We start from the raw sequence: 230686 nt of genomic DNA on the forward strand, positions 1-230686 counted from the left end.
GGAATTCAAGCTGGTCGACGCGACCGCCACGCCGGATCAGCTTCGCAACAAGCAGGCGCCGATCGGCAGCCAGATCCTGCCCTATCCGAACAATCCGGCCGGCATCCCGTTCATCGCGGTGAAGCGCTCGGCGATCATCACCGGCGACATGCTGACCGACGCGCGGCAGGAATTCTCGCAGCAGACCAACGAGCCGCAGGTCGCGATCACCTTCGACAGCCAGGGCGGCCGCCGCTTCGCCAAGGTGACGCAGGAGAACGTCAACAAGCCGTTCGCGATCATCCTCGACAATTCGGTGATCTCCGCGCCCAACATCAACGAGCCGATCATGGGCGGCCGGGCCTCGATCTCCGGCAGCTTCACGGTGGACAGCGCCAACCAGCTCGCCATCGCGCTGCGCTCGGGCAAGCTGCCGGTGGCGCTGAAGGTGGTGGAGGAATCGACCGTCGGCCCCGATCTCGGCGCGGATTCGATCCGGGCCGGCATCCTCGCCTCCGCCGTCGCGGTGGCGCTGGTCGTGGCCTTCATGTTCGTCACCTATGGCCGGTTCGGCGTCTATGCGAACCTCGCGGTCATCATCAACGTGTTCGTGATCGTCGGCGTGCTCGCGCTCATCAACGGCACGCTGACGCTGCCGGGCATCGCGGGCTTCGTGCTGACGATCGGCACGGCGGTGGACGCCAACGTGCTCATCAACGAGCGCATCCGCGAGGAGCGGCATCGCGGGCGGTCGATCGTCCAGTCCGTCGAGCTGGGCTACAAGGAGGCGAGCCGCACGATCTTCGAGGCGAACATGACCCACGCCATTTCCGGCGTTATCATGTTCGTGCTGGGTTCGGGGCCGGTGAAGGGCTTTGCGGTGGTGTTGCTGATCGGCATCGTCACCTCGGTGTTCACCGCCGTCACCTTCACCCGGATGCTGGTGGCTGGCTGGCTGCGCCGCGCCAAGCCCAAGACGATCAATATCTGAAGGCGAGCGCTAGACCATGAAACTCCTGAAGCTCGTTCCCGACGATACGAACATCGATTTCGTCCGGCTGCGCAAGATGGCCTTCGCGCTGACGCTGCTGCTGAGCCTGCTCTGCGTGGGGCTGACCTTCGCGCGCGGCCTCAACTTCGGCGTCGATTTCGAAGGCGGACTGATGATCGAGGAGAAATTCGCGGCCGCGCCCGATCTCGATCACGTTCGCAAGGTGGTCGATTCGCTCGGCGTCGGCGACGCCTCGCTCCAGCAGTTCGGCGATCCCAGGACGATCACCGTCCGCCTGCCGGTGCAGCAGGGCGCCGACGAGGGCGCCACCAACGCCGTCGTCAAGAAGGTGGAGGCCGCGCTCGCGCAGAACTTCCCCGGCGCGACGTTCAGCCGCTATTCCACCGTCTCCGGCAAGGTTTCGGGCGAGCTGATCCGCAACGGCGTGCTGGCGGTGGTGCTGGCGATCCTCGGCATCGGCCTGTTCGCGATCTTCCGCTTCGAATGGCAGTTCGGCGTGTCGACGGTGGTGGCGATCGTCCACGACCTGCTGATGACGCTCGGCTTCTTCGCGCTGACTCAGTTCGAGTTCGATCTCAACATCGTCGCGGCGGTGCTGACGATTATCGGCTATTCCATCAACGACAAGATCGTCATCGACGACCGTATCCGTGAGAACATGCGCCGTTATCGCAAGATGGACATGCGCGAGATCATCAACCTGTCCGTCAACGAGACGCTGCCACGAACGGTGATGACCTCGGTGACGATCCTGCTCGCGCTGTTCGCCTTGCTGTTCCTGGGAGGCCACGTCCTTCGCGGCTTCACGGCGGCGATGATCCTAGGCATCGTGGTCGGCACCTATTCGTCGATCTACGTGTCGTCTTCGCTGCTCATCACGCTCGGTCTGCGCGCCGAGCCGCCTGCCCCCGCCGCCAACGCCGATCGGGCCGAGCGCATCGGCCCACGCGAAGGGTAAGGCCGGGGGTGAGGCTGGAGCGGACTCGCGATCCCGCCGGGCCGATCGTCAAGGGGATCGGCCCGGCTGGGTTCCGTACCGATGACGGCACCTTCCCCGCGCTGCTGATGACGGTGGATTCGGTCGCGACCTGGTCCCCGCCGCTACTCGCCGATCTGGTGCCCGACGACCTCGCGCCGCTGGTCGCCGCCGCGCCGGAATTCATCCTGCTCGGCACCGGCAACGACCTCTCTCGCCCGCCGCGCGCGCTGGTCGCATGGCTGGAGGAACGCGGCATCGGCATCGAGCCGATGGACAGCCGCGCCGCTGCTCGTGCCTGGGGCGTATTGCGCAACGAGGGGCGGCAGATCGCCGCCGCGCTCTACCCCCTCGCCTGACGCGCCGTGACCAGCCCGGCGAGGTGCTCATGCAATGCTGCCGTATTCGCTTCCCATGTGAAGCCCAGCGCGTGTGCCCGCACCGCCTCCACCGAGGGCGGCGCCGCGAGCAATTCCCCAATCGCCGCCGCAAATGCGCCGGCCTCGCGCGGCACCACGCGTCCAGCTTCCGGCGCGGTAACCACCTCCTCCGCCCCGCCCGCTGGCGTGATGACGATCGGCGTCCCGCAGGCAAGTGCTTCGACCCAGGCATTCGCCAAGCCCTCGGAGGATGACGCGAGTGCCATCACATCCGCCGCCGCGATCAGCGCGGGCAGCGCGTCATGCGGCACCGATCCGAGCAAGCGCACCCGTTCGCCCAACCCCAGGCGCGCGATTCGCGCCTCCAGTGCCTGTCGCGCTTCTCCCTCGCCCGCGATCAGCAATGTCACGCCGTCGAGCCGCGCCACAGCGTCGATCACAACGTCATGCCCCTTACGCGCGATCAGCGCCCCGACCGATACGACCAGCGGCCCGCTCACCCCAAGCGCGGTCTTCGCCGCCGTTCGATCGAGCGGCACGAAACGGGCAAGATCGACCCCCGTATGATGCACCCGTATCTTCTCCGACGGGATGCCGATCGCCTTCATGTCCTCCCGCATTGCGCGGGAAACCGCGAGGAGACCGTCGGCGGCTTTCCCCGCCTCGACCACCTGCGCGGCGGTGGCGCGGGCGCGGCCCCAGTGATGGATGTCCGCCCCTCGCGCCTTGATCGACACGGGCAGATCGAGTTTCAACCCAAGCCCCACGGCTACCGGCCCGTCCGGGAAGAAGAATGACGCATCGATCACATCGAACGTCCGCCCCGCGATCGCGCGCCAGACGGCACGCCGCATCGCCGCGACATGATATCGCCCCCCGGTGCCCGGCAATACGGCGAAGCGCGGACGCAGCACCTCCACGCCTTTCCACACCTCCTGTTCTGGCAGGTCGGTGAAGGCGCGGTAATGTCTGTGCCGCGACAGCGGCCAAGGTGGCACGCCCAGCGGCGCGACAACCGTCAGTGCCACGTCGGGATGCGCCGCGAGGCCCAGCGTCTGCCGCTCCACGAACACTCCGAAATTGGGACGCGAGGCATCGGGGAACAGCGAGGAAAGGGTCAGCACGCGCAGCATCGCGCCGGATTTAGCATGAGCCGCGTTAAGATGCCCTAAGCCGGGAGCAATTCCCCGACGATGCGAGAGCGGCCGTCCTCCAGCGCACCGATCGCCGCCGTGCATATCTCCCCATGCGCGAGCCAACGGCGCCCATTCGCACTCGCCTTGCTGCCAAGCCTGACGAAGGAAGCGTTTCCGACGCCACGCGGCAGGATCGGGCGGTTGTCCATGCCGCCAAGCACGATCACCGACCGCGCGCCCGGAACAAGCGGCAGCAGCCAGTCGAGAATGGGTTGCGGCCGATGGAGCCACAACAGGCATACGTCGATCGCCTCGACCTGGGCGATCGCATCCGTGATGCGACCGCGAAAAGCCGGATCGGACCAGTCGGCATCCAGAGAAGTGATCGTGCCATTGGCTTCAAAGCGCGAGGCATTCCGCGCTACCAGCATCATATGGCCCGACCGATCGGCCAACCATCGCGTCGCGGCCGCCAACATGCCCGTGCCGCCGATCACCAGAGCAGCACCAAACGGAGCGGGCATGCGCTCAATAAGCCCGCGCCACCGCGAACTCGACCGCCTCGACCATCGCCTCCTTGGCCTTGCTCGCAGCGAACGGGCCGAGCGCGTCGATCGCGCGCTGGCCGTAGTGGCGCGCGCGCGCCAGCGTATCGTCCACCGCCCGCGTGGCGCGAACCAGTTCGACCGCGTGGGAAAAGTCCGCGTCGCTGTCGCGGCGCCCTTCCACCGCGTCCTTCCAGAATTTCCGGTCCGCCTCATCGCCGCGCGCATAGGCGAGGATCACCGGCAGCGTCATCTTGCCCTCGCGGAAATCGTCGCCCGCGTCCTTCCCCATGATTCCCGCGTCCGACACATAATCAATCGCGTCGTCGACAAGCTGAAAGGCGATACCGAGATTGCGACCGTAAGCGTCGAGCGCGGCTTCCTCCGCCTCCGGACGCTCCGCCACCACGGCGGCGATGCGGCAGGCGGCGGCGAACAGCGCCGCCGTCTTGGCGTTGATGATCTCCAGATAGCGATCCTCGCCCAGGTCAATCCGCCGCGCGGCGGTGAGCTGGTTGACCTCGCCCTCCGCGATCACCGCGCTGGCATTGGAGAGGATCTTCAGCACCTTGAGGCTGCCGTCCTCGACCATCAGTTCGAAGCTGCGGCTGAACAGGAAATCGCCGACCAGCACGCTCGCCGGATTACCCCAGATCAGGTTGGCGGTGCGCTTGCCGCGCCGCAGGTCCGATCCGTCGACCACGTCGTCGTGCAGCAGCGTCGCGGTGTGGATGAACTCCACCGCCGCCGCAAGCCGGTGATGCCGCGCGCCCATATAGCCGAGCAGCCGCGCGCTCGCGAGCGTCAGCATCGGCCGCATCCGCTTGCCGCCGCCGGCGATAAGATGACCGGCAAGCTCCGGGATCAGCGGAATCTGCGACTGCATCCGGTCGAGGATCGCCGCGTTGACAAGGTTCATGTCCCCCGCGACCAGCTCGATCATCGGTTCGAGGGAGGGGGCCCGATCGGCCAGACGGTGGATGGTGGCGCTCATCTGAAGTGCGGCTCTAGGCGAAGGCGACGAAAACGCAATAAGCCTGATCTTGCGCATGGGCCGGCCGACCCGCAAAAGGCTCTCGACTGAAGGATTCGGGAGGCGAGATGCCGGACGACGTGCTGAAAGGTTACCGCAAGAGCATCGACAATATCGATGCGGCGCTTGTCTGCCTGCTCGCCGAACGCTTCAAGATCACGCAGGCGGTCGGGCGGCACAAGGCCACCGCCGGTCTGCCCCCCGCCGATCCCGGCCGGGAGGAAGCGCAGATCGCCCGGCTCCGCAGCCTCGCCGAAGAGGCGGAGCTGGACCCGGAATTCAGCGAGAAGTTCCTGCGCTTCATCATCGACGAAGTGATCCGCCACCACGAGCGGCTGCGGGGATAGCTCCCGTCCGTCACCCCACCGCGCGATCGCGGCCGGCCCAATATTGGGCGCGCAATTCGCGCCGCAGCACTTTGCCCGAGGGGTTGCGCGGCAGCGCATCGACGAAATCGACGGACTTGGGCGCCTTGTACGCCGCGATCCGCGATCTCGCCCACGCGATCACCGCCTCCACAGTCGTGCCCTCGCCATCCGGCACGATGAGCGCCTTCACCGCCTCGCCCCATTTGTCGTCGGGCACGCCGAACACTGCGACGTCCGCCACGCCGGGGCAGCCGGCGATCGCATTCTCCACCTCGGCCGGATAGACATTCTCCCCACCGGAGACGATCATGTCCTTGATGCGGTCGTGGACGAAGAAATAGCCGTTCTCGTCCATATAGCCCGCGTCGCCGGTGTGCAGCCAGCCGCCGGCCAGCGCCTCGGCGGTCGCCTCGTCGCGGTTCCAATAGCCTTTCATCACGATGTCGCCGCGGATCACGATCTCGCCGATCCCGCCCGACGGCAGCGGCTCGCCGTCCGCGCCGATGATCGCCATCTCCACCCCCGGCCACGGCTTGCCGCACGACTTGAGCAGCCCGCCCGCGCGATGCGCCTCGGGCGAGAGATAGGAGCCGGAGCCTGCGGATTCGGTCATGCCGTAGAACTGGATGAAATCGCACCCGAACACCGCCTGCGCCTTCGCCAGCGTGTCTTCCGAGATCGGCGACGCGCCATAGGAGATGTTGCGCAATTCCGGGAAGCTCACCCCCGCGATCCGTGGCGACTGGAGCAGCATCTGGATGATCGCGGGCGCGAGGAAGGCATAGCTCACCTTCTCCTCGACCATCGTCGCGATCGCATCCGCCGGCACGAAATCCTTGACCAGCACGGTGCGGCAGCCCTGCGCCAGCCCGGAGAAGCCCAGGTTCGTGCCCGCGACATGGAACAGCGGCATGACGATCATCATCGTCCGCCCCGCCTCATAGGCGAAGCCATGGACCTGCTCGGCCATCTCCATGAAGCGGCGATAATTGCAGTTGGTGAGCACTACGCCCTTCGGCCGCCCGGTGGTGCCGCTGGTGTAGAGCTGGAGCACATCGTCGTCGAGCTCGGGACGCCCGGCCGGCTCATGCCCCTCGCCGCGCGCCAGCCACGTCCCGAACGGCACGAAACCGGGATGCTCGCCATAGAGCGCGACAAGGTGCGGGCGGCGTTCCATGCCCGCCACCGCTTCCAGCGCGGCGTCGAAGAAATCCTCGCCGACGAACAGATGCGTGGGCGCGCCGTCGGAGAGGATGAAGGCGATCTCCGGCACGGAGAGCCGCCAGTTGACCGGCATCGGGCAGGCGCGCGCGCGGCCCGCCCCGAAGAACAGCGGGAACCAGCGCGAGTGGTTCTTGGTCAGCACCGCGATTCGCTGCCCCGGCTTCGCGCCGTCGGCGGTCAGCGCACGGGCCACCGCCGCCGTCTGCGCTTCAAGTTCCGCGAAGGTGATCGCCTGCCCCTCGAAAAGCAACGCCGTCTCATCGCCGCGTACCTTCGCCTGCGCCGCCGGAATGTCCGACAGGCACTGAATGGCTTCGAGATCGATCATCCTGTTCCTCTCCCAACGATCGCCGCATTCCTTAGCATACGAACGATTTTTCTCAACCCGTGCTTTCGCGCCTCCACGCGCCGGTGATCGCGGGGCGGATCACCAGGCTGTTCAGGTCCACCACGATGTGCGCCGCGACCGCCAGCCACAAGGCCCCGCTCGCCAGATAGAGCGCGGCGAACACCACGCCCATCGCGCCGGTCGCGATCACCCCGGCGATGCCTTGATAGCGGTGCGCGGCGGCGAACAGCAGCGCGGACAGGATGAAGCCAGCCAGGGCGCTCCCCGTGGCAAGCGCGGCGAGCAGCGGCAGCGCGAGCCGGAAGAACAGCTCCTCCGCCACGCCAGCGACCAGCGACAGCACCACGCCCCAGCCGAGATCGCCGCGACCCTGCGGCAGGATCCAGCCAAGCTCGCCGAACATCGGCCCGCGCCTGCCCCGCCAGCGCCAGTGGATGAAGGCGAAGCCCGCGCCGAGCGCGCTGCCGCCCGCCGCGCCGAGCAGCAAGGTCCAGCCGTCACCGGGCGCGACCCAGCCGGCGATGCCGAGCATCTCGGCCAGCCGCGCGAAGCTCTCCGGCATCCGCCACAAGGCGCGCCACTCGCCCGCCAGCGCCAGCGCGAGCAGCGCCGGCGCGGCGAAGCCGCCGAGCTGCCGCACGGTCACCGCGCGATAGGCGCCCGCGCGGCCATGTCCGAAATCGAGCGCCAGCCTGCGCCGCACATACCAGCTCGCGGCCAGCAGCGCGGCGAGCAGCAGCGCCGCCGTCATCTCACCGCTCGATGCGATGCTCGCCCTTCACCCAGCGCACCGTGCCGGACGAGGCGCGCATCACCACGCTCTCGGTCGTCATCTTGTCGCCCCGGCGCTTCACGCCTTCGAGCAGCGAGCCGTCGGTCACGCCGGTCGCCGCGAAGATGCAGTCGCCCTTGGCGAGATCCTTGAGGTCATATTGGCGGTCGAGGTCGGTGATGCCCCATTTGCGAGCGCGCGCGCGCTCGTCCTCGTTGCGGAACAGCAGGCGGCCCTTGAACTGGCCCCCGACGCAGCGCAGCGCGGCACAGGCCAGCACACCCTCCGGCGCGCCGCCCGAGCCCATATAGACGTCGATCGTCGTGTCGGGATCGGTGGTCGCGATCACGCCGGCGACGTCGCCGTCGCCGATCAGCACGATGCCGCAGCCGATCTGGCGCAGCTCGGCGATCAGCTTCTCATGACGCGGGCGATCGAGCACGCAGGCCATGATCTCGTTGGGCGACACGCCCTTGGCCGCCGCGATCGCCTGGATATTCTCGGTCGGCGTCTTGTCGAGGTCTAGGATGCCGGCGGGATAGCCAGGCCCGATCGCCAGCTTGTCCATATAGACGTCCGGCGCGTTGAGCAGCCCGCCCGCCTCCGCGATCGCCAGCACGGCAAGGCTGTTGGGGCCGGATTTGGCGCAGATCGTGGTGCCCTCCAGCGGATCGAGCGCGATGTCGATCTTCGGGCCGTTGCCGGTGCCGACCTTCTCGCCGATGAACAGCATCGGCGCCTCGTCGCGCTCGCCCTCGCCGATCACGACGGTGCCGTCCATGTCGAGGCTGTTGAGCGCCTCGCGCATCGCCTCGACGGCGGCGGCGTCGGCGGCTTTCTCGTCGCCGCGCCCGACGAGCGTGGACGCGCCGATCGCGGCAGCTTCGGTGACGCGCACCATCTCGAGCACGAGGACGCGATCGAGGATATGGCTGGCTGTGGGCATTGAACTCCCCTTGCGGATTTTATCGCGCCGATAAGGGCGCGGCATGTCATTGTCGAGACAGTGAATGGTCGAGCCGCATCTGTCGTGCGATGCCGATCGCGTCGAGAAACGCCGGATCGTGGCTGACCACCAGCAGCGCGCCTTCGAACTCCGCCAGTGCGCGCTCCAGCACCTCGATCGAATCGAGATCGAGGTGATTGGTCGGCTCGTCGAGCAGCAGCAGCCACGGCGGCCTCTCCCCCGCCAGCACGCAGGCCAGCCCGGCGCGCAGCCGCTCGCCGCCCGAAAGCACCCCCGCCGGCTTCAGCGCGTCGCGGTTGCGGAAGGCGAAGCGGGCGCAGGCGGCATGGGCCGCTTGCTCGTCCAGCGCGGGATTGAGCCGGCGGAAATTGGCGAGGATGCTCTCGCCGGGATCCAGCAGCGAGACATGCTGGTCGAGCAACGCCAGCCGCTCCGCGCGCCGCACCGTACCGCCATCGGGCCTGACCCGACCCGCCGCGACATTGAGCAGCGTGGTCTTGCCCGCGCCGTTCGGTCCGGCGATCGCCACCCGCTCGGGGCCGCGCATCGCCAGCGACCACGGGCCGAACCGCCGTCCGTCGCGCTCCACCGTCACCGCGTCGAGCGCCAGCACATCGGCATTGGCGGGAAGTCCGGTGGGCGGCAGCGCGATGGTCAGCGGCGTCAGCACCTCCACCTGCGCGCGCGCCGACTCGGCTTCGGCCGCGGCATCGGCAAGCAGGCGCTCGTTCAGCCGCTGTCCGCGTCCGGCGCTGTTCTCCGCCCGCTGCGCCATCCCGCCGAGCAGGATGCGCGGCGCGGAGCCACTGGCGGCGAAGGCGCGTCCCACCCTGTCGCGCCGGTCCTGCGTTTCGCGTCGCGCCTGCGCCTCGCGCCTGGCCGCGCGCAACCGCGCCTCGCCGCGTTCGAGGTCGGCTGCCGCCCTGCCGCGTTCGGCATCGCGCATCGCGACGAAATCGCTCCAGCCGCCGCTAACAGTGCGGATGCCGATCGACGTCAGCTCGACGATCCGGTCCATGCCTTCCAGCACTTCCCGGTCATGGCTCGCGACGATCAGCCCGCCGCGCCAGCCGGCGACCAGCGCCTTCACCGCCGCGCGCCCTTGCGCATCCATATTGTTGGTCGGCTCGTCCAGCAACAGCACGTCCGGCGCCTCGATCGCCAGCCGCGCTAGGCCGATGCGGGTGCGCTCCCCGCCGCTCAGCGAGCCGATCGCGCGATCGAGCGGCAGGTCCGCCAACCCGACCTGCGCCAGCACGGCCGCGACGCGTGCCTCAAGGTCCCAGTCGGCGGCCTCGAAATCGGCCGCTTCCCCCCGGCCCGCCAGGACGCGCGCGAGCACCGCCAATCCTTCGGCGGCACCCAGCGCCTCGGCCACCGTCTCGCCGCATTCCCAATGCTGAGCCAGCGTGCCGATCGTGCCGGAGCGCGTGACCTTGCCGGCGGCGGGTTCGATCGCCCCGGCGATGATCGCGAGCAGCGTCGATTTGCCGGCCCCGTTCCGACCGACCAATCCGACGCGTTCCGCGCCCAGTGATAATGTCAAATCGTCGAAGAGCCGCTGGCGGTCAGGCGTGGCGGCGGAGACGGAATCGAGCGTAAGGAACGAAGGCATAAGGCACCGTGCGGGCGGGTGAGACAAAGCGGGCTGCGTTGTTCATCCTGTCGTTCACGGTGCCGATTCCCTTGTCTGGAGAACGGATTATGGCGACAGCGGCGCGCCGGTTCAACCGCGCGCCGCCGATGCCACGCTCAATCGCGCAGCAGCTCGTTGATGCTGGTCTTGGAGCGCGTCTGCGCGTCCACCCGCTTGACGATCACCGCGCAGTAAAGCCCGAGGTTGCCGCCGGTCGATCCGGGCACCACCACCGAATAAGGCGGCACCTCGCCACGGAACACCTCGCCGGTCGCGCGGTCGATGATCTTGGTGGAGGCGCCGAGATAGACGCCCATCGACAGCACCGCGCCCTCACCGACGCGCACGCCCTCCGCCACCTCGGCGCGCGCGCCGATGAACGCGCCGTCACCGATGATGACCGGATCGGCCTGCAACGGCTCCAGCACGCCGCCGATGCCCGCGCCGCCGGAAAGGTGGACGTTCTTCCCGATCTGCGCGCAGCTCCCCACGGTCGCCCAGGTATCGACCATCGTGCCCTCGCCGACATAGGCGCCGATGTTGATGAAGCTCGGCATCAGCACCGCGCCCTTGCCCACGAACGCGCCGCGCCGCGCCACGCTGCCCGGCACCGCGCGGAAGCCGGCGTCGCGGAACTCGCCCTCGGTCCAGCCGGAGAATTTCGACGACACCTTGTCGAACCAGTGGCCCGCGCCCGGCCCGTTGTCGATCAGCGCATTGTCGTTGAGGCGGAACGAGAGCAGCACCGCCTTCTTGAGCCACTGGTTGACGCGCCAGCCGCCGTTGCCGTCCGGCTCCGCCACGCGCGCCGCGCCGGAATCGAGCAGGGCCAGCGCGCGATCCACCGCGATCCGCACCGCGCCACCGGTGGAAAGGCCGATCTCCGCACGGTTTTCCCATGCGGTGTCGATCGTCTGTTCAAGCTCGGTGTTGCTCATAATATCCCTTCAAGCCAGTGCGTCAGGTCATGGGTGGTGTGATCGATGAAGCTGCGATCGGCGTCCGCCCCCTGCTCCGATCCATTGTCCACCCATACGGTCGTCATGCCGATCGCCTTGGCGGGCGCGAGGTTGCGCGCCATGTCGTCGGCGAACAGCGATTGCGCCGGGTCGATCCCGAACGCCGCGCACAGCCCGGCATAGGCCGAGGGCGCCGGCTTCGGCATCAGTTCCATCGCATGGATATCGTGGATCGCCTCGAAGCTCGCGCCCAACCCGAGCCGGTCGAGCACGCGGCGGGCATAAGGCGCATCGCCGTTGGTGAAGACGATCTTGCGCCCCGGCAGCTTCGCGATCGCGGCGGCGAGCGGCACGTTCTCCTCCAGCACGTCCATCTCGATATCGTGGACGAAATCGAGATAATGGTGCGGATCGACCTCATGTTCCACCATCAGCCCGGCGAGCGTGGTGCCGTGGCCGAGGAAATAGGCCTTCTGGATGCGTCGCGCCTCGCCGAGATCGATGCCGAGCAGATCGGCGATATAGGCCGCCATCTTCACGTCGATCCGGGCGAACAGGTCCGCGCTCGCCGGATAGAGCGTATTGTCCAGATCGAAGATCCAGTTGCGGATCGGGGCGAGCATCGGCGGCATCGCGGCGGGCTTTAGGGGCGCGGCACAGGGGCGGCAAGCCGAACCTTGCCCGAAGCGAAGGGAGGTTGCGGATCGCAACCCGTCACGCCACATCCCGGCGCATGACCGCTTATTCCCTGCTCGATCTCGTCCCCGTGGTGGAAGGGGGGACCGTCGCGCGGTCGCTCGCCAACGCCGCCGATCTCGCGCGCCACGCCGAGCTTCATGGCTACCGCCGCTATTGGGTGGCGGAGCATCACGGCATGCCCGGCATCGCCTCCGCCGCGACCGCGGTGGTGATCGCGCATGTCGGGCAGGCGACCTCGACGATCCGCATCGGCGCGGGCGGGATCATGCTGCCGAACCACGCGCCGCTCCAGATCGCGGAGCAGTTCGGCACGCTCGACGCGTTGTTTCCCGGCCGCATCGACCTCGGCCTCGGGCGCGCGCCCGGTTCGGACCAGCGCGTCGCCCGCGCGCTGCGGAGGACGCTGGACACCGATCCCAACGCCTTCCCCAACGATGTCGTCGAGTTGCAGAGCTATTTCGCCGACGACGGCCGCACCGGCATCAGCGCCACGCCCGGCGCGGGGGCGAGGCCGGAATTGTGGATCCTCGGCTCCAGCCTGTTCGGCGCGCAGCTCGCCGCGATCCTCGGCCTGCCCTATGCCTTCGCCTCGCATTTCGCGCCGGACGCGCTCGATCAGGCGCTGGAAACCTACCGCAGCCAGTTCCGCCCGTCGGCGCAGCTCGAAAAGCCCCATGCGATGGCCGGCTTCAACGTCTTCGCCGCCGAGACGCACGAGGAGGCGGAATATATCGCCAGCTCGCAGCAGCAGGCTTTCGTCGCGCTGCGCACCGGTCATCCGCGCCAGCTCCCGCCGCCGGTAGAGGGTTACCGCGCCAGCCTACCCCCGCAGCACGCGGCGATCCTCGACCATGTGCTGCAATGCACCGCGATCGGCACGCGCGACGAAGTGGCGAGCGGACTCGCCGCCTTCGTCAAGCGGACCGGCGTGGACGAGGTGATGCTGACGAGCATGATCCACGACCATGACGCACGCAAACGCTCGCTGGCGATCGCGGCGGAGGCGATGCGGACGCTGGCGCCGGCCTAGGCCGCCGCGCGCAGCACGCGGGATCGGCCCGCCGCCTTCGCCGCGTAGAGCGCCTGATCGGCCCGCTTTATCACCGTCTCCAGCGTCTCGCCGCGACGCTGCTCGGCCACGCCGCAGCTCATCCGCAGATCGAGCACCTGATCGCCGTCGAGCAGCACCGGCTGGTTCGACAGCGTGTCCGCCAGCCGCTTGCACACCGTCCAGGCGTCGGTTTCGCTGGTCGCGGGGAAATAGATCATGAATTCGTCGCCGCCGGAACGCGCCGCCACGTCGCCCTGACGTATCCCGGTGGCCATCAGCCGGGCGAAATGCATCAGCGCGCGATCACCCGCATCATGACCGTAACGGTCGTTGACCTGCTTGAAACGATCCAGATCCAGCACCGCGATGGCCATCCCCACCTCGTCATCGATGGCCGCAAGCCGTTCATTGAGCGCCGCGCGATTGAGCAGGCCGGTCATCGGATCGGTCGCGGCGAGGCGGATCAGGTCCGCTTCCCGCGCGCGCAGGCGTCGCTCGCTCTCGGCAAGCTGCTCGATCAGCCGCGCGCGCGCCGACAGGCTCGCCGCCACGGGCAGCGTGGTCAGCAGCATCAAGGCAAGGAAGAGCTGCATCACATGCAGCCGCCCCTCCAACGTATGCCCGTAGATATCGAAGCTGGAAGCGGCGGACATCGCGCCGATCATCCCCGTGACCGCGACGATCATCACCGCCACCTGCGTTCCCAGCCGGCCCTGCTTGAAGGTGATGAGCATCAGCGGCGCGAACAGCAGGCCCGGCACCGGCCGCGGCGCGTAGAAGAACACCGTCACCGCCGCCACCGTCATTATCGCCATCGCGGCGGCGGCATTCATCCGCTCGGAGACGGACATCTCGCGGATCAGCCGGTTATATTCGCCCGCCAGCAGCGAGGAGAAGAACGGCGTGAACACCAGCAGCCCCAGCGCGTTGCTGAAGAACCAGGTGCGCGCCGAAATCCACAGGTCCTGCCCGATGAACCAGTGCGCCACCGCCGCGCCCACGCCCATGCTGGACAACGGCGCGACCAGCCCGGCCCAGATGATGAAGCGCCCGACGTTGCCCGGACCGCCCAGCACCTCGCCTTCGCTCAGCACGCGGCGCAGCGCGATCGCGGCGATCGCCGCTTCGAACAGGTTGGCCACGCTGAACAGCATCGGCGTGAGGATCGCCCCCCGCATCAGCAGCGACGCGACCAGATTGCCGAAAACCTCGACGAGGATCGCCTCCCGCCAGAGCGGTCTCGGACCTTGCAGCAATATCGCGAGCAGCACCGCATTCGCCGGCCAGAGCGGCGCGACCCCACGGCCGTCGGAAAGCAGCCACATCGTCCCCGCCGCCAGCATGACATAAAGGAGGCTGCTGCCGACCAATAAGGGTAAACGGATACGTCCCATTGCCGCCTTTGGTAAGCGCCGTTGGCTACTGAAAGTTTAACGCGTCCTCGCGTTTAGCCGCGTTTTCCGGGGGCGCGGCCTCCCATGCGCCACGCAGTCAATAGTTAAGGCACTGGAATATTGGTTTACCCGGCCATCGGCAGCCGCAGCCGGACGAGCAGGCCGCCGAGGTCCTCGCTCTCCTCCAGCGTCACCGTGCCTTCATAGATTTCCGCCACGTCGCGCACGATCGCGAGGCCGAGGCCGGTGCCCGGCTTGCCCGTGTCGAGCCGCGCGCCGCGATCGAAGATGCGGGTGCGCTCCTCCTCCGGGATGCCCGCGCCGTCGTCCTCAACCAGTATCTCGACGAACCCGGAATGCGCGGAAACGGTGACGAACACGCTGCCGCCGCCATATTTCGCGGCGTTCTCCACGAGGTTGCCGATGATCTCGTCCAGATCCTGCCGCTCGATATGCGCGACGAGGTCCTTCGCGCCGTCCATGTCGATGCGGACGTGTGGGTAGAGCCGCTGCACCGCACGCTCGACCGATTCGATCGACGGCCATACCGCCGCGCGGCTGTGCGCCGATCCGCGCCGGCCGACGGCGCGCGCGCGGGCGAGATGGTGATCCACCTGACGCCGCATCGTCCGAGCCTCGCGCACGACGGTTTCGGCGAGGTCGTCCGAATTGGCGGTCGCCGCGTTCATGATGACCGTCAGCGGCGTCTTGAGCGCATGGGCGAGGTTGCCGGCATGGCGCCGCGCTTCCTCCGCCTGCACCTCGTTGTGGGCGACCAGCGCGTTCAGCTCATGGACCAGCGGCGCCACCTCGACAGGCATGTCGCCGGAGATGCGGTTGATCTTGCCGCCGCGCATCCTGGCGATCTCGAGCCGAAGCTTGCGCAGCGGGAGCAGGCCGTAAAAAGTCTGGAGCGCGGCGAGCACGATCAGCCCCAGCCCGAGCAGCAGGAAGCTGCGCACCAGGGTCCGCCGCAATATGTCGATCTGCGCGTCCAGCCCGGCGCGGCTCTGCGCCACCTGGAAGCGCCAGCGCACCTGCGAGCGCGGCAGCGTCACGTCGCGCTCCACCACGCGCAGCTTCTCGTCGCGGAACTGGCTGCTGTCGTAGATATGGACGCTGCGATCGTTGTGGTTCGCGCCATAGGCGAGCTGTCGGTCCCACAGCGAGCGCGACGGGAACGGCTCGCGCCCGCGCGCCGACACCTGCCAGTAAAGGCCGGAATAAGGCTCCAGGAAACGCTGGTCGGCCGGCTCGCGGTTGAAGATCACCTCTCCGTCCGGCCCGATCTCGGCCGAGACGAGCAGCGATTGCAGGACATATTCGAGCTGGTCGTCGAAATTGCGCGTGACGGCGCTCGCCAGCACGCGATCGAGCGCCAGCCCGCCGCCGGCGAGCAGCAGCAATATCCACGCCGCCGCGATCAGGATCATGCGCCGGGTGAGCGATCCTGTGCGGCGGATCGGGCGTATCTTGTCCGGCGCTTCCTCGGTCATCGGCGAGGGTCGGGCTTCAGCCCGCGGGGTCTTCCAGACTATAGCCCAGCCCGCGGATGGTGGTGATCACGTCCTGCCCCAGCTTCTTGCGGATGCGCGTGACGAACACCTCGATCGTGTTCGAATCGCGATCGAAATCCTGATCGTAGATATGCTCGATCAGCTCGGTGCGGCTCACCACCTTGCCCTTGTGGTGGAGCAGGTAGCTCAGCAGCTTATATTCCTGCGCGGTCAGCTTCACCGGCTCGCCCGCGCGCGTCACCTTGCCGGAGCGGGTGTCGAGCCGCACGTCGCCGGCCGTCAGCTCCGACGAGGCGTTGCCGGAAGCGCGGCGGATCAGCGCGCGCAGGCGGGCTATCAGCTCCTCGGTCTGGAACGGCTTGGCGACATAATCGTCCGCGCCCGCGTCCAGCCCGGCCACCTTGTCGGACCAGCTATCGCGCGCGGTGAGCACGAGGACAGGCATGGTCTTGCCCTCCTTGCGCCAGCGATCGAGCACGGTCAGCCCGTCGATCTCCGGCAGGCCGAGATCGAGCACCACCGCGTCATAGCTTTCGGTCGAGCCGAGGAAATGCCCTTCCTCGCCATCGGTGGCGAGGTCGATCGCATAGCCGGCGCCTTCCAGCGTGCTCTTGAGCTGCTGGCCGAGGTTCGGCTCGTCTTCGACGATCAGGACGCGCATGTTGTCTCCCTTTGGGTTACGCCTGTGGCGTTAACACCGAACCCCGCCTGAGGGAATTGACCTGTCGGTTTGCTGAATCACCGCCCGGTGCGCCCGATCACCTGGCCGGTGCGCCCGTCCACGTCGACCCAGATCACCGTGCCGTCACGCAGGAACTTCAGCGTATAGACGCCGCTCGGCAATTCGAGGTCGAAGCCGATATACTGCGCGCCCTTCATCGTCGGCACCACGCGCCGCTCGATCTCCTTGAGCGGCAGGATGCGTCCGGCGCGCGTTGCCTCCCAGGCGGCGCTCGCCTCCCGCCCCTGATCCGCCGACGCGGCGGCGGCCGGCGCGGCTGTGAGCAGCAACAGCAGCAGACTGGTCCCGATCCTCATTTCGCGGCGAGGCATAGCCGCCGAGGATTGAACAGCCTGTGAACATGCGCCGCGTCCGTGCGCGCCGGCGCCCTCACCCCTTCATCGCTTCCAGCAGCTTCTTCACGTCCTGCCCGCGCCCGCGCGGCAGGATCAGGATGTCGTCGCCGCTCGCCACGACGATCAGGTCGCGCACCCCGACCATCGCGACGCGCGCGCGGTCGCTGCGAACGAGGCAATCGGTGGTGTCGAGCGCGATCACCTCGCCGTGGATCACGTTGCCCGCCTCGTCGCGCGCGCTGATCGCATGGAGCGCGTCCCAGCTTCCCACGTCGTTCCAGCCCATCGCCACCGGCACCACCGCGACGCGCGACGCGCGCTCCATCACCGCATAGTCGATCGATTCGGCCTTGGCGCTCGCGAACGCTTCCGCGTCCGGCGTCACCCGCGCGCCATCGCGCCGCGCGCCGACCATCGCGCGGGTCACCGCCCCGGTCATCTCCGGCTCGAACGCGGCGAGCGCGTCGAGAAAAGTGTCGGCGCGGAACAGGAAGATGCCGCCGTTCCATACATGGTCGCCCGATTCCAGCATCGCCCGCGCGCTTTCCAGCGGCGGCTTCTCGACGAAACGGTCGACGCGGTGGACGCCCGGCGCGATCTCCTCGCCGGTGCGGATATAGCCGTATCCCGTTTCCGGCGCGTCGGGCGCGATGCCGAAGGTGACGAGCCACCCCTGCTCCACCAGCGGCATCGCGACGGCGATCGCGGCGTGGAAAGCCGCGACATCGGCGATGACATGATCGGACGGCATGACGAGCAGCGCGGATGCCTTGTCCTCCACCGCCAGCGCGGCGAGCGCGATGGCCGGCGCGGTGTTGCGTCCCGCCGGCTCGAGGATCAGCAGCTGCGCGGGCTGCTCGATCGCCTCCAGTTGCTGCTCGACCAGATCGGCATGCGCGGCGCTCGCCACCACCACCGGCGCGGCGAAACGATCGTCATGCGCGCGCGACGCGGTGAGCTGGAGCATCGTCAGCTCGGCGGTGAGCGCCAGCATCTGCTTGGGCATTTCCGGCCGCGACATCGGCCACAGCCGCGTCCCAGCGCCGCCTGACAGGATCACTGGTACGATCGGCGAAGCAAAGGTCATCCGGTTCTCCAAAATTACAGGGTTACTCATCGCAAGCAAAACCGCCGATCGCAACGGTTCGATCCGCTTCCCGTCGCCTTCAGCCTTTATTTGCCATTTTCTGCGATCACCTGTCGGAGAAACTTACACGCACGATCGGACAGCGCGGGAATGATAAGGGTTTTCAAGCACTACGTGCCCAATGCGGTGCTGCTGCTTGGCTTGCTCGACGCACTGCTGCTGCTCGCCGCCGCCGAAGCGGGGTGGGAAGTGCGTGCGTGGCAGATCGGGATCGCGGTGGGATCGGTGTGGACCCGCCTGCCGCAGCTCGTCAGCTTCGCCGGCCCGCTGATGATCGCGATGGTGGCGGTCGGCGCCTATCAGGCCGACGTGCTCGTCTCGATCCGGCAAGCGGCGATGCGGCTGATGGTGGCGGTGTCGCTCGGCGTCCTGTTCCTCGCGCTGCTGTTCTTCCTCATGCCGTCGCTGACCTTCTGGCGATCGAACCTGTTCTACGCGATGCTGTTCGCGGTCGCCGGCCTGGTGCTGGTGCGCGTGCTGTTCGGCGGCCTGCTCGGCAGCGAGCGGTTCAAGCGCCGCATCGTCGTGCTCGGCGCGGGCGGGCGGGCCGCGCGGCTGGAGCTGCTGGAGCGGACGCCGGGATCGACCTTCGTCATCGTCGGCTATGTCGCGATGGGCGAACCGGAGCCGCTGGTGCCGCAGGCGATCGCGCGCGACGCGATCCACAACCTCGCCGAACACGTCGTCCACCTGAGGGCATCGGAAGTCGTGCTGGCGATCGAGGAGCGGCGCAACGCGCTGCCGCTCAAGGATCTGCTGCGCGTCCGCACGACGGGGGTGCAGGTCAACGAATTTTCCGCCTTCCTGGAGCGCGAGACGGGCCGCATCGACCTTCAGACGGTCAATCCCTCCTCGCTGATCTTCACCGAGGGATTTTCCTCCGGCCGGATGCTCACCGCGATCGTCAAGCGCGCCTTCGACGTGATCGTCAGCCTGCTGCTGCTGGCCGTCGTGCTGCCGGTGATCCTGCTCACCGCGCTGCTGATCCGGCTGGAGAGCAAGGGCCCGGCCTTCTATCGCCAGCGCCGGGTGGGACTGTTCAACCAGACGTTCGAGATTCCCAAGCTGCGCTCGATGCGGCAGGACGCCGAGGTCGGCGGCAATGCGATATGGGCGGCGGAGCGCGATCCGCGCGTCACCCGCGTCGGGCGCGTCATCCGCAAGGTGCGGATCGACGAACTGCCGCAATGCTGGAGCGTGCTGAAGGGAGAGATGAGCTTCGTCGGCCCCCGCCCGGAACGCCCGCAATTCGTCGCCGATCTGGAGCGCGAGCTGCCCTATTATGCCGAACGCCACATGGTGAAGCCCGGCATCACCGGCTGGGCACAGATCAACTATCCTTACGGCGCATCAATTGAGGACGCCCGCAACAAGCTGGAATACGACCTTTATTACGCGAAGAACTATTCGCCGTTCCTCGATCTGCTGATCCTGCTCCAGACCTTGCGGGTGGTGCTCTGGCCCGCCGGCGCGCGGTGACATGCCGCCGTCGATGATCCTGTGGAGCCATGCGCTCGCCGCGTTGCTGTTCTTCGCGCTCGCGCTCGGCCAGATGCGGCGGCGGCGCGGCGGCCTGCCCGCCGTACCGCTGGTGGCATCGCTCGGCGCGACCGCCTTGTGGGCGCTCGCCGTGGCGGGGATCGGATCGGGCGACGTCGCGACGCGGCTGGCGGAGGGCCTGCGCAATCTCGCGTGGCTCGGTTTCATCTATGCGCTCGCTCGCCACGACGCGCGCGGCGGCACGCGCTGGCTGGCCACGCTCTGCGTCACATGCGCGCTCATCATGGCGCTGGCCATGGTGCTCGCGGTGGCGGAAGCGGCGACGGGGCAGGATTCGACAGCGGCGCTGATCGATCCGGCGCGGCTGACGCTGCGGATGCTGGCGACGCTCGCGGCGCTTTTGCTGCTCTACCGGATACAGGCGTCGACCGCGCGTGGCGGCGTGCGCATTGTGGCGCTGGCGCTGTCGTTGCTGTTCGCGCTCGACTTGCCGCTTCAGGTCGACGGCTGGCTGGGCGGCGAGCGCGGCGCGATCCTCTTCGCCGCGCGCGGGCTGGGGACGGTTGCGGTCGCGCTGCTGTTCGGCGCGGTGCTGCATCGCGACGGCGACGGGCGGTTGCAGCTTTCGCGCCGTCTCGCCTTCGCACTGCTCTCCATCGTGCTGATCGGCGCCTATGTCGTGATCGTCGGGCTGGCTGCCGGCTTCGTCGCGGAGCTGGGTGGCGACCGCGCGCGGATGGTGCAGACGGCGTTCGTCTTCGGCACCGCCGCCGCGCTGCTCACCATCGTCTCGACCCCGTGGCTGCGCGCATCGACCAAGGTCCTGATCGCCAAGCATCTCTTCGCGCACCGCTACGATTATCGCGCCGAATGGCTGCGCTTCAACGAGACGCTCGGCTCGCCGGGCGACGGCGCCGCGCCGCTCGCGGTGCGCGTGGTGAAGGCGGTGGCGGACGTGACCGATTCGCCCGCCGGCCTGCTGCTCATCGCACGCGAGGGGGCGCTCGAACGCGGCGCGGGGTGGAACTGGCCCGGCGACGCGGACGGCGCGGAGCCGCCCGATGCCAATGCCGCGCTCCACGCCCATCTCGCCAGCACGCGGCGCATCATCGAGCTCGACGCGGTGCGCGCCGGCTCGGCCCCGGCGGCCGACATAGGCGCAACGCCGGCATGGCTTGTCGAGCGCGCCGACGCCTGGGCGATCGTGCCGCTGGTCCATTTCGACCTGCTGACCGGCGCACTGGTGCTCAGCCGCCCGCCGCTCGACCGCGCGCTGGACTGGGAGGATTTCGATCTGCTCGGCGTCGCCGGGCAGCAGGTGGCGAGCTATCTAGCCGAGGACCGCGCGCATGACGCGCTCGCCGACGCGCAGCGCTTCGACGAGTTCAACCGCCGTTTCGCCTTCATCATGCACGATCTCAAGAATCTGGTGAGCCAACTCACCCTGCTCGCCCGCAATGCCGAGCGCCACGCCGACAATCCCGCCTTCCGCGCCGACATGGTGGAGACGCTGCGCGATTCATCGCAGCGCATGAACACCCTGCTGGCGCGGCTGTCGCAGCATCACGGCGGGCGCGGCGAGGCGCTGCGCGCGGTGCCGCTGCATCCGCTGGCGAAGCGGATCGCCGCGGCTAGGCGGGCGCAGCATCCGATAGCGGTGAGCGGCGCGGTGGATGCCGTGGCGGTGGCCGATCCTGCCGGGCTGGAGACGTTGCTCGGCCATCTTGTCCAGAACGCGATCGAGGCGAGCGCCGCGAACGACCCCGTGGCGCTGAACATCGTCACCTTGCCCGAATCGCGGCAAGTGGCGGTGGAAGTGATCGACCGGGGCTGCGGCATGTCCCCCGCCTTCGTGCGGGACCGGCTGTTCAAGCCGTTCGTCTCGGGCAAGGAAGGCGGCTTCGGGCTGGGTGCGTTCGAGGCGCGGCAGCTGGCCGAGGCGATGGGCGGCGCGGTGTCGGTGGAGAGCCGGGCGGGCGAAGGCACGCGCTTCCGCGTGACGCTGCGCGCCGCCGGGGAATTGGAGCAGGCGGCATGAGCGATCGTCCCAAGCTGTTGATCGTAGAGGACGATATCGGCCTCCAGCGCCAGTTGCGCTGGGCTTATGACGGCTATGAGGTAATCGTCGCGGGCGATCGCGCGGCTGCGATCGACGCGCTCCGGCTGCACGAACCGGCGGTCGTCACGCTCGATCTCGGCCTGCCGCCGGACCCGGATGGCACCGCCGAGGGCTTCGCGACGCTGATGGAGATCCTCGCGCTCAAGCCGGATACCAAGGTGATCGTCGCCTCCGGCCACGGCGCCCGCGAAAGCGCCCTCCGCGCGATCGCCGACGGCGCATGGGATTTCTACCGGAAGCCGATCGACATCGACGCGCTCGGCCTGATCGTCGCCCGCGCCTTCCATGTGCATGAGCTGGAGGCGGAAAACCGCCGGCTGGCGGCCAACGCAAGGGGTGCGACAATGGCCGGGCTGATCACCGCCGCGCCGGAAATGCTCAAGGTCATCAGCACGATCGAGCGCGTCGCGCCGGCCGACGTCTCGGTCATGCTGCTCGGCGCCAGCGGCACCGGCAAGGAATTGCTCGCGCGCGGTCTCCACGACGCCTCGCCCCGCCGCGACGGCGCGTTCGTCGCGATCAATTGCTCCGCGATTCCCGAAACCCTGCTCGAAAGCGAGCTGTTCGGGCATGAGAAAGGCGCGTTCACCGGCGCGGTCAAGACGACCCCCGGCAAGATCGAGCAGGCGCAGGGCGGCACCCTGTTCCTCGACGAGATCGGCGACGTGCCCCTGCCCCTTCAGGTCAAGCTGCTGCGCTTCCTTCAGGAGCGCACGATCGAGCGGATCGGCGGCCGCCGCCCGATCGCGGTCGATACGCGCATCGTCTGCGCCACCCACCGCGACATCGACGCGATGGTCGCGGACGGCAGCTTCCGCGACGACCTCTATTACCGGCTGGCTGAAATCGTCGTCCGCATCCCGTCGCTTGCCGAGCGCCCCGGCGATGCCGCGCTGCTCGCGCGGCATTTCGTGACCAAATACGCCAAGACGATGAACCCGGCCGTCACCGGCCTCGCCCCCGATGCGCGCACCGCGATCGACGGCTGGAGCTGGCCCGGCAACGTCCGCGAGCTGGAGAACCGCGTGAAGCGCGCCGTCATCATGGCGGACGGCAAGCTCGTTTCCGCCGCCGACCTCGACCTCGCCGAGCCGGACGACACGCCGATCAACCTGCGCACCGTGCGCGAGGCGGCGGACCGCACCGCCATCCGCCGCGCGCTGGCGCGGGCGGACGGCAACATCTCGAACACCGCCCGCCTGCTCGGGATCAGCCGGCCGACGCTCTACGATCTGCTCAAGAGCTACGACCTGCATGATTGAAGGGCCGGCGACCTACCCGTTGCTGCGCAAGAAACGGCGCCGGAACCGGCGCGTGCGATTGTCGGCATGGGCACGCCTGCTGCGGCTGGCCGCCGCCGCGATCGGCAGCCTCGCGGTGGTGTTCGGCATCATCGCCATCGCCCGCCACGCCGCCGCGCCCGATCCGCAAGTCGAGGCCAAAGCCGCCGCCACCGCTTTCGCCAGCGGCAATTACAGCGCGGCCCGCCGCCATGCCGAAACGGCGCTTGCCGTCGCGCCGGAGCATCGCGACACGCTGCTGTTGCTCGCGCGCGCCGATCTGGCGCTTGGCGAGGGTGAAGCGGCGGAAGGCGCACTCAACCGGGCGCTGCGTACCGGCGCCGATCGCGCGACGGTCCGTCCGCTGCTCGCCGATGCCTGGCTCAGGCAGGGAGGCACCGCCCGCGCCCTGCGAGCGACCACCGGCGCCGATACGCCCGCGCTGCAATATGTCCGCGCGCGGGCGCTCGCGGCGAACGGCGACGTGGTGGCGGCGACCGATATGCTGCGCGACCTGCTCGCCGCGCATCCCGACGATGCCGTCGCATGGACCGCGCTCGGGCGCATCCGGCTCGATGCGGGCGATGTCGGCGGCGCGGATGCCGCCGCCCAGCATGCGCTGGCGTTGACCCGCGCCGATCCCGTCGCGCTGACGCTGCGCGGCGAGATCGTCCGCAGCCGCTACGGTCTCGCCGCCGCGCTGCCGTGGTTCGAGGCGGCGCTGGCGCGCGACGCTTATTACCATCCCGCGCTGATCGAATATGCCGCGACGCTGGGCGATCTCGGGCGCTACGGCGAGATGCTGGCCGCGACCCGCAAGGCGCTCGCCGCGCGCCCCGGCAGCCCGCAGGCGCTCTATCTCCAGGCGGTGCTCGCGATGCGCGCAGGACGGATCGAACTCGCCCGCGGGATGCTCGCCAAGACCGATGGCGCGATCGACGGCGTTCCCGGCGTCGTGCTGCTGAGCGGCGCGATCGCTTATGCCTCCGGCGATTATGAGCAGGCGGTGGCGCGATGGCGCGAGCTGGTCGGGCGGCAGCCGATGAACCTCGCCGCGCGCCGCCTGCTCGGCGCGGCGCTGGTGCGCTCGGGCGACCTGCGCGGCGGGCTGGACGTGCTGCGCCCGGTGGCGCTGCGCGACGATGCGGACAGCTATACGCTAGCGCTGGTCGGCCGCGCCTTCGAGGCGACCGGCGAGCGAGACTGGGCGGCGCGCTTCCTCGATCGCGCCGCCAGCCCCACGCTCGGCCGCCCCGCGCCCTTCGCCAGCGATGCCGGCGTCCCGGTGCTCGCCGGCCAGGCCAGCGATGCCCCCGGCGACCCGACCGCGATCGTGCCGCTGGTGCGGGCGATGCTGGAGGACGGTGACCGGGTCGGCGCGCTGGCGCGTGCGCAGTCGCTCGCCGCCGCCTCTCCCGGCGCGCCGGCGGCACAGGTGCTGCTCGGCGACACGCTGGCGATCTCCGGCCGTTTCGCGCCGGCCTATACCGCTTACACCCGCGCCGCCAACCTGCGCTTCGACACGCCGACTTTCCTGCGCCTGACCGAAGCGGCCGCGCAATCGGGCGACGCCGCCGACGGCGCGCACGCGGTCGCCCTGTTCCGCGCGCAGAACCCGGAGGATATCGCCGCGCGGCGCATCCTCGCCAACCTCCAGCTCACCGCGCACCAGTGGGACGCCGCGATCGACACGCTGGAGGGACTGGTGCGGTCGATCGGCCCACGCGATGCCTTGCTGCTCGCCCAGCTCGCTTACGCCCATACCGGCGCCGGTGATCCGGCAGCGGCGCGCCGTTACGCGCGCCGCGCCTATATGCTCGCGCCGATGAACCCGACCGCCACCGATGCCTATGGCTGGGCGATGTTCAACGATGGCGACGCGGCGTCCGCGCTGCCACTGCTGAGAAAGGCCGCCGCGTTGGCCCCTTCCCGGCCGGATATTCGCGGGCATCTGGCGCAGGCGCTCGCCCATTGAGGCTTTGCGCCCGCTGCGTGGCTAGGCTAGCCGCGCCTCATGGATGACACGCTCGCCCGCATCGCCGCCGCGCTGGAACGGCTCGCCCCTCCCCCGCCCGTGTCGGCCGATCCGCTGGCGCATCCCGCCTATGTCTGGCGCGACCGCACGCTCGTCGCGACGCGCGCCTTCGCGCCGGTCCCGATCGAGCTGTTGCAGGGCGTGGACGCGCAAAAGGCGCTGCTGCACGACAATCTCGCGCGGCTGGCGGCGGGCCATGCGGCGCAGGACGTGCTGATGTGGGGCGCGCGCGGCACCGGCAAGTCGGCGCTGGTGAAGGCGAGCGTCGCGGCGATCCAGGCGGAGGGCGGCGCGATCGCGCTGGTCGAGGTCGCGGCGGACCGGCTCGACACCCTGCCCGAGCTGTTCGCGCTGATCGCCGGCCTGCCGCGCGCCTTCGTGCTGTTCCTCGACGATCTCGGCATCGACGCGGCCGCCGATTCCCGCGCGCTCCGCTCGCTGCTGGAAGGTGGCGCGGAAGCGCGGCCGGCCAATGCGCGGCTGGTCGTCACCTCGAACCGCCGCCACCTGATCCCGCGCGATATCCATGAGCAGGAAAACGCCATCAACCCGCGCGATTCGATCGACGACCATCTCGCGCTCGCCGATCGCTTCGGCCTGAGCATCGGCTTCCACGTCGTCGATCAGGATCATTATCTCGCGATCGTGCGCGGCTATGCCGAGCGTTACGGCCTCCCCTTCGATCCGGCGGAGGCGGTGCAATGGGCGACCCGGCGCGGCAGCCGCTCGGGCCGCGTGGCGTGGCAATATGTGACGGACCTCGCGGGGCGCGCGGGAAAGGCGCTGGGCTAGGACGGATCGACATTCAGTCCATGCGGGGCTGCAAATGGCAGTTCTCCGCGCTTCCGGTGCTCACGGACCTGTAGTCCGCTGCGCTCCGGGTCACGGAAAGCCACCATTTTCGCCGACGCCTGACCTGAATGTCGATCCGTCCTAGCCCAGCGCCTCGATCTGCTCGGCCAGTTCGAGCCAGCGCAGTTCAGCCGCCTCCTTCTCCTCGCGCGCCGCGCCGATCGCCTTGCTCAGCCGATCGAACGCGGCCGCGTCGCGGGCGTACAGGCCCGGATCGGCCAGCGCCGCCTCATCCCGCGCGATCTGCGCATCCAGCGCCTCGATCCGCGCCGGTAGCTGGTCGTAGTCGCGCTGGTCCTTGTAGCTGAGCTTGGCCCGCGCCGGCTTCGGCGGCGGAGGCGACGCGGCTTCCGCCTTGGGCGCGGCCTTCCTCGGTTCCGCCCGGCGCCGCCGCTTGCGCTCCCAATCCTCATAGCCGCCGACCACCGCATCGACCTGGCCGGAGCCGTCCAGCCCCAGCGTCACCGTCACCGTGCGATCGAGGAAGTCGCGGTCGTGGCTGACGATCAGCACGGTGCCGTCATAATCCGCGATCACTTCCTGGAGCAGATCGAGCGTCTCCAGATCGAGATCGTTGGTCGGCTCGTCCAGCACCAGCAGGTTCGACGGCCGCGCGAACTCCCGTGCCAGCAGCACGCGCGATCGCTCGCCACCGGAAAGCGATCCCACCTTCGCGTCGGCGATCGACGGATCGAACAGGAATTCCTTGAGATAGCCGTGGACGTGCTTCTTCACGCCCAGAACCTCGATCCAGTCTCCGCCGTCGGCCAGCACGTCGCGAACGCTCTTGTCGGGGGTCATCAGGCTGCGCTGCTGGTCGATCACGATGGCGTCGAGCGTCTTGGCCAGCTTCACGCTGCCATTGTCCGGCGCGAGCTCGCCGGTGAGCAGCCTGAGCAAGGTCGACTTGCCCGCGCCGTTGCGCCCGACCAGCCCGATCCGATCGCCGCGCGTCACGCGGAAGGTGAAGTCGCGGATGATCGGCCGCTCGCCGAATGATTTAGAGACGTGCTCGGCATCGATCACCACCTTCGATCGCGCATCGTCGTTCGCCATCGCCAGCGCGGCGGTGCCCTGCTGGCCGATCATCGCGGCGCGCTCGGCGCGCATCTCCTTGAGCTTGGCGAGCCGCCCCTGATTGCGCCGCCGCCGCCCGGTGACGCCGCGCTGGAGCCAATGCTCCTCGATCTTGAGCTTGGCGTCGAGCTTCTCGGCGGCGCGCTGTTCCTCGGCGGCGACCTGATCGGTCCATGCCTCGAACCCGCCGAAGCCGATCTCCGCGCGGCGCAGGCTGCCGCGATCAAGCCACAGGGTCTGCTTCGTCAGTCGCGTCAGGAAGGTGCGGTCATGGCTGATGACCACGAACGCGCCGTTGAAACGCTGGAGCCAATCCTCCAGCCATTCGATCGCGGCGATATCGAGGTGGTTGGTCGGCTCGTCGAGCAGCAGCACGTCCGGGTCCTGCGCCAGCGCGCGGACGATCGCGGCGCGGCGGCGCTCGCCTCCGCTGGCGGTGGCGGATTCGCGGGTGAGATCGATGCCTAATTGCCCCGCGATCGCTTCCGCTTCGAAATGCTGCGGCGCGTCCGGCGCGGAAAGGACATAATCCTCCAGGGTCGCAAAGCCGGCAAGATCCGGCTCCTGCTCCAGCAGGATCACCTTCGTGCCGGGAACGATCGTGCGGCGGCCCTCGTCGGCGTCGATCTTGCCGGCGATCAGCTTGAGGAGCGTCGTCTTGCCCGCGCCGTTCCGGCCGATCAGCGCAAGGCGGTCGCGCGGCTGGATGTAAAGGTCCAGGTGACGGAACAGCCAGCCTGCGCCCTGAACGAGGCCGAGGTCTTCATATGCGAGGATTGGGGCAGCCATGCGGGCGGCAGATAGGGGGACGCCCGGACAAAGAAAAGGCCGGAGGCGTGCTGCCCCCGGCCTGATCTTTTCGGCTGGGACCGGGCGACGGCAAAGCCGCCGCCCTGACGTCGGACCGGATCGGCTTTGCCGACCGGCCGGCCGATCCGATACGAGTCCCCGGCCGGCATGGCCGGGCGGGCCGCATTCGGATCAGAAGTCCATGCCGCCCATGCCGCCGCCGGGCATCGCCGGCATTGCCGGCTTGTCTTCCGGCATCTCGGCGATGGTCGCCTCGGTGGTGATGAGAAGACCCGCCACCGACGCCGCGTTCTGGAGCGCGGTGCGGACGACCTTGGTCGGGTCGATCACGCCGGCCTGCACCAGGTTCTCATAGGTGTCGGTCGCCGCGTTGAAGCCGAACGACGTGTCCGACTGATCGAGCAGCTTGCCCGAGACCACGGCGCCGTCTTCACCGGCATTGGCCGCGATCTGGCGAACCAGCGAGGTCAGCGCCTTGCGGACGATGTCGATGCCACGGGTCTGGTCGTCGTTCTCGCCCTTCACGCCGTCAAGCGCCTTGGTGGCATAGAGCAGCGCCGTGCCGCCGCCGGGGACGATGCCTTCCTCGACCGCTGCGCGGGTCGCGTGCAGCGCGTCATCGACGCGATCCTTGCGCTCCTTCACCTCGATCTCGGTCGCGCCGCCGACCTTGATGACGGCCACGCCGCCGGCCAGTTTCGCCAGACGCTCCTGAAGCTTCTCGCGGTCGTAATCGCTGGTGGTCACCTCGATCTGCTGGCGGATCGCCTCGACGCGGCCCTTGATCGCGGACTCCTCACCGGCGCCGTCGACGATGGTGGTGTTGTCCTTGTCGATGGTGACGCGCTTGGCGGTGCCGAGCATGCCGACCGTCACGTTCTCCAGCTTGATGCCGAGATCCTCGCTGATGACCTCGCCCTTGGTGAGGATCGCGATATCCTCCAGCATCGCCTTGCGGCGATCGCCGAAGCCCGGCGCCTTGACGGCCGCGACCTTCAGGCCGCCGCGCAGCTTGTTCACGACGAGCGTGGCCAGCGCCTCGCCCTCGATATCTTCCGCGATGATGAGCAGCGGACGCCCGGTCTGCACCACCGCCTCAAGGACGGGGAGCATCGACTGGAGGTTCGACAGCTTCTTCTCGTGGATCAGGATATACGGGTCGGCAAGCTCGACCTGCATCTTCTCCGGGTTGGTGATGAAATAGGGCGAGAGATAGCCGCGGTCGAACTGCATGCCCTCGACGACATCCAGCTCGAATTCGAGGCCCTTGGCCTCCTCGACGGTGATGACGCCTTCCTTGCCGACCTTCTCCATCGCTTCCGCGATCTTCTCGCCGACCTCACGATCGCCGTTGGCGGAGATGATGCCGACCTGCGCGATCTCGTTCGAGCCGGCGACGGCCTTGGAGCGCGCCTTGATATCGTCCACGACCTTATGGACGGCGATGTCGATGCCGCGCTTCAGGTCCATCGGGTTCATGCCGGCCGCGACCGACTTCATGCCCTCGCGCACGATCGCCTGGGCCAGCACGGTGGCGGTGGTGGTGCCGTCGCCGGCGACGTCGTTGGTCTTCGAGGCGACCTCGCGGACCATCTGCGCGCCCATGTTCTCGAACTTGTCCTTGAGTTCGATCTCCTTGGCGACGGAGACGCCGTCCTTGGTGATGCGCGGCGCGCCGAACGACTTGTCGATCACGACATTGCGGCCCTTCGGCCCCAGCGTGACCTTCACCGCGTCGGCGAGGATGTCCACGCCCTTCATAATCCGCTCGCGCGCGTCGCGCGAGAATTTCACGTCCTTGGCTGCCATGTGGCTACCTTTCGATTTTGAGGAACTTCGAAACTAGGGAAGAAGGCTCAGCCCTCGATCACGCCGAGGATGTCGCTTTCCTTCATGATCAGCAGGTCTTCGCCGTTCACCTTCACCTCGGTGCCGGACCATTTGCCGAACAGGATGCGATCGCCGGCCTTCACGTCGAGCGGCGTGAGCTTGCCGTCCTCGGCCTTGACACCGGCACCGGCGGCGACGACCTCGCCTTCCTGCGGCTTTTCCTTGGCGGTGTCGGGGATGATGATCCCGCCGGCCGTCTTCTCCTCCGCCTCGACGCGGCGAACGAGAACGCGGTCGTGCAACGGACGAAAGTTCATTGCTGTACCCTCTCTAAAGGCAATGTGACAATTCGTTGGCACTCACGGAAGGCGAGTGCCAGCGCGGCGCATATGCGTGTCGCCGCGCGCGCATTCAATGGCTGCGCTACAAAAAATTTGTGACGGTTCAGCGCGCGCGCGCCAGCCCGATCCGCTCGCGCGCGCTCCAGCGCCATGTCAACAGGATCGAAACCACCAGCAACCCGGCCGCCAGCCCCATCCAGATGCCGACCCCCGCCAGCGCCGTGCGGAAGCCGAGCGCGACCGCGGTGCCGAAGCCGACCACCCAATAGCCGAACAGCGCCACCAGCATCGGCACGCGCGTATCCTGCAACCCACGCAGATTCGCCGCCGCCACCACCTGCACGCCGTCGACGAGCTGGAACACCGCCGCCACGGCGAGATAGCTGACCGCGAGCCGCACGACCGTCGCATTCGCCGGATCGCCCACGTCGAGATAGGCGCTGACGAACAGCCGGGGCGCGATCCACATCGCGATCGCGCTGACCGCCATGCTGCCCGCGCCGACCGCCAGCGCCATCCTGCCCGCGCGCGTGATCCAGTGGCTGTCGCGCGCGCCATAGGCCATGCCGACGCGGATCGTCGCGGCCTGCGCCACGCCGAGCGGGACCTGGAAGGTGAGCGAGGCGATGTTGAGCGCGACGGCATGCGCCGCCACCTCCTTCACGCCGAGAATCCCCATCAGCAGCGAGGCGCCGCCGAACAGCGCGCCCTCCGCCATCCAGGTCAGCGCGATCGGCAGGCCGAGCCGGACGATCTCGCGGAAGCGCGACCATTCGCTGCGCCACCAGCGCCCGAACAGGCGATAGCGCCGCAGCCGGGAATCGAAATGCAGGATCAGCCAGTAAGCGATCGCCATCGCCGACAAGCTGAGAACGCTTGCCAGCGCCGATCCCTCCAGCCCCAGCCGGGGGAAACCCGCGTTGCCGAACACCAGGCACCAGTTGGCGAGGATGCTGAACGCCAGCGCCATCCCGGTCACGCCGAAGGCCCAGCCCGGACGCCCGAGCGCCGCCGCCGCCGTCCGCATCACCCCGGCGGCGATGGCGGGAACGATCCCGATCAGCAGGATGCGCAGGAAATGGCCGGAGCGCCGCGCCACGTCCGGGTCCTGGTCGGCGAGCCGCAGCAGCGCCTCGCCGTTCCACAGGATCGCCATCACGACGACGGCGGCGGCGGCGCCTACCCACAGCGCCATGCGGAAGCTGCGCCGCACCTCGCGCACCGCATGTTTGCGCCGGCCGAGTTCGGCCGCGATCAGCGGCGCGGCCGCCGTCGTCAGGCCGATCGTCGCATACATCAGCACGTTGAACAGAAAGACGCCGAGCGTCGCCGCCGCCAGCTCGACCGTGCCCAGCCGCGCGACGAAGATCACGTCGACCGCCGCGACGGCCATCTGCAACAGGTTGGCGCCGACCAGCGGGCCGGCGAGCTTCACCAGCGCGCGAAGCTCCTCACCCGCCGTAGCGGGAGCGGAGCCGGTGAGCGGCGCAAGGGTATCGGGCGCGGTCATGGTCGTGCGAGTGCCGGTCGTTCAATCGATGCAGGTGCCGGGTCGCACGCCAGCATTTCCGCCCGGATCGGGCGGATCGCGGCGATCTATCCGTTGCGGGCGGAACTGGCAAGAAGGGCTTAGCGGCCCGCGCGACTGACCACGGTCGCGGTGCCGTCCTTGCGGATCTCGATCAATTGCTGGCTGCCGTCGTCGCACTCCGCACGCCAGCTGCTCACGCCATGCTCGTCGGGAAAGCGCGTGGAATCCACCACGTCCTGACACGGCAGCCCCGCGTCGCGGATCGCGCGGAGGAACACGCCGCGCTGCTGGCCGACCGGTAGCGCGGCGACGGCCTTAGCGTAATCCTGCACGTTGCCGGGGGCGGCGGCCTGCGTATTGTTCGCGGCCGGCGTGGCGGGGTTGCCGGAACAGGCGGCGAGAAGGATCAGTGAAAGGATCGGGACGGCGGCTCTCATCGGCGGTCTCCTGCGCAAATCCGCCGCATCAATGTAAGAATCGGCAGGGGCGAGCGCAATGAAGCGGGCGGCCTCGCCGTACGATTCCCGGATGCTCCGACGTCCGGCGGTCAGCCGATCATCCCGTCGTCGCCTGAAGCCAGCACGCGGCCCATCGCCTCGAACAATATGTCCATCGCGACGGGCTTGAAGATCACATCGTCCGCCCCGGCGGCGAGGCAGCGTTCGCGCAGGTCCGGCGCGGTATCGGCGGTGACGACGATCACCGGCACATTGGCCTTGGCGTCGTCTCGCGCGCGGATCGCGCGGATCGCGGAGATACCGTCCATCCCCGGCATCCGCAGATCGACCAGCAGGATATCGAAGTCTTCGCGATCGAGGATGGCAAGGCCTTCCTCCGCGTTTTCCGCGCCCGTCATGGAGGCGCCGGCGACCTCAAGCATGTCGCCGACCACCCGCCGGTTCATCCGGTCGTCTTCAATGAACAATACGTTCATGGCCGTGAGCCCGGATCGCGCGACGGTCGTTTCATCTCCGTACCTTTATCGCGTCATGCCGCCGCAGACACAAGCAACCTCGCGCTCGGTTCATCGAATAGTTCGGTTAACAAAGCATCTTTGGCAATCGGCTTTATGATAACGCGGTTGATACCCGCCTGTTCCAGCATGGCACGCTCCTCCCCGAGCGCGGCGGGACCGAGGACCGCCAGCCTCGCATCCGGCGCGGCCACGCGCAGCTTCGCGATCGCCTCATGCCGGTCGGGCGCGGTTTGCAATGTCGCATCGTCGATCAGCACGGTGCGTGGGGCGCCGTCGGCGAGAAGCGCCAGCGCCTCGTCCACCGATCCGGCGAAGGTGACGGTGCCCGCGCGCGGCTCGAACAAGGTCTTGAACATCGCGCGCGTGATCGGGCTGCGATCGACGACCAATATGCCTTGCCCGTCCGAAACGGCGGCGACGACGGGCGCTTCCGCCGGCTGAAACGGCAATTCGAGCATGAAGCGCGCGCCGCTGTCGATCTCGCTCTCGACCGATACGTCGCCGCCCATCGCGCGCGACAGGTTGCGGCAGATCGCCAGCCCCAGCCCCGTGCCGCCATATTGCCGCGTCGTGCCGGCATCGGCTTGGCGGAACGCTTCGAATATTTCCTCATGCTTGGCCGGGGCGATCCCGATCCCGCTATCCTCTACCGACAGCACCCAGCGATCGCCGGCCACATGCGTCGTCAGCCTGATCCCGCCCGCCTGGGTGAACTTCACCGCGTTCGACAGCAGATTGAAGACGATCTGGCGCAGCCGCGTGCTGTCGCCGACGATCCAGTCCGGCCCGTCATCAAGCGACAGATCGAAGGTCAGGCCCTTGTCGCGCGCCTGCTCGGCCCACATGCCCGCGGCATCGCGAATCACGCCGCGCAGGTCGAACGGCGCCTCCTCGATCGTCATGCGGCCGGTTTCCATCTTCGCGACGTCGAGGATGTCGTCGACCAGCGCGCGCATGTTCACGCCGGCACCGTGGACCACCGAGAGGCGCCCGCGTGTCGCCGCGTCGAGCCGGTTGTCGGCGAGCATCACCTGCGTCATGCCGAGAATGCCGTTCAGCGGCGTGCGGATCTCGTGGCTGGTGGTGGCGAGGAACTCGGTCTTCGCCGCCAGCGCCTTGTTCAGCGCCGTGTTGGTGACGGCCAATCGGTTGCGGCTGCGCCGCAACGTGACGATGCCGAACGCCAGCAGCGAGATGATGAGCGCGGTCGCCAGCGCCGCGCCGATGAACACGAAGCGCTGCGTGCGCGCCTTGTCGCGCTCGAACGCCACCGTCTTTTGCAGGTCGTTCGCCTTCAGCGTGGCGATCCGCAATTCCTGATTGGCGAAATCGAACCGCGCCGCCGCCAGCGCCGCGCTGTTCGACCGCGCGAGCTCGGTCGCCTTGTCGTCGAGCCGCTTCAGCGCGGCGAGATGCTGGAGCGCCAGCTGGTCGTCGCCCAGCGCGCTATAGACGCGATAGGCGATCTCATGCCCGTCGCGGTCGCTCAATTCGGTCTGCTCCAGATCGACCCCGCGGAAACGCGCGTCGATCAGCACCCGCGCGTCGGCCAGCCGGTGATGATTAAAGTCCGATTGCGCCGCGAGCACCTGAAACAGCGGGCGATATGGCGCCGCGCTCTCGCGCCGGGTCAGTTCGCGACCCTCGGCGATCGCCTGGTCGGCCCGCGCCAGATCGCCCTGCATCAACCGGACGCGCGCGATATTGCTGAGCACCTGCGCCTCCAGCATGTCGCTGGACATGCTACGCGCGAGTTGCAGCGCCTGCGCATATTGCTGCTCGGCGGCGGCGAAGCGCCCCTGCTCCTTCAGCGCATTGCCCTTGCCGTTGTGGATCGCCAGCGTCAGGCCGGGGTCTTTGGAATAGATGTCCTGAGCCTGCGCGAAATAACGTAGCGCTGAATCGTTATCGTTCCCGCCATAATAGAGCAGCGCGATGGAGATAAGCGCTTTTGCCTCGCTCCGTTCGTCGTGCAACGAATGAAACAGGACATAGGCGCGGTGCAAGTTGACCAGCGCCAGGGCCACTTCCCCCGTCGCCGTGCGCGCGCCCCCCTGGGACAGCAGAATGTCCGCTTGAAGATGACTTCCTTTTCCATCTGCGCCCAATGCATGCTGCGCATCGTTCAGCAATCTCAGCGCCTGCTGAGGATCGTTCATGCGAAGATAAGCTTCACCAAGCAGCCATTGCGCGGTCGCTATCATGGACGGCGAACGCTTTTCCCGCGCCAACCGCAATGTCGCTTCCCCGCGTCGGATTGCTTCGCGCGGGTCCGCCAACATGGTTGCCTTCACATCGGCGACCATGGCGTCGAACCGGCCGTTTTGATCCTGCGCCGCCCGCGACGGTACAGCCAGCGCAAGGCTGCACCCAAGAAGTGCAACGAAGACGCCCGCGCGTCCGATCAGCCGCGCTTCCATGCCGCAGCCAGACGGTTGAACGATCCCCGGCTTTCCTGCCCCGCCGTCGGTTGCCACGATTCGTCGGCCAGGAAAGCGATGAGCGCTTCCGTCGAGACCGGACGGCTGATCAGAAAGCCCTGCACTATGTCGCACCCCATGACGGTGAGCAGCGCCAGGGCGGCATGGCTTTCCACGCCCTCCGCGACGACCTCCATCTCCAGCGCGTGCGCCAGGTCGATCGTCGAACGCACGATCAGTGGATCGCGGTTCGAACTGGTCAGCTGGGTGACGAACAGCTTGTCGATCTTCAACTCGCTGGCCGGCAATTGCTTCAGATAGGCGAGGCTCGACAGGCCGGCGCCATAATCGTCGATCGCGATCCTGATACCGATGTCGGCGAACACCTGGAGGTTGGCGATCGCGCTGACCGGATCGCGGATCACCGATGTCTCGGTGATCTCGAAGCCCAGCGTCGCCCCGCTCGACGCGACGAGCGCGCACGCCTCGCTGACGAAGGTCGGATCGGACAGCAATTGGCCGGAGATATTGACGAACAGGCGAAGGTCGTGACCGGCGGCGCGCATCAGGCGCTGGTCCTCGATCACACGCCGGATCGACCATAGGGTCACCCGATCGATCATGTGCGCCTCTTCGGCGACCGGAATGAACTCCATCGGCGGGATCATCCCGCGCGTCGGATGCCGCCACCGGATCAGCGCTTCCGCGCAGGTGACCTTTTGCCGCCGCACATGGAATTTCGGCTGATAAAGCATCAGCAGTTCGTCGCACGCGATCGCGCGTTCCAGTTCGCTCGCAAGCCGCATGTCGACCGGGCCGCGCTCCAGCACCGGACCGTCATATCCGCTGCCCCGCGCGCGTTCGAGCGCCGCTTCCGCCCGCTCGATCAGCGTCACCGCATCATATTCCGCCTCACGGACGATCGCGCCACCGAGCAGCAGCGATACGGTGCAGAAGCCGTCGCCGGTTTCGATCCCGACCGCGCTGGCCGCGCGAAGGCGCGACAGCAGGGCTTCATATTCCGCGTGCGCGCCCACGGCCGCCTCGATCTCGATCAGGTCGCGCCCGATCACGGCGACCGTGCCGCCGGGCACCACGGCCGCGAGCCGCCGCGCCGTCTTCCGGACGATGCCCGCCACTCCCTCACTGCCGAGCAGTCGCCGGAGCGGTACGAAATTGGTCACTTCGGCAAGGATCGCCAGACGCCAGCTATTCGCCACGGGCGGAGCCGTCCGGGCCTGCTCGATCTGGGTCGACGGAGCCTCCTCGCGGAGCATGTCTGAACGGCGCTGTACCATCAGCCTCTGCGGTATCGGGAATGGCTGAAGATATTATTAATCAATGAAGCGCGCGGCAGGCGCGGCTTTAACCCCATTGTCGGATGGTTGACGATCCATTAAGTATCTATGGCAACCCTTTGTGGTTGCTCATAAGGGAGAAAGCCATGCTCGCGTTCATTCTTTCGTTGATCTACGGAACCGACATCCGTCCCTGGTAAGGGGCAACTTCGGCTCGAACCTCTTGAGATAGCTTGGCTTTTGCCCGGCGACGGCGGAGGTTCGGGCCGAAGACACGGTTATAACGACAGCCAGGCGCGGCGGCGCGAAACGCATCTGAAGCGCCGGATTTCGTTCGGGGAAACAGCCGCTGCGGTGATTCGCCGAGTCCGAGCGTTAACTGTAACAGCAGCTCGCTGATCCAATCATGGCGATCACTCGTTAAGTTATCGGACAGTCAGCCCCTACGCAGCGTCGCCAGCATGGTCACGGCTTCGCGCCGGATGATCCTCAATCACCGACGGAACTTCCGGGCCTGATGCGCGCCGCTGTTCCGGGCGATCCACTATGCCGGTCGAGGCGCCTGTTTCAGGCGGCGACCTTCGCGCGCGCGTCAATCGGATTCGAGAATTCCATGCTGTCGTCCACTGAACCGAAACGTAGCGCCATCAAATCCAGCGCGTAATTCTGGTTGAGCTTCCAAGGCTTGCGGTTCCCCTGCTTGGGCATATGCGCCAGCGCGCGCTGCACATATCCCGAGCTAAAGGTGAGGAACGGCTCCTCGGCGATCGGCTCGCTTCCGATCCGTGGCGTGCACTGTCGCATCCCGCGCTTGCGCATCGTCTCGAGCAGGCGGCAGACGTACATTGACGTCAGGTCGGCCTTCAGGGTCCAGGAGGCGTTGGTGTAGCCGAAACAGGAAGCCAGGTTCGGCACGTCGGAGAACATCATCCCCTTGTAATTCAGCGTCTTCGGCAGGTCGATCGTCTTGCCGTCGAGGGTGAAGGGAACGCCGCTCAGCAACTGAAGCTCCAGGCCCGTCGCGGTGACGATGATATCCGCGTCGAGCGTCTTGCCGGAAGCCAGGCGGATGCCGTTATCGGTGAAGGTATCGATCGTGCCGGTTTCCACCGAAGCGCTGCCGGCCTTGATCGCGTCGAACAGGTCGGCATCGGGAACCAGACAGAGCCGCTGGTCCCACGGATTGTAGCGCGGGGTGAAATGCGTCGTAACGTCGTAATCTTCACCGAGCCGCTCGCGCACCATCGCGACCAGCCGCTCCTTCGCCTGCGCCGGATGCTTGCGCGCCGCGCGATAGAAATACATCTGGAGCAGCACGTTCTTCCAGCGCGTGAAGCCATAGGCGGCCTTTGCCGGCAACACGCGACGCAACGTGTTGGCGAAACGATCCTCCGCCGGGCGCGAGACGACGTAAGTGGGGGAGCGCTGGAGCATAGTGACATGCGCCGCCGCTTTCGCCAGCTCGGGCACCAGCGTCACGGCGGTCGCGCCGCTGCCGATCACGACGACCTTCTTGCCGGCATAGTCGAGGTCTTCCGGCCAGAATTGCGGATGCACGATCCGCCCCCGGAAGTCGCCCGCGCCAGGGAACTCAGGCGCATGGCCGGTGGCGTAATTGTAATAGCCCGAGCACATATAGAGGAAGTTGCAGGTGAAACGCCGCGTCGAGCCGTCACCCAGTCGGCATTCCACCGTCCAGCACGCATCCGGCGTCGACCAGCCCGCCGCGACGACACGGTGGCCGAAGTGGATATGTCGGTCGATGCCATAGGTCCGCGCGGTGTCCGTAACATACTCGCGGATCGAAGGGCCGTCGGCGATGGCCTTCTCCCGCGTCCACGGCCGGAAGTTGTAGCCGAGCGTGTGCATGTCCGAATCCGAGCGGATGCCCGGATAGCGGAACAGGTCCCACGTCCCGCCGATCGCATCGCGCCCTTCGAGGATGGCGTAGCTGCGATCCGGGCAGCGCGTCTGAAGATGATAGCCCGCGCCGATGCCGGACAGGCCGGCACCCACCACGATCACGTCGAAATGCTCGGTCATGCGCTTCCTCTCTCGCGATACCCGATATTCGATTCCGCGTGATTGGGAAAGCCCTGTTGACAGTCTTGTCAGTAATCCTTCGAATAACGCAGCGTCGCGTTCGAGCCGCCGAACGAACCGGCCTGCGTCAGGATGCTCAGCGACTTGGTGAGCGCGATCGTGAGCTGGGTGGCGGTGAAGCCCCGCGCGTCGGTGACGATCTCGATATAGATATTATTGGTGAGATACTTACCGGCCGCCAGCGCGGTGCCGCGCCCGGTCGCCTGATCGGCGCCGAGCACGCGCAACCGATCGAACCCGGTGGCCGAGCGCAGCTTGCCCAGCGGGTTCAGCCCGCCGCCGGAACCGCGCAGCGAATTGAGCGCGGCGGCAAGCTGGATCGCCTCCGTCGCCGACAGATTCTCCGGGTTGGTGCCGAACAGCAGCCGGCTCAGTACCTCGTCCTGCGGCAGCGGCGGCGAGGAGGTGAAGGTGATCTGCGGCTTCTGCCCGGTGCCGGCGATCGCGATGTTGAAGGTCGTGTTGTTCTTGGTGGTCGTCGCCTGGATATCGAGGTCCGGATCGGTCAGCGCCCCGCCCTGGAAGCGGATGCGCCCGCGCGTCACGTCGAACCGGGTGCCCGCGAAGGAATAGGTGCCGCGCACAAGGTCGAGCCCGCCGCTCAGCACCGGCGCGGCGGAGGTGCCGCCGACGCGCATGTCCATCTGCCATTCGCTCTCCAGCCCCATGCCGGAGACGTACAATTGATTGTCCGCGCGGATGCGCATGTCGAGCTTGAACAGGCCCGCCGGCGCGGCCGCCGGGCGATCGGTCGGTCTGGCGACGCGGATGTCGCGCTTGCGCCGCACGCCGGTCAGTTCCGGCACTTCCGCGGCGCCTTCGCGGACCACCTCGTAGCGTGCGTTGGGGATGACGAGATCGGCCTTGATAAGTCCCCCGCCCGGTCCGTTGGTGACGTTGACGGTGCCGCTCGCGGTGGCCGCGAGCGTATCGGATTTGGCGAGATTGGCGTTGCTGAGCGTCGCCGTCAGGTTCATCGGATAGTTCTGCTCGGCGGAGAGGCTGACGAAGCCCTTGGCCTGCACCGTCCCGTCGCCCGCCCTGGCCTGAAGCGAATCGAGCTGGAGGCGGTCGGCGGTGAAATGCGCGCGAAGCTGCATCTGCGTCAGCCGCGTGCCATAGGTCTCGTTGTCGTAGGTCAGATTGTCGGCGCGGGCGAGGCCGTTGAGCTGCGGCGCGGCGAGCCGCCCGCCGAAATCGGCCGCGACCGCGATCGGGCCGGAAAGCTGTTGATTGGCCTGCCCGGCGAAGCTGAACAACACCCCCGCCGGCCCATTGTAGCGGATGCCACCACCGAGCGGGGCTTGCATCAGCCGCGTCATCCACGATCCATCGCCGCCCCGCACCGGGCGCAACGTGGCGACCATCCGCCCTACCGTCATCGTCCCGCGCTTCACCAGCGCGCGCGCCTCGCCGCCGTCACCGGCCAGCCGGCCGGCGAACTCCACATCGACCGGCTCGGACACGGCGGCAAGGCTGGAGCGGGTGAAGCCCTTGATCGTCAATCGCGCATCAGCCTCGGGGAAATGCGCGCCAGCCTGACTGAATTCCAGGCTGCCGGTCGCCTGCCCGCCCAGTCCGACGTCGGGGACGAAGGCGTTGATGATCGACAGGTCGAGGCTGTCCAGCCGCGCTTGCGCGACGAGCTTGTCGCCATAGCTGCCGGCGATGCGCGCGCGGCCCTTGTCGAACACGATCAGGGTCGGATCGAGCCGATAGCCGCCGTTCGCGACCGCGATATGCGCCGGATTGCCGGTCTTGAAGCCGATGCCGTTGGCCTGCCCCGTCAGCGCGACGAGCCAGTCGCCGGGCGCGAGCCGCGCGTTGGCGGCGACGCGGAACGGCACGCCGTTCGATCCGGCCAGCACCGCCTGCGCCGTACCATGGCCGCCGGCATAATTCACCTTCGCCCGCGCGCTGTCGATGACGGTGGGGCCGTAGCGCATATCCGCCACCTGCGCGTCGGCCACCACCTGCGGCTGGTCGCGCAGCACGATGCTGGCGGTGACGAGCGCGCGGCCGATCGTGAAATCGACCGAGCCGGGGATTTTGGCGGCGTCGGCGCGGGCGTTGACGTCGGCGCGCTGATAGCGTCCCTCCGCCCCCAGCCGCGCATTGCCCGAAAGGCCGGAGCCGGCGAACTGGAGCTGCCCCGCGAACGGCCCGGCGGCGGTCTGCACCAGCCGCCCGCCGAAATTGACGCCGGCGAAGATCACCTTGCGCAAGTCGATCGCGAGCTGCTTGCCGACATGCACCAGCACGTCGGCGTTGAACGGCCCGTAGGTGGTGCCGCCGGTCGCGGTGACGGCATAGGCGCCGCCCCGCCCGACGATCCGCGCGTTGAGATCGGCCAGCCCGACCCCCACGCCCGGTCGCGGCGCGCGCAGCAGCACCACCGGATCGGTCGCGCTGCCGCTCACCCGCGCGAATAGCGGACCATATTGCGTCGACCAGGCATCGGCCGACACCGCCAGCCTGCCGCTGGCAAGCTCGTACCGCCCCTCCCCGCGCGTCACGCGGAATTGCGGCGCGTTGAGGCGGAGATTGCCGAAGGTGACGACGCCGTCCGGCGCATAGCCGACGTCCGCGCGCATCACTGCATTGCCGCCGAGGAAACCGCGCGCGCCCGAGTTGAAGATCTCGCGCGTCTGGGCGACCACCTTGCCGGTGATGCCGAACCCGCCGCGCGCCGCCGGCACGAGCTTCGCGTCGGTCGTCAGGTTGACGATGCCGATGCTCTCGATGCGGTAATTGTTGATCCGCCCTTTCAGCGCGCCGGTGTAGCGGCCGGTTTTTACGTTCGCGGCGATGATCGCGGTGGCGTCGATGCTGTCGGAGCGGATGCGCAGGTTGTCCGACATCACCGAGGGCATGGTGATGGCGAAATCGCCGTCGATCCGGACATTGCTGGTGAGGCCGCCGATCGCCGGATTGAGGCCGCTCACGCGCCGCGCGCGGGCGTGGACCGGCACGAGGATGCGATTGGCATCCACCCGCGCGCGGCCCTCGGCATAGAGGTTTTCGACCGTCGTGCCGGCGAAGCCGAGCGCGGTGGCGCGGACCTTGTAATCCACCTCCGGCCGGGCGAACGCGCCGTTGAGCACCATCCGCGCGAGCACGTCGCGGCCGCGCACATTGGGGGCGATCGCGCCGGGGGTAAGCAATTGCGCATCGACCGCGAAATTGCCGAATGTGTTGTTGGCGAAATCGACGATTCCGCCCGCATCCACCGCGAGCGCGTCGGACTTGAGCTTGATCCGCGTATCGGCCTTGCGCTGCGCCAGCGTGGTGTCGATCGCCACGTCGAGCTGCGGCGCCGTCAGCCGCTCCACCGGGCCTTCGAGATAGAGGCCGGGCTTCGTATAGCCGCGCACCTCGATATGCCCGTCGCGCGCGGTGACGGCGAGATCGGCGAGCTGCCCGCCGCCGAGCGTCGCGAGCGCCTTGCCGCTCCACGACTTCCAGCTTCCCTTGCCGCCGACCGTCGCGGTGAGCGGCGCCTTCGTGCCCGCGAGCGAGGAGACGACGCCGCCAGCCGGCGCGAACAGCTTCGCGTCCAGATCGAGCTTGTCGTCGTCCGGCACCGCGTCGAGCCGCAGCCGCAGCGTGTCGCCGCCGCTGATTCCCGGCCCGCGCAGCGCGACCGCATCCACGCTCAATTGCGCGCGCCGGTCGGCGATATGCGCCGCACCCGCGATCCGCCCGATATGCCGCGCGCCGGCGACTGGCGGCTCCATCACGAAGCGATCGACGCGCAGCCGCCCGATATCGATGTCGATATCGGGCAGGAAGGGCGCGTTCGGCTCGCTCGGCTGCGGGATGAACTCTGGGTTGCGACGGAGCGTTACCAGCGCGCTCTCCAGGCTGCGCACGTCGACATGGTTGTTGATGAAGGCGAACGGGCGCCAGTCCACCTCTAGGCGCGGCGAGGTGAGGAACACGCCCTTGGGATCGCTCACCCGCACGTCGGAGAGCGTCATCCGGCCATAGAGCGAGCCGTCGATCCGCCCGACGCGGATGTTGAGGCCGGCCGCCGTCTTGTATCCGCCGATCTGGTCCGCGACGAAGCGACGGCCGGGATCGGTGTCGATGCCCAGCACGATCACCAGCACCAGCACCAGCAGCGCGACGATCGTTCCGCCGATCCATTTCACCACGCGCTGCCACATGGGGCGCGATGCGGACGGGGCCACCCTCTCCTCCTCCGCCATCAGAACGCCTGCCCGATCGAGATGTATAGCGCGATCCTGCCATCTCCCTTGCGCGGATTGAGCGGGGTCGCGACGTCGACGCGCATCGGCCCGAAATTGGTGTAGAAGCGCCCGCCGATGCCGGCGCCGAAGCGCAGGTCGTTGCCCTTGGGCAGCACGCTTTCATAGGCGTTGCCGGCATCGACGAACGGCACGATCCCGAAATTGCCGAAGCGGTAGCGCGCCTCCAGCGCGAACTCGTTGAGGCTGCGCCCGCCGACCGGATTGCCCTGCGGATCGAGCGGCCCGAGCCGCTGGTAGCCGAAGCCGCGCACCGATCCGCCGCCGCCGCCATAATAACGCCGCGACGGCGCGAGATCGTCGCGCGCGATGCCCAGGATCGATCCGGCCCGCGCCCGGCCCGCGACCACCAGGCTGTCGGACACCGGATAATAGAAAGTGCCCTCGATCATCGTGCGGGCATAAGGGGCGACCGATCCCTGCACCGACGTCTCCGGGCTGAGATTCAGCTTCACGCGATAGCCGCGCGTCGGGTTGAGCAGATCGTCCGACGTGTCCCACAGCACCTGCACCGGCAGCGCCGCGATGCCATATGTGCGCCGGACGCGATCGCCGCGCGCAAAATCATAGACGCTCTCATTGGTGCCGGTCAGCTCCGCGCCATAGGCATAGGTCAGCTTCTTCTGCCACAGCGGCGTGGAATCATAGCTCCACCGCACCGCCAGCGTGCCGGTATAGGCGTCGAACGCGTCGTAATTCTGGTGGTTGAGGCCGGCGATGAGCGAGAAGGTGCGGTCGCGCCTGCCGGCATTGGCGCGGCGGAAGGTGGCGGAGGCGCCCTGCTGCTGCGTCCCGGCGGTGGCGGCGAGGATCAGCGCGCCTTCCGGCGGGAACATGTTGCGGCTGGTCCAGGTGCCTTCGAGCTTGATGCCCTCCCCGGTGCCATAGCCGGCGGTGGCGGCGATGCTGCGCGTCTTGCCCTTCGTCTGGTTGACGAGGAGGTCGACCAGTTCGGTGCCGTCCGGCCCCGCCTCCCCGGTCGCGACCGGCTCGACCGAGATCGAGTTGAACATCCCCGTCGCCGCCAGCGCCTTGCGCAGATCGTCGGTCAGCCGCGAATCGTAGAGGTCGCCCGGCTTGAAACGCGGGAAGACGTTGAGGTGCTTCAGCCCGAACACCGGATCGCCGGTGGTGCGCAGCTTGCCGAACGAGCCGCGCGGCCCGGTCTCGACCGGCAGGGTATAGTCGCCGGTCAGCGTCTGGTCGTCGAGCAGGATATCGCGATCGCCGACCTTGGCGAAGGGATAGCCGCGCTGCGGCAGGACGAGGCTGACATTGGCCTCCGCGCCCTCGATCCGCGCCGCGTCGATCGGATCGCCGGTCTTGAGCGGCAATTGCGCGCGGATCAGCCCCGGCGGCACGGTCGGCGGCGCGACGACGTTGATCGCGCCGAGGCGATAGAGCTTGCCCGGCGAGGCGCTGACGATCGCACGGACCTTGCCGGTCTCGCCGGGGATCGGCTCGATCACCGAATGGGCGACGCCGTCATAATAGCCGAGCGACTTCATCAGCCGCACCGCCAGCGCCTCGTCCTCATGCGCGCGGGCGGAAATCTGCGTCGCGTTCGCCGCCTTGCCGCCACCCTTCCTCAACGCGGAGAGCGAGCGGAACTGGTCGTCAAGATCGATCGCGTCCAGCCCGCGCACGACCGTCTCGTACCGGATTTCCGTCGCCGCCTTGTCCTTCACGTCGGCGGCGGTCTCGAGCGGCGTCGTCTCGAAGGATGAGATCGGCGGCAGCGGCTGCTCGATCTGCGTATCCTCCGGCTCGGGCGCCGGCATCGGCTCCAGCGGCGCGTTGAGATCGCCCGAGAGCGGGGGCAGCGCCTTGTCGAACTCCGCGTCGGGGACGATCGGCGCATTGGCCTGCGGATCGGCGGGAGGTTGCCGGGTGGACTGCGCATGGGCCAGCGATGATGTCGCAACGAGCAAGGCGGTCGCCACCCGGCAGAGACGAACAACCGCAAATCCCACGCACGATCCCCTTATCGATTCCGGGCGCACGATAGAATTCGATCTTTTCCCCGGACAAGGGCAACGTGTGATTTTCCAATCGGTTTCATGCCGGTCGTGCATTCCGCGCGGCGGGGGCTTGCCAATCGCCCCTCAAGACGGCGATGAAGCGCGCTCTCCCGGCGAGGCGGAAGGATCGCATGAAGGAACATATCGAGGTCTCGCTCACCGGCCATGTCGCGACGGTGACGATCGACCGGCCGCCGCACAATCACGTCAACGCCGCGCTGATCGGCGCGCTGGCCGATACGCTGGAGGAGCTGGATCGCGACGATCGCTGCCGCGCGATCGTGCTGGCGACCGCCGGGCGCGTCTTCTGCGGCGGCGCGGACCTGTCGGGCGACAAGCCGCTGGTGACCGACAGCGGCGAGGCGGAGACCCCGATCCTCTATCGCAACGCGGTGCGGCTGTTCGCCACGCGCAAGCCGATCGTCGCGGCGGTGCAGGGCGCGGCGGTCGGCGCGGGGCTGGGCCTCGCGCTGGTGGCGGATTTCCGCGTCGCCGTGCCGGAAGCGCGATTCTCCGCCAACTTCGTCAGCCTCGGTTTCCACGCGGGCTTCGGCATCTCGCACACCCTGCCGCGCGTGATCGGCGGGCAGAAGGCGTCGCTGATGCTGCTCACCGGCCGGCGCGTGAAGGCGGAGGATGCGCTCGCTTGGGGCCTCGTCGACGAACTGGTGCCGGCCGGACGCTTGCGCGAGGCGGCGGGCGCCCTCGCCGGCGAGATCGCGGCCGCCGCCCCGCTTGGGGTGGAGGAAACGCGCGCCACGCTGCGCGGCGATCTCGCGGCGGCGGTCGAGCAGCAGACGCGGCACGAGCGGATCGTGCAGGACCGATTGATGGCGACGGCGGATTTCCGCGAGGGAATCCGCGCGGTGGCGGAGCGGCGGCCGGGCAATTTCGTCCGGGGCTAGTTCGCTTGCTACCAAATGTTTTTTAATTTCACGGTGACTTCAAGTTTATATCCGATGCCGCTATCGATCGGATCGGAACGCGGCCGGGGATTCCCCGGCCGGGGCTGACCTCAAACTTCGGCAGGATCAAGGTTTTGCGCACGAGGACGATCGGCGGAACGGCGGGCATTATTTCGATCGCGCTGCTGCTGGCGGGGTGCGGCAGCGCCGGGCAGCACGGGTCCGGCGGCAGGGATCGCGGCAACGGCGGGCCGGTGCGCGTCGGCTATGTCGTCGCCCGCGCGACCAGCGTGCCGATTTCGGTCGAGCTTCCGGGCCGCACGGTCGCGTTCCAGAGTTCGGAGGTGCGCCCGCAGGTCAGCGGCGTGATCCAGAAGCGATTCTTCACCGAAGGCTCGATCGTGAAGCAGGGCCAGCCGCTCTACCAGATCGATCCCAGCCTCTATCGCGCGGCGGCCAATCAGGCATCGGCCAACCTCGCCAGCGCGGAAGCGAGCGCCGCCGCCGCCAAGACCAAGTCCGATCGCTATCGCCCGCTCGCCCAGATCGAGGCGGTGAGCAAGCAGGACTATACCGACGCGCTCGCCGCCGAGCGGCAGGCGCAGGCGTCGGTGCTCCAGAACAAGGCGCAGCTCGATACGGCGCGGATCAACCTGCGCTTCACCACCGTTCCCGCGCCGATCACCGGGCGGATCGGGCGGTCGCTGTTCACCGTCGGCGCGCTCGTCACCACCAGCCAGGCCGATCCGCTCGCGACGATCCAGCAGCTCGATCCGATCTATGTCGACATCCAGCAATCGGCGGCGGCGCTGCTGGCGCTGCGGCGTGGCCTGGCGACCGGCGGGGCGGTGCCAACGCGGGCCGAGGTACGGCTGAAGCTGGAGGACGGCGAGGAATACGGCCTCACCGGCAGCGTCGAGTTCGCCGAGGCTGTCGTCGATCCGGGCACCGGCACGATCACGCTGCGCGCGCGCTTCGCCAATCCCAACGGGCTGCTGCTGCCGGGCATGTTCGTCCGCGCGGTGTTCAACCAGGCGATCGACCCGCGCGCGATCCTCGTGCCGCAGGCGGCGGTGGCGCGCGATCCGAAGGGCAACGCCACCGTCTGGGTCGTCGGGCCGGGCAACAAGGCGGTGCAGAAGACGGTCACGACCGCGCGGGTGGAGGGCGCGAACTGGGTGGTTACCGGCGGGCTTTCGGTCGGCGATCGCGTCATCACGCAGGGCACCGCGAAGTTGCAGGCCAATGCCGCGATCGACCCGGTACCAGCCGATGCGCCGCAGCGCATCGTCCCGCCCGCGGATCAGGGCAAGAAGGCCGGCTGATCGATGTCGCGCATCTTCATCGACCGGCCGATCTTCGCCTGGGTGCTCGCCATCATCGTCATGATGGCCGGCACCGGCGCGATCTTCGGCCTGCCCATCGCGCAATATCCCGACGTGGCGCCGCCGCAGGTCTATGTCCGCGCCAGCTATCCCGGCGCCAACGCGCAGACGATCCAGAATTCCATCACCCAGGTGATCGAGCAGCAGCTCACCGGGATCGACGGGCTGCTCTATTTCAGCTCGTCCTCCTCGTCGCGCGGCTCCGTCTCCATCACCGCCACCTTCGCCAAGGGCACCAACCCCGATATCGCGCAGGTGCAGGTGCAGAATCAGGTGCAGCAGGCGGTCAGCCGCCTGCCGCAGCAGGTGCAGCAACAGGGCATCACCGTCCGCAAGTCGAACCCGGACAACCTGCTGCTCGCCGGCGTCTATGACATCACCGACACGATGACCAATCAGGACGTGTCGGACTATCTCGTCTCTAATCTGCAGGAGCCGCTGGGGCGCGTGCCCGGCGTGGGCGACACCAACGTGTACGGCTCGCAATATGCGATGCGGATCTGGCTCGATCCGGGCAAGCTCAACAGCTATTCGCTGATGCCGGGCGACGTCATCACCGCGATCCAGAGCCAGAATGCCGAGGTCGCGGCCGGCGAGATCGGCGCGCAACCGATGCCCGGCACGCAGATGCTCAACGCCACCGTCACCGCGCAGTCGCGCCTCCAGACGCCCGAGCAGTTCCGCGAGATCATCCTCAAGACGCTGCCGTCGGGCGCGACGGTGCGGCTGTCCGACGTGGCGCGGATCGAGCTGGGCGCGGAGAATTATGCGTCGCGCAGCCGCGTCAACGGCCATCCCGGCGCCGGCATCGCGGTGCTGCTCGCCCCCGGCGCCGACGCGCTCAAGACGGCGGAGCTGGTGAAGGCGGAGATCGCGCGTGTCGCCAAGACCTTCCCCCCCAACCTGCGCGTCGCCTATGCGAACGATTCCACCGATTTCATCAAGCTGTCGATCAGGGAGGTCACCAAGACGCTGATCGAGGCGATCATCCTGGTGGTGATCGTGATGTTCGTGTTCCTGCAAAGCTGGCGCGCGACGCTCGTCCCCGCCATCGCGGTGCCGGTGGTGCTGCTGGGGACGTTCGCGATCTTCTACCTCGTCGGGTTCAGCATCAACACGCTCACGCTGTTCGGGCTGGTGCTGGCGATCGGCCTGCTCGTCGACGACGCGATCGTCGTGGTAGAGAATGTCGAACGGCTGATGGACGAGAATCCCGGCATGACGCCCCGGGAAGCGACGATCGAATCGATGAACGAGATCACCGTCGCGCTCGTGGCGATCGCGCTGGTGCTCTCCGCCGTGTTCCTGCCGATGGCCTTCTTCGGCGGGTCGACCGGCGTGATCTACCGCCAGTTCTCGCTCACCATCATCTCCGCGATGATCCTGTCGGTCGCCGTGGCGATCATCCTGTCGCCGGCCATCACCTCCAACCTGCTCAAGCAAAAGAGCATGGAACGCGACCCGCGCGAGACCTGGCTCGGGCGCAGCGCGCCGTGGCTGATCGACGGCGCGGACCGCGCGAAGCATTGGTTCAACCATAATTTCGAGCGCGGCGTGAAAAGCTACACCGGCGCGGTGGCGCGGGTGGTGGAGCGCAAGTGGCTGTTCCTCGCGATCTACGCCGTCGTCGTCGCATTGCTCGCGGTGCTGTTCCTGCGGATGCCCACCGGCTTCCTGCCGACCGAGGACCAGGGCGGCGCGTCCGTCCAGTTCCGCCTGCCGGCCGGCGCGACGATGGCGCGCACCAGCGAGGTGCAGCACGCGGTGGAACGCTATTTCTTCGAGCATGAGCGCGCCAACATGAAGACGCTGTTCACCGTCTCGGGCGGCGGCGGTGGAGGCATCAGCGGGCAGAACACCGGCCAGGGCTTCATGACCTTCACCGACTGGGACAGCCGGCCGGGCAAGGAGAACAGCGCGGACGCGATCATCGCGCGCGCCGCCGCCGCGTTCCGGGGATTCCGCGACGCGCAGGTGTATGCGCTCGTCCCGCCGGCGATCCGCGGGCTCGGCCAGGCGGACGGCTTCACGATGGAGCTGCAGAACACCGGCGGCCTTTCGCTCCAGCAATTCGAGGCGGCGCGCGATAAATTGTTCGCGATGGCGAGCGCCGACCCGAGGCTGTCGGGCGTGCGCCTGACCGAATTGCCCGATATCGGCACGTTGCAGGTCAACGCCGATCCGCAGAAGATCGCCGCGCTCGGCCTAAAGCAGAGCGACGTCAATACCACGCTCTCCGCCGCGTGGGGCGGCCAATATGTCAACGATTTCGTCGATCGCGGCCGCGTCAAGCGCGTCTATGTGCAGGGCGATGCGCCGTTCCGCTCCAAGCCGGACGACATCGCCCAATGGTTCGTGCGCGGGTCGAACGGGCAGATGGCGCCCTTCACCGCCTTCGCGACGACCGGCTGGTCGCAGGCGCCGACCACGCTTTCGCGCTTCAACGGCGTGTCGTCGTTCGAATTCCAGGGCTCGGGCGCGGCGGGCGTCAGCTCCGGCGACGCGATGAACCGCATCGCGGCGCTCGCCGCCGAGATACCGGGCACCAGCATCGCCTGGGCCGGCATCTCCTATCAGGAGCGGCTTTCCTCCGGTCAGGCCCCGATCCTCTACGGCCTGTCGCTGGTCGTCGTGTTCCTGTGTCTTGCCGCGCTGTACGAAAGCTGGTCGATCCCGCTCGCCGTGCTGCTGGTAATCCCGCTGGGGCTGGTCGGCGCGGTGCTGTTCGTCACGCTGCGCGGGCTGACCAACGACGTCTATCTCCAGATCGGGCTGCTGACGACGATGGGCCTCGCCGCGAAGAACGCGATCCTGATGATCGAGTTCGCCGAGCAGGAGGAGCGCAAGGGCAAGCGCGTGATCGAGGCGGCGCTGGCCGCCGCGCGCATCCGCCTGCGCCCGATCCTGATGACCAGTTTCGCCTTCATCTTCGGCGTGCTGCCGCTCGCCATCTCCACCGGCGCGGGCGCGAACAGCCGCATCGCGATCGGCACGGCGGTGATCGGCGGGATGCTGACCGCGACGATCCTCGCGATCTTCTACATCCCGATGTTCTTCGTGCTGGTCCGGCGCGGCTTCCGCGACACGCTGGCGCGCATCCGCGGCGAGGAGCCGGGCTTCCACCCGCATGGCGCCGAGCCGCCGCAGGGCACGCCACATCTGGAGGAATCATGATGCGCCGCGCCCTCCTGCTGGCCGCCGGCGCCTCGCTCACCGCATGCAGCATGGCGCCGAAATACGTGCGCCCGGAAATACCGGTGCCGGCGTCATGGCCGGTCGGCGACGCCTATCTCCGGCAGAGCGAGGCGACGCTGCCCAGCGTCACCTATCGCGACATCTTCCGCGACGCGCGGTTGCAGCGGATCATCGATCAGGCGCTGGCCAACAACCGCGACCTGCGCATCGCCACCGCCAATATCGCGGCGGCGCGCGCGCAATATCGCATCCAGCGCGGCGAATTGTTCCCCGCGATCGGCGCCAGCGGCTCCTATGGCTACAACCACACCAACAGCCCCGCGCCGGGCAACCCCGCCACGACCGATTCGCTCTCCGCCGGCATCGGCGTCACCGGATTCGAGATCGACCTGTTCGGCCGGGTGCGATCGCTGACCAGCGCCGCGCTCGATCGCTATTTCGCGCAGGAAGCGACCGCCCGCGCCGCGCGGCTGACGCTGGTCGGCGACGTGGCGGGCGCGTGGCTGAGCTACGGCGCGGACCGCAGCCTGCTCGCCATAGCCGAGGAAACCGCCGCCAACGCACGCCGCAGCGTCTCGTTGACCGACGCGCGGCTGAAGGGCGGGGTCGCGCCGCGCACCGATCTGCGCCAGGCCGAGCAGGTGCTGGCCGGCGCGGAGGCCGATCTCGCCGCGCAGAAGACCGCGCTGGCGCAGGACATCAACGCGCTTCAGTTGCTGGTCGGCGCGCCGATCGACCCCGCCCTGCTCCCCGTCTCGATCGACGAGGCGGCGGCGCATATCGCGGACCTGCCGGCGGGGCTGGATTCCGCCGTGCTGCTGCGCCGCCCCGACGTGGTGAGCGCGGAATACGGCCTGCGCGCCGCCAATGCGCAGATCGGCGCGGCGCGCGCGGCGCTTTTCCCGAAGATCACGCTCACCGGGCTGCTCGGCTTCGCCAGCGGCGCGCTCTCCTCGCTGTTCGAGGGCGGGTCGTTCAACTATTCGGGCAGTGCCGGCGCGGCCTATTCGATCTTCAACGGCGGCGCGGCGCGAGCGGGCGTCGAACAGTCCGAGGCGCAGCGCGACGCAGCGCTCGCCGGCTATGAGAAGGCGATCCAGACCGCGTTCCGCGAGGTCGCCGACGCGCTCGCGCGGCGCGGCACGATCGCCGACGAGCTGGCCGCGAACCAGCGCAACACCGATGCCGCGCTCGACAATTACCAGCTGGCCGACGCGCGCTATCGCGGGGAGATCGACACTTTCCTCGCGACGCTCGTCGCGCAGCGCTCGCTCTATGCCGCGCAACGCGGGCTGGTGCAGATCAAGCTGACCCGCGCCACCAACCTCGTCACGCTCTATCGCACGCTGGGCGGCGATTCGCTGATCGAGGCACGGGCGGACGGGCCGCGGCTCCCCGCGCAGCAAATCCCGCAGCAATGACTTGACCAATATTGCCGGGCGTGGAAGTCTCGCGCCTGCAATGTCGATGAACCCGCAAGATCCCGCAGCATTCTTTCGCGAGATGCTTGGGCATTGGGAAAAAGCGGCGAACAATTTCGGCGCCGATACGATGAAGAGCGAGGAGTTCGTGCGCGGCATGAACGCCCTCAGCGCCGCCACCGCGAACATGCAGGCGAACACGCATCAGGTGATGGAGCGCGTGCTCGCGGCCGCCAACCTGCCGAGCCGCAACGACATCGACGATCTCGCCCGCCGCATCGCCGGGATCGAGACCGCGCTCGCGCGGATCGAGGCGAAGCTGGGCAGCACCGGGCCGGACCCCGCCAAACCGCGCCCCCGGCGCAGCCGGAAACCGCCAGCCAGGGAAAGCTGATGCAAGCCACCGCGCCATCCGATCCGATCAGTGCCGCCCGCGCGGAGTTCGAACGGATGATGGCGCGGAACATATCCGGGCTGAGCTATTTCACCTCCCCCGCCCCGGTCGTCGGCGCGACGCCCAAGGACGTGCTGATCGCGCGCGGGCCGATGCGGCTCAACCATTATCGCGCGATGACGGACGAGGTCTATCGCATCCCGATCCTGCTGGTGATGGCCACCACCAATCGCGGCTTCATCTTCGATCTGGTGCCGGGGCAGAGCCTGGTCGAATTCCTGCTGAAGGCCGGGTTCGACGTGTTCATGCTGGAGTGGGAAGCGCCGCGCGGCCACGAGCGCACGCTGACGCTCGAGGATTATGCCGTGACCTTCATCGCCGCGGCGGTGGAGCGCATCAAGGAGGAAACCGGCGAGCCGGACGTCAGCATGATCGGCTATTGCTTCGGCGGCGTCCTCTCCCTCCTCCACACCGCGCTGCATCGCGATACCGGCATCGCCAATCTGGTGACTTTCACCACGCCAGTCGATTTCTCGCAGATGGGCATGTTCGCGGCATGGTCCGACCAGCGCTATTTCGACGTGGACCGGCTGGTCGAGACATTCGGCAACGTGCCCGGCGACATGCTCTATTCCTCGTTCGACATGCTGCGCCCGGCGGCGCGTGCGGCGGGGAACATCCGGCTTTACGATAATTTGTGGGACGAGGAATATGTGAAGTCGTTTCGCATGTTCGAGCGTTGGAACACCGACACTCTGCCGTTGGCCGGCGAATATTTCCGGCAGACGACCAAGATGCTCATGTGGGAGAATCGCTTGCTGAACGGCACGATGGAAGTGGGAGGACGCAAGGTCGATCCGGGCAGCATCACGATCCCGTTCCTGCATCTCGCGGCGGAGCATGACCATATCGTCCCGCGTGCGGCGTCCGCGCCGCTGATCGACCTGATCGGATCGGACGACAAGCAGGAGATCATGCTGAAAGGCGGCCACGTCAGCCTCGTCGCCGGCGGCAACGCGATCAAGCGCATGTGGCCGACGCTGGCCGGGTGGCTGGCGGAGCGCTCGCTATGAGCCATCGCATCCGCCGCTTCCGCCCCGCCGACCGCGAGGCGATGCTGGCCTTCGCGCAGGAACTGCCGGAGCATGACCTTTTGTTCCTCGGCCGCGACCTGAAGCATCCGCGCGTCGTTGAGGCGTGGCTGACGGCGATCGATGACGGCTGGATCGACAGCCTGCTGGCGATGGACGGGGAAACGGTGCTCGGTTCGGTCGCGCTGGTCCGCGATCCGCTCGGCTGGTCGTCGCATGTCGGCGAGGTACGGCTGCTCGTTTCGGCCGAGCGGCGCGGCGCTGGTCTGGGGCGCGACATGTTGCAGGCGATCCTCGCCATCGCGGTCGATCGCGGGCTGGAGAAACTGACGGCGGCGATGACGCCGGACCAGCGCAATTCGGTCATCCTGTTCGAGAGCCTCGGCTTTCGCGGCGAGGCGTTGCTCAAGGACCAGGTGCGCGATCGCGCCGGCCAGCCGCACGACCTCGCCATCCTCAGCCTTGATCTGGGCCGGCATGAGGCAACGCAGCGCGCTTACGGCTTCGATGCCGCATAATTTTCAGGAGAATCGTTGATGGTAACCGCCCTTTCGGCAGAGATCGAACGCCCGCCCTCGGCATTGCTGGCGCTGACCGAATTGCCGCGCGCGCTGGCGGAGCTTGGCTCGCTGCCGGCCGCCGCGCCGCTGCTCGCGACCGCGCCGCGCGGGGACGGGCATCCGGTGATGGTGCTGCCCGGCTTCGTCACCTCCGACATCTCCACGACGATCCTGCGGCGCTATCTGAAGCGACTCGGCTATGATGCGCACCGCTGGGAACTGGGGCGCAACCTTGGCCCCAAGGCGATCGGCCTGGAGGGCGAGCGGCTCGCGGCGCGGATCGAGGCGATCCATGCGGCAACCGGGCGCACGGTGAGCCTCGTCGGCTGGAGCCTCGGCGGGGTGATGGCGCGCATCATGGCGCGGCGGATGCCGGAGGCGGTGCGGCAGGTGATCTCGCTCGGCTCGCCCTTCGCCGGATCGCCGCGTGCGACGAACGTGTGGCGGCTCTACGAACTGCTGACCGGGCAGTTGATCGATGACGATCATACCAGCGGGCAACTCGCCGAGGGGACCACGCCGCCGCCGGTGCCCTCCACCGCGATCTGGAGCCGCGAGGACGGCATCGTCGCGTGGCAGAGCTGCGTCGAGCCGGAGGCCGCGATCAGCGACAATATCCAGGTGCACGGCAGCCACTGCGGGCTGGGCGTCAATCCGGCGGTGCTCTACGCAATCGCCGACCGGCTGGCCCTGCCCGAAGGGAAATGGCGACCGTTCCGGCGCAATGGCTTGCGCGCGCTGATCTATCCGCGCGCTGGCCATGCCTGAACGGCCGCCGCGTTACTTCTTGCTCGCGCCGCCCTTAAGGGGGCCGACCGCGTCGCGGCCAAACTGCATAATCAGCTCGCCGATCTCGCGCGCCTGCGTCATCGAGCGATTGCCCTGTTCACGCAGGAACTCGCCCTGGATCTTCATCACTTCGGAAAGATCCTTGGCCCCGGCGGCGGCGCGCATCGCGGCGAATGCCTCGCGCGCGTTGGTTTCGGCCTGATCGATCATCTTCAAGCCGATCGTCTTGTTGCCCTCGGCTACTTTCTCACCGGACGCCTTCATCGCCTCACCGGCGCGCTTGGCGGGATCGACGACACGTTCCTTGAACGATTCGCGCGCCTTTTCCGCGCCTTCGCGCACCTTGTCGGCCGCCGACTTGGCCCGATCCCCGGCGGTCGTCTTGCGTGATGCAGCCATCATTTCTCTCCCTTGTTGAGACGCAACCGATCAGCTTGCCGCGACATGCTGGACCTGTCGCGTGCCGGCGACAAGAGGCCAATACGGCTGACAAGCCCGCGCGGGAAGTGATAGAAGCGCGACATGCGCCTCCTCCTGCCCCTCGCCGCGCTGCTCGCGCTCCCCTCACTCGCCGCACTGGCGCAGTCCGCGCCCGTGCCGCCGGTGGCCGCGTCCAATCCCGCGGGCATCGTGAACGTGACCGTCACGACGAGTTGGGGGCCGATCGTGATCGCGGTCGACAAGGAACATGCGCCGATCACCGCCGCCAATTTCCTGAAATATGTCGATCAGAAGCGGCTCGACGGGGTGAATTTCTATCGCGCGGTTAAGATCCAGCCCGGCTACGGCTTCATCCAGTTCGGCACTGGCAACGATCCCAAGCGCACCCTGCCGCCGATCCCGCACGAGCCGACGAGCAAGACCGGGCTGAGCCACAAGGACGGCGCGATCTCCATGGCGATGGGCAAGCCGGGCACCGCCTCGGGCGATTTCTTCATCATCGTCGGCGACCTTTCCACGATGGACGCGACTGCCACCGATCCGGGCTATGCCGTGTTCGGCCAGGTGGTGACCGGGATGGATATCGTGCATCGCATCATGGACGCACCAACCTCCCCGACGCGCGGCGAAGGGCTGATGAAGGGGCAAATGCTGGAGCCGGCGATCAAGGTGCAGACCGTGCGCCGCTCTCCCGCGTTGCCGGCGGCGCAGGTTCCGACTCCGACGCCCTCCGTGGGTTAGCCAGGATCAGCTCGCCGCCGCGAGATGGGTTTCCGCGCGGCCGAGCGTCGCGCCGATCACCCCGGGCAACAGACCCGCGCGCTCGATCAACTCCGCGTCAAGCAGGAAGTCACGGCCAAGCAGCAAGGTCGCCTCGCCGCCCTTCGGGAGCCGTACCTTCAGCCGCACCTCGCCGCGCGCGCCGCGCTGCCCCTCAAGCAGCGCCGCCAGCGGCGTGATCGCCTCGATAATACCGACCGTGATCTCAGCGACGAAACGCGCGGTGGAAGCCAAAGAATCGAATTGCTGGAAACGCTTGATCGTGACGCGTGGCTGATCCTCGCCGGGGCGCCGGTCCAGTTCCACCGTCGCAAGGCCGCACACGCCGGCCTTGGCGGCTTCCTCCAGATCATTCGAAACCTGATCGTCGAAGCAAGTCGAGAAGAATTGCCCGCTCGGGTCCGACAGTGTAGCCATCAGATAGCGGCGGCCCCGCGCCGATGTGCGCCAGCGCGCTTCCTCGACCAGCACCGCCATCGTCGCCCCCGCGCGGGTGCCGTCGTCGGGAATGGAAAGCTCCACCAGCGCGGCGAACTGCCGCGCGCCGTGCATCTTCGCAAGATGGGTGTGGCGGTCGACTGGGTGGGCGGAGAAGTAATAGCCGAAAGCTTCCTTCTCCTGCTCCATCTTCTGCGCCATGCTCCAGTGGACCGAGCGGGGCAGCTTGATCGTGTCGCCGGCGTGGCTGGCGTCGCCGAACAGCCCGCCCTGCCCGCTGGCGCGCTGCTCATGGGTGCGCGCGGCGACGGCGAGGATCGTCTCGGCCATCGCGAACACGCCCGCGCGGTTCGGCTCCATCGCATCGAACGCGCCCCCCGCCGCCAGCGTCTCGAGCTGGCGCTTGTTGAGCAGGCGCGGATCGACACGGTGGGCGAGATCGTCGAGGCTGGCGAAGCGCCCGCGCTCCTCGCGCTCGGCGACCAGTTTCTCCATCGCGCCCTCGCCGACCGACTTCAGCGCGGCGAGCGCATAGCGGACGGCGGGCCTGCCGTGATCGTCCACCTCCACCTCGAACTCCGCCTCGCTGCGGTTGATGTCGGGCGGCAGCAGCTCGATCCCCAGGCGGCGCATGTCGTCCACGAACACCGCGAGCTTGTCGGTGAGATGGATGTCGTAGCACATCGAGGCGGCGAAGAATTCGTGCGGATAATGCGCCTTCAGCCACGCCGTCTGGTAGGTGAGCAGGGCATAGGCCGCCGCGTGGCTCTTGTTGAAGCCGTAGCCGGCGAACTTGTCGATCAGGTCGAACAGCTCGTTGGCCTTGGCGGCGGGGATATCGTTGGTCTTCGCGCAACCCTCGACGAAGATCGCGCGCTGCGCGTCCATCTCCGCCTTGATCTTCTTGCCCATCGCGCGGCGCAGCAGGTCGGCGCCGCCGAGCGTGTAGCCGGCGAGCACCTGCGCCGCCTGCATCACCTGCTCCTGATAGACGAAGATGCCGTAGGTTTCCGCAAGGATGCCCTCCAGCAGGGGATGCGGATATTCGATCTCCTCCTGCCCGTTCTTGCGGCGCCCGAACATCGGGATATTGTCCATCGGGCCGGGGCGATAGAGCGCGCCGAGCGCGATGATATCCTCGAACACCGTGGGCTTCACGGCGGAGAGCGTGCGCCGCATCCCCTCCGATTCCACCTGGAACACGCCGACGGTGTTGCCGGCCTGGAGCAGCTCGTAGGTCTCCTCGTCGTCCCAGCCGAGCGCGTCGAGGTCGACCGAGATGCCGCGCTTGGCCAGCATCTCCACCGCCTTCTTGAGCACGGAAAGCGTCTTGAGGCCGAGGAAGTCGAACTTCACCAGCCCGGCGCCCTCGACATATTTCATGTCGAACTGCGTGACCGGCATGTCCGATCGCGGATCGCGATAGAGCGGCACGAGTTGCGCCAGCGGCCGGTCCCCGATCACCACGCCCGCCGCATGGGTGGAGGAGTGGCGCGGCAGCCCCTCCAGCTTCATCGCCAGATCGAGCAGGCGGCGGACGTCGTTCTCGTTGGCATATTCGCGCGCCAGCTCGCTCACGCCATTGAGCGCGCGATCGAGCGTCCACGGATCGGTCGGATGGTTGGGCACGAGCTTGGCGAGGCGATCGACCTGGCCGTAGCTCATCTGGAGCACGCGGCCGGTGTCCTTGAGCACGGCGCGCGCCTTGAGCTTTCCGAAGGTGATGATCTGCGCCACCTGATCGCGGCCGTATTTCTCCTGCACGTAGCGGATCACCTCGCCGCGCCGCGTTTCGCAGAAGTCGATGTCGAAATCCGGCATCGAGACACGTTCCGGGTTCAGGAAGCGCTCGAACAGCAGCCCCAGCCGGATCGGATCGAGATCGGTGATCGTCAGCGACCACGCCACCACCGAGCCGGCGCCCGAGCCGCGCCCCGGCCCGACCGGAATGTCGCGCTCCTTCGCCCATTTGATGAAATCGGCGACGATCAGGAAATAGCCGGGGAAGCCCATCTGGATGATGACGTCCAGCTCGAACTCCAGCCGCTTGCGATAGACTTCCTTCCAGTCGGGCTCCGCCGGCACCGCGCCGAGCGCCTCGATCCGCTCCAGCCGGCGCTCCAGCCCGGCCGACGCGTCCTGCCGCAGCATCGCCGCCTCGCCCTCGCGATCGCCGGCGAGGCTGGGGAGGATCGGCTTGCGCTTCGGCGCGGCGACGGCGCAGCGCCGCGCGACGACGAGCGTGTTCTCGATCGCCTCGGGCAGATCGGCGAACAGCGCGCGCATCTCGCCGGCCGGCTTCATCCACGCATCGGGCGAGCTTTTCGGGCGATCGTCGCTTTCGACATAGGTGGAATTGGCGATGCACAGCATCGCGTCATGCGCGTCGAGGAAGTCCTGATCGGCGAAGCAGCACGGATTGGTCGCCACCAGCGGCAAATTCCGGGCATAGGCGAGGTCGAGCAGATGCGGCTCGGCGGCGCCCTCGATCTCGTTCAGGCGGCGGACGATCTCGATATAGAGCCGGTCGGGGAACAGCCGCTGCAAGCGATCGGCATAGGCCGCGGCGCGCGCGGGCTGATCCTCGGCATAGAGCCGGGCGAGCGCGCCCTCCCCGCCCGCGGTGAGCGCGAGCAGCCCGTCCGTCCGCCCTTCCAGCCCGGCGAAATCGACGTGCGGCGCGTGCTCGATCGGCCGATCGAGGTGCGCCATGCTGACCAGGGCGCAGAGATTGTCGTAGCCGGTCGCATCCTGCGCGTAGAGCGCGAGCCAGTCGATGACCGGCGCGACGCCCTCGGGCAGATCGGGCCGGGCGACCCCGAGCATCACGCCGATGATCGGCTGCACCCCCGCGTCGAACGCCGCGTCCGAATAGGCCATGGCGGCGTAGAGGCCGTTGCGATCGGTGAGCGCCGCCGCCGGAAAGCCGAGCGCCGCCGCGCGCTTGGCGATCGCCTTGGGATCGATCGCGCCGTCCAGCATCGTGTATGAGGAGAAGATGCGGAGCGGCACGAACCCTGAATGCAACATGCCGGTGACACTAGGGTTTGGCGCGCGATTCGGCCAGTGCGGAACCAACATCCGGGCCGATGGTTACGGTGCTGGAACGGGGAGACGGTCATGACCTTTTCGACACGTGGCATCGGCTGGGGCTGGCTTCTGGCTTACGGCATCGCCAGCCTGCTCCTCGGCGCGTTCGCCATCGCCATGCCGGTGCCCGCCACCTTCGCCGCGACGCTGGTGATCGGGGCCTATCTGATCGCGACGGGGCTGTTCTCGCTGCTCGCCGGCATCTTCGGACAGGGCCATGAGGGGCGCGGCTATGCGATCCTGCTCGGCGTGATCTCGCTGATCGGCGGCGGGATCATGGTGGTCGAGCCGGCGACCGGCGCGCTTTCGCTGACGCTGCTGCTCGCCTTGTGGCTGATCGCGCGCGGGGTGCTGGAACTGGCGTGGGGTTTCCGCTTCCGCCGCCGCCGGGGGCTGATGATCGCGCTTGGCGTCATCAACCTGCTGCTCGCGGCCTATATCTTCTACGCGATGCCGATCTCGGCGCTGACGCTGCCGGGGATCGTGCTGGGCGTGAGCTTCCTGTTCTCGGGCGCCACCTGGGTGCTGTTCGCGCTCGACCATCGCGGCGAGCGCGCGGCGCTCTAGAGCAGCTTCTCGATATCCGCCGCTATCGCCTCCGGTCTGGTGGCCGGGGCATAGCGCTCGACCGTCCGGCCTTCGCGATCAACGAGGAACTTGGTGAAGTTCCACTTGATCGCCTTCGACCCGAGCAGGCCCGGCGCATCGGCCTTCAGCCGCTCGAACAGCGGATCGGCATGCGGGCCGTTGACGTCGATCTTGGCGAAGACCGGGAAGGTGACGTCGTAGGTCAGCGAGCAGAAGTTCGCGATCTCCTCCGCATCTCCCGGCTCCTGCGCGCCGAACTGGTTGCAGGGGAAGGCCAGCACCTCGAAGCCTTGCGGGCCGTATTTGCGGTGCAGCGCCTCCAGCCCCTCATATTGCGGGGTGAAGCCGCATTTCGACGCGGTGTTGACGATCAGCAGCACCTTGCCGCGCCACGTATCGAGCGAGGCGGCGCCCCCGTCGGCGGCCTTGACCTCGAAATCGGTGATCGCCTCCATCGCGTCCTCCGTTCACGCCCGATGGCGCGCCAGCAGATGCTCGAGATTGACACGCACGCCGGGCCATTCGCAAGCGATGATCGAATAGACGACGATATCGCGCATCCGTCCGTTCAGCATCTGGTGCGCGCGCAGCACGCCGTCGCGCTTCGCGCCCAGTCGCTCGATCGCGCGCTGCGAGTCGCGGTTGAACCAGTCGGTGCGGATCTGCACGACGTTGCAGCCCAGCACGTCGAAGGCGTGGGCGAGCAGCAGCTTCTTCGCCTCGGTGTTGACGCCGGTGCGCTGGACCGAGCGGGCGTAGAAGGTGCCGCCGATCTCCACCCGGCGATGCTGCTCGTTCATCCGCAGGAAGCGGGTCGAGCCGACGACGCGGCCGTCCGGCGCCTCCACCACGAACGGCATGGCGCGGCCGTAGTCGCGCTCGCGGAAGATCGCGGCGATGAACGCGTCGGGATCAGCAAGGGCGGAGACATTGGTGAAGAACAGGCCGGTGATATCGCCGTCCGCCGCCGCCGCGACCAGCGCGTCGCGGTCGTCCGGGGTTAGCGGCCTGAGGGTGACATGCTCCCCGCGCAGCACCGGCGTCTCGCGCCAGAGGCTCATCGCAGCAGGCCGTCATGCAGCCGGAACACGCGATCCATCTTCAGCGCGAGCCGCTCGTTGTGGGTCGCGACCAGCGCGGCGGAGCCTTCGCCCCGCACCAGCCGGAGGAATTCGGCCAGCACGACATCCGCCGTATGCTCGTCGAGGTTGCCGGTCGGCTCGTCCGCCAGCACCAGCGCGGGCCGGTTGGCGAGCGCGCGGGCGACCGCGACGCGCTGCTGCTCGCCGCCGGAAAGCTGGCTCGGCCGGTGCGTCAGCCGGTGGCCGAGACCGAGCGCGGTGAGCAACGTATCCGCCCGCGCGCCGGCCTCCGCCTGCGTCGCGCCGTGGATGAGCTGGGGCAGCACGACATTCTCGCGCGCGTCGAAATCGGGCAGCAGATGGTGGAACTGATAGACGAAGCCGAGATGATCGCGGCGCACGACGGTGCGGCCGTGCGGATCGAGCCTCGCCACCTCCTGACCGGCGATGCGGATCGACCCCTCGAACCCGCCCTCCAGCAGCCCGACCGCCTGCAATAGCGTCGACTTGCCCGAGCCGGACGGGCCGAGCAGCGCGACGATCTCGCCCGGCGCGACCGCGAGGTCGACGCCGCGCAGCACCTCGATCGTCTCCCCGCCCTGCGTGAAGCTGCGCGTCAGCCCCCGCGTTTCGAGGACCGCCTGGCCTGCATCACTCATAGCGCAGCACCTGAACCGGATCGGTGCTCGCGGCCTTGTACGCCGGGTAGAGCGTCGCGAGCAGCGTCATCAGCGCGGTGATGAGCACGATGGCGACGATCTCCACCGGATCGGGCTTGGAAGGCAGCTCGGTGAGGTAGCGGATCGACGGGTCCCACAGATTCTGCCCGGTGACGAGCTGGACGAAATTCACCACCGCCTGCCGATAGAACAGGAAGATCGCGCCGAGCACCAGCCCGGCGACGATGCCGAGCGCGCCGATCGTCACGCCGACCGTCATGAAGATGCGCATCATCGCCCCGCGCGTAGCGCCCATCGTGCGCATGATCGCGATGTCGCGCGTCTTGGCGCGCACCAGCATGATGAGCGAACTGGCGATGTTGAACGCCGCGACGAGGATGATGATGCACAGCACGGTGAACATCGCCACCCGCTCCACCGCCAGCGCGTCGAACAATTGCGCGTTCATCTGCCGCCAGTCGGAGATCACCGCCAGCCGCCCGACCTTCTGCGCGAGCGGCGCGAGGATCTGCGCCACCTTGTCCGGATTGTCGGTCTGAAGCTCGACCATGCCGACCGTGTCGCCCATCAGGAGGAGCGTCTGCGCATCCTCCATCGGCATGATTACATAGGCCTTGTCATAATCGTACACGCCGATCTCGAAGATCGCGGCGACCGTGTAGCTGACGTAGCGCGGCACCGTGCCGAACGGCGTGGACTGGCCCGACGGGTTGATGAGCGTGATCTCCGACCCGACCGTCGCCCCCAGCGCCTCGGCCAGCCGCGCGCCGATCGCGACACGGTTGGCGCCCGGCTTCAGATCGGCGAGCGAGCCGGCGACGACCTTGTTGCCGATCGTGGCGTTGGAGCGGATGTCGGCCATGCGCATTCCGCGCACCAGCACGCCCTCCACCCGGCCGTTGTAGGTGGACATCAGCGGCTGCTCGATCAGCGGCACCGCGCTGGTGACGCCCGGCGTCTCCCTCGCCCAGCGCGCGATCTGCTGCCAATCGGCGAGGCGGCCGTCGATGCCCTGCACCACGGCATGACCGTTCAGCCCGACGATCTTGTCGAACAGCTCCGCGCGGAAGCCGTTCATCACGCTCATCACGATGACCAGCGCCGCGACGCCGAGCATCACCGCGCCGAGGCTGAAGCCGGCGACGAGGACGATGAACCGCTCACCCTTGCCCGGAAGGAGATAGCGCCGCGCGATCATCCGTTCGTAACGCGACAATATCATGCAAGGCCGTCTATCCCCCCGGCTTGCGGCTGGCAACGGGGCTGTGGCGGAATCATCACAGGGCCGGGACAATCTGTTTAGCTGGCGTTCATTTCCATCGACACCCCTTGTCCCGAACCGTTAGCAGTACGGTACTGGCACACAGGCAATGGCCGTGGTTCGGGGAATGCCGCCGCCGCGCTTCGCACGAAGCTTCGCAGGCAGCGGCTGGATAAGGGGGCTGACGAGCGATCGTCACGCAGGCGCCCGGGTCGGAATACCGATCCGGGCGTTTGTTTTTGGGCGCAGCGCCCGAAACGGCCGGCGGGCCGGTGCCAGCCTTCCCACCCCGCTCAGTGAATCCCGAGCGACACCGTCAACCCGAAGGTGCGCGGATCGCCCGGCTGCCCGACGATCAGCCCGGTGCTGCCCGACTGGGTCGCCAGCAACTCGTAATAATCCTGGTCGAAGGCGTTGCGCACCCAGGCGAAGATGTTGAGCCTGTCGCCCTTGCGATAGCCGAGCCGGAAGTTCGACAGCGAATAGCCGGCGACGTCCATATAGGCCGAGGGCGACGGGTTGGACGAGAAGTCCGAACGGTAGCTACCGTCATAGCCGAGATAGACCTGCCCCTCGCCCACCGGCCAGTTATATTCCGCGCCATAGCTGAACGCCCATTTCGACACGCCCGGCAGGCGCTGGCCGGAGATATCGCAGAACGGCGGGCTGTTGCTGCCGCCCGACAATTCCGGCGGGCACGGCGCGTTGGTGAAGCGGATATATTTCGCGTCGGTATAGGCGGCGTTGACGTAGAGGTTCAGGCCCGCGCTTGGGCGGAAGGCCGAATCCAGCTCGATCCCGCGCGTCCGCACCTGCCCGGCATTGGCGAGATAGCCGCGCAGCACGGCGAGCTGGTAATTGTTCACCGTCGCCTGATAATCGTGGATCTCGGTCCAGAACCCCGCGAGGTTGATCGTCGCGCGGCGATCGAGAAGCTGGGTCTTGAGGCCGATCTCATAGTGATCGACCGTCTCCGGCTTCACCGTGGCGGTGGAGAGGATCGGATCGTTGTTCGCGTCGAGCGGCAGGCCCGACAGGTTGATCCCGCCCGATTTGTAGCTGCGCGCATAGGTGGCGTAGCTGTGGATATCCGGCGAGAATTGATAGGCGACGGTGATGTCGCCGGAGAGGTTCCAGTTGTCGAACTTCGGCGCGTAGCGCTGCGGCGAGAGCACGCCGCGCTGGTCGCTGGTCAGGTTCGTGCCGCCCTGCCCGTTGGTGACGACCGAGACATAGGAACCCTCCTTCCTGTCGTAATTGAGCCGCGCGCCGGGCGATACCTGCAACCTGTCCGACACATGCCACGTCAGCTTGCCGAACAGCGCGGCCGAGGTGTTGGTGAAGCCGATCGTGTTGCGCGCGGTAAGGCCGTCGAGCGTCGCCGGGTCCTTCGCCGCCGCGCTCGCCGGGTTGAGCAGCCACGCGCTCGCCGCCGGCCCCTGCACCTGAAGGCCCTGCGTGTCGATCGTCTGGTGGAACCAGAACAGCCCGACCGTATAGTCGATCGCGTGCCTGCCGTTCGAGCCGAGGCGGATTTCCTGGCTGTACTGGTCCTGCCGCGAGGGATTGGCGGAGACCGTGGTGATCGGCAGGCCGATGAAGTCGCGGTCGTTCGACGGGTCCCAGTTCCAGAAGCGCCAGGCGGTGACCGAGGTGAGCGTCGCCGGGCCGATATCCCAGTTCGCCACCGCCGACGCGCCGCCGAGCTTCTGTTTCGCGCGCAGCGGCGTATCCACGTCGGTCACGCGGTCGAAGGCGTCGGTCGAGGGCACGGCATAGCCGGCCGCCGCCGCCAGCGCGGCATATTGGCGGTTGGCCGGGCGCTGGGTCGGCGCGACGCCGGCGTAATATTGCACGCAACAGGTCGGCGCCTGCCGGTTATAATCGGCGTAGAGCGTGATATCGAGGTTCGGCGCCGGCTTGAACAGCAACTGGCCGCGCAGGCTGAGATTGTCCTGGCTGTTCTGCCACTGGTCCTGCGTGGTGTTCCAGATCGTGCCGCGCCGCGTGGTGAAGGAGGCGGAGAAGCGCCCGGCCACCACATCGCCGACCAGCGGGCCGGAGACCGACCCCTTGGCCTGGAGGAAATCGTAATTGCCGCCGGTCAGCTCGAAGCGCGCCTCCGGATCGAAGCTCGGCTTGCGCGTGGTGATGTTGATCGCGCCGGCGGTGGTGTTCTTGCCGTAGAGCGTGCCCTGCGGCCCGCGCAGGATCTCGATCCGGTCGGTATCGGTGAAGTCGAACGTCGCGGAGGCGATGCGGCTGTAATAGACCTGATCGACATAGATGCCGACGCCCTGCTCGATCCCGTCGTTGGTCAGGCCGAACGGCGCGCCCAGCCCGCGGATGTTGGCGGCGGAATTGCGCGGGTTGGTCGAGTAGAATTGCAGCGACGGCTGGAGCTGCGTCAGCCTCCCGACATTATAGGCCCCGGTATCGGCCAGCGCCGTGCCGCCGATCACCGACATGGCGATCGGCACGCTCTGGATCGTCTCGGCGCGGCGGCGCGCGGTGACGACGACATCGCCCCCGCTCTGCTGCGCCGGGCCGAGTCGGCCTGGCTCGTCCTGATCGTCGGGCGTCTGGGCGCTCTGCGGCGGCGCGGTCGGCGGCGCCTGTTCGGTGGCGGGAACGGACTGGGCGGCGACGGCCAGCAAGGCAAGCGTGATCGACATGGATTTCCCCTGAACCGAGGTTGATTGTCGCCGTCGATGCTAGGTCAGGATGTAATTCCGACCAAGAAAGTAGGATTTAATCCCACCCGCTTGAAAACTTCACTGCTCGCACCATCTTTCCGTTGCACAGCGCTACTGACCGGGCCGTGCGGGACGCCGCGATTTCGGGCGTTCCATGTCGTCAATTCGCTCAACGGAGGATTTGATATGCGACTGGACCTTACCCCCTACCGCCGCTCGACCATCGGGTTCGACCGGCTGTTCGACCTGCTGGAGACCAATGCGCGCTCGGCGGGCGACAATTATCCCCCCTTCAATCTCGAGCGGCTCGCCGAGGATCGCTATCGCATCACGCTGGCGGTGGCCGGCTTCACCCGCGACGAGATCGAGATCACCGCGCAGCAGAACCTGCTGCTCGTTGCCGGCAAGAAGGCCGATACGCAGGATAACGCCAATTTCCTGCACGTCGGAATCGCCAACCGCAGCTTCGAGCGGCGCTTCGAGCTGGCGGACTTCGTGTTCGTCGAGGACGCCCGGCTGAACGACGGGCTGCTGGTGATCGACCTGGTCCGCGAAGTGCCCGAGGCGATGAAGCCGAAGAGCATCGCGATCAAGACCGGCGCGCCGCTGGCCGCGGTCGAAACCAAGGCGGACGACGCCAAAGCGGCGTAACGCCGGAGCTGAAGATCGGCGCCTCCTTGCTCCCTTTCCGAGGCGTCGGGGCGTCCGGGCCGAAAGGTCCGGACGCCTTATCTATTTCAGGAATCGGCGCCGGCGCTCAATGCGCGGCGACATGGCCTTCCCGGCGCAGCAACTGCTCGAAAGCCGCCGGATCGAGTGGCGCGTCGAAACGGCAGCCGGCGGCGAAATCGTCCGCCCACATCACCTCGGCGCCGACCGGCCCGACCTCGGGCAGGGTCAGCCAGATCGACATGCCCTTGCGCAATGCCGAATAGGTGCTGAGCCGCGCGCCGTGGATCGACAGGTCGATCACCTTGCACAAGGCGCGGGCGAGGCCGCCCGCCCCCACCGCCGAATCGAACGAAACCGGCGCGCGCGGGCCGCGGCGCCGGATATCGCTGGGTGCTGGCTCGAATTCCGCTGCGAACATGCCGGGCAGGCTAGCCCGACATGCCTAACGCAGCGTTAACGACGTTACTTGCGCAGCGTCAGCCCGCCGCCAAAGCGCTTGTTGAAGCGCGCGACCTGGCCGCCGGTGTCGAGCATCTGGCCGCGGCCGCCGGTCCAGGCCGGGTGCGCCAGCGGGTCGATGTCGAGCTGCATCGTGTCGCCTTCCTTGCCCCAGGTGGAGCGGGTTTCGAACACGGTGCCGTCGGTCATCTGCACCTTGATGGTGTGATAATCGGGATGGATGTCTTTCTTCACGTCGTCGGTCCTCGAATGTGGCTGGTTTCCGACCAGCCTGAAAGGAAGCGGGCGCCTAACGCAGGCGCCCGTGAAAGTCAAAGACGGTGGGGAGCGATACCCGCCCCGCGCCTCACGCCGCCCTGGGCGGGTCCGCGATCATCGCGGTGAAGCTGGCTTCCGCCGCGACCTGCCCATCGATCCGGGCGACGCCGGCGAACTTGCAGACGCTGCTGCGCTTCTGCACGAATTCCACCTCGAGCCGAAGCAGCACGCCCGGCTCGACCGGCTTGCGGAACTTCGCATTCTCGATCGCCATGAAATAGACGAGCTTGCCCGAGCCGGCGAGGCCGAGGCTCTCCACCGCGAGCACGCCGGCGGCCTGCGCCAGCGCCTCGACGATCAGCACGCCGGGCATGATCGGACGGCCGGGGAAATGCCCCTGAAAGAAGCCTTCGTTGAAGGTCACCGCCTTGATCGCCGCGATCGACCGGTCGGGGACGAGTTCCTCGACGCGATCGACCAGCAGCATCGGGTAACGATGCGGCAACGCCGCCATCACCCGCGCGATGTCGAGCGGGCCGACCGACCCGCTCGTCACCTCCGCTTCGCTCACCGGCCCTGCGGCTGCTTGGTGTTGGCCGGCGCGGGAGCGGCCGGCGCGGCGCCCGCCTGACCCTGCTGGCCCGGCTGCCAGTTGGCCGGCGGCGCGATGCTGACGCTGGGCACGAGGCGGTTCAGCTCCGTCGTCACGTCGGCGGTGATGTCGCCGGCGGGATCGAGGTGCACCACGTCGTTCGGGCCGAACACGATGCTCGCCTTCTTGCGCGCGGCGGCGGCATCGATCGCGGCCTTGAGCTGCTGCTGGATCTGCTCGATCGCATAGGCGCGGGCGCGGACATAGGGCGCGGTTATGCGCTGAAGCTCGGCGTTGCCGGCCTGCTCCTTCGACTGGATCGTCTGGAGCTGGGTCTGGAGCTGCGCCTGGGCGACATTCGCCTTCTGGTCGTTCTGCAGCTTGGTGACGAGCGGCTGAAGCTCGGTGGAGATCGCCTGACGGCGCGTCTCGGCCTGGTCGAGCGTCGCCTTGTACGTGGTCTGGAGCTGCCCGGCGGCCGCCTTCCAGGCGTTGCTGCCGGCCACCGCGCCATCGGGATCGACGACCGCCACCCCGTTGACCTGCGCCTGCGAAACACCTCCGACGAGCGCGCCCGGCGCGAGCAGCGCCGCCGCGATCAGCATGGTCTTCTTGCTATTCATCAGAACTGGGTCCCTACGTTGAAAGTTACGAGCTTCTTGTCATCGCCGGGCTGCGTCAGCAGCGCCTTGGCGACATCGATGCGTAGCGGGCCGAACGGCGAGGTCCAGTTCACGCCGAAACCGACCGAGAGGCGCGGCCTGGCCGTGCCGCCGTAATAGGTTTCCTTGAACGGCTGCGAGGCGATCTGCGCGGTGTTCGGGACAATGCCGTTGCACTTGCCGGTCGGATCGGGAATGCCGGCCGCACAGGTGGTAGTGACCGACAGGCCCGCGGCGTTCGTATAGCTGAACAATGGCTGGCCGGCCTCGTTCGTCTTCGGCAGCGGCAGCACGGTGCCGTCCGCCGCGACCGGGAAGGTGGTGAGCAGCGGCCGGGTCATGCTCCACAGGCTGCCCGCCTGCACATAGATCGACGGCCGCAGCCCCAGTTCGCGCGCGCCGGAACCGAGCGGCAGCTCAAGCTCAATGCGGCCAAGGTAATAGGCGTTGCCGCCCAACGCGTCGTCAACGATCTGATCCCTGTCGGTGACCAATACCTGCTTGCCGCTCGAATCGGTCGTGTAATATTGCCGAATCACGCGTGGGCCGACACCACGAATGTCGAAGCCACGGAACTGCGGCTCGCCGAGATAGAAGCGATCGGTGATGCGCACCGGATCGACTCCGGGACCGCGGCTGCCTTCCAGCGACTTGATGAAGCCGCCCTCGCCCACGAAGGAAAGGACGAAGCCTTTGCCGATTCCCCAATATTTCGCTCCATCTACGCGAGAGCGAATGTAGCGCACGTCGCCACCGAGCCCGGCGAAATCCTGGCTCAGCGACATGCGCGAGCCAGCCGTGGGCCGCAGACGGCTGTTGAGGCTGTTGTAGATGAATGAATAGCCTACCGACGACGTCCAGCGATTCCCGATCGAGTCGCACAGATAACGACCGGCGACGAGCGGATCGCAGCTATCGCCCGGGCTGTTGCCGCGAATGCCGTCGCCGTTCAGATCGGTGTAATAGGTGCCCTTGTCGAGACCGACCTGATCATAAGTCAGGCCGTAACGAGCGGAGAAGGACCAATATTCGGTGATCGGCACGCCGGCGCGGATCTGGAAGCCGGTCGACGTCTGGCTGTAGGTCGTCTGGCGATCGGTGCCGAGATAGTTGAACGCGTTGTAATCGCGGCGGAACAGGTCCACGCCGAGCGCGATGTTCTTGTCGAACAGATACGGCTCGGTGAAGCCCAGCTCGACCGACTTGGAATAGGCCGACCAGTTCACGCCCGCGCGCAGCTCCTGCGCCTTGCCGCGGAAGTTCGACTGGGTGATGTTCGCCTGGATGATGAACTGCTCGAGGCTCGAATAGCCGGCCGAGAGCTGGAGCTGGCCGGTCGCCTTCTCCTCGACGTTCGCCTCCAGCACGACGCGGTCCGGCACGGAGCCGGGGGTCTGCTTGATCTCGAACTTGTCCTGGAAATAGCCCAGGCTGTTGATGCGGTCGGTCGAGCGCTTCACCTGGAAGCTGTTGAACGCATCGCCCTCGGCGAGACGCACCTCGCGCCGGATCACCTTGTCCTGCGTCTGGGTGTTGCCGGTGATCTCCACCCGCTCGACATAGGTGCGCTGCGCCTGGGCGATGTGGAAGTTGATCGACATGGTCAGCGCGTCGCGGTCGCGCTGGAATTCCGGGTTCACGTCGGCGAAGGCATAGCCGAACAGGCCCGCCGTCTGGCTCAGGCTGTCGACCGTGTCCTCGACCTTCTTCGCGTCATACCAGTCGCCCTTCTTGATCGAGAGCGTGCTGGCCATGCGCTTGTTGTCGAAGTCGCGGATGTCGCTGTCCACGGTCACGTCGCCGAACTTGTAGCGCGGCCCCTCCTCGACGACATAGGTGATGATGAAGTCACGCTTGTCGGGGGTCAGCTCCGCCACCGCGCTGGTGACGCGGAAATCGGCATAGCCGTTGGTCAGGTAGAATTGCCGCAGCTTCTGCTGGTCATAGGCAAGCCGGTCCTGATCGTAGGACGTGTTCGACGACATGAAGCGGAAGAAGCGCGATTGCTTCGTCGCCATCTGCGAGCGCAGCTTGGCGTCGGAGAACACCTGGTTGCCGATGATGTTGATCTGCTGGACCTTGGATTTCGGCCCCTCGCTGATTTCGAACACCACGTCGACGCGATTCTGGTCGAGGTTGACCATCTTCGGATCGACGGACGCGGCGAAACGCCCCTGCCGGCGATACAGCTCGATGATCCGCGCCACGTCCGCCCGCACGGCGGAGCGGGTGAAGATCTGGCGCGGCTTGAGCTTGATCTCCTTGGTGATCTTGTCTTCCTTGAGGCGCTTGTTGCCCTCAAGGATCACGCGGTTGATGATCGGGTTCTCGCGCACGCGCAGCACGATGTCGCCCGTCTCCGCCCCCGCGATGGAGACGTCGGCGAACAGGTCGCTGGCGTAGAGGTCCTTGATCGCCTGGTCGAGCGTCTCGTTCGTATAGGATTCGCCGACGCGCAGCTTGGTGTAGCTCAGCACCGTCTCCGGCTCGATGCGCTGCGACCCGTCGACCCGCAGCGAGCGGATCGTGCGGACCACCGGCGGCGCGAGGACGGACGCGGCCTCGGCCGGCGCCTGCGTCGGCGCCTGCTGCGCGGCAGGGGCCGGCGCGGTCTGCGCGGCGGCCGCCAGCGGCATGCCGGCGAGCATCGTCCCGGCAAGCAACAGCGCCACCGGTTGCGGGCGTAGAGTTGTCGTCAAAGCCTTCACCAATCCACCCCGGAGATACCCATATCGACCGCGTGCCGCGCGCCCTGCCCCAGCTTGCTCAACCGATCAAGCCGGCGAGGCTGCGCCATAGCCCGAAATTGCCGAGATCATTGAACGTCACCAGCAGCATCAGCGCAAGTATCGCCGCCAATCCGCCACGATAGGCCCATTCCTGCGCCTCCGGCCCGACCGGCCTGCGCCGCACCGCCTCGATCGCGTAGAAAAGCAGGTGTCCGCCATCAAGCATCGGAATTGGCAGCAGGTTGATGAACCCCAGATTGATCGACACCAGCGCGATCAGGAAAACGAACGCCTCCGGCCCCAGCGTGATCTGCTCGCCGGAAACCTTCGCGATCGACAGCGGCCCGCCAAGCTCCTTCACCGAGCGGCGGCCGGACACGACCTGCCCGACCGTCTCCACCATCATCGACACGATCTGCCCGGTCTGCCGCATCGCGACCAGCGGAGCCTCGAGCGGGCCGACCCGACGAAAAACCGGCGTCGTCGCGCCGATACCGAGCAGGCCGATGCGGAATTCGTTGCCGAACCGGTCGCGCTCGCGCCGCACGCCGAGCCGCGTCGTCGCGGAAAGCGGCGCGCCGTCGCGCAGATAATCGACGCGGATCGTCTCGTCCGGGCGGATCTTGGCGTAGCGCGCCATGTCGTCGAAGGTCGCGACGGAGCGCCCGTTCAGCGCGGTGATGCGATCGCCGGGCCGCAGCCCGATCGCCGCCGCCGCCGATCGCGGCACGACCGTGCCCACCGTCGTCGGCGTCACGCTGTCGCCATAGGCCAGCGCGAATCCGGCGAGGATCAGGATCGCGGCGACGAAATTCACCACCGGCCCGGCCGCGACGATGATCGCGCGCTGCCACACCGGCTTCGCCTGGAAGGTGCGCTGGCGCTCCGCCGCCGGCAGCGCGAGCCACTCGGCCGAGGGCTGGCTCAGCGCGTTCATGTCCCCGGCGAAGCGGACATAGCCGCCCAGCGGCAGCCAGCCGACCTTCCACCGCGTGCCGCGCCGGTCGGTCCAGCCCGCCACCTCGCGGCCGAAGCCGATCGAGAAGATATCGGATTTCACGCCGAGCACGCGCGCGGCGAGATAATGGCCCAGCTCGTGCACGAAGACGAGCGGGCCGATCACCAGCACGAACGCCAGCAGGGTCAGCAAAAGGCCCGGGGACTGGATCAAGCGACGCGTTCCTCTACACGCTCCGCCGCCAGTCGCCGCGCCTCGCGGTCGATATCCAGCACCGCGTCGAGCGTTTGGGGCGCGGGCGGGTCGAAGCGTTCGAGGGTATCGGCGACGATTGCGGCAATTTCGAGGAACCCCACCGCGCCGCCGAGAAATGCCGCCACCGCCACCTCGTTCGCGGCGTTGAGGATCGCGGGACGCGCGCCCCCCGCCTCCACCGCCGCGCGGGCCAGCGCCAACGCGGGGAAGCGCTCAGGATCGGGCGCCTCGAAATCGAGCCGTCCGACGCGGACGAGATCGAGCGGCTCGCCCGGCGTCGCCATCCGGTCCGGCCAGGCCAGTGCATAGGCGATCGGGGTGCGCATGTCGGGCGTGCCGAGCTGCGCCAGTGTCGACCCGTCGACATATTCGACCATCGAATGCACCACCGACTGGCGGTGGACGACGATCTCGATCTGCCCATGGTCCAGCGGAAAAAGATGGAACGCCTCGATCAGTTCCAGCCCCTTGTTCATCATCGTCGCCGAATCGACCGAGATCTTGGCGCCCATCGACCAGTTGGGATGCGCCACCGCCTGCGCCGGAGTGATCGCCGCCATCTCCGCCAGCGGGCGATCGCGGAACGGGCCGCCGCTCGCCGTCAGGATGATGCGGCGGGCGCGATGGCTGAGCCGCGCGTCGAGGCACTGGAAGATCGCGTTATGCTCGCTGTCGACCGGCAGCAGCGTCGCCTTGTGGCGGTCGATCGCCGCCTTCATCACGTCGCCCGCGGAAACCAGCGACTCCTTGTTGGCGAGCGCGATCGTGCCGCCGGCGCGGATCGCCGCCATCACCGGCTTGAGGCCGGCGCAGCCGACGATCGCCGCGACCGTCACGTCCGCGCCTTCTCCGGCCGCTTCCGTCACCGCCTCCGCGCCGCCGGCCGCCGCCACGCCGGAGCCGGCGAGCGCCTCGCGCAGGGCGGGCAGATGCGCCTCGTCGGCGATCACCGCGCGCTCGGCGCGGGTGCGGATCGCGGCGGCGGCGAGCCTGGCCACGTCGCTGTTGGCGGTCAGCGCGCGGACGCGGAAGGTTTCGGGCGCGCGCTCGACCAGATCCAGCGTCGAGGTGCCGACCGATCCGGTCGCGCCGAGGATGGTGATTGTTCTCATGACGGATAGAAATGCGGGAGGACGACGAGGAAGGCGGCGACCGGCGCGACCGGCACGAGGCCGTCGAGCCGGTCCATCACGCCGCCGTGGCCGGGGATCAGCGCGCCCGAATCCTTCACGCCGGCGCGGCGCTTGAGCCAGCTTTCGTAGAGGTCGCCCGCCTGCGCGAGCACCGCCAGCGCCGGCGTGGCGAGCGTCATCCGCCACGGCAGGCCGAAGCGCCAGTGCATGAACAGCCCGAAAGCGCCAGCCGCGACGACGCCGCCGGCCAGCCCCGCCCAGGTCTTGTTCGGGCTGACGCGCGGCGCGAGCTTCGGCCCGCCGATCGCGCGGCCGGCGAAATAGGCGCCGATGTCGCACGCCCAGACCAAGGCCAGCGCCCAGAGCGTGAAGACGATCCCTTCATGCTGGCGGCGGATGAACATCAGCGCCAGCACCGGCAGCGCGCAATAGACCACGCCCGCCGCGAATTGCGGCCGCCGCGTGATGATGACGACGAAGAACGCCGCCCCGCCGATCAGGCCGAGCGAGAAGAAATCATGCGGCACGATCGTCAGCGAGGCCGGCGCCATCACCGCCAGCGGCACCGACAGCGCGAATTGCGCGAGCCGCGTGTCGCGCGGCGACGCGCCGTGCAGCCCGCCCCATTCCGCCATCATCACCAGCGCGCCGATCACCGCGAGCAGCCAGAAGGCGATGCCCCCCAGCCACAGTGCCGCGAGCGCGACGCCGATCATCACGATGCCCGCCAGCGCGCGTTTCGGCAGGTCGGAGCGCCTATCGGTCACAGGCCCCCGAACCGTCGCTGGCGACGCCCGAAATCGGCCACCGCCGCCTCCAGCTCCGCCGCGCCGAAATCGGGCCAGAGCGTGTCGACGAACAGCAATTCGGCATAGGCCGCCTGCCACAGCAGGAAATTCGACAGGCGATGCTCGCCCGATGTGCGGATCAACAGGTCGAGCGGCGGCAGGTCGCGCGTCTCCAGCTCCGCCTCGATCGTCGCCGGCGCGATCGACGCGGGATCGATCTCGCCCGCCGCCGCGCGCGCCGCCAGCCGCCGCGCCGCTTCGGTCAGTTCAGCCTGCCCGCCATAATTGAGCGCGATCACCAGCACCGGCCCGGTGTTCGCCGCCGTCCGCGCCAGCGCGTCCTCGATCAGCGCCACCACGTCGCCGGGGAAGCGGCGGAAGTCGCCGATCACGCGCAGCCGCACATTCTCGCGCACCAGTTCGGCCAAATCGGAGCGGATGAACAGGCGCAGCAGGCCCATCAGGTCGCCCACCTCCTCCTCCGGCCGGCGCCAGTTCTCGCTGGAGAAGGCGTAGAGCGTCAGCGCCTCGATCCCCATCGCGCGCGCCGCGCGGCTGACGGCGCGCACCGCCTCCACGCCCGCGCGATGGCCGGCGACGCGCGGCAGGAAGCGCTTCTTCGCCCAGCGCCCGTTGCCGTCCATGATGATCGCGACATGGCGCGGCAGCACGCCACCGCCGCTCGCGAGGGCCGGGGCGCTGCTCACGGGCACGACCTTGAAGGAGCCGGGCGGGCGAGCGCGGTCACTTGCCGAGGATTTCCTTTTCCTTGCCCGCCGCCGCCGCGTCGATCTCGGCGATGGTGCTGTCGGTCAGCTTCTGCACCTCGTTCTCGTGGCGCTTGCGATCGTCCTCGCCGAACACGCCCTTCTTCTCGTCGGTCTTGAGCGCGTCCATCCCGTCGCGGCGCACGTTGCGCACGGCGACGCGCGCCTTCTCGGCATATTGGCCGGCGAGCTTGGCCAGCTCCTTGCGGCGCTCCTCGGTCAGGTCGGGGATCGGCAGGCGCAGGTTCTGGCCGTCGTTGATCGGGTTGAGGCCGAGGCCGGCCGAGCGGATCGCCTTCTCCACCGGGCCGACGTTCGACTTGTCCCACACCTGCACGGAGAGCATGCGCGGCTCCGGCGCGGAAACGGTCGCGACTTGGTTGAGCGGCATGTGCGCGCCATAGACCTCGACCGTCACCGGATCGAGCAGCGAGACGGAGGCGCGCCCGGTGCGCAGGCCGCCGAGATCGCCCTTCAGCGATTCGACCGCGCCGTGCATCCGGCGCTCCAGATCCGCCTTGTCATAGGCCGCCATCACTTCGTCTCCTGTTCGTTGCGGACGACCGTCGACACGCCCTCACCGCGCAGCACGGCGGCGAAATTGCCATGCTCGCGGATGTTGAAGACGACGATCGGGATGTTGCTGTCACGGCACAGCGCCACCGCGCTTGCGTCCATGACCTTGAGATTCTTCGAGAGGACTTCGCCGTAACCGATTGTTTCGTATCGCTTCGCCGTCGGCACCTTCTTGGGATCGTCGTCATAGACGCCATCGACCGAGGTGCCCTTGAACAAGGCGTCGCAATTCATCTCGGCCGCGCGCAGCGCGGCGCCGCTGTCGGTGGTGAAGAAGGGCGAGCCGACGCCCGCCGCGAAGATCACCACCCGGCCCTTTTCCAGATGCCGCGCGGCGCGGCGGCGGATGAACGGCTCGCACACCGACTGCATCGGAATCGCGGACTGGACGCGCGTGTCGACGCCGATCTGCTCCAGCGCGTTCTGCACGGCGAGCGCGTTCATCACCGTCGCCAGCATCCCCATATAGTCGGCGGTGGCGCGCTCGAAGCCCTGCGCGGCGGCGGCGAGGCCGCGGAAGATGTTGCCGCCGCCCACCACGACGCACAATTCATAGCCCTGCGCCTTCACGCCGGCGATCTCCTCGGCCACGCGCGCGGTGACTTCGGGGTCGATCGACTTGCCGCCCTCGCCCATCAGGACTTCGCCCGAGAGTTTCAGGAGGATGCGTTTGTAGCGGGGGCTGGTCATGCGTTCCGAAAAATGTCTGGGGGCTGAAGTGGGCGGACCTTAGGCGGGGTGGGATGAGGCCGCAACCGTGGAATGGCGGGCGGCCCCGTCACCACAAACGTCACCCCGGCCGCGCGCAAGGTCCACCGGGGGCAGGCGATACGCAAGCGGCCCTTGCGATGATCCTGTGGCACGGTGGACCCGGCGCGCGGCCGGGGTGACGTTGCGGGGAAGGACGCGCATGCGCCCTTCCCCTTTCATGGGCGGATTACGCGGTCGGCTCGGCCTGCTTCTGCGGCACGCCGGAAGCGGCGGCGACTTCGGCGGCGAAGTCGGACTGCTCCTTCTCGATGCCCTCGCCGAGCTGGAAGCGAACATAGTCCTTCAGCACGATCGGCGTGCCGGCGTCCTTGCCCGCCTTGGCGACCACGTCGCTGATCTTGGTCTTGCCGTCCATCACGAAGAGCTGGCTGACCAGCGCATGTTCCTTGCGGTACTTGGCGATCGAGCCTTCCACCATCTTCGCGATGATGTCGGCCGGCTTGCCGCTCTCCGCCGCCTTCTCGGTGGCGATCGCGCGCTCGCGCTCGATCTCCTCGGCGTCGAGGTCCTCCTCGTTCAGCGCCTTGGGGAAGGCCGCCGCGACGTGCATCGCGAGCTGCTTGCCGAGGCTCTGGAGCACGTCGTCAGACGCCTCGCTCTCCAGCGCTACGAGCACGCCGATCTTGCCGAGGCCCGGCGCCTGCTGGTTGTGGACATAGCCCACGACCGCGCCCTTCGACACTTCCAGCTTCTTCGCGCGGCGCAGGTTCTGGTTCTCGCCGATCGTCGCGATGTTGTTGGTCAGCACCTCCTCGACCGTCTTGCCGCCGAGCGGGGCCGCCTTGATCGTCGCGATGTCGTCGCCCAGCTCGAGCGCCACCGAGGTCACGTCGCGCACGAAGGTCTGGAACTGATCGTTCTTCGCGACGAAATCGGTCTCGGAGTTCACCTCGACCGCCGCACCCTTGTTGCCGGAAACCTCGATGCCGACCAGCCCCTCGGCCGCCGTGCGGCTGGACTTCTTGGCGGCGGCGGCGAGGCCCTTGGTGCGCAGCCAGTCCAGCGCGGCTTCCATGTCGCCGTTCGCCTCGCTGAGCGCCTTCTTGCAATCCATCATGCCCGCGCCGCTCTTCTCGCGCAGGTCCTTGACCATCGAAGCCGTGATGTCGGCCATGTTCCTAGTCCTTCAATTTGCAATCGGTCGAATATGGGTACGGGCGGGGCAGCGCCAAACACGCCCTGCCCCGCCCGCATGACATTCCGGCGACGGTCAGGCGTCGATCTGGCGTTCCGTCTCGACGGCCACTTCCGTGGCTTCCGGCACCAGCGCCTCCTCGGCGATCGGCTCGGCCATCGCGCCGAGGTCCGCGCCGCCGCGGCGCTGCTGCTCCTGGTTGCCGCGCGTGGCGGCGATCGCCACCGCCTCGCAATAGAGGCGGATCGCGCGGCTCGCGTCGTCGTTCGCCGGCACCGGGAAGGCGATGCCGTCCGGCGACACGTTCGAATCGAGGATCGCGACGACCGGGATGCCGAGCGTGTTGGCTTCCTTGATCGCCAGTTCCTCCTTGTTGGCGTCGATCACGAACATCACGTCCGGGATGCCGCCCATGTCGCGGATGCCACCGAGCGACAGCTCGAGCTTGTCGCGCTCGCGGGTGAGCTGGAGCACTTCCTTCTTGGTGAGGCCGGCGGTGTTGCCGGAAAGCTGCTCCTCAAGGGCCTTCAGGCGCTTGATCGAGTTGGAGATCGTCTTCCAGTTGGTGAGCATGCCGCCCAGCCAGCGGTGGTTGACGAAATGCTGGCCCGCGCGGCGCGCGGCGTCGGCGATCGGCTCCTGCGCCTGGCGCTTGGTGCCGACGAACAGCACCTTGCCGCCCGCCGCGACGGTGGACGACACGAACTCCAGCGCGCGCGCGAACAGCGGCACGGTCTGCGACAGGTCGATGATGTGGACGCCGTTGCGGTCACCGAAGATGTAGGGCTTCATCTTCGGGTTCCAGCGATGGGTCTGGTGGCCGAAGTGCGCGCCGGTCTCGATGAGCTGCTGCATGGTGACGACAGGTGCCGCCATAGGGTGTTTTCCTTTCCGGTTAAGCCTCTGGGAAGCGAGAATGACGACCGGCTGCAAGCCGGCGCACCGGTGATGATGCTTCCCATGCGGAGTTGAGGGTCGCGCCGTTAGCGCAAGCGGAGGCGAAAAGCAATCGCTTGACGGATGCGAACAAACATGGAACACAGCATACAGAACAGAGCATGAACGCAGGCTCTGGCACCGGATTCCACTTCGTGCGTTTAGGCGATGCGCGGGCGGCAAGGAGGCGAAGATGATGTTTTTGCTGGCGATTGCGACCTTCGGCGCGGCATTGGGTATCGCGGCTTATGCCATTGCGGCGAGCGTTGCGCCGAACCTCGCGAAGATCCGGCTGGCGCTGGCGGGCCGCTCGCCTCTTGCGACGGCGCTGGCGGCGGAAGCGCCGCGCGTCGAACGCCGCGTGGCGGTCAGGCGGCTGGCGGCGGCGCCGGTTCGCCGACCTGCGCCGCTACGCGCTGCCGCCTGACCCGCGCGTAGCTGGCGATGCTGAACGGCAGCGTGAGCAGGTAGACAATGCACAACGCGCTGGCGCTATGCCACGGCGCGGAGACGGCGGCGGCGCCGAAGATCACCACCACCGCCAACGCCTCGAAGCGGATGTTGCGGCGCAGGCGCAGCGAGCCCCAGGAGAAAGTGGCGAGGCTGGAGACCATCAGGAACGCGACCAATGCCGTCCACGGCGCGACGACCCAGGGCGAGCGCAGCAGCGGCTCGCCCGTCCAGAACCACAGGAACATCGGCAGCAGCGCCAGCCCCGCCCCGGCCGGGGCGGGCACGCCGGTGAGGAAGCCGGCCGATTTGTGCGGCTGCTCGGTCACGTCGATATTGGCGTTGAAGCGCGCGAGGCGGAGCGCGCAGAACACCGCCAGCATCAGCGCCGCCGTCCAGCCGAAGCGCGGCAGCGCGGAGAGCGACCAGAGATAGAGGATCAGCGCCGGCGAGACGCCGAAGGAGATGGCGTCGGCCAGCGAATCGAGCTCCGCGCCGAACCGGCTCTGCCCGCGCAGCATCCGCGCGATGCGACCGTCCAGCCCGTCGAGCACGCCCGCGAGCAGGATCATCGCCACCGCCAGCTCCCACCAGCCGGCGACGGCGAAGCGCACCCCCGACAGGCCGGAACACAGGCCCAGCGCGGTCACCGCATTGGGCAGCACCGCGCGCAGCGGCAGGCCGCCGAGCCGGCGTTGCGGCCGCGCGGTCATCCGCGCAGGCCCGGCGCGGTGGACGGGATATCAGGGATCATTGCGCCGTCCCTGTCACGGCGGGAAGGCCATAGCGGCCGATCACCGTCTCCCCCGCCACCGATCGCTGGCCGAGCGCCACCTGCGGCGCGCAACCCTCGGGCAGATAGACGTCGACGCGGCTGCCGAAGCGGATCAGCCCGACGCGCTGGCCGACCGCGACGATGTCGCCGGCCTTGGCGAAGCCGACGATGCGCCGCGCGACCAGCCCGGCGATCTGCGTGAAGCCGACGCGGCGGCCGTCATGCCCCTCGACGACGAAATGCTGGCGCTCGTTGTCCTCCGACGCCTTGTCGAGGTCGGCGTTGAGGAACTTGCCGGAGATATAGACGACCTGCTTGATCGTCCCCGCGATCGGCGCGCGGTTGATGTGCACGTCGAACACCGACATGAAGATCGACACGCGCACCATCGGCTCGGTGCCCAGCTCGCCGGTCAGCTCGCGCGGCACCGGCACGCGCTCGATCATCGTCACCAGCCCGTCGGCGGGGGCGACGACCAGATCGTCGCCGCGCGGCGTGGTGCGGATCGGATCGCGGAAGAATGCCGCGACCCACACGGTCAGCCCCAGCATCGGCCAGAAGAAGATGTTCGAGACGATCGTCAGCAGCAGCGTGAGGCCGAACGCGATCGCGACGAACTTCTGCCCCTCCGGATGGACGGCGGGAAAGCGCCACTTGACGGTGGTGGTGACTGGAAGGCCGCCGGGGCCTTCCGGTTTATCTAATGATGGCATCGGCGCGGTTTAGCCGCGCGTCTCGCCCCGCACAACGCATCCGACGCGCATTTTGCGCGAGCCGCGGCCACGCGCGACGGTTGATCCTCCGCGCCCTTCCCCCTATCGCGCACGCCAAACCTCCCCTGACAAGGATTTGGACATGGCGAAGATCAAGGTGAAGACGCCCGTCGTGGAGATCGACGGCGACGAGATGACGCGGATCATCTGGGAATGGATTCGCGAGCGCCTGATCAAGCCGTATCTCGATATCGAGCTGGATTATTACGATCTCGGCGTCGAGCATCGCGACGCGACCAACGACCAGGTGACGATCGACAGCGCCCATGCGACGCAGAAATACGGCGTCGCGGTGAAGTGCGCCACGATCACCCCGGACGAGGCGCGCGTCGAGGAATTCGGCCTGAAGCAGATGTGGAAGTCGCCCAACGGCACGATCCGCAACATCCTGGGCGGCGTGATCTTCCGCGAACCGATCGTGATCCGCAACGTGCCGCGCCTGATCCCCGGCTGGACCCACCCGATCGTCGTCGGCCGCCACGCCTTCGGCGACCAGTATCGCGCGACCGACTTCCGCGTGCCCGGCAAGGGCAAGCTGACGATGAAGTTCGAGGGCGAGGACGGCACCGTCATCGAGAAGGACGTCTATGACTTCCCCGGTTCCGGCGTCGCGATGGGGATGTACAACCTCGACGAATCGATCCGCGATTTCGCGCGCGCCAGCATGAATTACTCGCTGGGCCGCGGCTGGCCGCTGTATCTCTCGACCAAGAACACGATCCTCAAGGCCTATGACGGGCGCTTCAAGGATATCTTCGCCGAGGTGTTCGAGAGCGAGTTCAAGGACCGGTTCAAGGAAGCCGGCATCGTCTACGAGCATCGCCTGATCGACGACATGGTCGCCTCCGCGCTGAAGTGGAACGGCGAGTTCGTCTGGGCGTGCAAGAACTATGACGGCGACGTCCAGTCGGATCAGGTGGCGCAGGGCTTCGGCAGCCTCGGCCTGATGACCTCGGTGCTGATGACACCGGACGGCAAGACGATCGAGGCGGAGGCCGCGCACGGCACCGTCACCCGTCACTATCGCCAGCACCAGCAGGGCAAGGCGACCTCGACCAACCCGATCGCGTCGATCTTCGCGTGGACCGGCGGCCTCAAGTATCGCGGCAAGTTCGACGACACGCCGGACGTGACGCGCTTCGCCGAGACGCTGGAGAAGGTCTGCATCGAGACGGTCGAGGCCGGCGACATGACCAAGGACCTCGCGATCCTGATCGGCCCGGACCAGAAGTGGCTGACGACCGAGCAGTTCTTCGAGAAGATTCGCGAGAACCTCGAAAAGAAGATGGCGACCTGGGCCTGACCCGGCGCCTGATGGCATGATGCGAGGCCGGCGTCCCGATCAGCGGGGCGCCGGCCTTCTCATTCGCTCCAGGCCGGCGAGCGGATATGCTCGCGGCGGACGCCCAGCCCCAGCACGCGCGCCGGGATGCGGCGGAGCGGCGCCACGCGATCCAGCACGCGCAGCGCCAGCGGGGCGCGGTCGATCTCGCCGGCCAGCGCCTTTTCCAGCACCGCGCGATGCACCGTGCGCTGGATCGCCTGCACGACGCGCACCGGCAACATCCGCCGCGCCTGCACCTTCGCCAGCAGCGGATCGGGGTCGCGCCCCGTCGCCATCGCGGCGGCGAGGATGTTGGCGGCGGCCACCGCGTCCTGGATGGCGAGATTGATCCCCACCCCGCCGACCGGGGACATGGCATGGGCGGCATCGCCGATCGCGAGCAGCCCCGGCCGGTGCCAGCGCGTCAGGCGATCGAGCGAGACCGACAGCAGCTTCACGTCGTCCCACCCCCGCACCGCCGCGATGCCGGGGGCGATCGCCGGGGCGGCGCGCGCCATATCATCGCGGAACGCCGCGATGCCGCGCGCCTCCACCTCCGCCGCGCTGCCCTTGCGGATCACGCGGGCGCATTGGAAATAATCGCCACGGTCGATCAGCACCACCATCTGCCCCTGCGAGAGATAGCCGGCCGTCTCGTTCGTGGCCGCGCGCTCCTTCGGCACGCGGAACCAGAAGACGTCGATCGGCACGCCAAGGTCCCGCAACGGCAGCCCGGCCGCCTCGCGCAGAACGGAGGTGCGCCCGTCCGCGAGGATCACCAGCCGCGCCGTAATCTCCTCCCCTGCCCGCGTGCGGACGCCGGCGACCCGCCCGGCGCCCCCGAGCAGGCCAACCGCCTCCGTCTCCATCCGCAGCCCGAATGTCGGGAAGCGCCGCGCCTCGCGCGCGACGAAATCGAGGAAATGCCATTGCGGCATCATCGCGACGAATCGGCCGCGCCCCGGCAAATGCGAGAAATCGGCGACGCGATAGCTCCGCCCGCCGATCACCGCGCCGATCTCCGCCACCTTGTCGTGCGGCTCGGCCAGCAGCGCGTCGAGCAGGCCGAGTTCGTCGAACAGGTCGAGCGTGGAGGGGTGGACCGTATCGCCCCTGAAATCGCGCAGGAAATCGCCGTGCTTCTCCAGCACCACCACGTCGAGGCCGGCGCGCGCGAACAGCAGCCCGGCCATCATTCCCGCCGGTCCGCCGCCGACAATGACGATATCGTGTTTTTTCATTGCTACGCTCCTGACAGCAACCGCCGCGTCCGGCTAGGATAACGCGATGGCGATCGGATTGGACAATCAGGGTTTCAGCGACACGCTGGTGATTCTCGGGGCGGCGGGAATGGTGATCCCGGCCTTCGCGCGTTTCAAGATCAGCCCGGTGATCGGCTTCATCCTCGTCGGGATGCTTGTCGGACCCGCCGGGCTGGGCGGCCTCGTCGATCAGGCGCCGTGGCTTTATTATTTCACGATCACCAATCCCCATGCGATCGAGCCGCTGGCGGAGTTCGGCATCATCCTGCTGCTGTTCTCGATCGGGCTAGAGCTGTCGTTCCGGCGGCTGTGGGCGATGCGGCAACTGGTGTTCGGCACCGGCGCGGCGGAACTGATCGGCTCCGCGCTGCTGATCGGCGCGGGGCTTCACCTGCTCGGGCAGAACTGGGCCGGGTCGATCGGGCTGGGGCTGGCGCTGGCGCTGTCCTCGACCGCGCTGGTGCTGCCGCTGGTCGGCACGACCAGCGCGGTGGGGCGCGGCGCATTCGCCATGCTGCTGTTCGAGGATATCGCGCTGGTCCCGATCATCTTCGCGCTGGGGGCGATGGCGCCGACCGCCACCGCAGACGGTTGGCAGGGGCTGGCCGGTGTCGCCTTGCGCGGCGGGGTGACGGTGGTGGCGATGTATGTGGGGGGACGGCTGGTGCTGCCGCGCCTGTTCGCGCAGGCGGCGCGGACCAAGAGCCCGGAGCTGTTCCTCGCCGCCTCGCTGCTGGTGGTGATCGTCGCCAGCGTCGCGACCACCGCCGCCGGCCTCTCCCCGATCGTGGGCGCGCTGCTCGCCGGGCTGCTGATCGCCGAGACCGAATATCACACCGAGGTCGAGGTGATGACCGCGCCGTTCAAGGGGCTGGCGCTCGGCGTGTTCCTCATCACGGTCGGGATGAGCGTGAACCTATCGACGATCGTCGAGAACTGGATGTCGCTCGCGCTGGCGGTGACGGGGGTGGTCGCGATCAAGGCGATCGTCACCTATCTGCTGCTGCGCGTCGCCAATGCCCGGCACGGCGTGGCGGCGGAGACCGGACTGCTGATGGGCAGCCCGTCCGAGACCACGCTGATCGTGCTGGCGACGGCGGCGCAGGCGCAGCTCATCCAGCCCTCCACCGCCGCCTTCTGGCAGACGGTGACGGCGATCGGGCTGACCATCACCCCGCTGCTCGCCAAGGCCGGGACGGCGATCTCGCGCCGGATCGAAACGACGGACCATCAGGCGGTGCCGGACACGGGCGACGCGACGCGGACGGTGGTGATCGGCTTCGGCCGCGTCGGGCGGCTCGTCGCGGATATGCTGACGGTCCACGACCAGCCCTATATCGCGGTGGAGGCGGACATCGACACGGTGAAGGCCGCGCGCCACGCCGGCTATCCGGTGATGTTCGGCGACGTGGCGCGCGGGCAGCTCGTCGACCGGCTCGACCTGCCGGCGGCCCGCGCGCTGATCCTGACGATGGACGATCCGGTGCTGACGATCCGCCTCGTCCGCCGCATCCGCGCGCTGGTGCCGGACCTGCCGATCATCGCCCGCGCCCGCGACATGCGCCACGCCGCCGAGCTTTACCGCGCCGGCGTGACCGACGCGGTACCGGAAACGCTGGAAAGCTCGCTCCAGCTTTCGGAGGCGGTGCTGGTCGATCTCGGCGTGGCGATGGGGCCGGTGATCGCCTCGATCCACGAGAAGCGCGACGAGATGCGCGAGACGATCCGGCGCGAGGCCGCCCTCACCCGCGAGCCGCGCATCCGCCGCATCAGGCGCAAGAGCGAGATGACGGCGGGCGAACAGGCAACCTAGTTTTCGCCACGATCGCCGGTTAACGGCCGCCTCATGCAGCCGTCCGATCTTCGCGTCGCCCTGTTCAGCGGCAATTACAATTACGTGCGCGACGGCGCCAACCAATCGCTCAACCTGCTCGTCGGCTATCTGCTGGAGCGGGGCGTAAAGGTGCGGGTCTATTCGCCGACCGTGGCGGAGCCGGCGTTTCCGGCGGTCGGCGATCTGGTCGACGTGCCCTCGATCCCGATGATCGCGGGGCGCGGCGAATACAAGCTCGCGCGCGGGCTGCCGGCGAAGCCGCGCGCTGATCTGGAGGCGTTCGCGCCGAATATCGTCCATGTCTCCGCGCCGGAGTTCCTCGGCCATGCGGCGGCGCGCTGGGCGAAGGCCAACAATGTGCCGGCGGTCGCCTCGTTCCACACGCGGTTCGAAACCTATTGCGGCTATTACGGCCTCGGTTTCCTGGAGCCATTGGTCAAGAAGCTGATGACCCGCTTCTACAACCGCTTCGATCGCGTGCTGGTGCCCAGCAACAGCATGATGGCGCTGCTCGCCCAATGGGGCGTGACCGCGCCGATGGGCATCTGGTCGCGCGGGATCAACCACGACCGCTTCCGCCCGGATCGCCGCGACCTCGCCTGGCGGCGCTCGCTCGGCATCGCGGACGAGGAGATGGCGGTCGGCTTCCTCGGGCGGCTGGTGAAGGAGAAGGGGCTGGATATCTTCGCCGACGTCTCCAGCGAGCTGAAGCGGCGCGGCGTGGCGCACAAGGTGCTGGTGGTGGGCGAAGGGCCGGCGCGCGAATGGTTCGCCGGGCGCGTGCCGGACGCGGTGTTCACCGGCTTCCAGTCCGGCGACGCGCTGGGCCGCGCGGTCGCGTCGATGGACGTGTTCTTCAACCCGAGCGTCACCGAGACGTTCGGCAACGTCACGACGGAAGCGATGGCGAGCGCGGTGCCGGTGGTCGCGGCGCGCGCGACGGGGGCGGTCGATCTGGTCGAGGACGGCGTGAACGGCTTCCTCGTCCCGCCGCGCGACGTTTCCGCCTATGCCGACGCGATCGCGCGGATCGTGGCCGATCCGGCGCTGCGCCAGTCAATGGGCGAAGCCGGCCACCGCAAGGCAGCCGGCTATCGCTGGGACATCGCCAATCAGGCGGTGCTGGACGCCTATCTGGCGCTGGGGGCCTAGGACCAGCCTCAGGCCGCCTTCCAGTCGAACATCAGCGGCGCCTCGCGGAAGGCGAAGCGGTCGAGGTGACTCGCCACCACGCCGCGCATCCGCTCGACATCCTCCCCTTCCGGCACGGTGAGCGCCACGTCGAGCGTACCGCTGTCGGCGCGCATTTCGAGCCGGCTGCCGTTGGGGAAGTCGATCGTCCCCTCCTCGGGCGAGAAGGTGACGGTCATCTTGTGGCTCCAGTGCTTGGCGAGCTGCTGGAGGTAGCGGCTCGCCGAAGCGGTCGACACGCGGGCGACGGAGACGCTCACCGCAGCCGCTCGATCTTCTGCGCGACCTCGTCGATCAACGCGGCGACGTCGTGCAGCGTGTCCTGCGAGAAATCGCCCCGCGTCAGCCGCTGCTCCAGCGCGACGCGAAGATTGCCCATCGCGCGGCGGATCGGCGCGCCGTCGGCCCGCTGACGCCGCTCGCCGACATGCGCGAGCCGCTCGATCAGCGCCTCCGCCTGCTCGCGATTCTCCTCGAGATGCGCGCGGCCCTCGTCGGTCGCGGCATAGCGCTTGCGCTTCTCGTCCGACGCCTGCTCCTCGATGAAGCCCATCTCGTCGAGCAGGGTGAGCGTCGGATAGACCACGCCGGGGCTGGGCGCATATTCGCCGCCGGTCAGCTCCTCGATCGCGCGGATCAGCTCATAACCGTGGCGCGGCTCGTCCGCGATCAGCTTGAGCAGGACGAGACGAAGCTCGCCGCCGTCGAACATCCGCCGGCCGCGACCGCCGCCACGCTCCGACGCGCCGAAATCCCATCCGCCGGCGAACCCTCCACGACCCCAGCCGCGCGGCCCGCAATGACCGCCCCGGCGGCCGTGCATACCATGAAACACATCATATCCTTTCTGTATCACGATGCGTCTAAGATATATCTTGATAGAACGAACACAAGCCCCTCCTGTCAAAAAACCCGCGAGCCACTATTTTGGCCGCATGGCCGACCTGTTCGCGGGCTTCGAACCCGCCGCCCCGCCCGACGACACCCTCTCCGCCGACGCGCCGCTGGCCGACCGGCTGCGCCCGCGCCGGCTCGACGAAGTGGTCGGGCAGGAGCACCTGACCGGGCCGGAGGGCGCGATCGGGCGGATGGTCGCGGCCGGGCGATTGTCCTCGATGATCCTGTGGGGGCCGCCGGGCACGGGCAAGACGACGATCGCGCGGCTGCTCGCCGATGCGGTGGGGCTGCGCTTCGCGCCGATCTCGGCGGTGTTCTCGGGCGTGGCGGACCTCAAGAAAGCCTTCGCCGAGGCGCGCGACCATGCGCGCGCCGGCAAGCGCACCCTGCTGTTCGTGGACGAGATCCACCGCTTCAACCGCGCGCAGCAGGATGGATTCCTGCCCTATGTCGAGAACGGCACCGTCACGTTGGTCGGCGCGACGACCGAGAATCCCTCGTTCGAGTTGAACGCCGCGCTGCTCAGCCGCGCGCAGGTGCTGATCCTCCACCGGCTCGACCGCGCGGCGCTGGAGAAGCTGCTCGACCGGGCGGAGGCGGAGATGGGCCGCCCCCTCCCCCTCACCCCGGCGGCGCGCGACGCGCTGGTGGCGAGCGCGGACGGCGACGGGCGCTTCCTGCTCAACCAGGCGGAGACGCTGTTCTCGGTCGCTATCGGCGAGCCGCTCGATCCCGCCGGGCTGTCCGCGTTCCTCCAGCGCCGCGTCGCGGTGTACGACAAGGATCGCGAAGGGCATTACAATCTGATCTCCGCGCTCCACAAATCGGTGCGCGGATCGGACCCGCAGGCCGCGCTCTACTATCTCGCGCGGATGCTGACGGCGGGCGAGGAGCCGCTCTACGCGCTGCGCCGCCTGACGCGCATGGCGATCGAGGATATCGGCGTGGCCGATCCGCAGGCGCTGACGCAATGCATCGCCGCCAAGGACGCCTATGAACTGCTCGGCTCGCCGGAGGGGGAGCTGGCGATCGTGCAGGCCTGCCTCTATCTCGCCACCGCGCCCAAATCGAACGCTTCCTATATGGCGATGAAGGGCGCGTGGCAGGCGGCGCGCGAGACGGGATCGCTGATGCCGCCGGCCAATATCCTCAACGCGCCGACCAAGCTGATGAAGCAGGTCGGCTACGGCAAGGGATATGAGTACGACCATGACGCCGCCGAAGCCTTCTCGGGCGCGAATTACTGGCCGGAGGGGATGACGCCGCAGCGCTTCTACGAGCCGACCGGGCGCGGCTATGAAAAAAGGGTTGCCGAGCGCCTTGCGTGGTGGGACGAGCGGCGGCGTGAAAACAACCCTTAGTCTCGCGCTGCTCGCGCTCGCCGCGCCGGTTTCCGCGCAACAGATCCGCCCCGCCTCGCCGCAGCCGTACAATCATGCGATCGCCGCCGGCTACAAGGCGCTGACCTTGTGCGAGGGCATTTTCGACGCCGGGCGCAGCGAGGCGCAGATCGCCGCGACCGAATTGCGCGGCATCTATCCCGAATATGACGCGATCGTGCCGACGCTTCCGGCCACGGTCGATCGCGAGACGCGGGTGGTGACGGTGCCGTTCGACGCCCGCCTCGCGCCGCGCCGCGCGCTGTGGCGGCCGCGCTACGGCTGCTATCTCTCGCCGATCGGCACCCCGGTCGCGCGCGCCAATCCGGCCGCCGCGACGCCGGTGCCGCTGCCCGCCGACCCGCGACCGTGGCCGATGGGCGACGCCAATATCGCGCCGCGCCCGTCCGCATCGCTCGCCGCGCTCGTCTCGCGCGCATTCGATCGGGCGAGCTTCGGCGCGGAGAGCGTCACGACGGGCGTGGTGATCGTGAAGGACGGCCGCGTGATCGCGGAGCAATATGCGCCCGGATTCGGCCCGATGGTGCCCAACCGCACCTGGTCGGTCGCCAAGAGCATCGCGGGGACGCTCGTCGGCATCGCCTCGCCCGGCGCGAAGATCGACCCGGCGAAACCGGCCGCCATCCCCGAATGGCGGCGCCCCGGCGACCCGCGCGGGGCGATCACGCTCGACAACCTCATGCGCATGGCGAGCGGGCTGCACAGCGACACCGCCGGCAACCGCACCGACGCGATCTATTTCGGCGGCACCGCCGTCACCGAGCAGGCGACCGGCTGGCCGCTGGAGGCGGAGCCGGGCACGCGCTTCCGCTACGCCAACAACGACATCATGCTCGTCGCGCGGAGCCTGCGCGCGACGCTCGGCGAGGCGCGCTACGCCAGCCTGCCGCATGATTCGCTGTTCCGGCCGCTCGGCATGGCGCACACCGTCACCGGCACCGACTGGCAGGGCAATTACATCATCTCCAGCCAGGTGTGGACCACCGCGCGCGATCTCGCCCGGCTCGGCCAGTTCTGGTTGCAGGACGGCGTGTGGCAGGGCCGCCGCCTGCTCCCCGCCGGCTGGATGCGCTACCTGACCACGCCGAGCGGCCCGCAGCCGGCGGACGGCCCCGGCTATGGCGCGACGATGTGGCTGTTCGGGCCGAAGCAGGGCCTGCCCGCCGGCAGCTATTCCGCGCAGGGCAATCGCGGGCAATTCGTGATGGTGATCCCGCAGCACCGGCTGGTGATCGTGCGGCGCGGGGAGGATCCGGGCGCGGCGCGCTTCGACATCGCGCGCTTCTCCGCCGAGGTGATCGGCGCGACTCCATGAGGGACTGGGCGGATGTGGTGGCCTTCGCCCGTGCGCTCCCGGATGTGGAGATGGCGCCTTTCTATGGCACGCCCTGTCCCAAGGTGAACGGCAAGGCGTTCGTCTCGCCGGGGCGCGAGGCGGGGAGCTTCCACGTCATGGCGCCGCACGAGGAAAAGGCGGTGCTGCTGGAGACCGACCCGGACACCTTCTGGCAGACCCCGCATTACGAGGGCTGGCCGGGATTGCTGGTGCGCTACGGCGCGGCGGACGAGGAGCGCGTCCGCAACGTGATCCGCCGCGCGTGGTGGGATCGCGCGAAGAAGGCGCAGCGTGCCGCGTTCGGCGAGCGCCCCTGAGCGGTTCGCGCGCTTCGTCGCGATCGACTGGTCGGGGGCGAAGGGCGCGCGGCATCGCGGCATCGCGATGGCGGCATGCGCGACCGGCGACGCCGCGCCCGCGCTCGTCCCGCCGCCCGGCGGCATCTGGTCGCGGACCGAGGTGCTGCAATGGCTGCTCGATCGCGCGGACGAGCCGATGCTGGTCGGCTTCGACTTCAGCTTCTCCGCCCCGTTCGTCGCGCGCGGCGCGCATCTGCCGGGGGAGACGGATACACGCGACGCCCGCGCGCTGTGGCGTTACGTCGACAGCCACAGCGACGACGCCGATCTCGGCGCGGCGAGCTTCCTGAAGGCGCGGCGCGGGCGGCATTTCTATCTCGGCGCGGCCGACGGGGCGAAGCGCGATTTCCTCCACTGGCGCGTGTGCGAGACGGGCGAGGACCAGACGACCAAGCCCTCCACCGTCTATGACGCGATCGGCGCGGCGCAGGTGGCGAAGGCGAGCTTCGCGGGGATGCGATTGCTCCATCGGCTCGATCGCCGGATCGCGATCTGGCCGTTCGATCCGGTGCCGGATCGCGGCGCGGTAGTGGTGGAAATCTATACCGCGATCGCCGCCCGCGCCGCCGGGATGCGCAAGGGCCTAAGCAAGCTGCGCACGCCCGAGGCGCTGGACGGCGCGCTCGCCGCGCTCGGATCGCGCGCCCACCATCCGCTCGCCCGTTACGACGATCATGCGACCGACGCGATCCTCGCCGCCGCGTGGCTGCGCGCCAACGCCGGATGCGGCGACCTCTGGCGACCCGTGCGCATGTCCACCCCGATCGCGCGAAGCGAGGGCTGGACGTTCGGCGTTCGCTGACGCATGGACGCTGACGTGCTGGCCGGTTTAGCTCAGATGGTAGAGCACCTGATTTGTAATGGGATTCCCGGACGGCCGAAAAGCCGCAGATTTCAGGGCTTTTTGACCGCTTCGAATTAAAGATTGCGATTCATGAATCCAGCTCCCCGGAGGCGCTCCTAGCCGTTTGTCGAGAAAACTCCGTAATGCTTGCGCCATATCGCCACCTCGTCACTGAGATGCGGCGGCGCGGGATCTCCCGAGATGACCAGCCGCGCGACCTCGTCAGCGGGGTGCATCAGCATCTTCTTCGATCCGTCGCTGAACCAGACAGGCACCAGCCCTTCGCACAGGCTGTCGAGGACGATGTCGGCCATGCCGCTCTCGATCGCGTCACTGCCGGCAAGCTTACGGACGTTGATCGAGACACCCTCGAAGCAGTTGCGCGGCTCACGCACGAAATTGACCGAAACCAGAAGGCCGCACCGATCGGGCCGGGCCGCATCGGGCATGCTCGCGACCCTGCGCCACGCGCAGAACCATGTCCGGCAGATATGCGGGCGCACCTGATGAATGCCGCACCCACCCGGAACGAGGTGTTCGCAAGGTATTCCCGCAGCTTTCTTGAAATCGGGCGTATCGACCGTGAGGACGGTGCAACATACCACGCAATCCCCACACTCGCGATCGGCGAGCACCGGCCCCAACAGGACGGTTTCCAGATCGGGTTCGGTGGACATCCGCGGCGGCCTGCCTCGACCCCGGCGCGAATACAATAGGTTTGAGGTTGGCGCGGTCCGCTGGTCGGTCAGCCTGTTTGCGAAGCGGTCGACAAATCCCCATAGCTGCCGGCATGAGCGATCCGACGACCAGCGTCCGTCCGTTGGAGCGGCGCGACCTGCCCGCCGCGCTGGCGATCCAGTCGGCCACCTATCCCGCCTTTCTCCTGGAAGATGAGCCGGCCTTCGCCAACCGGCTCGATGTGGCGAGCGCGATCCCGTGCTTTTTCAGCCGGTCTATCGCCATCCCGCTCGCGTAGCACAGATCGCCATGCGCCATGTCGGCCAGCACCCCGGTGTAATAAACGACATAACCGCCGTCGGGATCAATCACCACGGTGGGGTCTTCCACCCCGCCCGCATCGCTCACATCGGGGCCGGGGACGATGACCGGGCGCGGGAGCATCGCGAAGCTCACGCCATCGTCGCTCCATCCCGCCCAGATCTGGCCGGTATCGGTCAGCGGGGCGCCCGCCGCGACCACCGCGCGCACCATCATGCCGAACCGCCCGTTCGGGTCACGCCAGACGAAAGGACTCATCAGATCGCGGGCCAGCAGCTCCGGCGGTCCATCGATCGACACATCCTCGATCTGCTGGACGTTGAAATCGAGGGTGACGCCATTGGGCGCAACGGTGTCGCGAACCGGCGGACCTGGTAACGCAGCGGTTGCCTTGTCTTGGGAAAGCGGCATCCCGGTCACGCACCCAATCCCCGCATCAGCGACAGGCCCCCATCGATCACCATTTGCGCGCCGGTGATGTAACTTGCCTTCGTCGAGGCAAGGAACACCGTTCGCGGCATGATAATTCTATCCCACGCTCATCCTTGCGCACGATAACGCGGCGCGGGCTGTCCGGTTCAGCGTCAACGGAAACACCAGCTACATATCCGTGCGGCATCGAACCTGCCGGCAGAAAGGGAATTTCAGGTGACCGATTGGCCGCAGCAAGGGCTTATGAATGCCAAACTCTATATCGTTACGATACGAACGATCCCTGAACTTCTGCGCAAACGGCGGCCTGATAAGCGATCATTGTCGACCGAACCGCCCACGGCATTGCCGCGAAGCATGAAGATGAGCGGATACCAGGGGCGGATATGGGCGATCGATCACGACAGTCCCGAAATCAGTTGAACGTCACCTGAGAGCCGCCACGCAGGAAAGCGATGGCATTACGACGGAGGTGGCCGGTGCCGGGATTGAGTATCGGCTCGGGCGAATATTGCGCCAGATAAACGCGCCGCATGTTCGGGGTCGAATTCGATCCGGTGGCGTGGAGCGCAAGGCTCGAAAAAGCGACGATGCTGCCCGCCGGCACCTCGACCGTCACACCCTCGCTGTCGCCGGTATAACCGACGAGATCGTTGCTCCCCGGCTGCCGGACGTGTGGAACGATGCCGTCACGGGTTTCAGGCGCCTGCGAGAAAGGCATGATGCGCACCGTGCCGTTCGCGATCGTCGTGTCGTCGAGCGCGCACCAGCAGGTCAGATACGGCTTGTGGTCGACCGGCCCGCCATTGCCCACGACATAGCCGGAATCCTGATGCCAGCTGAACGGCATCCCCTTGTCCGCGCCCTTCACGACATATTGGTCGTAGAAGAAATAGGCATCATCGCCGAGCGTGGCACGGCAGATTTCGGCCATCGTCTCGCTGAACAGCATCTTGCGCAAATCCGGTTGCCTGCGCTGGCACTCGCCCGCGAAATAGCGCTTGCCCTTGTGGCTGATCCCGTCGACCTCGACGCCGAGCGCATCGAGGCGGGCGTCCTCCCGCTCGATCACGCGGCCGCATTCCGCGCGCAGGAGATCGAGCAGCAGGCCTTCGAGGATGCGGTCGAACACCGCATATCCTTCGGTCGCGAACTGTTCGCGCTGAGCCGAAAAATCCATCTTATCCTCTCTCTCGCACCTTTTGGTCGGCCCCTGTCTCGCAAATCCCATTCATTGTATCCAATCGAATTGCGTCCATCAGTCATACGTCTATACTATGGCCCATGCGAATGAGGCAGGTCGAGGCGTTTCGCGCCGTGATGATGAGCGGCGGCATCACCGCCGCCGCGTCGATGCTCAACATCAGCCAGCCGTCGGTCAGCCGGCTGATCGCCGATATGGAGCGCGCGGTGGGCTTCCGCCTGTTCGACCGGCGCGGCTCGCGCGTGCATCCCACCGCGCAGGCGCAAGCGCTCTATGAAGCGGTACGGCGAAGCTATGCCGGCCTCGACCTGCTGGATCAGGCGGCGCGGCGCATTCGCGCCCATCCGGTGGGGACGGTGCGGATCGCCGCGCTCGCGGCGATCGCGATGTCGGTCCTGCCGGCGGTGATCGCCCGTTTCCGCATCCTCTATCCCGATATCAAGGTCACCGTGGAATCGCTCGGCCAGCGCGCGATCGAGGAGCGCATCTTTCTCGGCCAGGCCGATCTCGGCATCGGCATCGACACGCAAGGGCGCGAGGGCGTCCGTTCGACATTGCTCGCGCGCGCCGAATATATCTGCATCCTTCCCGCGAACCACCATCTCGCCTCCCGCCCGCATCTGACGGTAGAGGATCTGGCGGGCGAGGAATTCATCGGCCCGATGCACGAGGCCGACGCGCTGTGGAACGGGATCGACTCCGCTCTTGCGGACTCCGGCATCCCGGTGTCGCGACGGCTGGAGACACAGCATTCGCAGATATTATATGCATTCGTCGAAGCCGGGCTGGGCGTGTCGATCGCCGAGCCGTTCAGCGCGCCGCTGTTTCACCGGCTCGGCGTCGCGATCCGTCCGATCGCCCCGCCGGTCTATCTCGATTTCGCGCTGCTCGAACCCGACATCGGCCCCACCCCTGAAATCGTCGCCTGGTTGGGCGACGACGTGCGGCGCGAAACGGCGGCGTGTCTCGCGCATGTCCAGAATGTCGTCTCCTCCAAGCCATAGCATTTGGACATAATATCCCGACAATTCTCTATTAGACTGCGATAGTTTTGGCGCGCATTCCTATCCTCGGCGGGATGCCCCTCTAGCTGGCCGATCGTTTTCCGACGGCAAAGGCGCGGATGCATCACGCTTTCATTGCCCAGGCGGACGTCTGATCCGCCGGACGCAAGGGGAGGATCTGCAATGAAGACAACAGCATATAAGGCAATTCTGGCGCTTTCGACCACGATGGCCACTGCCCTGGTCGCGGCCGCGCCGGCACGGGCGCAGGAAAGCGGCGCTGAATCGCATCCATTCGCCAGCAATGACATCATCGTCACCGCGCAGAAGCGCGAGCAGAATTTGCAGGACGTGCCCGTCGCCATTTCGGTCGTATCAGGCGATCAGCTCGAGCGGGCGAACATCAATTCCGCCGAGCAATTGTTCCAGCGTGTCCCGACGTTGACCTTCCGCAAGGGCAACACCAACAAGGATTCGGGGCTTTCGATCCGCGGCGTCGGCACCATCTCCTTCTCATCGGGCGTTGAACCGTCGGTTTCCACCGTGATCGATGGCGTCGTCTATGCGCGCACCGGTCAGCAGACCTCGGACTTCCTCGATGTCGAGCGCATCGAGGTGCTGCGCGGCCCGCAAGGCAGCCTGTTCGGCAAGAACGCTTCGGCCGGCGTCATCAACATCGTCACGCGCAGTCCAGGGGACACGCTGGGCGGCTACGTCGATGCGGCGTGGTATGAGGGCAACGAATATCGTATTCGCGGCAGCATCGGCGGCCCGATCGCGAATGGCATCAAGGCATCGCTCACCGGCTTCTGGTCGAAATATGACGGCAACGGCCTCAACGTATATAACAACCACAAGATCAACGGCTATGAGCATTGGGGCCTGCGCGGCAAGCTGATCGCCGATCCCACCGACACGCTCAAGATCACGCTGATCGCCGATTATTCGGAGAACAGCGACAATGGCTACGCCGACAGCATCGGCACGGTATTCCCCTCCGCGTTCAACAACGCCATATTCATTCCGAGCCTTGCTCCATTGAAGCTCAACGGAAGTAACAAGGATATCGACAATGATCTCGATCCCTATACCAAGGACAAGAATGGCGGTGTTTCCGGCCAGATCGACCTTCGCCTGGGCGGCGCGACGCTGACCTCGATCACCGCCTATCGCCATTGGTATAATTACCAGGTCCGCGATGGCGATTTCCGCTCGGACGCCCCTTCCTATGTCAACACCGGCATCGCGACGGGCGACGTTCTCTCGCATGATCGCGGCGATCTGAAGTTCGACCAGTTCACGCAGGAATTGCGCATCGCATCGGCGAATCCGCAATTCTTCGAATATGTGGCCGGCCTTTATTATTACCACACGAAGGAAGTCGATTTCTTCAATCGCACCGTGACCGCATGCACCGCCTCGACGCTGCCGACCGTCAACGGATTGACGCCGTGCGCGACGGGGTCATCCACTTACGTGACCAATCATGGCGACGCCAATTTCACCACGACGCTGACGAGCTACGCCGGCTTCGGACAGGGCACCTTCAACTTCACCCATGCCTTCCGCGGCATTCTCGGGGTACGCTATACCGAGGACAAGGTCGGCTATGACTTCGCACGCACATCGACGCAGACGACCGCGTTCAGCGGCGTGAATCCGGCCTTCGCCGCCGCCGGCTCGATCAAGGGTCATGGCTGGTCGGGCAATGTCGGCCTGCAATATGACGTGGCCCAGGATATCATGGCCTATGCCACCTATACGCGCGGCTACAAGGGACCGGCGCTCAACGTCTTCTTCAACATGCTCGCACGCGATACCGGGCGCATCGCGCCGGAAAAATCGAACGCCTATGAGGCCGGTCTCAAGACGCGGCTGTTCGATCGCCGCCTGACGCTGAACCTCGCGGCCTTCTATGCCGAATACGACAATTACCAGGCCAACTTCCTTGATATCGTCGCGGGGCAGGTGGTCACCCGCCTCACCAATGCGGGCAGCGTATCGACGCGCGGCATCGAGATGGATTTCAACGCCGCGGTCACCGACAATTTCTCGCTGTCGGGCGGGTTCAACTATACCGACGCGCACATCAACAAGTTCATCTGTCCGGCCGGGACGGTGGTGACCTGCGCCGACGCGATCAATGGAAAACCGTTGCCCTTCGCTCCCAAATACAAGGGGACGGCAACGGTGGACTGGCGGCTGCCGCTCAATCTCCAGGGCTTCAACGTCGATCTGAACAGCTCCGTCACCTATCAGAGCAAGACGAATTTCGACATCAACCAGAATCCGTATTCCTACCAGAATCCCTATGCGATCTGGGACGCCGGGATCACGCTGCGCACCGCCGATGACAAATATGCGCTATCCTTCCTCGTGAAGAACATCACGAACAAGCAGTTCGTCATCCAGCGCATCCCGAACGGCACGTCGTTCATGCGCCAGATCACCCCGCGCGATGCCGAACGCTATGTCGGCGTCACCGCGCGCATGAACTTCTGATCCCCGCCCCGCCGCGTGGTCCGTTCAGATCGCGCGGCGGGAGAAATTCGGAAAAAGGCGGTGCGATGCTCGGGTTGATGCAGGATTGGCCGCTGACCGTTGACCGGATCATAGACCATGCGGCGATGTGGGACGGCGATCGGCCAATCGTTACGCGCGGCAATGATGGATCGGTCGTCCGCAGCGATTACGCCGCGATTCGCGATCGGGCGCGGAAATTGTCGACGGCGCTCGCGAGCGTCGGGATCCGGCCGGACGACCGTGTCGCGACGATGGCGTGGAACAATATCCGCCACCTAGAGGCCTGGTTCGCGATCATGGGCATGGGCGCGGTATGCCACACGCTCAACCCGCGCCTCTTCGCCGATCAGTTGCGCTACATCATCGGCCATGCCGGGGATCGCGCGATCCTTGTCGACCCCTGCTTCCAGGTCATGCTCGCCGAGCTTCTCGCCGGGATGACATGGGATGGAGCAATCATCATCCTCGGTGACGATGTCGAGATCGATCGCGATGCGCTGCCCGGCGCGGTTTCGGTCGAAACGTTGATCGCCAGCGCCCGCGAGGACGACGCGCGCTGGGGCGGATTCGACGAGCGCGCGGCATGCGCATTATGCTACACCAGCGGCACGACGGGTGATCCAAAGGGCGTGCTCTATTCGCATCGCTCGACGGTCATTCACATGTTGATGACCTTGCAGCCCGACGTGTTCGGGATCGGCATCAACGACGTCGCGATGCCGATCGTGCCGATGTATCACGCCAATGCCTGGGGAATGCCGCTGTCGACAGCGGCGATCGGATGCAAGCTGGTGCTGCCGGGCGCGCGGCTGGATGGAGCATCCCTGCACGAGTTGATCGAAAACGAGGGCGTCACCTTCTCGGCGGCGGTGCCGACGGTCTGGCAGGGCTTGCTCCACCATCTCGACAAGACCGGCGCGCGGCTGACACGCCTGAAACGGGTGATCGTCGGCGGCGCGGCGCTACCCGAAAGCTTGATCCGGCGGCTGCGCGAGCATGGCGTGGAAGCAGTGCAAGGCTGGGGCATGACCGAAACCTCGCCGATCGGGACGCATGGGAAACTGACGCCCGCGATCGCGGCCCTGCCGTTCGACGCGCAGATACCCCAGCGGCTGAAGCAGGGGCGGCCACCGTTCGGGATCGAGCTGAAGATCGTCGACGAAGCCGGCGTCCGCCTGCCGCACGACGGCGTGACGCCCGGCCGGCTGCATGTGCGCGGGCCGACCGTGGCGGCGGGGTATATGGGCGGTCGGATCGGCGACATCCTCGACGGAGAGGGATTCTTCGATACCGGCGATGTCGCGACCATCGACAGCTACAGCTATATGGCGATCGTCGATCGCGCGAAGGACGTGATCAAGTCCGGCGGCGAATGGATCAGTTCGATAGAGATAGAGAATATCGCGATCGGCCATCCGAAGGTCGCGCATTGCGCGGTGATCGGCGTGCCGCATCCGCGCTGGGACGAGCGGCCGTTGCTGGTCGCGGCGCTCCACCCCGGCGAAAGCGTCAGCGGGGAGGAGTTGCTCGGCTTCCTCGATGGCAGGATCGCCAGATGGTGGATGCCTGATGCGGTAATGTTCATCGACGAAATGCCGTTCGGCGCGACCGGCAAGATCGACAAGAAAGCTTTGCGGACGCGCTTCATCGCGCCCCTACAGGATATCATAGAAAGGCCCCTGCCCCATGGCGCTTGAGGCGCATGACAACGGCTTTGCCCTACGTCTCCATGAACAGGTGATCCTGTCGCACGACAGCGATATGCCCGGTTTCTTCGTCGGGCGCGGCGAGCCGCATGTCCACGCCAGGCTCGGCCATTTCGATTTGTCGCAGGACGTGATCGAACGGCGCGCACTGACTCATGCCGAAGTCGTAGGAAACTCCATCCGCTTCGCCGAACGCGCGGGCACGCCATGGCTACTGGAAGCGACGGTTTCAGAAGAAGGCGCCGACGCGGTGGTTGCGTTGACCGCGCTTGATCCCACGCTCAACCGGTTATGGCTGCGCGTTCCCGCCGGGGCTGACGAGCATGTCTGGGGCGGCGGCGAGCAATTCTCCTTTTTCGACCTGCGTGGGCGGCATTTTCCCTTATGGTCGAGCGAGCCGGGGGTCGGGCGAGATCCAGCCTCGGCTTTGTTCCAGCAGGTCGAAGCGCAGCGCAAGGGCGGCGGCGGCAGCTATGCGCACACCAATTTCCCGCAGCCGACCTTCGTCAGTTCGCGACGCTACGCGCTGCATGTCGACAGTTTCGCTTATGCCGCGTTCGATTTCCGGAACGATGATTTCCACGAGATCGAGGTGTGGGAGATTCCGGCGCGGATCGAACTATGGACGCGGCCGCATTTCACCGATCTGGTCTCGGCGCTGTCGGAGCGTTTCGGGCGCCAGCCCCCGCTCCCCGAATGGGTGCTCGGTGGCGCGATTATCGGGCTGAAGGACGGTGACAACAGCTTTGCGCGCCTCGAGACCTATGAGGACGCCGGGGTCGCGGTGTCCGGCTTGTGGTGCGAGGATTGGGTGGGGCTGCGCGTCACCAGCTTCGGCAATCGCCTGTTCTGGGACTGGCAATGGAATGCCGAGCGTTATCCCGATCTGCCCGCGCGGATCGCGGAGTTGAAAGCGCGCGGCATCCGTTTCCTTGGCTATGTGAACCCTTATCTGGCGGTCGACGGGCCACTTTATGCCGAAGCGGTCTCGCGGGGTTTCCTGGTGATGCGGCCCGATTGCGATGAACCTTACGTGATCGATTTCGGCGAATTTTGTTGCGGCCATGTCGATTTCACCAATCCGGCAGCTGCGGCATGGTTCGCCGATACGATCATCGGTGAGAAGATGATCGATTTCGGCCTGTCGGGCTGGATGGCGGATTTCGGCGAATATCTGCCGGTCGACGTGCGGCTCGCGAACGGTGAGAGCGGGATGACCGCGCACAATCGCTGGCCGGCGCTGTGGGGCAAGGTGAATGCCAAGGGGATCGCCGGGCGCGGCATGACGGGCGAGATGATGGTGTTCATGCGCTCCGGCGCGGCGGGCGTGCAGCGGCATTGCCCGATGCTATGGGCGGGCGATCAGGCGGTCGATTTCAGCCGGCATGACGGCATCGGCACGGTGATCTGCGCTGCGCTTTCGGCAGGGATGCTGGGCAACACGCATCATCACAGCGATTGCGGCGGCTATACCAGCCTGTTCGACACGACCCGCGACGCCGAACTCGCGATGCGCTGGGCCGAGATGGCGGCGTTCACCTCGATGATGCGGACGCATGAGGGCAATCGACCACGGCAGAATGTGCAATATGACGACGACCCCGAATTGCTTGCGCATTTCGCGCGGATGACGCGAATATATGCCCATCTCGCGCCCTATATCCGGCGGCTGTCGCATGAGGCGGCGCGGTCCGGCTTGCCGGTGCAGCGACCGCTGTTCCTTCATTTCGAGGATGATCCCGCGACCTATGCGATCCAGACCGCCTATCTGCTCGGTCCCGATCTGCTTGTCGCACCGGTGATCGCGGCGGGGAAAGACGAATGGACGACCTATCTGCCGGTGGGCGCGGAGTGGGTGCATGTCTGGTCGGGCGCATCCCATCCGGGCGGCGGGGAGGTGACGGTGGCGGCGCCGTTCGGCCAGCCGCCCGTCTTCTATCGCGCCGGATCGGCCGATGCCGCGCTGTTCGAGTCAATCGCCTCGGCCTGAGACACCGCGCGCAGGACATCGACGAAGGCGGCGACCAATGTGCTGCGGCTGCGGTTGCGGAGGAAGTGTATCGCATCTCGCGTCACCTCCGACGGCGGCAGCGCGATCGCGTGGAGGCCCGATCGCAGCGCGAGCGCGCGCGGCACGACGGTGATCGCCCGGCCGCTGCGCGCCATGTCGAGACAGGCGGCGGTGGAGTCGAGTTCGTAATCGGGGAATTGCCCGGCGGCGAGCCGCGCGCGGATCGCGCGGGGGAAATTGCTGCCGGGCGCGGGACGCGGAAGCGCCCAGGGGAAAGCGGCGCTGTCGCCCTCCCCCCTTGCGAGCGGATGATCGGGGGCGCAGACCAGCATCAGCGGCTCGGGCGGCAGCGGGATCGACATCACCTCGTCGGCATGACCCGACGCGGCGAACTTGGCGCGATTGCACACGACGAGATCGAGACGGCGATCGACAAGCGTTTCGAGCAGTTGCGCGGACGGCCCGCCGGTGACGGTGACACGCACGCCCGGATGCGTCCCGGCGAAGCGCGCGATCGCGTCGGTGAGCAAAGGTTGCAGCGGATAGGGACCGGCGCCGACATGGACGACGCCGCCGCTCGGGTGGGCGAGGCCGCGCGCTTCCTGCTCCAGATTCGCCGATGCCGCGATCACGTCGCGCGCCGAGCGGATCAGGCGATCCGCGTCGCTGGTGGGCCGCACGTAATGCGTGGTGCGATCGAACAACATGGCGCCCAGTTCTTCCTCCAGTTTCTGGATCGAGCGGGTCAGCGCCGATTGGGTGAGGCCGAGTTCGTCGGCGGCGCGCGCGTAGCTCCCGAGCCGGTAGAGCGTATCGAAATGATGAAGGCGGCGGAGGTTCATGCTGCGCAGCATATCATTCCTATTATGCAATACCAACGCAGAGGTCATTCCCATAGCGTGACACGATGAGCAGCACCTCAATCGATGCGCGAATGCGCGCGCGGGTCTTCGCCGAGCTGGAATCGCGCACCTTCGATCTCGCGGTGATCGGCGGCGGGATCACCGGCGCGGGGATCGCTCGTGACGCCGCGATGCGCGGCCTGTCGGTCGCGCTGGTCGAGGCGCGCGACTATGCGAGCGGGACGAGCAGCCGCAGCTCCAAGATGATCCACGGCGGACTGCGCTATCTGAGCCAGGGCGATATCGCGCTGGTGAAGGAAGCGGCATCGGAACGGCAGATCCTGCGACGGATCGCGCCGCATCTGACGCGCCTGTCGCCCTTCCTGATCCCGACGACCAACATGGCGATGACCGCCAAGCTGCGCACGGGCCTGTGGACGTTCGAGAAACTGGGCGGCGTGCCCGAGGGCGAGAGGCATGAGGTGATCTCCCTCGCCGAACTGCAACGCCGCGAGCCGCTGATGCGCACCGACAGGTTGAGCGGCGCGGTGCTCTATCCCGAGTTCCTCACCGACGATGCTCGGCTGGTGCTCGCCAATATCCGCAGCGCCCAAGGTGCCGGCGCGACGGTGATCAACCATGCGGCCGCATCGGAGTTGATCGGCGACGGGCTGGTCGCCACCTCGACGCTTGATGGCGAAAATCTCGCCGCTCGGATCAGGGCGAGGCTGGTCGTCAACGCGGCCGGCGCATGGGTCGATCAGGTGCGGGGGCTGGAGACGGGCGAAGGCGGCGCGCGGCTGTCGCTTAGTCGCGGCATCCATCTCGTGCTGCCGCGCGAGCGATTGCCGATCAACGCCACCCTCATCATCCGCGCGCCCGACAAGCGCAGCATCTTCGCGGTGCCACGCGGCGCGTTCACCTATATCGGGACGACCGACGTGTTCCACGACGGCGCCGATTACTGGCCGGAGCCTACGCGCGAGGACATCGACTATCTGCTGCGCGCCACCGAAGCCGCGCTGACCATCGATCCGATCACCGACGCCGATGTAGTTGCGCTCTGGTCGGGCGTGCGGCCGCTGATCGCGCAGCCGGGGAAGAAGGCGAACGAAGTGTCGCGCAAGGACGAGATATGGACCTCGCCTGGCGGCCTGATATCGATCGCCGGCGGGAAGCTGAGCGCCTATCGCGCAATGGCGGAGCGGGTCGTCGATCTGGTTGTCGACCGGCTGGGGTCAACCGCCCTGCCCTGCGTCACCGCCGACGCGCCCTTGCCCGGCGGGTCGGGCAACGGGCGCGATAGCCTGCGCGGCCTCGACCCGCTCGCGACCGAGCGGCTCATCGGCCTGTACGGCGACGAGGCGGAGGAAATCCTCGGCGCGGGCGGCGATGTCGCGGCGGAAGCATCCCGCGCGGTGACGCATGAGGGCGCCGCGACGCTCGAGGATTATTGGGTCCGCCGCAGCGCGCGCGCCTGGTTCGATCGCGATGCAGGGCTTGATGCCCTCGCCCCCGCAGCCGACGCGATGGGGGCGCTGCTCGGCTGGAACGACAACGCCAGAGCGGCGCAGATCGCGCATTGCCGGCGCATCGACAATGACAGCCGCCGCCTTCTCGCGGCGAAGGGAGAGTGACATGAATGCGATAGCCGAAGCCCTGGCGAACGCCGTCGGCGCCGATCGCGTCGCAAGCGACGCGGATGCGCTGAACGCGCGCCGCTACGACCAATGGGCGGTCAAGCACCTGCGCGACTGGCGGGGCGAGGCCGTGCCAGCCCCCGGCTGCGTCGTGCGGCCGCGATCGGTGGAGGACGTGCAGAAGATCGTCCGCATCGCCGCCGAGCGCCGCGTGCCGCTCATCCCTTATGGCCTCGGCAGCGGGGTCTGCGGCGGGATCGAGCCGACGCCCGACGCGATCCTGCTCGACATGGGCGCGATGAATCGCGTGCGCTATATCGACAGCGACGATCTGCTCGCCAGCTTCGACGCGGGGCTGAACGGCATGGAAGCGGAGGAAGCCGTCGCCGCGCACGGGCTGACGATCGGCCACTGGCCGCAATCGATCGCGATCAGCAGCGTCGGCGGCTGGGTGTCGACGCGCGCGTCGGGCCAGTTCTCCACCGCTTACGGCAATATCGAGGATATCGTCCATTCGATCGAGGCGGTGCTGCCGAACGGCGAGATCGTCACGCTGGGCAAGGCGGCGCGCGCCGCCGCCGGGCCGGACCTGCGCCACCTGCTGATGGGAGCGGAGGGCACGATGGGCGTCATCACCGGCGTCACCTTCTCGTTGCGCGCCAGGGCGCAGCATCGCGATTACAGCATCTTCTACGCCAACGACATGCGCGCCGGTTTCGAGGCGCAGCGGCGGATCGTCCGCGCCGACTGGCGCCCGCCGGTGATGCGGCAATATGACGGCCGCGAGGTGCGGCGGCTGTTCCGCGATCACGAACGGGGCGGCAAGGCGATGCTGCTGTTGGTCCATGAAGGGCCGAAGGCGCGGGTCGAGGCCGAACTGGCGGCGATGCGCGAAATTTGCGCCGACGCGGGACTGGAGGCGGCCGATCCCGCCGCCGCGAGGCAATGGATCGAACGGCGCAACCATGTGCCGGGCTGGCGCGACATGTTCGAGCGCGGCTATATCGCCGACACGGTCGAGATTTCGGGGCGCTGGAGCGAGATCGGCGCGATCTATGACGACAGCATCGCCGCGCTGAACGCGATTCCCGGCGTCATCAACGCGTCGGCGCATAGCAGCCATGTCTATCGATCGGGGATCAACCTCTATTTCAGCTTCGCCGCCACCTTCGAGGACAGCGCGAAGATGGAGCCGGCCTATTTCGCCGGCTGGCGGGCGATCATGGAGGCGACCGCGAAACACGGTGGCGGCGTCGCGCATCACCATGGCGCTGGGCGGCTGAGGAAGCCGTATCTCCACCACGATCTCGGCGAAAATGGCGTCGCCTTGCTGCGGCGGATCAAGCAATGTCTCGATCCGGAGGACATCATGAATCCGGGCAATCTCATTCCCGATGCCTGAGTTGCTGCTCGCGCTCGACGCGGGCACGACGGGCGCCCGCGCGATGCTGGTCGATCCGGCGGGCAAGGTGCTTGGCATGGACAAGCAACCGATCGTCAGCCGCTTCCCCGCCCCCAGTCTTGTCGAGCAGGACGCGGGCGGGGTGTGGGAGATTTGCCGCGCGGTTATCCGTGGAGCGCTGGCGGTGGCCGGGCGAGGCATCACCGATGTCGCGGCGATCGGGGTGACGACGCAGCGCGCCAGCGTCGTCCTGTGGGATCGCGCGACTGGCGAGCCGGTCGCGCCGATGCTGGTGTGGAGCGATCTGCGTGGGATGGACGAATTTCGGGCACTGCGCGCGGCGGGGTTCACCGCCTGGCCGCAAGTGCCTTCGGCCAAGCTGCCGGCGGCGATCGCGCTCTCCGGGCGCGATCCGGGGGACTTGCAATGGGGCACACTCGATAGCTGGCTGACATACAAGCTGAGCGGCGCGCACGTCACGGACGCTTCGGCTGGGTGGCTGACGGGCTATTACGATCAGGCGCGCGGTGCCGGATGGGATGAGGCGCTGCTGGCGCATCAGCGCCTGCCCGCAAGCCTTTTCCCGGCGCAGGTCGAAAGCTGGGGCGCGATCGCGGAAAGCGATCCGGCGGTGCTCGGCGCGCGCGTACCGATCACCGCGCTGATCGCCGATCAGGAGGCGGCGATGGTCGCGCACGGCGCGCTGGGGCCGGGCGACTGGAAAGCGACCTACGGCACCTCCGGCGTGCTGATGGCGGGGACCGGCGATACACCGCGACGGATTCACAAAACCATGCCCCCCGAGGCGCTGGCCCGCGTCGGCGGGAGGCTGCGCTTCTGCATCGAGGGCATGGTGATAACGACAGGTTCGCTGGTGGACTGGCTGTGCAACGGGCTGGGATTGTTTGCCTCGCCTGGCGAGATGGAAGCGGCGGCGGCTTCCGCGAGCGACGCGGCGAACGTCATGGTGCGCCCCTCGTTGGCGGGAATGGGCGCGCCGCACGGGAATTTCGAGGCGCGGGGATTGATCGCGGGGCTGGGTCTCGCCGACGGGCCGGGGCAGATCGCGCGCGCGGCCTTGCAGGGCATCGCTTTCCGCTTTCGCGAGATCGCCGACGTGGTCGCCGCCGCGCTGCCCGTGCCGGAGGCGCTGCCGGTCGCGGGCGGGCTGTCGGCGAGCGACACGCTGATGCAGCTTCAGGCCGATGCGCTCCAGCGGCCGGTGCGCCGCCATGCCGTGCGCGAGGCCAGCGCCTATGGCGCGGCGCTGGCGGCGGGCATGGGCGCGGGATTGTTCGGCGAAGGGGATTTACGGCGACTGGCGCGCTACGATGCCGAATTCCGGCCGAGGATCGGACGCGATCAGGCCGATGCGATGTTCGCGAAGTGGCAGGCGGCGGTCGCCCCCTGACGCGGTCAGCCGCCGACGACTTCGGCCCACAAGCCGCGCACGATGTCGCGCATCCGCCGCGCCTCGTCCCAGCGGTTCGTCAGCTCGCCGCCGTCCGGCGCGGTGATCGCATAGGGCGGTGGCCCCAGTTCGCACATGAAAGTCAGTGCATCGCCGTCGCCCGCCTGTTCGAGCCACAATTCGAACCCGCGCCGCCACCAGGCGACATGCTGGTCGAGCCAGCCCCTGTGCTGCGGCGCATCCAGCGCGACCTGCACCTGATGCGCGGTCGAGACGCGGCCATGGAAGTTGCGCGCGCGCCGCAAGATCGTCTCGATCGCGGCAAGCTGATCGTCGCGGAGCGGCAAGTCCATCTCGCCCGCGACAGGATAATGCGAAAGATCCGCGGTGAGCGGCAGGTCCGGGCGCTCCTCGATCAGCCGCAGCGTGAAAAGCAGGTCGTTGGTGAGCCGTCCGCGATGGGTTTCGAACCAGACCGGAAGCGGCGCATCCTCTGCCGCCGCGACGAGGCTGTCGACGAGATCGAGCGCGGCGGCGAAATCGGCGGTCGGCCCGGCGATCTGGACGTTGAGATGATGTGTGCCGAGCCGGCTTGCCTCGCCGATCCAATGACGAAGCTGGTCGGCGTCGTGGACGAGCACCTGCCCTTCCCATGCGAGGCCGGGCGGGTTCATCGCGCGCGCGACGCCCGCCGTCCGCGCGACGCGCGCGAGATTGACCCCGACGCCGTCGAACCCCGCCGCGACGACCTCGCCAAGCGCTTCGTCGAGGCGATTTTCGATGTCGAAGCCGGGGCATCGATCAAGCCCCCAAACCGATTGTAGAACAAGCAATTGCGCCATGGCACCCCGCTTTAAGACAGCGTTATCATATGAGGCGGCGCGGCTCAATCAAGCGCGATCCGGCGTTGCCGCGTTCACGCCGTACCGGATAGTGTGTGGCCCGACCGGAGAGGAGATGATCCGTTGACTATCGCCAGCATCGCCCTGCCCCGTATCCTCCGCATCGGCGGCGGCGCGTCGAAGCAATTGCCCGACGTGCTCAACACGCTCGGCCTGTCGCGGCCGCTGATCGTCACCGACGCCTTCCTGCGCGATAGCGGGCGCGTGGCGGAGCTGACGGACGGGCTTGCGAAAGCGGGGATCGAGGCGCGCGTCTTTCCCGACACGGTGCCAGACCCGACAGCGGCATCGATCGATGCCGGCGTGGCCTTCCTGCATGAAGGCGAGCATGATTGCGTCGTCGGCTTCGGCGGGGGCAGCCCGCTCGACAGCGCGAAGGCGATCGCCTTGCTCGGAAAGCACGGCGGCGCGATGCGCGACTATAAGGCGCCGCATGTGCAGGACGCGCCGGGCCTGCCGGTCATCGCCATCCCGACGACCGCCGGCACCGGATCGGAAGCGACGCGCTTCACGATCATCACCGACGAGGCGACCGACGAAAAGATGCTCTGCCCCGGCCTCGCCTACCTCCCGGTCGCGGCGCTCGTCGATTATGAGCTGACCTTCACCAAGCCCCGGCGGCTGACCGCCGACACCGGGATCGATTCGCTGACCCATGCGATCGAAGCCTATGTGTCGAAGCGCGCCAACCCGTTCAGCGACGGAATGGCCCTGCTCGCGATGCGCGCGATCGCGCCCAACCTGCGCCGGGTCTGCGCAGACCCCGGCGACGCGGCGGCGCGCGAGGCGATGATGCTCGGCGCGATGCAGGCGGGAATCGCCTTTTCGAACAGTTCGGTCGCGCTCGTCCACGGGATGAGCCGGCCGATCGGCGCGCATTTCCACGTTCCGCACGGGCTGTCGAACGCCATGCTGCTGCCCGCCGTCACCGCCTGGTCGGCGCCCGCCGCGCTCCATCGCTACGCCGATTGCGCGCGGGCGATGGAAGTCGCCGACGCGGCCGAAAGCGACCAAACGGCGGTCGCGCGGCTGCTCGATGAGCTGACGGCGCTCAACCGTGACCTGAAAGTGCCGGGGCCGGCGGCATGGGGCATCGAGGGTGCGCGCTGGGATGCGCTCGTCCCGACCATGTGCGCGCAGGCGGCAGCCTCAGGCTCCCCCGCCAACAACCCGCGCGTGCCCGATGCGGAGGAGATGGCGATGCTCTACGCGCGGGTGTGGGCGGGGTAAGCCCCCGCTCCTTCCTTCGGGATCAAGGCGCCAGCGGCCCATGGTTCATGCGCGGCAGGACGTGCCGGGCGAACAGATCGGCCTCGGCGGCATGCGGATAGCCGGAGAGGATGAAGGCATCGATGCCCATCGCGCGATAGCGATCGAGCTTGGCGAGCACCTGATCCGGATCGCCGACGATCGCCGCGCCGCAACCCGAGCGGGCACGGCCGACGCCGGTCCAGAGATTGTCCTCGACATAGCCGTCGTCCGAAGCCGCCTCGCGCAGGGCGACCTGCGCGTTGACGCCGAATGACTGCGAATCGAGCGACTTGGCCTTGATCGCCGCGCCCTTTTCGGTGTCGAGCCGCGACAGCAGCCTGTCGGCGGCGGCGCGCGCATCGGCCTCGGTCTCGCGCACGACGACATGCGCGCGATAGCCGAACCTGAGCGTGCGTCCGTAACTCGCGGCGCGCGCGGTCATGTCGGCGATGATCTCCTTCACCGCCTCCTCGCGATCCGGCCACATCAGGAAAACGTCGCAGCCGCGCGCGGCGGCGTCGCGCGCCGCGGGGGAGAGGCCCCCGAAATAGAGCGGCGGCGCCTTGCCGGAGACCATGCCGATGCGTGGCGGATCGAGCTTCAGCTTCCAGAATTCGCCGTCATGGTCGAGCGGCTCGCCGTTGAGCAGGACCTTGAGGATATGCATCGCCTCGACCGTGCGGCGGTAGCGCGATTCGGAGTCCAGCATCTCGCCCGGCATGTCCGACGAGATGATGTTGACCGTCAGCCGCCCGCCGAGGATGCGGTCGATCGTCGCGATCTGGCGCGCGAGCTGTGGTGGCCAGCTTTCGCCGATGCGCACCGCCATCAGCAGCCGGATGCGCTTCACCAACGTCGCGACCGCCGCCGCGAAGGCGGTGGTGTCGATGCCGAGCGCATAGCCGGAGGGCAGCAGGATATTGTCGAACCCGAGCGTGTCCGCCTGCATCACGATATCGCGGCAATGCTCCCAGCTCGATTTGAGCAACGGATCATGGACGCCGAGGAATTCGTAATCGTCGTCGCACAACGCCGAAAACCAGCTTACTTCGCACGGAGTCGTCGCGGCATTCATGGCAGTTTCTCCCCCATCGACGTTTGCAGGACGGCATACCATTCGGCGCGCGTCCATCGCGGCGCGAACGCCTGCGGAATCTCGCGGATGCGCGTGACATTCTGCGTGCCGACGATCGGAATCGGGCGCGCCGGATGCGCCATCACCCAGCTATAGGTGGCGGCGGCGCGCGAGACGTCATATTCGCCAGCCTTCGCATCCAGCAGCGAAGCCACGGCGCGCGTGCGCTCATCGGCCGGATCGCCGAGCCGACCGCCGCCCAATGGCGACCAGGCAAGGAACCCCATCCCGCATTCCATGGATTGATCGAGGATGCCGTCGAACAGCGGATCGAGGTGGAGCGGCGAAAATTCGCTCTGGTGGCTGACCAATGGCACGGGAAGAAACCTGGCGAGCGCCGCCGTCTGCGACGGCGTGAAATTCGACACGCCGATCGCGCCGATCTTGCCGGCGCGATGCGCATCCTCAAGCGCGCGCGCGATTTCCTGCGGATGGGTGAGCAGGTCGGGGCGGTGTATCTGCCACAATTCGACATGTTCGGTGCGCAGGCGCCTGAGCGAAATATCGATCGCGGAGGCGAGATAGGCGGCGCTGCTGTCATAGGGAACGCCGAGAATGATCCCGCCCTTGGTCGCGAGCACCATCCTCTCGCGCAATTGGGGGGCCTCCGCGAAGACTTCGCCGAGCAGCGCTTCGGCCGAGCCGAAGCCGCCGGGTGTGTCGCAGCCGTAGATGTCGGCGGTGTCGAACAACGTCACCCCCGCCTCGAAGGCGGCATCGACACGCGCGCGCGCCGTCGCCACGTCGGCGCCAGCGAAGCGCCACATCCCCCAGGCGATCGGCGAGACCTCATGCCCGGCGAGGGACAGGCTGGCGGGAGCGGGAAGGTTTTCTGACATCGCTGTCATATACTCCATGGGATCGAGACTGGGAAGCGGCTTTTCACGGGAGTGGCCGGTCAGTGAGCGAAAACAGGGACGTCGCCGCCGCGATCCTCATCGATCGCGACGATGCGCGGCAGGATGAGATGGATCACCGTCAGCGCGACGAGATAGGTCACGGCGCAGATGAGCATCATCGGCATATAGCCGTGTCCGCTATCCAGCGACCAACCCGCGAACTCGATCATCGCCATGCCGGAAAGGTTGCCGGCGAAGGCGCCGATGCCGATCGCCGAACCGACGATGCGCGCCGGAAACACATCGGTCGTCAGTCCGAACAGATTGGTCGAGAAGCCCTGATGCGCGAACAGCGCGAGGCCGAGGATCAGCGCCGCCAGCCAGGCGCTGCTCACCCCGATCAGCAGAGGCACGGGCAGGATGAACAGCGCATAGACGAGCATCGTCGTCTTGCGCGCGGCGTTGACGCTCCAGCCGCGCGCCATCAAGCCGGCCGGCAGGAAGCCGCTGGTGACGCCGCCGATCGCCGCCATGAGATAGACGAACGCCACCGGCAACCCGAGCGTGCCCTGCGTCAACCCGAAGACGCGATGGAACAGATCGGGCATGAAGAAGAGCAGGAACCACCATACATGATCGGTCAGCGCCTTGCCGGCGATCACCGCCCATTGCCGACGATCCGACAGCAGGCTGCTCCACGGAATCCTCGTTTCGGGCGTATCGGCCGCACCCGGCTGCTCCGGGATCCGCACCGCGAACCAGACGACTACCCAGACCAGCCCCAGCCCGCCCGCGATCAGAAAGGTCGCCTGCCAACCCCACATCAACGCCATCAGCGGGATCAGCAGCGGCGTCAGGATCGCGCCGATATTCGGGGCGATCCCGCCAAGGCCGAGGACGATCGAACGCTCCCTGGTGTCGAAATAGGTCGCGGCGGTCTTCAGCGCGGCGGGAGTGCCGATCGATTCCGCCGCGCCGAGCACCGCGCGCGAGGTGACGAAGCCCGCGACGGTCGTGACGAAGGCATGCGCCATGCCCGCAAGGCTCCATACCCCCACCCCGATCGCGAAACCGACGCGCAGGCCGACCTTGTCGATGAACCAGCCGGTGCCGAGAAAGGCGAGCGCCGCCGCGAACTGGAAGGCAGAGGCCATGTGGCTGTAATCGCGGTCGCTCCAGCCGAACGCGGTTTGCAGGGTCGGCTTCAGCAACGCGAGAATCTGGCGATCGACATAGTTGAGGACGATGGCGACGAACACCAGCCCCACCAGCAGCCAGCGTCGCTTGTCGGCGATATGAGCCACCCCGCTCTCCTCGAATCCCTATGTCTTGCCCGATGAGATAACGCTGTCATATCCGATTGGACAGCGATTTTCTTTTCGTTGCCATCGGAAGTGGCCGGATCAGCGCAGGGGCGCCGTCGAGCCGCGCACGATCAGTTCGTGCGGAAGCTGGCGCCGCTCGATCCGCTCATCGAATGCCAGCAGCAGGTCGGCGGCGGCATAGCCAAGATCGCGGATCGGCTGACGGATCGTCGTGAGCGCCGGCCACACGACCTGCGCGAGATCGGTGTCGTCGAACCCGGCAACCGACAATTGCTCCGGCACCGCAATCCCCATGCGATGCGCGGCGGCGAGCACGCCCGCCGCCATCTCGTCGCTGCTCGCGAAGATCGCGGTCGGCGGCTCTTCGAGCGCCAGCAGCGCCTCCGCCGCCGCCGCGCCGGACTGGAAATCGAAATGGCCGGGGAAGACGAGCGCGGCGTCGAAACCGATGCCCGCGCGCTGCAATGCCTGTCGATAGCCGGTCAGGCGCTGGCCGCTGGCGAAATAATTGGCATGGCCGGTGACGAGCGCGATGCGGCGATGGCCGAGCGAGATCAGATAGGCGGTCATGTCGTCGGCCGCCTGCACATTGTCGATATACACCGCCGACGTCGCCGTCAGATCGGTCCCCGGCTGGACGCGCACGACCGGGATCTTGCGCCGGAACAGCTCGGCCAGAGCGGTGCCGACATCGGTCACCGGCGGGGTCATGATGATGCCGTCGAGTTGCGCCTGGTCGATCAGCGCCCCGATATCGTCGACGAGACCGGGCGAATTGATGTCGCACGGCTGAATGATCATGCGGAAACTGGCCTCGCGGCAGCGCTGCCCCACACCGGCCTGCATGTTGAAGATATAATATGGGCTGGGGTTGTCGTGGATCAGCCCGATCTGGAACGATCGCCGCCCCGCCAGCGTGCGCGCGGCGAGGCTGGGGTGATAGTTGAGCCGCGCCACCGCTTCCTCGACGCGGCGCCGCATGTCGTCGCTGACATACCGCTCCTTGTTGAGCACGCGCGACACCGTCTTGATCGACACCCCCGCCACGCGCGAGACATCCTTGATCGTCGATCGGGTCATGCGCGGTTATGCTCCGTGATGCGAACCTCGAACAGCCGTCCATCGTTGCGGCGCGGCCGACGTATAGATTGCATGACGGGTGTGTCGAGCCGCCATTCCCGCTATCGCGGCGATGGCGCTCCCGGACCGGCGACGCGCGCGCGATCGCCGGGCGGCGGCGCGCCTCACAACCACCCGGCGATCCGATCCGCGCGCGTTCCGCCGGCGCTGACGCTGGACCGACATCATCGCCCGCTCAGATCGTCGTGAATCCTCCGTCGACGACGAATTCCGCGCCCGTCACGTAAGAGGCTTCGTCGCTGGCGAGGAACAGGACGACGTTCGCCACCTCCTCCGGCCGGCCGACGCGGCCCAGCGGGACCTTGGCGAGGATATGCGGCAGCACCGCCTCATCCGACACCAGATAGTCGCTTTGCGGCGTATGGATGATGCCGGGATGCACCGAGTTGACGCGGATGTTGCGGCTCGCGAAATCCGCCGCCGCCGCCTTGGTCAGCAGCCGGTTCGCCCCTTTCGACGGCGAATAGGCCGGGTGCAGGTTGGGGAAGGCGATCAGCCCGGCGATCGATGACATGTTGACGATCGCGCCACCGCCCGCGCGCTCCATATGCGGCGTCACCGCCTTGATGCCGAGGAACTGGCTGTTGAGATTGAGGTTGACGATCGCATTGAAACTTTCGAGCGTCGCCTGTTCCCAGGTGTCGGGCTCGCCGGGCAGGCCGGCGTTGTTCACCAGGATATCGATCCGCCCATGATCGCGGACCACCGCCTCGACGACGCCGGCCCATTGCGCCGCATCGGTGACATCGAGCGTCGCGGACGTCACCGGCCGCCCCTCGGCCTTCAAGGCGCCGGCCAGCGCCGCCACCGCTTCGCCGCGAATGTCGGTGGCGATCACCGTCGCGCCTTCGTGGGCGAAGCGGCGCGCGGCCGCCGCGCCCATGCCGCTCGCCGCGCCGGTGATGATCGCCACTTTTCCCTGAAGCCTGCCCATCCTGCCTTCTCCTTCATGCGCCCTTCTGGCTAGCGGGGGCGTCAGGAGAGGAATGCCCCCATCAATGGGGGCACGATTCCGAGAGATTTCCGGCGTTTCAGCCGCACTTGTCCGCCACCGCCTCACGCCGGTCGGTCAATTCCTCGAAGAAGCAGACGAAACGATCCTCCGCCAGCGCATCGCTGATCGGCATCGCCGCCGTGCCGGCCGTCGCCTTGAGCGCGGCAACCAGCCCTTCCAGATCGTCGGTCTCGCAATCATAGATCGCGAGATATTCCCACGGGAAAGGCCCGTCGCCACGCTGCGCCTCGGTCCGCGCGAAGCGCTGCCCGCCGACGACGCCGGGGAGTTTCAGGACGTCCGGGATATGGACGTCGGTGTACCAGCGGTTGAACTCCTCGCCCCGCCCCTCGACGGCATTGGTCATCACCATCAGCTTGCAGCGCCGCATCGCCCGCCGCCTTACTCGCCGACGGCGAGCGCGTGCTGATCGCGCCCGTCCTCGGTATATGCGGCCCGCCCGGTGAGCTGCCGCATCAGCAACTCGGCGGCGGAGGACAATGGCTTGCCGGCCGGCGTCGCAATCTCGAACTGGCGCACAGCCCATGGCTCGGCGATCGCCACTGTCGCGATCCGCTCGAAATCCTCGATCGAAAGCATGCACTCGGGCTGGATCGTCACGCCGAGGCCGAACTCGACCAGGCTGCGCGCCGCCTCGACGCTGCTGACGTTATAGGCCGGCTCCAGCTCCCGCCCCAATGCGCGGGTCGCCTCGCGCAGCCGCTGCATCAGCGACGTATCGGGATGGATTCCGATCAGCTTCTCCTCCAGCAGATCGTCCAGCGTGACGCTGCTCTTCTCGGAAAAGGCATGGCCGATCGGATAGACCGCGACCAACTTGTCCGATCGATAGGGAATGGTGGTCAGCCCGCTACGATCGACATCATGCAGCGAGATGAATACCGCGATGTCGACCTCCCCGTTGCGCACCGCGCGCAGGTTCGCGGGATTGAAGCCCTCCTGGATATCGACGTCGATGAACGGGAAGTTGCGCTTGAACTCGCCGAGTTCGCGCGCGATGTGCTGGATGATGATCGCCGGCGTCGCGCCCACGCGCACATGGCCGCGCTCGCCGGTGGAGAATTCGCTCAACTCGCGCCGCGCATCCTCCAGGCTGCTGAACATCTGCTTCAGGCGATGCGCCAGCACCTGCCCGGCGTGGCTGGGCACCACGCCCTTCGGATTGCGTTCGAGCAACTTGATGCCGACGGTTTCCTCAAGATCGTGAATGCGCTTGGTCGCGGCGGAGGCGGCGATGTTCTCCAGCGCGGCAGCGCGCCCGATCTGGCGTTCTTCAATGGCCGCGAGGAACAGACGCAGGGTAAGCAAATCCACCTTGCGGATGAGCATGTGGACGCTCACTCCGTTCACGTCGCCGCCTCTCCTTTTGTAATGTTTGAAGTCGACGATCACATTACGTTCTCCCCCCATAGGGGTCAACGGCTCCGCCGGGCCACGCCCGGCGGAAACCGCACGGTCAGAAGGATATTGCGAAGGTCACGCCATAGGTCGCGGGCATGCCGGCGAAGCGCGTGACGGTGTCGTAACCGGAAACAACATTGGTCCAGTAATAACTGTTGAAGATGTTCTTGCCCCAGACGAACGCGCGCCAGCGGTTGTCGGCGCTTTTTATGCCGATCTGCCCATCGACCAGCGCATAGCTGCCGATGCCATAGACATCGGTCACGCCGGGCGCCTTCGCCGTGACGGCCGCCGGGGTGGTGTCGCCGCCGACCACCGAGATCGTATCCGAACGATAGGTGATCGACGCCCCGACGAAGCCGGCCAGGGAATTGCCCAACGGCTGCTCGAAATCCGTCGACACCGCGATCTGGTGCTTGGGCGTGAACGGTATCCGCGTGCCGGCGAAGTTCACGTTGGGCGTGCCGCCCGCATCGACGCCGACGTAGCGATCGATCCTGGAGTCCAGATACGTATAGGCGGCATTGACGCTGAAGTGCCGCGTGGGGTGGATGGACGCCTCCAGCTCGAAACCCGTAATGTGCGACTTGGGAATGTTCTGGATCACGTCGAGCTGGCCGAACACCGGATCGAGGAACTTGGTCCGCAACTGCTTGTCTGAATAATCGTAATAGAATCCGGCGCCGTTGAGTTGCAGCGTGCGATTGAGCAGCGTCGCCTTGAACCCGCCTTCATAGGAAAGCACCGATTCCTGACGCACCGGGTCGTACTGGCCGAACACCGTGCCGTTGACGGTCGGGAAGCTGCCCGCCTTGTAGCCTTTCGACACGTTGGCATAGAGCAGGATGCCGGGCCGGGGCTTGAAGTCGATGCCCGCGCGCCACGAGACGTTGTCCTCATGCAACGTGTTGTTCACCCGGCCCGGCGCGTACAGCGGAAGCGACGGATCGACGGCTGTCGGCGGCTGGGTGGTGCTGACGTTCATCGTGACGCAGGTGCCCGGCTGGTAAGGGCCGGTGAGGTTCGGATTGCCGCTCAGCAGGTTGGAGAAGAAATGGAGCAGGTTGCCCGCATAATAGGGCGCTTCCGTATCCGTTTCGCAGAACGAATATTTGTCCTTCGAATTGGTGTAGCGGACGCCCCCCTTCAGGGTCAGGTTGGGCAGGATGTCATATTCGAGGTTCCCGAACGCGGCATAGTTGGTCAGCGTCTGGTCGCTGGTGCCCACGGTGGTCTCGAACGGCTCGCCGAAGACCGTGCCGAAATACAGGTTCGCCGAGGTGTAGCTATATTGGTTGCCCAGCGCCTGATGAACGATGCTGCGCTCGTAATTGCCCCCGATCACATAGCGTAACGCGCTCGACCCGCCATTCGACAGGCGTAGTTCCTGCGTGAAAGATTTGATCGATCCGTCGTCGAGCGGGATTTCGAAGACGTTGAGCGCGGAGGCGTCGAAGTCCGTCCCGGCATGTTCGCGATAGCGGACGTAATTGCTCAGCGAGGTGAGCGTGCCGATCCCACCGATATCGAACTCGGCGCGAAGGGCGGCCTGGTACATGTAATTGTCCCGGAACGGCACCTTATGGTTGGGATAATACCAGGAACTCTGCGACCAGTCGCTCGCGCGCGGATTCAGCGGCGTGAACGGCGCATTCTCGACCGCGGGGGGCACCCAGCCGATCTGTTGCGGCTGGAGCGCGATATATTGCGCGCCCTGCGTCTCGCCATTGTCCTTCCAGCCGTTGAGGTTGAGCGTGAACCGCGCCGAACTGGAAGGCTCATACGATAGGATCAGGCGCCCCTCGTAATTCTCCGCCTTGCCGTTGCGGTCACCGGGGCGGCTGGTGCTGTATTGCCAGCCGTCGGCGCGCTCGAAACGGCCCGCCAGCCGGGCGCTCAACGTGTCGGTCAACGGGCCGCTGACATAGCCCTCGCCGATCACCTGGTTGAAGCGGCCGTAGCTGAGGCTTGCGCCGGCCTTGAGCGTGTCGGTCGGCTTGGCCGCGATATAGTTGATCGCGCCGCCCGTCGCATTCTCGCCGAACAGGGTGCCCTGCGGCCCCTTGAGCACCTCGATCCGCTCGAGATCGAACGCCGAATGCTGTGTCAGCGCCGGAAAGGCCAGCGGCTGCTCGTCGATATAGACGCTGACCGACGGATAGGCCGCCAGCGAGGTCTCGTAGAAGCCGACGCCGCGCAACGTATAGACCGGCGCGCCGGTGATGCCCTGAGTGAACGACAGGCCCGGCACGCTTTGCGCGACGTCCTGAAGGCTGCTGATCTGCTTCTGTTGCAGGTCCTGCGCGCCGAGCACCGCCACCGACAGGCCGACATCGTTGAGCTTCTGCTCGCGCTTGTTGGCGGTGACGACGATATCGCCGATCGTGCCCTGTTGCACGGCGGGCGCATCGTTCGCCGCGGCCACTCCGGTCTGGGCAAGCGCCATCGAATGCCAACCGATCGCAAGCGCGCTGACGGCGGCATATGCCCCAATCCTGATACCAGACATCTTCCTCTCCTCAGGGATATGTTATGATTTCCATGCGGATGCCTGAGGCGACCAGTTCCGACCCGCCCCAGCCATCGATTGCCCGCCCCTTTGCGGTTTCGTGGAGGAACGGACCCCCGCCGCTCCCCGTGATTGCTTCACCCGAAGCTGACGCGCTCCGCCTGCGATTTGAGCGTCGTGACCGTCTCGTCGATCAGCCGGCGCAGCACGTCCGCCGCGGGCGGCAGGTCGCGGATCAGGCCCGAACCCTGCCCGGCCGGCAGCGGCTGGAGATCCTTGAGGTCCGCCTCCGCCGCCGCGAAGCGCGCCGGCGCGATGACGATGCGCTGCAACGGATAGGGCAGCATCTCGTTCTCCCTGCCCTCCCACACCTCGGTGAAGCGGTTCTGGAGCTGGCGGACGTAAAGCCCGTCAAACAGCAGCGAGCGGATCGTGGTGTCGTTCTTCGCCTCGACCAATGACTGCTTGTAGTTCGGGCCGACGCTCGATTCCTCGCTGCCGATGAAACGGGTGCCGACCCACACGCCCTGCGCGCCCTGCGTCAGCACCGCCGCGATCTGCGCGCCGGTGACGATGCCGCCGGCCGCGACGACGGGAACGGTCGCGAACTCCAGCACCTCCGCCAGCAGGGTGATGAGACCGACATCGCCGGTATGGCCGCCGCCCTCGGTGCCCTGCACCACCACCACGTCCGTGCCGTTGCGGATCGCCGCCGCCGCATGGGAGGCGCGGCCGACGATGCTGATCGTCTTGACGCCACGTTCATGGCAGGCGTCCACCACCCATTTCGGCGTGCCGAGCGCGCAGGCGATCACCTCGACATTGTGCCTGAAGCAGATCTCCAGCTTGGCTTTGGCGTCCTCGATGCCCATCGCCTGATCGTCGGCGGGCTTCACCTCGACGCCCTGCGCGCGGATCTCGGCCTCCAGCTCGGCGATCGGGCCGGGCAGCGACGGCAGTTCCACCTCGCCCTTGTCCTTTGGCGCGCGCAGCGGGAAACCGATATCGACGCAGATCGGCTTCTTCGTGCGGCCGCGAGCGAGGATGATCTCCTGCTCCACCCGCTCCGGCGTGGGCGAGATCGCGGCGATCGTGCCCAGCCCGCCGGCTTCGGACACCGCCGCCGCAAGCGGGCCGAAAGCAACGCCGCCCATGCCCGCCTGGAGAATCGGATATTCGATATTGAGCAGATCGCACAGCGGCGTTTTCAACTTTGGCACGGAAAATCTCCTGTAATCGCGACGACGATCACCACCGCTAAAGGTCAAGCGATCGATTTCTTCGTGGGGATGATTACGCGCGATCCGGGAGCGTCCAATTTTTCATTCGCGAACTGCCGCTTCATCGACGGCGAATTCTGCACGCCATCTTTGCGCGACGGCTGATTACAACGACTCCATCGCCGCCGACCACGTTTGCCGGCGGCGTTCATCCACGCCAGTTTCGGGTTCGGACGAGGGTCGATCAGTCCTGCGTGAACTGGGTGAAACTCTCGTCGAAATAGCTGCCGGTGCCGAGCGGCGCGGCACGCACGAGCGCGGCGAACATCGTCGCCGGCTTGCCGTCCAGCGCGCGCCAGCTATGCGGCACACCGCGATCGACGAGGATATCGCCGGTTCCCAGCTCGACCGTCCCCGCCTCCAGCGACAGTTCGATGCGGCCGCTCAATATGATGAGATAGTCGATCGTGTCGGTCGCATGCCATGCGGCGGCGGTGTCCGGTTCGACCCGGAACATCACGGCGAAGCTGGATTTCCCGAAGGTGGACACGCCGAACGGGCCGGCGGCCTCCTCCCGGCCGCGATTGTCGACCGGGAAATCCCCGGTCTGCCAGATGATCGCCGGCGACGACTGGCATCCCGGAATATCGCCGAGGCTGGTGTCGGATATGACGCAGGACTTGCCGTTCTCGTTGAGCCCGGTGACGATGCGGCGGTTTGTGAAGGTCATGCCGATCCCCCCGCTCAGCCCAGCCTGGGCTCGCCTTCGAGGATGATGGTCTTGGCTTCGAGGAACGGCATCAGCCCCTCGGTGCCGCCCTCGCGGCCGATCCCCGACTGCTTGAAGCCGCCGAACGCGATCGAGAAGTCCGTGCGGAACCAGTTGTGGCCCACCGTGCCCGCCTGAAGCTGGCGCGCGACCTGATAGGCGCGCGTCGCGTCGTTGGTGAACACCGACGAGTTCAGCCCGAACAGCGTGTCGTTGGCGATCTCGACCGCATGCTCCTCGCTATCGGCCGGGATGATGCTGACGACCGGGCCGAAAATCTCCTCGCGCGCGATCGTCATGCGGTTGTCGACGTTCGCGAAGACGGTCGGCTCGACGAAATAGCCGCGATTGAGATGCGCCGGACGGCCGCCGCCGGTCGCGACCGTCGCGCCCTCCTCGCGGCCCTTGGCGATATAGCCCTCGACGCGGTCGCGCTGCCGCGCCATCGCCAGCGGCCCCATGCCGACCGAGGCGTCGGCCGGATCGCCCACCCGGATCGCCTTGAACGCCTCCGCCATCGCCTCGGCGAAGGCGTCGTGGCGGTGCTTCGAGATCACCAGCCGGGTGAGCGAGGAGCAGACCTGCCCGCTCAGCATCGGGGCATAGGCGGCGATATGCGAGGCGGCTTCCTCCACATCGTAATCGTCGAGGATCACCGCCGCCGACTTGCCGCCCAGCTCCAGCGTGCAGCGCGCGATGCGCTCGCCGCAGATCGAGGCGATCTTCTTCCCCGCCACGCTCGATCCGGTGAAGGTGATCTTGTCGATGGCGGGATTGCGCACCAGCAGCTCGGACACCTCGCGATCGGCGGTGACGACGTTGAGCACCCCCGCCGGCAGGCCGATCGCCTTCGCGATCTCGCCGAAGACCAGCGGGCCGCCCGGTGATTCCGGCGACGCCTTGAGCACCACGGTGCAGCCCGCGATCAGCGCCGGCGCGCACTTCCACGCGGCGAGGTTCGCCGCGCCGTTCCACGGCACGATCGCGCCGACCACGCCGACCGGCTCGCGGACGAGGAAGCTCGCCACCGCGCCCGGCGAATGCAGCGCCTCGTGCCGCTCGACCCACTGGAAGGTCTCGGCCAGCCCGGCGTAATAGTCGAAGATCTCCGGCACGCCGCCCATGAACGCATCGGCGACCGGACGCGTCACGCCCACCTCGGACGTCCAGATGCTGCTGATGTCGGCAAGCCGCCGGCGCAGCTCCGCCGCGAAGGCGCGCAGATAGGTGGCGCGCTCGGCATGCGTCATGCGCGGCCACGGCCCCTTGTCGAAGGCATGCCGCGCGGCGGCAACGGCGCGGTTCATGTCGTCCGCCTGCGCTTCCGCCACCCGAAGGAACAGCTCCTCGGTCGCCGGATTGATGACGTCGATCCGGGCGTCGCTCGACGGCGCCACCCAGTCGCCGCCGATGAAGAACTGGTCGGGCCGCTCGAGAAGGTCGGTGACGGAAGCGGTGGACATGATATCTCTCCTCGGACTCGCGAAAGGCACATCGCTCGGCGGTGGTTCTATCACCGCGACTCAACGGCCGATGCCCCCATATCTAGGGACATGATGCGAGAGCCGGGTCTTCTTCACCCGACCGGATCAGATGATGATCGCCCGGATAATATCGACATGGCTTCCGCCGAGGAGACAATCGCGACGCCGGCCCTACCCTCGTCGATCGTCAGTGATCGCTCACTTCGGCGATCACCGCTTTGGCTTTGGCGATGGCATCGGCCGTCTTGAGCTTCCCGGCCTCGATATCGTCGGCATAGCTCATCAGGCGCTCGCCCGAGGCCGAACCCGTGTCCGCGACCTCGGCCACCTTCACCCCCTTGTTTCGGGCGATCGCCTCGTCCCAGAAGCCGCGCACCGCCGCCCAATAATCCCTGGTCGCGGCCCAATAGGCATCCGCCGCCGCCACATCGAACCGATCATCCTTCGAGTAGGTGTTCAGCACCGATTCCTGCACGAAGGGGACCAGCTTGCCGTCGACCAGCCCCATCTTGATATTGTCCTGCCAATGGATCCAGCCGTCAGGCGACGGGGAGTGGCGGTTGATGCCCAGATAGCGGTCGTAAGGCGGATGGCGCACGGCATCGCGGCGCGCCAACGGACGCCACGTCCAGCTCGATCGCCAGCGCCGCACGCCGCCTTCGTCGGTCCACTGGCCCCAGCCGCCGTAGCGCGGGGAATCGTCGGTCTGCCACACGGTCTGCGACCAGCGGCCCTTGCGCATCGCGGCGGGCACGTCCTCCAGCTTCCACGCGCCCTGCCCGGCATAGGTCAGCACCGTGGCGGGCTCATATGCCCAATCCTGCCGCCAATGCTTGATGACGAAGGTCTTGCCCTTGTCGTCGCTGACCACCAGCAGATGCTGGAGCATGATCGCGCGGCCGGTGTCGGCGATCACGCGGACCACCTCATGCCCGCCCGACACCTTGGCCGGGATCGGCGTGTAGTCGGCACGCCACGGCGTGGTCTCGCGCATGTCGAACGTCACCTTGAACGTGCCCGCCATCGCGAGGATCGAGGCGCGATCGGCCTCGAACGCGGCCTTGGCGTCGGCGGCCGAGCGCGCGGCGACAGGGCCGTCCGCCAGCGCGGGCGCGGGTGTCGCGCCGGCAAGGACGGTCGCGGCGAGCAGCAGGATCGGGAGATGCTTTTTCATATAATTACCCCTTAGAATCTTACGCTGATGGAGACGGACGCATTGCGCCCCGGCTGGGTATAGGCGCCGGCCACGGCGGGATCGGTGTAGGTCGCCGGGCTGGTCGGTGGCGTCACGGCGGTCATCGCCAGCCCGCGCACGTCGCTCCACCACGCATATCTGGCGTCGAGCAGGTTGAAGACGCCCGCGCGCACCGTGACCATCTCGCCCAGCTTCAGATAGGCGGTCGCATCGAGGATGGTGAACGCGCCGGGCCGGTAACAGGGCGCGCCGCCGCAGACGCCGACGGCGTCGCTCGCCTCCTTCCGCGCCGAATGGGTCATCACGAGCTGGCCGCCGAACCTCTTGCCGGGATCGTCATAGCCGACGCCCATGACGAGCTTGAGCGGATCGATCGACGCGAGCGGCGACTTCACGCCATCCGGATCGGTGACGGTCCCTTCCGAATAGCTGATCGCCATTCGCCCGGAGAAGCCGCGCGTATCCGCCAGCGTCAGGCTGCCTTCCGCCCCCTTGATGCGGACGCGGTTGAGGTTGATGAATTGATACACCGCCGGATCGCCCGGCGTGAAGCTGCCGCCCACCACCTCCTGGTCGATGAAGCCCTTGTAGCTGCCGGTGAACGCGGTGGCGGCGAAGCGGATCGCATCGCTGCCGATGCGGACGCCGGCTTCCCATGTCTCGCTCGTCTCGGGGCGCAGATCGGGATTCGGCACCGAGGTATAGCCATAGGCCGGGTTGGAGAAGAACTGGTTCACCTGCGTCGGCGACGGCGCCTTGAACCCTTGCGCATAGTTGACGAAGATGTTGGCGCCCGGCGCGATCGACAGCAGCGCGCCCAGCTTGGGCGACACGCGGGAGCCGTCCTGCCTCGCGCTCGGCATCGCCGGGGTAAGCGCGTCGGGCTTGGGCGTCAGCTTGTAATAATCGAACCGCACCGCCGGAAAGAGGCGCAGGGCGCCGCCGAGCAGTTCGACCGTATCGGCGAGATAGACGCCGCCCAGCGTATAGTCGGTCGGCGGGAAGGCGCGGGTCGGGAACACGTCGGGCGGCGAAGGCACGGTGCCATCGCGCATGCCGCTCTGCCGGGTCACGCTTAAATCGCCGCCATAGGCCAGCGTGTTGACCATGCCGCCGGCCGTGAACGCGCTGCGCAATTCGGCACTGACGCCCCAGACCCTGTTGTCGAACGTGTTGATGCGGGTGCGATCGGCGGCGGTGTTGCGATCCTCGGCGCTGAACTGCCGGTTCTTCGCCCATTGATACCAGCCGGTCAGCTGCGCGAAGTCGATGAAGCCGTCGCCTTGCCAGCGCCAGTCGAGCGCCGCGCGGTCGCGGCTGGTGCGGTCGCGCGCGGTCAGGCCGATCACGGCGGTGGCGGGCAGGACGGCGGGCGGCGACGGCGGGACGGCGATGCCGCTCAGCACATCGGTGGCGACGTGATCGTCATAATGGTCGTAGGTCAGGCGAATGCGATTGTGGTTGTCGGGCGCCCAGACGATCTTGCCCAGCACCGCGTTCGATCGCGTGTCCTGCGGATTCGCTGCCGTGCGGCTGGCGTTGGGCGCGTCGTTCGATCCGTCGGTCTTGTATTCATGGCCGTCGCGGCGGGTGTAGGCGATCATCGCCGACCATTGCCCGGACCGGCCGGCCACGATCCCCGTCTCGGCGAACTGGTCGTCCGACGAATCATAAGCGGCACGCGCGAGGCCGCCATAATCCCTGTCCTTCAGGAAATCGGCCGGATCGCTGGTGGTGAAGCTGACCGCGCCGGCAAGGCCGTCCGACCCGTAAAGCGCCGAAGCCGGGCCGCGCAGGATCTCCACCGACTTGACGATGCCGAGATCGACATAATCCCCCCGTCCCGCCGATTGCGCGCCGAATTCGAAACCGTCGGGCACGCGGACGCCATCGACCTGGATCAGCACGCGATTGCCCTCCAGCCCCCGGATGTTGAACCCGGAATTGGCGTCGCGGCCGGTCGCGCCCAACGCCGCGCCGAAGCGGGTTGGCGCGCGGCGGACGCTGACGCCCGGCTCGAAGCGCACGAGGTCCTTGATGTCGCCGGCGAGTTGATCGGCGATCTGGCCGGCGTCGATCACGGTGACGGTGGCGGGCACCTCGCTCGCTGGAGTGGGGATGCGCGTGCCGGTCACGACGATCGGGTCGCGCGCCTGCCCGTCGTCACCGGCGGCCGCCGCCGGTTGCGCATCCTCCAGCGGGCGTGCCGCGGCCGACGTGGCGACCGCGAGTGCCAGCAATGCCACGCCGGACAAGGCCATTCGCACGGCGCCCGCATTGTTGGTACTGCCGTAGATCATGTCTTTTCCCTTTTGGTTATACGCTAATGATAGTTAATCGCGAATCCTGCGCGGCATGGTTCCGTCGCCGAACGGTCAGCCCGACGCCAGATCCCGCTTCAATCGACGAAGGCGCGCTCGATCACGAACTGCCCCGGCCGCGATACGGCGCCCTCGGTGAAGCCGAGGGTGGCGAGGCGCTGGGCGAATTCGCGGATCATCGCGGTCGATCCGCACAACATGACCCGATCCATGCCGGGATCGAGCCGTGGCGGCCCCGCCACGCTCGCGCTGAACAGTCTGCCGCTGTCGAGCAGGTTGCCGATCCGGCCCTGCGTGTGGAACGGCTCGCGCGTGACGGTAGGCAGGTAATGAAGCTGGAGCAGCGCCTGATCGCGCACCAGCGGATCGTCGGCGAGTTGCGCGGTCAGCGTGTCGCGCCATGCTAGGTCGCTCACCCGCCGGACGCTGTGCACCACTACGACCTGCGCGAACCGGTCGTAGATTTCGGGATCGCGGATGATGCTGAGGAACGGCGCGAGGCCGGTGCCGGTCGAGAACAGGAACAGGCGCCGGCCCGGCAGCAGCGCGTCGCTGACCAACGTGCCGGTCGGCTTGCGGCCGAGATAGAGTTGCTCGCCCGGCGCGATCGCCTGAAGCCGCGAGGTGAGCGGGCCGTCCGCGACTTTGATCGACAGGAATTCCAGTTCCTCGGCCCATGACGGGCTGGCGATCGAATAAGCGCGCAGCAGCGGCCGCCCTTCGACCGGCAAGCCGAGCATCACGAACTCGCCAGAGCGGAAGCGGAAGCTGGCCGGGCGCGCCAGCGCGAAGCTGAACAGATGCTCGTTCCAATGGCGCACCCACAGCACGTTCTGGGCATGGAAGCTGGCATGGGGCGGAAGCCGCCCGTCGGTGAAGTGCATGGTCACGGCCGCGCCTCGTCCGATGGGATGATGGCGTCGCGTGGGTCGATCGCGGCGAGGACCGCCGCGACGCGCGATACCGCCGTCGCCAGGGTGCCAGCCGCGTGCGGCTGAACGAACTGGCTGGCGAGTTGCCGGACCTGCGATCCCGTCCCGTCCACGCCGGTCGCGAACAGGGCGAGCAGCCGCGCCTCGTCATCACCGACCGCCCCGGCACAGGGCGGCGCGAACCGTAGCCTGACCAATGCCTCGGCGTTGAGGACCGCCATCGCCATGTTGAAGTCGGGCAAGGCAGGCTCCACGCCCTCGTAGCGGAAAGCGGCGGCCCCGGCGGCGCACGGGCAGCGCCCGGCCGCGACCGCGCGGACCCAGTGCCGCATCGACGCGATCAGCAGGCGGTCATGGCGATGGAGCGTGTCGATCGGGCGATCAAGATAGCGGTACAATGGATGGCTCCCACGGCGATTGGGTTGCCATATCTATAATGATATTGATTCTCAATAACGAATTTAACCGACCTGTTCAGCCCGCTTGGCGCGATGCACGATGCACGCCCGCCATCCGGGACTGGAGGACGCGCCGAAGTTCATTTGTGCTGGCATCGACAAAAAGAACCACCGACTACCGGGGAACGCTTTAGCGATGCTGACGTCGGGGACGCGGCACTCTAGAAGCGGTTTTGCCGACATAGCTGAAGGTCGGTGCAGGCCCAAACCGAAGGCGTCGAAAAATGGGCAGTTCAATCAGATACATCTGATCCGTCGGATCGATCTTTTCACCCTGCGACTCTTCGTATCGGTCGTGGAGGAGGGGCAGATCGGGCGCGCCGCCGCGCGGGAGAACATCGCGCCGTCGACCGCGACTAAGCGCATCCAGGATCTGGAGGCGATCGCCGGAATCGAACTGCTCGATCGCAGCGCGAAAGGCGTCGTGCCAAGCGCCGCGGGCGCCGTGGTGCTGCGCCACGCGCGCGATATCGTCGGCAGCATCGAAGCGCTGCGCGCGGAAATCGCGGCGTTCAACGACGGTCGCGAAGGCAAGGTCACCATCGCATCGGCCCGCTCGATCATCGATCCCTTCCTGACCGGCGAACTCAGCGGCTTCGCCCGCGATTTCCCGCTGGTCGAGCTGGATGTGCACGAAGTCGAGAATGGCGAGATCGTCGAGATGGTCGGGCGGGGCGACGCGGACATCGGCGTGTTCGCCCAGGAAGCACGGCTCGATCTCGAGGGGTTGCACATCCTGCCGTTCCGCGAGGACAGGCTGGTCGTGATCGTTCCGAAATCCCATCCCCTTAGCCGGCGTGGCAGCATCGGGTTCGGCGAATTGATGTCGGAAAATATCGTCGCGCTGAAGGCGCTGACCGGGGCGTTCGCGGCGGCCGCGAAGCGTGCGGGCGTCCGTTTCGATCCCCGCGTCAGCGTCAAGAGTCCCAGCCTGGCCGTCAATCTCGTGTGCGACGGCTTCGGCGTCGCGATCCTGCCCGAAGGGATGCTGAGCCGCGAGCATTCTGAAAATGTTTCCAGCGTCGGCCTGGACGAAACCTGGGCACGACGCGTCATCCAGATCGCCGTCGCGCGCAACCGGCCGCTCAATCCGGTCGCCGATCATTTTCTGAGCAGGTTGACGGCTATATCCTGACGCCCGGCAACCGGCCCTTCACGCCGCATTTCCCGTGACCGCCGCCAGCAATGCGGCGGCGTCGCGAGAATCGTCCCATATCGCGTCGGCAAGCGCGGCGCCTGACGGCAAATCGCCCCGAAGCGCCAGTCCGTCGCCTTTCGCCAGTATCTGCGCGCGGCTCATCGGGTTGCGCGTGGTGCCGACACTGTCGACCACCATCGCCGTCCGCGTCGTGCCGTCGTTGAAACGGATCGTCGCGCTCGTCGCGAACTGCTTGGGATAATATCTGCGCTCCAGCTCCGCGTCGATCTCGAACCGGACCTTGGCGGCAATGTCGAGGATCGCCGGATCGTCCAGGAAATCCTCTCCATAAACATCATAGCGGGTCGGCCCGTAGGCCAGCGTCGCGCCGACGACATAGGGGCAGCTATATTGCGCGGTCATGGTCGACCGGGCAGGCGTCATATGCTGGTCGGCGATCAACCGTGGCCCGGTTATCAGGATATCCGCGATATCATCGGTCGCGACGCTGAAATCGTCGGTGATCCGCGCCAGCGCGTCGATCGTCGAATGAAACAGGCGGCAGCAAGAATAAGGCTTGAGGCTGATGACATGGATCTGAAATTCCTCGCCCGGCGTCACCTGCCTCGGCGCGCCGCCGAACATGCCGGCGACGCCGTAAGTGCCGTCGACCGACCGATGCGGCGCGGTCATGGCCGGCAGCTGCGCGAATTGCGCCGCCAGCACCCCGTTGCGCGCGCCGAGCCCGGCGTGGAGCCGTTTCACCTCGCCGCCGCGCGATTCGACCGAGAATGGCATCGAACCGCACGCTTGCGACAGCGCATGACCCCAGGCGGTCGCCAGCATCTCCTCATCCACCGGCTTGCGCTGCTCGAAGGCATAGAGGCTGAGGCAGGCCGTCGCGGCGCCGAACGAGCCGAACACCGATGTCGGGTGAAAGCCGTTATGGACGGTGTCCATGCCGCCGGCCGCGCATCCGATCAGCGCCATCGCTTCATAGCCGGCGGCAATGGCGCGAAAGAGCTCCGCCTGCGAAGCGCCCGTGGCGGCCCCCACCGCGAGCGCGGCGGGGATCACGACGCAACCGGGATGGCTGGCCGTCTCGTCATGGGTATCGTCCAGTTCATAGCTGTGCCCGGCGGTGCCGAAAACGAGCGCCGCCACGGACGGCTCGGCGCGCCACTTCCCGCCGAGCACCCAGCTGGAGCCAGTGCCGGCGAAGCGCGCCGACCATTGCGCAAGCTCCCGCGCCGCGGGACGGGTGCTGCCCCATAGCGAAACGACGAAACAATCGAGGAGCAGACGCCGAACAGCCTCGATGTCGCGGGGCTGAAGATCGCCGTTGGCGATTTTGGCGACATGGCGCAGCAAATCGACGGTCTGATTGGACGCGCCCGCAATTTCCTCCACGACATCCGCTCCTTCCGCCCCGGATCGGGTTCGCCCATCGGCGCGATATGGCTAGGTCGGATAATGCCAGCCGCCAATTTGCGATTTTCGAAGTGGCGGTTCGAGCAGCTCGAACAGGCCGAGCACGCTCGACCGGCGACCGACAATCCCCGCGCCGCGCCAGGACATCTCAGGCGATCACGAAGACCGGCAATCGCTGCCCTCCGCGCCGGATCATTCGCGCCTCGACGCGCAATCCGATCTTCAGCAATTCCGGCGGCGCGTCGATCTGGGCGAACAGATAATAGCCCTCGTCCATCTCGACGAAACCGACCGAATAGGGCGCGATCGATGCGAAGCTCGGCGTCGGCCCGCGCATCACGGTGCTGAAGGAATAGAGCGCGCCGTGCCCGGCGGACTGTCGCCATTCGAGCCTGATCTCGTTGCAATGCGGGCAGGCCGAATGGGCCGGCCACACCGGCTGGTCGCAGGCGGCGCAATGTTGAAATCGAATCTCGCCCGCTTCCAGCCCCTCCCAATAGGGTTCGGCGTCGAGGAGCCGGTATGGCTGTGGCCAGCCCTCATGCAATTGCGTTCGCGTCATCGCTATCGCTCCGTCATCAACTGCCGGTGGAGAGCAGCAACACGCTACCGGCCGCCAGCATCCCGCCCGCGCCCTGGACCAGCACGGTCTTGGGCCGCCGCGCGGGCGCCAGCCCCAGCGGTTGTCCGCGAAGCTGCCGCACCGCCTCGACGATGCTGTCCATGTTGCAGGAGATTCCCGGCTGACCGAACGAGAGCCAGCCACCGTTGGTGTCGGTGGGCAGATCGCCGTCGATCCCCGTGCGTCCTTCGCGATAGAGATCGATGCCGCGTCCTTTCCTCGCGAAGCCCAAGTCCTCCATGATGATCGGCCCCATGTGAGCGAAATTCACTGAAATCTGCGCCATGTCGACATCCTCCCGCGACAGGCCCGACATGGCGAACGCCTCGTCGGCGGCAACCGCCGTCGCCGTGTGGACCAGATTGGGCATCGGGCCGAGTTGCGGAAACTTGCAGGTCCGCATGTTCATGCGATCGGTCAGATATTCGTGCGTCGTCGCTGACCCGTAACCCAGCAGGTAGATCGGATTTCGGACCTCCCGGGCGCGTTCGACCGACGTCACGATCACCGCGCCGCCGGTGCCGCCGCCCCAGGTCGAGCACATCCAGCGCCGTAGCGGGGTGGCTACATAGGGGGACGAGAGCACCGTGGCGCGGTCGATCTCGCCGAATCTCGCCTTGGCCGCGCGGGGGTGACGCGCCCCCCAGCGCTGGTTGGCGACCGCCACGTCCGCGAGCGCCTCCTCGGTCACGCCGAATTCGTGAAGATAGCGACAGGCCGCCTGCGCATAGAGCGCGGGGATCGGTGCGCCATAAGGAATTTCGACCTGTGGCTCGGCGTCGGCCTCCGCGCCCATCGCGACGGCGTCCACGAACAGCTCGGTTGCGTCGCTTTGCAGGCACAGGACATAATCGGCCTGACCGGCGCCGATCATCTCGGCGGCGACGGCCAGCGTCGCCGTCAGGCCGGCACCGTGCAGGGTGATCTCGCTGTTACGACGGACCGGCATGTGCATGTGCGAGATGAAGATGTTGCTCCACTGCGATCTCTTGTCCGCCCAGGGCGAGCGCCCGGTATAGACCGCATCGATCCGGTCCTTCGTGATCCCCGCATCGGCGAGCGCGTTGCGTGTCGCCTCGACGGCCAGTTGCAGCGGGTCCTTGCGATCGTCGCCGGAGGCATAGGCATCCCCCATCCCGACGATCGCGGCCACGGGTTTCGGCGACATCCGTTCAGTCCTTGAGGTCGGGCAGCGACGCCGCGATCAACGCGTCGAGATCCTCGCGCCTGCGCAGCATCAGCAGGCTCCATTCGGCCTGCTGGACCGTGACGCCATCCTGATTGACCGCCTTCATCAGGAACTTGATGACGCCGTATTTGTCGTCCTTCTCCTTCTTCCCGATCACTTCGCACACCGCGTAGATGGTGTCGCCGATATCGACCGGCGCGAGGAACCGCATGTTGTCGATGCCGTAATTCGCCTGGATGCCAAGGCCGAACTGGATCAGCCCGGTCACGATCGCATAGGTCAGTGACCCCTGCACCAGGCGTCGGCCGAACCGTGTCCTGACGGCATAATGGGTGTTGGAGTGGATCTCGATCCAGTTGCCCGTCAGCGCGCAGAAATTGACCACGTCCGTTTCGGTGACGGTGCGTCCGCCCGAGCGGAATATCTGGCCGACCTCCAGCTCGTCGCAGGTCTGGTCGATACGATTGTTGATGAGGCTCATGGCGATGCCCTTCCCTGAGGTTCCGGCGATCAAAGACGCATCGACCTGGCGATGATGGTCTTCTGGATCTGCGAGGTTCCGCCGCCGATCGTCGACTGGACGCTTTCGCGCAGATAGCGCTCCATGTCCGCCTCGGGCAGGTTGGCGTGGCCGCCCAGCACCTGCATGCCGGTCAACGCGCAATGCTTGAGCGTCTCCGAGCCGTAGAGCTTCGCCATCGACACTTCGCGGCTCGCGGGAAGGCCCGCCGCCAGCATCGCCGCCGCCCGATAGACGAGGAGGCGGGCGGCATCGACCTGCGTCTGGCAGTCGGCCAGCATATGGCGGAGCACCTGGAAGTCCCAGATCGGGCGGCCGAACTGCTCGCGCTCATGGGCATATTGCACGGCCTTTGACACCGCCGTCTGGGCATTGCCGGTATAGGCGCCAGCCACCGAGCAGCGCTCCAGTTCGAGATGCTCGACGATGATCTTCCAGCCTTCACCCTCCTTGCCGAGCAAGGCATCGCCCGGCACCTTGACCTCGTCGAGGAAGATCTCGGTCGTGCCGGTCGCATGGCGCGACAACGTCGGCAGCTTGTTGATGACGAGGCCCGGCGTGTCGTTCGGGATCAACAGGATCGAAAGACCACCGTGCTTGTCATCGGGGTCGGTGCGGACGAGCATCGCGATGACCACGTCGGTCGCGGCGGCGCCCGAACACCATAGTTTCTGGCCGGTGACGATCCAGTCGCCATTTTCGTCGCGCCGCGCCCGCGTCCTGGTGCTCGCCGCGTCGGAACCGGCGCCGAGCTCGGAGATCGACACCGAGAAACGGATCTTCCCGTCGATGAAAGGCCGGATATATTTCGCCTTCTGTTCGGCGGTGCCGAATTTGGCGATGTTCATCGCGGTGAAGGTCGGGACGAGGATAGCCGCAGCGAAGTCGAACCCGAACTTGCCCAGCCCCTCCGCCATCAGCGTATAATCGAAAATATTGCCGCCGGCGCCGCCATCCGCTTCCTTGAAAAGAAGCCCAAGCCATCCCTGTCTGGCGATCTTCTCATACGCCTCATAGGGATAGTTGCGGTGCATGTCGCATTCGCGGACATATTCGACCGTCACCTCGCTATCCATGAAACGATTGACCGTCTCCAGCCATGTCGCCTGCTCATCGCTGAGGAAATTGGATTGCATGCCGAACTCTCCGTTTGTGGTCATCGGCATTGGCGGTTCGCCGCACCGATATTCGATGCCTTGAACAGCTATCCCCGCCTGTTTCGAAACCAAGTGATCATTTCGGAACAGCGGTTTCGAGAGAATCGAATGAGGGCGAAGATGTCGAAGATCGACGAACCAGAGGAAATCAAACACGCGCGGCACAGCGGCGAGCGCCCGAAAAGGGATCGCGCTTGATATGCTCGATCACTCTTCGGACGCTCGCCGCCGTGCCAAAGCCGGCGGAGTCAGTATTTGTCAGCTCAACGCGTCGGCGACCCTCGCGGAGCGCGTCCATTTATCGACCTGCTCCAGCGAATGGCGGACGAGAACCTCGCCTTCGTGGAGATAGACGAACGACTTCGCCCCGGATTCCATCCCGCTTTGCGTGCTCTCGATATTCGCAAGATCCTCAAGGAAGGCGTCGGCGATCGTCGCGGTGAAATGTTCGAGTTGCAACCGTTCACGCACGCTGGACGCCTTGGGCTGATAGAAGCGCGCCTCCCACGACGAGGTGTTGCGGGTGCGCGGCCAGAATTCGTGCGTCCAGAAGCGGCTCGCCGAAATCTGGATGTGCCAGTTGGGGAAGATCCAGTTGACGTCGCTCGACCAGTCCGCGCGTTTCGAGGGATTGACGCGCGGATGCTCGGCGAGCGGGTTCACCTGCCCTTCCTGCTGCGTTCCCGTCACCGTCTGGTTCGCGGGATAGAGCCAGCGCACCACCGTCCAGTTCGCCGGCGGGGCGTAGCCGGTGTTGAGCCACCCGGCGAGCGAGCGATGCGGCCCGAAGGAGCCGGCGTCGATCGGCCGGCTGCACGGATTTTCCTTGCCGGCATAGACCGGCGCCAGCGTTTTCGGATGGATCGACTGGATGTGGTAGAATTCGCTGAAATTGTCGGCGAGGCACTTCCAGTTCGCCTTGATCTCGCCGGTCAGGATCAGGCAATTGTCGGCGTGGGGATAGGGGATATTGGCGAACTGCTCGCCGAACGGGCCGAGGAATTGCTTCAGCGTCACTTCCGGCTGCGGCTGGAGGTTGATGAAGATCCAGCCGTCCCATAAGTCGCACGCCACAGGCGTCAGCCCGCATTTCTTCTTGTCGAAATCGAAGAAGCCACCTTCGTCGGGCACGCCGATCAGTTCGCCGGTGTTCTTGTATGTCCAGCTATGATAGCGGCAGGTGAAGCGGCTCGCCTTGCCCTCCTTGTCCATCACGACATGGTTGCCGCGATGCGAGCAGACATTGTGGAAGGCGCGGATCTTGCCGTCCTTCGCGCGGGTGACGATCACCGATACGTTGAGCACCGGGATTTCCTTGACGAAATACTGGCCCGGTTCGGGAATGCGCTCCTCGCGACCCGCGATCAGCCACGCGCGGCGGAAGATGCGCTCGCGCTCCAGCTCATATTGCTCGGGATCGGTATAGAGGCTGGCCGGCATCGGGCCGCCCGAGACGCCGACAAGGTCCGCGAGCCTCGGGCTGATCTTGCTCAGTTCATTCACGTCAACTCTCCCAATATCCGAAATGTCCTGGCGACCGCTCAACCATAGGGTTGCAGGCCGCTCCCGATCTTCAGCGTGTGCGGCCAGGGCGAGTAAGGCACGCGCGACGCCTGATGCAGCTCGACAGCGATCGCCGCCTGCATCAGCGCGAGCAGCAGGCGGAACAGGCAGGCGACGTCGTCGGGCATGTCGTCGAGCGGATATTGCTCGACATAAGCGGTGGCCTCCTCCATCCGGGCGGTCATCGCCTCGTAGAAGCGGACGATGTCCTTGTATTCGGCGCCCGCGCGACGGTTCCAGCGATCGTTGGAGGTGGGAACGTCCCAATAATCGACGAATATCTCAAGATCTTCAAAGCCAGCGGGTAGTCTGCCCATTTCCGGTCATCCTCAATTGCGGGCCGCGCGAACGGCCTCTGTTTGAGGAAAAGGCTATGGAGCGAGGGGGCCGGCAACAATCCCCACGCTGGGGGACAAGGGCGCGCCGCGCGCCGTCAGGACAGGGCGATGCTGGGGCCGGAGAAGCCGAGCGCCACGTCACCGCAATGCCGCAGATACCATAGCAGCAGTTCATGATGGCAACCGATGCCGAGCCGCCCGTAGAGCCGCTTGCGGTGCGTATTGACCGTCTCCGTGCTGATGCCGAGATCGCTGGCGACGCAGCTCGCGCTCAGCCCGTAGAGCAGGCGCGCGGCCACCTGCATCTCGCGATGCGACAGGCCGACTTCGTTCAGCGAGAGATATTGCTCGATCAGCGGCAGCGTCGTGAGCGATTCGACCAGCCGCCGGCTCTGGCCGACGATCTCGACATGCTTGGCGACGATCGGGAAGAGGCTGGAAAACGCGCGGTCGATGCCCGGCAGATTGTCGACCGCCGTCACGCTGCGCGAGGCGGATCGCATCACGCTGAAGCCGATGACGCCGCCCGCCGTCCGCCCGCATATCATCAGCCGCTCGATCAGCTTCTGGCTGCGGTAGAAATCGCGCAGGTCGCTGGTCGGCGCGTCGCAGGTCGCCATGCGGTAGAAGGTCGGCAGCTCGCATTGCAGCCGGCTGCCCTCCCCCATCTCACGGTCGTCGCGCCATAGGTCGCGCGCCATATAGACCTGCGCCTGCTGCCGCGCGGCGTTGCGATCGTGAAGGCTGAGACCGCAGGAAATATCCGGCCGGCCATCCTCCAGCCGGAAGAAGTGCAGCGAATCCGCCCCGCATATCTGGTCGAGGAAGGCCAGCAACTCACGTTGCAGATCGCTGCGGCCGATCGCGCCGAAAAGCCGATCGTAAGCGCCGCCCATCGCGGGCGTCAGATCGACGACGGGGTTGACCCGCATAGCTGCTCCGATGCCTTGCGCCATCGCATCCTCTCCGCCGCATATTCGTGCCGGCATCCGCATTGTAACCCCTTTCGGGCGAATGTCACGCAGGTCCGGCGAAAAATCGAACGGTTGGCCGATTGATTGTGATGCGAAGGGGCGCCGCTACAGCCGGAACGACAGGCTGACGCCGTAGGTGGCGGGCATCCCGGCGAACCGCGCCACAGCGTCGGACGACGTGATCGCGTTGTTCCAATAATATTGGTTGAAGATATTCTTGCCGAACACCGACACCCGCCACCGGCCGTCCGCGCTGGCGATCCCGGCGCGGGCGTCGACCAGCACATAGCCGTCGATGCCCTGCAACTTAAAGGTCGACGGGATCGCGTTCGCGGCATTCACGTCGCCGCCGACCACCGCGATCGTATCCGAACGCATGTTCGCGCTCGCGCCGACGAACGCCTTCAGCCGGTCGGATATCGGGAATTCATAGTCGAGGTTCGAGGAAAGCTGATATTTCGGCGCGAACGGCATCCGCGTATCGGCGAAGTCGGCTGGAAGCCCGCCGCCGCTGATCCCGGTGAAGCGATCGATCTTCGCGTCGAGCCAGGTGAAGCCGTTGGCGAAAGTCAGCCCATGGGTCGGACGCAACGTGAACTCCAGTTCGAAGCCCTTGATCGACGATTTCGGCACGTTGACCAGCGCATCCTGGATGCCGAAGAAGGACTGCACCTTCGAGCGAAGCTGCTTGTTCAGATAATCATAATAAAAGCCGGCGGCATTCACCTGCAACGCGCCGTCGAGCAGCGACGCCTTGGCGCCCGCTTCATATGCGGTGACCGATTCCTGCTTCACCGCGCGATACTGGACGAAGCTGGTCGCCGACACCGCCGGGAAGCTGCCCGCCTTGTAGCCGCGACTGACGTTGGCATAGAACAGCAGGCCGGGCCGCGGCTTGTAATCCAGGCCCGCCATCCACGAGACGTTATCCTCGGTCAGCGTATCCTTATATTGGCCCGGCGCGCCGGGCGGCACGCCGTTGATCGTCGCGCCAAGATCGTTGCCCGCGAAACAATCCCCGGCATGGAAAGTGCCATAGGCGCCGCCGAACACCACATCGTAGAGGAACGGCCCGGTTCCCTTCGGGTCGCCGGTCAGATCGGTGTTGCAGATCGTCGCGCTGCTCTGCGCCTTGGTGTAGCGCGCGCCGGCCTTGAAGGTCAGCGTGCTGGCAAGATCGTATTCACCGTTCGCGAAAAAGGCGAAGCTCGTGAGCTTCTGGTAATTGCTGTAATGCGCGCGATCGAGGTTGTAACCGAATACGGTGAACACCGTTTCGTTGACCGACGTATAGCGATAATCGAAATCGGCGACCTGATCGACCTTGTTATTGGAATAATTGCCGCCGACCACCCAGCGGAACGGCCTGGACGCGCCGTTGCTCAGCCGCAATTCCTGAAAGAAGCTGCGGATCGAGCCGTCGCTGATGAGGTCGTTCACCGTATAGGGCAGGCCGTCGCGATCCGCACCCTGCCGCTGGTTGAATTGCAGGTAAGAGGTGAGCGAGGTCAGCGTGACGTGATCGGCAAGGTCGATGTCGCCGCGCAGCGACGCCTGCCAGAAATCGCTGTCGCCGAACGGCACGAAGCCCGCCACCGGCCCGCCCCAGTCGGCCGCGCGCGGCGTGGCCGGCGAAAAGGGCACGGTGGGGATGATCGGGTTGGCGATCGGGTTCTGCTGGACATAGCCGATATATTGCGGCGCCTCGGTATCGCTCTTGTCCTTCCAGCCGTTGACGTTGAGGCTGAAGCGCGCGCCGGACGTCGGCTCCCAGTCGATCAGCAGGCGGCCCATGTAATTGCGCACCTTGCCGTTGCGGTCATTCGGGCGACTGTTGCTGATCTGCCAGCCGTCCATCGTCTCGACGCGGCCGGAGACACGGGCCTTGAGCGTGCTGCTGAGCGGGCCGCTGACGAACGCCTCGCCATTGGCCTCGTTGAACCGGCCATAAGTGAGGTTGCCCCCGGCGGAAAGCTCGTCGGTCGGCTTGGCGGCGATGAAGTTGATCGCGCCGCCGGTGGAGTTCTGGCCGAACAACGTGCCCTGCGGTCCTTTCAGCACCTCGACCCGCTCAAGGTCATAGGCCGAATGCACCGCCAGCGCCCCGAACGGCAACGGCGCCTCGTCGACATAGACCGAGACGGTCGGATAGGCCGCCAGCGAGGATTCGATGAACCCGACGCCGCGCAGCGTGAGGATCGGCGTGCCGTTCTCCGAATTGGCGAACGACAGGCCGGGCACGGCCTGCGCGATATCCTTGAGGTCATTGATCTGTCGCGCCGCCAGCGCGTCGCCGCCGAGCACCGCGACGGTCGAACCGACGTCGGAAAGCTTCTGCTCGCGCTTGTTGGCGGTGACGATGATATCGGCGACGGCGGCCGGCGCGGCGTCGGCGGTCTGGGCGACGGCCGGCATCGAGGTGGCGACCGCCGCGAGTCCGGCGCTGATCGACAGGAATGTCGCGGATTTCATAAAACTCTCCCTGGTTCTGTTTTGCGGAATCGCTCAGTAAAGCGTGTAGCCGCCGTCCACCGGCAGGGTGACGCCGGTGACGAACGACGGCTCGTCGGACAGCAGCCACATCGCCGCGCGTGCCTGCTCCACCGGCTCGGCGGCGCGGCGCAGGGCGTGCTTGTCCTCCAGCGTCTTCACATAGTCCGGGTTCGCCGCGACATATTCCATGTAGAGCGGCGTGCGCGTCGCGGACGGGGCGATCGCGTTCACCCGGATGTTCCTCTCGCCATATTCCGCCGCCGCCGCGCGGGTAAGCCCGGTGATGGCGTGCTTGGAGGCGGAATAGGCGGCGAGCTGGCTGTCGTAGATCAGCGCGCTGACCGACGATGTATTGACGATCGCCCCACCGCCGACGCGCAACATCGCCTGGATCTCATATTTCATGCACAGAAACGTGCCGAAGGCATTGACGCCGAACACCCGCTGGAACTCCGCGAACGTCATGTCCGCGAGCAGGCCCGGCGCGTTGGCGATGCCGGCATTGTTGAACGCGCCGTCGAGCCGCCCGTAGCGCCGCTCCGCCGCCTCGACCATCGCCGCGACATCCTCCTCACGCGAGATATCGGCGCGGACGAACTGGACGTTCAGCCCCTGCCGGTCCAGCTCATCGGCCAGCGCCGTGCCGCGCTCCACATTGAAGTCGGCAGCCGTCACCAGCGCGCCATGCGCGGCGAACAGCCGGACGGCGGCCTCGCCGATCCCGCTGGCGCCGCCCGTCACGACGATCGAACGCCCCTCGATACCCGCCATCAATCTCTCCTCAAGTCGCGTCCATCAGGCGCGGGCCGGCCGCGTTGCGCCGTTTTCAGCGCATCGATTCCAACGAGTAGCCGGCCGAAACCTCTGATCAACGCGGTTAACATTGGCCAATAGCGGCCGATGCCCCCAACGTTGGGGACATACCGGCTTGCGGCGCTGTCCCTACCGATGGGGGCAGACCGAAGGGTCTAAACAAGCCATCAATGACAATAATACTAAACGCTTTACAGGTTCGCGCGACTTGAATGGGCCACCCGTCCAACAACCGCCTCGAGAACAATTGGAAGCAGGGAACACCTGATACCCACAATATTATAAAATAATGATATTCCGGAGGGGCATATAGTGCAAATTTCCACACTTCTCTGTGGCACCGCCATATTGATCTGTTCCGATCAGGCGCTCGCCGAATCTCCCGCGGCCGTGGCCGACAAGGCAACGCAGGCGACCAGCGCGCCGGTCAGCGGGGACGATGTCGTCGTCACGGCGCAGCGCCGCTCGGAGCGGCTGGTCGACGTCCCAATCTCGGTGAACGCCGTGAGTACGGACGAGATGGACGTCAAGCAGATCAACTCGGTCTTCGATCTCGGCAAATCGGTGACGAGCCTGCGTTTCGAGGGGCAGGCCCCCGTCTTCATGCCGACGCTGCGCGGCATCGGCACGCTGGTGATCGGCGGCGCGCTCGACGCCAGCGTCCCGGTCTATCTGGACGGGGCCTATCTTCCCAATACGCGCGGCATGAATTTCGATCTGCCCAACGTCAATGGAATGCAGGTGCTGAAAGGGCCACAGGGCACCCTGTTCGGCCGCAATTCGACCGGTGGCGCGATCCTGATCACCACGTCCGGGCCATCGGACACGCTCACCGGGCGTTTCAAGGTCGGTTACGGCGAATTCAATGACCTGAAGCTCTCCGGCTATCTCTCCGGGCCGATCTCGGACAATATCGCAGCGGGCCTCGCTGTCAGCTATCGCCATTCTAACGGCTATACGAAAAACATCGTCACCGGATCGAACAACGATGCTCCAGCCCGGATGTTCGATATCCGCCCGGACATCAGGTTCACCAACAACGACGGGTTCAGCCTGCGCCTGATCTACGAGCATAGCTATGCGTTCGACGCCACCGCGCTCGGGCTGAACAATCCGGACGGCTATGCGCTACTCGTCGCCATGCCGGACCTCGTGCCTGGGACGCATGCGATCGTGGCGCACAAGCCTTGGGAAACCGCCGCTGATCTCAAGCCGGTCAATCGCAACGTCGGCGACAGTGGCCTCGCCATCATCGACTGGGAAATCAGCGATTCGCTCAAGTTGAAAAACACCGTGAACTATCGTCACGACCGCAATGATTTCGCCGCGGACGCTGATCAATCAGACATTGCGCTCGTTCACGTCGGCGGCAGCGAGATCTACAAGACTTTTTCGAACGAGCTGACCGTTAATGGGAAGAACGGCAATCTCGACTGGGTTTCCGGTGTCTATTATTATAACGGCGTGACGCAGGATGCCGATCCGAGGAATCTCATCTTCGGCGTCTCCACGCCCGGCAATCTTCAGCGGATCAAAACGCAAACCTTCGCCGTCTTCGTCGATGGCACTTATGAGGTGACGCCCGGCCTGTTTCTGACCGCCGGTGGCCGATACAGCACCGAGCGCAAGGATATCAGGCTACGCGATGGTGCGACCGGAGATCCGGTGGCGCTGCCGAACGACGAGCCGTCGAACTTTCGCTGGAACAGCTTCACCCCGCGCGCGGCGATCCGTTACCAGATTGACGCCGGGACCAACGTCTATGCCTCGTACAGCCGCGGCTACAAAACCGGAACCTATGCCGGCTCACCGCCGCTGCTGGTCAGGCCGGAACATATCAACGCCTATGAGATCGGCTTCAAGCACAGCTCGCCGATGTTCACCATGAATGCCGCGACATTCTATTACGATTACAAGGATATGCAGGTATCCGCAGTCGACGTGCTCAGCAACCAGACCAAGGCTGTGAACGCCGAAAAGGCGCGAACCTATGGCGCGGAACTGGAAATGACCTTCCATCCGATTCCGGCGTGGCGCCTATCGGTATCCGGCGCCTATCTCAACGCGAAGTTCACTCGCTTCGACAATGCGCCTTATTTCGAGCAGGTTGGCGGCGGAAGCTGGCAAACCGTCGCCAGGAGCGCGAACGACACATGGATGCCGCGCTCCCCGAAATGGACCGCCAATATCGCCACCAGCTACGATATCGATATCGGCTCCGGCATCATCCAGTTCGCCGCCAACGCCAATGCGTCGAGCAAGCTGTATAATGTCGCGAGCGAGGAATTTCCGCTAAATAGTTATGCTGAAGTCGGCGCGAACGTATCGTACACGACCGCCGACAAACATTGGCGCGCCGAATTTTACGTGACCAACCTCACTAACAACGCGCGGCCCGTGCAATTACAGGGCGGCCCGGTCGGCACCTATGCGATCTGGGCGCCGCCGCGCACGGTTGGCGGCTCGCTCTCGTATAATTTCTGAAGCGCACGTTCCTATTTCTTAATCACCCAGGAGAGAAGCCCATGACCGTTCTTTCAAGATATCTTTGCGGCGGCGGCGCGGCGATCGCGCTCGCTGCATGCACCGCAATCCCTGCCTTCGCCCAGACCGTGCCGACACCGCCCAAGGTCGAATTGAAAGGGGTGGAACGATTGCTGGCGATGGAGGAGATGAAAAATCTCCGACTGACTTTCTGCCGCTCGCTCGACAGCCATGACTGGAAGGCGCTCCGCTCGACGATGTCGGACAATTTCGAGCTGTATTTCGCGGACAACAGTGGCCCGAACGGCGCAGCCACGCGCCCACCGCTCGAGAGGAACAGCGCGGATGGCTTCGTCGATCTCGCGAAGCAACTACTCAGCCAGGGCAAATCCATCCATATCTGCACAATGCCGCAGTTCGAATATGTCGGCACCGATCGCGCCCGGGCGCTCTGGTTCATCAACGGTTACGGCCAGATCGGGACACAGAACGGCCTTGGGTTCGAGCGGGTTGTGGAAGATTATGTAAAGGTCAACGGCAAGTGGCTGATCCGCAAGGCCGATGCGCGGATCGAAGCGAATGTGATCTTCTCGAAATAACGCCATCAGGCGGGCGCAATGGGTTTTCCCGATCGGGTCCGCCTCCGGGGGCAAAAGGGGGCGTCACCGCGTGACCTCGACTGGTCACGCGGTGATACGCCGTCTGCTCAATGATATCGTGGCGCCGCCCGCAAATAACAGGTGCCGGAAGACTGCAGCAGATACCAGTTTAACACCTCGCGGAAGCCCGCGAGATGAACCGGCGATAGAAACGCTTCTTGTAACTGATCGGCGTTTCATAAGGCGATCGACAGGTCAAGCGCGGCACCCTCGCAGGCCATGCCGTACGACATCCGCGCCACCACCTGCCCTTCACGCCGCAGTATATCGTGCCCAGACAGCGCGATGCACTCCTCGATCAACGCGAGCGACGACAAAGCCGACGAAACGATATGGCATTCGCTCACCAGCGCATAATGCCACCCCAGCAACGGAAAGGCGATTTCCCCGATCATACCTATCTGTGACCGCTCCGCGCCGCGCGCGTGTGGGTGCGCACGATGCTGAGGTCGAGAAGCCCGTCCGCTCCCCAGCCATAAACCACCACGCGCTCATGAATCGATTTGTCGTCGTAGAAAAGCTTCAGTTTCCCGCGTTTCGGAATGATCGATATCGAGCCTGGTCAATATCGGCGCCGTCGCGTCCCAACGGCCGCCCGCATCAATGGTCGGATCGAACTGTCACATTTGCCGTTGCAGATACACCGCGCTCTACTCCTGCACGCTGCGGCCGCTGTCCTCCGCTACCGACAACAGCATCTGGGGCTGCTCGGCGGGGAAATGGCAGATATGCACGTATTCCAAATGAAACATCTGCGTGAGGTCGCGAAGCAATTCGTGCTCGAAGCTCGGCCCGCCAACCGCACCGAAAAGCCCGCCCAAGGCGGCATAGCGTAGCGCGACATCCATCGAGGGCGACGACGCTCCCCGTGCGATCATATTGTCAGGGTCCATGATCACTTTCCCCTGCCATCCGTTTTTCTCGCGGGTGGTCCGACCAATCGAAGCATCGCCCGATGGGCTTGTTGATGGATTGACCCCTGTCCCGTCTATCCATTGACGCGTAAGTCTATTCTGGGCACGATAAAAATTCAATCGATGGTTAGATTTTGTAGGCGAACGACGGCGGCGCTAACCGTGATAGCGCAGGGTCTCCAGTAGCGCGCCTAGGGCGGGTGGGCGTTGCCGACGGCTCGGATAATAAAGATGATAGCCTTCGAACGTCTTGCGACAATCGGCCAGCATCTCGATCAATTCTCCCGCCTCGATATGCGGCTCGACATAGTCTCGCGGCAGATAGGCCAGGCCAAAGCCGGCGAGACAGGCTTGCCGGACCTGGGCGATACTCGTGAACACCAACCTGCCGGGATTGGTCACCCGCAGATCCTTCCCCGCTTTGGTGAAGGTCCATGGCAGCAGTTCACCATGGGTGGGAAGTCGGAGGTTGATGCACGGATAATCCGACAAGTCGGGCGGCCGCTTCGGACGCGCGCGACCATCGAGGCATGATGGCGCGCCGACCACGGCCATCGGCATGTCCGGGGCGATCCGCACCGCGATCATATCCTTCGACACCAGATTTCCGCGACGCACGCCGACGTCGAAATGCCCACGCGCCAAGTCGGTGCGACCGTAATCGGTGCTCAGTTCGATATTGATCTCCGGGAATGTCGTCAGAAATCGTTCGAGCGCGGGCCAGATGACGGAATGGATGGCATATTCGTCCGCCGATATCCGGATCGTGCCCGATGGCCGGTCGAGCAGGTTGCCGAGTTGCGCGATGCCGAGATCGATCTCCTCCAGCGCCGGAACCACGCGCGCCAGCAGGCGCTGACCGGCTTCGGTCGCCGATACGTTTCGCGTGGTACGGTTGAGCAGGCGAATACCGATCCGCTCCTCCAGATGCCGGACGGTCTGGCTGAGCGCGGATTGCGAAACGCCCAAGCGGGCTGCGGCGCGCGTGAAGCTGCGCTCGCTCGCCACGACGACGAACGCGTTCAGATCACGCAGGCTGCCGCCGATCATTCAGAACTCCTGCTAATGACTGCATTCATATCACCCAATCTAACCATAATGCACGCGGCGCGCTATTTCCCATCGGCACTCACCCGCCCGATTTGCTGGGTATCTGGAGAATGACATGAAGAAGTCCGTGACTTTTCGTAACAAATCCTGGGATGTCGCCGCCGACCTTCATCTGCCCGCCGATTTCGATCCGGCGCGGAAGTATCGCGCGTTGGTAGTCGCGCATCCGATCAGCAGTTGCAAGGAACAGACGGCGGGGATTTATGCCGCCAGACTGGTTGAGGCAGGATTCGTCGCGCTTGCCTTCGATGCTTCAACGCAGGGCGCAAGCGGCGGCGACGGCAAGTATCTGGAGGAACCCGCGACACGCGTGGAGGATTTCCGTTGCGCGGTGGACTATCTCGTCACGCTCGATTTCGTCGACGAGGACCGGATCGGCGTGCTCGGCATCTGCGGCGGCGGCGGCTACGCCGTCAACGCCGCGATGACCGAGCGCCGGTTCAAGGCGGTCGCCACCGTGGTCGGCGCGAACTATGGCCGCGTGATGCGCGAAGCCGATCTTTCGCCCGACGCCGCGATCACGGCGCTAGAGGGAATTGGAAGGCAGCGTACCGCCGAGGCGCGCGGCGGCGCAGTCGCCATCACCAATTATTGCCCGCCGTCGAGATCGGCGCTGGAAGCGGCTGGCATCACGGACATCGATGTGGTCGAGGCAGTGGATTATTATACGACGCCGCGCGGGCAGCATCCAGGCTCGACCAATCAACTGAAGATCACCAGCACCGGCGCAGCATTCGGCTGGGACGCGTTCCATCTCGCGGAGAAGCTGCTAACCCAACCGCTGCAGATCATCATCGGCGGCGGACGACCGGGGGCGTTCGGCTCGTTCCGCGATGGCTACGAACTGTTCGCCAAGGCGCGTTCGGAGACGAAGAATCTCTTTATCGTCCCCGGCGCTACGCACTACGACCTGTACGACCAGCCGGCGTTCGTTGGCCCTGCGGCCGAGAAGCTCATCGCGTTCTATACCACCAATCTGTGACACGGCCATTGCGCATCCGGGGCCGCTCTCCGGATGCGCTGGCCCATCGCGACAGCGCTCCGACTAGTTATGCTGCCGATCGAGCCACGCGACGACACGTCCGATGCCCTCCGCGATCGATACCTTCGATTCCCAGCCGATCAGCCTGCGCGCAGCGTCGCGCGAGAACTCCTGCCTGCGCGAAACCGGCAGCGCGAGCCGGGTTAGATCAGTACGAAACATGGGCTTCAGACCCGAACCCGCTGCCGCGATTACCTGCCCGACGATCTCGCGCTGCGAGGTGTCCGCGCCCGTGTCGCTGGCGGAGCTTTCCATGCCCATCAGGTTGGCGCGCGCGGCGCGGTGCGCCACACCAGTTGGCTGGCGTAATAGTGATAGGCGCCTCCATGGGGCGAGCGCCATGATCGCCGAATCGAGCAAGCCCGCCACCGGCATGCTCCGCGCGTCCGTCCGACTAAGCGGTTAATATCAGATATTTTCAAACGGCTGCAAGGCTGAATTTCTGACACTCATCGATACCCGCTACTTGAGTTTCGAACAAACCGCCGTCAGAAATATGGAAGTTATTGTGAGCGCCCGTCAGACAGGGACAGTCTCCGGAGACAGATCGAAGGAAGAGCATTGGCTGACGCGAATCCGCCGATTAGGGAGAAAAAGCAGCGTAAGGGCGATGTGACGCGCGGTGCGATCCTCGCCGCCGCCGCGCGGCGCTTCACCGAAAAGGGCTATGCCGATTGTTCGCTGCGCGACATCGCGGCGCTGAGCGGTCTCAAGGCGGGAAGCGTCTATTACCATTTCCCATCCAAGGAGGTATTGCTCGACGAAGTGCTAATGGCGGGCATCGAACGACTGACCAAGACGATCGTGGCGCAGATCGAAGCTCTCGGCCCGAAAGCCTCCGCGACGCAGCAATTCCGCGCGATGATCCATGCCCACATCACCTGCTTCCTCGACGTGCGCGACGACGCCAACACCTATCTGCGCATCTATGAATATCTGCCACCGGTGATGAAGCGCCGGACGCGCAGCAACCGACTGGAATATGCGCAAATCTGGTTCGACGCCTTCGACCGCGGCGTGCAGAACGGAGAATTCTCATCGACCGTCGACCGCATCACCTTCATTTCGTTCCTGCTTGATTCTATGAACGGCGTGATCGAGTGGTTCCGCCCATCGCGCGCCACGATCGACGGCGTATGTGATATGATCGAGGCGACGATACTCGAAAGCATCATGACGCGCGACGCGCGCAACACTCCCACACCGGGACGGCGCGCGCCCGCTCGCCAATCTCTGCGCCCACCTTATCGCGTGGGAACTGCCGTCAATTAAATTTCTAACGGTCGGCCGATTAATATTGCAACTTCATTGGCATAGAATACACTCGTGCGATAGGTGGCAAAGTCGCCGCGGCTTTCGGGAGAACGATGCGTGACGGGGCCGCTCACCGGGTTAAAAGTGATCGAGATCGCCGGGCTTGGCCCCACGCCGTCCTGCGGAATGATGCTCGGCGACATGGGCGCGGACATCATTCGCGTCGATCGCGTCGTAAAAGCCGATCTAGCTTTGGAATTGCCGACCAGATTCAACCTTCGCGACCGCAACAAGCGCTCGGTTGCCATCGACCTGAAACAGCGCGCAGGTCTCGCCGCGCTGCTCAAGCTGGTCGAACGAGCGGACGTGCTGATCGAGGGATTCCGACCCGGTGTCGCCGAACGAATGGGATTTGGCCCGGAAGTTTGCCTTGTCCGCCGGCCACAACTCGTCTTCGCACGCGCGACCGGCTGGGGACAGGAAGGCCCGCTCGCGCAGGACGCAGGGCATGACATCAATTATGTCGCGCTAACCGGCGTGCTCGACATGATCGGGCCAGCTGGCGGCGATCCGGTGGTGCCGCTCAACTTGCTCGGTGATTATGCCGGGGGCGCGGCCTATCTTGCGTTCGGCATCATGTGCGCGGTGTTCGAGGCGCAGCAATCCGGGCAAGGACAAGTCGTGGACGGCGCGATCGTCGACGGCGTGACCGGACTATTGACGATGTTCCATGCCATGCGGCAGGCGGGGCATCTGAATGCCAGACGAGGTGCGAACCTGCTCGACGGCGGCGCTCCATTCTACACCACCTATCGGACGAAGGACGGAAAGTCCGTCGCAATCGGTGCGCTAGAGGGACGCTTCTATCGCACGTTGGTCGAAAAACTGGGATTGAACACGGCAATCCTTGCCAACCGCAACGATCGTGCGCAATGGCCGGCGCTCCGCGCGCTGTTCGCCGACATTTTTGCTCGTCGCACGCGCGACGAATGGATTCAGCATTTCGCCGATTGCCCGGACGCATGCTTCTCCCCGGTCCTGTCCCTCGATGAGGCCGGTAGCCATCCCCACAATCGTGCGCGCGGCGCACTCGTTCGTTTCGACGACCTCGACCACCCTCGCCCTGCTCCTCGCCTGTCGCGAACGCCGGGGGGCATATATGGTGCTCCGCCCCGGATCGGCGAGCAAACACGGGAAATCCTTACCGGCTGGGGGTTGGACGAGACCGCAATCCAGCAGGGACTGGAAAGCGGTGCGTTCCTCGACACCGGCAGCCGGCGCGACTAATCGCCGGCGGCGCGATCAGAATCGAAAGAAGCGCGAGGCGTTGCCGTTCTTCATCGCCTCCTGTTCGTTGATCGAATAAGGCGTGATGATCCGGGCATAGGTGTCGAACAATTCTCGAACGTTCCCGGATAAAGCGAATCCACTGACCAGTCTAAACCGAAGAAGCAGCGATACGTGCCACAGAATTCGAGGCAGCTTTCAATCAGCCACCCGAACGAATTGAAGGTCCAGTGATGACCGCGCCAAGGTCGACGCGATCGAAATCGCGCACGTCAACCCTATCTCGAACAAAGAGTTTCAGGGTTAACGGTCGGCTAAAGTGGTTCTCGGCCGATCTCAATCGATAAAGATTTCGCCCGCGAGCCGAGCGCGGCGCGATCGTCGGTATCTCGGCGCTGTGGTGGTTCCACGCCACTACGCGATCACCGTGAGATGCGCAGCAAGGGCGGATGTCTGGGTCCATACCGCGCCGCAAGGCTACTGCGTTCACCGCTCCGCAAAAGGACCGGATTTCGAGCAGCAGCTGGACGACCGGCACCACATCGACAGTTTCCAGACGGACCGCGCCGGTGACTAGACCACCGGTCACGAACACGCGATATCCTTGAACAAGTGAAAGCTCGACGGGCACTTCGATGCTGTCGGCGGCTTCATCTTCCTGCCGGAACACCAGCAACGGAAAATCCAGGTCGAACAGCGCCATCGGACCGTGGCGGACCTCGGCGGCGTTGAACGCCTCCGCATGGAGCGCGCACGTCTCCTTCAACTTAAGCGCCGCTTCCGCCGCGATCGAAAGGCCGCACCGCGCCCGATGACGTACAGGCCACGCATCGGCTAACGCTTCGGCCAGCACGCCCCGGTCCAGCGCCCACGTCGCGCCAGGAAGCCCGGGTACCTCAGCAAGCCAAAGGAAGCCGTCCCGGGGCCAGCAAGCTCGTCAGATAGAGGCCAGCGAACAGGCTACGGATATAGCTTTTCGTCGCCGTCACGCTTCGCTTGGTCCCGGCGTGCGGTGGCACCGGGAAGTCCGCCAACGTGGCCAGCGGAGATTCCATGTCGTTCACCATGGCGACAACACGTACGCCGTTCCACCGGATGGCCTCGATCGCCCAGAGCAGATCGGTGGATCGATCCCGCGCTTGTAGCGGCAGCCGCCACTCCCGAGGATGGCCTGACATCTGGCCTAATGATGGTTGGCGTCGCCCAAACGGCGGCATCCCTGAATCTATTCGTTGCGGATGTGTCAGTAATGAAGAGCTTGACTCACATATATCGAATGGGTGAATAAACGCACCTAATCGTAACAGACCCTATTCGGGGCGCATGGGGAGGACGGCTAAATGAGCAGGTCGAGCAGCGTTTCGCGCATTTGTCTCCTGTATGCGGCAGGCTTCGGCGCGCTGGGTATTGCGTCGGGCGCAAACGCCCAAAGCCAGCCGGCGCAAGCGAGCCAGAGCGGCGCGACGGAGGAGCAGAAGGCCCAGGCCGCGCGGGAAACGGGCGACATCGTCGTCACGGCGCAGCGCCGCGAACAGTCGATACAATCCGTGCCCGCCAGCATCACCGCCTTCGGTCAGGCCGCCATCACCTCGCTGGCGATATCGAACGTCAACGACATCACCCGCCTGACGCCCGGCCTCGTCATAAGCCGCGCGAGCGGGGAAGGCAGTTCGACGTCGATCGCGATCCGCGGCATCGCATCGCTCGTCGGCACCTCGCCCACCGCGATCTATATCGACGACACCCCCATCCAGGTCCGGTTGCTGGGCGCCGGTCAGGCGGCCGGCTCCGCTTATCCGGCCGTGTTCGACCTCGAGCGGATCGAGGTACTCAAGGGGCCGCAGGGTACGCTGTTCGGCGCATCGTCGGAGGGCGGCACGGTGCGATTCATCACGCCGTCCCCGGATCTTAACCAATGGGGCGGCCATGCCCGGGCCGAGGTGTCGGCGGTCCAGTCGGGCGGGATGGGCTATCAGTTCGGCGTCGCCGCCGGCGGCCCGATCGTCGAGGACAGACTGGCCGTCCGGCTCAGCGCCTATGCCCAGCGCGACGGCGGCTGGATCGATCACCAGCCATATGGCGGGGGCGCCAGCGAGAGGAACGTCAACGATGCCGAAACGCAGGCGATCAGCGCCGCCTTGCTATGGCGTCCGGTCGAGGGCCTTTCCATCACCCCCAGCATCTTCTGGCAGCAGCAACAGACGGGAGCGGGCGCGTTCTTCTGGCGCAACCTGTCCGATCCCGATCAGCACCGCTTCGTCAGCGGATATCTCAGCACCGATCCGAGCCACGACAGCTTCGTGCTTCCGGCATTGAAGATGCAATGGGATCAGGGCGACGTCAGCATCATTACCAATACCTCATGGCTGGACCATAGGCTGCGGGGGCATCGTGACTATACGTTCGCGATTCAGGAGGTGTTGACGGGCAACTACACCGGCCCGAACGCGCCCTCCACCACCTATCTGTCCAACCCGCAAAAGCAGTTCGTGCAAGAATTGCGCGTGCAGGGGCGCAGCCTCGACGGACGACTCAACTGGGTAATCGGCGGCTTCTACCAGGTGTCCCGGCAGCGGGCTTACCAGAGCGTCGTCTCGCCGACGCTGGGAGACCTGATCCAGAATCTCTACGGCGTACCGATCGAACTCGCCCTCGGCTCGCCGCTGCTTCCCGGAGGCGTGGCCTATGCCGGCACCGATGAATCGCGGGACACGCAGATCGCGGGCTTCGCCCAGGTCGATTTCAAGGTTCTGCCGAAGCTGACCCTCACCCTCGGCATCCGTCAGGCGCATTCGGGGTTCCGTTTCACCAACGCGCAAAGCGGTCCGTTCAACGGCGGGAACAGCGCGGCGACCGGGAAAGCATCGCAGAATGACACGCTCCCCAAATTCAGCGTGACCTATGAAGCGACCGATAATGTGCGCCTCTACGCTACCGCTGCGAAGGGTTTCCGCCCCGGCGGCGCGAACGCCCCAGTGACCACATTATGCGGCCCGGACCTGCAACTGGTGGGACGCACGAACAGTCCGCGGACCTATTCCTCCGATACCGTATGGAGCTACGAAGCTGGCGCCAAGGGCGAGGTGTTTGACCACCGGCTGGTGTGGGACGTGAGCGCCTATGTGATCCGGTGGCGCAACATCCAGAACCAGGTGGCCCTGCCCCATTGCGGCTTCAGCTACATCGACAATCTCGGCAAGGCCGAGAGCCGCGGCTTCGAGGCGCAGGCACGGGTCCGGCCTGTCGAGGGCCTGACCGCCGCATTTTCCCTGAGCTACACCGACGCGCGATATACCCAGACGATCCCCAGCGTATCGGGGAACCTCGTCACCGACGGCCAGTTGCTCAATGCCGCGCCGTGGCAGCTTTCGTTCGCGCTCGATTACGAGGCGCGGGCGGATTTCGGTGGGTTCCGCCCCTATTTCCACGCCGACAATCAATATAGTTCGACCTTCCTGATGGACGATCCGGCCAATGCGCTGTTCAATTCGGTGACGCGGCGCAACGGCGGCGTGAGCCTGGTCGCGGCTCGCATCGGATTGCGGCGCGACAACCTCGACATATCGGTCTTCGCCAAGAACCTGCTCGATACCCACCCCATCACTTATACGAAGTGGACGGTCGGATCGGGCCTCTATGCCGACACCACGGTCGCCCCGCGCACGCTCGGCGTGACCATCACCAGCAATTTCTGAGCGAGGTCATCGCTCTTTCGACAAGGCGCGGGAACAGATGAGCATGAAAGCGGAAAAGGTGCGCGTGGAATTCGAGCGGCCCGGCGTATCGGCATTCGACGATCCGCTGGCCCAGCTAGATGCGGTGGCGACGGCCGACTATATAAGACGCGGCGATCTCGACACGGCCGAGGTGATGGAAGCGACGATCGCGCGGGCGGAGCGCTTGCAACCGTCGCTCAATTTCCTGGTCAGCACCGATTTCGATCGCGCGCGAAAGGCAGCGGCCGGCGCGAAACGTGCCGGCCCCTTTGCCGGCGTGCCGATGCTGGTGAAGGATCTGTCCGACGCCATCGGCTTCACGACCGGCCACGGCGCGCGGTTCGCGCAAGGCGGGCCGAAGGCGACGAGCCAGCTTCCGTTCGTCGACGCGATGGAGGTGGCCGGCTTCACATTGTTCGGCAAGAGCGGCGCACCCGAATTCGGCATGATGCCCACCACCGAGTCCAATGCGACCGGGCCGGCGCGCAACCCGTGGAACCCGGCCTTCTCGACCGGCGGATCGTCTGGCGGCGCGGCGGCGGCCGTGGCGGCGGGCGTGATTCCAGTCGCCCATGCGACCGATGGCGGCGGTTCGATCCGCATCCCCGCTTCGTGCTGCGGTCTGTTCGGCCTCAAGCCGGCGCGGCAGCGGACCGTGCTGGCCGAAGTCCCCGACGAATCCCCTATCCAGATCGCGGTCGGGCTATGCGTGTCGCGAACGGTGCGCGATACCGCGACCTTCCTCGATGTCGTCGAGCGCAAAGGCAGCGATGCCATGCTGCCCCCGGTCGGGCTGGTGACGGCCCCACTCGGGCGTCGGCTCAAAGTGGGATTGCTGCTGACGGGATTCGGCGGTCAGATACCCCACCCCGAGGTCACGGCGGCGATCGAGCAAACGGCGGCGCTGGTCGAGACCCTGGGCCATGATGTCGAGCCGGCCGTCTGGCCCTTCGGACAGGAGTTCTTCACCGCCTTCATGAAGATGGCGGGATCGGGCCTGGCGCATACGGTCAGGGAGCTTGAAGAAAGCCTCGGGCGGACGCTCGATGAGCAATTGGTCGAACCCTATACGCTGGCGCTTGCCGAGCTGCATGGACGCGATCCCGCAGCGGCTGCGGCGGCGATCGAGGACGTCGCGCGATACAGCCGGGTCTTCACCGAATGGCTGAACGGCTATGACGTCGTCCTCAGCCCCGTGCTGAGCGATCCGCCGACGCCGATCGGTCATTTCGCTCCGGGGCTGCCTTACGAGCTGATGCAGGAACGGCTCGATCGCTACATCGCCTTCACGCCGCCGCACAATGCCGCCGGCGTGGCGAGCATGTCCGTGCCGCTCTCGCTGACTTCCGAGGGCCTGCCGGTGGGGAGCCAGTTCGCCGCCGGAGCGGGCGGCGAACGCCTCCTGCTGGAACTCGCCTATCAACTCGAGGAAGCAAGTCCCTGGACCTGCCGATGACGGAGGCGTGGTGCGAGGCGGCGCCCGCGCCCCGGGCCGAATGGCGCGACGGGTGGCGCGTCCTGCTCGCCTCGGTTCTCGGCATGGGCTCCGGGATCAGCATGTTCGTCGGCGTCATCGGCTTCTTCATGAAGCCGCTTCAGGCGGAGTTCGGCTGGGGGCGCGGCGAGCTGGCGCTCGTCGCCTTCGCGCCGCTGCTGACCTCGATGATGCTCCCGCTGTTCGGGATATTGGTCGATCGCTACGGCGTCGCGCGCTTCGTCGCGCTGGGAACGATGCTGTTCGCTTTGTCCTATGTCGTCCTGTCGGCCATGCCCGACGCGCTGTGGATCTATCTGGGTCTGATTGCCTTCATCGGGTTGATCGCCGGCCCGCTGTCCAGCCCGCTGGTTTTCACCCGGCCGCTGATCGTCAGTTTCGAGCGGTGGCGCGGCACGGCGGTATCGATCGGGATGAGCGGCGGATACGTGCTGTCGGTCGTGGTCTTCCCGATCCTCGCCGCGACGATCGCGGCATGGGGATGGCGCGCCGGCTTCCTGCTCCTCGCACCGCTGACGCTGGTGACCGGCGGAGTCGCCGCGTTCCTGCTCCGCGACGATGGCCGCCCCGCCACGACTGGCGCGATGGAAGCGGCGGAAGGCGCGACCCTGCACGAAGCTATACGATCGCGGCCGTTCTGGCTGCTGCTCGCCGCGATTATCTTGGGCACGGTGTCCGCGGGCGGCATCGTCGGGCATCTGCAACCTTTGCTGTCCGACAAGGGCGTCGGCGCGGCCGAGGTCGGCCTCTATGCCTCATTTTTCTCCGCCAGCGTCATCGGCGGCCGGCTGGCGACGGGGGTGCTGCTCGACCGGCTGTGGCCGGGGCTCGTCGGCTGCGCGTCGCTGATCCTGCCGGTCGCGGGCCTGCTGATCCTCGCCATGCCGGCAAGCAGCGCGCCGGTCCTGATCGGGAGCATGGCCCTGCTCGGGTTCGGACAGGGGGCGGAGGGAAATCTCATCGGCTATTTCACCGCACGGCTGTTCGGGCACCGCGCCTTCGGCGTCATCTACGGCGTGCTGGGGTTTGGCTACGGCGTAGCCTTCTCGATCGGCGGGGTCGCTTTCGGTTACAGCTTCGACCTGATCAACAGCTATTCCGCTGCGCTGCTGGTCAGCGGCGCGATGTCAGTCGCGGGCGCGTTCGCCATGCTCGGCACCGGGCGGCACGGCGATGCGCTTCCGGCGAGGCGTTCGGATGACCGCATCGCCCATTCGGTCCACCGATGCTGAAAGATTCGAGGCAGCACAGCCGAAGGCATATGGCTTACTTATAATTGCCAAATTACACCTGATCGTAATTCAAGCTCATGGGTCAGGCGGGGCCGGGACAGGCGAGCGGTCGGGAAATCGCCGGAAGGCATCGGCGCAACAATTCGGAGAGTGAAACGTCATGGTCACGCAGAAGGATGCGATCGCCGCGGATTTCGATCTCGATGCGCTACGCGAGAAATACCGTCAGGAACGCGACAAGCGGATCCGTCCCGAAGGCAACGCGCAATATCTCGAGGTCGAAGGCGAGTTCAGCCACTATCTCGATGATCCCTATGACAATCCGGATTTCACGCGCGGGCCGAGGAACGACGAAATCGAAATCCTTGTCATCGGCGGCGGCTTCGGCGGGCTGATCGCGGCGTCGCGGCTGCGCCGTGCCGGATTCGAGGATATCCGGATCATCGAGAAGGCCGGCGATTTCGGTGGGACATGGTATTGGAATCGCTATCCCGGCATCCAGTGCGACACGGAATCCTATATCTACCTGCCGTTCCTTGAAGAGACCGGGTATATCCCGACCGAAAAATATATCCGCGGATCAGAAATCCGCGAACATGCCGAGCGGATTGCAAGGCATTTCGACCTTTATCGCGACGCCTGCTTCCGCACGATCGTCACGGAGATGCGCTGGTTGGAGGATGAGGGGAAATGGCTGATCGCCACAAACCGCGACGACCGCATGAAGGCCCGTTTTGTCCTGATGTCCAGCGGCCCGCTGAACCGGCCGAAATTGCCGGGCATTCCGGGAATCGACGGATTCAGCGGCCATATGTTTCACACCTCCCGGTGGGATTATGCCTATACGGGCGGCAATAGCGCCGGCGCTCTTGCGGGGCTGGCCGACAAAAGAGTCGCGATCATCGGCACAGGCGCCACCGCCATCCAGTGCGTGCCCTATGTCGCGCGGGACGCGAAGAGGTTGTTCGTGTTCCAGCGCACACCGTCATCGGTGGATGCTCGCGGCAATCGCCCGACAGACCCGGAGTGGGTGACATCGCTCCAGCCCGGCTGGCAGAAGATACGGATGGAGAATTTCAACGCGCTCGTTTCGGGCGTGCCGCAAGATCAGGATCTGGTGAATGACGGCTGGACCGACATAATGCGGAACCTTGCCGGCATCACGCTCCGGCATGAGGCCGGGGCAACGGACCCCGAGACGCTCGCCGCCCTGACCGAACTCGCCGACTTTCGGAAGATGAACGAGATCCGCGCGCGGGTGGACGCCATCGTCTCGGACGAGCGGACGGCCGAAGCACTCAAGCCCTGGTATCGCCAATTCTGCAAGCGCCCGACGTTCAACGACGATTATCTCGCCGCTTTCAATCGTCCGAACGTGTCGCTCATCGATACGTCGGGGCGTGGCGTGGAGCGGGTCAGCAAGGCGGGGCCGGTGGTCGATGGAATCGAATATCCCGTGGACTGCATCATTTTCGCGACGGGCTTCGAGATCGGCACGGCCTATACGCGGCGGGCCGGACTGGAAGTTCATGGGCGCAGCGGCAAGACGCTGACGAATCATTGGCAAGACGGCGTGAAAACGCTGCACGGCTTCTACAGCTATGGCTTCCCGAACTGCTTTCACCTCGGGATAACCCAAGGAACAATCACCACAAATTTCTGCCACATGCTTCTCGAACAGGCGGATCACGTCACCGCCGTGCTCGATCGCGCGCGCGCTCTCGGGGCGGATATCATTGAACCAACGGAAGCGGCAGAAGCCGAATGGGTGGAAACGATCCGACAGACGAAGCTGCGAAACCTCGATTTCCTGGAAGCCTGCACCCCCGGCTATTATAACAACGAAGGGCACCCGGGCGACGGGAACGGCCCGATCGACGAGCAATATGGCAGAGGATCGATCGCCTTTTTCGACCTCATCCATCAATGGCGGGCGGAAGGAAGCTTCCAGGGGCTCGGTTTTGGCGTGGCCGGTGCCTGACGCTGCCGTCCGACGGGCCTGCCCTTTTCACGGAAATTACCTGCGGTTACCAAGCTGCGCCTGGTAACGGGGGAAATCTGTCTTGGCCCAAAAAAAGCGAAGCGACGGCAATCGTCTTGGGTGGGAGACGCTCGTCGTCGTCGCCTCGAAGCATCTCAACACGATGGGCGTTTCCGTCGAATGGTTCTCGGAAATCGCCAGGGACCTGCGCGTCACCAGACCGGCGCTTTATTCCTATGTCAGCGATCGCGACGACCTGCTCTTCAAATGCTACAAGAGATCGTGCGACGTCCTTGTCGATACGTTAGACGCCGCCGCTGCCGCGACCGACGATCCTCTCCGGATACTCGACAACTTCCTGACGGCCGCCATCTCAGGCGCGCAGCGGGAAGTCGCGGCGCTGAGCGAAATCGATGTCCTTCCGCAAGAGAGGCAGGCGATCATCCGGTCGCAGCATGAAGCCCTGGTCACCGCCGTCGCCGTGATCGTCCGGCGCGGCATCGACAGCGGGCAGTTTCGCGCAGTCGATCCGCAGATCGTCGCGCTGTCGATCATCGGCATGATCACCTATGCCCCGCTGGCGCGCCGTTGGTTGCTGCAAAGCGCCCACCCGCAGCAGGCCAATGGTGCGAGGGAGCTCCTGTTCCACGGGTTGGCGGCTTCTCCGGAACCCGATCTGAGCCAACCCTTTCCGTCGCTGAATACCGGCCCGGCAAGGATCGACCTGTTCGATCGCGCGGCGCTGGAGGAGGCTCGCCGGGAAACGATCCTCGTAGCCGCCTCGCTGCTGTTCAACCGCCGCGGCGTTGGCGGGACGCGTGTCGACGACGTAGCGGCCGCGCTCGGGATCAGCAAGCGCACCATCTATCATTATGTGGGGCAGAAGGACGCGCTGCTGGATGCCTGTATCGAGCGGGCCTATAAATTCTATTTCTCCGGCCTGTATATGGCGCAGCGCTCGCCGGGCTCGCGCCTCACCGCTATCTACGGCGTGATGAAGGAGATGATCCTGGCGATGAGCGACCCCGACATGGCGATGCTGCTTCCCTATGTCGGCTTCGGTCAGTTGAGCGCCAAGGAACGCCGCAGTGTCAACATCCATGCGCAGGAACTGACCGAAGGGTATCGGACGATGCTGGAGAAGGGGCAAAGGGAAGGAAGCATGAGGAATTTCGCGCCCTACGATATCTTATCAGCTTCACTGCCCGGCATCTTTACATGGGTCGTGAACGACCCGGCGCCGTTCAATCGGGATCGGAGTTATATCGTTGAGGAGATCGCCAGCATCATCGTTCGCGGAATTATAGTCCGTCAGTCTCGCTGATTTTTGTCAGTAACGAATTATTTAATCGCGTTGCAAGTCATTATCTGCCATTTATGCCAATCCCCTATGAACTGCGAGCCTTCACAATATCTCGATTGGCTTCTACTAAACCAAACCCACTTGAAAGTTCGGTTCCCGCTACAAATTCTGATGATCTCCGATGAGTCTATCTCAAATATGACAATCCCGAATGCTGCAGCACGATCCGTTCCGTACGAGAAGGGATCAAGCTTCTTTGTTCAACGCGCTAGAGAAGCTTTATAGGCTGGCCAGCTTGGCAATAGGCTATGCGTTGGGGCCGGCCACGCCGATCACCGTTCTTGCAAAAAATATCGGCGCGCCAAAATACGGATAAATAAATTATTAACATTATATAATTATTATCGTATGTTATACAAAGACTCAGAGATCATGACTCATGTGGCTTACCAGCCGTGATGTAGTCTGATCCAACATGGATTTGTTGCATAACGTAACCGCAGTATGACGGTGGTATTATTGACGAATATTATGCGGCGCGGATTGTGGTTGGAGTTCCGATTTGCGAGAATCGATTGAGGATTGCAGCACGGACTTTGAGTTCTGCAATCTGACGATCGAAGGTACGAGATGCGACGCGCTGTCCGAGCAGCTTGAAGCAGTGCATTTTGGTCTTGGCGAGGCTGCGGCGCTGATAGCCACTCCAATTCTCCAGTCGCGCTGTCGTCCGACTGGCTTGTGCCGAAACACAGGCTGATCGAGTGACTCAATCTCGAATGGACACGAGCCAGGGCGATTACGCAGTAAAAAGAGCGGCCCGCAACCGACCTCTTATCCCGCTACAAGCCATTGCTTTCCTAAGGAAAATGTCGCGCCCGGAACGATTCGAACGTCCGACCCTCAGATTCGTAGTCTTGAAATCTGCCGTTCGTCCACTTCGCGGGCATGCGCTCGTGAACGACTGACGTTGGAGATTTGGCTGCCGTTCCCGACGATCAGCGCGAATGGCAGATTTCGCCCAAAGGGGACATCCGATTGCACGATTACCAGCGACGTCAGGCGAGCCCGAGCAACCAGTTGGCCAACGACACCGGGCGGATCGTCGCTCCGGGCATATGCTCGCTGAGTTCGCGCCGATTGGCTATCAGCCATGCAAGGCAATCGGCGCGGCTTTCGAACAGCGCGAAACGCGCCCGCGACGGCACCTTCCCTTCTCCATCGACGAGGAACCGGGCATGGGGGCGGCAGCCCGGGGCGGCGATCCAGTCACGGCTCGGGGCCTCCACCGCGGCCGCCCAATACGGCCTGCGGGGATCGAGCGAATCCACCTGACTTCGATCCATCGAACATCCTCTCCACGGTCGATCGATCCGCAATGCCTCTCATGACGGGGCGGTGTCGGAAGCGATCGGGAACGATCCGTCTCCGGGATCAGGCGCGCCGCGACCGGGAAGTGCCCGGCTGCGGCGCGCCGGTCCCGCTACCCGACCGTCGCCGGCTCGGCGATCCCGATCGGCTCCACGCTGTCGGGATTCTGCGGCAGGTCGAAGCGATCGGCGTTCATCACCTTGGTCCAGGCGCTCACGAAATCGCGGACGAACTTCTCCTCATGCCCCTTCTCGGCATAGACCTCCGCGACCGCGCGCAACTGGCTGTTCGCGCCGAAGATCAGGTCGGTGCGGGTCGCGCGCCACTTCTCCTGCCTGCCGGCGCGGTCATAACCGATGAACTGTTCGTCCGCGCTTTCGTCGATCACTTTCCAGAAGGTGTCGTTGTCCAGCAGGTTGACGAAGAAGTCGTTGGTGAGCTGGCCCTTGCGCTTCGTGAACACGCCTTCCGGCGCGTCCTTGTGATTGGCGCCGAGCACGCGCAGCCCGCCGAGCAGCACCGTCATCTCCGGGACCGACAGGCCGAGCAACGAGGCGCGATCGAGCAGCAGCGCCTCGGTCTTCACCGACTGCCTGGTCTTGAGGTAGTTGCGGAAACCGTCCGCCGCCGGCTCCATTACCGCGAAGCTCTCCTCGTCGGTCCAGTCCTGCGTCGCATCGCCCCGGCCGCCGGTGAACGGCACCGCGATATCGAAGCCGGCGTCCTTCGCCGCCTTTTCCACCGCCGCCGTGCCCGCCAGCACGATCGCATCGGCCATCGACAGGTTGCCGCGCAGCTTGTCGATCCCGGCGAGAATGGCCGCCAGTTCCGCCGGTTCGTTGACCGCCCAGTCCTTCTGCGGCGCGAGGCGGATGCGTGCGCCGTTGGCGCCGCCCCTGTGGTCAGTTCTGCGGTAGGACGATGCCGAAGCCCACGCGGTCCTGACCAACTGGCCGATGGTGAAGCCCGCGCCGAGGATCGCCTGCCGAAACGCGGCGATGTCGCTGTCAGACGCACCGTTCCCCGCCGGCACAGGGTCCTGCCAGATCAGATCCTCCGCCGGAACTTCCGGCCCGAGGTAACGGGCCTTCGGCCCCATGTCGCGATGGGTGAGCTTGAACCAAGCGCGCGCAAAGGCATCCCTGAACGCTTCGTGATCGTTGCGGAACTTCTCCGAGATCACGCGCAATTCGGGGTCCATCTTCAGGGCCATGTCCGCCGTGGTCATCATCGTCGGCACCCGTTTCGACGGGTCGTGCGCCGCCGGCGCCATGTCCTCCGGTTTCTGGTTGATCGGCTGCCATTGCTGGGCGCCGGCCGGGCTGCGCACCAGCTCATATTCGTAGTCCAGCAGGAGGCGGAAGTAATTGTCCGACCATTGGGTCGGCGTGTTGACCCATGAGCCCTCGATGCCGCTGGTGACGGTGTGCGCGCCGAAGCCATTTCCGTTGGCGTTCGCCCAGCCCAGCCCCTGCAGCGCGATATCGGCCCCTTCCGGCGCCGCGCCAACTAGGCCGGGATCGCCCGCGCCATGCGCCTTGCCAAAGGTATGGCCGCCGGCGGTCAGCGCGACCGTCTCCTCATGGTTCATCGCCATGCGCTCGAAGGTGATCTTGATGTCGCGCGCGGATTGCAGCGGGTCGGGAACCCCGCCCGGACCTTCGGGATTGACGTAGATCAGCCCCATCTGGATAGCCGCCAGCGGATTTTCCAGCTCCAGTTCCTCTTCGGGGAGGATGCGGGTCTTGTTTCCCGGTTGGCCGACAAACTGCTCCTCAGAGCCCCAATAGATGTCGCGCTCCGGCTCGAAGACATCGCGACGGCCTCCGCCGAAGCCGAAGATCGGGCCACCCATCGATTCGATCGCGACGTTGCCGGCCAGGATGAACAGATCGGCCCAGCTGATATTCCTGCCGTATTTCCGCTTGATCGGCCACAGAAGTCGCCGCGCCTTGTCGAGGTTGCCGTTATCCGGCCAGGAATTGAGCGGGGCGAAGCGCTGCTGGCCGCTATTGGCGCCCCCGCGCCCGTCCGCCGTGCGATAGGTGCCCGCGGCGTGCCACGCCATGCGGATGAACAGCCCGCCATAATTGCCGTAATCCGCAGGCCACCAGGACTGGCTGTCGGTCATCAGCGCCGTGAGGTCTGCCTTGAGCGCTTGATAGTCCAGCGCGTTGAACGCTTCGGCATAATCGAAATCCTCGCCCATCGGATCGGGCGAGAGGCCGCCCTGATTGAGGATTTCCAGCGGGAGAGCTTCCGGCCACCAGTCGCGATTGGTGCGGCCGAGCAGCGAGCGAACCGGGGCCGGCTGGCCCATCGGACAACCCATTTCGCCTGTCTTCGCATCCATGGCTCAATCTCTCCTGTGCTTGTCGGACCACAGAATAAACCGGACGCGGCACTGACGTTAGCAATTAAACCCAGTCAAAGATAGTCAGGAAATCGATCAGTGCCGATCGAGGGTTGGACCATGATGATGATGCTGCAATAGCGTTATCGATCTGGCGGGCTTGGAGCGACCAACCGGTAGTAGCGCCGGTCGATCGTATCCACGACCTTCCCGTTCCGAAAGTTCCGTTGACCCGACTCGGATGTCCCGCTCAGCGGCCGACGGCCCCCTTGTCGGCGACCGCCGTTTTCCATGTTTTTTTCATGGAACCGACTATACTTCATCGTAAGTCATTGAAAATATGGTGGGCGCGCAGGGATTGAACCTGTGACCAAGGGGCGCTCGAGCCAGGGGATCGGCCGCTCGCGTGGCGGCTGGACGACAAAGATCCACGCACTCGCCGACGTTATCGGACGCCCGTATGCGCTACGCCAGGCAACGTCAGCGATGTCAGCACGGCGCCCGCGCTCCTCGAACGGGCTGGGCCTATGCGATACCTGCTCGGCGACGAGGGCTATGATGCCGACCGGCTCCGGCGCTCGCTACGCGACACGGGCACCATCCCGGTTATCCCCGGCCGGCGCATCCGCTACGACAAGGATCGCTATCGCGGCCGTCACCTCATCGAAAACACCTTCTGCCGCTTGAAGGATTTCCGCCGCGTTGCCACTCGCTACGATAAACTCGCCGCCAACTTCCTCTCAGGCGTCGCTCTCGCCACCGCCATCGCCTTCTGACTGTGAATGAGTCTCAGCCCTAGAATGAAATTGGACAAGCTCCGTCGCCAACACACCGCGAATGGCGGAAACGGCTAGAAGACGCCCCTGCCCTCATCGGTCGACGCAAGCGAGGCGAGAACCTGACTAAGGTTAGGGCGATCTCTACCATCAACCGCGACATCGTTCCGTTTCGAGTGGCCTTGGGGCGCGTCCTGGCTCTTGGCACGCCCAACACAGAAGCGGCATGACAGGAGGCGCTTATTAGGCGCCAATCGGCGTCGCGACCTCTACCTCGAGCGTAGCGAGCGAAGGAAGCTACTCGACGCAGCGGACGAGGAGTGAGCCCCTTTCTTCATCTGCGATTAAATCGAATTCAACCAGCTTCACCCCGGCGCTCACCGCGAAGGCCGCCGGCTACGGGGCCGGCGCGCGGTGGATGGAACGCGCCCTCAGCGGATCGTGATCGGCAGATCGCGTTTGTCGATCGCGACATTTCCCGCGCGATCGGCGGCATAGATGCGGATCGTGTAATCGCCGGGCGGAAGGTCGGCCGGGCTCCAGCCCCCCTCCTCCGCGCGCCCGTGCCGCATGACATTGGTGACGACATAGAGAAAGCGCGTCCGCTGATCGCTGTGGACCGTATCGCCGCTCGCGGGCGCATAAGCGATCTTCGCCGCGCCGGCGGCGTTCGGCATACGATCGAATTCGAGCATGATGCGCGGCTGTTCGAAACCGGGCATCGCGGTGCCATCGGCCTTCAGGATCTGGAACCCCGCCTTGTACAAACCAAGGCGGCGGCGCGCGGCGTTATTGTCCACCTGGTCCCAGGCTTCGACGACGATGCTGACATCGCCGCCAGTCGCCGGGAGGACCAAGCGCCCCTTGTCGGTCGCGGTCAGCCGCTGGCCCGCGCCATCGAGGATATGCACATTCTCGATCCGCGGCGCGACATGATCGCTGAAGCCGGGAAAGCGCAGCAACAGCGCATTGACCTTGGCGCGCGGCGGCCCGAGCTCGAGATGGACATGCGCCATGCGGTTGATCGTGCCGAGCGGATCGCCGACCCGGAAATGCGCACCGCGCCTGATCCGCACCCGAGCGACACGGCCCTGCGCATCGCGAATGACGGCGAAGCGTGCCGGATCGAGCGATACGCCGGCATCCGTGCGGCCGACGCGCATGTGGATATAGGTCAATTCATCGATGCGCAGGCCCTCGTTCAGCCCCTCCAGCCCCCAATTGGGTATCGGATCGCGCACCGTCTCGTCGGCGGATGCGACGACCGTCGTGCCCATCGGCGAGCTGATATCGAGCCCGGCGTGCAGGTGATCGCGGCTTTCGCCCCGATAATTGCCGCGCACCTCCCCGAGATCGCCGACCACTTCATGCCAACTCAGCTGCGGGCGGACCGGCCACGGAACGATCGACGCCCCGACCAGCGTCGGCGGCGCAGGTTGCGGCAGCGCGGCTGGCGCGGCCTCCGCACGGCGTAGCGCAAGCTTGCGGATCGCATAGGCCGAGGCATCGGCGATATAGAGCGCTCCCGCCCGATCGACCGCGAGCCCGGCGGGGCCGATCAGCGCGAGCGCGACATTGCCTTCGATCATCGATCCCGGCCCCGCCAGCACTTGCAACGCTCCCGTGGGCGACATCTGCACGATGCGGCCGCGCTGGAAGGAGGCGATATAGACGAACCCGTCATGCGTCGGCGCCAATCCAGTCACGCCCTTGAGCAGCCCGCCACCATCGCTCGGGTCGCTATGCGCAACCGTCGAAACCTGACCGTCGGGCGTGACCCTGCGCAGCGCGTCATTGCCGGTATCCGCGACGAGCAGCGCGCCTTGCCGATCGAGCGCGATTCCGGTCGGCGTATCGAACGCCGCCGCCGCGCCCTGCCCGTCGGCGAAACCCGGCGCATCCTGCCCCGCCAGCGTCCGCACCTGACCGTCAGGCGCGATCAGGCGGATGCGGTCATTGTAGCTGTCCGCGACATAGATATTTCCCTTGCCGTCGACCGCGACGCCGATCGGGCCGCTGAACCGCGCCTGCGCCGCGGCGCCGTCGCGATAGCCCGAGGTTCCGTCTCCGGCGATCGTCGTAACCGTGCCGTCCGGGCTGATGCGGCGGATCGTGTTGGCGCCGGTATCCGCGACGAAGACATTCCCCGCGCGATCGAGCGCGAGGCCGGACGGCGTGTCGAACGATCCGGGCAAGGTCGTGACATTGCCGTCGGAATCGATCTTGCGGACGCGGCCGGGCGCGCCGGCATCGGCAACATAAAGCGCACCGCGCGGATCGATCGCGATCGCGAACGGGTCGCCGAAACGCGCGTTCGCTGGCTCGCCATCGGCAAAGCCGCGCACGCCGGAACCCGCCATATTCGTCAGCGTCGCGGGCCAGCCGAACCGGGTCGGCGCCGGCGCGAACCAGCCCTGTTTCACCAGCAGCCAGATCCCGCCTCCGGTTATGGCCAGAATGAGCAGGCCAAGGACCAGAGCGAATTTGCGGGGTGATTTACTCAACATCAGGCTCGCGCCTTTGCCGCAACCCACACCGCGATCTCAACAGGAGATTGTCCGAATAATGCGCCGAGCGTCAGGCGCCGGTGGCTGGCGGCGATCGGCGGAGCATGCGCCCGCACGCGCCGATACGTAATTGCCGTCCACCCACGCATCCGGGACCGCCGCGTCCTATCGCCGGGCCGCGGTGAAGGCCAATTCGCCAGCGTTGTCTGGCGAACCGGCACCCCCTATCGCATGCGGATGAGCTACGCCTTTCTCGCCATCGCCATCGTCTCGGAAGTGATCGGCACGTCGTTCCTCAAACAGTCCGAGGGGTTCACCCGCCTCGTGCCGACCCTGATTATGGGGATTTGCTATGTCGTGGCTTTCTACTTCCTCTCGCTGACGCTTCGCCACATCCCGACCGGGGTGGCCTACGCGATCTGGTCGGGCGTGGGGATCGTGCTGATCGCCGCGATCGCCTGGATCGTCCAGGGGCAGAAGCTCGATGCCGCCGCGCTGATCGGCATGGCGCTCATCATCGCCGGGGTCGTGGTGATGAACCTGTTTTCCGCCACCACCGGCCACTGAACATTGCCTCCGGCGGCGGATCGCGTTTACCCATGCGCGATTGCCATCCCGGGGGAGTAAACCGATGAATCGCCGCTCGTTTCTTGGCCACGCCAGTATCGCCGCCCTGGCCGCCGGCCTGCCGGCCGTCGCTCACGCCACAGCCGCCGCCACCGCAACCGGCAGCGGCGATGCGAGGCTCCACGCCCTGCTCGATCGGATTTTCGCCGACCGGCTGGTCAGCAACCCCGAAGGCGCTACCCGGCTCGGGCTCGATACCGGCAAGAACGCCGCGCTGAAGTCGCAGCTCGAGGGGCGCGGCGCGCTCGATGCCGCGCGCAATCTCACCCGCGCCAAGAGCGAGTTCGCCGCGATCCGGGCGATCGATCCGGCGACGCTCGGCGAGGACGCGCGGCTCGATTTCGATGTCGTCACCTGGCAGCTCGAACGCAGCATCGCCGGACAGGAGCGGTTCCACTATGGCTCTAACGGCGGGCGCTTCTCGCCCTATCTGCTGAGCCAGCTGACGGGCGCCTATCAGGATATCCCCGATTTTCTCGATACCCAGCATCGCGTGAAGGATGCGGCCGATGCCGACGCCTATCTGGCGCGGCTCGGCGCCTTTGCCACAGTGCTCGATCAGGAGACCGAGCAGCAGCGCATCGATGCCGGCAAAGGGGTGTTCGCGCCCGATTATATTCTCGACACCACGCTCAAGCAGTTCGCCGCGCTGCGTGACAGGCCCGCGGCGGAAACCGGCCTCGTCACCGGCTTTGCGGAAAAGCTGAAGAAGGCCTGGCTGCCGCCGGAACGCGCGACGCAGGCCGCCAGCCTGGTAGCGGACAAGGTGTTCCCCGCGCTCGATCGGCAGCGCGCGCTGGTCAAGGAATTGCGCGGCAAGGCGGTGCATGACGCCGGCGTGTGGCGCCTGCCGGACGGCGATGCCTATTACGCCGCCGCCGCCGAAGCCGCGACCACCGCGCAACTGACCGGCGACGAGATCCACAAGCTCGGGCTGGAGCAGGTCGCGGAAATCAGCGCGCGGATCGACGGCATCCTGAAAACCCAGGGAATGACGCAGGGCACCGTCGGCGCCCGGCTGGTCGCGCTCAACGAGCGGCCGGATCAGGTCTTTCCCAATACCGACGAGGGCCGCGCCGCGCTGCTCGAACAGCTCAACCAGCAGATCCGCCGGATGGCGCCACGGCTGCCCGAGCAATTCGCCACTCTCCCCAAGGCCCCGGTCGAGGTGCGCCGCGTACCCCCGGCGATCCAGGCCGACGCACCGGGCGGCTATTATCAGAACGCCTCGCTCGATGGCTCGCGTCCGGGCATCTATTACATCAACCTGCGCGACACGTTCGACCGGCCCAAGTTCGGCCTCGCCACACTGACTCACCACGAGGCGATCCCGGGGCACCATCTGCAGGTGATGCTGGCGCTCGAATCCAAGGATATCCCGCTGATCCGCCGGCGCGGTTTCTTCAGCGGCTATTCGGAAGGCTGGGCGCTCTATTCGGAGCAACTGGCGGACGAAATGGGGATGTTCGCGGGCGATCCGCTCGGACAGGTCGGCTATCTCCAGTCGCTGCTGTTCCGTGCGACGCGGCTGGTGGTTGATTCTGGGATGCACGCCAAGCGCTGGAGCCGCGAGAAGGCGACAGACTATCTCATCGCCATCACCGGCATCGCGCGCGGCCGCAGCCAGGGCGAGATCGATCGCTACACGGTCTGGCCGGGCCAGGCGTGCAGCTACAAGATCGGCCACACCGTCTGGACCAAGTTGCGCGACGAGGCCCGTGCCAAGGCCGGCGCGAACTGGGACCCGCGCGCCTTCCATTCGGTGCTGCTGAAGGGCGCGATGCCGCTCACCGTATTGGAAAAACTGGTCCGCGCGCGCATGGCATGACGCGTTCGGGCGGGGGATTTCCCTCCCCCGCCCGGCTACACGTCAAGGCGCGACGTCGCCCGCCTTCGCCGCGATCGGCCGGGCATAATCGACCAGCGAGATCAGCAGCTTGCCCGGCGCCAACGCCTGCGGCATGCCACTATATTACCGATAATTCAGAACATATCGCCGTTTTTGAAACGCGTTTTCGTCCCTCGCCATTCAACTGCGGCGGATACGGGCACGGGCGAGCCGCCGGTCCTCCAGCGAGTAATAAAGCCAGATCTCACGATCGACCATGACGGTCGAGGCGGCGAAGGCTATATCGGGAGCGGAGCGGTCCGGGACGGGCGGCGGCGTGATCAGGGGCTGGATGCCGCGCGCTATCACGCCGCCATAGTCGCGATCGAACGCCACCCAGCCTATTCGCCAGCGCGCATCGTGTGTCGCACCATTGTAGAACATCACGGGCAGAGCCTCCGGGTGCGTCAACAGCGGGCCGGTCGACAAATGCCAGTCGTCCCAATTGTTCTCGCGAGGGAGCAACGGCGGGGGCATTTCGATCCAGGGACCGGCGACGCCCGCGCCGATCGCGAGCCCGATCCGCGAGGATTCCTCCACCGCATATTCGTAGAACAGCCGCCATTGCCCGTCGCTGGCGCGCTCGACCGTCGCCTCCTTGGTATTCCCGCGTGATTTCGAGGAGGCGAGCGCGATCCCGTGCTTTTCCAGCCGGTCTATCGCCGTCCCGCTCGCGTAGCACAGATCGCCATGCGCCATGTCGGCGAGCACCCCCGTATAATAAACGACATAACCGCCATCGAGATCAATCACCACGGTGGGGTCTTCCACCCCGCCCGCATCGCTCACATCGGGACCGGGGACGATGACCGGGCGCGGAAGCATCGCGAAGCTCACGCCATCGTCGCTCCATCCCGCCCAGATCTGGCCGGTATCGGTAAGCGGGGCGCCCGCCGCGACCACCGCGCGCACCATCATGCCGAACCGCCCGTTCGGGTCACGCCAGACGAAAGGGCTCATCAGATCGCGGGCCAGCAGCTCCGGCGGTCCATCGATCGACACGTCCTCGATCTGCTGGACGTTGAAATCGAGGGTGACGCCATTGGGCGCAACGGTGTCGCGAACCGGCGGATCTGGTAACGCAGCGGTTGCCTTGTCTTGGGAAAGCGGCATCCCGGTCACGCACCCAATCCCCGCATCAGCGACAGGCCCCCATCGATCACCATTTGCGCGCCGGTGATATAATTTGCCTTCGTCGAGGCAAGGAACACCGCAAGGTCAGCGACTTCGTCCGCGGTGCCCGCCCGGCCCAGCGGGATGTTCCGTTCCAGCGATCGACGATAGGTCGCGTCTGTTTCGGCGTGCGCATTCATTGGCGTGAGGATCATCCCCGGCGCGATGGCGTTGACCCGCACGCCATTGGGCGCCTCCTCAATCGCCAGGGTCTCCACCAGCCGCGAGAGGCCGCCCTTCGCCGCGCAATAATCGGCGCCACCGGCACGGACGGCATAGGCATGGATCGACGAAATATGGATGATCGCGGCCGGGGCGCTCCCGGCGCCGCGCGCCCTGAGGAAGCGCCGCGATGTGAGAAATGCGCCAGTAAGGTCGGTCGAGAGCAGATTTTCCCACTGGGGCAACGCCATGTCGCGCACGAGCACGCCACTCATGTTTCGCCCAGCCGAATTGACCAGCACGGAAACGGTGCCCCAACGCTCCTCGATCGCGATGAACGCCTGATCGACCGACTGTTCGCTATCAACGTGGCATTGCACGATCATGGCGTCCCCGCCCGCAGCCACGACAGCGGCCGCGCTGACGCGTGCCGCATCCTCATCCGCATAATAACCAATGGCGACACGGTCGCCCTCGGCACCGAAAGCCACCGCGCACGCCGCGCCGATGCCCGATTCAGCCCCCGTCACCAACACCGTTCGCGGCATGATAATTCTATCCCACGCTCATCCTTGCGCACGATAACGCGGCGCGGGCTGTCCGGTTCAGCGTCAACGGAAACAGCGCACGTTTCAAGAACGCCGGCCAAGAATCACATAGGTGATACCAAATATGGTGACGATCACGATATTTGCCATCAGCCTTCTCCGGAAATCGTTCCGAAAGAAGAAAAAGTCGGCGACGATTATGAAGGCAATCATCATCGGAATCAGAAATATCGCGAAGTTACTCACCTTCCAATCTTCCATGGCTAATTGAAGGACGTTAATTTATTTCCATCATCGTTGACCAAGCAATCGTTCCCTCAATCCTCGCCTACTTTCTCCGTGCACATATATCAATATATTATGAAGTACTATTATAAATCGGCAAAAATAACGAAGGAATCAAGAATTTTCGGAGAAAATCTCTATTTCTCTCCTCGTCGTCATGATCGTAGTGAGAATAAAATCTGAGAGATAGCTGAATTCTCGTGATCCACTCGGCATATTCTTTCAGGGTGACATTTTTTCTTATTCTTCCCTCTCGCACGGCCTGCTCGAAAATCAGCGCGCAATAATCCTCACCCAGAAGCTTGAATTCATCCGCATAGAAAGCCAGTCGATTGAGCGATGCGACGTCATGATCGAACAGCATTTGCAATATGCGGATTCTCGGCGCTTCCCTTAGCCAATATATCATGGGCTCGATCGCCTTGTCCTCCAATGAGGAAAATGACGCCGCGACTTCTTTCAACTTCAGAACAAGATCGGCAATTTCCCGCGAAATCAACGCGACTAATATGGCATCAAAATCGTTGAAGTGCCGATAAAGCGTTGCCCTGCCGATCCCGGCTTCAGTCGCAATGTCGCTCATGGCCACGCGCTCGAGTCCGATGCGCGTGCAGCATTGCATCGCGGCGTCGAGAATCGCCGTGCGCGTCTTCCCCCGCCTGCCTCCGTGATCGCCGCCTGACCTGTCGCTCGCCATTTCGACTCCGGCTTATGGCGTGACGCCGCCGGGTCTCGGCTCCGACGGCCTGTCCAGCCGCGCCGACACTAACGACAGGCCGTCGAGCAGGGCATTCCTCAATTCGCGAGGATCGATCACCGCGTCATAGACCATCTTGTCACTCATTGCCCAAGCGCCCGCCGTCTGCTCGGCGATCGCCCTTGCGCGCGCGGCTTCCCCAAGCCCGGCCGCCGCCGCGCCGCTCGCCGCCGGCATCGCCCCAAGACTGATCGCGGGGAAGGCGAGGGTCAGCGTCTGCCCGTCGAACGGGTTCATCCCCATGATCGAGGAGCCGAATCCGAACGCCTTGCGCAAGGTGACATGCAGCTTCGGCGTACGCAGTCGGTGCTGGACGGTGAACATGCGGGCGGCGCTACGCAGCACGCCAGCCCGCTCGGATGCGGTTCCGGGCAACACGCCTGGATTGTCCGCGAGGAAGATGACGGGCAGATGGAAGGCATCCGCCACCTCCAGAAAATGCGCGGCTTTCTGCGCCGCCGCCGAATCGACCGCTCCGGCGCGCACCGCGGGATTGTTGGCGACGATCGCGACACTTCGTCCGCCAAGTCGCGCCAGCGCGGTGACGAGCGTCCCGCCAAAGTCGGGCTGCACCTCCAGCACAGCGCCCTCGTCAGCGAGCATGCGCAGCAACACGCGTGCGTCGAACGGGATGCGCGGATCGGGATGGATAAGATCCAGAATGCCATCGAGCATTCGCGGCTGCATATCCGGCCCTTCCGTTCTGGAAGATCCCTCCCACGCGTTGCGCGGGAAATAGGACAGATAGGATCGCGCCATGGCGATGGCGGCGGAATCGTCGGTGACAAGATTATGCGCGAGCCCGGAAGCCTTCACATGCACCGCCGGCCCGCCCAGTTCCTCCTTCGTCGCGGTTTCGCCGAGCGCGGCCTTCACGATCGGCGGCCCGGCCGCGAACAGCGAGGCGGCTTCGGTCATCACGACGAAATCGCTGAGCGGCGCGGTCAGCGCGCCATGTCCCGCCGAAGGCCCCATCACGAGGCAGACCATCGGCACCAACCCGGACAATTCCACGAGCGCCTGAAGATCACCCGGAGCGGGCGTGGAATGCTCATTCGTCAGGCGGTGTCCGGCGCCCTCAAGCATGAATACGAGCGGCACCCGCTCCTGTCGGGCAAGTTGCGCCAGTCGATAGCGCTTTGCGGAACCCGCGTCGCCAATCGACCCGGCCAACACCGTGAAATCCTCGATCCCCGCCAGTACGGGCCCGCCGTCGATCCGGCCGAATCCGGCAATCAGGCCGTCCGCCGGCGCGGAGGCTTCCCCACCCTCGCTCAGGTTGCCTGCAAAGGCGCCTAGCTCGACGAAATTCCCCTCATCGAACAGCGCCGCCGCGCGCTCCCGGGCGTTCAATTTCCCGGCGCGCCGGTGACGATCAAGGCGTTCCGGTCCACCCATCGCCGTGGCGAAATCGCGCTTGCGCTGGAGTTCGCCGAGAATGGCGTCCCAATTGCCCAATGGCTTCCTTCCCTTCCAGCCCGCTTCGGTCTCTTTATGAGACAACAATGAGACATTCGCAATAAAAATGTCTCATTATCGCGCGATGAAAAGAATTTTTCCTAACGCCGGGGAGTCGGAAGATGCCCCCCATCGACATAGATGGTCTGCCCGGTGATCCATTCGCCCTGATCGCTGCACAGGAACGTCACGAGGTGCGCGATATCCTCACCTGTGCCTGCACGCCCCAGCGAAATATAGGCGGAGACCATGTCATCCCACACCTTGCCGCGCGGCACGTCGTCGAGCCGGCTCGTCTCCACGATGCCGGGCGCGACGACATTCACCCGGATTTTCTTCGGCCCCAGTTCGCGCGCCATGATGGTCGTCAGGCCGTTGATGGCCACCTTGGTGGTTGCGTAAGCGCCGGTATCGGGGGCAAGCAACTGGGCCGCCAGCGACGAGATATTGATGATCGCGCCGCCGTTGCCCTGTTCACTCATTTGCCGAGCAAAGGCGCGGGACATATAGAACGTCCCGTTCAGATTGACATTCATCACCCTTTGCCATGTGTCGATCGACAATTCGGTGACGGGCACACGATCGTTGCCGCGCGTTGCGCCGGCATTGTTCACGAGGAAATCCACGCGGCCGAATTCGTTGACGATGCGCGCGAGCAGCGTCTCGACCGCCTCCGGGTCGCTCACATCCGAAACCACCGGCAGTGCGCGACGCCCGAGCTGGCGGATTTCATCCGCCACCGATTCGATATCGCGCCAGTTCGCTTCGCGTTCGTCCTCGGGATAGGCCTCGGGCGGCCGCCCCGTGCCCGTCAGCACCACGTCGCAACCGGCCTGCGCCAGTACCCTCGCGATCGGTCGTCCAATGCTGCGCATCCGACCGGCGCCGGTGACCACCGCCACCTTTCCCTCAAAGCCGGTCAGTGCATAGGTCATGTCGGTTTCTTCCTTTTCCCGATCATTAGTGGCCACAAGGAATTAAAGATGCTGAGGTCAAGTAAATTTCAATTCGCCTTATAGACTGAGCGTGCGGACGCGGCACCGTTTTTCGAGTCCAAGCAGAAGCGTGAAAGGTCGCGCGCCACCGTTACCGGGCCGACGAATGTCGATCGGGCGCGCGACAACAGGGTCGGCTCTACCGCGGCCGTCGGCCCGACGACGCTCAGGTGGGTTAACACCAGCGCATGTGCGGCGACAGCGGTGGCCATCGCCCCGGCCTGCTCCGGCGACAGGTGGTGGCTCGATCCCGTGGAGGTCGAGATCGGTATCCTGTCCAACAGTATCGCGCGGCGCGCCTGAAACGAGGCTGGCGGTGAAGCGCGAGACATCCGTTATCATCGTCGGCGCGGGACCGACCGGCCTGTGCCTTGCCAACCTGCTGGGCTAGGCCAGCGTCAGCCGGTCGGCCTGATTGTTGTCTTGCTAATCCCCCAAGCCTATATTGCGCGGGCGATCCAGACGGATTCGCGCTGGAAGATTTGACCGATGACGAACGTGGCGACCCAAGTGCTGGCAACTGTGAACGCGCCTTATGGCGCGAACCTGACCGCGCACCAGCTCGCGGCGATGATCGCCGACCCCAAAAGCGTGAAGAGCGCGCCGGTGTTCGCGTTCTTCTCCGAGGTGAGCGCGCCCATCCAGAAGCAGTTCATCGCGGAAATGGACGTGGACGCGGCCAAGGCAGGCGCGCTCGCCACGCGGATCGCCAGGCTTTCGGGCTACAAGTTGCCGCTGGCGGCCTGATGGCGGCCCTTCGGGCGAGCCAATGGCCGCTGCTGTTCGACCGCCATCGACATCCTCGGTCATTTTGAAGCCGCGCAGGGCTTCGCGCCGGATTGGAGCTTCAGCGGCGGAACCGCGCTGATGCTCCAGATCGACCACCGCGAAAGCGACGACATCGACATCTTCCTCGACGACCCACAGGTGCTGCCGTTCCTGAACCCGGAGACGCAGGGCTAGGCCCTGTCGCGGCGGCCGGACGGCTATCAGACCGACGGAGCCGGCGCGCTCAAGCTCGCCTACGCCGATATCGGCGAGATCGACTTCATCTGCTCGCCGAGCATCGTTCAGGATCCAGTCGAACGGCGACAGGTGCGCGGCCGTGATGTGGCGCTGGAGACGCCGGCCGAGATCATCGCCAAGAAGGTCTATTTCCGGGGTGCGAGCTTCCAGCCGCGCGACATGTTCGACCTCGCGGCGGTGGTCTAGCATTCAGGGTCCGGCTACATCGTAGCCGCGCTCAGCCAATGCGGCGTGCAACGCTGCGCGACGGCGCTCGCCACGGTGGACCGGGCCAATCCCGATTATGTGCGCTCCATCATCGGCCAGTTAATGTGTCGCGACCGCAACGCGCATCTCGTTGCCGAGGCGCAGACGATCAGCCGCACCATTCTCGATCAGGCGCGTTCTGCCGCGCAACCGGACTAGGAGGCCCCCGGATCGGCACGGCACGCCCCCTGGGCTGCGCGATGCGGTTCACCGAGGACTTTACCCTCGCTGAGCTGAAGACATTGCGCGTGAACGAACGACTGGGCCACCGAAAGCTCGCCGGATTTCCCGCCGAAGGGGCCTCAGGGCAAGGACTGGCAATACCTTACCTGATCGAACGTCCCTTCCAGACCACGCCGAAGAGCCTCAGGAAATTGCCCCCGACGAACGCGATCGTCTCCTGCTCGCCATATCCCCGCCGCAGCAGCTCCGAAGCCAGCAGGGGAATCTGCCGGTAGCTGGTCAGCACCGGCTTGTAGTTCGCATCCATATCCGTGCCGAGCGCCACGAATTCCGGGCCAACCGCGCGGCGCAGCGGAACGTGGTGCTGCCGCCCGGTGGTCATCCGCTGGAGACGCGGGAAATCGTGCATTGCGCGGAACTCGCCGGGCATAATCTGGTGCTCTACCGTAACACCGGCGCCTATGGCGATCATGGCCCGATCCGCGAGCTTTTCATGAATGCCGGTATCCGCCCGAAGGTGGCGGCGCTGGCCGATACGCGCTCCACGTTGCTGATGCTGACCGCCGCTGGCGTGGGTATAACCTTCGTGCCGTCGTCGCTCGCGATGCTGGGCATGAAAACGAATGTGATGCGCCCGCTGGAGGCGCCGGAGATGTCGGTTCAAGAACTCCCCCTCCGGGATGGCGTTGCAGTTCCTTCGGGTCGTGCGCGAAGTGATCGGAAAATGAACGCGATAGCGTCGGGGCCATGCGTGTTCCTCGACTATACGCAAGAAGAGCTGGACCGTAACTTCGACCAGCGCGCGTGGGTGAGCGACGCGGACGCCTTGCTGCGAAATCACGCGGTGATGAGCGAGCGCGCACGGCAGCAACTGCGCGGCACGTTCGACATACGATAAAGTCCTTATGCAGATGAGACGCTGGATTTCTTCCCGGCCGACGCTCCGGGCGCGCCGCTAGCGATTTTCGTCCATGGCGGCGCCTGCGTGCCTCATCGAAGGAAAGCCATTCCTTCGTTGCCAATGCCTATGTGCCGGCCGGGATCAGCGTGGCGATCCCGGAGTTCGGCAAGCTGCCGGGAACCGCCATGCCGGACGTGGTGGAGCAGATTCGCCGGGTAATCGAATGGGCCGGGCAGAACGCCGGGTCTTTCGGCTACGATGCCGGCAATCTTCATATGGTGGGCCATTCCGCTGGCGCGCATCTCGCTGCCACGACGGCGACGGCCGACCGTTCACCAGGTACGGTGCGGAGCCTTGCCTGTATCAGCGGCATCTATAATCTGATCCCGGTGATGCTCAGCGCGCGGCGGCATTATGTCTACCTGTCGCCGCAAGAAATCTTGCGGCTCAGCCCGTTGCGTCACTTGCAGAACCTGACGTGCAAGACATCGGTGTTTTTCGCCGAAGGCGACAGCATGGAATTCAAGCGTCAATCGCAAGTATTCGTCGATAGCCTGGAGACAGCGGGCAAGCTTTTTTTCAGCCGGCGTTTCGTTGCGAACCATTATGACGTTCTCGACATGCTGGATTCGCCGGAGTCGTTGTTGAGCTGCGCATTGCGCCAAGTGGCACTTGCTACCTGACACTTGGACGACCGCGTCCCTCGCAATCTTAACCGGCGGTCAGAAAGAAGCTCAAGGGACGCCCCTGCATCCGCGACGATGTTCGCCCGGCAGGCTGGAAGATGGAGTCCGGCGATGGGCACCAGCGCCTATGGGTCGGCTCCGGGAAGGTTGGCGACCTCGCTGACTTCGCTCCCGCCCTTGTCCTGGAGCTGGTCGCATTGGGCATTGGCGTGGAATCGGCAGGATGGCTGCTCTCACCCGCGCCTATTAATTATGCCGAAGCAATCTGGATCGCGGCGCTCGGGTTTTGCGCCAACCTCCGTTCTCACAATCATCGCCTTGCTTGCCGGACTTTACCTCGGATCGGGGTGGATAGACCCGATCATGGGCATCATCGGCGCGGTCGTGATCGCCTGCTGGTCATAGGGCGTGCTGCGCGACACCGGACAGGTCCTGCTCGACGCCGCAGCTAACCGTGCGAGGCAGCGGCGGCGTGCCGAATGGAAGACTGTAGCGGATGCAAAGTCGGGGTATCGAGAGGCTGTATTTTTCTGCGATCGCGGCAAAGGTCACCTAGCGTCTACATCGATACTTGCAATCAAAAAATATCGCTACCATCAATTGCCGGGGCGCCACATAACCTCTCAACCATCAGCAGACGGACGAGCAACGACCGCATCAACGCTGGGAGGGAGAGGAATGAAGAAAAATCAACGCACCGTGATGATCTCGAGCATCGCATTTGCGTGCACGATCAGCCTGGGCAACCCTGCGTCCGCACAAACAAGCGACGCCCCCAAGGCGCAGGATGGCAACAGCACCACGGCGCTCCCCGACATCGTCGTGACCGCCCAGAAGCGCTCGGAGTCGATCAACACCGTGCCGATGTCGATCACGGCCGCATCCGGCGACACGCTTCGCAATATGGGAGTAACGTCGCCTGACCAACTGGCCAGCGTCGTGCCGGGCTTCACGTTCACGAAGTCGGCATATGGCGCGCCGGTTTACAGCCTCAGGGGCGTCGGCTTCTACGATTATGCGATCGGCGCGGCGCCCGCGGTCAGCGTATATGTGGATGAGGCCCCCCTGCCCTTTTCCACGATAACCCGCGGCGCATCGTTCGATCTGGAGCGTGTCGAGGTTCTCAAGGGACCGCAGGGAACGCTGTTCGGATCGAATTCAACCGGCGGCGCCGTCAACTACATTGCCGCAAAGCCGACGGAAAAGCCCGAAGCCGGCCTCGACATATCATTTGGCCGCTTCAACGACGCCGACTTTTCCGGCTTCGTCTCGGGGCCGATCACAGACACGTTATCGGCGAGGGTCGCGGTGAGGCACGAGATGTCCGGCGACTGGCAGCGCAGCACCACCCGCAACGACACGCTCGGCGCCAGGAATTTCACCGAGGGCCGCGCCTCGCTCGCGTGGAAGCCGGCGTCGAACGTCCGCGCCAGCCTGACGTTCGGAGCGTTCGCGGATGATTCCGATGCGCAGGCTTCCCAGCTCATCCAGATCAATCCGCTACAGCCGCCGTTCGTCAGCCCGGTTCTGACCGGCCTTCCCCTCGTCTCGGGCGATGCGCGGGCGGCCGACTGGACCCCGGGCTTGAATCCACGCCATCACGATCGTCAATATCAGCTAACCGGCCGGATCGATTTCGACATCTCGGATGCCGTCACGCTCACATCATTGACGACCCACAGTTATTATAAGCAGCGCGCCTCCGTCGATCCGGACGGCACCGCGCTGAAGCTCGCCGACACACAGGATATCGGGAACATCGACTCGACGTTTTCCGAACTGCGCCTTTCCGGCAAGTCGCCCGATGGCGCGTTGCAGTGGATCGTCGGCGGCAATTATGAGAACGACAAGATCAACGAAACACAACTGCTGTCCGCCCCCGATGCGTCGGGCTACCGCTTGTTTCATGCCGTTTTCGGGGTGCCGACGCCTGACGTAACGCCGGTCGAAACCCATCAGAACTTCGAAACCGGCGCGGCTTTCGCGAACCTCACTTATAGTTTCGCCAACAGGCTAACGCTGAACGGCGGAATTCGATACACGCGCACGACGGTCGATTTCTCCGGTTGCACGCGCAACAGCCTGAACGGCGCCTCCGGCCAGGCATTGACGATTATCCTGGGCTCGCTCGGCGTGCCCGTGTCCTACGGCCCCGGCTCATGCACCACCTTGGGCCCCGATCTGCAACCGGGGCTTACTTCACAAAGCCTCACGCAAAACAACGTGTCCTGGCGCGTCGGCGTGGACTATAAGACCGCGAACGGCAGCCTGCTCTACGCCAATATCAGCCAGGGATATAAGTCGGGAAGCTTTCCCACGCTTCCGGCGACTTCCTACGCGCAATATATCCCCGTGAAGCAGGAAGGCATTCTTGCGTATGAAGCCGGCTTCAAGGCGCGACTGATCGACAGATCGTTGCAGCTAAACGGATCGCTCTTCTATTATGACTATACCGACAAGCAGACGCTCGGCAGCGTAGTGCTTACTCCGAACATATTCGGACCGCTCAATCATCTGGTCAACATTCCCAAGTCGCACGTCACCGGAGCCGAGCTGCAACTCAACTGGATGCCTGTCGCCGGGCTCAAGCTATCCGCCGACGCTACGTATCTGGATACGAAAATCGGCGACTTCACCAATTATGATCCATATGGCGTCGTGCGCAATTTCAATGGCGAGAGCTTTCCATTCACGCCAAAATGGCAGGCCCATGCCGACATCCAATATGACTGGTCGGTGGGCGGCAATCACAGGGCATTCGTCGGGGGCGACGCGCTCTATCACTCCCGGACCAATTCCGGTCTGGGCAATTATGATATCCTGACGATCGACCCGTACACTTTACTGGGGCTGCGCGCGGGCTTCGGCGCCGCCGACAATTCCTGGACGCTGACCGTCTGGGGCAGGAACATCACGAACAAATATTATTGGACGAACTCCTACAAGATCGCCGACGTGACCGCGCGCTTCGCCGGGATGCCTGCCACCTACGGCATGAGCGCGTCGATCAGGTTCTGACGAATGGATCTGGTCCGCGCCGTCAGGCGGCGCGCCCCTCGCAAACGCCCTCTATTGATTTGGAAAGCAACATGTCATCCGCGCTACTTCTCCTCGATCTGCAAAACGAGATGGTCGATCCCAACGGCAAGGTCGGTTCGCACGGGCTCGCCGGGATCGTGGAGGAGCGCGGAGTCCTGCGCAACGCGGCCCGCGCGCTCGCCGCCGCACGGGCCGCATCGCTTGCGGTCGTCCACGTCCGGCTCGGGTTCCGGCCCGACTATCTGGATTGCCTGAGCGTTGCCGGGCGCATTGAGGAACTCAAGCGCAATCGCGCGGCGATCGCCGGCGAATGGGGAAGCGAATTTCACCCCGACGTCGCTCCGATCGCTGGGGAACTCGTGATCACCAAGCAATGCGTCAATCCGTTCTTCAATACCGGGCTGATGACGTGGCTGATGCAACGCGGCCACCGCACGCTCTATCTCGGCGGCGTGGCGACCCATCTCGTTGTCGAGAGCACAGCGCGCTTCGCCGACGATGCCGGGTTCGCGCCTGTCGTGATAGAGGATATGTGCGCCGCGCCTGACGCGGCTCTCCACGACCATTTCATCGCGAAAATCGCCCCCGCGATCGGGCGCGTCGTGACTACTTCCGACTTCCTAAACGCGCCCGGAAAGGCGTGACTCCATGGCAAGTCTCAGGGAGATCGTCGCCCGGCGCGAGGCGACATTGGCGCCCGGCGCGGCAAACGCGCTGTTTGCCCGGATCATCGAGGATATCGGCTTCGAATGCTGCTACGTGACCGGAGCGGGCATCGCCAACATGGCACTGGGAGCTCCGGATATCGGCCTCACAACGCTTGATGAGGTCGCGGCAACGGTCTCGCGCATCGCCGACGCGGTTTCCCTGCCTCTCATCGTCGATGCCGACACCGGCTTCGGCAATGCCGTCAACGCATGGCGCACGATGAAGGTGCTGGAGCGGGCCGGGGCAGCGGCGATACAGATCGAGGATCAGAGCTTTCCGAAGCGGTGCGGCCATTTCAGCGGCAAAGGCGTGGTTCCGGTCGCCGAGATGACAGCCAAGATCAAGGCATCGCTCGATGCGCGCAGCAAGGACACACTTGTGATCGCGCGCACCGATGTGCTGGCTGCCGAAGGCCTGGATAGCGCGCTCGATCGGGCGGCGGCTTTCATCGAGGCCGGCGCCGATATGACCTTCGTCGAGGCACCGCGCGACGCACAGCAGATGCGGCGCATCGCCGCCCTGGGCGTGCCGCAGATCGCCAACATCGTCCATGGCGGCAAGACACCGCCGCTGCCCCAGACGGAACTGGCGGCGATGGGGTTCGCGATCGTGCTGTACGCGAACGCCGCGTTGCAGGCGGCGGTACGCGCGTCGCACGAGGTGCTGGACTCCCTCAAGGCCGAAGGATCCCTTGAGGCCGTCACCGGCCGGCTGGCTTCGTTCGAGGAACGCCAGACCGCGGTCGCGAAGGACAAGTGGGACGCGCTCGAACAACGCTACAAGGTGGACTGAGGCGATGCGCTCGATCGTTATCGTGGGAAGCGGGATTGCGGGCCTCAGCGCGGCGCTCACCGCCGCGCAGAAAGGCGCGCGCGTCATCTTGGTCGACCGCGCGCCGGATGGCGAACATGGTGGCAATACGCGATACACCGAGGCTTATCTGCGCATGAAGTCCTTGGACGAAGTCGCGGATGACTTCGTCGATCACTTCATGGCGAACGCGGGTGGGTACACCGACCCCGGCATCGAACAGGAAATGGTTCGCGACCATGACGGCTGGTCCGCTCTTGCACGCAGCCAATCGGCCGTCGATCCGGAATTGCTCGGCAGCTTCGTCGAGAACGCGGGGCTCACGCTGCGATGGCTGGAACAGGCCGGGCTGACCTTTGATTTCCTCCCCACCGCGTTCATCACCACCACCACGACGCGCTTGCTGCCGGTCGGCGGCGGCTTGGCCATGGTCGAGACGCTGACCGAAGCCTGCAAAGCTGCCGGGGTCGAGTTCCGTTTCGAGACGACCGCCCGCGCGCTGATCACTCATGATGGCCGCGTCACGGGAATCCGCACAACGAAAGGCGATCTGGAAGCGGATGCGGTGATCCTGGCGTGCGGCGGCTTCGAAGGCAATCCGGAGATGCTGGCGCGTTATATCGGTGCGGCCGCGATCAATCTGCGTCCGGTCGCGCGCGGCGGTCACTACAACAAGGGCGAAGGCATCCGGATGGCGCTCGATATCGGCGCGGCGCCCAACGGCGACTTCGGCAGCTATCACGCCGAGCCGATCGACCCGCGCTCGGGCTGCGCCGAACCGGCGATCTTCACTTTCCCATATGGCATCCTCGTCAATAAGGATGGCGACCGTTTCACCGACGAGGCGCCTGGAACAGTCGATGCGCATTATGAGTCCGTCACGCGCAGGATATTCCAGCAACGCGACGGCATCGCGTGGCTCATCACGGACGCCGGCCTCGACGACGTTCCCAACTGGAGGAAGGGCAGCCGAACCGATCAACCCGCGCTGGTCGCCGACACCCTCCCCGGCCTTGCCGGGATGATCGGGCTTCCCGCAGGCCGCTTCGCGGAGACGGTGGAACGCTTCAACGCGGCCTGCCGCGCAGGGGACTTCCGGCCGCTCGAAACGGATGGCCTGTCGACCGAGGACCTATGGCCGCCCAAATCGAATTGGGCGCGGCCGCTGACGGTCGCTCCATTTCGCGCATGGCCGATCATTTCGGCGAACGTCTTCACGTTCGGCGGGCTCAAGATCGATCGGCACGCCCGTGTGCTCGATCTGGATGGCAACCCGATACCGGGCCTCTATACCGCTGGCGAGACCGTCGGAATCTACTATCGCACCTATACGGGATCGACGTCCGTCCTCAGGGGCGCCGTGTTCGGGCGCCTTGCGGCCCTTCATTGCGCCGGAGCCGTTGCGTGACCCGCATCGCCCTTGATGGCAAGGTTGCCCTCGTCATCGGCGGCGGCGGGATGATCGGCTCCGCGATCGCCCGGCGAATGCGCCAGGGCGGCGCACTGATCGCTGTCGCCGACCGCACTCTGGGCGCGACGCGGGACAATTCGGACCGGGCATATGCCGTCGATCTGGCGGAGCCCGACGAAATCAGCGCGCTGTTCGATCGGGTGATCGCGGATTTCGGCCGGATCGATTGTCTCATCAATGCGGCGGGCATCACGTCGCAGGGATCTTTCGAAAGCATAACCGTCGAGGAATGGGATCGCGTGCAGGCGATCAATTCACGCGGCGTCTTCCTTGCCTGCCGGGCGGCAATCGCCCCCATGAAGGCGCAGAAGTCCGGCCGCATCGTCAACATCGGCTCGGTTCTGGCGAAGAACGGCGGCAATCCCCGGCCCTGGATCGATCCGGGCGAACAGATCCGCGCGGGAAACGCGGCCTATGGCGCGGCCAAATCGGCCGTGCATGCGCTGACGCTCTATCTCGCCAAGGAGTTGGCGGTGCATGGCATCACCGTCAATGCCGTGGCGCCTGGCCCCGTTGCCAGTGCCATGACAAGCGGGTTTCCCGAGGCGTTGATCAGGCAAATACCGGCATCGCGGCTCGGCCGTGCCGATGAAGTGGCGGCGATGGCGGCATGGCTGTGCGCCGACGAAAACGCATTCGTGACGGGCGAAATCATCGATGTGAACGGCGGACTATGGATGGATTGATGGCGCGCTGATTACGGTCTGCGATTGAAAAGGACGTAGAATGATGTTGCCACGGCACAGGACACATACCGCCCGGCGCGCGCAGGTGCATGACCTGATTGTCCGGACCGGAACGCCATTCTCAAAGCGCTTTCGCCACGGCTTGTGGCTTGCGTTCTTCCCGTTGCTGGCGGTGCAGGCGATCCCGTCGAGCGCCCAATCACCCGCACCGGCGAAGGTCGACACGACGGCGCCCGGCACCAAGCTCATCATCCTCGGCACGGCCGGCGGCCCTCCGCTACGGCGCGAACGATCCGAACCGGCCAACCTCGTCCAGATCGGCGGCCGGAGCTACCTCTTCGACGCGGGTCTCGGCACGGTTCGCAGGCTTCTCGATGCGGGAATCCGGCCCGAGACGATCTCCACCGTTTTCATCACACATCATCATCCCGATCATGACATCGATCTGGCGGCGCTGATCGCCAACGATGTCTTCGCCCATCCCTGGTATCCGGGCCTCGGTCCGTGGCGAATCTATGGTCCGCCGGGCACGCAGGAAATGGTCGCCGCGGCACTCAGCTACATTGCGATCCCGATGGGCGTTTTCCATGCGGAGGGGCTGGACGGTAAGGGGGGCGAGGCCCCAACCAAAGCATCCGGAGCGCCCTGGACCTCCTATCTGGCCGATTCCGGGGCCGCCCAGTGGTTCATCGCCGAGAACCTGGTAGCGGAGGGTCTTGTGTTCTCCGACGACAAGGTGCGCGTCTATGCCGCGCGGAACAACCATTATGCATTGCTTCCGGCGGATCGCGACAACTCGTCGATGATCAGTTATTCCTACCGGATAGAAACGGCTGACAAGACAATCGTATTCACTGGCGACACCGGCGCAAGCCCCGCCGTCGCCAGGCTCGCCAAAGGTGCGGACATCATCGTTTCGGAGGTGATGAATCCGCAGAAAACCATTGCGGGCTTGAAGATGCTTGCACAGCAGAACCACTGGTCGCCCGCGGAGCTCCAGCATGCGATCGACCACATGCTGGCGGAGCACATGACGCCGCAGCAAGTCGGCCGTCTTGCCACCGAGGCCGGCGCGCGATCGGTGGTGCTCAGCCATTTCGTGCCGGGCCTGCCCGACGGGAGCGACAGCGCGGAAGATGTGGCCGGGGTGAAAAAGACCTTCAGCGGCAATGTATCGGCCGCGCACGATCTCGCAATTTATTGAAGTACTGGAGCAGGTTACCGGTATGGCTCGCAAGGTCGTCATCGTCGGCGCGGGAAACGCCGCGTTATGTGCAGCGATTTCCGCTGCCGAAGCGGGCGCCGAAGTCGTCGTTCTGGAGCGTGCGCCGCAACGCGCGCGCGGCGGCAATTCGGCTTTCACGGGCGGTTGCTTTCGGGTCGCCTATGACGGCGCCTCCGACATCCAGCGCATCGTTCCGGACCTGACCGACACCGAACGTGAAATCTCCGATTTCGGGAGCTACCCGGCGGACAAATTCCATGCCGATCTTTGCGAGATGAGCGGCTATCGGGCGGACCCGGCGCTCATCGATATAGTGGTTGAGGAGAGCCTGCCGGCAGTGTTGTGGATGCAGGCCCAAGGGGTCCGGTTCCTTCCTGCCTACGGGCGCCAGTCATTCAAGATCGATGGCCGCAATGTCTTCTGGGGCGGGTTGACCGTGGAAACCGCCGGCGGCGGCCTGGGTCTGGTGGACGCCCTGTTCGCGCGCGCCGAAGCGCTGGGTGTCGAGATCCGTTACGACTGGAAAGTCGATGCACTGATCGGCGATCGACGCATGGTGTCCGGCGTCGTGGCGGACGGCAAGACGCTCCCGGCCGATGCCGTCATTCTCGCGGCGGGCGGCTATCACGCCAATAATGAGTGGCGCGTGCGGACGCTCGGCCCCGGCTGGGATCTGGCGAAGGTGCGTGGCTCTCGTTACAATACCGGCAACGTCATTCAGGCCGCGCTGAACATCGGCGCTCGCAGCCATGGCAATTGGTCGGGGTGCCATAGCGTGTTTTTCGATGCAGGCGCCGACGACTTCGGTACGATCACCGCGCTGAACCAGCAGAAGAACTATTTCACGCTCGGGATCGTGGTGAATCGTCGTGGCGATCGCTTCTTTGACGAGGGCGCGAACTTCCGCAACTACACTTACTCTCGGATGGGCGCCGAAATCCTGAAACAGCCCGGTGGCACCGGCTGGCAGATCTTCGACGCCAGAGGTATCGCGATGCTTCCTGACGAATACCGCACCCCGCGGTCGGCACGGTTCGAGGCAGACACGCTGGAGGCACTGGCCGGCAAGCTGGATGGCCTGGACACGACCGGCTTCCTTCGGACGGTGGCCGAATATAACGCGGCTATCGATGCCGACACGCCGTTCAACCCCGCGGTGCTGGACGGGCGCCGCACGCATGGCCTCGCGATCGACAAGTCCAACTGGGCCCGCGCGATCAGCCAGCCCCCGTTTGTCGCCTATGAAGTGACGTGCGGGATCACGCTGACCTTCGGCGGCCTCGCGATTGACGCGCAAGCGCGCGTGCAGAACGAGGAAGGCTCCCCGATCGGAAATCTCTATGCCGCGGGCGAACTGGTCGGCGGCCTCTATTACGACCGTTATCCTGGCGGCGCGGGCCTGACGAGCGGCGCGGTGTTTGGCCGGATCGCGGGGCGCGAGGCGGCTATCTCCAGTCCGACGTAATGGCCGCGACGGCTTCGCGGAGCCATGTCACGGCGACATCGTCCTCCTGCGCAGGCTTCCACAGCGCGGAGATCGGCAAATCTGGCGTCGGCAGCGGCGGCGTGATGAATTTCAGCCGCTTTTCCTGCGTCATCGGAACAGCGAGCCGCTTCGGCAGGATAGCCACCGCGTTGGTCTGAGCCGCGATGTGGGGAAAGACGAGATAATTCCCCATGGTCAGGCGATAGCCCGTCTCGGCATCCAACTCGTCCCACAGCATGGTCTCGTGATTGACGGTGGTGCGTGGGGTGGCGGAATAACCGATATGAGGCAGCGCGAGGAAAGCGTCCGCAGGCATCCCCTCATATAGCGCCTCGTTGTCCAATGCCCCGACGCACACATAGGTATCGCTATAGAGCAGTCGCCGTTTCAATCCCGCGATCCGCAGCGCATTGCTGGGAATGATGAACATATCGACGTCAGGCCTCGTCGCGCGGGTGAGGGTCTGCGGCTTCATGTCGACGAAATCGAAGGAGAGATTGGGGGCTTCGGCCGCAGCACGCGCAAGAAGCTCGGGCCCGATCAACGCGACCACATAATCCACGGTCGCGATGACCACGCGCCTCTCGACGCTCGCCAGCCGGCCATGGGATTTCTCAAGAACACCGCGCACGTTCGCGAGGAGGCGGACGACATCCGGCATGATCTGTTCCGCAAGCGGCGTCGGCACCATCTCGCTCCCGGTCCAGTTGAACAGATCGTCATCAAGGCTGGCCCGCAATCGGTTGAGCGCCGCGCTGACGGTCGATTGCGCGAGATTGAGCGTCTTCGCCGCGGCGGAAACGTTCCGCGTCATCCAGATGGCCTCAAGCGTCGTCAGCAGGTTGATGTCGAAATCGCGGAGTTGCATCCCTGTGATCCTTATCGTCCTCTGCGATAATGGCTATCGAAACATATCGTTTGTGACAATACCAAAGCGATAATATCCGTGGGCCAACGCCATTCGCGAACATGGCGATCAGGAGACGGATGGATGACCGAGCTGCGCAACCTTGCGTACCTTGTGGTGGCCACGAACGACCTCGACGCATGGCGGACCTATGCATCGGACGTGATCGGCATGGGCATTTGCCAGCCACGCGCGGATACGATCGGCCTGCGCATGGACGATCATCCCTGGCGCATCCTCATCGAGCGAGGCGATGATGACGATCTGACCCACGCGGGCTGGGACGTGGGAACGCCCGACGCGCTTGACGCCTATGTAGAGGGCTTGCGGAAGAAGGGGGCGGATGTGCGCGAGGAGAGCGCCGACCGGGCCAACGCGCGCTCGGTCACGCGCCTGTACAGCCTTGCCGATCCCAATGGATTCACGCACGAATTCTTCTGCAGCCGTACCGGCCGGAACGATGACGGCGGCGACCTGTCGGCGGTGATCCGGGGGCCCGGCTTCCACACCGGAGATCTCGGCATCGGGCATATCCTGCCCGTCGCGCGGGATTATGATGCGTCGGTGCGCTGGTATCAGGACGTGCTCGGCCTGAAATATACCGATCGCATCCGCCAGCAGATGGCTCCGGGTGTCTACGCGGACGCGACGTTCTTCCACTCCGCGACCGGCCGCCATCATTCGCTGGCCACGGGCGCATTTCCGTCGCGCAAGCGCCTCAACCATCTGATGCTGGAATTCTGCGACATGAACGATGTCGGCGCGGCGTTCGATCGGGCGAAGGCCGCGGACGTGCCCATCATTCTCGAGCTGGGCCATCACCCCAACGACCAGATGTTCAGCTTCTACATGGTGACCCCATCCGGCTTCGGCCTCGAACTCGGCTGGGGAGGCATCACCGTCGACGACGCGACCTGGAAGCCGCGCATCCACGACGTGATGTCGGATTGGGGGCACAAGCGCAACATCATCACCATCGCCTGACACCGCATTGAAAGGTAAGGAATAATGTCAATCTGGATCGACTTCCTCGGTGCCGAAATCCGTTACGTGGATACGCCGACCTTCGGGCGCGTGCGCATTGCGGAGGCCGGCAGGGACAATCCCGAAGCGCTGTTCCTGATGCATGGCATCGGCGGGCATATCGAGGCCTATTCGAAGAACGTCGTCACGCTCGGCAAGCATTTCCACGTCATCGCCTTCGACTTCGTGGGGCATGGCCTCTCCGAGAAAAAGACGGACATCGAATATCCGCCGCAGAACTATGCCGAGCAGCTCAAGGAGTTGATGGATGTGCTGGGCATCGGGAAGGCGCACATCTCCGGGGAATCGCTGGGCGGGATGGTCGCCGCGCATTTCGCGATCAAATATCCCGAGCGCACGATGCGGGTCATCCTCAACACGACGGGCGGCATCCCGATCGCGAGCGAAAAGGGCCGGCAGGACCTGATCGACCTCGCCAACCTCACCCAGGCCAACGTCGGCAAGCCGCCGAGCTTCGAGAGCATCCTGGGCCGGATGCGCTGGCTGATCTACGAAGGCAACTGGGATTTGCTGACCGAGGAACTGGTTGAATCGCGCCTAGCGATCTACACCCAGCCGGATTTCCAGAAATCGGCACCGCTCGTGTTCGCACGCCTCAACAAGGCGAAGGATGGCGACACCATGCCCGACATGGTCGATCTCGAACGGATCGAAGCCGAGACCTTGCTGCTCTGGACGACGCACAATCCGATCCATGACGTGGCCGCAGCCGAACTGGCGTTGCCGCGCCTGCGCAAGGGCAAGATGTACGTCATGCGGAAAGATTGCGGTCACTGGCCGCAATACGAGAGCCCCGATGAATTCGACGCGATCGTCGTCAAATACCTCAATACCGGGGACGTATAGGTCATGGCGACGGCCCCCGCCCTCCCCCCGGACAAGGGCCCGGCTCCGGCCACCGCGTCAACGCCGGAGCTGTTCCGGCAGGGCATGCGACGGCTGGCGGGCGCCTGCACGATCATCACCTCGGTCGCGCCCGGCCAGGGACGCGAGGGCTGGGCCGGGCTGACGGCGACGGCGGTCGCGTCGGTGACCGCCGAACCGGCGCGGCTGCTGGTCTGCATCAATCGTTCGACGTGGGCGCACGGCATCATATCCAAATCGCGCGTGCTGGGCGTGAACGTGCTCGGCGAAGACTGTCTCTCGCTCGCGAAGCGGTTCGCTGGGGGCGTCCGGCCGGAAGACAAGTTTGCGGACGGGAGCTGGCTGACCACGACATCCGGCGCGCCACTCCTCGCCAACGCGCTCGCCAGTTTCGACTGCCTGGTCGTCGAAAGCATGGAGGCGAGCACGCACGAGGTCTTCGTGTGCGACGTGCTCGGCGTGCTGCTGCGTGAACCGGGCGGCGAGCCGCTGATCTATTTCGACGGGGCATTTCTGACGGAGCGCCGCCCCGACGACCGGAATTCCCGAAGGAGCGAACAATGACAACTGCCGTTATCGCAACGCCGGCCGGCGATGCAATTCCGACCAGCGAGGAACTCGTTGCGCGCGCCGCCGCGATGGTCCCCGCCCTGCGCGCCCGCGCCGACGAAATCGAACAGGCGCGGAAGGTCCCCGGCGACGTCATCGCGATGTTCAGGGATGCCGGGTTCTTCCGTATCCTCCAGCCGAAGAAATTCGGCGGCTGGGAGATGAACCCGATCGTCTTCATGCGTGTCCTCGGCGAACTGGGCCGCGGATGCTGCGCCAGCGCGTGGAGCATGATGATCCTCGGGGTGCACAATTGGGAATTCGGCCTGATGGACGAGCGCGCCGCCGCGGACGTCTGGGGGGAAGACGACGAGACGATCATCGCCTCCTCATATCCGCCGATGGGCGAACTGACGAAGGTCGCGGGCGGCTGGCAACTCAAGGGGCGCTGGCCCACCTCAAGCGGCAGCGACCACGGCGCCTGGGCGTTCATCGGCGCGCTCGAACGTAACGAGAAGGGCGTTCCGGTCGATCGCCACGCCCTGCTCGTGAAGCGCGACGATTATGAGATCATCGACGACTGGTACACGTTCGGCCTCGCCGGCACGGGCTCGAAGAGCGTGCTGATCAAGGATGCCTTCGTTCCCGACCACCGCGCCCATTCGATGATCGACTACAAGCTCGATCATCGCGGCACCAATTATCTTTTCCCGTTCGCGATGGTCTTCTATTCGTCGGTTTCGTCCGTTATCATCGGGTTCGCGCAAGGCGCGATCGACGTCTTCATCGACCAGATGAAGGTACGCAGCGATAATGGCACCGGCGCGAGGACCGCGCTCAGCCCCTATGTGAAGGATCGGCTCGCCAACGCCGTGACCCGCGTCCGCTCTTGCCGTGCGCGCATGGAGCAGATGATGGCGCATGCGACCAGCATCGTCGAAAAGCGCGAACTGATCTCGATCGACGATCGCATCCACTACATGCTCGATATGGCGCGGATCGGGCGGGAATGCGAGGAAGCCGTCCTGACTCTTTACAAATGCACCGGCGCGCGCGGCGTTTACAGATCAAACCCGATCCAGCGCTATCTGCGCGACACATTGGTCGCGGCCAATCACATCACGCAGGATGCCGACAACAATGCCGGCGCGCTCGGCGGTTACCTGCTGAGCGGCGACCTGCCGCCGATGCTCTACGCCAGGCCGGATCAGGGCTGACTCTCCCATGTCGATCCGTATCTGGCATCAGAGCTTCACCGTCCTCAGCGATCTCGCCGCTTATGACGAGGCGCTGAGGCGGCACTTCCGGCGCGTGTCCCGGCCCGACACGGTGATCGACATGCACGGGATGCGCGCGGGCACCTATCGCACGAACTATCCGGGTAACGACATCAAGCACGTCGGATTCCAGTTCCTGCATTCCATCCAGTTCCTGCAAGGTGCGCTGGCCGCCGAGCGCCAGGGCTATGACGCTTATGCGTTGAGCACGCTGCCCGAACCCGGCTTGCGCGAGATCCGCGCTTTGGTTTCGATCCCCGTGGTCGGTTACGGCGAATGCGCGGCGCGGGCCGCGGTCGATGACGGACGGCGTTTCGGTGCCCTCGTCTTCATCCCCGAACTGGCCGAATTGTACCGCGACAACGTCCGGCGGCACGGGCTGGGTTGTCGGCTGGTCGGGGTCCATGACGTCGGCTTCCGCTTCAACGACGTGCTCAGCGCCTTCGATAGCCCCGGGCCGCTGATCGATCGATTTCGTGCAGCCGCGCGACGCCTGATCGCCGGTGGTGCCGAAGCGATCGTGCCGGGCGAGGCGCCGCTGAACGTGTTGCTGGCCATGAACGGAATTTCATCCGTGGACGGCGTTCCGGTGATCGACTCGCTCGGCGCGTGGGTCCGCGCGGCAGAGTCGGCCGTCGACGAACGCCGCGCGGGAAAAGCGCCGGCCGGAAAGGGCTATTTCGACGCTACGCCCGATCCGGCCCGGCGCGATGAGATCCTCGAATTCTACGGGTTGAACCGGATATGAGCGATCTCATCGTCATCGGCGGCGGAGCAGCCGGCTGGTCCGGCGCGCTCGCGGCAGCCCAACGCGGGCTCGAAGTCACCCTGCTCGAAAAGCTGCCCGATTCGGGCGGCTCGTCGGCGCTGAGCGGCGGTTGCCTCGCCTTTGCCGGAACCGATCTGCAAATCGCGCAGGGCATTGCCGACAGCCCCGACATCCTGTTCGACGACCTGCGCGAGGTCGGCAAGGACGTGAACGACGAATCGCTGGTCCGCGCCTATTGCGATGCCCAACTGGCCACATACGCTTGGCTGAACGACGCGGGGGTGCGTTTCAGCCCCGTTCTGGAGACCGCTTCCGGCCAATCGCTGCCGCGAGTGCATACCGTCGATCCCGCCGACATGGTCCGTCAATTGCGGATGGCCGCCGAAGCGACAGGTCTGGTTGCCTATCGGCCGAATACGTCCGCCACGGCGCTCGTTCGCGACGGCTCGGGATGCGTTACCGGCGTCGCGCTTGCGCACGGCGATATCATCGACGCGCGATCGGGCGTCCTGATTGCCAGCGGCGGCTTCGCCCGGAATGCCGAATTGCTCGAACGTTATGCGCCGCATCTCGCCGAGGCGGTGTTCGTGGCCGGCGCCGGTTCGCAGGGGGATGGCCTGCTTATGGCCCGGAAGCTCGGCGCCGATGTGCGGGACATGGAATTCATCAAGGGCACCTTTGGCAAGCATCCCACAGATGAAACCAACGATCACAGCCTTCAGGCGGTCTACAAGGGCGCCATCGCGGTCAATCAGGACGGCCGGCGATTCGTCGACGAGAGCATCTCGTACAAGCTGCTCGGGGACGCCGTCATGGCGCAGCCCTGGCACACGGCCTATCAGATCATGGATCAGGGGATATTCGACACCGGCGACAATCGCGTTCGCATCCTCGATTTCGGGCGGCGGCTGGAGGAAGGGCTGTTTTACGTCGCCGACAGCCTGGCCGAACTCGCCGCGCAGATCGAGGTCGATCCCGAAACGCTCGAAGCCACCGTGAGCCGCTACAATGCCTCGGTCGATGACGGCCATGATGCCGAATTCGGCCGGAAGCATCTCGTCCACCATTTCGGCGCGCTACGGAAAATCGAGACAGCACCCTTTTACGCCTATCCTTCGACCGCGGTGGTATTCGGCACCTATTGCGGCCTGCGCATCGATCGGGATGCTCGCGTCCTCAACATGGACGGCAAGGTCATTCCGGGTCTCTATGCTGCCGGCGAGGTGACCGGCGGCTTCCACGGCGCCGCATATATGACGGGCTCCGCGCTCGGCAAGGCGGTGGTGTTCGGGCGGCTCGCCGTGCTCGGGATCGCCGCGCGATGAACGTTCTGGTGCTCGTCGCGGGCGTGCTGGACCCCAAATGGCCGATAGCGCCGGAGGGGCGGAATCTGCCGGTGCGCGACGCGGGCAGATTGATCTTGAGCCGGTTCGACGAGGCCGCGCTGGAGATCGCGCTGAAGATCAGGGACGGCTTGCCTGACGCCAATGTCCGCGCGCTCGTCGTCGGCGGCGGCGAGGCGGAAAGGCTGGCGAGATCGATCGTTGCGTTCAACGTCACCGATGTCGCCATCCTCACGGCCGACGCGCTGTGGGATCAGGGAGCGGCGGCCCGGTCGATGGCTGGCGAAATCAGGGATGCCGATCTCATATTGATCGGCCGCGAGTTCGGCGATTGCGACGATGGCCTTGTCCCGCCGATGCTTGCCGCCTTGCTCGGCTTCGCATTCTTCGGATGCGTCCAATCGGTCATGGTGACCGACACCGTCGAACTGCTGCGCGAAACGGGACGATACGAGGAGCGCCTCATCGCCGATCGCCCGATCCTTGCCAGCGTCACCAACGATCGCCGGACCCGTCTGCGCAAGCCGCTGATGAAGAACGTCGTGATCGCCCGCCAGGCGCATATCGCAAGACGCAACCCGCCGTCGTGCCGGCAGGCTGATCTTGAACTGCACGGGGTGTCGGCGTTCTCCAGCGCACGCGAAACCATATCGTGCCGGCTCCTTGCGGGCACGAATACGGAGCAGGCCGAGCAGCTCGCGGACTTGCTGATAGAAGCGCGCAGATGAGCGGCTGGCGGATCGTCAACGTCATGGTCGCGGGCACCGAGGTTGCGTCGGAACCTTCGTTTGCGGAGCGCACGCTGCTCGTCTTTCCGGCGAGCGGAGAGGGAGAGGCGCTGGCGGGTGCCTTCGCCGCCCTGCACGGGGACTATTTGCTCGGCCGCTTATCTGCCTTCGCCATCGAAGACGACAAGCTCGTGGCGACACGAATGGCCTATGGGGGCAGGATCTCCCTTCAGGTCCGGCTGGCGCGTGGCATCGCGGTTGCGACCATGCGCGAACCTTGCGCCGGGACCGAAACGATCTCGCTCGGCCGACCGTCATCCGTTCCGGTCGCGCGTTCGCCACTGGCGGGAAACAGGATCGGACTGGAAGGCGCGCACATCGTCGTAAGCGGCGGCCGCGGCCTAGACGAAACGGGTTTCGCATTGCTGGACCGGATCGCGGCGCAGGTCGATGGCGCGGTCGGCGCAAGCCTGCCCGCGATTGACCTCGGCCTGGCGTCGGTCTCCCGCCAGATTGGCCAGTCGGGAAAATTCGTGACGCCCGCTTTGTATCTCGCGGTCGGCCTTTCGGGAACGCCGCAGCATCTCGCCGGCATTGGCTCCGCTACCCGCATTGTCGCGATCAACGCCGATCGCGACGCACCGATCTTTCGCTTTGCCGAACTGGGCGTCGTCGCCGACGCGAGGACATTGTTGCCGGAATTGACCGCCGCGCTCGGTCGGCGTGTCTCCACATAGAAGGAATAGCCATGACGGGGATGACCCATCACGACCTCGCCACCCGCCTGCGCGACGCCTACACCAGCGGCGCCCTCCCTCCCCTGCGCGACGGCCTGATGCCGACCGACGCGGACGGTGCCTACGCCGTCCAGGCCATCAACACCGCGCACTGGCAAAGTGAAGGTCGCCGGATCGTCGGCCGGAAGGTGGGCCTGACGGCCAGGGCCGTCCAGAACCAGCTGGGCGTCGATCAACCCGACTTCGGCGTGCTCTTCGCCGATATGGCGATCGCCGATGGAGGATCGCTGCTCGCATCCAGGGTCCTGCAACCCAAGGCGGAGGCCGAAGTGGCGATCATGCTGCAGAACGATCTGCCAGAGCCGGACACGACGCCCGAGCAAGTCGCCGAAGCGGTAGGATCGGTGGCCGCCGCGATCGAGATCGTCGACAGCCGGATCGCCGACTGGAAGATAACCTTCGCGGATACCGTCGCGGATAACGGCTCTTCGGCGTTCTACGTATTGAGCGACACGCGCAAGCCGCTGGCCGGCCTCGATCTGTGGACGTGCGGCATGGCGCTGGAGATCAATGGCATTGTGGCCTCGCTGGGCGCCGGCGTGGCGTGTCTGGGGCATCCGCTGAACGCCGCGGCCTGGCTCGCCTCCACGCTCGCCCGGCGCGGCGAGCCGCTGAAGGCCGGCGATATCGTGCTGACGGGCGCGCTCGGGCCGATGGTGACGATCAATCCGGACGACCATGTGAAGGCGAGCATCGGCGGACTCGGATCGTGCAGCTTCACCTTTTCGGATGACCGCGCATGAGCACCAGGACCAAAGTTGCGATCATCGGCTCCGGCAACATCGGAACCGATCTGATGATCAAGATCATGCGCCTTTCCAAGGTGCTTGAGATGGGCGCCTTCGTCGGGATCGATCCGGAAAGCGACGGATTGAAGCGCGCGGCCCGGTTGGGCGTCGCAACCACCGCGGAGGGCATCGAAGGCCTTGCGGCGATGCCCGAATTCGCCGGGATCGAGATCGTGTTCGACGCGACCTCGGCCGGCGCGCATCAACGCAACAATGCGCTTCTCCAAGCGGCGGGAAAACGCGTCGTCGATCTCACGCCGGCGGCGGTCGGCCCCTATGTCGTGCCGCCGGTCAATGGCGGCGCGCATCTCGACGCCCCCAATGTGAACATGGTGACCTGCGGCGGTCAGGCGACCATTCCCATCGTCGCTGCGGTGTCGCGCGTCGCCAAGGTCCATTACGGGGAGATCGTCGCATCCATCGCGTCGAAGTCGGCCGGTCCGGGCACGCGCGCCAATATCGACGAATTCACCGAGACGACGAGCCGCGCGATCGTCGAGGTAGGCGGGGCGGAACGGGGCAAGGCCATCATCGTCCTGAACCCGGCCGAACCGCCGCTCATCATGCGCGATACGGTCTATTGCCTGTGCGACGACGCCGATCAGGAAGCGATCCGCAAGAGCATCGAGGCTATGGTTGTCGAAGTGCAATCCTATGTTCCGGGTTATCGTCTCAAGCAGCCGGTACAGTTCGAGCATATCGGCTCGAACAACCCGTTGCACATTCCCGAAATGAACGATGACAAGGGCGGCTTTTACACCGGAATAAAGGTCAGCGTCTTCCTCGAGGTGGAGGGCGCGGCGCACTATCTCCCTGCTTTCGCTGGCAATCTCGACATCATGACTTCGGCTGCGTTGCGCACGGCCGAGCGAATGGCCTTGAACATGCGCGAGGGAGTGGCCGCCTGATGTCCGATCCATCCGCCACCAAGCTCTATATCCAGGACGTGACGCTTCGCGACGGCATGCACGCCATTCGCCATCAATATGGACTCGACCACGTCAAGACGATCGCCAGGGCATTGGACCGGGCCAGGGTCGATGCAATCGAAGTCGCGCACGGCGACGGACTGCGCGGTTCGAGCTTCAACTATGGTTTCGGCGCCCATACCGATTGGGATTGGATAGGCGCCGTCGCCGAAGTGCTAGAACATGCCGTTCTTACGACACTGCTTCTGCCCGGCATCGGCACCATCCACGATCTGCGGCACGCCTACGAAATGGGCGTGCGATCGGTGCGTATCGCTACTCATTGCACCGAGGCAGACGTCGCGAAACAGCACATAGAGGCGGCGCGCGAACTCGGCATGGATGTCTCCGGCTTCCTGATGATGAGCCACATGGCCGAGCCCGACGCGCTGGCGCAGCAGGCGCTGCTGATGGAGATCTATGGCGCCCATTGCGTCTACATCACGGACAGCGGCGGTGCGATGACCATGGACCAATATGCCACAAGTTTGCAGGCATATGATCGGGTGCTGAAGCCCGAAACGCAACGCGGCGTCCACGCCCACCACAATCTCAGTCTCGGCGTGGCAAATTCAATCGTCGCCGTGCAGGCCGGAGCGATCCGGGTCGATGCCAGCCTCGCCGGCATGGGAGCGGGCGCCGGCAATGCGCCGCTCGAGGTGTTCATCGCCGCGGCCGATCGTATCGGCTGGCACCACGGCTGCGACCTTCATGCCCTGATGGACGCGGCCGAGGAATTGGTTCGCCCGCTGCAGCACCGCCCCGTGCGCGTGGACCGCGAGACGCTGAGCCTTGGTTACGCGGGTGTCTATTCCAGCTTCCTGCTACATGCGGAGAAGGCGGCGGCCGAATATGGCCTGGACACTCGCTCGATCCTTGTCGAACTGGGGCGTCGCAAGATGGTCGGCGGTCAGGAGGATATGATCGTCGACGTCGCGCTTGATCTGGCAAAAGGCCGGGAACGCGCGCTGCCTTCCTGAGCTACTGTTACATCGCTTTTTCGCGTGAAGCACGTAACGTTCGCGGCAGACAGCTATTCCAATGGCCTCAGAGCGGTTTCTTGCTCCTGAAACCAGCATGGATCTGGCCACGCGCGAGGTGGGGCGGGCAATCGAAATTGTATCGCCATGCGAACTGGCCGGTGAATTGTGGCTTCGGCGCATCGAGGAACAGCACCAAACGGGTCTTGGGATCGACCCGATCAGCAGGTTATAGCGCCCGAACGTTCCGTCGCTGAAGCAAACTTCGTAGAGTTCCATGGCCGTGAACGTCACCCCTGGCTCGATCCGGGTGCAGGCATCGCGCGCGCCTTGCAGGAGAGCCTTCCGCAAGATTGGACGGATCATCCCGTTGACCGACGGATATATGGGGTGGCGACGCTGATGATCGGCGTTTCGGTAAGCCATGTGCCATCGGGCCCGAAGACATCCCGGCCGGAATAACCCCGTCTTGCTCACGTGCCCAGATCAGCGCGCCGTTCTCTTCGGTGGTCAGGAGCGATCGAATATCGTCTCCGAACTTCACAGTCCGATAGGGATACGAAGCAGGAAAACCGCCAGCATTTCCGCCATGATTTTTCTTCCGGCCGGCTCACAAGTCGACTAGACTTCTAAATCCGCAGAAATCTTCGGGTCTCGGAAGTGTTGAGGCGCGGCGGATCAATACCGCAACGGCTTTTGGTACCGTCATACGCAAGTTCGAATCCTGCCGCCCCAGCCAACCGAGTCCTCTAGCTTCGGTTCCAGTGCGAACGTTACGGCAGATTCAGGCGCTACGTCAGCTAGACCCGGCTCTTCTCGGTTCGACCTGGCTGGACGGCTATTCCGTCATGATTTCCGTCATGATTTATCCGCACGGAGAGCCGACCCGGAGTTATGGCGAAGAAAGTTGCATCGACGCCCGCGTCGATCGACGCGTTACAGAAGGGATTGCTGGCCGATCTGTTGACCCCCAGCTTGACAATCGAGGTGCTCGGCAGCGGCAGGAAGCGATGGCACTACCGCCGTCAAGTCGCCGGCACGAATACAATGGCCGCGCTGTTCGGTGGCGCATTCCCACGCAGACGATCGCGGCAGCCTATTTGGCCGATGTGCCACTATCGGCCAAGGACCGCCGCCGCTCCGTCACCCACCCCCGCAGTTGCTCGGCGCTGGACGGTTAGCGAAGCGATCGCCGATCCATGCCACCGCCTCACTGGCCGACCGCTTGCCGACGCTGACGTGATCGCCGCCCTCGATCGGCATGAATCGCACAGCCGCGCCGCGCCGGCATAAAGCGTCGACGAAGCCGCGCGTCACATCCGGCGCGACGATCGCGTCCTTCGATCCCTGCGCGATGAACAGCGGCACGGTCAGCCGCGCGGGATCGACCGAATTGCGCGCAATCAACGCCGCCCAACGCGGGGAAGCGGCGAGATCGACGTTGCGCAACTGCCCCGCCAGCCGCAGCATTCCGATCTTCGTCCTCAGCTTGAACCCGTCGAGCGTCACGCAATTGCGCGCGAGGGCATGGATCAGCGAGGCGGTGTGCGGCTTCACCACCGTCATCAGCGGCAGGGCATAGACCTTTTCCCAACTGCTCGCGGTGTAGGCGGTCAGGAACGCGCGCACCGCCGCATTGGTGCCGCCGGTAAGATTCGCCTTGAGGTCGGTCGGCGGCGCGGCGGCGGCTACCCCGACCAGCTGCAACTCAGGGGCATAGGCCGCAGCCTCGGCCCCCGCCCACAGCGCCGAATAGCCGCCCAGCGACTCCCCGAACACGGCATAGCGCCGCCCGGCATGAGCCTGCGGCATCGCCCGCGCCGCGCGAACCGCGTCGATCACATTATGCGCGGCCGCTTTTCCGACCAGGAACGGGTGCGGGCCGGGGCTACCCAGTCCCTGATAGTCCGGGGCGACGACGACATAGCCCGCCGCGAGCAAGGCGTTCAGGCCGGCGATCTGGTCATACAGGCCCGGCTTGTCGGACAGGCCGCAAGTCTCCGCGACGCCCGACGCGCCATGCGCCCAGACGACGACATCGCGCGCGCCTGCCCGCGCCGGACCACGCGGCACGATCACCGCGCCGGTGACGATGACCGGCTTCCCGTTCTGATCGGACGAGCGATAGCGGATGCGATGTGCCGATGCCCCGGACGGCGCGCCGCCAAGCGCGGTCGTGGCGACCACCGCACCCTTGGCGTTGGGCTGCGCCTGTGCGGGTAACGGTGCCAGCATCATCGGCGCGGTCGCAAGCGCGCAGGTTACAGCGCGGAAAAAGGAGATCATGGGCCTCTCCTGCCATCATCCGCCGACAGGATCGCATAGCGCCGCCGGATTGCAAGGCAACGACCGCTCGCGGGAGCGCGCTGATGGCGACGAAGGCTGGCCCTGTGTCGTGAAACGCTCCATCTCGGCATCAGTTGGCACAAACGCGAGTCGAGAATAGCGGCAGCAAGCAAGCAGAGTGCTGGATAGATCGCCCATTGAAGGGGCATCCTGCTTGAAAAGACCGGTGTGGCATTAAACCGTGCCTACGGGCTTTTCACACATCGCCCTCGACTTCACTGCGGGGAAGCGTGAGGACCACCAGCAAGCCACCACCTTCGGCTTCGCGCATTTCCACTGTCGCACCATATAACGCCGCAATTTCCGAGACGATCGAGAGGCCGAAGCCGTGACCATCTCCTCGCTCGTCGAGCCGCGTGCCAGGCTGCGTTGCCCGTAATCGCTCATGCTCCGCTATGCCCGGGCCATCGTCCGCGATCCCGATCGCCACTCGCCGCGTGCCGTCGATACCTGGTCTGGCGAACAGCGAGACACGCGATGTCGCATGTCGGGCTGCATTGTCGAGAAGATTGCCGATCAGTTCGTCCAGGTCTTGAGGATCAACCGCGACGGCCGGATTTCCCGGAATATCCGTCACGATTTCCAGTTCCCGATCCGCGTGGATCCCGCGAATTGCAGTCACAAGGTCGTCGATCGCGGGTGCCAACGGCGTGGAGATACGGCGATTTACGGCCTGGGATCGGGCGCGGGCCAGATGGTGGCGGATCGTCGTGTCGATCCTTGAAACCTGTGCCGCAAGTTCGGGAAAATCGATAAGCTGAATCGCGAGCGCGGAGACCGGCGTCTTGAGCGAATGTGCGAGATTGGCTGCGGACTGCCTCGCAGCGGCAAGCGCCGCGCGATTTTCCTCGGCGAGCTGGTTGAGTTCGATGGCGAGTGGGCGAAGCTCGGTCGGCTGGCCCTCATCGACACGGCTTCTGCCGCCCGACCGGATCGCCGCGACCTGATCGCGCAATTGCCGCACCGGGCGAAGCCCGACCCGCAGTTGCAAGAGCGCGGCTGCACCCAACACCACGCCTAGTACGAGAAGCGTCAGCAGCAAAGGCATGAGCGCTTCGCGGATCGGCCGGCTTACGACGGCGCGGGGCGCCGCGGCCGTCAACGTCACGGGACCCCGCCGGGTCTCGATCGTCAGTTCCCGCGCATGCACTCGAACGCCATCTTCGCTTATCCCTTCGAGCGGCTGGAGTCGTTCGTCATCCACTGCCGGCGGCCGCGGACCACCTGCCCCCGCACTGTCCAGCGGCGCCGGTGGACGTGGTGGTCCTGGGTCAAGGCGCGGAAAGTCGCTGGATTGCAGTGTCTGGCCGGGCGCGACGATGCGCCATCGCCAGCCGCCAGCTCCTTCCAGCGCCCCCAGGTTCTGCTGAAGACGCGTGCGATCGATACTACCGTCTGCGTCCACGGCGGAGGCCAGCAGGGACACCTCGGAATCGAGCCGGCGATCCAGGCCCTCGATCACGAAGCGCTCGAGCACGCCCGCGATCGCCCACCCCGCGACGAGCAACGCGATCAGGGTCGCGACCACGGAAAGCGCCAGCATCCGCGCATGCAGCGATCGAAAGAGCTGGCGCATGGTCAGGTCCGACACGTCAGGCGGTAGCCGCGTCCGCGGATCGTCTCGATCAGTTGCGGACCGACCTTCTTGCGCAGGCGTCCCACGATCACTTCGAGACTATTGGAATCGACGTCGGCATCGCCCTCATAGACGCGCTCGAGCAGCTCCAGTCGCTCGATCACGACGTCCCTGCGCAGCATCAGCTGCGACAGGACGCGCCATTCGAATGCGGTGAGCCTGAGCGGCAGGCCGGCGAGTTCGAACTGGCCGGTCTGCGTATCGAAAGTCAAAGGACCGCAATCCAGAAGCGGCTGGGCATGCCCGGCCGCGCGGCGGATGAGCGCGCGCAGGCGCATGACCAGTTCTTCTACGCGAAACGGCTTGACGAGATAATCGTCAGCGCCTGCCTTGAAGCCCGCGACCTTGTCCGACCACCCCGCGCGCGCGGTCAGGATCAGCACGGGCAAAGGGCGTTCGGCGGCGCGCCAGGCCTTCAGGACCGAGACGCCATCGAGACCGGGAAGACCCAGATCGAGGATGGCGGCATCATAATGCTCGGTCTCGCCACCATGGGCGGCATCGATACCATCAGCGACCAGATCGACGGCGAAATTCTCACCGCGCAAGGCATGCGCGATGGCGGGGCCGAGGTCGCGATCGTCTTCGACAAGGAGAATACGCATCGGCCATCCCTAGATAAGGGGCTTAAACCGAAACTGAACGGGCAGGTTCAGTCTGGGTGGTGCCTCGCTTCTCTAGGATCGCTTCCATCGACTCAAGACGAGAGGAAGCGAGATGAGTATGAATTGGATTCCCCATGTCAGCCGTGGGCAGCGGATCGGCCTCGGCGCCGGAGCACTGCTGGTGCTGGGCGCGGCGGGCGGCGCCGGTGCGATGGCGCTGACGCGGCCCTCCATCGAGATGGCGCCGACCGTGCCGACAGCGATCGCGAGGCTCGCCGACGCTCGGGGTGTGGTGTCGGTGCGCGGTCGCGTCACCGAAATCTATGGCGACCGCTTCATTGTCCAGGATGCCACCGGCCGCGCGCTGGTCGATGCCGGCCCCGCAGCCGCCAGTTCGCTCCACCCGGCCGATCCGATCGTGGTCCAGGGGCGATTCGACGATGGCCAGCTTCACGCCCGCTATCTGGTCGACGCCTCGGGCGGCGTGCAGGACGTCGCCCCTCCACCGCCGCCGGGAGCCGGCGCGCCCCCGCCCCCGCCGCCGCCGCCGGGCGGACCCGGTGCTCCGCCGCCGCCCCCGCCGCCGCCAACGGGAGCCGGTGCGCCACCGCCACCGCCACCGCCTGGGAGTACGACACCAGCGCCGGCTCAAGCGCCCGCCGTCCCTGCCGGGCAGCCCCCGGCTCAGGTGCCTGCACGCGGTTGAGAGACGGGAGAGGCGGGCATCACCCGCCTCTCACCCGTCTGGTTCATTTCGTTGAAGCTGAATCGGACAGTTCAACGCGGACTGCCTCGAACGCAATTTCTTCGTCGGACAGCTTGTCGGCCTGTTCGGGTTCGAGGCAGCGCGCCAGATCGCCTCGGGCAAGCTTGGGGCGATCCCGCCGCCGCCGATCCTCGGCCCGCGGCAGCTCGAATGCACCCTGCTCGCGGGACGCGGCCTCAAGGACCTCGCCATCGCGGGCGAACTCGGCCTGAGCTACAAGACCGTCACCCACTATCTCGCCGACGCGCGCAAACGCTACCGCGTCCCCAATCGCGAACAACTCATCATCCGCGCCGTGGTCGATGGCGCGCTTCACCCAGCTCGACACCGGTCTATGAGGAAATATTCCCGTATCGAGCGAATCCCGCCCGCCTGCTCCCTTCGGATGCACACGCATCCAGCAGGAGAGGGAGCATGATCCGTATCATCAACGGCCGCGACTACCGGACGCACGCACGCGCGCTCGCATCGATGTTCGAGGACCGCAAATTACTGTTCGTCGACCTGCTCGGGTGGGACGTGCCGGTCGTCGAGGATCGCTACGAGATCGACGCCTACGACAACCCCGCGGCGACCTATATCGCGGATGGTTTCCATCAAGGCTCGATGCGGCTGTTGCCCTCGTCGCAGCCGCACCTTCTCGACACCTTGTTCGCCGACCTCCGCGCCCACGGCGTTCCGCGTGGGGACGACATATTCGAGATCACGCGGCTGTGCCTGCCGACCCGCGCGTCTATGAAGGGGCGTTCAACCGGGATGCGCTGACTTGCGTGCGCGACAGGCTCGGCGCCCCCGGCAGGCGGCTGCTAACGCACTGGCAATTCGGCGCCGTGCCGTTCGGCGCCCATGTTCCGGAAGCGGTCGGGGGCCGCGAAGCCGTCATCGTCAATCATCCCACGCGCGGGATAACCGGCCCCATTGGGACGGTCGCGCGCAGCATTTTCGCGACGCCCCGGACCACTACGACGCGATCCATTTCCACTACGACGATCTCGAGGACGCGAGCTGGGAACCGACTTCAATTGGCGCATCCCGGCCGATCTGCCGAGCGGCGTCTATGCCGCCCGGCTCAGGCCTTCCCGTCGCTCGCCAGAGCGAGCCGCAGATCACGCCATCCTGTAATTCTGTTCCCTCGTCATCAAGGCCCAAATGATCAATCCGCCTGGCCGGGACCGCATGGAAAGCGGCCTAAGATGAAATAGCACAACTGCTGTTCACCCAGCTATCATCGCCGGTCTTATCGATTTCATGATCGGCGTAGCGGCTATGATAACATCTCTCTCAGGATCAATCCGGCGCGCCCTGCCCGGCGATGATCCCGCCCTCCGCGCGGATGCAGGCCCGCAGGCCGGCTACACCCGCTCCACGCTTCTTCGGATGATGATGATGGGAGGACTGGCGGCAGCCGGCGCGACAATGTCGGCGGCGCGCTCGTTCGCCGCCCGCCCCGCCGTGGCGCCTGTCGTCGATCTCGATATGCTGTACGACGCCTGGCAGAAGCGGTTCAATGACGCGGACATCGAGGCGATGGTCGATCTTTACATGCCGCGCGTCAGCTACATCAATCCGGACGGCAAGCTGCTCATCGGCAAGGCGGGCGTCCGCGCGGACTTCGAAGGCATGTTCGCGCTCAAGCCCCGGATCGATATCCATGACCGGAAGCATATCGTCTATGGAGATATCTCGCTGACCACCAATCATTGGACGCTTAAATTGGGGAAATCCGTCGACGGGAAATATGAACTGGCCGGTGGCGGCATCGAGGTCGTTCAAAAGCAACCGGATGGCGGATGGCGATTCATCATCGATGACGCCTCGCGCTCGGCATCATGACGAAGCGTCCGGTATCGCGAGCATCTGATCGCGATCCCGGTCCATCGGGACGAATATGACGACAATATCGGCCGCCCGCCCCGAAAACGCGGCGGCAGCCGATCCTTTCGGCAAAATGCCTGGCCGCGCCGCGAACACCCTGGCCCGGTCGCGGTATCAAAGTCCGATTGGAATAAACGCCCGCCATGCCCGAATGCATCGGATCACATCGGCCAGCTAATCAATAGCGACCGCTCAGCAGCGCGCCGGCGTCCGGAACCCGGCGTTCCAGCCCCAGACGGTCGAGCATCTGGTGCGTCGTGCAGACCGCCGCCGAAACCACCGGAATGCCGATGCTGTCCTCAAGGCGCTGGATGACCGGCAGGGAAGGCATCTGGACGCACGCCGAGGCGACGAAGACATCGATCCCGGTTCGATCCACCGATTTATAAATCTCGAGCAGACGCTGCGGATCGTGGCGGCCGACCTCCAGATTGTCCGGTATCTCGAGCGCCGTGAAATCGCGCACCGTTATGCCCTCGTTCTCGATGTAATCGACGACGAGCCGGGTCAGGGGCTTCATATATGGGCAAATGACCGAGACGGTCCTGGCTCCCATGCGCTTCAGCCCGTCGACGAGCGCGCCCGCGCTGGTTACGACGGGAGCGGGAGCACCGTTGTCGACCGTCCGCGCGTGCAGCCGCTTCTCGGACTCGCGATGATATCCCGGCCCCATGCTCATGATGGCCACCAGACATGCATATCCCAGCACATCGACCCGTGCGTCGGAAAGCTCGACAGCGCAGCGATCGCTATCGCGATCCATCGCCTCCAATTCCTCCTTCACCACTTTTTTCATGCGCATCCGGCTGGAGTGAAAGGTGAAGCGATCGGGCAATACGGCTTCCCGCGCGCGCAGCATCGCGGGAATCTCGGTTTCCATGGTCGTGTTCGAAGAAGGGACAATCTGTCCGATGCGATAAGTACGCGCGCTCATTGATATCTCCGGTCGAATATTCGCGGCGGAAGAAACAGGGTCAGGATCGTGAAGGGTCGCGGGCGGGCCCGCCCATGTCCGCATCGTCATCCACCGCCGGATCGGTTTCGATCCGGACCGGCTGGAGCGGCCGCGCGTTGACGCGCAGGTCGAAGACATCGAAGCGATTATAGTGGCCGATGATATCGTGCATCTGCTTGGGCTGGATGCAGCGGGCCAGGTCGATCTCCGCATAGACGATGCCTTCATCGTCGATCAGGGGCGCGCCGACCGTCCGGCCGTCCGGTCCGACAATGCCCGAAAACGCGCTGTTGCGGCGCTCGAGGCGCGCGCGCGCGTCGGGCACGAGCGTTTCCATCGCGCGGATGATTTCGTCCGACACGGTGGAGCAGGATACGATCGTGAACAGCTTGCCTTCAAAGCAATGCGCCGCGGCGCGCACCCTGATCGCGTCGGCCATATCATAGTCCGGGGGCGCGACGGGGAGCGCGATATAGCTCGCCACATGCACCAGCTCGCCCTGCGCGAGAAGCGCGAAGCGCGCCAGCGTGTTGGTGTTTTCGCCGCATGCCAGACCGCCAAGCGGCCCGAGCGGCGTGTCATAGACCTTCAGCGTGGATCCGTCGCCCTGCGCCCAGGTCATCTTCTCGGCCCAGGTCGGCACCAGCTTGCGGTGCTTGCCCAATATCTGTCCGTCAGGCCCGATGAACACGAGCGTATTGTAGAGCGTGCCGAACGACACCGGGCTGCGCTCGTTCACCCCGATCACGACATGCACCCCCGCTTCCCTCGCGGCGGCGCACACCACATCGATTTCGGGGCCGGGCACGAGGATGGAGGCGCGGATCAATTTCTCGAACCACGGGCTGGCGGCGATGGGGTCGGTGATCCAGCTCCAATAGGGATAGCCGGCCACGAACACTTCGGGGAACGCCACCAGCCCGGCGCCATTCCCCGCCGCCTCGCGAATGAGCGACGCCGCCTTGTCGACGGTGGCAACGGGATCGAGGAAGGCCGGAGCCGCCTGCACGGCCGCGGCCTTGAAACGAGGCATGGTCAGCATTTCGGGCGATCCTCCAGACCCGTTCTCCTTGCCCCAGATCCACCGGACCTGACAAGATATTTTAGGCATATAATAAATTGGCACGAGAGAGCCGCGCTCGATCCGGCGAAAGGCGGTCAGGCGGGATGAAAGGTCAGCGCAACGCCGTTCATGCAATATCGCAAGCCGGTCGGCCTGGGTCCGTCGTGGAACACATGCCCCAGATGCCCACCGCATCGCCCGCAATGCACCTCGGTCCGCTCTTCCGGGAGACTCTTGTCCGCGCGCTCCGCTATCGCCCCCGGCAGATGGTCATAGAAGCTCGGCCATCCGGTACCGCTGTCGAATTTCGTCGCGGAGGCGAAAAGCGGCAGATCGCAGCCCGCGCAGGAAAACACGCCCTTGCGATGCTCCTTGTTGAGCGGACTGGAAAAGGGCGCCTCCGTCGCCGCCCGCCGCAACACCGCGTAAGCCCTGGGGCTGAGGCGTTTCCGCCATTCCGCGTCGGACAGTTCCCAGCCCTTCGACGATAGCGCATTCGCGGGGATCGGCGATATCAGCGAGGCAAGGCATATCCCGCCAAGCCAGTTCAGGCCCGATATCGCGAAATTGCGCCGGTTGAGCCAATCACGATTGAGGAGCATTTTCGAATCTCTTCCGAATAAGCTTCGGCCGCGGCTCGGGCGGGTGTAAACAATCGTCCACCCGAAAGTCTCGTGAAACGCAGGCATTATAGGAGATTCGAGATGCCTCGTAAAATGATTCCTTGGCATTTGCTGGCGAGTTTCATGCTTCTGTCCCCGGTCGGCACGGCCGTCTCCGCTTCCGGCGGTGCCGTCGCCGTTCCCGCCGCGCTGCACCGCGAGCCGGTTTCCACCGATCGCGAGACCGCGATTTTCGCCGGAGGGTGCTTCTGGGGGGTTCAGGGGGTGTTCTCGCATGTCCGGGGCGTCCTGTCGGCGACATCCGGCTATGCCGGCGGCAAAGCCGCAACGGCCCGCTATGAAACCGTCTCGACGGGCACCACGGGACATGCGGAGTCGGTTCGGGTCGTGTTCAATCCGCGCCTGGTCAATTATGCCGATCTGCTGCGAATCTACTTTTCCGTCGTGGCGGACCCGACGGAGGTGAATCGCCAGGGGCCGGACAGAGGCCCGCAATATCGCACCGCGCTGTTCCCGCTCACCCCGGCCCAGGCGTCGGTCGCGCGCGACTATATCGCACAGCTCAGCGCGGCGCATGTCTTTGCCCGGCCCATCGCGACGAAGCTCGAAACGCAGCACGGCTTTTTCGCGGCCGAAGCCTATCATCAGGATTTCATGGCGAAAAACCCGGATTTCCCTTATATTGTCATCAATGACCGGCCGAAGGTCGATGCCTTGCGGCGCCTGTTTCCCCATGATTGGAAAGCCTGATGCCGCGCGCGACCCGGCGTCCGCCGGGATGATGAGCGGCAAGCTCACGCGATAGGATCGTCACCCGTATTTTCCGGGATATCGACGTCCGGCTCCCTCGATCTCAGGTGTCGGCGCCGAGCGATCGGCGCGGGCCGGCGCCGGCCGCTTCCTTTGCTCAGCGAAGGCTTGCGGCGATCACGGCAACCAAGCACATATTGTTGCCTTTTCAAAACAATCCATCTTTATATAGATCACTCGTTGCAATTTATCTCCATGCGATGCTAGGTTTTCGGGAAGGAGGATCGAGATTCACCGCCTCCGTGAGCAATGATTACGGGAGGGGATCGTGATGGCGCGCATGACGCAGGAGCAATCCGGACGCCCCGCGCCCATGTGCGACACGGCCGCCATGCCGAACGCAACCGCCCGCCTTCCGCCTCCGCCGGAGGGGCGACCCGCGAGGGGGTTCGCATGATGCCGGCTCTCGGAAAGGCCGGCATGCTGGCCGCCCTCGTCGCCGGCGCCATCCCCGCGACGGTCATGGCCGATCCGGTCGACGATTATGTTCAGGCGGAGATGACACGGCATCATGTGCCGGGGCTGGCGCTCGCGATCATGCGGCACGGGCAACTCGTGCGCGCCCAGGGCTATGGCTACGCCAATATCGAGCATAGCGTCCCCGTCCATCCCGATACCTTGTTCAAGAGCGGCGCGATCGGCATGCAATTCACCGCCGTTGCGGCGATGCTGCTCGTCGAGGACGGCAAGCTCGGTCTCGACACCTCCATCCGCGCCTATCTGCCGCAAGCGCCCCGAAGCTGGGCGCCGATCACGATCCGCAACCTGCTCAATCATACGTCGGGCCTGCCGGCCACGCCCAATGGGGAATTCCGCACCGACTATACCGACGACCAGTTGCTTGCGATCATCTACAAGCAGGATCTGAACTTCCCGGCGGGCGCGCGCTGGCGGTTCAGCTACAGCGACTATATCGTGCTGGGCTTCATCATCCGGCGGGTCAGCGGCGATTTCTACGCGGACCTGCTTCGCAAGCGGGTGTTCGATCCGCTCGGCATGCGCACCGCGCGGGCGATCGACGAACGCGCCATCATCCCCAATCGGGCGGCCGGCTACGAGCTGAGCGGCACGACGCTGCGCAACGCCGACTGGGTCTCGCCCACCGCCAACTCGACCGCCGATGGCTCGCTGTACCTGTCGGTGCTCGATTATGCGCGCTGGGAGGCGGGCATCGTCGGCCAGCGGCTTCTCAAGCCCGAGAGCTGGGCCTTGATCCGCCAACCCGCGACGCTGCCGGACGCCCGGACCTATCCCTATGGTTTCGGCTGGTTCCTGGGAACGAACGCGGGACGGGAGATGTGGTGGCATTCGGGAAGCTGGCAGGGCTTCAAGACCTTCGTCGTGCGCTACCTCGGCGATGACCTGACGGTCGCCATCTTCGAGAATGACGACGGCGGCGATCCGGACGCCATGGCGCGCCATATCGCCGGCCTGGTTGTCCCGGAGCTTGCCGCCGGTCCGGCGACCCCGGTCGCGGGGGCGAATCCGGGCGACACGGATCGCATCCGCGCCCTTCTGCTGAACATCGCGGCGGGCCGCGCGCCCTATGCCGATTTCGCCTTTGTATCGAAACAGGATTTCACCGACATGATGGCGGACTATCGCGCGCAGCTTTCACCGCTCGGCCCACCGCGAGAAATCGCGTTGTTCGGCCAAAGCGAGATCGGCACCGATCAGGTGCGACGCTTCCGCGCCCGCTATGATGATGCCGTCGTCGAGATCAGGATCGGCTACACGCCCACCGGCAAGATCGGAAGCCTGGACGTAAGCCCCGTCGAGGCGTGGACGGCGCCGGCCGTGAACTGAGCGCGAGGTCGCTGGTCGCTGGCGTGCGGATGCAAGTCATACTTCTCGATCTTCCACCCATCCCGCTGGCCATGGGAAAAATCCGGCGGCGGCGCTTACCTTTGGAGGATTATCGGCGCCTGCCCCCGCCCGCCATGCGCAGCAGCTCCCCCGTGCGGGACATCTTTGTTCGTGTTACGTAACATTATGACGAGCGTTACAGAAACCGACCCAGCTTCCGGGGCGCCGTCCGGCGGAGCCGAAAATTCCGGTGGAAGCACTATCCGGATTTTGACGTCCGAAGCGGAGATCGTCCGGGCGGCGCTTGGTTCGAAGCGTTCCGACAAGCTCCTGCGCCTCTTCGAATATCTGCTGGCGCGCACCATCGAGGGGCAATCCCCCTCCGAGATGGACATCGCCGATGAAGTGTTTTCGAGCGGCCGGACGCTCGACGTTTCGCAAGACGCGACCGTGCGGGTCTATATCCATCGACTGCGCAAGACGCTCGACCAGATCTATGCCGACCGACCACCGCCAAGGTTGCAAATTCCGAAGGGCGAGTATCGGATCGTCGTCAATGACGACCAGCCGATATCCCCGGACGCTCCTGAAGCCGAGCCTGACTCTCCCGCGCCCAGGTCTTATCGCCCCCGAGCGCTGATATGGGCGGCTCTTGCATTACTGGTGATGGCCAATCTGGCCGCGTGGTGGCTCATTCGGCCTTTCGCGCCGGAAGGCACGATGCAGACGGTCGCCGGAACGCGCCTCTGGCGCTCGATCGCGCACGACTCGCGTCCGATCGTCATCGTTCTGGGCGATTATTATACGTTCGCGGACTCATCGGGATCGCCGAACGCTCCGGCGGCGGCACCGCGCTTCATCCTGGACCCCGCGATCAACTCGAGACAGGATCTCGACATCTTTCTCATGCGCGCTCCGGGCGAGGTAGGCCGGTACACCGACCGCGATCTCCGCTTCGTTCCATCCAGCACCGTATTCGCCCTGGGCGGATTGTTCGAAACGGTGCGGAGCCTGCGTGGCGGCTCCGGCGGCGCGCGCGCAAGCGTCTTGCCCGTGGCACAGCTTACCCCGGAAATCCTGAAGTCGTCGGACGTGATCTACGTCGGGCTGTTGAGCGGCCTGGGGCCCTTGTTGCGGAATCCCGTGTTTCAGGCATCCGGCTTCAAGGTCGGCAAGACATATGACGAACTGATCGACCGCGCCACGAACCGCCACTATATGTCAGACGGCGTGGTCATGTCGGACGAGCATATACCGCGTCGGGATTTCGGCTATATCGCCAGCATCCCCGGCCCCTCGGGCAATCGCATCGTCGTCATCGCGGGCACGCGCGATTCGGGCCTGCTGCAGATGGCCGAGGTCGCGAGCGACCCCGCGAAGCTTAGGGAGCTCAACCTGCCCGCTCCGATCAGCCTGACCGGCTTCGAAGCTCTCTATCAGGTCCGCACCATGGGCAACCTCAACCTGAGCGGCCGGCTTCTCATCGAACGGCCGGTTCGCTGGCACGGGATCTGGGATACGACCAAGGCCAGCCAGCGCTTCCCCGGCGACGAGTATGAAGGCGCCGGTAACGCGCAGCATTGAGCTGGCGCCCGGGTTTCCACGAACCCGGCAATGGCGCTGTTCCGCCAAACAAGAAAAATCCGGGGGCCATCAAGACCCCCGGACATGGAAACCGGACGATCGGTAGTTGCCGTCCTCAGTGGCGATAGGTCACGGTCAGCCCGATGGTCCGCGGGCGGAACGTCGTCGAGCGGAACACCTGCGATTGCACGGTATCGTGGCCGAGGCTGAGCACGGGCTCCGAATTGGTCACGTTATTAGCGAATATGCTCACATCAACTCCGGAAAGCCGCATGCCCGCACGCAGGTTCAGAAGCGAGGTCGCAGGCGCTCGCGGCAAGTTCGGATCGACCAGCGGCGATGTCAGATCGAGCGGCCGATTGTCGTGGCTGGTATAGCTGAAATCCGACCGGAGATAATATTCCCGCGTATCCACGCTGAAATCATATTCCCCCTCGAGATGGACCGACCAGGGCGGCACGCCGAGCGGCTCTCCCTTGTCGTAGCCGTTAGGCTGGGATTCGGAATATCGCGCATTCGTATAGGATACCGACGCGCCAACCGTGAGGCCCCGGATCGGCTTCACCGATATCGCGGCATCGAAGCCATCGATCTTGGCCTTTCCGAGATTGAAGGTGGTGGGCAGTGTGCAGATCGGCAGGAAGAGGGTCGACTGGATATTGTTCCAGTCGATATGGTACGCCGAGATATCCGTGGTGACCCGCCCGCCGAACAGGCGGTTCTTGGTGCCGATCTCATAGCTCCAGAGCGAATCCGGCTTGATCGCGCGTGGCTGCAACGGATCGAAGCCCAGATTCGCGCCGTCCGCCGCGCATCCATTGCCGACAGGGGGAGCGACCAGCCCCGCGCGCGCTCCCTTGGCGATGTTCGCATAGAAGAGATTGTTGGTATCGGCTTGATAGGCCAGGCCAAATTTGGGCGTGACCTGGTTGCTCTTCGGTTTCGCATGAGCGACCAGAGAGCCGTCGGTGCCGTAAATCGGGCCGGCATAGAAGCTGTCATAGGTCAGATCGGCGGAAGTGTAGCGCACCCCGGCGGTGAGCTTGAGGCGCGGAAGAAGCTTGAAGTCGCCCTGGGCGAAAACCGATTTCTGCACGTCCTTGTAATGGGTTTGCACGAAATTGCTGTATTTCCCCTGGTACAAGGGGAAGCCGAGCACGTCCGTGACAGAGGCGGCCGGCGGCTCGCCGGCCAGTCCCAGGCCGAAATTGAGATTGTCGAGCAGGTCCGGATCGGCCCCGCCATATTCGTCATTGGTCTTTCCGCTCGTGAAAAAGCCGCCCACGACCCAGGTGAACCGGCCGTTCGCATTGAGGCTCTGCAGGCGGATTTCCTGCGTGAAGGTGTTCTGCGAGGTTTTGTTGTCGGTATAGGCGAGATAGTTATTCAACGCGGCCGGGACGTTATAGTTATAGCCGCTGAACGTCGCCAGGCTGAGCGTGCTGTCGTCCGATACCGTCGTTGTTTTCCGCGTGAAATAGGAGGTATTGGAGATCAGCGACACACCGCCGAAATCAAACGACATCTTCAATGCCGGCAGAAAAAACCTGTCCCAATGGGTTTGCGGAAGTCGCGATATGCTGGTCTTGAGATCGCTGCCGTGGGAAGTCGCCAGCTCGTACAGATCGGCGTCGCCGTAGCTGGTCTCCTGATAATAGAGCGACGGTTCGATGGTGACGGTATCGGTCGGCTTCCAGCCCAGCGCGATGCGCGCATTGGTGCTGTCCTGATCGTTGATGTCACGCTTGATCAACTGCTTGGTGACGCGATCGAGCCGGTCGATATAGCCTCCGTCGTGCCGATGCCAGACGCTGATACGGATACCGAGCTTGTCTTCGACGATCGGCACACCCGCGGCGACGCCCGCTTCGTAGCTGGCCGCGCCATGATCGGTCGTGCTGACCTCCGACCGGCCATAAATGCTCACGTCCCTGTAGCTGGGCTCCGGCGTGATGAAGCGGATCGCGCCGCCCATCGAACCGGTCCCGAACAAGGTCCCCTGCGGCCCGCGCAGCACCTCGACACGATCAAGATCGAAGATCTGGGGATAGGGATTCGTCAGGCTGGGGCTGCCGCCATTGCGCGTCTGCACAGGTGTGTCGTCGATATAGACACCGGTCGTCGGCACGCCGCTGACCGTCGTGACGCCGCGAATGGCGATATTCGTCTGGCCGGTGCCATAGGCTAGCGCGCTCTGCCCGAAGGTAACGCTCGGCGTCAGCTTCGCGAGATCGGCGAAGGATTTCACGCCGCGGTCATCGAGCGCCTTCTGATCCGTCGCCACGATGCTGAGCGGAACCTTGCTCAACGTTTCCGCATGTCGCGTCGCGGTGACGACAATCTCTCCTGTCGGGCGCTCGTCGCTCGCCTCCGGCGCCGGCGCGCCGGATGATCCGGCGGCGGCCGACGCAGCCGTCGCGGCGACCTGAGCGTGGGCGGCACAACTCAGCAAAGCGATCGTGCTCACTGCGGCAGTGATCGCCACACGCCGGGCGTTAATCGCCTTATATCCACCTTTCACCATCTCGAACTCCCCAAAATTACCCGGCCATATCACTAGTCATAACAAGCATGATCGTCGGCTTTCGCCGATCTATGTCGCCCATCATGCCACAACGTTACTGTCGGCCGCTTTTCAAAAACGCCGTTACAAATTATCAAAATTTGACCTGCTCTTTTCAGCAGCGAATCGTGGCTGACGGATCACATATTCTCAGCCCACTCTTCCTGCCGAAACTAACGGAGCAATGCAAGATATTTTAAACCTATAATATAACCTCAGCCCAAAGCGTTGCATAACGGCGTTACAAGCCGCCCAAACCGTTACCGGCAGATACCCGACGCCAGTCTCGTCATTACAAACCGAAAGCCCAGCCGCGCGAAAGCGATCGGACCCCGCATCCTGATTATTTTTTGTCGTCGGGCTTCTTGTCGTCCGCCTTCTGGTCCGTTTTCATCGTGACGGTGCCGTCCTTGTTGAAGTTGAGCAGGGGATCTTCGCGATTGCAGTAATATTCCATGATCCTGTAATGATCGTTGCGCTTGTACCCGAAAGTGAAGCGATACGGCGCGAGCAGCATCTTGGGGTCGTCGATTTCGATCGCGTCCTCGAGATAGCCAGGCTTGGGAGATCGGATCCGTTCCTTGATCGTCATCTCATCACTGTGAGGAATCTCGAAAAACTGGACATCCTCCTTCACGCCCTTGGTCGTGACCACGAGCGTGTCGCCCTCCCAATGACCCGTGGAGAAACCATAATAGGACGGGGCATTGTCATCGGGCTTGGGCATCGGAACATTCAGATAGATACGGCGCGTCTGGGTGAGAAATTCAGCCAGGACCGTGACCTGTCCGGGGGTCTGGAGGATCTGGAGCGGAAAGATCGCGCCCATGATCATCGGCATGCCCTCGGGCAGGCATTGCGTACTTGGATCGACCAACGGGGTGCCCGCCTTCAGCTTCGCGTCACGCTCCGCCCGCTTCGCCTTCCATTGCGACGCATAAGGCTCCCGCAGCTTGGGGCCGCCGCCCGGCACCGGCAGTTCCTTGAACGTATTGGCGTCACCCGCGAAAGGGTCCGGATAAATCTCGTAGACACCCATGATGTTCGGCACCTTGGCTCGCACCGCCGTCTTGGCGTTCGAAGCGGGCGCCACGACCGTCGCCAGAGCGACGGCCATGCCGACGTAGATTTTCGTGCTGGTCATTAATAACCTCCTGAGCGGTCTCGGAGATCGCGCCCCGACGGCCTGCCCGATGCCGGGCACGCGTCGAGGATTGCCCGCCTGTCAGGCGAACATGCGATTGTTGATGCTTTCGGCGCCTCGTCCATCATCGCGCGGCATGTCTCCGCACTGCGCAGGACGCCGACGATTACCATGCCTTTAGGGTCTTCCCATTAGAGAGAGTGACCGTTTTGAGCATGCCGCCGGGCTTGCCGCTGCGCAGCGGGTAGAAGTCGACCGTCACCTTGTCGCCGACCTTGATCGTGTTGAATTTCCAGCCCGACTGGCTCATCATGTTGGTGCTGCTGCATTCGAGCGTATAGCTCGTGGTGCCGCTCCCATCCTTGCCCTCGACGACGACGTAGGTGTGCGGGTTCGTCCAGTTGAACTGTTTCACCGTCACGCCGTCCAGATGCGATATCTTCGTTTGATCGAACATTGCGAACGAGTGGTGCGCCGCGGCCGGGGAAACCGCCCCCGCCAAACTGAAAAACGCCACCAACGCCCACTTCCCGAACACTCTCATCATCCAACTCCAATTCCATACCGTCTTCATGGCCGGCGCGGCGGCCACGGCCCCCTTCCCCGTCCCGAACCTCGCCGCCCTCCGCGCAGCAGCATGCGCGCGTGCGCGGCACAGCCGATCGTCACACCCTCCAGCGGCGGTGCGCGATATCGACCATCGCGAGAGCGTCGAGACGTCCCAGGAGCCGTCCAGATTGCGCATGAACTTTAGCAGCGGGCGGGGTGTTACGACGGGGCATTACAGTTGCGAAACCGTTACGGATGTAAATAAAATACTTGTTTTATAGATAATTAAAAGAAATCCAGCGTTGCCCTGCCGCTCCAGCCTGATCGGGAAATACCTGCTCGCCACGGACGCCAATGCCCTTGCGCTGGCCCGCTGGCATGGCCTGACCGGCTCGTTACCCCACGCCCCGCCCCCAGATCGCTTGACATATGAATATATGTATCTGCATGTCGGGAGCGACGATCGGCCGGAGATTCGAGGCCGGGGGCAACTAGCCCGGTCAGGCCATGCCGGAGCGCTGGCGGTCTCGATCGCATGACGCAGGCTATCAATAACATCACGCAAGTAAGATCAGGTGAGGGATTGTGCGCACCGAAACAGTCTATTCCCGGTTCGCGGAGACCGCCGGCCATTCTCCGGGGCACGCATTCCTGAATGTTCTTCCCGAGACCGCCGGCATCTATCAGATCGATGCGGGCGAGATCCCCTATCGCGTCATGCTCGATCGCGTCGAGAACTGGCGACATCGCCTGCGTGAAGCGGGTTTCGGCGTCGGGCACCGGGTCGGGCTGCTGCTTCAGAACCGGCCGATATATTTTGAGATCTGGTTCGCCCTCAATAGTCTGGGCGCCTCCGTCGTGCCGATCAATCCGGACCTTCGGCTCAGCGAACTCGAATATATCATCGGCCATTCCGGGATGGACGCGGCGTTCGTCCTTCCGGACAGGCGCGATGAGCTGCTGCGCGCGGCCCATAATGCCGGCCAGGCCATGCAGGCGATCGTGCCGGGCGAGCGGATCGAGGCGCCCGCCTCACCGGCGAAAGCCGACGCCGTTCCCGATAGCGCGACCGAGGCCGCGTTGCTCTATACCTCCGGCACCACCGGGAATCCCAAGGGGTGTGTGCTCTCGAACGAATATTTCCTGCATTCGGGCAACTGGTATCGCGACGTCGGCGGAGCGGTGCAATTGCAGCCGGGGAGCGAGCGGATGCTGACCCCCCTGCCCGTATTCCATATGAACGCTATGGCCGTATCCGTCCTCGCGATGATTACGGTGGGGGGATGCCTGACGATCCTCGACCGCTTCCATCCGGGCACCTGGTGGGATTCGGTTCGTCGCAGCGAGGCGACCTGCCTCCACTATCTCGGGGTCATGCCGTCCATGTTGATGAAGGCGCCCCCAAGCGACGAGGATCGGAACCATCGGGTGCGCTTCGGCTTCGGCGCGGGCGTGGCGACCGAGTTGCACGAGCCGTTCGAGGCACGATTCGGCTTTCCGCTGATCGAGGCATGGGCGATGACCGAGACGGGGAGCGGCGGTGTGATCTGCGCCAGTCACGAGCCGCGCAAGGTCGGAACCAGCTGTTTCGGGCGACCGGGCCCCGACGTGGAGATCAGGATCGTCGACGATGCGGGCCGGGATGTCGCCCCGACGAACCCCGGCGAGTTGCTGGTCCGGCGGAGCGGCCCCGATCCGCGCTACGGCTTCTTCAGGGAGTATCTGAAGAACGAGGCCGCCACGGCGGAGGCATGGGACGGCGGGTGGTTTCATACCGGTGACATCGTCCGCCAGGACGCGGACGGCGATCTTCATTTCGTGGATCGCAAGAAGAACGTCATCCGCCGTTCCGGTGAAAATATCGCCGCGGTCGAGGTGGAGACGATCCTCGCCAGGCATCCGCTGATCCGACAGGTCGCGGTGGCGGCGACGCCTGACCCGCTGCGCGGCGACGAGGTCGCGGCGCTGATCGTGGCCAGCGGTGACAAGCAGGATCAGGAGGCGGCCGAGCAGATCATGCGGTGGGCGCTCGATCAGATGGCCTATTACAAGGCGCCGGGCTGGATCGCCTTCGTCGACGCGCTTCCCCTGACGGCGACGGCGAAGATCCTGCGTGCCGCGCTGAAGACGCAGGTCGCGGAGATGATGGGCCGGGGCGAGTTCTTCGACCTGCGCGCCTGGAAGAAGCGCCACCTCTGATGCGGAATGCGCTCGCCTATGACGAGGTCGCGATATGCGCCCCGGTGACGGTGCCCTATACGCGCTACTCGTCCGAAACGACACATTGGTGGGCGGGCAAGGCGATGCGCGCGCTCGCGGACGCGACCGGGCTTGGGCCGGCCGATTTCGATGGCTTCTGCTTCGCCAGTTTCTCATCCGCCCCGGACACGGCGGTCGGCATGATCCAGCATCTCGGACTGTCGCCGCGCTGGCTGGATCATATCCCGACCGGCGGGGCCAGCGGCGTGATGGCCTTGCGGCGCGCCGGTCGCGCCGTACAGTGCGGCGATGCCGAGATCGTCGCCTGTGTCGCGGCGGACACCAACCAGCCAGACAGCCACCGGCGATTGCTGGCGGCCTTTTCGCGTTTCTCGCAGGACGCGGTCTATCCTTATGGTTTCGGCGGCCCCAATGCGACATTCGCGCTCATCACCGAGCAATATATGCGAACCTACGGCGTCACGCGGGCCGATTTCGGCAAGCTGTGCGTCGCCCAGCGACACAATGCGCTCAGCAATCCCCTGGCGTTGCAGCGCGCGCCGCTGACGCTCGACGACTATCTTTGCGCGCGGGCGATCTGCGATCCCGTCCATCTCTACGACTGCGTCATGCCGTGCGCGGGCGCGGAGGCCTATATCGTGACGACGCCGGAGATCGCGCGCGACCTCGGGCTTCCCTCGGCGCGGATCATGGCCGCGATAGAGCGCCACAATGCCTATCCCGATGACGAGGCGCAGCTTCGCGGCGGCTGGGCGATGGATGTCGACCGCCTCTGGTCGGGCGCCGGCATCGCGCCGTCGGATGTCGACGCGCTGCAAGTGTATGACGATTATCCGGTGATCGTGGCGATGCAGATGGAGGACCTCGGCTTCTGCCCGAAAGGGCGCGTCGCGGATTTCATCCGCGGCACGACGTTCACGATCGAGGGCGATCTTCCCCTGAACACCAACGGCGGGCAGCTGTCGGCAGGGCAGGCCGGGGCGGCGGGTGGCTTCCAGAATATGACCGAAGGCTTGCGCCAGATTCTCGGCGTGCCGCTCGGCGCCCAGGTTCCGGATGCGCGCATCGCGATGGTTTCGGGCTTCGGCCTGGTCAACTACGATCGCGGGGTATGTTCCGCGGCGGCGCTTCTGGAGTCCTGTCGATGACATTGCCGCCTCGCCGGGAACATCGCGATCCTGTCGCCAGGCGGCGCGAACGCCATGTCCCCCCCACCATCCGCAGCCGCGCCATGGATGCCATGTCCGCGCGCGCCGCCACGGGGCGCTTCGTCCTCCAGAGATGCGCGGACTGCCGGCAGGTGACCTATCCGCCGCGCGACACCTGCCCGCGTTGCTGGGGCACGCTCGTCTGGGAGGATCAGCCGCGCGGCGCGACGATCGTTTCGCAAACCACCATCCGGGTTTCCGCCGACCTTTATTTCCGCGACCATCTGCCCTGGCGGATGGGCAAGATCCGCCTCGACGCCGGCCCGGTGGCGCTGGCGCATTTTCACCACGCGCTCGCGATCGGCGACCGGGCGGATGTGCATCTGGTTCTGGACCGGGCCGGTAACGCCGCCCTCTTCGCTGTTCCTCCCGGGAGTCCGTCGAACATGGCCGATCCGCAATGGCGCGAATTCGTCCCCCCGATCGAAGGCCGGTCCGTTCTCGTGAGCGACGCACGAAGCGCGATCGGGCTTGCGGTCGTGCATGCGCTCAGGAAGGCCGGCGCGGGGATGATCGTCGCCGGCGTGCCGCAGCCCGCGCGGGCCGGGGGACCCGAGGCCGGTCTGGATACGATCGATGACGTGCGGACCGTCCCGCTCGACCTGACCGATGGCCGATCGGTCACCCGATGTCTGGCGAATATCGGGGGGCCGCTCGATATCGTCGTCAACACCGCCCGCTTCGTGCGGGCCTGCGGCGTCTCCACCGGCAACCTCGTCGATCAGAAGCGCGCGCTCGATGTCGGCATGCTTGGCCTGCTTCGTCTCGCCCAGGCTTCGGCGCCGCTGCTGAAGACCCGCCCGTCCGGCGCGTTCGTCGACATCCTTTCCATTTCCGCGCTGGCGGGTGACGCCGGGTTTGCCGGCTTCGCCGCCGGCGAGGCGGCCCGCCTCTCGCTTCTGCAAAGCTTCCGGCGCGAAATGCGTCCTGCCGGCGTGCGGGTGATCAATCTCTTCGTCGGTCCGACCGACGATGAGGACCACCAATCGGTGCCGCTTCCCAAGCTTGCGCCCGCCCGCGTCGCGAGCGGGCTGATCGAGGCCCTCGAAAGGGGGCTGGAGGAGCTTTGCGTCGGCGATGCCGCGCATGAGGCAATGCAGCGCTGGCTCGCCGATCCGGCCCTGTATGTACGGGAGACGAACGCTTGAAGACCGCCGGCCAGACATTGCCCGACCTGCTCGCGGGCATCGCCTCGAACGAAATCGCGGTGGTCGATCTGACCCACACGCTGTCTCCGGATTTCCCCGTCATCGTCCTGCCGGCGGAATTCGGCCAGTGCGAGCCGTTTCGCATGGAAACCGTATCGAAATATGACGGAAACGGGCCTGCCTGGTATTGGAACAACATATCCATGAACGAACATACGGGCACGCATTTCGATGCGCCGGCGCATTGGATCACGGGCAAGGATGTCCCCAACGGAACCGTCGATACCGTCCCGGCGAGCGATTTCATTCACCCGGCGGTGGTGATCGACATCAGCGCGCAGAGCCAGGCCGATGAAGATCATATCGTGACCCGCGCCTTCCTGGAGGATTGGGAAAGACGCCATGCGCCGATCCCGCCGCGCCACTGGGTTCTGCTGCGCACGGATTGGCACAAGCGGGTCGGCACCGAGGCGTATCTCAACCTCAGGAGCGATGGCGCGCACTCTCCGGGGCCGGACGCCGAGGCGATGCGGTTTCTCGTGCATGAGCGGGATTGCATCGGCCTTGGCGTCGAAACCGTCGGCACCGACGCGGGTCAGGCGGCTTATTTCGACGAACCCTTGCCGGCCCACACCATCTTGCACGGCAACGGTCGCTTCGGGCTTCAGTGCCTGACCAATCTCGATCGATTGCCCATATTCGGCGCGGTGATCATCGCGACGCCCCTGAAGATCGAGGGGGGATCGGGAAGCCCGCTCCGCGTGATCGCCCTCGCGCCGACCGGCCATTGACGGACGGAGCAAGCCCTGAAGGCACGGGCCTCGACCAGTCGCCCGGAATCGCGGCCGGCGCCGCGACCGAGATCACCGGATATTGTCAATCATCCGCGCCAGCACGCGGCGGCAGACCTGGAGATCCGCCGGGGCGACATCCCGCATGATCCTCGCATAATGGTCTTCCATCAGGGGCCAGCAGGCGCGCAGCACCTCACGGCCCTTCTCCGTCAACACGATCTCGCGACGCCGCATATCCTTTTCGGATATCCGCCGTTCGACCAGGCCCGCCGTCACCATCGCGTCGATCGCGCGGCTGGCTGTCGACTGCTCGGCGAAAGCCAGCGCGGCGATCTCATTGACGGTCCGCCCATCCTGGATGTGCAACAGCGACAAGGTCCGCAGCGTGACGACATTGACGCCGTTGACCGCCAGTTGCTTGTTCTGCACGGCCTGCCCCAGGCTCGCGAGCCGGTTGACGAGATAGGGCAGGTAATCCTCCAGCGCGTCCTGTGTGGAAGGGGGGCGACCCGCGCGCTTCGCCATAATCTATCTTCCGCCCGGAAGAATGCCGTTCAGTCGATCCAGCGCGTGCAGAACGGCATCGAGTTCGCGCGTCGGGATGGACTTGAAGCAGGCTTCCAGCTCCGCCTGGTGAACGATGCAGGCCTGATCGAAAACGGTCTTGCCCGCGCTGGTCAGATCGACAACGAAAGAGCGCCGGTCGGTGCTCGACATTTCACGGGTTATCAGCCCATCCGCGACAAGGCGCCGGACAAGCCCCGACACGTTGCCGCCCGTGACCTTCAGCCGCTGGGACAATTGCCCGAGGGTCATCCCTCCGGGGCACCGGTCGAGCTGGGCGAGTACGTCGAATTTCGCGATCGACAAGCCACAGGCTGACGACAGGGCACGATTGAGCCGGGTGAAGATCTCCCCGTGCAGGGACAGCATGGACAGCCAGACGCGGAGTTCCCGCCTGCGCGACCGCGACGACCTTCCGAGCAAGGGATGTCGCGTGGGTTCGTCTGCCATCGGCTCTCTCTCGCAATGCCATCCGGCTTCGGGTGTCGAGCTTCGCCAGCTATGGCGGCGGCTGCCGGGCGTCAAGCGAGCAGCGGATGCCGGCGCCCGGCCTGAAGCATATCCCCGATCCGGTTGAACGACCCGGCGACCGCACGCGGCGGGATCACGCGACTGACCGAATGGTTGCGATATGAGCCGCGCGCTCACCCTTCTCACGCCATTGAATGCGAGAAGATCAGTGATTTAGCGATCTGGGCTATTGCGGCTTCCCCCGATGTATTTTATGCATAAACTATATATGGGAATGGGGCGGCGCGCCCAGCATGTCCGGGGAGAGTCCCCGCGATCCGGGATTCCCGGTCGATCGGCAGGCGAAGCCGCCGATCTCGCTGACCGAACTCAAATCCTCTCTATCCGAGACCTGATCGCCATGCCGTTCACGACCCATGCCCAGGTGCGCTTCGCCCACGTCGATCCAGCAGGCATTGTCTTTTATCCCCGCTATTTCGAGATGCTCAACGGCGCCGTCGAAGACTGGTTCGCGGACCATCTCGGCACCGATTTCAAGACCTTGCACCTCGATCATCATCTTGGGATTCCGACGGTCAAGCTCGACGTCCGGTTCATCGCGCCGAGTGAACTCGGCGACCGTCTGACGATCACCATCAAGCCTCGCGCGGTGGGCCGCAGCAGTTGCACGCTCGAAATCGTGTTCAGCGGCGGCGAGCGCGACAGGCTGCGCGCCATTGTGGTGCTGGTGTGCATGGACCTCGGGAGTCAGCGCGCCACCGCCTGGCCCCGCGAAATCGCGGAGCGGATCAGGCATGAACTGGAGGCGCCGGATGCCGGCGATGACCATGATCCCGGCGCGGCAAAACCAGACTCCTGCGGGCCAGGCGATGGCCGTCGCTCGACAAGCTGACTGATCGAGGCGAGGGTGTGCGGCGCGATCACGCGATCACGCCGCGCCCTCGTGTCAGGCCGCCGAGACCACGGGATGCCGCAGCACGCCGATCCCGTCGATCCCGGCCACGATCGTGTCGCCGGGCCAGAGCCATTCCTGTGGATTCCGCCCCGCGCCGACACCCGCCGGGGTGCCGGTCGCGATGATGTCCCCCGGCTCGAGCGTGATGCCCTTGCTGATGTCGGCAATCAGTTCGTCCACCTTGAACAGCATATAGGCGGTATTGCTGCGTTGCTTTTCCACGCCATTGACGGTCAGCCAGAGGTCGAGCGTCTGCGGGTCCGGTATCTCGTCGGCGGTGACAATGACGGGCCCCATCGGGGCGAAGCTGTCCTGCCCCTTCGAATAGATCCACTGGCCCGCCCGGCGGCAGTCGCGCGCGCTCATATCGATCAGCACGGTGTAGCCGAAGACATGGGACAGCGCGCTGTCACGGCTGACACCCTTCGCCTTCGTGCCGATGACGGCGGCCAGTTCGACTTCCCAGTCGAGCTGTTGCGTGATGGCCCGGTCGTGGAGGATCGGCGCATCCGGCCCGATCACGCTCGTCGGCGGCTTGGAAAAGATGACGGGCTGTCGCGGCAGGTCGGGCGAGGTGTCGAGCGATTGCGCGCTTTCGGCGACATGCTCGGTATAGTTGAGCCCGATGCCGAAGATATTCTTCCGGGGACGCGGAATCGGCGCGAGGAGCGTGACATTCGCGAGCGGCAACGCGCTGCCGACGGGCCACCGCCCATCGGCCTGCCGAAGCAGCCCGTCGAGCGCGCGAAGGGCTGTCGGGCCAAGATCTATGAAGTCCAGCATGCGCCGCGGAAGCGCGACATCGAAGTGTTCCCCGAAATATTCGACGTCCACGACGAGATCGCCCGCGAGCACGCCAAGACGACCCTCTGCCTCGATCGAGGCACGGTAGGTAACGAGACGCATCCTTATCCTTTCAGCGGAAAAATCTAAAGCGGCAGAACAGGCTGATGACCGTCGCCGTCGGCAAGCGCTTCGCAGCGATACAAGCCCAGCGCGCGCATGACCGGCAGGTCATGGAAAGAGAAAAGGCAGGCGTCGTCGCTGGACGAGCCGTTGACATGCTCGTGCCACATCCATGACGGCACCACGAAGATATCGCGCTCCTTCCAGTCGAAGCGCCGGCCGCCGATGATCGAAGACCCAAATCCCTTGGCGCATTGATAGACAAAGGAGCCAGTTTCGCGATGCGCCTTCGTATGCTCGCCGGGACGGAGCAGTTGCATCGAGGCGCCCATCGTCAGCATCGGCGATCCGCCGGTGGCGGGATTGATATACTCCATGTGAATGCCGTCGAACGGGGAGCCGTCCGAAACCTTGCTATACTTGACGAGCGCCTCGTAGGTCGGTGCCCATTCATATTTCAGCAGCGGCGAATAGCGCTTCGACCATGTCTCGCCCGCCGGTTTCAGCGCCGCGGCGCCCCAGGCGGCCACCGAATCGTCCACCGGAAAGCCCACGGCCTGCCGCAGATCGGGATGGACCTCGTAGAAATTGGCGTCGAGCGCGTTCATCAAGGGAATGTCGAGGCCGTCCTGCCAGGTGCATATCGTGCCGTCCTCGGCGACCCCATGCTCGTGCCATGTCCCGTTGGGGGTGAGGACGAAGTCGTTTCGGCCAAGGGTCATCTTGTGGCCGTCGACATTGGTGAAGGCGCCCTGGCCCTCCATGATGAAGCGCAGCGCCGACGCCGAATGCCGGTGGCTGGACGCAACTTCTCCCGGCCCCATCACCTGGATGCCGGAATATAGCCAGCCGACCGCGGCGGTCACGTCGCGCCGGCCAGGATTGGCGAGATAGACGACCCGCCGCCCCGCCTGCTCCGGGGTGACAAGCTCAAGCGCCCGCATCACGTAATCGCGAAGGTGATCGTAGCGCCAGATCATCGGAACCGATTCCGACACGGGTTGCCACGGCTCGATCTTGTTCGCCACCGTCCAGAGCGCGCCCGCGCCCTGCGCCTCCAGCTCCCGATAGAAATCGACGAGCTCCGCCGTGTCCGCGACATTGGCGCGGCCCACCATATCTTCGCGATACTGGTCGTAAATCCCGGTCGCCATGACGCGTCCCTCCAAATTTATTATATGCATAAAATAAATCACCGGAGCGGTCGATGCAAGCGTCGGGGCAAAATTCCGTCCCGATGCCGGCGGGTCGCCGCGATGGCTACCCCGCCTCTGCCTCGAAGCCGTCAGCCCGGCGGCTTTCCTTCCAACGAGCGGTCATCCCACATCATCGCGGTATGGAGCGGACGCAAGGCGACTTGCCTGGTGTCCAGAACGGCGCCGCCCATCGCCCGCACCTCGTACAACGCCTCGAACGACGGGCCGGCGCTCGCGACGAGACGGTCCATCACGGCGCGATCCTTGACGAGGGTGGCCATCCGCTGCACCCCCAGATCGCCAAGGCCGGCGATCAGGACGACATGATGACCCGACGGGCCGGCAAAGCTCGCGATATAGCCATAGTCGAGCCGGGACGGCTCGTCCCTGCCCGCACCCACGTCGAGCGCGTAGCCCGTCCCGGTCGAAACGTCGCGCAGCGTGCGTGCGTCCGGCTCCAGCCGGAAGCCCGAGGCACGGGCGAGCGGCGGCGCCAGAAGGCCCAGATTCGCGAGCTGGCCGACATAGACGATATCATCCGCCTCCAGATCCTGCGTCGTCAGCCGCGATGACGAGCGCAGTTGCGGCTCTTCGGGCGAGCCGGGATGCAGATCGCGGACGATCGGGATGATCGTCCACGCGGCCATCGCGGTACCGATCGGCGCGTAATGCAGATCGAGATCATAATAACGGAGGAACGCGGTCGGATGCGTCCTCAGATAGGCGCCCAGGGCATCGCGCGACTGGATCGCCGGGTCGAGGACGAGGCGCCTGATGTCCCGCTGATTGTCCGTCTCGGCCAGGACATATGCGTCGCCGACCACGATGAGCGGCGGCGGGTCCCCTCGCATGGGGCGCCATAATGCCCCCGAATCCGTGGCCGAGGCAGGCGGCGGCTGCGCAGCCGACCGCGCCAGCAGAAACCATGCCGCGCCGTTCAGCAGCAGGATCGCCGCGAACACGCCCAGCCAAAGCCCGACCGCGCGCACGCGCGGGGTGGGCCTCCACGCCCAGCCCGTTTCAGGTTCGGGGGCATCGTCGAGCGGGATGAGCACCAGCCGATATTCGCCCTTGAGGATTTCGAGGCGCGGCCCCGCCCGGCCGGCATAGAAATCATCGAGCCGCTTTCGCAGGCGGTGCATATAGACGCGAACCGCCGAGTCCTGGAGCGCATCGCGCGCGCCGTCCTTGCCGAAGATCGCGAGCGCGACCTCGACTTCCTTCGGCGCCCGCTCATCGCCGGACCTGGCGACAAGGAAATCGAACAGTCGCAGGAAGACGGCGGAACGGCCGGTCGCCAACACCTCCCTGAAGCGCGCGGCCTCCGCCGCAAAGCGCGCTGAGGGGTCGGCGGCGTCGGCGGCGTTGGGATGGTCGGTCGAATTGCGCACGGCCGCTTACCCTCGCCCGCGCGCGACGTCATGTGCGGGCAATGTTTCCGGCGCGAAATCCGGTGCGCCTCCGGGTCGGGGCGCGCCGCCGATATCGAATGTCGGCGCTGCCGCCCCGGCGCCGGGGGAAGCGCGCTCGCCGCCAACGCGGCGGTGCATCGGTGCAGATTCTCTCAAAGGCCAAACACCCTAATTCACCTCGCCATCGTTTCATAAACGCAAATATACGGTTGACCTAGCCCTATTGTTTCAATAACGATCCATTCCCGGCGGGAGGTATGCCCACGCAAGTGGAAAGGCCCGATCCCGCCCGAGGTTCATGGCCTTTGATCCGCGCGGCAGGTTCATCGCGAATGCTTCGTGGATCGGCGCGGCCCCCTCCCCTTCCCGATGAAGTGAGAGCCTCCATGCATACGCGCCGCGATTTCATGACGGGCACATTGGCACTCGGCGCAAGCGGCTTGCAATGGGCTGGCGCCGCGCCGCTCCTCGCCGCCCCGCCGGCCCGCGGTGAATCCGTGCGCGGCATGGTTCGACGCGATGAGACCATCCTGAGACTGGGCGGCATCGGCGACGGTTATCAGCTCACCTGGGGCAAGGACGGCCGGCAATATGTCGTCGTCAACGATGGTCCGGGCTGGCTCGCCAGCCCGACCGCTTTCTATAACAGCCGATTGTGGACGGTCAGCGGTTCGCCGCACGAGGCCGCCTTCCACGATGTCGCCGCCTATCCCGTTCTCGACAGCTCGACCCGCCCCGACGACGCCCCCCAATATTATGGTCACGGCATTCTGTCGGTCGGTGGCCGGATCTACCAGTTCCTGAACACGCTCGACCGCAGCGAGACGCGCCCGCGCCATTGGACGGGATCGAAGCTCATCTACTCGGACGACGGCGGGCTGACCTGGCGGAACCAGGACGGTAGCCAGCCGGTCCGATGGGAGGACTGGGCCGATCAGTCGCGGGCTCGTTTCGCCTTCTTCGACGAGCCGGGCGGTTGTTTCGCCTTGATCTCGATCCTGCAGATGGGTCGCGACTACAGCGCCAATCGCGACGGCTATATCTACGTTTACGGCCTCAATGGCAGTGTCGACGGACGGATGAACGAGGTCGTGATGTTCCGCGCCGCGATCGACGGCATCCTCGATCGGCGGCGATATGAGTATTTCGGCGGCTGGGACGGGCGCGATCCCAAATGGGTCGCGGACATCGATGCGCGGGCGGTGGTGCATCGCTTCCCGCACGGCTGGGTGAACCGCACCAACCTTTTCCCCGGCGATCTGGTCGTCGAATCCTGGCTGCCGAGCGTCGTCTACAACGAGCCGCTCGATCTCTACATGATGGTGAGCGCGGGCATCGGCTGCGGGCCGGACGGCACCGAATTCGGCAAGGCGAGCTATTTCGGCTGCTGGGTCGCGGAGCGTCCTTGGGGGCCGTGGACGCAGGTCCATGAGGAGCCGGCATGGACGCCGGGTGGCGACCGCGCCGCGCGCGCCTACGCGCCACAGATCGCGCCCGGATGGATAGCGCCCGACGGCAAGTCGTTCTGGATGGTATGGGCGGACCTCGCGGGCATGCTCACCTTCGCGCGCGACGAGCCGAAGCTGACCGCGGCATTGGCGAAAGCCAAAAGCCCGGCGGAGCACAGCATGATCCAGGCCGGCTTTCTCGGGAGATATATGCCGCGCTATGCCTTCAACGCGCAGCGTGTCGATCTCGTCCTGCGCTAGGCCGAACGCATGGCTCCGACGCGCCACCATCCATGATCCGTCAGGACTGGCCGCAATTATTAATTTTGGGGCCAGATGCGCAATACCGCGCAGCCGTGGAGCGGTCAAAGTACGGCGTCAGGACAAGTGATCCAACCAAAGACGCGCAAAGGCCGCTTGCAACATTATGACCATCGCTGAATCGCGCGATTCCCGGTCCGGCCTCTTTCCGGGCATGCTGGGAACCGGAGACATCATCTTCATGATCCTGGCCTGCGCCGCGCCGATGGGCGTGCTCGCGGGGCTCATCCCCCTGGCGCTGGCCTTTGGCAACGGCGCGGGAACGCCGGGAACGCTTCTCGGCGTGTGCGTCGTCATGCTGCTGTTCGCGGTCGGCTACGTCCGCATGATACCGCATGTCCGCAACGCCGGGGCCTTCTACGCCTATATCGCCGCGAGCCTGAACAAGGAGGCGGGCATCGCCGCCGCCTATGTCGCGGTCGTCGCCTATATCTGCGCGGCGACTTCGACGCTGGGCGCGCTCTCCTTCTTCGCCGCCGACTTTACGCAGCACATGGCGGGGATCGGCGTTCGCTGGGAAATCTGGGCAGCGGTCGCGATCGCGCTCGTCGCCTATCTCGGCTATCGCAAGATCACGATGGCGGCGAAGCTGCTGACCGTCGCGCTCCTGCTCGAGGTGGGCGTCATCCTCGTCCTCGATATCCTCATCATCGCGGGCAAGGGCTGGAGCGGCCTCGACTTCCGCAGCTTCTCCCCCTCCACGATCCTGGCGCCGGGGCTTGGCATATCCGTGATCTACGCGATCAACGGCTGCGTCGGTTTCGAGGCGACCGCCATCTATCAGGAGGAAGCCAGGGACCGCGAGGTGACCATCCCGCGCGCGACCTTCGGTGCGATCCTGATCCTCGGCAGCTTCTACGTCTTCTCATCGTGGTGCCTCGTCCTCAGCATCACGCCGCATGATGTGAAAGCGGTCGCCGCGGCCGACCCCGGCCGCCTCGTCACGGGCGTCGCGGAGCGGTATCTCGGCGCCGTCGGGCGCGACGTGCTCAATCTCCTGACGATCACCAGCCTGTTCGCGGCGGCGCTTGGCTTCTTCAACAATATCACCCGCTACATCTACGCGCTCGCGCGGGACGGGCTGATCCCCGCCAGCCTCGGGAAGGTCCATCCCGTGCATGGCTCGCCCTATGTGGCGTGCCACGCGCTCACCATCGTTTTCGCGGTGATCGTCGGCCTGTTCGCGCTCGCCGGGCTGGACCCGCTCCTCAACCTCGCGACGAGCCTGTCGTCGATGGGCGCCGTCGGCCTGATGATCCTGCTGACGACCACCTCGTTCGCCGTGCCGATCTTCTTCGGCCGGCGCGGCGAGGTCTCGTTGGGGAAGAGCGCCGCGCCGCTGCTGGGCGGGCTGCTCCTCGCCGTCTCGACCTATCTGTCGCTCGAGAATTACAGCACCCTGACCGGCGTGAAGATCGCGCTCGTCAACAATCTTCCCTTCTTGTTCCTGTTCCTGGCGATCTTCGGATATTCTCACGGCATCTTCCTGCGGACCTTCCGGCCGGACATCTATCACCAGATCGGCTCCACGCGGGTCGACGAGGGCCAGGACGCCGCCGCCGGCTTCGCAGCCGAACCCGCGAGCGCGTGAACCGGATGCGCGGCCTCGCGACATGCCTGTCCGGCGCTGGCGGCGGCAGCGCGCCCGCACGTTTGAATCACCGGAGACTATCATGACGATTTCTGCACAAGATGCCGGCGCCATCCATGAGGCCCCGGTCATCCGCCTTCCGACCGGGCGGCTCCTGATCGACGGGCAACTCGTCGAACCGCTGCGGGCGGATCGGACCATCGATGTCATCAACCCCGCCAACGGCCGCGTCATCACGCAAATCCCCGCGTGCGGGCCGGAGGAGGTGGATCGCGCGGTCCAGGCGGCGCAGCGCTGTTTCGAGAGCCGCGAATGGCGCTCGATGCGGCCGATCGATCGCGGCCGGCTGCTCGAGCGCCTCGCCCTGCTGGTGGAGGAGCACGCCGACGAGCTGGCCGAGTTGGAGGCGCTCGACAGCGGCAAGCTGATCGGCGTAACCCGCGCCATCGATCTCGCCTTCACGATCGACGGCCTGCGCTATTTCGCCGGCTGGAGCTCCAAGATCGTCGGCGATTACGTCACGCTGTCGCCGCTGGTCGAGGAGGCGGCAATCTATCGCGCCTATACCGAAAGGCGGCCGGTCGGCGTCGTCGCCGGTATCACGCCGTGGAATTTTCCCATCGGCCAGGCGATCCAGAAGATCGCCCCGGCGATCGCCTTCGGCTGCACCGTGGTCCTCAAGCCATCGGAGGAGACGTCGCTGACGACACTCCGGCTGGGCGAGCTTATCCTGGAAGCGGGTTTCCCGGCCGGCGCCGTCAATATCGTCACCGGGCTGGGCCAGGATGTCGGCGCCGCGCTCGTCGAACACCCTCTGGTCCGCAAGATCGCCTTCACCGGCTCGACCGCGACGGGCCAGCGCATCCTGGCGGCGGCCGCGTCGAGCATGAAGCGGGTGACCCTGGAGCTTGGCGGCAAATCCCCGACCATCATCCTCGCCGATGCCGATCTCGAGCGGGCCATCCCCGGCGCCGCTGCCGCGATCTTCTCCAATTCGGGGCAGATCTGCACGGCCGGATCGCGGCTCTATGTCGAGGCGGCATTGTTCGACAAGGTTGTCGAGGGTGTGTCCGATATCGCGGCCCGCCTGAAGATCGGGTCGAATTTCGATCCCTCCACCCAGATCGGCCCGCTCGTATCCCGGCGTCAGCGCGATCGCGTCCAGGGTCTGGTCGATACCGGCATCAGGGAGGGCGCGGTCGCCCTCGCCGGCGGCGAGGCGGTGGAGGGTGACGGCTGGTTCTACAAGCCGACGGTGCTGGGCAGCGTCTCACGCCAGATGACCGTCATGCGCGAGGAGATCTTCGGCCCCGTGGTCTGCGCCGCGCGCATCGATGACGGCGACGACATCGCGAAGCTCGCCAACGACACGCCTTTTGGGCTGGGGGCCAGCATCTGGACCCGCAATCTGGATCGCGCCCATCTTCTGGCGGAGCGGATCGACGCGGGCACGGTCTGGCTCAACACCCATAATGTGCTCGACCTCGCGATGCCCTTTGGCGGCAGCCGGCTTTCGGGGTTGGGCCGCGAATTCGGGACCGAGTCGATGCATGCCTTCACCGAGCCGAAGGCTGTCTGCATGCGCCTCGACCCGCGCGCGGCGGCGCGCTGATCGCGGATTACCGGACCGGACGCGGCGATTGCCGCTTCCGGTTCAGAAACGGTCCAGTCGATAGGGCGAAGGCTCGATCAGCGGCTTGGTCCCGCTCAGGATGTCGGCCGCGAGTTGTCCGGCGGCGGGCGATGTTCCAAAGCCATGCCCCGAAAAACCCGAGGCAAGCGTCAGGCCGGGCACCGCTTCGACCGGCGAGATGACGGGCAGCGAATCGGGCGTCACGTCGATCATGCCCGCCCAGGTCTGCTCGATGGTCGCGGCCTTGAAGATCGGCCACGCCTCCGAAAGGTTGTCGATCGCCTCGGCGATCAGGCCGTCGTTGACCGGCGGGTCGATCGTGCGGATTTTCTCGAACGGCGATCTCGACGTCGCGGACCACCGGCGTCCGAGGGATATATCGGAAAGGAAATCGCGACCGAAGGACAGTCGCAGATTCCTCCACTGCGCGCGCAAGGTCGGCAGATAATGCAGCCCGAGGAGAAGGTGATCGAGCGTCAGGGGGGCGAAAAGCGCGCCGCGCTGGGTGATCGTATATCCGCCATCATAGCGCTTTCGAAACGAGAAATCCGATGCCCCGACCGCGATGTCGGTCGGCCCCCGCATCGGCGCGGTGCGCAGCACCGAGGCGACGAGCGGCAAGGTGAGCAGCGAAACGCCGAGATTGCCGAGGAACCTTCGGGACCATAGCCCCGCCGCGAGCAGAACCTGCTCGCACCGTATCTCGCCGCGCTCCGTGACGACCCCGGCGACGCGGCCGGCCGCCATCGACAATGTCCGCACGGCGCAATTCTCGATGATGATCGCGCCCTTCGCCATCGCCGCCCTGGCGATCGCGCCCGCCGCGAGCGTCGGCTCCGCCCTCCCGTCCGAGGGAGTGTGGATGGCCCCTACCCAAGGCGTCGTGCTTCCGGGCGCGAGATCATCGATTTCACGGACGCCAAGAAGCCTCGAATCGAGCGACAGATCGCGCACCGAGGCGAGCCATTGTTCATGGGCTTCCATCTCCGCGTCGGTCCGCGCGACATACATGATGCCGGCCGACCGGTAGCCGACGTCCGCGCCGACCCGTTCCGGCATCGTCGCCCACAGTCGATCGGCGGCCAACGCCAGCGGCACGTCCGGCGCGCTGCGCCCCATCTTGCGGACCCAGCCGAGATTGCGCGAGGATTGCTCTCCCGCGAGCCGGCCCTTCTCCAGCACCGTGACCGGGATGCCGCGTTCAGCAAGAGTCAACGCCGCCATAAGCCCCACGATGCCGCCGCCGATCACCACCACCGTGCTGGCGGCGGGGAGCGTGGTCGAGGTTTGTACCTGGGTTATCGTGGGAGCCATGACCTGATCTTCGACGGAGGAATTTGACGGCGATGCCAAAGCGCCGGCGCGCGGTTCATGCGAGCGAGATGTCGAGCCTGGTGATGTCCGCGCTCGACGCGCCGCGCCAGGCGGTGACCTCGATCTCGACCCGGTACTCGGCCGAGCCGAGCGGCGGGCACGTCATGGTCAGCGTGGGGTCGATCCCGCGCATCCTCTCGCCGTAAGCGGTCATCACCGTATCGACGTCCTCGGGGCGCTGCACGAAAACGCGCGCCGCGACCACATCGGCGAGCGATGCCTCGACCGACGCCAGCGCCGCCTCGATGTTGCGCAGCACCTGCCGCGTCTGCTCCGTCAGGTCGGCGGGGATTTGCCGGGTCTTCGGATCGCGGCCGGCCGTATTGGAAACGAATATCAG

203 protein-coding genes and 3 pseudogenes (2 of these 206 only partly in view) are annotated in these 230686 nt (G+C 65.7%); 92 read left to right on the plus strand and 114 right to left on the minus strand.

The features are described 5' to 3' along the window. The 3 genes in view from secD to F9288_RS16240 are tightly spaced (at most 16 nt apart) and all read left to right on the plus strand, a layout consistent with a single transcriptional unit that may run on beyond the window. Positions 1 to 970: the 3' portion of a protein translocase subunit SecD gene (gene secD / locus F9288_RS16230; RefSeq protein ID WP_174837740.1), read on the plus strand. 635 nt of this gene lie to the left of the window's left edge; the window shows 970 of its 1605 coding nt (coding positions 636-1605); the start codon falls outside the window, past its left edge; its stop codon occupies positions 968 to 970. A 16-nt stretch (positions 971 to 986) separates the two neighbouring features. After that, a complete protein-coding gene (secF, locus tag F9288_RS16235; protein ID WP_174837741.1) occupies positions 987 to 1949 on the plus strand; it encodes a protein translocase subunit SecF in 963 nt (320 codons plus the stop codon). A gap of 8 nt (positions 1950 to 1957) precedes the next feature. Continuing rightward, positions 1958 to 2326 (plus strand): Mth938-like domain-containing protein, encoded by a 369-nt coding sequence (locus F9288_RS16240; RefSeq protein ID WP_174837742.1) that lies wholly within the window; start codon positions 1958 to 1960, stop codon positions 2324 to 2326. Here the strand turns inward: F9288_RS16240 and F9288_RS16245 are convergent. From F9288_RS16245 to F9288_RS16255, 3 genes are read right to left on the minus strand one after another with little or no spacing between them, the layout of a single operon-like run. Further along, complete coding sequence (locus F9288_RS16245) at positions 2311 to 3480, minus strand: glycosyltransferase (protein ID WP_174837743.1); 1170 nt, start codon at positions 3478 to 3480, stop codon at positions 2311 to 2313. The genes F9288_RS16240 and F9288_RS16245 overlap by 16 nt on opposite strands. Before the next feature lie 35 nt (positions 3481 to 3515). Beyond that, entirely contained in the window at positions 3516 to 4007 is a 492-nt protein-coding gene (locus F9288_RS16250; protein WP_174837744.1) for a hypothetical protein, read from the minus strand. 4 nt (positions 4008 to 4011) lie between these two features. After that, complete coding sequence (locus tag F9288_RS16255) at positions 4012 to 5022, minus strand: polyprenyl synthetase family protein (protein WP_174837745.1); 1011 nt, start codon at positions 5020 to 5022, stop codon at positions 4012 to 4014. Positions 5023 to 5129: 107 nt separating this feature from the next. Here F9288_RS16255 and F9288_RS16260 point away from each other — a divergent pair, with 107 nt between their 5' ends. Then, positions 5130 to 5408, plus strand: coding sequence for a chorismate mutase (locus F9288_RS16260; RefSeq protein ID WP_174837746.1), 279 nt, complete (start codon positions 5130 to 5132; stop codon positions 5406 to 5408). A gap of 10 nt (positions 5409 to 5418) precedes the next feature. Here the strand turns inward: F9288_RS16260 and F9288_RS16265 are convergent, their stop codons facing one another. The 6 genes from F9288_RS16265 to F9288_RS16290 form a co-directional block, all read right to left on the minus strand. Further along, positions 5419 to 6981 carry a long-chain-fatty-acid--CoA ligase gene (locus F9288_RS16265; RefSeq protein WP_174837747.1) on the minus strand — a complete coding sequence of 521 codons (1563 nt, stop codon included), beginning with the start codon at positions 6979 to 6981 and terminating at the stop codon, positions 5419 to 5421. Between the two features lie 52 nt (positions 6982 to 7033). Then, positions 7034 to 7753 (minus strand): CPBP family intramembrane glutamic endopeptidase, encoded by a 720-nt coding sequence (locus F9288_RS16270; RefSeq protein ID WP_174837748.1) that lies wholly within the window; start codon positions 7751 to 7753, stop codon positions 7034 to 7036. Position 7754: 1 nt separating this feature from the next. Beyond that, the gene (gene glpX, locus F9288_RS16275) at positions 7755 to 8720 is read right to left on the minus strand and encodes a class II fructose-bisphosphatase (protein WP_174837749.1); all 966 of its coding nucleotides are present in this window, start codon (positions 8718 to 8720) and stop codon (positions 7755 to 7757) included. A gap of 46 nt (positions 8721 to 8766) precedes the next feature. Further along, on the minus strand, positions 8767 to 10356 hold the full coding sequence (locus tag F9288_RS16280) for an ABC-F family ATP-binding cassette domain-containing protein (RefSeq protein ID WP_174837750.1): 1590 nt from the start codon (positions 10354 to 10356) through the stop codon (positions 8767 to 8769). Positions 10357 to 10493: 137 nt separating this feature from the next. Continuing rightward, complete coding sequence (gene dapD, locus F9288_RS16285) at positions 10494 to 11315, minus strand: 2,3,4,5-tetrahydropyridine-2,6-dicarboxylate N-succinyltransferase (RefSeq protein ID WP_174837751.1); 822 nt, start codon at positions 11313 to 11315, stop codon at positions 10494 to 10496. Beyond that, the gene (locus F9288_RS16290; RefSeq protein WP_174837752.1) at positions 11312 to 11968 is read right to left on the minus strand and encodes a pyrimidine 5'-nucleotidase; all 657 of its coding nucleotides are present in this window, start codon (positions 11966 to 11968) and stop codon (positions 11312 to 11314) included. Before F9288_RS16290 ends, dapD begins: the two co-directional genes overlap by 4 nt. Positions 11969 to 12069: 101 nt before the next feature. On the opposite strand from F9288_RS16290, the gene F9288_RS16295 reads away from it, so the two are divergent. After that, entirely contained in the window at positions 12070 to 13065 is a 996-nt protein-coding gene (locus F9288_RS16295; RefSeq protein WP_174837753.1) for an LLM class flavin-dependent oxidoreductase, read from the plus strand. Here F9288_RS16295 and F9288_RS16300 read toward each other — a convergent pair. The 5 genes from F9288_RS16300 to F9288_RS16320 form a co-directional block, all read right to left on the minus strand. Next, a complete protein-coding gene (locus tag F9288_RS16300) occupies positions 13062 to 14480 on the minus strand; it encodes a sensor domain-containing diguanylate cyclase (protein ID WP_174837754.1) in 1419 nt (472 codons plus the stop codon). The two genes, F9288_RS16295 and F9288_RS16300, sit on opposite strands and share 4 nt — an antisense overlap. Positions 14481 to 14605: 125 nt before the next feature. After that, positions 14606 to 15976: an ATP-binding protein gene (locus F9288_RS16305; RefSeq protein WP_254620914.1), complete on the minus strand. Its 1371-nt coding sequence runs from the start codon at positions 15974 to 15976 to the stop codon at positions 14606 to 14608. Positions 15977 to 15992: 16 nt separating this feature from the next. Beyond that, positions 15993 to 16658 carry a response regulator transcription factor gene (locus F9288_RS16310; RefSeq protein WP_174837755.1) on the minus strand — a complete coding sequence of 222 codons (666 nt, stop codon included), beginning with the start codon at positions 16656 to 16658 and terminating at the stop codon, positions 15993 to 15995. A 77-nt stretch (positions 16659 to 16735) separates the two neighbouring features. Then, the gene (locus F9288_RS16315) at positions 16736 to 17035 is read right to left on the minus strand and encodes a PepSY domain-containing protein (protein ID WP_174837756.1); all 300 of its coding nucleotides are present in this window, start codon (positions 17033 to 17035) and stop codon (positions 16736 to 16738) included. A gap of 73 nt (positions 17036 to 17108) precedes the next feature. Then, positions 17109 to 18161: a mannose-1-phosphate guanylyltransferase/mannose-6-phosphate isomerase gene (locus tag F9288_RS16320; protein ID WP_174837757.1), complete on the minus strand. Its 1053-nt coding sequence runs from the start codon at positions 18159 to 18161 to the stop codon at positions 17109 to 17111. Between the two features lie 150 nt (positions 18162 to 18311). Between F9288_RS16320 and F9288_RS16325 the strand changes: the two genes are divergently transcribed. From F9288_RS16325 to F9288_RS16345, 5 genes are read left to right on the plus strand one after another with little or no spacing between them, the layout of a single operon-like run. Further along, on the plus strand, positions 18312 to 19700 hold the full coding sequence (locus F9288_RS16325) for a TIGR03013 family XrtA/PEP-CTERM system glycosyltransferase (protein WP_174837758.1): 1389 nt from the start codon (positions 18312 to 18314) through the stop codon (positions 19698 to 19700). A 1-nt stretch (position 19701) separates the two neighbouring features. Next, positions 19702 to 21759, plus strand: a complete 2058-nt coding sequence (gene prsK / locus F9288_RS16330) for an XrtA/PEP-CTERM system histidine kinase PrsK (RefSeq protein WP_174837759.1) — start codon at positions 19702 to 19704, stop codon at positions 21757 to 21759. Continuing rightward, entirely contained in the window at positions 21756 to 23102 is a 1347-nt protein-coding gene (prsR, locus tag F9288_RS16335; RefSeq protein WP_174837760.1) for a PEP-CTERM-box response regulator transcription factor, read from the plus strand. Before prsK ends, prsR begins: the two co-directional genes overlap by 4 nt. After that, positions 23095 to 25095 carry a tetratricopeptide repeat protein gene (locus F9288_RS16340; RefSeq protein WP_174837761.1) on the plus strand — a complete coding sequence of 667 codons (2001 nt, stop codon included), beginning with the start codon at positions 23095 to 23097 and terminating at the stop codon, positions 25093 to 25095. The genes prsR and F9288_RS16340 overlap by 8 nt, the downstream gene beginning before the upstream one ends. A 39-nt stretch (positions 25096 to 25134) precedes the next feature. After that, positions 25135 to 25947 carry an ATP-binding protein gene (locus F9288_RS16345; RefSeq protein WP_174837762.1) on the plus strand — a complete coding sequence of 271 codons (813 nt, stop codon included), beginning with the start codon at positions 25135 to 25137 and terminating at the stop codon, positions 25945 to 25947. A gap of 141 nt (positions 25948 to 26088) precedes the next feature. Here the strand turns inward: F9288_RS16345 and F9288_RS16350 are convergent, their stop codons facing one another. The 11 genes from F9288_RS16350 to F9288_RS16400 all read right to left on the minus strand — a co-directional run bounded on the left by F9288_RS16350 (position 26089) and on the right by F9288_RS16400 (position 44574). Continuing rightward, positions 26089 to 27873: an ABC-F family ATP-binding cassette domain-containing protein gene (locus F9288_RS16350; RefSeq protein ID WP_174837763.1), complete on the minus strand. Its 1785-nt coding sequence runs from the start codon at positions 27871 to 27873 to the stop codon at positions 26089 to 26091. Positions 27874 to 28065: 192 nt separating this feature from the next. Continuing rightward, positions 28066 to 29703: a chaperonin GroEL gene (groL, locus tag F9288_RS16355; RefSeq protein WP_174837764.1), complete on the minus strand. Its 1638-nt coding sequence runs from the start codon at positions 29701 to 29703 to the stop codon at positions 28066 to 28068. A gap of 47 nt (positions 29704 to 29750) precedes the next feature. After that, the gene (groES, locus tag F9288_RS16360) at positions 29751 to 30041 is read right to left on the minus strand and encodes a co-chaperone GroES (RefSeq protein WP_174837765.1); all 291 of its coding nucleotides are present in this window, start codon (positions 30039 to 30041) and stop codon (positions 29751 to 29753) included. 127 nt (positions 30042 to 30168) lie between these two features. Then, complete coding sequence (locus F9288_RS16365) at positions 30169 to 31575, minus strand: MATE family efflux transporter (RefSeq protein WP_174837766.1); 1407 nt, start codon at positions 31573 to 31575, stop codon at positions 30169 to 30171. A 119-nt stretch (positions 31576 to 31694) separates the two neighbouring features. Continuing rightward, complete coding sequence (locus F9288_RS16370) at positions 31695 to 32033, minus strand: hypothetical protein (RefSeq protein WP_174837767.1); 339 nt, start codon at positions 32031 to 32033, stop codon at positions 31695 to 31697. Positions 32034 to 32143: 110 nt separating this feature from the next. Continuing rightward, positions 32144 to 32530: a response regulator gene (locus F9288_RS16375; RefSeq protein WP_174837768.1), complete on the minus strand. Its 387-nt coding sequence runs from the start codon at positions 32528 to 32530 to the stop codon at positions 32144 to 32146. A 53-nt stretch (positions 32531 to 32583) separates the two neighbouring features. After that, the gene (locus F9288_RS16380) at positions 32584 to 34599 is read right to left on the minus strand and encodes an ATP-binding protein (protein WP_174837769.1); all 2016 of its coding nucleotides are present in this window, start codon (positions 34597 to 34599) and stop codon (positions 32584 to 32586) included. Between the two features lie 377 nt (positions 34600 to 34976). After that, complete coding sequence (locus tag F9288_RS16385; RefSeq protein ID WP_254620915.1) at positions 34977 to 36290, minus strand: GGDEF domain-containing phosphodiesterase; 1314 nt, start codon at positions 36288 to 36290, stop codon at positions 34977 to 34979. Between the two features lie 567 nt (positions 36291 to 36857). After that, the gene (locus tag F9288_RS16390) at positions 36858 to 38333 is read right to left on the minus strand and encodes an NAD(P)/FAD-dependent oxidoreductase (RefSeq protein ID WP_174837770.1); all 1476 of its coding nucleotides are present in this window, start codon (positions 38331 to 38333) and stop codon (positions 36858 to 36860) included. Between the two features lie 68 nt (positions 38334 to 38401). Beyond that, positions 38402 to 42604, minus strand: a complete 4203-nt coding sequence (locus F9288_RS16395) for a translocation/assembly module TamB domain-containing protein (RefSeq protein ID WP_174837771.1) — start codon at positions 42602 to 42604, stop codon at positions 38402 to 38404. Further along, positions 42604 to 44574 carry an autotransporter assembly complex family protein gene (locus tag F9288_RS16400; RefSeq protein WP_254621214.1) on the minus strand — a complete coding sequence of 657 codons (1971 nt, stop codon included), beginning with the start codon at positions 44572 to 44574 and terminating at the stop codon, positions 42604 to 42606. Before F9288_RS16400 ends, F9288_RS16395 begins: the two co-directional genes overlap by 1 nt. Before the next feature lie 242 nt (positions 44575 to 44816). Between F9288_RS16400 and F9288_RS16405 the strand changes: the two genes are divergently transcribed. The 8 genes from F9288_RS16405 to F9288_RS16440 all read left to right on the plus strand — a co-directional run bounded on the left by F9288_RS16405 (position 44817) and on the right by F9288_RS16440 (position 54404). Beyond that, the gene (locus tag F9288_RS16405; RefSeq protein ID WP_174837773.1) at positions 44817 to 45590 is read left to right on the plus strand and encodes an enoyl-CoA hydratase/isomerase family protein; all 774 of its coding nucleotides are present in this window, start codon (positions 44817 to 44819) and stop codon (positions 45588 to 45590) included. Between the two features lie 167 nt (positions 45591 to 45757). Next, positions 45758 to 46915, plus strand: a complete 1158-nt coding sequence (locus F9288_RS16410) for an efflux RND transporter periplasmic adaptor subunit (RefSeq protein WP_174839136.1) — start codon at positions 45758 to 45760, stop codon at positions 46913 to 46915. 3 nt (positions 46916 to 46918) lie between these two features. Next, positions 46919 to 50149: an efflux RND transporter permease subunit gene (locus F9288_RS16415; protein WP_174837774.1), complete on the plus strand. Its 3231-nt coding sequence runs from the start codon at positions 46919 to 46921 to the stop codon at positions 50147 to 50149. Then, positions 50146 to 51591: an efflux transporter outer membrane subunit gene (locus tag F9288_RS16420; protein ID WP_174837775.1), complete on the plus strand. Its 1446-nt coding sequence runs from the start codon at positions 50146 to 50148 to the stop codon at positions 51589 to 51591. The genes F9288_RS16415 and F9288_RS16420 overlap by 4 nt, the downstream gene beginning before the upstream one ends. A gap of 46 nt (positions 51592 to 51637) precedes the next feature. Beyond that, complete coding sequence (locus F9288_RS16425) at positions 51638 to 51985, plus strand: poly(R)-hydroxyalkanoic acid synthase subunit PhaE (RefSeq protein WP_174837776.1); 348 nt, start codon at positions 51638 to 51640, stop codon at positions 51983 to 51985. Then, on the plus strand, positions 51985 to 53058 hold the full coding sequence (locus tag F9288_RS16430) for an alpha/beta fold hydrolase (RefSeq protein WP_174837777.1): 1074 nt from the start codon (positions 51985 to 51987) through the stop codon (positions 53056 to 53058). Before F9288_RS16425 ends, F9288_RS16430 begins: the two co-directional genes overlap by 1 nt. After that, on the plus strand, positions 53055 to 53594 hold the full coding sequence (locus F9288_RS16435; protein ID WP_174837778.1) for a GNAT family N-acetyltransferase: 540 nt from the start codon (positions 53055 to 53057) through the stop codon (positions 53592 to 53594). The genes F9288_RS16430 and F9288_RS16435 overlap by 4 nt, the downstream gene beginning before the upstream one ends. Before the next feature lie 18 nt (positions 53595 to 53612). Further along, positions 53613 to 54404, plus strand: a complete 792-nt coding sequence (locus F9288_RS16440; RefSeq protein WP_174837779.1) for a triacylglycerol lipase — start codon at positions 53613 to 53615, stop codon at positions 54402 to 54404. A 12-nt stretch (positions 54405 to 54416) separates the two neighbouring features. Here the strand turns inward: F9288_RS16440 and F9288_RS16445 are convergent, their stop codons facing one another. Together F9288_RS16445 and F9288_RS22320 are read right to left on the minus strand one after the other, a co-directional pair. Further along, positions 54417 to 54827: a phasin family protein gene (locus F9288_RS16445; protein ID WP_174837780.1), complete on the minus strand. Its 411-nt coding sequence runs from the start codon at positions 54825 to 54827 to the stop codon at positions 54417 to 54419. Continuing rightward, a complete protein-coding gene (locus F9288_RS22320; protein ID WP_302675300.1) occupies positions 54824 to 54949 on the minus strand; it encodes a hypothetical protein in 126 nt (41 codons plus the stop codon). Before F9288_RS22320 ends, F9288_RS16445 begins: the two co-directional genes overlap by 4 nt. Between F9288_RS22320 and F9288_RS16450 the strand changes: the two genes are divergently transcribed. Continuing rightward, the gene (locus tag F9288_RS16450; protein ID WP_174837781.1) at positions 54948 to 55607 is read left to right on the plus strand and encodes a peptidylprolyl isomerase; all 660 of its coding nucleotides are present in this window, start codon (positions 54948 to 54950) and stop codon (positions 55605 to 55607) included. The two genes, F9288_RS22320 and F9288_RS16450, sit on opposite strands and share 2 nt — an antisense overlap. A 6-nt stretch (positions 55608 to 55613) precedes the next feature. Here the strand turns inward: F9288_RS16450 and dnaE are convergent, their stop codons facing one another. Beyond that, positions 55614 to 59114: a DNA polymerase III subunit alpha gene (gene dnaE / locus F9288_RS16455; protein WP_174837782.1), complete on the minus strand. Its 3501-nt coding sequence runs from the start codon at positions 59112 to 59114 to the stop codon at positions 55614 to 55616. Positions 59115 to 59204: 90 nt separating this feature from the next. Here dnaE and F9288_RS16460 point away from each other — a divergent pair, with 90 nt between their 5' ends. Further along, a complete protein-coding gene (locus F9288_RS16460) occupies positions 59205 to 59741 on the plus strand; it encodes an HdeD family acid-resistance protein (RefSeq protein ID WP_174837783.1) in 537 nt (178 codons plus the stop codon). Here the strand turns inward: F9288_RS16460 and F9288_RS16465 are convergent. From F9288_RS16465 to F9288_RS16485, 5 genes are all read right to left on the minus strand, one after another. Next, on the minus strand, positions 59738 to 60217 hold the full coding sequence (locus tag F9288_RS16465; RefSeq protein WP_174837784.1) for a glutathione peroxidase: 480 nt from the start codon (positions 60215 to 60217) through the stop codon (positions 59738 to 59740). The genes F9288_RS16460 and F9288_RS16465 overlap by 4 nt on opposite strands. Before the next feature lie 12 nt (positions 60218 to 60229). Then, on the minus strand, positions 60230 to 60823 hold the full coding sequence (locus tag F9288_RS16470; RefSeq protein ID WP_174837785.1) for a GNAT family N-acetyltransferase: 594 nt from the start codon (positions 60821 to 60823) through the stop codon (positions 60230 to 60232). Next, entirely contained in the window at positions 60820 to 61503 is a 684-nt protein-coding gene (locus F9288_RS16475; protein ID WP_174837786.1) for an ABC transporter ATP-binding protein, read from the minus strand. The genes F9288_RS16470 and F9288_RS16475 overlap by 4 nt, the downstream gene beginning before the upstream one ends. Next, the gene (locus F9288_RS16480) at positions 61496 to 62746 is read right to left on the minus strand and encodes a lipoprotein-releasing ABC transporter permease subunit (protein ID WP_174837787.1); all 1251 of its coding nucleotides are present in this window, start codon (positions 62744 to 62746) and stop codon (positions 61496 to 61498) included. The genes F9288_RS16475 and F9288_RS16480 overlap by 8 nt, the downstream gene beginning before the upstream one ends. A gap of 332 nt (positions 62747 to 63078) precedes the next feature. Continuing rightward, positions 63079 to 65460 carry a TonB-dependent receptor gene (locus tag F9288_RS16485; protein WP_174837788.1) on the minus strand — a complete coding sequence of 794 codons (2382 nt, stop codon included), beginning with the start codon at positions 65458 to 65460 and terminating at the stop codon, positions 63079 to 63081. Between the two features lie 207 nt (positions 65461 to 65667). Here F9288_RS16485 and F9288_RS16490 point away from each other — a divergent pair, with 207 nt between their 5' ends. Then, the gene (locus tag F9288_RS16490) at positions 65668 to 66132 is read left to right on the plus strand and encodes an Hsp20 family protein (RefSeq protein ID WP_174837789.1); all 465 of its coding nucleotides are present in this window, start codon (positions 65668 to 65670) and stop codon (positions 66130 to 66132) included. A gap of 106 nt (positions 66133 to 66238) precedes the next feature. Here the strand turns inward: F9288_RS16490 and F9288_RS16495 are convergent, their stop codons facing one another. The 13 genes from F9288_RS16495 to rpsB all read right to left on the minus strand — a co-directional run bounded on the left by F9288_RS16495 (position 66239) and on the right by rpsB (position 78112). Then, the gene (locus tag F9288_RS16495) at positions 66239 to 66571 is read right to left on the minus strand and encodes a PilZ domain-containing protein (RefSeq protein WP_174837790.1); all 333 of its coding nucleotides are present in this window, start codon (positions 66569 to 66571) and stop codon (positions 66239 to 66241) included. 44 nt (positions 66572 to 66615) lie between these two features. Beyond that, positions 66616 to 66846, minus strand: coding sequence for a 50S ribosomal protein L31 (rpmE, locus tag F9288_RS16500; RefSeq protein ID WP_174837791.1), 231 nt, complete (start codon positions 66844 to 66846; stop codon positions 66616 to 66618). A gap of 112 nt (positions 66847 to 66958) precedes the next feature. Beyond that, positions 66959 to 67441 carry a 3-hydroxyacyl-ACP dehydratase FabZ gene (fabZ, locus tag F9288_RS16505; protein ID WP_174837792.1) on the minus strand — a complete coding sequence of 161 codons (483 nt, stop codon included), beginning with the start codon at positions 67439 to 67441 and terminating at the stop codon, positions 66959 to 66961. After that, entirely contained in the window at positions 67438 to 68085 is a 648-nt protein-coding gene (locus F9288_RS16510; protein ID WP_174837793.1) for an OmpH family outer membrane protein, read from the minus strand. The genes fabZ and F9288_RS16510 overlap by 4 nt, the downstream gene beginning before the upstream one ends. After that, positions 68085 to 70772 carry an outer membrane protein assembly factor BamA gene (gene bamA / locus F9288_RS16515; RefSeq protein ID WP_174839137.1) on the minus strand — a complete coding sequence of 896 codons (2688 nt, stop codon included), beginning with the start codon at positions 70770 to 70772 and terminating at the stop codon, positions 68085 to 68087. The genes F9288_RS16510 and bamA overlap by 1 nt, the downstream gene beginning before the upstream one ends. A 118-nt stretch (positions 70773 to 70890) precedes the next feature. Then, the gene (locus tag F9288_RS16520) at positions 70891 to 72024 is read right to left on the minus strand and encodes an RIP metalloprotease (RefSeq protein WP_174837794.1); all 1134 of its coding nucleotides are present in this window, start codon (positions 72022 to 72024) and stop codon (positions 70891 to 70893) included. Beyond that, a complete protein-coding gene (locus tag F9288_RS16525) occupies positions 72021 to 73178 on the minus strand; it encodes a 1-deoxy-D-xylulose-5-phosphate reductoisomerase (protein WP_174837795.1) in 1158 nt (385 codons plus the stop codon). The genes F9288_RS16520 and F9288_RS16525 overlap by 4 nt, the downstream gene beginning before the upstream one ends. Then, positions 73175 to 73966, minus strand: a complete 792-nt coding sequence (locus F9288_RS16530; RefSeq protein WP_174837796.1) for a phosphatidate cytidylyltransferase — start codon at positions 73964 to 73966, stop codon at positions 73175 to 73177. The genes F9288_RS16525 and F9288_RS16530 overlap by 4 nt, the downstream gene beginning before the upstream one ends. Beyond that, positions 73963 to 74694, minus strand: coding sequence for an isoprenyl transferase (locus F9288_RS16535; protein ID WP_174837797.1), 732 nt, complete (start codon positions 74692 to 74694; stop codon positions 73963 to 73965). Before F9288_RS16535 ends, F9288_RS16530 begins: the two co-directional genes overlap by 4 nt. Before the next feature lie 37 nt (positions 74695 to 74731). Next, positions 74732 to 75289 carry a ribosome recycling factor gene (gene frr, locus F9288_RS16540; protein ID WP_174837798.1) on the minus strand — a complete coding sequence of 186 codons (558 nt, stop codon included), beginning with the start codon at positions 75287 to 75289 and terminating at the stop codon, positions 74732 to 74734. Next, positions 75289 to 76020 carry a UMP kinase gene (gene pyrH, locus F9288_RS16545; protein WP_174837799.1) on the minus strand — a complete coding sequence of 244 codons (732 nt, stop codon included), beginning with the start codon at positions 76018 to 76020 and terminating at the stop codon, positions 75289 to 75291. The genes frr and pyrH overlap by 1 nt, the downstream gene beginning before the upstream one ends. 247 nt (positions 76021 to 76267) lie before the next feature. Continuing rightward, positions 76268 to 77215: a translation elongation factor Ts gene (gene tsf / locus F9288_RS16550; RefSeq protein ID WP_174837800.1), complete on the minus strand. Its 948-nt coding sequence runs from the start codon at positions 77213 to 77215 to the stop codon at positions 76268 to 76270. A gap of 96 nt (positions 77216 to 77311) precedes the next feature. Then, complete coding sequence (gene rpsB, locus F9288_RS16555) at positions 77312 to 78112, minus strand: 30S ribosomal protein S2 (RefSeq protein ID WP_174837801.1); 801 nt, start codon at positions 78110 to 78112, stop codon at positions 77312 to 77314. A 253-nt stretch (positions 78113 to 78365) separates the two neighbouring features. Between rpsB and F9288_RS16560 the strand changes: the two genes are divergently transcribed. Continuing rightward, positions 78366 to 78599 (plus strand): hypothetical protein, encoded by a 234-nt coding sequence (locus tag F9288_RS16560; protein ID WP_254620916.1) that lies wholly within the window; start codon positions 78366 to 78368, stop codon positions 78597 to 78599. On the opposite strand, the gene F9288_RS16565 is transcribed toward F9288_RS16560, so the two are convergent. Both F9288_RS16565 and F9288_RS16570 read right to left on the minus strand, forming a co-directional pair. Further along, positions 78541 to 79335 carry a phosphatidylcholine/phosphatidylserine synthase gene (locus F9288_RS16565; RefSeq protein WP_174837802.1) on the minus strand — a complete coding sequence of 265 codons (795 nt, stop codon included), beginning with the start codon at positions 79333 to 79335 and terminating at the stop codon, positions 78541 to 78543. The two genes, F9288_RS16560 and F9288_RS16565, sit on opposite strands and share 59 nt — an antisense overlap. A 37-nt stretch (positions 79336 to 79372) precedes the next feature. Continuing rightward, positions 79373 to 80110 (minus strand): phosphatidylserine decarboxylase, encoded by a 738-nt coding sequence (locus F9288_RS16570; protein ID WP_174837803.1) that lies wholly within the window; start codon positions 80108 to 80110, stop codon positions 79373 to 79375. 142 nt (positions 80111 to 80252) lie between these two features. On the opposite strand from F9288_RS16570, the gene F9288_RS16575 reads away from it, so the two are divergent. Continuing rightward, the gene (locus tag F9288_RS16575) at positions 80253 to 81473 is read left to right on the plus strand and encodes an NADP-dependent isocitrate dehydrogenase (protein ID WP_174837804.1); all 1221 of its coding nucleotides are present in this window, start codon (positions 80253 to 80255) and stop codon (positions 81471 to 81473) included. A 59-nt stretch (positions 81474 to 81532) separates the two neighbouring features. Here F9288_RS16575 and F9288_RS16580 read toward each other — a convergent pair whose 3' ends face one another. Continuing rightward, on the minus strand, positions 81533 to 82735 hold the full coding sequence (locus tag F9288_RS16580) for an FAD-dependent oxidoreductase (protein ID WP_174837805.1): 1203 nt from the start codon (positions 82733 to 82735) through the stop codon (positions 81533 to 81535). Positions 82736 to 82781: 46 nt separating this feature from the next. Between F9288_RS16580 and F9288_RS16585 the strand changes: the two genes are divergently transcribed. Together F9288_RS16585 and F9288_RS16590 are read left to right on the plus strand one after the other, a co-directional pair. Continuing rightward, positions 82782 to 84569, plus strand: a complete 1788-nt coding sequence (locus F9288_RS16585; protein WP_174837806.1) for a cation:proton antiporter — start codon at positions 82782 to 82784, stop codon at positions 84567 to 84569. Between the two features lie 33 nt (positions 84570 to 84602). Further along, complete coding sequence (locus tag F9288_RS16590; RefSeq protein WP_174837807.1) at positions 84603 to 85742, plus strand: glycosyltransferase family 1 protein; 1140 nt, start codon at positions 84603 to 84605, stop codon at positions 85740 to 85742. Positions 85743 to 85750: 8 nt separating this feature from the next. Here the strand turns inward: F9288_RS16590 and F9288_RS16595 are convergent, their stop codons facing one another. Together F9288_RS16595 and F9288_RS16600 are read right to left on the minus strand one after the other, a co-directional pair. Next, a complete protein-coding gene (locus F9288_RS16595; protein ID WP_174837808.1) occupies positions 85751 to 86041 on the minus strand; it encodes a DUF2218 domain-containing protein in 291 nt (96 codons plus the stop codon). Then, entirely contained in the window at positions 86038 to 86616 is a 579-nt protein-coding gene (locus F9288_RS16600) for a PadR family transcriptional regulator (RefSeq protein WP_254620917.1), read from the minus strand. The genes F9288_RS16595 and F9288_RS16600 overlap by 4 nt, the downstream gene beginning before the upstream one ends. A gap of 100 nt (positions 86617 to 86716) precedes the next feature. Here F9288_RS16600 and F9288_RS16605 point away from each other — a divergent pair, with 100 nt between their 5' ends. Genes F9288_RS16605 through F9288_RS16620 form a run of 4 tightly spaced genes read left to right on the plus strand, consistent with a single transcriptional unit; the run spans position 86717 to position 90575 of the window. Continuing rightward, entirely contained in the window at positions 86717 to 88039 is a 1323-nt protein-coding gene (locus F9288_RS16605) for a replication-associated recombination protein A (protein WP_174837809.1), read from the plus strand. Continuing rightward, positions 88023 to 89393 carry a serine hydrolase gene (locus tag F9288_RS16610; protein WP_254620918.1) on the plus strand — a complete coding sequence of 457 codons (1371 nt, stop codon included), beginning with the start codon at positions 88023 to 88025 and terminating at the stop codon, positions 89391 to 89393. The genes F9288_RS16605 and F9288_RS16610 overlap by 17 nt, the downstream gene beginning before the upstream one ends. Next, positions 89390 to 89731 carry an MmcQ/YjbR family DNA-binding protein gene (locus F9288_RS16615; protein ID WP_174837811.1) on the plus strand — a complete coding sequence of 114 codons (342 nt, stop codon included), beginning with the start codon at positions 89390 to 89392 and terminating at the stop codon, positions 89729 to 89731. The genes F9288_RS16610 and F9288_RS16615 overlap by 4 nt, the downstream gene beginning before the upstream one ends. After that, a complete protein-coding gene (locus F9288_RS16620; RefSeq protein ID WP_174837812.1) occupies positions 89706 to 90575 on the plus strand; it encodes a hypothetical protein in 870 nt (289 codons plus the stop codon). The genes F9288_RS16615 and F9288_RS16620 overlap by 26 nt, the downstream gene beginning before the upstream one ends. 158 nt (positions 90576 to 90733) lie before the next feature. Here F9288_RS16620 and F9288_RS16625 read toward each other — a convergent pair whose 3' ends face one another. Next, a complete protein-coding gene (locus F9288_RS16625; RefSeq protein WP_174837813.1) occupies positions 90734 to 91294 on the minus strand; it encodes a YkgJ family cysteine cluster protein in 561 nt (186 codons plus the stop codon). 190 nt (positions 91295 to 91484) lie between these two features. Then, positions 91485 to 92036 carry a hypothetical protein gene (locus F9288_RS16630; RefSeq protein WP_174837814.1) on the minus strand — a complete coding sequence of 184 codons (552 nt, stop codon included), beginning with the start codon at positions 92034 to 92036 and terminating at the stop codon, positions 91485 to 91487. Positions 92037 to 92264: 228 nt separating this feature from the next. Here F9288_RS16630 and F9288_RS16640 point away from each other — a divergent pair, with 228 nt between their 5' ends. Further along, entirely contained in the window at positions 92265 to 92471 is a 207-nt protein-coding gene (locus tag F9288_RS16640) for a hypothetical protein (RefSeq protein WP_174837815.1), read from the plus strand. Here the strand turns inward: F9288_RS16640 and F9288_RS16645 are convergent. Continuing rightward, positions 92464 to 93228 carry a phytanoyl-CoA dioxygenase family protein gene (locus F9288_RS16645; RefSeq protein WP_174837816.1) on the minus strand — a complete coding sequence of 255 codons (765 nt, stop codon included), beginning with the start codon at positions 93226 to 93228 and terminating at the stop codon, positions 92464 to 92466. The two genes, F9288_RS16640 and F9288_RS16645, sit on opposite strands and share 8 nt — an antisense overlap. Before the next feature lie 110 nt (positions 93229 to 93338). On the opposite strand from F9288_RS16645, the gene F9288_RS16650 reads away from it, so the two are divergent. From F9288_RS16650 to F9288_RS16665, 4 genes are all read left to right on the plus strand, one after another. Further along, positions 93339 to 94256, plus strand: a complete 918-nt coding sequence (locus tag F9288_RS16650; RefSeq protein ID WP_174837817.1) for a LysR substrate-binding domain-containing protein — start codon at positions 93339 to 93341, stop codon at positions 94254 to 94256. A gap of 183 nt (positions 94257 to 94439) precedes the next feature. Then, complete coding sequence (locus F9288_RS16655; protein WP_174837818.1) at positions 94440 to 96758, plus strand: TonB-dependent receptor; 2319 nt, start codon at positions 94440 to 94442, stop codon at positions 96756 to 96758. 65 nt (positions 96759 to 96823) lie between these two features. Then, positions 96824 to 98476: a long-chain-fatty-acid--CoA ligase gene (locus tag F9288_RS16660; RefSeq protein WP_174837819.1), complete on the plus strand. Its 1653-nt coding sequence runs from the start codon at positions 96824 to 96826 to the stop codon at positions 98474 to 98476. Then, positions 98466 to 100475 carry an alpha-glucosidase gene (locus tag F9288_RS16665; protein WP_174837820.1) on the plus strand — a complete coding sequence of 670 codons (2010 nt, stop codon included), beginning with the start codon at positions 98466 to 98468 and terminating at the stop codon, positions 100473 to 100475. Before F9288_RS16660 ends, F9288_RS16665 begins: the two co-directional genes overlap by 11 nt. On the opposite strand, the gene F9288_RS16670 is transcribed toward F9288_RS16665, so the two are convergent. Beyond that, positions 100421 to 101338 carry a LysR family transcriptional regulator gene (locus F9288_RS16670; RefSeq protein ID WP_217482538.1) on the minus strand — a complete coding sequence of 306 codons (918 nt, stop codon included), beginning with the start codon at positions 101336 to 101338 and terminating at the stop codon, positions 100421 to 100423. The two genes, F9288_RS16665 and F9288_RS16670, sit on opposite strands and share 55 nt — an antisense overlap. Before the next feature lie 65 nt (positions 101339 to 101403). Between F9288_RS16670 and F9288_RS16675 the strand changes: the two genes are divergently transcribed. From F9288_RS16675 to F9288_RS16685, 3 genes are read left to right on the plus strand one after another with little or no spacing between them, the layout of a single operon-like run. Beyond that, the gene (locus F9288_RS16675) at positions 101404 to 102975 is read left to right on the plus strand and encodes a glycerol-3-phosphate dehydrogenase/oxidase (RefSeq protein ID WP_174837822.1); all 1572 of its coding nucleotides are present in this window, start codon (positions 101404 to 101406) and stop codon (positions 102973 to 102975) included. 1 nt (position 102976) lies between these two features. Next, positions 102977 to 104380, plus strand: a complete 1404-nt coding sequence (locus F9288_RS16680; protein WP_174837823.1) for an FAD-binding oxidoreductase — start codon at positions 102977 to 102979, stop codon at positions 104378 to 104380. Continuing rightward, positions 104373 to 105791: an FGGY family carbohydrate kinase gene (locus F9288_RS16685; protein WP_174837824.1), complete on the plus strand. Its 1419-nt coding sequence runs from the start codon at positions 104373 to 104375 to the stop codon at positions 105789 to 105791. The genes F9288_RS16680 and F9288_RS16685 overlap by 8 nt, the downstream gene beginning before the upstream one ends. A 5-nt stretch (positions 105792 to 105796) precedes the next feature. Here the strand turns inward: F9288_RS16685 and F9288_RS16690 are convergent, their stop codons facing one another. After that, positions 105797 to 106633 (minus strand): sugar phosphate isomerase/epimerase, encoded by an 837-nt coding sequence (locus F9288_RS16690; RefSeq protein ID WP_174837825.1) that lies wholly within the window; start codon positions 106631 to 106633, stop codon positions 105797 to 105799. A gap of 123 nt (positions 106634 to 106756) precedes the next feature. Here F9288_RS16690 and F9288_RS16695 point away from each other — a divergent pair, with 123 nt between their 5' ends. Beyond that, entirely contained in the window at positions 106757 to 107923 is a 1167-nt protein-coding gene (locus F9288_RS16695) for an iron-containing alcohol dehydrogenase (protein WP_217482539.1), read from the plus strand. A 22-nt stretch (positions 107924 to 107945) separates the two neighbouring features. Here the strand turns inward: F9288_RS16695 and F9288_RS16700 are convergent, their stop codons facing one another. The 15 genes from F9288_RS16700 to F9288_RS16770 form a co-directional block, all read right to left on the minus strand. Beyond that, on the minus strand, positions 107946 to 109019 hold the full coding sequence (locus F9288_RS16700) for an LLM class flavin-dependent oxidoreductase (RefSeq protein WP_174837826.1): 1074 nt from the start codon (positions 109017 to 109019) through the stop codon (positions 107946 to 107948). After that, complete coding sequence (locus F9288_RS16705) at positions 109016 to 109918, minus strand: aldo/keto reductase family oxidoreductase (protein ID WP_174837827.1); 903 nt, start codon at positions 109916 to 109918, stop codon at positions 109016 to 109018. Before F9288_RS16705 ends, F9288_RS16700 begins: the two co-directional genes overlap by 4 nt. A 59-nt stretch (positions 109919 to 109977) precedes the next feature. Then, a complete protein-coding gene (locus tag F9288_RS16710; RefSeq protein WP_174837828.1) occupies positions 109978 to 111222 on the minus strand; it encodes an MFS transporter in 1245 nt (414 codons plus the stop codon). 99 nt (positions 111223 to 111321) lie between these two features. Beyond that, positions 111322 to 112323, minus strand: coding sequence for a LacI family DNA-binding transcriptional regulator (locus tag F9288_RS16715; RefSeq protein WP_174837829.1), 1002 nt, complete (start codon positions 112321 to 112323; stop codon positions 111322 to 111324). 235 nt (positions 112324 to 112558) lie between these two features. Next, positions 112559 to 113317: an SDR family NAD(P)-dependent oxidoreductase gene (locus tag F9288_RS16720; protein WP_174837830.1), complete on the minus strand. Its 759-nt coding sequence runs from the start codon at positions 113315 to 113317 to the stop codon at positions 112559 to 112561. 97 nt (positions 113318 to 113414) lie between these two features. Beyond that, complete coding sequence (locus F9288_RS16725; protein WP_174837831.1) at positions 113415 to 113768, minus strand: DUF4286 family protein; 354 nt, start codon at positions 113766 to 113768, stop codon at positions 113415 to 113417. Positions 113769 to 113779: 11 nt separating this feature from the next. Further along, entirely contained in the window at positions 113780 to 114748 is a 969-nt protein-coding gene (locus tag F9288_RS16730; RefSeq protein WP_217482540.1) for a LysR family transcriptional regulator, read from the minus strand. A gap of 106 nt (positions 114749 to 114854) precedes the next feature. After that, a complete protein-coding gene (locus F9288_RS16735) occupies positions 114855 to 117308 on the minus strand; it encodes a TonB-dependent receptor (RefSeq protein WP_174837833.1) in 2454 nt (817 codons plus the stop codon). A gap of 137 nt (positions 117309 to 117445) precedes the next feature. After that, on the minus strand, positions 117446 to 118528 hold the full coding sequence (locus F9288_RS16740) for a nitronate monooxygenase family protein (RefSeq protein ID WP_174837834.1): 1083 nt from the start codon (positions 118526 to 118528) through the stop codon (positions 117446 to 117448). A 244-nt stretch (positions 118529 to 118772) separates the two neighbouring features. Further along, positions 118773 to 119258, minus strand: a complete 486-nt coding sequence (locus F9288_RS16745) for a cupin domain-containing protein (RefSeq protein ID WP_174837835.1) — start codon at positions 119256 to 119258, stop codon at positions 118773 to 118775. A gap of 14 nt (positions 119259 to 119272) precedes the next feature. Then, on the minus strand, positions 119273 to 120760 hold the full coding sequence (locus tag F9288_RS16750) for an aldehyde dehydrogenase (protein WP_174837836.1): 1488 nt from the start codon (positions 120758 to 120760) through the stop codon (positions 119273 to 119275). A 208-nt stretch (positions 120761 to 120968) separates the two neighbouring features. Further along, on the minus strand, positions 120969 to 121955 hold the full coding sequence (locus F9288_RS16755; RefSeq protein WP_174837837.1) for a DUF6607 family protein: 987 nt from the start codon (positions 121953 to 121955) through the stop codon (positions 120969 to 120971). A gap of 11 nt (positions 121956 to 121966) precedes the next feature. Then, positions 121967 to 124276, minus strand: coding sequence for a TonB-dependent hemoglobin/transferrin/lactoferrin family receptor (locus F9288_RS16760; RefSeq protein ID WP_174837838.1), 2310 nt, complete (start codon positions 124274 to 124276; stop codon positions 121967 to 121969). A gap of 98 nt (positions 124277 to 124374) precedes the next feature. After that, positions 124375 to 125181 (minus strand): ferredoxin--NADP reductase, encoded by an 807-nt coding sequence (locus tag F9288_RS16765; RefSeq protein WP_174839141.1) that lies wholly within the window; start codon positions 125179 to 125181, stop codon positions 124375 to 124377. Positions 125182 to 125183: 2 nt separating this feature from the next. Further along, positions 125184 to 125627: a hypothetical protein gene (locus F9288_RS16770; protein ID WP_174837839.1), complete on the minus strand. Its 444-nt coding sequence runs from the start codon at positions 125625 to 125627 to the stop codon at positions 125184 to 125186. 100 nt (positions 125628 to 125727) lie between these two features. On the opposite strand from F9288_RS16770, the gene F9288_RS16775 reads away from it, so the two are divergent. Then, positions 125728 to 126822, plus strand: coding sequence for a LysR family transcriptional regulator (locus tag F9288_RS16775; protein WP_217482541.1), 1095 nt, complete (start codon positions 125728 to 125730; stop codon positions 126820 to 126822). 18 nt (positions 126823 to 126840) lie between these two features. On the opposite strand, the gene F9288_RS16780 is transcribed toward F9288_RS16775, so the two are convergent. From F9288_RS16780 to F9288_RS16800, 5 genes are all read right to left on the minus strand, one after another. Next, positions 126841 to 128235, minus strand: coding sequence for an MmgE/PrpD family protein (locus F9288_RS16780; protein ID WP_174837840.1), 1395 nt, complete (start codon positions 128233 to 128235; stop codon positions 126841 to 126843). A 169-nt stretch (positions 128236 to 128404) separates the two neighbouring features. Continuing rightward, positions 128405 to 128818 (minus strand): Zn-ribbon domain-containing OB-fold protein, encoded by a 414-nt coding sequence (locus tag F9288_RS16785; RefSeq protein ID WP_174837841.1) that lies wholly within the window; start codon positions 128816 to 128818, stop codon positions 128405 to 128407. 16 nt (positions 128819 to 128834) lie between these two features. Continuing rightward, a complete protein-coding gene (locus F9288_RS16790) occupies positions 128835 to 130046 on the minus strand; it encodes a thiolase family protein (protein ID WP_174837842.1) in 1212 nt (403 codons plus the stop codon). A 4-nt stretch (positions 130047 to 130050) separates the two neighbouring features. Beyond that, positions 130051 to 130548 carry a MaoC/PaaZ C-terminal domain-containing protein gene (locus tag F9288_RS16795; protein WP_174837843.1) on the minus strand — a complete coding sequence of 166 codons (498 nt, stop codon included), beginning with the start codon at positions 130546 to 130548 and terminating at the stop codon, positions 130051 to 130053. A 29-nt stretch (positions 130549 to 130577) separates the two neighbouring features. Then, a complete protein-coding gene (locus F9288_RS16800; RefSeq protein WP_174837844.1) occupies positions 130578 to 131723 on the minus strand; it encodes an acyl-CoA dehydrogenase family protein in 1146 nt (381 codons plus the stop codon). On the opposite strand from F9288_RS16800, the gene F9288_RS16805 reads away from it, so the two are divergent. After that, positions 131718 to 131942 carry a hypothetical protein gene (locus tag F9288_RS16805; RefSeq protein WP_174837845.1) on the plus strand — a complete coding sequence of 75 codons (225 nt, stop codon included), beginning with the start codon at positions 131718 to 131720 and terminating at the stop codon, positions 131940 to 131942. The two genes, F9288_RS16800 and F9288_RS16805, sit on opposite strands and share 6 nt — an antisense overlap. Positions 131943 to 132002: 60 nt before the next feature. Here F9288_RS16805 and F9288_RS16810 read toward each other — a convergent pair whose 3' ends face one another. The 5 genes from F9288_RS16810 to F9288_RS16830 all read right to left on the minus strand — a co-directional run bounded on the left by F9288_RS16810 (position 132003) and on the right by F9288_RS16830 (position 137883). Beyond that, on the minus strand, positions 132003 to 133247 hold the full coding sequence (locus F9288_RS16810) for an SRPBCC family protein (RefSeq protein WP_174837846.1): 1245 nt from the start codon (positions 133245 to 133247) through the stop codon (positions 132003 to 132005). Positions 133248 to 133285: 38 nt separating this feature from the next. Then, positions 133286 to 133624, minus strand: a complete 339-nt coding sequence (locus tag F9288_RS16815) for a hypothetical protein (protein WP_174837847.1) — start codon at positions 133622 to 133624, stop codon at positions 133286 to 133288. Positions 133625 to 133740: 116 nt separating this feature from the next. Continuing rightward, on the minus strand, positions 133741 to 134601 hold the full coding sequence (locus F9288_RS16820; protein WP_174837848.1) for a helix-turn-helix transcriptional regulator: 861 nt from the start codon (positions 134599 to 134601) through the stop codon (positions 133741 to 133743). Positions 134602 to 134724: 123 nt separating this feature from the next. Next, positions 134725 to 137091: a TonB-dependent receptor gene (locus F9288_RS16825; RefSeq protein ID WP_254620919.1), complete on the minus strand. Its 2367-nt coding sequence runs from the start codon at positions 137089 to 137091 to the stop codon at positions 134725 to 134727. 33 nt (positions 137092 to 137124) lie between these two features. After that, positions 137125 to 137883, minus strand: a complete 759-nt coding sequence (locus F9288_RS16830) for an SDR family NAD(P)-dependent oxidoreductase (RefSeq protein WP_174837849.1) — start codon at positions 137881 to 137883, stop codon at positions 137125 to 137127. 432 nt (positions 137884 to 138315) lie between these two features. Here F9288_RS16830 and F9288_RS16835 point away from each other — a divergent pair, with 432 nt between their 5' ends. Together F9288_RS16835 and F9288_RS16840 are read left to right on the plus strand one after the other, a co-directional pair. Continuing rightward, positions 138316 to 140409, plus strand: a complete 2094-nt coding sequence (locus F9288_RS16835; RefSeq protein WP_174837850.1) for a TonB-dependent receptor — start codon at positions 138316 to 138318, stop codon at positions 140407 to 140409. A gap of 170 nt (positions 140410 to 140579) precedes the next feature. Then, positions 140580 to 141008, plus strand: a complete 429-nt coding sequence (locus F9288_RS16840) for a nuclear transport factor 2 family protein (protein ID WP_217482542.1) — start codon at positions 140580 to 140582, stop codon at positions 141006 to 141008. Positions 141009 to 141244: 236 nt separating this feature from the next. Here the strand turns inward: F9288_RS16840 and F9288_RS16845 are convergent, their stop codons facing one another. The 3 genes from F9288_RS16845 to F9288_RS16855 all read right to left on the minus strand — a co-directional run bounded on the left by F9288_RS16845 (position 141245) and on the right by F9288_RS16855 (position 143032). Further along, positions 141245 to 141463: a hypothetical protein gene (locus F9288_RS16845; RefSeq protein WP_174837852.1), complete on the minus strand. Its 219-nt coding sequence runs from the start codon at positions 141461 to 141463 to the stop codon at positions 141245 to 141247. A gap of 255 nt (positions 141464 to 141718) precedes the next feature. After that, positions 141719 to 141961 (minus strand): hypothetical protein, encoded by a 243-nt coding sequence (locus F9288_RS16850; RefSeq protein ID WP_174837853.1) that lies wholly within the window; start codon positions 141959 to 141961, stop codon positions 141719 to 141721. Between the two features lie 177 nt (positions 141962 to 142138). Continuing rightward, the gene (locus tag F9288_RS16855) at positions 142139 to 143032 is read right to left on the minus strand and encodes a LysR family transcriptional regulator (RefSeq protein ID WP_174837854.1); all 894 of its coding nucleotides are present in this window, start codon (positions 143030 to 143032) and stop codon (positions 142139 to 142141) included. Between the two features lie 115 nt (positions 143033 to 143147). Here F9288_RS16855 and F9288_RS16860 point away from each other — a divergent pair, with 115 nt between their 5' ends. Then, positions 143148 to 144074 carry an alpha/beta hydrolase gene (locus F9288_RS16860; protein WP_174837855.1) on the plus strand — a complete coding sequence of 309 codons (927 nt, stop codon included), beginning with the start codon at positions 143148 to 143150 and terminating at the stop codon, positions 144072 to 144074. A gap of 63 nt (positions 144075 to 144137) precedes the next feature. Here F9288_RS16860 and F9288_RS16865 read toward each other — a convergent pair whose 3' ends face one another. Continuing rightward, positions 144138 to 144503 (minus strand): NAD(P)-dependent oxidoreductase, encoded by a 366-nt coding sequence (locus F9288_RS16865; protein ID WP_174837856.1) that lies wholly within the window; start codon positions 144501 to 144503, stop codon positions 144138 to 144140. 192 nt (positions 144504 to 144695) lie between these two features. On the opposite strand from F9288_RS16865, the gene F9288_RS16870 reads away from it, so the two are divergent. Together F9288_RS16870 and F9288_RS16875 are read left to right on the plus strand one after the other, a co-directional pair. Then, complete coding sequence (locus tag F9288_RS16870) at positions 144696 to 145406, plus strand: TetR/AcrR family transcriptional regulator (protein WP_174837857.1); 711 nt, start codon at positions 144696 to 144698, stop codon at positions 145404 to 145406. A gap of 99 nt (positions 145407 to 145505) precedes the next feature. Next, a complete protein-coding gene (locus tag F9288_RS16875) occupies positions 145506 to 146675 on the plus strand; it encodes a CaiB/BaiF CoA-transferase family protein (protein ID WP_174837858.1) in 1170 nt (389 codons plus the stop codon). A gap of 202 nt (positions 146676 to 146877) precedes the next feature. Here the strand turns inward: F9288_RS16875 and F9288_RS16880 are convergent, their stop codons facing one another. Beyond that, on the minus strand, positions 146878 to 147528 hold the full coding sequence (locus F9288_RS16880; RefSeq protein WP_174837859.1) for an SIS domain-containing protein: 651 nt from the start codon (positions 147526 to 147528) through the stop codon (positions 146878 to 146880). Positions 147529 to 148015: 487 nt separating this feature from the next. Between F9288_RS16880 and F9288_RS16885 the strand changes: the two genes are divergently transcribed. The 5 genes from F9288_RS16885 (at position 148016) to F9288_RS16905 (ending at position 156423) form a co-directional block, all read left to right on the plus strand. Continuing rightward, positions 148016 to 150370 (plus strand): TonB-dependent receptor, encoded by a 2355-nt coding sequence (locus F9288_RS16885; protein WP_174837860.1) that lies wholly within the window; start codon positions 148016 to 148018, stop codon positions 150368 to 150370. 37 nt (positions 150371 to 150407) lie between these two features. Continuing rightward, positions 150408 to 151847: an amidase gene (locus F9288_RS16890; protein ID WP_217482544.1), complete on the plus strand. Its 1440-nt coding sequence runs from the start codon at positions 150408 to 150410 to the stop codon at positions 151845 to 151847. Then, positions 151844 to 153118 carry an MFS transporter gene (locus tag F9288_RS16895; protein ID WP_174837861.1) on the plus strand — a complete coding sequence of 425 codons (1275 nt, stop codon included), beginning with the start codon at positions 151844 to 151846 and terminating at the stop codon, positions 153116 to 153118. Before F9288_RS16890 ends, F9288_RS16895 begins: the two co-directional genes overlap by 4 nt. Positions 153119 to 153278: 160 nt before the next feature. Beyond that, the gene (locus F9288_RS16900) at positions 153279 to 155099 is read left to right on the plus strand and encodes an NAD(P)/FAD-dependent oxidoreductase (RefSeq protein ID WP_174837862.1); all 1821 of its coding nucleotides are present in this window, start codon (positions 153279 to 153281) and stop codon (positions 155097 to 155099) included. Between the two features lie 82 nt (positions 155100 to 155181). After that, a complete protein-coding gene (locus F9288_RS16905) occupies positions 155182 to 156423 on the plus strand; it encodes a TetR family transcriptional regulator (protein ID WP_174837863.1) in 1242 nt (413 codons plus the stop codon). Between the two features lie 508 nt (positions 156424 to 156931). On the opposite strand, the pseudogene F9288_RS16910 reads toward F9288_RS16905, so the two are convergent. The 3 genes and pseudogenes from F9288_RS16910 to katG form a co-directional block, all read right to left on the minus strand. Continuing rightward, positions 156932 to 157114 (minus strand): annotated as a pseudogene (locus F9288_RS16910) (IS5/IS1182 family transposase); the annotation flags it as partial. A gap of 343 nt (positions 157115 to 157457) precedes the next feature. Further along, positions 157458 to 157730 carry a hypothetical protein gene (locus F9288_RS16915; RefSeq protein ID WP_174837864.1) on the minus strand — a complete coding sequence of 91 codons (273 nt, stop codon included), beginning with the start codon at positions 157728 to 157730 and terminating at the stop codon, positions 157458 to 157460. Positions 157731 to 157882: 152 nt separating this feature from the next. Continuing rightward, a complete protein-coding gene (katG, locus tag F9288_RS16920; protein ID WP_174837865.1) occupies positions 157883 to 160123 on the minus strand; it encodes a catalase/peroxidase HPI in 2241 nt (746 codons plus the stop codon). Positions 160124 to 160507: 384 nt separating this feature from the next. On the opposite strand from katG, the pseudogene F9288_RS16925 reads away from it, so the two are divergent. Continuing rightward, positions 160508 to 160899 (plus strand): annotated as a pseudogene (locus F9288_RS16925) (IS5 family transposase); the annotation flags it as partial. 431 nt (positions 160900 to 161330) lie between these two features. Here the strand turns inward: F9288_RS16925 and F9288_RS16930 are convergent. Next, on the minus strand, positions 161331 to 163406 hold the full coding sequence (locus F9288_RS16930; protein WP_174837866.1) for a gluconolaconase: 2076 nt from the start codon (positions 163404 to 163406) through the stop codon (positions 161331 to 161333). Positions 163407 to 163643: 237 nt separating this feature from the next. On the opposite strand from F9288_RS16930, the gene F9288_RS16935 reads away from it, so the two are divergent. Both F9288_RS16935 and F9288_RS16940 read left to right on the plus strand, forming a co-directional pair. Beyond that, positions 163644 to 163973, plus strand: coding sequence for an SMR family transporter (locus F9288_RS16935; RefSeq protein ID WP_217482545.1), 330 nt, complete (start codon positions 163644 to 163646; stop codon positions 163971 to 163973). Positions 163974 to 164037: 64 nt separating this feature from the next. After that, complete coding sequence (locus F9288_RS16940) at positions 164038 to 165861, plus strand: DUF885 family protein (RefSeq protein WP_174837868.1); 1824 nt, start codon at positions 164038 to 164040, stop codon at positions 165859 to 165861. A 201-nt stretch (positions 165862 to 166062) separates the two neighbouring features. On the opposite strand, the gene F9288_RS16945 is transcribed toward F9288_RS16940, so the two are convergent. From F9288_RS16945 to F9288_RS16970, 6 genes are all read right to left on the minus strand, one after another. Further along, positions 166063 to 167034 carry a glycosidase gene (locus F9288_RS16945; RefSeq protein WP_174839145.1) on the minus strand — a complete coding sequence of 324 codons (972 nt, stop codon included), beginning with the start codon at positions 167032 to 167034 and terminating at the stop codon, positions 166063 to 166065. 5 nt (positions 167035 to 167039) lie between these two features. Beyond that, a complete protein-coding gene (locus F9288_RS16950) occupies positions 167040 to 167804 on the minus strand; it encodes an SDR family NAD(P)-dependent oxidoreductase (protein ID WP_174837869.1) in 765 nt (254 codons plus the stop codon). Between the two features lie 358 nt (positions 167805 to 168162). Next, complete coding sequence (locus F9288_RS16955; RefSeq protein ID WP_174837870.1) at positions 168163 to 168786, minus strand: TetR/AcrR family transcriptional regulator; 624 nt, start codon at positions 168784 to 168786, stop codon at positions 168163 to 168165. 12 nt (positions 168787 to 168798) lie between these two features. Then, positions 168799 to 170304 (minus strand): acyl-CoA carboxylase subunit beta, encoded by a 1506-nt coding sequence (locus tag F9288_RS16960; protein ID WP_254620920.1) that lies wholly within the window; start codon positions 170302 to 170304, stop codon positions 168799 to 168801. A gap of 101 nt (positions 170305 to 170405) precedes the next feature. After that, the gene (locus F9288_RS16965; RefSeq protein ID WP_217482546.1) at positions 170406 to 171206 is read right to left on the minus strand and encodes an SDR family NAD(P)-dependent oxidoreductase; all 801 of its coding nucleotides are present in this window, start codon (positions 171204 to 171206) and stop codon (positions 170406 to 170408) included. A 101-nt stretch (positions 171207 to 171307) separates the two neighbouring features. Next, positions 171308 to 171580: a hypothetical protein gene (locus F9288_RS16970; protein WP_174837872.1), complete on the minus strand. Its 273-nt coding sequence runs from the start codon at positions 171578 to 171580 to the stop codon at positions 171308 to 171310. Positions 171581 to 171788: 208 nt separating this feature from the next. On the opposite strand from F9288_RS16970, the gene F9288_RS16975 reads away from it, so the two are divergent. From F9288_RS16975 to F9288_RS22215, 3 genes and pseudogenes are all read left to right on the plus strand, one after another. Continuing rightward, entirely contained in the window at positions 171789 to 172046 is a 258-nt protein-coding gene (locus tag F9288_RS16975; RefSeq protein ID WP_174837873.1) for a hypothetical protein, read from the plus strand. 51 nt (positions 172047 to 172097) lie between these two features. Beyond that, positions 172098 to 172166, plus strand: a pseudogene (locus F9288_RS22210) (hypothetical protein); the annotation flags it as partial. A gap of 390 nt (positions 172167 to 172556) precedes the next feature. Then, positions 172557 to 172730 carry a hypothetical protein gene (locus F9288_RS22215; protein ID WP_174837874.1) on the plus strand — a complete coding sequence of 58 codons (174 nt, stop codon included), beginning with the start codon at positions 172557 to 172559 and terminating at the stop codon, positions 172728 to 172730. 166 nt (positions 172731 to 172896) lie between these two features. Here the strand turns inward: F9288_RS22215 and F9288_RS16990 are convergent, their stop codons facing one another. After that, positions 172897 to 173136 carry a membrane dipeptidase gene (locus tag F9288_RS16990; RefSeq protein WP_174837875.1) on the minus strand — a complete coding sequence of 80 codons (240 nt, stop codon included), beginning with the start codon at positions 173134 to 173136 and terminating at the stop codon, positions 172897 to 172899. Between F9288_RS16990 and F9288_RS16995 the strand changes: the two genes are divergently transcribed. The 10 genes from F9288_RS16995 (at position 173113) to tcuA (ending at position 183745) form a co-directional block, all read left to right on the plus strand. After that, entirely contained in the window at positions 173113 to 173652 is a 540-nt protein-coding gene (locus tag F9288_RS16995; RefSeq protein ID WP_174837876.1) for a LysR substrate-binding domain-containing protein, read from the plus strand. The genes F9288_RS16990 and F9288_RS16995 overlap by 24 nt on opposite strands. Before the next feature lie 83 nt (positions 173653 to 173735). Next, positions 173736 to 174338 carry an alpha/beta hydrolase fold domain-containing protein gene (locus tag F9288_RS17000; RefSeq protein WP_302675337.1) on the plus strand — a complete coding sequence of 201 codons (603 nt, stop codon included), beginning with the start codon at positions 173736 to 173738 and terminating at the stop codon, positions 174336 to 174338. Between the two features lie 114 nt (positions 174339 to 174452). Beyond that, positions 174453 to 174746 carry a hypothetical protein gene (locus F9288_RS21945; RefSeq protein ID WP_217482547.1) on the plus strand — a complete coding sequence of 98 codons (294 nt, stop codon included), beginning with the start codon at positions 174453 to 174455 and terminating at the stop codon, positions 174744 to 174746. A 273-nt stretch (positions 174747 to 175019) separates the two neighbouring features. Then, positions 175020 to 177359, plus strand: a complete 2340-nt coding sequence (locus F9288_RS17005; protein WP_174837878.1) for a TonB-dependent receptor — start codon at positions 175020 to 175022, stop codon at positions 177357 to 177359. After that, positions 177269 to 178024 carry a cysteine hydrolase family protein gene (locus F9288_RS17010; RefSeq protein ID WP_217482548.1) on the plus strand — a complete coding sequence of 252 codons (756 nt, stop codon included), beginning with the start codon at positions 177269 to 177271 and terminating at the stop codon, positions 178022 to 178024. The genes F9288_RS17005 and F9288_RS17010 overlap by 91 nt, the downstream gene beginning before the upstream one ends. Before the next feature lie 4 nt (positions 178025 to 178028). Beyond that, positions 178029 to 178880, plus strand: a complete 852-nt coding sequence (locus F9288_RS17015; RefSeq protein WP_174837880.1) for an oxaloacetate decarboxylase — start codon at positions 178029 to 178031, stop codon at positions 178878 to 178880. 4 nt (positions 178881 to 178884) lie between these two features. After that, positions 178885 to 180306: an FAD-dependent oxidoreductase gene (locus F9288_RS17020; protein ID WP_174837881.1), complete on the plus strand. Its 1422-nt coding sequence runs from the start codon at positions 178885 to 178887 to the stop codon at positions 180304 to 180306. Continuing rightward, the gene (locus F9288_RS17025) at positions 180303 to 181055 is read left to right on the plus strand and encodes an SDR family NAD(P)-dependent oxidoreductase (protein WP_174837882.1); all 753 of its coding nucleotides are present in this window, start codon (positions 180303 to 180305) and stop codon (positions 181053 to 181055) included. The genes F9288_RS17020 and F9288_RS17025 overlap by 4 nt, the downstream gene beginning before the upstream one ends. Before the next feature lie 40 nt (positions 181056 to 181095). Then, positions 181096 to 182259 carry an MBL fold metallo-hydrolase gene (locus tag F9288_RS17030; protein ID WP_174837883.1) on the plus strand — a complete coding sequence of 388 codons (1164 nt, stop codon included), beginning with the start codon at positions 181096 to 181098 and terminating at the stop codon, positions 182257 to 182259. Next, positions 182225 to 183745 (plus strand): FAD-dependent tricarballylate dehydrogenase TcuA, encoded by a 1521-nt coding sequence (tcuA, locus tag F9288_RS17035; protein ID WP_174837884.1) that lies wholly within the window; start codon positions 182225 to 182227, stop codon positions 183743 to 183745. Before F9288_RS17030 ends, tcuA begins: the two co-directional genes overlap by 35 nt. Here tcuA and F9288_RS17040 read toward each other — a convergent pair. Beyond that, on the minus strand, positions 183726 to 184634 hold the full coding sequence (locus F9288_RS17040; protein WP_174837885.1) for a LysR family transcriptional regulator: 909 nt from the start codon (positions 184632 to 184634) through the stop codon (positions 183726 to 183728). The two genes, tcuA and F9288_RS17040, sit on opposite strands and share 20 nt — an antisense overlap. A 123-nt stretch (positions 184635 to 184757) precedes the next feature. Between F9288_RS17040 and F9288_RS17045 the strand changes: the two genes are divergently transcribed. Genes F9288_RS17045 through dmpG form a run of 11 tightly spaced genes read left to right on the plus strand, consistent with a single transcriptional unit; the run spans position 184758 to position 194780 of the window. After that, the gene (locus F9288_RS17045) at positions 184758 to 185657 is read left to right on the plus strand and encodes a VOC family protein (RefSeq protein WP_174837886.1); all 900 of its coding nucleotides are present in this window, start codon (positions 184758 to 184760) and stop codon (positions 185655 to 185657) included. A 24-nt stretch (positions 185658 to 185681) separates the two neighbouring features. Continuing rightward, a complete protein-coding gene (locus tag F9288_RS17050; RefSeq protein WP_174837887.1) occupies positions 185682 to 186563 on the plus strand; it encodes an alpha/beta fold hydrolase in 882 nt (293 codons plus the stop codon). Positions 186564 to 186566: 3 nt separating this feature from the next. Beyond that, positions 186567 to 187145, plus strand: coding sequence for a flavin reductase family protein (locus F9288_RS17055; protein WP_174837888.1), 579 nt, complete (start codon positions 186567 to 186569; stop codon positions 187143 to 187145). Further along, positions 187142 to 188347 (plus strand): acyl-CoA dehydrogenase family protein, encoded by a 1206-nt coding sequence (locus F9288_RS17060; RefSeq protein ID WP_174837889.1) that lies wholly within the window; start codon positions 187142 to 187144, stop codon positions 188345 to 188347. The genes F9288_RS17055 and F9288_RS17060 overlap by 4 nt, the downstream gene beginning before the upstream one ends. A gap of 7 nt (positions 188348 to 188354) precedes the next feature. Continuing rightward, complete coding sequence (locus F9288_RS17065; protein WP_174837890.1) at positions 188355 to 189155, plus strand: aspartate/glutamate racemase family protein; 801 nt, start codon at positions 188355 to 188357, stop codon at positions 189153 to 189155. Next, positions 189152 to 190501 (plus strand): flavocytochrome c, encoded by a 1350-nt coding sequence (locus F9288_RS17070; RefSeq protein WP_174837891.1) that lies wholly within the window; start codon positions 189152 to 189154, stop codon positions 190499 to 190501. Before F9288_RS17065 ends, F9288_RS17070 begins: the two co-directional genes overlap by 4 nt. Further along, positions 190498 to 191247 (plus strand): electron transfer flavoprotein subunit beta, encoded by a 750-nt coding sequence (locus F9288_RS17075; RefSeq protein ID WP_174837892.1) that lies wholly within the window; start codon positions 190498 to 190500, stop codon positions 191245 to 191247. Before F9288_RS17070 ends, F9288_RS17075 begins: the two co-directional genes overlap by 4 nt. Then, positions 191244 to 191984 carry an electron transfer flavoprotein subunit alpha/FixB family protein gene (locus tag F9288_RS17080; protein WP_174837893.1) on the plus strand — a complete coding sequence of 247 codons (741 nt, stop codon included), beginning with the start codon at positions 191244 to 191246 and terminating at the stop codon, positions 191982 to 191984. Before F9288_RS17075 ends, F9288_RS17080 begins: the two co-directional genes overlap by 4 nt. A 20-nt stretch (positions 191985 to 192004) precedes the next feature. Then, the gene (locus F9288_RS17085) at positions 192005 to 192787 is read left to right on the plus strand and encodes a 2-keto-4-pentenoate hydratase (protein ID WP_174839147.1); all 783 of its coding nucleotides are present in this window, start codon (positions 192005 to 192007) and stop codon (positions 192785 to 192787) included. Continuing rightward, a complete protein-coding gene (locus tag F9288_RS17090) occupies positions 192784 to 193740 on the plus strand; it encodes an acetaldehyde dehydrogenase (acetylating) (protein ID WP_174837894.1) in 957 nt (318 codons plus the stop codon). Before F9288_RS17085 ends, F9288_RS17090 begins: the two co-directional genes overlap by 4 nt. Next, positions 193740 to 194780: a 4-hydroxy-2-oxovalerate aldolase gene (dmpG, locus tag F9288_RS17095; RefSeq protein ID WP_174837895.1), complete on the plus strand. Its 1041-nt coding sequence runs from the start codon at positions 193740 to 193742 to the stop codon at positions 194778 to 194780. Before F9288_RS17090 ends, dmpG begins: the two co-directional genes overlap by 1 nt. Before the next feature lie 1143 nt (positions 194781 to 195923). Here dmpG and F9288_RS17100 read toward each other — a convergent pair. From F9288_RS17100 to F9288_RS17110, 3 genes are all read right to left on the minus strand, one after another. Further along, the gene (locus tag F9288_RS17100; protein ID WP_174837896.1) at positions 195924 to 197066 is read right to left on the minus strand and encodes an alpha/beta fold hydrolase; all 1143 of its coding nucleotides are present in this window, start codon (positions 197064 to 197066) and stop codon (positions 195924 to 195926) included. Positions 197067 to 197322: 256 nt separating this feature from the next. After that, positions 197323 to 198717, minus strand: coding sequence for a HAMP domain-containing sensor histidine kinase (locus tag F9288_RS17105; RefSeq protein ID WP_254620923.1), 1395 nt, complete (start codon positions 198715 to 198717; stop codon positions 197323 to 197325). Beyond that, complete coding sequence (locus F9288_RS17110; RefSeq protein WP_174837897.1) at positions 198705 to 199367, minus strand: response regulator transcription factor; 663 nt, start codon at positions 199365 to 199367, stop codon at positions 198705 to 198707. The genes F9288_RS17105 and F9288_RS17110 overlap by 13 nt, the downstream gene beginning before the upstream one ends. Before the next feature lie 112 nt (positions 199368 to 199479). Between F9288_RS17110 and F9288_RS21950 the strand changes: the two genes are divergently transcribed. The 4 genes from F9288_RS21950 (at position 199480) to F9288_RS17130 (ending at position 201966) form a co-directional block, all read left to right on the plus strand. Next, positions 199480 to 200073 carry a hypothetical protein gene (locus F9288_RS21950; protein ID WP_217482549.1) on the plus strand — a complete coding sequence of 198 codons (594 nt, stop codon included), beginning with the start codon at positions 199480 to 199482 and terminating at the stop codon, positions 200071 to 200073. 217 nt (positions 200074 to 200290) lie between these two features. Further along, positions 200291 to 200551, plus strand: coding sequence for a LuxR C-terminal-related transcriptional regulator (locus F9288_RS22405; RefSeq protein ID WP_368076238.1), 261 nt, complete (start codon positions 200291 to 200293; stop codon positions 200549 to 200551). Then, positions 200548 to 200898 carry an acyl-homoserine-lactone synthase gene (locus F9288_RS17125; RefSeq protein WP_174837898.1) on the plus strand — a complete coding sequence of 117 codons (351 nt, stop codon included), beginning with the start codon at positions 200548 to 200550 and terminating at the stop codon, positions 200896 to 200898. Before F9288_RS22405 ends, F9288_RS17125 begins: the two co-directional genes overlap by 4 nt. 483 nt (positions 200899 to 201381) lie before the next feature. Next, positions 201382 to 201966 (plus strand): DUF4440 domain-containing protein, encoded by a 585-nt coding sequence (locus F9288_RS17130; protein ID WP_174837899.1) that lies wholly within the window; start codon positions 201382 to 201384, stop codon positions 201964 to 201966. A 220-nt stretch (positions 201967 to 202186) separates the two neighbouring features. Here the strand turns inward: F9288_RS17130 and F9288_RS17135 are convergent, their stop codons facing one another. From F9288_RS17135 to msrB, 3 genes are all read right to left on the minus strand, one after another. Continuing rightward, on the minus strand, positions 202187 to 203032 hold the full coding sequence (locus F9288_RS17135; RefSeq protein WP_302675301.1) for an Asp/Glu racemase: 846 nt from the start codon (positions 203030 to 203032) through the stop codon (positions 202187 to 202189). After that, positions 202983 to 204005, minus strand: coding sequence for a carbon-nitrogen hydrolase family protein (locus tag F9288_RS17140; RefSeq protein ID WP_174837900.1), 1023 nt, complete (start codon positions 204003 to 204005; stop codon positions 202983 to 202985). The genes F9288_RS17135 and F9288_RS17140 overlap by 50 nt, the downstream gene beginning before the upstream one ends. Before the next feature lie 116 nt (positions 204006 to 204121). Beyond that, on the minus strand, positions 204122 to 204628 hold the full coding sequence (msrB, locus tag F9288_RS17145; protein WP_174837901.1) for a peptide-methionine (R)-S-oxide reductase MsrB: 507 nt from the start codon (positions 204626 to 204628) through the stop codon (positions 204122 to 204124). 129 nt (positions 204629 to 204757) lie between these two features. On the opposite strand from msrB, the gene msrA reads away from it, so the two are divergent. The 3 genes from msrA to F9288_RS17160 all read left to right on the plus strand — a co-directional run bounded on the left by msrA (position 204758) and on the right by F9288_RS17160 (position 208849). Then, positions 204758 to 205399, plus strand: coding sequence for a peptide-methionine (S)-S-oxide reductase MsrA (gene msrA / locus F9288_RS17150; RefSeq protein WP_254620925.1), 642 nt, complete (start codon positions 204758 to 204760; stop codon positions 205397 to 205399). A gap of 453 nt (positions 205400 to 205852) precedes the next feature. Further along, entirely contained in the window at positions 205853 to 207265 is a 1413-nt protein-coding gene (locus F9288_RS17155; protein ID WP_174837903.1) for a serine hydrolase, read from the plus strand. A 270-nt stretch (positions 207266 to 207535) separates the two neighbouring features. Beyond that, positions 207536 to 208849, plus strand: coding sequence for a helix-turn-helix domain-containing protein (locus F9288_RS17160; RefSeq protein WP_174837904.1), 1314 nt, complete (start codon positions 207536 to 207538; stop codon positions 208847 to 208849). 115 nt (positions 208850 to 208964) lie between these two features. On the opposite strand, the gene F9288_RS17165 is transcribed toward F9288_RS17160, so the two are convergent. The 3 genes from F9288_RS17165 to F9288_RS17175 form a co-directional block, all read right to left on the minus strand. After that, the gene (locus F9288_RS17165; protein ID WP_174837905.1) at positions 208965 to 211406 is read right to left on the minus strand and encodes a TonB-dependent receptor; all 2442 of its coding nucleotides are present in this window, start codon (positions 211404 to 211406) and stop codon (positions 208965 to 208967) included. A gap of 349 nt (positions 211407 to 211755) precedes the next feature. Continuing rightward, positions 211756 to 212556 (minus strand): hypothetical protein, encoded by an 801-nt coding sequence (locus F9288_RS17170; RefSeq protein WP_174837906.1) that lies wholly within the window; start codon positions 212554 to 212556, stop codon positions 211756 to 211758. A 166-nt stretch (positions 212557 to 212722) separates the two neighbouring features. Next, entirely contained in the window at positions 212723 to 213148 is a 426-nt protein-coding gene (locus F9288_RS17175) for a DUF6152 family protein (protein ID WP_174837907.1), read from the minus strand. A gap of 542 nt (positions 213149 to 213690) precedes the next feature. Between F9288_RS17175 and F9288_RS17180 the strand changes: the two genes are divergently transcribed. From F9288_RS17180 to F9288_RS17195, 4 genes are read left to right on the plus strand one after another with little or no spacing between them, the layout of a single operon-like run. After that, complete coding sequence (locus F9288_RS17180) at positions 213691 to 215304, plus strand: AMP-binding protein (protein ID WP_174837908.1); 1614 nt, start codon at positions 213691 to 213693, stop codon at positions 215302 to 215304. Continuing rightward, positions 215304 to 216473 (plus strand): thiolase family protein, encoded by a 1170-nt coding sequence (locus tag F9288_RS17185; protein WP_174837909.1) that lies wholly within the window; start codon positions 215304 to 215306, stop codon positions 216471 to 216473. The genes F9288_RS17180 and F9288_RS17185 overlap by 1 nt, the downstream gene beginning before the upstream one ends. Further along, positions 216470 to 217681, plus strand: a complete 1212-nt coding sequence (locus F9288_RS17190) for an SDR family NAD(P)-dependent oxidoreductase (RefSeq protein ID WP_174837910.1) — start codon at positions 216470 to 216472, stop codon at positions 217679 to 217681. The genes F9288_RS17185 and F9288_RS17190 overlap by 4 nt, the downstream gene beginning before the upstream one ends. Continuing rightward, positions 217678 to 218472: a cyclase family protein gene (locus F9288_RS17195; protein ID WP_174837911.1), complete on the plus strand. Its 795-nt coding sequence runs from the start codon at positions 217678 to 217680 to the stop codon at positions 218470 to 218472. The genes F9288_RS17190 and F9288_RS17195 overlap by 4 nt, the downstream gene beginning before the upstream one ends. 72 nt (positions 218473 to 218544) lie before the next feature. Here the strand turns inward: F9288_RS17195 and F9288_RS17200 are convergent, their stop codons facing one another. Further along, positions 218545 to 219000 (minus strand): MarR family winged helix-turn-helix transcriptional regulator, encoded by a 456-nt coding sequence (locus F9288_RS17200; protein ID WP_174837912.1) that lies wholly within the window; start codon positions 218998 to 219000, stop codon positions 218545 to 218547. Between the two features lie 3 nt (positions 219001 to 219003). Further along, the gene (locus F9288_RS17205; protein WP_174837913.1) at positions 219004 to 219489 is read right to left on the minus strand and encodes a MarR family winged helix-turn-helix transcriptional regulator; all 486 of its coding nucleotides are present in this window, start codon (positions 219487 to 219489) and stop codon (positions 219004 to 219006) included. 421 nt (positions 219490 to 219910) lie between these two features. On the opposite strand from F9288_RS17205, the gene F9288_RS17210 reads away from it, so the two are divergent. After that, the gene (locus tag F9288_RS17210; protein ID WP_174837914.1) at positions 219911 to 220402 is read left to right on the plus strand and encodes a thioesterase family protein; all 492 of its coding nucleotides are present in this window, start codon (positions 219911 to 219913) and stop codon (positions 220400 to 220402) included. A 54-nt stretch (positions 220403 to 220456) separates the two neighbouring features. Here F9288_RS17210 and F9288_RS17215 read toward each other — a convergent pair whose 3' ends face one another. From F9288_RS17215 to F9288_RS17225, 3 genes are all read right to left on the minus strand, one after another. Next, positions 220457 to 221371 (minus strand): fumarylacetoacetate hydrolase family protein, encoded by a 915-nt coding sequence (locus tag F9288_RS17215; RefSeq protein ID WP_174837915.1) that lies wholly within the window; start codon positions 221369 to 221371, stop codon positions 220457 to 220459. Between the two features lie 23 nt (positions 221372 to 221394). Beyond that, positions 221395 to 222525, minus strand: a complete 1131-nt coding sequence (locus F9288_RS17220; RefSeq protein ID WP_174837916.1) for a cupin domain-containing protein — start codon at positions 222523 to 222525, stop codon at positions 221395 to 221397. 131 nt (positions 222526 to 222656) lie between these two features. Continuing rightward, positions 222657 to 223958, minus strand: coding sequence for a hypothetical protein (locus tag F9288_RS17225; protein WP_174837917.1), 1302 nt, complete (start codon positions 223956 to 223958; stop codon positions 222657 to 222659). Positions 223959 to 224365: 407 nt separating this feature from the next. Here F9288_RS17225 and F9288_RS17230 point away from each other — a divergent pair, with 407 nt between their 5' ends. The 3 genes from F9288_RS17230 (at position 224366) to F9288_RS17240 (ending at position 228951) form a co-directional block, all read left to right on the plus strand. Next, positions 224366 to 225688 carry a DUF4185 domain-containing protein gene (locus F9288_RS17230; protein ID WP_174837918.1) on the plus strand — a complete coding sequence of 441 codons (1323 nt, stop codon included), beginning with the start codon at positions 224366 to 224368 and terminating at the stop codon, positions 225686 to 225688. A gap of 166 nt (positions 225689 to 225854) precedes the next feature. Next, positions 225855 to 227339 (plus strand): APC family permease, encoded by a 1485-nt coding sequence (locus tag F9288_RS17235; protein ID WP_174837919.1) that lies wholly within the window; start codon positions 225855 to 225857, stop codon positions 227337 to 227339. An 82-nt stretch (positions 227340 to 227421) separates the two neighbouring features. Further along, positions 227422 to 228951: an aldehyde dehydrogenase gene (locus F9288_RS17240; RefSeq protein WP_174837920.1), complete on the plus strand. Its 1530-nt coding sequence runs from the start codon at positions 227422 to 227424 to the stop codon at positions 228949 to 228951. Positions 228952 to 228993: 42 nt separating this feature from the next. Here F9288_RS17240 and F9288_RS17245 read toward each other — a convergent pair whose 3' ends face one another. Then, a complete protein-coding gene (locus F9288_RS17245) occupies positions 228994 to 230286 on the minus strand; it encodes an FAD-binding oxidoreductase (RefSeq protein WP_174837921.1) in 1293 nt (430 codons plus the stop codon). Between the two features lie 55 nt (positions 230287 to 230341). After that, a protein-coding gene (locus F9288_RS17250; RefSeq protein WP_174837922.1) for a Rid family hydrolase crosses the window boundary here: on the minus strand, positions 230342 to 230686 show its 3' portion. 81 nt of this gene lie beyond the right edge of the window; the window shows 345 of its 426 coding nt (coding positions 82-426); its start codon lies beyond the right edge, outside the window — the gene reads right to left on this strand; the stop codon is at positions 230342 to 230344.

The sequence above is a fragment of the Sphingomonas sp. CL5.1 genome, from assembly GCF_013344685.1.
In the GTDB taxonomy this organism is placed as follows: Bacteria; Pseudomonadota; Alphaproteobacteria; order Sphingomonadales; family Sphingomonadaceae; genus Sphingomonas.

Bases quoted from the DNA above. Each gene is read 5' to 3' on its own strand.
- F9288_RS17050 (WP_174837887.1), top strand. From the start codon at position 185,682: ATGTCAATCTGGATCGACTTCCTCGGTGCCGAAATCCGTTACGTGGAT.
- F9288_RS16245 (WP_174837743.1), bottom strand. From the start codon at position 3,480: ATGCTGCGCGTGCTGACCCTTTCCTCGCTGTTCCCCGATGCCTCGCGT.
- F9288_RS16690 (WP_174837825.1), bottom strand. From the start codon at position 106,633: ATGGCGCAATTGCTTGTTCTACAATCGGTTTGGGGGCTTGATCGATGC.
- F9288_RS16490 (WP_174837789.1), top strand. From the start codon at position 65,668: ATGCGACTGGACCTTACCCCCTACCGCCGCTCGACCATCGGGTTCGAC.
- F9288_RS16450 (WP_174837781.1), top strand. From the start codon at position 54,948: ATGCGCCTCCTCCTGCCCCTCGCCGCGCTGCTCGCGCTCCCCTCACTC.
- F9288_RS16320 (WP_174837757.1), bottom strand. From the start codon at position 18,161: ATGACCTTTGCTTCGCCGATCGTACCAGTGATCCTGTCAGGCGGCGCT.
- F9288_RS17140 (WP_174837900.1), bottom strand. From the start codon at position 204,005: ATGCTGACCATGCCTCGTTTCAAGGCCGCGGCCGTGCAGGCGGCTCCG.
- F9288_RS16310 (WP_174837755.1), bottom strand. From the start codon at position 16,658: ATGCGCGTCCTGATCGTCGAAGACGAGCCGAACCTCGGCCAGCAGCTC.
- F9288_RS17005 (WP_174837878.1), top strand. From the start codon at position 175,020: ATGAAGAAAAATCAACGCACCGTGATGATCTCGAGCATCGCATTTGCG.
- F9288_RS21950 (WP_217482549.1), top strand. From the start codon at position 199,480: ATGAGTATGAATTGGATTCCCCATGTCAGCCGTGGGCAGCGGATCGGC.
- F9288_RS16305 (WP_254620914.1), bottom strand. From the start codon at position 15,976: ATGACCGAGGAAGCGCCGGACAAGATACGCCCGATCCGCCGCACAGGA.
- F9288_RS17220 (WP_174837916.1), bottom strand. From the start codon at position 222,525: ATGGCGACCGGGATTTACGACCAGTATCGCGAAGATATGGTGGGCCGC.
- F9288_RS17245 (WP_174837921.1), bottom strand. From the start codon at position 230,286: ATGGCTCCCACGATAACCCAGGTACAAACCTCGACCACGCTCCCCGCC.
- F9288_RS16755 (WP_174837837.1), bottom strand. From the start codon at position 121,955: ATGAAAAAGCATCTCCCGATCCTGCTGCTCGCCGCGACCGTCCTTGCC.
- F9288_RS16815 (WP_174837847.1), bottom strand. From the start codon at position 133,624: ATGGGCAGACTACCCGCTGGCTTTGAAGATCTTGAGATATTCGTCGAT.
- F9288_RS17075 (WP_174837892.1), top strand. From the start codon at position 190,498: ATGAACGTTCTGGTGCTCGTCGCGGGCGTGCTGGACCCCAAATGGCCG.
- F9288_RS16420 (WP_174837775.1), top strand. From the start codon at position 50,146: ATGATGCGCCGCGCCCTCCTGCTGGCCGCCGGCGCCTCGCTCACCGCA.
- pyrH (WP_174837799.1), bottom strand. From the start codon at position 76,020: ATGACCAGCCCCCGCTACAAACGCATCCTCCTGAAACTCTCGGGCGAA.
- F9288_RS16680 (WP_174837823.1), top strand. From the start codon at position 102,977: ATGAATGCGATAGCCGAAGCCCTGGCGAACGCCGTCGGCGCCGATCGC.
- F9288_RS17230 (WP_174837918.1), top strand. From the start codon at position 224,366: ATGCATACGCGCCGCGATTTCATGACGGGCACATTGGCACTCGGCGCA.
- prsR (WP_174837760.1), top strand. From the start codon at position 21,756: ATGAGCGATCGTCCCAAGCTGTTGATCGTAGAGGACGATATCGGCCTC.
- katG (WP_174837865.1), bottom strand. From the start codon at position 160,123: ATGGATGCGAAGACAGGCGAAATGGGTTGTCCGATGGGCCAGCCGGCC.
- F9288_RS16395 (WP_174837771.1), bottom strand. From the start codon at position 42,604: ATGGCGGAGGAGGAGAGGGTGGCCCCGTCCGCATCGCGCCCCATGTGG.
- F9288_RS16785 (WP_174837841.1), bottom strand. From the start codon at position 128,818: ATGACGCGAACGCAATTGCATGAGGGCTGGCCACAGCCATACCGGCTC.
- F9288_RS16760 (WP_174837838.1), bottom strand. From the start codon at position 124,276: ATGATCTACGGCAGTACCAACAATGCGGGCGCCGTGCGAATGGCCTTG.
- F9288_RS16930 (WP_174837866.1), bottom strand. From the start codon at position 163,406: ATGTTGAGTAAATCACCCCGCAAATTCGCTCTGGTCCTTGGCCTGCTC.
- F9288_RS17030 (WP_174837883.1), top strand. From the start codon at position 181,096: ATGATGTTGCCACGGCACAGGACACATACCGCCCGGCGCGCGCAGGTG.
- F9288_RS16460 (WP_174837783.1), top strand. From the start codon at position 59,205: ATGACCTTTTCGACACGTGGCATCGGCTGGGGCTGGCTTCTGGCTTAC.
- dapD (WP_174837751.1), bottom strand. From the start codon at position 11,315: ATGAGCAACACCGAGCTTGAACAGACGATCGACACCGCATGGGAAAAC.
- F9288_RS16250 (WP_174837744.1), bottom strand. From the start codon at position 4,007: ATGCCCGCTCCGTTTGGTGCTGCTCTGGTGATCGGCGGCACGGGCATG.
- F9288_RS16605 (WP_174837809.1), top strand. From the start codon at position 86,717: ATGGCCGACCTGTTCGCGGGCTTCGAACCCGCCGCCCCGCCCGACGAC.
- F9288_RS16510 (WP_174837793.1), bottom strand. From the start codon at position 68,085: ATGAATAGCAAGAAGACCATGCTGATCGCGGCGGCGCTGCTCGCGCCG.
- F9288_RS17080 (WP_174837893.1), top strand. From the start codon at position 191,244: ATGAGCGGCTGGCGGATCGTCAACGTCATGGTCGCGGGCACCGAGGTT.
- F9288_RS16265 (WP_174837747.1), bottom strand. From the start codon at position 6,981: ATGATCGATCTCGAAGCCATTCAGTGCCTGTCGGACATTCCGGCGGCG.
- F9288_RS16345 (WP_174837762.1), top strand. From the start codon at position 25,135: ATGGATGACACGCTCGCCCGCATCGCCGCCGCGCTGGAACGGCTCGCC.
- tcuA (WP_174837884.1), top strand. From the start codon at position 182,225: ATGTATCGGCCGCGCACGATCTCGCAATTTATTGAAGTACTGGAGCAG.
- F9288_RS16850 (WP_174837853.1), bottom strand. From the start codon at position 141,961: ATGGACCCTGACAATATGATCGCACGGGGAGCGTCGTCGCCCTCGATG.
- F9288_RS16650 (WP_174837817.1), top strand. From the start codon at position 93,339: ATGAGGCAGGTCGAGGCGTTTCGCGCCGTGATGATGAGCGGCGGCATC.
- F9288_RS17065 (WP_174837890.1), top strand. From the start codon at position 188,355: ATGTCGATCCGTATCTGGCATCAGAGCTTCACCGTCCTCAGCGATCTC.
- F9288_RS16415 (WP_174837774.1), top strand. From the start codon at position 46,919: ATGTCGCGCATCTTCATCGACCGGCCGATCTTCGCCTGGGTGCTCGCC.
- F9288_RS16955 (WP_174837870.1), bottom strand. From the start codon at position 168,786: ATGGCGAGCGACAGGTCAGGCGGCGATCACGGAGGCAGGCGGGGGAAG.
- F9288_RS16255 (WP_174837745.1), bottom strand. From the start codon at position 5,022: ATGAGCGCCACCATCCACCGTCTGGCCGATCGGGCCCCCTCCCTCGAA.
- F9288_RS17045 (WP_174837886.1), top strand. From the start codon at position 184,758: ATGACCGAGCTGCGCAACCTTGCGTACCTTGTGGTGGCCACGAACGAC.
- F9288_RS16470 (WP_174837785.1), bottom strand. From the start codon at position 60,823: ATGAGCCTCTGGCGCGAGACGCCGGTGCTGCGCGGGGAGCATGTCACC.
- F9288_RS16715 (WP_174837829.1), bottom strand. From the start codon at position 112,323: ATGACCCGATCGACGATCAAGGATGTCTCGCGCGTGGCGGGGGTGTCG.
- F9288_RS16765 (WP_174839141.1), bottom strand. From the start codon at position 125,181: ATGCACTTCACCGACGGGCGGCTTCCGCCCCATGCCAGCTTCCATGCC.
- dnaE (WP_174837782.1), bottom strand. From the start codon at position 59,114: ATGTTGCATTCAGGGTTCGTGCCGCTCCGCATCTTCTCCTCATACACG.
- F9288_RS22320 (WP_302675300.1), bottom strand. From the start codon at position 54,949: ATGTCGCGCTTCTATCACTTCCCGCGCGGGCTTGTCAGCCGTATTGGC.
- F9288_RS16560 (WP_254620916.1), top strand. From the start codon at position 78,366: ATGATGTTTTTGCTGGCGATTGCGACCTTCGGCGCGGCATTGGGTATC.
- F9288_RS17185 (WP_174837909.1), top strand. From the start codon at position 215,304: ATGCGGAATGCGCTCGCCTATGACGAGGTCGCGATATGCGCCCCGGTG.
- F9288_RS16855 (WP_174837854.1), bottom strand. From the start codon at position 143,032: ATGATCGGCGGCAGCCTGCGTGATCTGAACGCGTTCGTCGTCGTGGCG.
- F9288_RS16575 (WP_174837804.1), top strand. From the start codon at position 80,253: ATGGCGAAGATCAAGGTGAAGACGCCCGTCGTGGAGATCGACGGCGAC.
- F9288_RS16665 (WP_174837820.1), top strand. From the start codon at position 98,466: ATGGCGCTTGAGGCGCATGACAACGGCTTTGCCCTACGTCTCCATGAA.
- F9288_RS16830 (WP_174837849.1), bottom strand. From the start codon at position 137,883: ATGGCGGGTATCGAGGGGCGTTCGATCGTCGTGACGGGCGGCGCCAGC.
- F9288_RS16615 (WP_174837811.1), top strand. From the start codon at position 89,390: ATGAGGGACTGGGCGGATGTGGTGGCCTTCGCCCGTGCGCTCCCGGAT.
- F9288_RS16950 (WP_174837869.1), bottom strand. From the start codon at position 167,804: ATGCCGCGAACGGTGTTGGTGACGGGGGCTGAATCGGGCATCGGCGCG.
- F9288_RS16590 (WP_174837807.1), top strand. From the start codon at position 84,603: ATGCAGCCGTCCGATCTTCGCGTCGCCCTGTTCAGCGGCAATTACAAT.
- F9288_RS17135 (WP_302675301.1), bottom strand. From the start codon at position 203,032: ATGACGATGCGGACATGGGCGGGCCCGCCCGCGACCCTTCACGATCCT.
- F9288_RS16270 (WP_174837748.1), bottom strand. From the start codon at position 7,753: ATGACGGCGGCGCTGCTGCTCGCCGCGCTGCTGGCCGCGAGCTGGTAT.
- F9288_RS16435 (WP_174837778.1), top strand. From the start codon at position 53,055: ATGAGCCATCGCATCCGCCGCTTCCGCCCCGCCGACCGCGAGGCGATG.
- F9288_RS16485 (WP_174837788.1), bottom strand. From the start codon at position 65,460: ATGTCGATCACGCTTGCCTTGCTGGCCGTCGCCGCCCAGTCCGTTCCC.
- F9288_RS16280 (WP_174837750.1), bottom strand. From the start codon at position 10,356: ATGCCTTCGTTCCTTACGCTCGATTCCGTCTCCGCCGCCACGCCTGAC.
- F9288_RS16260 (WP_174837746.1), top strand. From the start codon at position 5,130: ATGCCGGACGACGTGCTGAAAGGTTACCGCAAGAGCATCGACAATATC.
- F9288_RS17085 (WP_174839147.1), top strand. From the start codon at position 192,005: ATGACCCATCACGACCTCGCCACCCGCCTGCGCGACGCCTACACCAGC.
- tsf (WP_174837800.1), bottom strand. From the start codon at position 77,215: ATGGCCGACATCACGGCTTCGATGGTCAAGGACCTGCGCGAGAAGAGC.
- F9288_RS16495 (WP_174837790.1), bottom strand. From the start codon at position 66,571: ATGTTCGCAGCGGAATTCGAGCCAGCACCCAGCGATATCCGGCGCCGC.
- F9288_RS16385 (WP_254620915.1), bottom strand. From the start codon at position 36,290: ATGGTACAGCGCCGTTCAGACATGCTCCGCGAGGAGGCTCCGTCGACC.
- F9288_RS16625 (WP_174837813.1), bottom strand. From the start codon at position 91,294: ATGTCCACCGAACCCGATCTGGAAACCGTCCTGTTGGGGCCGGTGCTC.
- F9288_RS16440 (WP_174837779.1), top strand. From the start codon at position 53,613: ATGGTAACCGCCCTTTCGGCAGAGATCGAACGCCCGCCCTCGGCATTG.
- F9288_RS16465 (WP_174837784.1), bottom strand. From the start codon at position 60,217: ATGGAGGCGATCACCGATTTCGAGGTCAAGGCCGCCGACGGGGGCGCC.
- F9288_RS17125 (WP_174837898.1), top strand. From the start codon at position 200,548: ATGATCCGTATCATCAACGGCCGCGACTACCGGACGCACGCACGCGCG.
- groL (WP_174837764.1), bottom strand. From the start codon at position 29,703: ATGGCAGCCAAGGACGTGAAATTCTCGCGCGACGCGCGCGAGCGGATT.
- F9288_RS16445 (WP_174837780.1), bottom strand. From the start codon at position 54,827: ATGATGGCTGCATCACGCAAGACGACCGCCGGGGATCGGGCCAAGTCG.
- F9288_RS16795 (WP_174837843.1), bottom strand. From the start codon at position 130,548: ATGAGCCTCATCAACAATCGTATCGACCAGACCTGCGACGAGCTGGAG.
- F9288_RS16580 (WP_174837805.1), bottom strand. From the start codon at position 82,735: ATGAAAAAACACGATATCGTCATTGTCGGCGGCGGACCGGCGGGAATG.
- F9288_RS16705 (WP_174837827.1), bottom strand. From the start codon at position 109,918: ATGTCAGAAAACCTTCCCGCTCCCGCCAGCCTGTCCCTCGCCGGGCAT.
- glpX (WP_174837749.1), bottom strand. From the start codon at position 8,720: ATGCCCACAGCCAGCCATATCCTCGATCGCGTCCTCGTGCTCGAGATG.
- F9288_RS16685 (WP_174837824.1), top strand. From the start codon at position 104,373: ATGCCTGAGTTGCTGCTCGCGCTCGACGCGGGCACGACGGGCGCCCGC.
- prsK (WP_174837759.1), top strand. From the start codon at position 19,702: ATGCCGCCGTCGATGATCCTGTGGAGCCATGCGCTCGCCGCGTTGCTG.
- F9288_RS16585 (WP_174837806.1), top strand. From the start codon at position 82,782: ATGGCGATCGGATTGGACAATCAGGGTTTCAGCGACACGCTGGTGATT.
- F9288_RS17155 (WP_174837903.1), top strand. From the start codon at position 205,853: ATGATGCCGGCTCTCGGAAAGGCCGGCATGCTGGCCGCCCTCGTCGCC.
- F9288_RS16750 (WP_174837836.1), bottom strand. From the start codon at position 120,760: ATGTCCACCGCTTCCGTCACCGACCTTCTCGAGCGGCCCGACCAGTTC.
- F9288_RS16860 (WP_174837855.1), top strand. From the start codon at position 143,148: ATGAAGAAGTCCGTGACTTTTCGTAACAAATCCTGGGATGTCGCCGCC.
- F9288_RS17190 (WP_174837910.1), top strand. From the start codon at position 216,470: ATGACATTGCCGCCTCGCCGGGAACATCGCGATCCTGTCGCCAGGCGG.
- F9288_RS16655 (WP_174837818.1), top strand. From the start codon at position 94,440: ATGAAGACAACAGCATATAAGGCAATTCTGGCGCTTTCGACCACGATG.
- F9288_RS16405 (WP_174837773.1), top strand. From the start codon at position 44,817: ATGAAGGAACATATCGAGGTCTCGCTCACCGGCCATGTCGCGACGGTG.
- F9288_RS16670 (WP_217482538.1), bottom strand. From the start codon at position 101,338: ATGAACCTCCGCCGCCTTCATCATTTCGATACGCTCTACCGGCTCGGG.
- F9288_RS16645 (WP_174837816.1), bottom strand. From the start codon at position 93,228: ATGGATTTTTCGGCTCAGCGCGAACAGTTCGCGACCGAAGGATATGCG.
- F9288_RS17020 (WP_174837881.1), top strand. From the start codon at position 178,885: ATGCGCTCGATCGTTATCGTGGGAAGCGGGATTGCGGGCCTCAGCGCG.
- F9288_RS16425 (WP_174837776.1), top strand. From the start codon at position 51,638: ATGAACCCGCAAGATCCCGCAGCATTCTTTCGCGAGATGCTTGGGCAT.
- F9288_RS17055 (WP_174837888.1), top strand. From the start codon at position 186,567: ATGGCGACGGCCCCCGCCCTCCCCCCGGACAAGGGCCCGGCTCCGGCC.
- F9288_RS16945 (WP_174839145.1), bottom strand. From the start codon at position 167,034: ATGCCGCTTTCCCAAGACAAGGCAACCGCTGCGTTACCAGATCCGCCG.
- F9288_RS16825 (WP_254620919.1), bottom strand. From the start codon at position 137,091: ATGAAATCCGCGACATTCCTGTCGATCAGCGCCGGACTCGCGGCGGTC.
- F9288_RS16895 (WP_174837861.1), top strand. From the start codon at position 151,844: ATGACGGAGGCGTGGTGCGAGGCGGCGCCCGCGCCCCGGGCCGAATGG.
- F9288_RS16390 (WP_174837770.1), bottom strand. From the start codon at position 38,333: ATGACCGAGCATTTCGACGTGATCGTGGTGGGTGCCGGCCTGTCCGGC.
- frr (WP_174837798.1), bottom strand. From the start codon at position 75,289: ATGGCGGCCTATGACAAGGCGGATCTGGAGCGCCGGATGCACGGCGCG.
- F9288_RS16480 (WP_174837787.1), bottom strand. From the start codon at position 62,746: ATGATATTGTCGCGTTACGAACGGATGATCGCGCGGCGCTATCTCCTT.
- F9288_RS16700 (WP_174837826.1), bottom strand. From the start codon at position 109,019: ATGAATGCCGCGACGACTCCGTGCGAAGTAAGCTGGTTTTCGGCGTTG.
- msrB (WP_174837901.1), bottom strand. From the start codon at position 204,628: ATGCTCCTCAATCGTGATTGGCTCAACCGGCGCAATTTCGCGATATCG.
- F9288_RS16800 (WP_174837844.1), bottom strand. From the start codon at position 131,723: ATGCAATCCAATTTCCTCAGCGATGAGCAGGCGACATGGCTGGAGACG.
- F9288_RS16570 (WP_174837803.1), bottom strand. From the start codon at position 80,110: ATGCCATCATTAGATAAACCGGAAGGCCCCGGCGGCCTTCCAGTCACC.
- F9288_RS17060 (WP_174837889.1), top strand. From the start codon at position 187,142: ATGACAACTGCCGTTATCGCAACGCCGGCCGGCGATGCAATTCCGACC.
- F9288_RS21945 (WP_217482547.1), top strand. From the start codon at position 174,453: ATGGGCACCAGCGCCTATGGGTCGGCTCCGGGAAGGTTGGCGACCTCG.
- F9288_RS16900 (WP_174837862.1), top strand. From the start codon at position 153,279: ATGGTCACGCAGAAGGATGCGATCGCCGCGGATTTCGATCTCGATGCG.
- F9288_RS16735 (WP_174837833.1), bottom strand. From the start codon at position 117,308: ATGTCTGGTATCAGGATTGGGGCATATGCCGCCGTCAGCGCGCTTGCG.
- F9288_RS16990 (WP_174837875.1), bottom strand. From the start codon at position 173,136: ATGACCACCGGGCGGCAGCACCACGTTCCGCTGCGCCGCGCGGTTGGC.
- F9288_RS16300 (WP_174837754.1), bottom strand. From the start codon at position 14,480: ATGGGACGTATCCGTTTACCCTTATTGGTCGGCAGCAGCCTCCTTTAT.
- F9288_RS17170 (WP_174837906.1), bottom strand. From the start codon at position 212,556: ATGACCAGCACGAAAATCTACGTCGGCATGGCCGTCGCTCTGGCGACG.
- F9288_RS17240 (WP_174837920.1), top strand. From the start codon at position 227,422: ATGACGATTTCTGCACAAGATGCCGGCGCCATCCATGAGGCCCCGGTC.
- F9288_RS16525 (WP_174837795.1), bottom strand. From the start codon at position 73,178: ATGAGAACAATCACCATCCTCGGCGCGACCGGATCGGTCGGCACCTCG.
- F9288_RS16475 (WP_174837786.1), bottom strand. From the start codon at position 61,503: ATGAGTGATGCAGGCCAGGCGGTCCTCGAAACGCGGGGGCTGACGCGC.
- F9288_RS16430 (WP_174837777.1), top strand. From the start codon at position 51,985: ATGCAAGCCACCGCGCCATCCGATCCGATCAGTGCCGCCCGCGCGGAG.
- F9288_RS16660 (WP_174837819.1), top strand. From the start codon at position 96,824: ATGCTCGGGTTGATGCAGGATTGGCCGCTGACCGTTGACCGGATCATA.
- F9288_RS16315 (WP_174837756.1), bottom strand. From the start codon at position 17,035: ATGAGGATCGGGACCAGTCTGCTGCTGTTGCTGCTCACAGCCGCGCCG.
- dmpG (WP_174837895.1), top strand. From the start codon at position 193,740: ATGTCCGATCCATCCGCCACCAAGCTCTATATCCAGGACGTGACGCTT.
- F9288_RS16885 (WP_174837860.1), top strand. From the start codon at position 148,016: ATGAGCAGGTCGAGCAGCGTTTCGCGCATTTGTCTCCTGTATGCGGCA.
- F9288_RS16350 (WP_174837763.1), bottom strand. From the start codon at position 27,873: ATGGCTGCCCCAATCCTCGCATATGAAGACCTCGGCCTCGTTCAGGGC.
- F9288_RS17130 (WP_174837899.1), top strand. From the start codon at position 201,382: ATGATCGGCGTAGCGGCTATGATAACATCTCTCTCAGGATCAATCCGG.
- F9288_RS17090 (WP_174837894.1), top strand. From the start codon at position 192,784: ATGAGCACCAGGACCAAAGTTGCGATCATCGGCTCCGGCAACATCGGA.
- F9288_RS17040 (WP_174837885.1), bottom strand. From the start codon at position 184,634: ATGCAACTCCGCGATTTCGACATCAACCTGCTGACGACGCTTGAGGCC.
- F9288_RS16675 (WP_174837822.1), top strand. From the start codon at position 101,404: ATGAGCAGCACCTCAATCGATGCGCGAATGCGCGCGCGGGTCTTCGCC.
- F9288_RS17015 (WP_174837880.1), top strand. From the start codon at position 178,029: ATGGCAAGTCTCAGGGAGATCGTCGCCCGGCGCGAGGCGACATTGGCG.
- F9288_RS17215 (WP_174837915.1), bottom strand. From the start codon at position 221,371: ATGCGTCTCGTTACCTACCGTGCCTCGATCGAGGCAGAGGGTCGTCTT.
- F9288_RS16365 (WP_174837766.1), bottom strand. From the start codon at position 31,575: ATGACCGCGCCCGATACCCTTGCGCCGCTCACCGGCTCCGCTCCCGCT.
- F9288_RS17235 (WP_174837919.1), top strand. From the start codon at position 225,855: ATGACCATCGCTGAATCGCGCGATTCCCGGTCCGGCCTCTTTCCGGGC.
- F9288_RS16725 (WP_174837831.1), bottom strand. From the start codon at position 113,768: ATGCGGCGCTGCAAGCTGATGGTGATGACCAATGCCGTCGAGGGGCGG.
- F9288_RS17110 (WP_174837897.1), bottom strand. From the start codon at position 199,367: ATGCGTATTCTCCTTGTCGAAGACGATCGCGACCTCGGCCCCGCCATC.
- F9288_RS17205 (WP_174837913.1), bottom strand. From the start codon at position 219,489: ATGGCAGACGAACCCACGCGACATCCCTTGCTCGGAAGGTCGTCGCGG.
- F9288_RS16325 (WP_174837758.1), top strand. From the start codon at position 18,312: ATGATAAGGGTTTTCAAGCACTACGTGCCCAATGCGGTGCTGCTGCTT.
- secF (WP_174837741.1), top strand. From the start codon at position 987: ATGAAACTCCTGAAGCTCGTTCCCGACGATACGAACATCGATTTCGTC.
- F9288_RS17210 (WP_174837914.1), top strand. From the start codon at position 219,911: ATGCCGTTCACGACCCATGCCCAGGTGCGCTTCGCCCACGTCGATCCA.
- F9288_RS16890 (WP_217482544.1), top strand. From the start codon at position 150,408: ATGAGCATGAAAGCGGAAAAGGTGCGCGTGGAATTCGAGCGGCCCGGC.
- F9288_RS16720 (WP_174837830.1), bottom strand. From the start codon at position 113,317: ATGGGCAGGCTTCAGGGAAAAGTGGCGATCATCACCGGCGCGGCGAGC.
- F9288_RS17100 (WP_174837896.1), bottom strand. From the start codon at position 197,066: ATGATCTCCTTTTTCCGCGCTGTAACCTGCGCGCTTGCGACCGCGCCG.
- F9288_RS16940 (WP_174837868.1), top strand. From the start codon at position 164,038: ATGAATCGCCGCTCGTTTCTTGGCCACGCCAGTATCGCCGCCCTGGCC.
- F9288_RS16370 (WP_174837767.1), bottom strand. From the start codon at position 32,033: ATGAGAGCCGCCGTCCCGATCCTTTCACTGATCCTTCTCGCCGCCTGT.
- F9288_RS16775 (WP_217482541.1), top strand. From the start codon at position 125,728: ATGCACGCCCGCCATCCGGGACTGGAGGACGCGCCGAAGTTCATTTGT.
- F9288_RS17070 (WP_174837891.1), top strand. From the start codon at position 189,152: ATGAGCGATCTCATCGTCATCGGCGGCGGAGCAGCCGGCTGGTCCGGC.
- F9288_RS16975 (WP_174837873.1), top strand. From the start codon at position 171,789: ATGACGAACGTGGCGACCCAAGTGCTGGCAACTGTGAACGCGCCTTAT.
- F9288_RS16745 (WP_174837835.1), bottom strand. From the start codon at position 119,258: ATGACCTTCACAAACCGCCGCATCGTCACCGGGCTCAACGAGAACGGC.
- bamA (WP_174839137.1), bottom strand. From the start codon at position 70,772: ATGCTCGCCGGCATGCCGCTGGCGGCCGCCGCGCAGACCGCGCCGGCC.
- rpsB (WP_174837801.1), bottom strand. From the start codon at position 78,112: ATGGCGGCACCTGTCGTCACCATGCAGCAGCTCATCGAGACCGGCGCG.
- F9288_RS16935 (WP_217482545.1), top strand. From the start codon at position 163,644: ATGAGCTACGCCTTTCTCGCCATCGCCATCGTCTCGGAAGTGATCGGC.
- F9288_RS16820 (WP_174837848.1), bottom strand. From the start codon at position 134,601: ATGGCGCAAGGCATCGGAGCAGCTATGCGGGTCAACCCCGTCGTCGAT.
- F9288_RS17200 (WP_174837912.1), bottom strand. From the start codon at position 219,000: ATGGCGAAGCGCGCGGGTCGCCCCCCTTCCACACAGGACGCGCTGGAG.
- F9288_RS16565 (WP_174837802.1), bottom strand. From the start codon at position 79,335: ATGACCGCGCGGCCGCAACGCCGGCTCGGCGGCCTGCCGCTGCGCGCG.
- F9288_RS16845 (WP_174837852.1), bottom strand. From the start codon at position 141,463: ATGATCGGGGAAATCGCCTTTCCGTTGCTGGGGTGGCATTATGCGCTG.
- F9288_RS16375 (WP_174837768.1), bottom strand. From the start codon at position 32,530: ATGAACGTATTGTTCATTGAAGACGACCGGATGAACCGGCGGGTGGTC.
- groES (WP_174837765.1), bottom strand. From the start codon at position 30,041: ATGAACTTTCGTCCGTTGCACGACCGCGTTCTCGTTCGCCGCGTCGAG.
- F9288_RS16340 (WP_174837761.1), top strand. From the start codon at position 23,095: ATGATTGAAGGGCCGGCGACCTACCCGTTGCTGCGCAAGAAACGGCGC.
- F9288_RS16290 (WP_174837752.1), bottom strand. From the start codon at position 11,968: ATGCCGCCGATGCTCGCCCCGATCCGCAACTGGATCTTCGATCTGGAC.
- F9288_RS16295 (WP_174837753.1), top strand. From the start codon at position 12,070: ATGACCGCTTATTCCCTGCTCGATCTCGTCCCCGTGGTGGAAGGGGGG.
- F9288_RS16790 (WP_174837842.1), bottom strand. From the start codon at position 130,046: ATGTCGCCGAAACCCGTGGCCGCGATCGTCGGGATGGGGGATGCCTAT.